General features: G+C 40.7%; 211 protein-coding genes and 4 pseudogenes (1 of these 215 running past the window's edge). 110 read left to right on the top strand and 105 right to left on the bottom strand.

Annotated elements, in window-relative coordinates; translation table 11 throughout:
- Positions 1-95: 95 nt before the first annotated feature.
- Together AN214_RS01335 and AN214_RS01330 are read right to left on the bottom strand one after the other, a co-directional pair.
- Positions 96-623: a hypothetical protein gene (locus AN214_RS01335; RefSeq protein WP_152960691.1), complete on the bottom strand. Its 528-nt coding sequence runs from the start codon at positions 621-623 to the stop codon at positions 96-98.
- Between the two features lie 604 nt (positions 624-1,227).
- Complete coding sequence (locus AN214_RS01330; RefSeq protein WP_054978072.1) at positions 1,228-1,707, bottom strand: ester cyclase; 480 nt, start codon at positions 1,705-1,707, stop codon at positions 1,228-1,230.
- Between the two features lie 111 nt (positions 1,708-1,818).
- Here AN214_RS01330 and AN214_RS01325 point away from each other — a divergent pair, with 111 nt between their 5' ends.
- Positions 1,819-2,223, top strand: a complete 405-nt coding sequence (locus AN214_RS01325; protein ID WP_082428449.1) for a helix-turn-helix domain-containing protein — start codon at positions 1,819-1,821, stop codon at positions 2,221-2,223.
- A 28-nt stretch (positions 2,224-2,251) separates the two neighbouring features.
- Here the strand turns inward: AN214_RS01325 and bla are convergent, their stop codons facing one another.
- Both bla and AN214_RS01315 read right to left on the bottom strand, forming a co-directional pair.
- Positions 2,252-2,998 carry a subclass B1 metallo-beta-lactamase gene (bla, locus tag AN214_RS01320; protein WP_054978071.1) on the bottom strand — a complete coding sequence of 249 codons (747 nt, stop codon included), beginning with the start codon at positions 2,996-2,998 and terminating at the stop codon, positions 2,252-2,254.
- A gap of 77 nt (positions 2,999-3,075) precedes the next feature.
- Complete coding sequence (locus tag AN214_RS01315) at positions 3,076-4,476, bottom strand: alkaline phosphatase PhoX (RefSeq protein ID WP_054978070.1); 1,401 nt, start codon at positions 4,474-4,476, stop codon at positions 3,076-3,078.
- A gap of 133 nt (positions 4,477-4,609) precedes the next feature.
- Here AN214_RS01315 and AN214_RS01310 point away from each other — a divergent pair, with 133 nt between their 5' ends.
- The 4 genes from AN214_RS01310 to AN214_RS01295 all read left to right on the top strand — a co-directional run bounded on the left by AN214_RS01310 (position 4,610) and on the right by AN214_RS01295 (position 8,210).
- On the top strand, positions 4,610-5,059 hold the full coding sequence (locus tag AN214_RS01310; protein ID WP_010558343.1) for a Fur family transcriptional regulator: 450 nt from the start codon (positions 4,610-4,612) through the stop codon (positions 5,057-5,059).
- A 32-nt stretch (positions 5,060-5,091) separates the two neighbouring features.
- On the top strand, positions 5,092-6,420 hold the full coding sequence (locus AN214_RS01305; RefSeq protein WP_054978069.1) for a dihydroorotase: 1,329 nt from the start codon (positions 5,092-5,094) through the stop codon (positions 6,418-6,420).
- A gap of 71 nt (positions 6,421-6,491) precedes the next feature.
- Entirely contained in the window at positions 6,492-7,157 is a 666-nt protein-coding gene (locus tag AN214_RS01300) for a DUF1826 domain-containing protein (RefSeq protein WP_054978068.1), read from the top strand.
- Between the two features lie 117 nt (positions 7,158-7,274).
- Positions 7,275-8,210: a GTP-binding protein gene (locus tag AN214_RS01295; protein WP_054978067.1), complete on the top strand. Its 936-nt coding sequence runs from the start codon at positions 7,275-7,277 to the stop codon at positions 8,208-8,210.
- Between the two features lie 76 nt (positions 8,211-8,286).
- Here the strand turns inward: AN214_RS01295 and AN214_RS01290 are convergent, their stop codons facing one another.
- From AN214_RS01290 to AN214_RS01275, 4 genes are all read right to left on the bottom strand, one after another.
- Positions 8,287-8,661: a hypothetical protein gene (locus AN214_RS01290; RefSeq protein WP_054978066.1), complete on the bottom strand. Its 375-nt coding sequence runs from the start codon at positions 8,659-8,661 to the stop codon at positions 8,287-8,289.
- A gap of 29 nt (positions 8,662-8,690) precedes the next feature.
- Positions 8,691-9,497, bottom strand: coding sequence for an ABC transporter substrate-binding protein (locus AN214_RS01285; RefSeq protein WP_054978065.1), 807 nt, complete (start codon positions 9,495-9,497; stop codon positions 8,691-8,693).
- Between the two features lie 6 nt (positions 9,498-9,503).
- Positions 9,504-10,634, bottom strand: a complete 1,131-nt coding sequence (locus tag AN214_RS01280; RefSeq protein WP_054978064.1) for a porin — start codon at positions 10,632-10,634, stop codon at positions 9,504-9,506.
- Between the two features lie 65 nt (positions 10,635-10,699).
- Positions 10,700-12,571, bottom strand: a complete 1,872-nt coding sequence (locus tag AN214_RS01275; RefSeq protein ID WP_054978063.1) for a methyl-accepting chemotaxis protein — start codon at positions 12,569-12,571, stop codon at positions 10,700-10,702.
- Between the two features lie 701 nt (positions 12,572-13,272).
- On the opposite strand from AN214_RS01275, the gene AN214_RS01270 reads away from it, so the two are divergent.
- Positions 13,273-13,482, top strand: a complete 210-nt coding sequence (locus AN214_RS01270; RefSeq protein WP_010558354.1) for a cold-shock protein — start codon at positions 13,273-13,275, stop codon at positions 13,480-13,482.
- 125 nt (positions 13,483-13,607) lie between these two features.
- Positions 13,608-14,006, top strand: a complete 399-nt coding sequence (locus AN214_RS01265; protein WP_040642098.1) for a hypothetical protein — start codon at positions 13,608-13,610, stop codon at positions 14,004-14,006.
- A 140-nt stretch (positions 14,007-14,146) separates the two neighbouring features.
- Here the strand turns inward: AN214_RS01265 and AN214_RS01260 are convergent, their stop codons facing one another.
- Positions 14,147-14,611: an HPP family protein gene (locus tag AN214_RS01260; RefSeq protein WP_054978062.1), complete on the bottom strand. Its 465-nt coding sequence runs from the start codon at positions 14,609-14,611 to the stop codon at positions 14,147-14,149.
- A gap of 105 nt (positions 14,612-14,716) precedes the next feature.
- Between AN214_RS01260 and AN214_RS01255 the strand changes: the two genes are divergently transcribed.
- Positions 14,717-15,268: a TetR/AcrR family transcriptional regulator gene (locus tag AN214_RS01255; protein WP_054978061.1), complete on the top strand. Its 552-nt coding sequence runs from the start codon at positions 14,717-14,719 to the stop codon at positions 15,266-15,268.
- Positions 15,269-15,330: 62 nt separating this feature from the next.
- Here the strand turns inward: AN214_RS01255 and AN214_RS01250 are convergent, their stop codons facing one another.
- The 9 genes and pseudogenes from AN214_RS01250 to AN214_RS01210 all read right to left on the bottom strand — a co-directional run bounded on the left by AN214_RS01250 (position 15,331) and on the right by AN214_RS01210 (position 23,392).
- A complete protein-coding gene (locus AN214_RS01250) occupies positions 15,331-16,350 on the bottom strand; it encodes an acyltransferase (RefSeq protein WP_054978060.1) in 1,020 nt (339 codons plus the stop codon).
- A gap of 160 nt (positions 16,351-16,510) precedes the next feature.
- On the bottom strand, positions 16,511-16,999 hold the full coding sequence (locus AN214_RS01245) for a hypothetical protein (RefSeq protein WP_054978059.1): 489 nt from the start codon (positions 16,997-16,999) through the stop codon (positions 16,511-16,513).
- A 165-nt stretch (positions 17,000-17,164) separates the two neighbouring features.
- Positions 17,165-17,542: pseudogene (locus AN214_RS01240) on the bottom strand (GNAT family N-acetyltransferase).
- Positions 17,543-17,977: 435 nt separating this feature from the next.
- Positions 17,978-18,448: a hypothetical protein gene (locus tag AN214_RS01235; RefSeq protein WP_054978058.1), complete on the bottom strand. Its 471-nt coding sequence runs from the start codon at positions 18,446-18,448 to the stop codon at positions 17,978-17,980.
- A gap of 323 nt (positions 18,449-18,771) precedes the next feature.
- Positions 18,772-19,431 (bottom strand): CoA transferase subunit B, encoded by a 660-nt coding sequence (locus tag AN214_RS01230; protein WP_054978057.1) that lies wholly within the window; start codon positions 19,429-19,431, stop codon positions 18,772-18,774.
- A complete protein-coding gene (locus AN214_RS01225; protein WP_054978056.1) occupies positions 19,431-20,135 on the bottom strand; it encodes a CoA transferase subunit A in 705 nt (234 codons plus the stop codon). Before AN214_RS01225 ends, AN214_RS01230 begins: the two co-directional genes overlap by 1 nt.
- A 9-nt stretch (positions 20,136-20,144) precedes the next feature.
- Positions 20,145-20,906 carry a 3-hydroxybutyrate dehydrogenase gene (locus AN214_RS01220; protein ID WP_054978055.1) on the bottom strand — a complete coding sequence of 254 codons (762 nt, stop codon included), beginning with the start codon at positions 20,904-20,906 and terminating at the stop codon, positions 20,145-20,147.
- Positions 20,903-22,081: a homoserine O-acetyltransferase gene (locus AN214_RS01215; RefSeq protein ID WP_054978054.1), complete on the bottom strand. Its 1,179-nt coding sequence runs from the start codon at positions 22,079-22,081 to the stop codon at positions 20,903-20,905. The genes AN214_RS01220 and AN214_RS01215 overlap by 4 nt, the downstream gene beginning before the upstream one ends.
- 9 nt (positions 22,082-22,090) lie before the next feature.
- On the bottom strand, positions 22,091-23,392 hold the full coding sequence (locus AN214_RS01210) for a GntP family permease (protein ID WP_054978053.1): 1,302 nt from the start codon (positions 23,390-23,392) through the stop codon (positions 22,091-22,093).
- Between the two features lie 258 nt (positions 23,393-23,650).
- On the opposite strand from AN214_RS01210, the gene AN214_RS01205 reads away from it, so the two are divergent.
- Both AN214_RS01205 and AN214_RS01200 read left to right on the top strand, forming a co-directional pair.
- Entirely contained in the window at positions 23,651-25,963 is a 2,313-nt protein-coding gene (locus AN214_RS01205) for a TonB-dependent receptor (RefSeq protein ID WP_054978052.1), read from the top strand.
- A 110-nt stretch (positions 25,964-26,073) separates the two neighbouring features.
- Positions 26,074-26,745 (top strand): response regulator transcription factor, encoded by a 672-nt coding sequence (locus AN214_RS01200; RefSeq protein ID WP_054978051.1) that lies wholly within the window; start codon positions 26,074-26,076, stop codon positions 26,743-26,745.
- A 208-nt stretch (positions 26,746-26,953) separates the two neighbouring features.
- On the opposite strand, the pseudogene AN214_RS01195 reads toward AN214_RS01200, so the two are convergent.
- Positions 26,954-27,412 (bottom strand): annotated as a pseudogene (locus AN214_RS01195) (transposase); the annotation flags it as partial.
- A 101-nt stretch (positions 27,413-27,513) separates the two neighbouring features.
- Here AN214_RS01195 and AN214_RS01190 point away from each other — a divergent pair.
- Positions 27,514-27,702: a hypothetical protein gene (locus tag AN214_RS01190; RefSeq protein ID WP_200911102.1), complete on the top strand. Its 189-nt coding sequence runs from the start codon at positions 27,514-27,516 to the stop codon at positions 27,700-27,702.
- Between the two features lie 237 nt (positions 27,703-27,939).
- Entirely contained in the window at positions 27,940-29,118 is a 1,179-nt protein-coding gene (locus AN214_RS01185) for a glycerophosphodiester phosphodiesterase family protein (RefSeq protein WP_235576694.1), read from the top strand.
- 150 nt (positions 29,119-29,268) lie between these two features.
- Here AN214_RS01185 and AN214_RS01180 read toward each other — a convergent pair whose 3' ends face one another.
- The 5 genes from AN214_RS01180 to AN214_RS01160 form a co-directional block, all read right to left on the bottom strand.
- Positions 29,269-29,958 carry a hypothetical protein gene (locus AN214_RS01180; protein ID WP_054978048.1) on the bottom strand — a complete coding sequence of 230 codons (690 nt, stop codon included), beginning with the start codon at positions 29,956-29,958 and terminating at the stop codon, positions 29,269-29,271.
- Positions 29,959-30,195: 237 nt separating this feature from the next.
- Positions 30,196-30,492 carry a hypothetical protein gene (locus tag AN214_RS01175; RefSeq protein WP_054978047.1) on the bottom strand — a complete coding sequence of 99 codons (297 nt, stop codon included), beginning with the start codon at positions 30,490-30,492 and terminating at the stop codon, positions 30,196-30,198.
- An 85-nt stretch (positions 30,493-30,577) separates the two neighbouring features.
- Positions 30,578-31,018, bottom strand: coding sequence for a GyrI-like domain-containing protein (locus AN214_RS01170; RefSeq protein WP_054978046.1), 441 nt, complete (start codon positions 31,016-31,018; stop codon positions 30,578-30,580).
- 106 nt (positions 31,019-31,124) lie between these two features.
- On the bottom strand, positions 31,125-32,453 hold the full coding sequence (locus tag AN214_RS01165; RefSeq protein WP_054978045.1) for a HAMP domain-containing sensor histidine kinase: 1,329 nt from the start codon (positions 32,451-32,453) through the stop codon (positions 31,125-31,127).
- Complete coding sequence (locus AN214_RS01160) at positions 32,453-33,349, bottom strand: DUF3369 domain-containing protein (RefSeq protein WP_054978044.1); 897 nt, start codon at positions 33,347-33,349, stop codon at positions 32,453-32,455. Before AN214_RS01160 ends, AN214_RS01165 begins: the two co-directional genes overlap by 1 nt.
- A 355-nt stretch (positions 33,350-33,704) precedes the next feature.
- Here AN214_RS01160 and AN214_RS01155 point away from each other — a divergent pair, with 355 nt between their 5' ends.
- The 3 genes from AN214_RS01155 to AN214_RS01150 all read left to right on the top strand — a co-directional run bounded on the left by AN214_RS01155 (position 33,705) and on the right by AN214_RS01150 (position 37,231).
- Positions 33,705-34,682, top strand: a complete 978-nt coding sequence (locus AN214_RS01155; RefSeq protein WP_054978043.1) for a helix-turn-helix domain-containing protein — start codon at positions 33,705-33,707, stop codon at positions 34,680-34,682.
- A gap of 136 nt (positions 34,683-34,818) precedes the next feature.
- The gene (locus AN214_RS22420) at positions 34,819-35,175 is read left to right on the top strand and encodes a hypothetical protein (protein WP_152960690.1); all 357 of its coding nucleotides are present in this window, start codon (positions 34,819-34,821) and stop codon (positions 35,173-35,175) included.
- A 79-nt stretch (positions 35,176-35,254) separates the two neighbouring features.
- Entirely contained in the window at positions 35,255-37,231 is a 1,977-nt protein-coding gene (locus AN214_RS01150; RefSeq protein WP_054978042.1) for a TonB-dependent siderophore receptor, read from the top strand.
- A 46-nt stretch (positions 37,232-37,277) separates the two neighbouring features.
- On the opposite strand, the gene AN214_RS01145 is transcribed toward AN214_RS01150, so the two are convergent.
- From AN214_RS01145 to AN214_RS01125, 5 genes are all read right to left on the bottom strand, one after another.
- Positions 37,278-37,691, bottom strand: a complete 414-nt coding sequence (locus AN214_RS01145) for a GNAT family N-acetyltransferase (protein WP_054978041.1) — start codon at positions 37,689-37,691, stop codon at positions 37,278-37,280.
- Between the two features lie 11 nt (positions 37,692-37,702).
- Entirely contained in the window at positions 37,703-38,344 is a 642-nt protein-coding gene (locus AN214_RS01140; protein ID WP_054978040.1) for a glutathione S-transferase family protein, read from the bottom strand.
- 43 nt (positions 38,345-38,387) lie between these two features.
- Positions 38,388-38,846, bottom strand: a complete 459-nt coding sequence (locus AN214_RS01135; RefSeq protein ID WP_082428447.1) for a glutathione S-transferase C-terminal domain-containing protein — start codon at positions 38,844-38,846, stop codon at positions 38,388-38,390.
- A 66-nt stretch (positions 38,847-38,912) separates the two neighbouring features.
- Entirely contained in the window at positions 38,913-39,332 is a 420-nt protein-coding gene (locus AN214_RS01130) for a hypothetical protein (RefSeq protein WP_054978093.1), read from the bottom strand.
- Positions 39,333-39,463: 131 nt separating this feature from the next.
- On the bottom strand, positions 39,464-39,766 hold the full coding sequence (locus AN214_RS01125) for a hypothetical protein (protein WP_235576697.1): 303 nt from the start codon (positions 39,764-39,766) through the stop codon (positions 39,464-39,466).
- Between the two features lie 254 nt (positions 39,767-40,020).
- Here AN214_RS01125 and AN214_RS01120 point away from each other — a divergent pair, with 254 nt between their 5' ends.
- From AN214_RS01120 to AN214_RS01100, 5 genes are all read left to right on the top strand, one after another.
- Positions 40,021-40,491: a hypothetical protein gene (locus tag AN214_RS01120; RefSeq protein WP_152960689.1), complete on the top strand. Its 471-nt coding sequence runs from the start codon at positions 40,021-40,023 to the stop codon at positions 40,489-40,491.
- Between the two features lie 132 nt (positions 40,492-40,623).
- The gene (locus AN214_RS01115; RefSeq protein WP_054978038.1) at positions 40,624-42,369 is read left to right on the top strand and encodes a methyl-accepting chemotaxis protein; all 1,746 of its coding nucleotides are present in this window, start codon (positions 40,624-40,626) and stop codon (positions 42,367-42,369) included.
- 334 nt (positions 42,370-42,703) lie between these two features.
- On the top strand, positions 42,704-43,543 hold the full coding sequence (locus tag AN214_RS01110) for a collagenase (protein ID WP_054978037.1): 840 nt from the start codon (positions 42,704-42,706) through the stop codon (positions 43,541-43,543).
- A gap of 43 nt (positions 43,544-43,586) precedes the next feature.
- A complete protein-coding gene (locus AN214_RS01105) occupies positions 43,587-44,297 on the top strand; it encodes a hypothetical protein (protein WP_054978036.1) in 711 nt (236 codons plus the stop codon).
- 313 nt (positions 44,298-44,610) lie between these two features.
- Positions 44,611-46,230: a diguanylate cyclase gene (locus AN214_RS01100; protein WP_054978035.1), complete on the top strand. Its 1,620-nt coding sequence runs from the start codon at positions 44,611-44,613 to the stop codon at positions 46,228-46,230.
- A gap of 21 nt (positions 46,231-46,251) precedes the next feature.
- Here AN214_RS01100 and AN214_RS22170 read toward each other — a convergent pair whose 3' ends face one another.
- The gene (locus tag AN214_RS22170) at positions 46,252-46,896 is read right to left on the bottom strand and encodes a TVP38/TMEM64 family protein (protein ID WP_082428446.1); all 645 of its coding nucleotides are present in this window, start codon (positions 46,894-46,896) and stop codon (positions 46,252-46,254) included.
- Between the two features lie 57 nt (positions 46,897-46,953).
- A complete protein-coding gene (locus tag AN214_RS01090) occupies positions 46,954-47,781 on the bottom strand; it encodes a TIGR02285 family protein (RefSeq protein ID WP_161805648.1) in 828 nt (275 codons plus the stop codon).
- Positions 47,782-48,009: 228 nt separating this feature from the next.
- On the opposite strand from AN214_RS01090, the gene AN214_RS01085 reads away from it, so the two are divergent.
- The 5 genes from AN214_RS01085 to AN214_RS01065 all read left to right on the top strand — a co-directional run bounded on the left by AN214_RS01085 (position 48,010) and on the right by AN214_RS01065 (position 50,874).
- Positions 48,010-48,447: a GNAT family N-acetyltransferase gene (locus AN214_RS01085; RefSeq protein ID WP_054978090.1), complete on the top strand. Its 438-nt coding sequence runs from the start codon at positions 48,010-48,012 to the stop codon at positions 48,445-48,447.
- Between the two features lie 166 nt (positions 48,448-48,613).
- Positions 48,614-49,135 carry a GrpB family protein gene (locus AN214_RS01080; protein WP_054978033.1) on the top strand — a complete coding sequence of 174 codons (522 nt, stop codon included), beginning with the start codon at positions 48,614-48,616 and terminating at the stop codon, positions 49,133-49,135.
- Positions 49,136-49,178: 43 nt separating this feature from the next.
- Positions 49,179-49,505: an MAPEG family protein gene (locus AN214_RS01075; RefSeq protein ID WP_054978032.1), complete on the top strand. Its 327-nt coding sequence runs from the start codon at positions 49,179-49,181 to the stop codon at positions 49,503-49,505.
- A gap of 203 nt (positions 49,506-49,708) precedes the next feature.
- The gene (locus tag AN214_RS01070) at positions 49,709-50,080 is read left to right on the top strand and encodes a hypothetical protein (RefSeq protein ID WP_054978031.1); all 372 of its coding nucleotides are present in this window, start codon (positions 49,709-49,711) and stop codon (positions 50,078-50,080) included.
- Entirely contained in the window at positions 50,077-50,874 is a 798-nt protein-coding gene (locus AN214_RS01065; RefSeq protein ID WP_054978030.1) for a PhzF family phenazine biosynthesis protein, read from the top strand. The genes AN214_RS01070 and AN214_RS01065 overlap by 4 nt, the downstream gene beginning before the upstream one ends.
- Positions 50,875-50,892: 18 nt before the next feature.
- Here AN214_RS01065 and AN214_RS01060 read toward each other — a convergent pair whose 3' ends face one another.
- Positions 50,893-51,300, bottom strand: a complete 408-nt coding sequence (locus AN214_RS01060; protein WP_054978029.1) for a helix-turn-helix domain-containing protein — start codon at positions 51,298-51,300, stop codon at positions 50,893-50,895.
- An 81-nt stretch (positions 51,301-51,381) separates the two neighbouring features.
- Between AN214_RS01060 and AN214_RS01055 the strand changes: the two genes are divergently transcribed.
- The 10 genes from AN214_RS01055 (at position 51,382) to AN214_RS01015 (ending at position 56,820) form a co-directional block, all read left to right on the top strand.
- Positions 51,382-51,987, top strand: coding sequence for a bifunctional 2-polyprenyl-6-hydroxyphenol methylase/3-demethylubiquinol 3-O-methyltransferase UbiG (locus AN214_RS01055; RefSeq protein ID WP_200911101.1), 606 nt, complete (start codon positions 51,382-51,384; stop codon positions 51,985-51,987).
- 73 nt (positions 51,988-52,060) lie between these two features.
- Positions 52,061-52,816 (top strand): alpha/beta hydrolase, encoded by a 756-nt coding sequence (locus AN214_RS01050; protein ID WP_054978028.1) that lies wholly within the window; start codon positions 52,061-52,063, stop codon positions 52,814-52,816.
- 1 nt (position 52,817) lies between these two features.
- Entirely contained in the window at positions 52,818-53,312 is a 495-nt protein-coding gene (locus AN214_RS01045; protein ID WP_054978027.1) for a GNAT family N-acetyltransferase, read from the top strand.
- A gap of 7 nt (positions 53,313-53,319) precedes the next feature.
- Positions 53,320-53,781 (top strand): DUF523 domain-containing protein, encoded by a 462-nt coding sequence (locus AN214_RS01040; protein WP_054978026.1) that lies wholly within the window; start codon positions 53,320-53,322, stop codon positions 53,779-53,781.
- A 12-nt stretch (positions 53,782-53,793) separates the two neighbouring features.
- Positions 53,794-54,324, top strand: a complete 531-nt coding sequence (locus AN214_RS01035; protein WP_054978025.1) for a GNAT family N-acetyltransferase — start codon at positions 53,794-53,796, stop codon at positions 54,322-54,324.
- 154 nt (positions 54,325-54,478) lie between these two features.
- Positions 54,479-54,964, top strand: coding sequence for a helix-turn-helix domain-containing protein (locus AN214_RS01030; protein WP_054978024.1), 486 nt, complete (start codon positions 54,479-54,481; stop codon positions 54,962-54,964).
- 8 nt (positions 54,965-54,972) lie between these two features.
- Positions 54,973-55,383 carry a GFA family protein gene (locus AN214_RS01025; protein ID WP_054978023.1) on the top strand — a complete coding sequence of 137 codons (411 nt, stop codon included), beginning with the start codon at positions 54,973-54,975 and terminating at the stop codon, positions 55,381-55,383.
- A 4-nt stretch (positions 55,384-55,387) separates the two neighbouring features.
- Positions 55,388-56,134, top strand: coding sequence for an SDR family oxidoreductase (locus AN214_RS01020; protein WP_152960688.1), 747 nt, complete (start codon positions 55,388-55,390; stop codon positions 56,132-56,134).
- Positions 56,135-56,187: 53 nt separating this feature from the next.
- Positions 56,188-56,379 (top strand): hypothetical protein, encoded by a 192-nt coding sequence (locus AN214_RS22415; protein WP_152960687.1) that lies wholly within the window; start codon positions 56,188-56,190, stop codon positions 56,377-56,379.
- Between the two features lie 174 nt (positions 56,380-56,553).
- A complete protein-coding gene (locus tag AN214_RS01015; RefSeq protein WP_268795465.1) occupies positions 56,554-56,820 on the top strand; it encodes a GNAT family N-acetyltransferase in 267 nt (88 codons plus the stop codon).
- A 36-nt stretch (positions 56,821-56,856) separates the two neighbouring features.
- On the opposite strand, the gene AN214_RS01010 is transcribed toward AN214_RS01015, so the two are convergent.
- The gene (locus tag AN214_RS01010; protein ID WP_054978022.1) at positions 56,857-57,468 is read right to left on the bottom strand and encodes a TetR/AcrR family transcriptional regulator C-terminal domain-containing protein; all 612 of its coding nucleotides are present in this window, start codon (positions 57,466-57,468) and stop codon (positions 56,857-56,859) included.
- Between the two features lie 221 nt (positions 57,469-57,689).
- On the opposite strand from AN214_RS01010, the gene AN214_RS01005 reads away from it, so the two are divergent.
- Together AN214_RS01005 and AN214_RS01000 are read left to right on the top strand one after the other, a co-directional pair.
- Positions 57,690-58,772, top strand: a complete 1,083-nt coding sequence (locus AN214_RS01005; protein ID WP_054978021.1) for an efflux RND transporter periplasmic adaptor subunit — start codon at positions 57,690-57,692, stop codon at positions 58,770-58,772.
- A 2-nt stretch (positions 58,773-58,774) separates the two neighbouring features.
- On the top strand, positions 58,775-61,825 hold the full coding sequence (locus AN214_RS01000) for an efflux RND transporter permease subunit (RefSeq protein WP_054978020.1): 3,051 nt from the start codon (positions 58,775-58,777) through the stop codon (positions 61,823-61,825).
- A gap of 101 nt (positions 61,826-61,926) precedes the next feature.
- Here AN214_RS01000 and AN214_RS00995 read toward each other — a convergent pair whose 3' ends face one another.
- Together AN214_RS00995 and AN214_RS00990 are read right to left on the bottom strand one after the other, a co-directional pair.
- Positions 61,927-62,445 carry a cytochrome b gene (locus AN214_RS00995; protein WP_054978019.1) on the bottom strand — a complete coding sequence of 173 codons (519 nt, stop codon included), beginning with the start codon at positions 62,443-62,445 and terminating at the stop codon, positions 61,927-61,929.
- Complete coding sequence (locus AN214_RS00990; RefSeq protein ID WP_054978018.1) at positions 62,442-63,410, bottom strand: catalase family peroxidase; 969 nt, start codon at positions 63,408-63,410, stop codon at positions 62,442-62,444. Before AN214_RS00990 ends, AN214_RS00995 begins: the two co-directional genes overlap by 4 nt.
- 353 nt (positions 63,411-63,763) lie before the next feature.
- Here AN214_RS00990 and AN214_RS22630 point away from each other — a divergent pair, with 353 nt between their 5' ends.
- Genes AN214_RS22630 through proB form a run of 3 tightly spaced genes read left to right on the top strand, consistent with a single transcriptional unit; the run spans position 63,764 to position 66,524 of the window.
- Positions 63,764-63,907: a hypothetical protein gene (locus AN214_RS22630; RefSeq protein ID WP_161805647.1), complete on the top strand. Its 144-nt coding sequence runs from the start codon at positions 63,764-63,766 to the stop codon at positions 63,905-63,907.
- Positions 63,908-63,932: 25 nt separating this feature from the next.
- On the top strand, positions 63,933-65,411 hold the full coding sequence (gene putP, locus AN214_RS00985) for a sodium/proline symporter PutP (protein WP_054978017.1): 1,479 nt from the start codon (positions 63,933-63,935) through the stop codon (positions 65,409-65,411).
- Between the two features lie 3 nt (positions 65,412-65,414).
- Positions 65,415-66,524 carry a glutamate 5-kinase gene (gene proB / locus AN214_RS00980; RefSeq protein ID WP_054978016.1) on the top strand — a complete coding sequence of 370 codons (1,110 nt, stop codon included), beginning with the start codon at positions 65,415-65,417 and terminating at the stop codon, positions 66,522-66,524.
- A 95-nt stretch (positions 66,525-66,619) separates the two neighbouring features.
- Here the strand turns inward: proB and AN214_RS00975 are convergent, their stop codons facing one another.
- From AN214_RS00975 to AN214_RS00955, 5 genes are read right to left on the bottom strand one after another with little or no spacing between them, the layout of a single operon-like run.
- Positions 66,620-67,855, bottom strand: coding sequence for an ABC transporter permease (locus AN214_RS00975; RefSeq protein WP_054978015.1), 1,236 nt, complete (start codon positions 67,853-67,855; stop codon positions 66,620-66,622).
- Positions 67,852-69,042, bottom strand: a complete 1,191-nt coding sequence (locus tag AN214_RS00970) for an efflux RND transporter periplasmic adaptor subunit (RefSeq protein ID WP_054978014.1) — start codon at positions 69,040-69,042, stop codon at positions 67,852-67,854. Before AN214_RS00970 ends, AN214_RS00975 begins: the two co-directional genes overlap by 4 nt.
- A complete protein-coding gene (locus AN214_RS00965; protein WP_054978013.1) occupies positions 69,039-70,205 on the bottom strand; it encodes an efflux RND transporter periplasmic adaptor subunit in 1,167 nt (388 codons plus the stop codon). The genes AN214_RS00970 and AN214_RS00965 overlap by 4 nt, the downstream gene beginning before the upstream one ends.
- Positions 70,198-71,172, bottom strand: a complete 975-nt coding sequence (locus AN214_RS00960; RefSeq protein ID WP_082428445.1) for an HlyD family secretion protein — start codon at positions 71,170-71,172, stop codon at positions 70,198-70,200. The genes AN214_RS00965 and AN214_RS00960 overlap by 8 nt, the downstream gene beginning before the upstream one ends.
- Complete coding sequence (locus tag AN214_RS00955) at positions 71,169-71,843, bottom strand: ABC transporter ATP-binding protein (RefSeq protein WP_054978086.1); 675 nt, start codon at positions 71,841-71,843, stop codon at positions 71,169-71,171. The genes AN214_RS00960 and AN214_RS00955 overlap by 4 nt, the downstream gene beginning before the upstream one ends.
- Positions 71,844-72,446: 603 nt before the next feature.
- Here AN214_RS00955 and AN214_RS00950 point away from each other — a divergent pair.
- A complete protein-coding gene (locus AN214_RS00950; RefSeq protein WP_152960686.1) occupies positions 72,447-72,728 on the top strand; it encodes a hypothetical protein in 282 nt (93 codons plus the stop codon).
- 192 nt (positions 72,729-72,920) lie between these two features.
- On the opposite strand, the gene AN214_RS00945 is transcribed toward AN214_RS00950, so the two are convergent.
- A complete protein-coding gene (locus AN214_RS00945; protein ID WP_054978011.1) occupies positions 72,921-73,889 on the bottom strand; it encodes a dihydrodipicolinate synthase family protein in 969 nt (322 codons plus the stop codon).
- A gap of 307 nt (positions 73,890-74,196) precedes the next feature.
- Between AN214_RS00945 and AN214_RS00940 the strand changes: the two genes are divergently transcribed.
- The 4 genes from AN214_RS00940 to def all read left to right on the top strand — a co-directional run bounded on the left by AN214_RS00940 (position 74,197) and on the right by def (position 76,417).
- Complete coding sequence (locus tag AN214_RS00940; protein ID WP_054978010.1) at positions 74,197-74,796, top strand: hypothetical protein; 600 nt, start codon at positions 74,197-74,199, stop codon at positions 74,794-74,796.
- Between the two features lie 67 nt (positions 74,797-74,863).
- A complete protein-coding gene (locus tag AN214_RS00935) occupies positions 74,864-75,310 on the top strand; it encodes an N-acetyltransferase (RefSeq protein WP_054978085.1) in 447 nt (148 codons plus the stop codon).
- Positions 75,311-75,333: 23 nt separating this feature from the next.
- On the top strand, positions 75,334-75,822 hold the full coding sequence (locus tag AN214_RS00930; protein ID WP_054978009.1) for a GNAT family N-acetyltransferase: 489 nt from the start codon (positions 75,334-75,336) through the stop codon (positions 75,820-75,822).
- Between the two features lie 103 nt (positions 75,823-75,925).
- Positions 75,926-76,417 (top strand): peptide deformylase, encoded by a 492-nt coding sequence (def, locus tag AN214_RS00925; RefSeq protein WP_054978008.1) that lies wholly within the window; start codon positions 75,926-75,928, stop codon positions 76,415-76,417.
- Positions 76,418-76,478: 61 nt separating this feature from the next.
- On the opposite strand, the gene iadA is transcribed toward def, so the two are convergent.
- Genes iadA through AN214_RS00910 form a run of 3 tightly spaced genes read right to left on the bottom strand, consistent with a single transcriptional unit; the run spans position 76,479 to position 82,010 of the window.
- Positions 76,479-77,645 (bottom strand): beta-aspartyl-peptidase, encoded by a 1,167-nt coding sequence (iadA, locus tag AN214_RS00920; RefSeq protein WP_054978007.1) that lies wholly within the window; start codon positions 77,643-77,645, stop codon positions 76,479-76,481.
- 6 nt (positions 77,646-77,651) lie between these two features.
- A complete protein-coding gene (gene yfcC, locus AN214_RS00915) occupies positions 77,652-79,052 on the bottom strand; it encodes a putative basic amino acid antiporter YfcC (RefSeq protein WP_054978006.1) in 1,401 nt (466 codons plus the stop codon).
- Between the two features lie 36 nt (positions 79,053-79,088).
- On the bottom strand, positions 79,089-82,010 hold the full coding sequence (locus AN214_RS00910) for a TonB-dependent receptor (protein WP_054978005.1): 2,922 nt from the start codon (positions 82,008-82,010) through the stop codon (positions 79,089-79,091).
- A 427-nt stretch (positions 82,011-82,437) separates the two neighbouring features.
- Here AN214_RS00910 and AN214_RS00900 point away from each other — a divergent pair, with 427 nt between their 5' ends.
- A complete protein-coding gene (locus tag AN214_RS00900) occupies positions 82,438-84,057 on the top strand; it encodes a cyanophycinase (RefSeq protein WP_054978003.1) in 1,620 nt (539 codons plus the stop codon).
- 144 nt (positions 84,058-84,201) lie between these two features.
- Positions 84,202-84,579: a hypothetical protein gene (locus AN214_RS00895; RefSeq protein ID WP_054978002.1), complete on the top strand. Its 378-nt coding sequence runs from the start codon at positions 84,202-84,204 to the stop codon at positions 84,577-84,579.
- A 27-nt stretch (positions 84,580-84,606) separates the two neighbouring features.
- Here AN214_RS00895 and AN214_RS00890 read toward each other — a convergent pair whose 3' ends face one another.
- Positions 84,607-85,788, bottom strand: a complete 1,182-nt coding sequence (locus tag AN214_RS00890) for a benzoate/H(+) symporter BenE family transporter (RefSeq protein ID WP_235576692.1) — start codon at positions 85,786-85,788, stop codon at positions 84,607-84,609.
- 100 nt (positions 85,789-85,888) lie between these two features.
- Here AN214_RS00890 and AN214_RS00885 point away from each other — a divergent pair, with 100 nt between their 5' ends.
- Entirely contained in the window at positions 85,889-86,428 is a 540-nt protein-coding gene (locus AN214_RS00885; protein WP_054978000.1) for a helix-turn-helix domain-containing protein, read from the top strand.
- Between the two features lie 62 nt (positions 86,429-86,490).
- Here AN214_RS00885 and AN214_RS00880 read toward each other — a convergent pair.
- Positions 86,491-86,733 (bottom strand): annotated as a pseudogene (locus AN214_RS00880) (MerR family DNA-binding protein); the annotation flags it as partial.
- A gap of 25 nt (positions 86,734-86,758) precedes the next feature.
- Positions 86,759-87,979, bottom strand: a complete 1,221-nt coding sequence (locus AN214_RS00875) for an endonuclease/exonuclease/phosphatase family protein (RefSeq protein WP_235576691.1) — start codon at positions 87,977-87,979, stop codon at positions 86,759-86,761.
- A 492-nt stretch (positions 87,980-88,471) separates the two neighbouring features.
- On the opposite strand from AN214_RS00875, the gene AN214_RS00865 reads away from it, so the two are divergent.
- Together AN214_RS00865 and AN214_RS00860 are read left to right on the top strand one after the other, a co-directional pair.
- The gene (locus AN214_RS00865; RefSeq protein WP_235576690.1) at positions 88,472-88,924 is read left to right on the top strand and encodes a hypothetical protein; all 453 of its coding nucleotides are present in this window, start codon (positions 88,472-88,474) and stop codon (positions 88,922-88,924) included.
- A gap of 11 nt (positions 88,925-88,935) precedes the next feature.
- Entirely contained in the window at positions 88,936-89,259 is a 324-nt protein-coding gene (locus AN214_RS00860) for a hypothetical protein (protein ID WP_054977998.1), read from the top strand.
- 65 nt (positions 89,260-89,324) lie between these two features.
- On the opposite strand, the gene AN214_RS00855 is transcribed toward AN214_RS00860, so the two are convergent.
- Complete coding sequence (locus tag AN214_RS00855; protein WP_054977997.1) at positions 89,325-90,431, bottom strand: FAD-dependent oxidoreductase; 1,107 nt, start codon at positions 90,429-90,431, stop codon at positions 89,325-89,327.
- Between the two features lie 101 nt (positions 90,432-90,532).
- Here AN214_RS00855 and AN214_RS00850 point away from each other — a divergent pair, with 101 nt between their 5' ends.
- Positions 90,533-91,432, top strand: coding sequence for a LysR family transcriptional regulator (locus AN214_RS00850; protein ID WP_054978082.1), 900 nt, complete (start codon positions 90,533-90,535; stop codon positions 91,430-91,432).
- A gap of 242 nt (positions 91,433-91,674) precedes the next feature.
- On the opposite strand, the gene AN214_RS00845 is transcribed toward AN214_RS00850, so the two are convergent.
- The 5 genes from AN214_RS00845 to AN214_RS00825 all read right to left on the bottom strand — a co-directional run bounded on the left by AN214_RS00845 (position 91,675) and on the right by AN214_RS00825 (position 95,814).
- Complete coding sequence (locus AN214_RS00845; RefSeq protein WP_010558467.1) at positions 91,675-92,139, bottom strand: Sbal_3080 family lipoprotein; 465 nt, start codon at positions 92,137-92,139, stop codon at positions 91,675-91,677.
- 359 nt (positions 92,140-92,498) lie between these two features.
- Positions 92,499-93,971 carry a diguanylate cyclase gene (locus AN214_RS00840; RefSeq protein WP_054977996.1) on the bottom strand — a complete coding sequence of 491 codons (1,473 nt, stop codon included), beginning with the start codon at positions 93,969-93,971 and terminating at the stop codon, positions 92,499-92,501.
- A gap of 172 nt (positions 93,972-94,143) precedes the next feature.
- Entirely contained in the window at positions 94,144-94,362 is a 219-nt protein-coding gene (locus tag AN214_RS00835; protein WP_010558465.1) for a DUF6500 family protein, read from the bottom strand.
- A 62-nt stretch (positions 94,363-94,424) separates the two neighbouring features.
- Positions 94,425-95,450 carry a nucleotidyltransferase family protein gene (locus AN214_RS22165; protein ID WP_161805646.1) on the bottom strand — a complete coding sequence of 342 codons (1,026 nt, stop codon included), beginning with the start codon at positions 95,448-95,450 and terminating at the stop codon, positions 94,425-94,427.
- Positions 95,398-95,814: a GFA family protein gene (locus tag AN214_RS00825; RefSeq protein WP_054977995.1), complete on the bottom strand. Its 417-nt coding sequence runs from the start codon at positions 95,812-95,814 to the stop codon at positions 95,398-95,400. The genes AN214_RS22165 and AN214_RS00825 overlap by 53 nt, the downstream gene beginning before the upstream one ends.
- 104 nt (positions 95,815-95,918) lie before the next feature.
- Here AN214_RS00825 and AN214_RS00820 point away from each other — a divergent pair, with 104 nt between their 5' ends.
- The 4 genes from AN214_RS00820 (at position 95,919) to AN214_RS00805 (ending at position 99,516) form a co-directional block, all read left to right on the top strand.
- Positions 95,919-97,148 carry an alpha/beta hydrolase-fold protein gene (locus AN214_RS00820; protein ID WP_054977994.1) on the top strand — a complete coding sequence of 410 codons (1,230 nt, stop codon included), beginning with the start codon at positions 95,919-95,921 and terminating at the stop codon, positions 97,146-97,148.
- 239 nt (positions 97,149-97,387) lie between these two features.
- Positions 97,388-97,795: a hypothetical protein gene (locus tag AN214_RS00815; protein WP_054977993.1), complete on the top strand. Its 408-nt coding sequence runs from the start codon at positions 97,388-97,390 to the stop codon at positions 97,793-97,795.
- A gap of 66 nt (positions 97,796-97,861) precedes the next feature.
- Positions 97,862-98,242 carry a BlaI/MecI/CopY family transcriptional regulator gene (locus AN214_RS00810; RefSeq protein WP_235576689.1) on the top strand — a complete coding sequence of 127 codons (381 nt, stop codon included), beginning with the start codon at positions 97,862-97,864 and terminating at the stop codon, positions 98,240-98,242.
- Entirely contained in the window at positions 98,239-99,516 is a 1,278-nt protein-coding gene (locus tag AN214_RS00805; protein WP_054977991.1) for a M56 family metallopeptidase, read from the top strand. Before AN214_RS00810 ends, AN214_RS00805 begins: the two co-directional genes overlap by 4 nt.
- Positions 99,517-99,676: 160 nt before the next feature.
- Here AN214_RS00805 and AN214_RS00800 read toward each other — a convergent pair whose 3' ends face one another.
- The 6 genes from AN214_RS00800 to AN214_RS00775 form a co-directional block, all read right to left on the bottom strand.
- On the bottom strand, positions 99,677-100,975 hold the full coding sequence (locus AN214_RS00800; protein WP_054977990.1) for an MFS transporter: 1,299 nt from the start codon (positions 100,973-100,975) through the stop codon (positions 99,677-99,679).
- 203 nt (positions 100,976-101,178) lie between these two features.
- Positions 101,179-101,580 carry a GFA family protein gene (locus AN214_RS00795; RefSeq protein WP_054977989.1) on the bottom strand — a complete coding sequence of 134 codons (402 nt, stop codon included), beginning with the start codon at positions 101,578-101,580 and terminating at the stop codon, positions 101,179-101,181.
- Positions 101,581-101,623: 43 nt separating this feature from the next.
- On the bottom strand, positions 101,624-102,040 hold the full coding sequence (locus tag AN214_RS00790; RefSeq protein WP_054977988.1) for a VOC family protein: 417 nt from the start codon (positions 102,038-102,040) through the stop codon (positions 101,624-101,626).
- 117 nt (positions 102,041-102,157) lie between these two features.
- On the bottom strand, positions 102,158-102,967 hold the full coding sequence (locus AN214_RS00785; protein ID WP_054977987.1) for an arylamine N-acetyltransferase: 810 nt from the start codon (positions 102,965-102,967) through the stop codon (positions 102,158-102,160).
- 10 nt (positions 102,968-102,977) lie between these two features.
- Positions 102,978-103,481 carry a flavodoxin family protein gene (locus AN214_RS00780; RefSeq protein ID WP_010558454.1) on the bottom strand — a complete coding sequence of 168 codons (504 nt, stop codon included), beginning with the start codon at positions 103,479-103,481 and terminating at the stop codon, positions 102,978-102,980.
- 112 nt (positions 103,482-103,593) lie between these two features.
- On the bottom strand, positions 103,594-104,580 hold the full coding sequence (locus AN214_RS00775) for an AraC family transcriptional regulator (protein ID WP_054977986.1): 987 nt from the start codon (positions 104,578-104,580) through the stop codon (positions 103,594-103,596).
- Between the two features lie 100 nt (positions 104,581-104,680).
- On the opposite strand from AN214_RS00775, the gene AN214_RS00770 reads away from it, so the two are divergent.
- Together AN214_RS00770 and AN214_RS00765 are read left to right on the top strand one after the other, a co-directional pair.
- Complete coding sequence (locus tag AN214_RS00770) at positions 104,681-105,109, top strand: SRPBCC family protein (RefSeq protein WP_054977985.1); 429 nt, start codon at positions 104,681-104,683, stop codon at positions 105,107-105,109.
- A complete protein-coding gene (locus tag AN214_RS00765; RefSeq protein WP_054977984.1) occupies positions 105,096-105,905 on the top strand; it encodes a sterol desaturase family protein in 810 nt (269 codons plus the stop codon). The genes AN214_RS00770 and AN214_RS00765 overlap by 14 nt, the downstream gene beginning before the upstream one ends.
- Here the strand turns inward: AN214_RS00765 and AN214_RS00760 are convergent.
- From AN214_RS00760 to AN214_RS00745, 4 genes are all read right to left on the bottom strand, one after another.
- On the bottom strand, positions 105,902-106,624 hold the full coding sequence (locus tag AN214_RS00760; protein WP_152960685.1) for a transporter substrate-binding domain-containing protein: 723 nt from the start codon (positions 106,622-106,624) through the stop codon (positions 105,902-105,904). The two genes, AN214_RS00765 and AN214_RS00760, sit on opposite strands and share 4 nt — an antisense overlap.
- 202 nt (positions 106,625-106,826) lie before the next feature.
- Positions 106,827-108,176 (bottom strand): class II 3-deoxy-7-phosphoheptulonate synthase, encoded by a 1,350-nt coding sequence (locus AN214_RS00755; RefSeq protein WP_200911100.1) that lies wholly within the window; start codon positions 108,174-108,176, stop codon positions 106,827-106,829.
- A 76-nt stretch (positions 108,177-108,252) separates the two neighbouring features.
- Positions 108,253-109,032: an ATP-binding cassette domain-containing protein gene (locus AN214_RS00750; RefSeq protein ID WP_054977981.1), complete on the bottom strand. Its 780-nt coding sequence runs from the start codon at positions 109,030-109,032 to the stop codon at positions 108,253-108,255.
- Complete coding sequence (locus AN214_RS00745; RefSeq protein ID WP_054977980.1) at positions 109,032-110,015, bottom strand: iron ABC transporter permease; 984 nt, start codon at positions 110,013-110,015, stop codon at positions 109,032-109,034. Before AN214_RS00745 ends, AN214_RS00750 begins: the two co-directional genes overlap by 1 nt.
- Before the next feature lie 116 nt (positions 110,016-110,131).
- Between AN214_RS00745 and AN214_RS00740 the strand changes: the two genes are divergently transcribed.
- Positions 110,132-110,995, top strand: coding sequence for a DNA replication terminus site-binding protein (locus AN214_RS00740; RefSeq protein WP_054977979.1), 864 nt, complete (start codon positions 110,132-110,134; stop codon positions 110,993-110,995).
- 6 nt (positions 110,996-111,001) lie between these two features.
- On the opposite strand, the gene AN214_RS00735 is transcribed toward AN214_RS00740, so the two are convergent.
- A complete protein-coding gene (locus AN214_RS00735; protein WP_010558445.1) occupies positions 111,002-112,219 on the bottom strand; it encodes a hypothetical protein in 1,218 nt (405 codons plus the stop codon).
- 857 nt (positions 112,220-113,076) lie between these two features.
- Here AN214_RS00735 and AN214_RS00730 point away from each other — a divergent pair.
- The 4 genes from AN214_RS00730 (at position 113,077) to AN214_RS00715 (ending at position 119,687) form a co-directional block, all read left to right on the top strand.
- A complete protein-coding gene (locus AN214_RS00730) occupies positions 113,077-114,312 on the top strand; it encodes an AAA family ATPase (RefSeq protein ID WP_054977978.1) in 1,236 nt (411 codons plus the stop codon).
- A gap of 13 nt (positions 114,313-114,325) precedes the next feature.
- The gene (locus tag AN214_RS00725) at positions 114,326-115,294 is read left to right on the top strand and encodes a ParB N-terminal domain-containing protein (protein WP_010558443.1); all 969 of its coding nucleotides are present in this window, start codon (positions 114,326-114,328) and stop codon (positions 115,292-115,294) included.
- A gap of 194 nt (positions 115,295-115,488) precedes the next feature.
- Positions 115,489-118,641 (top strand): DEAD/DEAH box helicase, encoded by a 3,153-nt coding sequence (locus AN214_RS00720; RefSeq protein ID WP_152960684.1) that lies wholly within the window; start codon positions 115,489-115,491, stop codon positions 118,639-118,641.
- 230 nt (positions 118,642-118,871) lie between these two features.
- Positions 118,872-119,687, top strand: a complete 816-nt coding sequence (locus AN214_RS00715; protein WP_054977976.1) for a YafY family protein — start codon at positions 118,872-118,874, stop codon at positions 119,685-119,687.
- Positions 119,688-119,720: 33 nt separating this feature from the next.
- Here AN214_RS00715 and AN214_RS00710 read toward each other — a convergent pair whose 3' ends face one another.
- Entirely contained in the window at positions 119,721-119,963 is a 243-nt protein-coding gene (locus AN214_RS00710; RefSeq protein ID WP_054977975.1) for a hypothetical protein, read from the bottom strand.
- Between the two features lie 262 nt (positions 119,964-120,225).
- On the opposite strand from AN214_RS00710, the gene rmuC reads away from it, so the two are divergent.
- The 3 genes from rmuC to AN214_RS00695 all read left to right on the top strand — a co-directional run bounded on the left by rmuC (position 120,226) and on the right by AN214_RS00695 (position 122,673).
- A complete protein-coding gene (gene rmuC / locus AN214_RS00705; RefSeq protein ID WP_054977974.1) occupies positions 120,226-121,584 on the top strand; it encodes a DNA recombination protein RmuC in 1,359 nt (452 codons plus the stop codon).
- Between the two features lie 224 nt (positions 121,585-121,808).
- Positions 121,809-122,204: a DUF3465 domain-containing protein gene (locus tag AN214_RS00700; RefSeq protein ID WP_054977973.1), complete on the top strand. Its 396-nt coding sequence runs from the start codon at positions 121,809-121,811 to the stop codon at positions 122,202-122,204.
- 178 nt (positions 122,205-122,382) lie between these two features.
- On the top strand, positions 122,383-122,673 hold the full coding sequence (locus AN214_RS00695) for a hypothetical protein (RefSeq protein WP_054977972.1): 291 nt from the start codon (positions 122,383-122,385) through the stop codon (positions 122,671-122,673).
- 206 nt (positions 122,674-122,879) lie between these two features.
- On the opposite strand, the gene AN214_RS00690 is transcribed toward AN214_RS00695, so the two are convergent.
- Positions 122,880-123,641, bottom strand: a complete 762-nt coding sequence (locus tag AN214_RS00690; protein WP_054977971.1) for a hypothetical protein — start codon at positions 123,639-123,641, stop codon at positions 122,880-122,882.
- 312 nt (positions 123,642-123,953) lie between these two features.
- On the opposite strand from AN214_RS00690, the gene maoP reads away from it, so the two are divergent.
- Together maoP and AN214_RS22625 are read left to right on the top strand one after the other, a co-directional pair.
- On the top strand, positions 123,954-124,292 hold the full coding sequence (gene maoP / locus AN214_RS00685) for a DUF413 domain-containing protein (protein ID WP_054977970.1): 339 nt from the start codon (positions 123,954-123,956) through the stop codon (positions 124,290-124,292).
- A complete protein-coding gene (locus AN214_RS22625) occupies positions 124,279-124,425 on the top strand; it encodes a hypothetical protein (protein WP_161805645.1) in 147 nt (48 codons plus the stop codon). The genes maoP and AN214_RS22625 overlap by 14 nt, the downstream gene beginning before the upstream one ends.
- Positions 124,426-124,485: 60 nt before the next feature.
- On the opposite strand, the gene AN214_RS00680 is transcribed toward AN214_RS22625, so the two are convergent.
- Both AN214_RS00680 and AN214_RS00675 read right to left on the bottom strand, forming a co-directional pair.
- Positions 124,486-125,055: a GNAT family N-acetyltransferase gene (locus AN214_RS00680; protein ID WP_054977969.1), complete on the bottom strand. Its 570-nt coding sequence runs from the start codon at positions 125,053-125,055 to the stop codon at positions 124,486-124,488.
- 27 nt (positions 125,056-125,082) lie between these two features.
- The gene (locus tag AN214_RS00675) at positions 125,083-125,484 is read right to left on the bottom strand and encodes an MAPEG family protein (RefSeq protein ID WP_054977968.1); all 402 of its coding nucleotides are present in this window, start codon (positions 125,482-125,484) and stop codon (positions 125,083-125,085) included.
- A 314-nt stretch (positions 125,485-125,798) separates the two neighbouring features.
- Between AN214_RS00675 and AN214_RS00670 the strand changes: the two genes are divergently transcribed.
- Positions 125,799-126,947, top strand: coding sequence for a hypothetical protein (locus AN214_RS00670; RefSeq protein ID WP_082428443.1), 1,149 nt, complete (start codon positions 125,799-125,801; stop codon positions 126,945-126,947).
- 51 nt (positions 126,948-126,998) lie between these two features.
- Here AN214_RS00670 and AN214_RS00665 read toward each other — a convergent pair whose 3' ends face one another.
- Entirely contained in the window at positions 126,999-128,135 is a 1,137-nt protein-coding gene (locus AN214_RS00665) for a porin (protein WP_054977967.1), read from the bottom strand.
- Positions 128,136-128,146: 11 nt separating this feature from the next.
- Positions 128,147-128,587, bottom strand: a complete 441-nt coding sequence (locus tag AN214_RS00660) for a hypothetical protein (protein WP_054977966.1) — start codon at positions 128,585-128,587, stop codon at positions 128,147-128,149.
- 412 nt (positions 128,588-128,999) lie between these two features.
- On the opposite strand from AN214_RS00660, the gene AN214_RS00655 reads away from it, so the two are divergent.
- From AN214_RS00655 to AN214_RS00620, 8 genes are read left to right on the top strand one after another with little or no spacing between them, the layout of a single operon-like run.
- Positions 129,000-129,794 carry a DUF3450 family protein gene (locus AN214_RS00655; RefSeq protein WP_054977965.1) on the top strand — a complete coding sequence of 265 codons (795 nt, stop codon included), beginning with the start codon at positions 129,000-129,002 and terminating at the stop codon, positions 129,792-129,794.
- Positions 129,791-131,056 (top strand): MotA/TolQ/ExbB proton channel family protein, encoded by a 1,266-nt coding sequence (locus tag AN214_RS00650; RefSeq protein WP_054977964.1) that lies wholly within the window; start codon positions 129,791-129,793, stop codon positions 131,054-131,056. Before AN214_RS00655 ends, AN214_RS00650 begins: the two co-directional genes overlap by 4 nt.
- Positions 131,057-131,059: 3 nt before the next feature.
- A complete protein-coding gene (locus tag AN214_RS00645) occupies positions 131,060-131,464 on the top strand; it encodes a MotA/TolQ/ExbB proton channel family protein (RefSeq protein ID WP_054977963.1) in 405 nt (134 codons plus the stop codon).
- Complete coding sequence (locus tag AN214_RS00640) at positions 131,452-131,859, top strand: biopolymer transporter ExbD (protein WP_054977962.1); 408 nt, start codon at positions 131,452-131,454, stop codon at positions 131,857-131,859. The genes AN214_RS00645 and AN214_RS00640 overlap by 13 nt, the downstream gene beginning before the upstream one ends.
- Complete coding sequence (locus AN214_RS00635) at positions 131,856-132,545, top strand: hypothetical protein (RefSeq protein WP_152960683.1); 690 nt, start codon at positions 131,856-131,858, stop codon at positions 132,543-132,545. Before AN214_RS00640 ends, AN214_RS00635 begins: the two co-directional genes overlap by 4 nt.
- Positions 132,546-132,548: 3 nt before the next feature.
- On the top strand, positions 132,549-133,931 hold the full coding sequence (locus AN214_RS00630; RefSeq protein ID WP_054977960.1) for a lipopolysaccharide assembly protein LapB: 1,383 nt from the start codon (positions 132,549-132,551) through the stop codon (positions 133,929-133,931).
- Between the two features lie 9 nt (positions 133,932-133,940).
- Positions 133,941-134,393 (top strand): DUF2799 domain-containing protein, encoded by a 453-nt coding sequence (locus AN214_RS00625; protein WP_054977959.1) that lies wholly within the window; start codon positions 133,941-133,943, stop codon positions 134,391-134,393.
- A 14-nt stretch (positions 134,394-134,407) separates the two neighbouring features.
- Entirely contained in the window at positions 134,408-134,854 is a 447-nt protein-coding gene (locus AN214_RS00620) for a DUF2799 domain-containing protein (RefSeq protein WP_054977958.1), read from the top strand.
- Between the two features lie 35 nt (positions 134,855-134,889).
- Here the strand turns inward: AN214_RS00620 and AN214_RS00615 are convergent, their stop codons facing one another.
- Entirely contained in the window at positions 134,890-135,783 is an 894-nt protein-coding gene (locus tag AN214_RS00615; RefSeq protein ID WP_054977957.1) for a LysR family transcriptional regulator, read from the bottom strand.
- 140 nt (positions 135,784-135,923) lie between these two features.
- Between AN214_RS00615 and hutH the strand changes: the two genes are divergently transcribed.
- The 3 genes from hutH (at position 135,924) to AN214_RS00600 (ending at position 140,224) form a co-directional block, all read left to right on the top strand.
- On the top strand, positions 135,924-137,423 hold the full coding sequence (gene hutH, locus AN214_RS00610; RefSeq protein WP_054977956.1) for a histidine ammonia-lyase: 1,500 nt from the start codon (positions 135,924-135,926) through the stop codon (positions 137,421-137,423).
- Positions 137,424-137,434: 11 nt separating this feature from the next.
- A complete protein-coding gene (locus tag AN214_RS00605) occupies positions 137,435-139,444 on the top strand; it encodes a urocanate hydratase (protein ID WP_054977955.1) in 2,010 nt (669 codons plus the stop codon).
- Between the two features lie 132 nt (positions 139,445-139,576).
- Complete coding sequence (locus AN214_RS00600) at positions 139,577-140,224, top strand: peroxiredoxin-like family protein (protein ID WP_054977954.1); 648 nt, start codon at positions 139,577-139,579, stop codon at positions 140,222-140,224.
- Between the two features lie 10 nt (positions 140,225-140,234).
- On the opposite strand, the gene AN214_RS00595 is transcribed toward AN214_RS00600, so the two are convergent.
- Positions 140,235-141,521, bottom strand: a complete 1,287-nt coding sequence (locus AN214_RS00595) for a GGDEF domain-containing protein (protein ID WP_054977953.1) — start codon at positions 141,519-141,521, stop codon at positions 140,235-140,237.
- Between the two features lie 228 nt (positions 141,522-141,749).
- Here AN214_RS00595 and AN214_RS00590 point away from each other — a divergent pair, with 228 nt between their 5' ends.
- Positions 141,750-142,658 carry a histone deacetylase gene (locus AN214_RS00590; RefSeq protein WP_054977952.1) on the top strand — a complete coding sequence of 303 codons (909 nt, stop codon included), beginning with the start codon at positions 141,750-141,752 and terminating at the stop codon, positions 142,656-142,658.
- Between the two features lie 48 nt (positions 142,659-142,706).
- A complete protein-coding gene (locus tag AN214_RS00585; RefSeq protein ID WP_054977951.1) occupies positions 142,707-142,925 on the top strand; it encodes a TIGR02450 family Trp-rich protein in 219 nt (72 codons plus the stop codon).
- Between the two features lie 22 nt (positions 142,926-142,947).
- Here AN214_RS00585 and AN214_RS00580 read toward each other — a convergent pair whose 3' ends face one another.
- The 4 genes from AN214_RS00580 to AN214_RS00565 all read right to left on the bottom strand — a co-directional run bounded on the left by AN214_RS00580 (position 142,948) and on the right by AN214_RS00565 (position 150,085).
- Positions 142,948-144,105 carry an NAD(P)/FAD-dependent oxidoreductase gene (locus tag AN214_RS00580; protein ID WP_054977950.1) on the bottom strand — a complete coding sequence of 386 codons (1,158 nt, stop codon included), beginning with the start codon at positions 144,103-144,105 and terminating at the stop codon, positions 142,948-142,950.
- 5 nt (positions 144,106-144,110) lie between these two features.
- Positions 144,111-146,237, bottom strand: a complete 2,127-nt coding sequence (locus AN214_RS00575) for a LodA/GoxA family CTQ-dependent oxidase (protein WP_054977949.1) — start codon at positions 146,235-146,237, stop codon at positions 144,111-144,113.
- Entirely contained in the window at positions 146,237-147,637 is a 1,401-nt protein-coding gene (locus tag AN214_RS00570) for a hypothetical protein (protein ID WP_054977948.1), read from the bottom strand. The genes AN214_RS00575 and AN214_RS00570 overlap by 1 nt, the downstream gene beginning before the upstream one ends.
- Before the next feature lie 219 nt (positions 147,638-147,856).
- Positions 147,857-150,085: an exonuclease domain-containing protein gene (locus tag AN214_RS00565; RefSeq protein WP_054977947.1), complete on the bottom strand. Its 2,229-nt coding sequence runs from the start codon at positions 150,083-150,085 to the stop codon at positions 147,857-147,859.
- Positions 150,086-150,175: 90 nt separating this feature from the next.
- Between AN214_RS00565 and AN214_RS00560 the strand changes: the two genes are divergently transcribed.
- Positions 150,176-151,657, top strand: coding sequence for a VCBS repeat-containing protein (locus AN214_RS00560; protein WP_054977946.1), 1,482 nt, complete (start codon positions 150,176-150,178; stop codon positions 151,655-151,657).
- Between the two features lie 64 nt (positions 151,658-151,721).
- Positions 151,722-152,444 (top strand): ABC transporter substrate-binding protein, encoded by a 723-nt coding sequence (locus AN214_RS00555; protein ID WP_054977945.1) that lies wholly within the window; start codon positions 151,722-151,724, stop codon positions 152,442-152,444.
- A gap of 528 nt (positions 152,445-152,972) precedes the next feature.
- On the opposite strand, the gene AN214_RS00550 is transcribed toward AN214_RS00555, so the two are convergent.
- Both AN214_RS00550 and udk read right to left on the bottom strand, forming a co-directional pair.
- On the bottom strand, positions 152,973-154,202 hold the full coding sequence (locus AN214_RS00550; protein ID WP_054977944.1) for a NupC/NupG family nucleoside CNT transporter: 1,230 nt from the start codon (positions 154,200-154,202) through the stop codon (positions 152,973-152,975).
- A 21-nt stretch (positions 154,203-154,223) separates the two neighbouring features.
- A complete protein-coding gene (udk, locus tag AN214_RS00545) occupies positions 154,224-154,850 on the bottom strand; it encodes a uridine kinase (RefSeq protein ID WP_040642196.1) in 627 nt (208 codons plus the stop codon).
- A gap of 309 nt (positions 154,851-155,159) precedes the next feature.
- On the opposite strand from udk, the gene AN214_RS00540 reads away from it, so the two are divergent.
- From AN214_RS00540 to AN214_RS00520, 5 genes are all read left to right on the top strand, one after another.
- On the top strand, positions 155,160-156,371 hold the full coding sequence (locus AN214_RS00540) for a phosphopentomutase (RefSeq protein WP_054978080.1): 1,212 nt from the start codon (positions 155,160-155,162) through the stop codon (positions 156,369-156,371).
- A 17-nt stretch (positions 156,372-156,388) separates the two neighbouring features.
- Entirely contained in the window at positions 156,389-157,090 is a 702-nt protein-coding gene (gene deoD, locus AN214_RS00535; RefSeq protein WP_010558407.1) for a purine-nucleoside phosphorylase, read from the top strand.
- A 215-nt stretch (positions 157,091-157,305) separates the two neighbouring features.
- Entirely contained in the window at positions 157,306-157,644 is a 339-nt protein-coding gene (locus AN214_RS00530; protein ID WP_054977943.1) for a DUF3718 domain-containing protein, read from the top strand.
- A gap of 149 nt (positions 157,645-157,793) precedes the next feature.
- On the top strand, positions 157,794-159,473 hold the full coding sequence (locus AN214_RS00525; RefSeq protein WP_054977942.1) for a substrate-binding domain-containing protein: 1,680 nt from the start codon (positions 157,794-157,796) through the stop codon (positions 159,471-159,473).
- Between the two features lie 117 nt (positions 159,474-159,590).
- A complete protein-coding gene (locus AN214_RS00520) occupies positions 159,591-160,235 on the top strand; it encodes a hypothetical protein (protein WP_152960682.1) in 645 nt (214 codons plus the stop codon).
- A gap of 919 nt (positions 160,236-161,154) precedes the next feature.
- Here AN214_RS00520 and AN214_RS00515 read toward each other — a convergent pair.
- The gene (locus AN214_RS00515) at positions 161,155-162,762 is read right to left on the bottom strand and encodes an isocitrate lyase (protein WP_082428450.1); all 1,608 of its coding nucleotides are present in this window, start codon (positions 162,760-162,762) and stop codon (positions 161,155-161,157) included.
- 253 nt (positions 162,763-163,015) lie between these two features.
- On the opposite strand from AN214_RS00515, the gene AN214_RS00510 reads away from it, so the two are divergent.
- A complete protein-coding gene (locus AN214_RS00510) occupies positions 163,016-165,184 on the top strand; it encodes a malate synthase G (RefSeq protein ID WP_054977940.1) in 2,169 nt (722 codons plus the stop codon).
- A gap of 67 nt (positions 165,185-165,251) precedes the next feature.
- Here the strand turns inward: AN214_RS00510 and AN214_RS00505 are convergent, their stop codons facing one another.
- A complete protein-coding gene (locus tag AN214_RS00505; RefSeq protein WP_054977939.1) occupies positions 165,252-165,974 on the bottom strand; it encodes a YebC/PmpR family DNA-binding transcriptional regulator in 723 nt (240 codons plus the stop codon).
- Between the two features lie 373 nt (positions 165,975-166,347).
- Here AN214_RS00505 and AN214_RS00500 point away from each other — a divergent pair, with 373 nt between their 5' ends.
- Positions 166,348-168,393, top strand: coding sequence for an EAL domain-containing protein (locus tag AN214_RS00500; RefSeq protein WP_152960681.1), 2,046 nt, complete (start codon positions 166,348-166,350; stop codon positions 168,391-168,393).
- Here the strand turns inward: AN214_RS00500 and AN214_RS00495 are convergent.
- A complete protein-coding gene (locus AN214_RS00495) occupies positions 168,390-169,214 on the bottom strand; it encodes a hypothetical protein (protein ID WP_152960680.1) in 825 nt (274 codons plus the stop codon). The two genes, AN214_RS00500 and AN214_RS00495, sit on opposite strands and share 4 nt — an antisense overlap.
- Before the next feature lie 464 nt (positions 169,215-169,678).
- Here AN214_RS00495 and AN214_RS00490 point away from each other — a divergent pair, with 464 nt between their 5' ends.
- Complete coding sequence (locus tag AN214_RS00490) at positions 169,679-169,912, top strand: hypothetical protein (protein WP_010558399.1); 234 nt, start codon at positions 169,679-169,681, stop codon at positions 169,910-169,912.
- 23 nt (positions 169,913-169,935) lie between these two features.
- Here AN214_RS00490 and AN214_RS00485 read toward each other — a convergent pair whose 3' ends face one another.
- On the bottom strand, positions 169,936-170,535 hold the full coding sequence (locus AN214_RS00485; protein WP_054977936.1) for a lytic transglycosylase domain-containing protein: 600 nt from the start codon (positions 170,533-170,535) through the stop codon (positions 169,936-169,938).
- 364 nt (positions 170,536-170,899) lie between these two features.
- A complete protein-coding gene (locus AN214_RS00480; RefSeq protein ID WP_054977935.1) occupies positions 170,900-172,798 on the bottom strand; it encodes a beta-ketoacyl synthase in 1,899 nt (632 codons plus the stop codon).
- 128 nt (positions 172,799-172,926) lie between these two features.
- Between AN214_RS00480 and AN214_RS00475 the strand changes: the two genes are divergently transcribed.
- Positions 172,927-173,913, top strand: a complete 987-nt coding sequence (locus AN214_RS00475) for a GlxA family transcriptional regulator (protein WP_054977934.1) — start codon at positions 172,927-172,929, stop codon at positions 173,911-173,913.
- A gap of 66 nt (positions 173,914-173,979) precedes the next feature.
- Here the strand turns inward: AN214_RS00475 and AN214_RS00470 are convergent, their stop codons facing one another.
- A complete protein-coding gene (locus AN214_RS00470) occupies positions 173,980-176,109 on the bottom strand; it encodes a GGDEF and EAL domain-containing protein (protein WP_054977933.1) in 2,130 nt (709 codons plus the stop codon).
- Positions 176,110-176,381: 272 nt separating this feature from the next.
- Positions 176,382-176,948, bottom strand: coding sequence for a DUF6942 family protein (locus tag AN214_RS00465; protein ID WP_054977932.1), 567 nt, complete (start codon positions 176,946-176,948; stop codon positions 176,382-176,384).
- 83 nt (positions 176,949-177,031) lie between these two features.
- Here AN214_RS00465 and AN214_RS00460 point away from each other — a divergent pair, with 83 nt between their 5' ends.
- Positions 177,032-177,385 (top strand): gamma-glutamylcyclotransferase family protein, encoded by a 354-nt coding sequence (locus AN214_RS00460; protein ID WP_054977931.1) that lies wholly within the window; start codon positions 177,032-177,034, stop codon positions 177,383-177,385.
- 259 nt (positions 177,386-177,644) lie between these two features.
- Here AN214_RS00460 and AN214_RS00455 read toward each other — a convergent pair whose 3' ends face one another.
- Positions 177,645-178,760, bottom strand: a complete 1,116-nt coding sequence (locus AN214_RS00455) for an anhydro-N-acetylmuramic acid kinase (RefSeq protein ID WP_161805643.1) — start codon at positions 178,758-178,760, stop codon at positions 177,645-177,647.
- A 172-nt stretch (positions 178,761-178,932) separates the two neighbouring features.
- Here AN214_RS00455 and AN214_RS00450 point away from each other — a divergent pair, with 172 nt between their 5' ends.
- The 4 genes from AN214_RS00450 (at position 178,933) to AN214_RS00435 (ending at position 187,260) form a co-directional block, all read left to right on the top strand.
- A complete protein-coding gene (locus AN214_RS00450) occupies positions 178,933-181,275 on the top strand; it encodes a S8 family serine peptidase (RefSeq protein WP_054977929.1) in 2,343 nt (780 codons plus the stop codon).
- Positions 181,276-181,287: 12 nt separating this feature from the next.
- Entirely contained in the window at positions 181,288-181,824 is a 537-nt protein-coding gene (locus AN214_RS00445; protein WP_054977928.1) for a hypothetical protein, read from the top strand.
- Between the two features lie 279 nt (positions 181,825-182,103).
- Positions 182,104-185,487, top strand: coding sequence for a S8 family serine peptidase (locus AN214_RS00440; protein WP_054977927.1), 3,384 nt, complete (start codon positions 182,104-182,106; stop codon positions 185,485-185,487).
- A 192-nt stretch (positions 185,488-185,679) separates the two neighbouring features.
- On the top strand, positions 185,680-187,260 hold the full coding sequence (locus AN214_RS00435; protein WP_054977926.1) for a methyl-accepting chemotaxis protein: 1,581 nt from the start codon (positions 185,680-185,682) through the stop codon (positions 187,258-187,260).
- A gap of 132 nt (positions 187,261-187,392) precedes the next feature.
- Here the strand turns inward: AN214_RS00435 and AN214_RS00430 are convergent, their stop codons facing one another.
- From AN214_RS00430 to AN214_RS00420, 3 genes are all read right to left on the bottom strand, one after another.
- Positions 187,393-189,567, bottom strand: coding sequence for a M3 family metallopeptidase (locus AN214_RS00430; RefSeq protein ID WP_054977925.1), 2,175 nt, complete (start codon positions 189,565-189,567; stop codon positions 187,393-187,395).
- 335 nt (positions 189,568-189,902) lie between these two features.
- A complete protein-coding gene (locus tag AN214_RS00425) occupies positions 189,903-190,910 on the bottom strand; it encodes a S66 peptidase family protein (protein WP_054977924.1) in 1,008 nt (335 codons plus the stop codon).
- Entirely contained in the window at positions 190,910-191,443 is a 534-nt protein-coding gene (locus AN214_RS00420) for a dihydrofolate reductase family protein (RefSeq protein WP_054977923.1), read from the bottom strand. Before AN214_RS00420 ends, AN214_RS00425 begins: the two co-directional genes overlap by 1 nt.
- Positions 191,444-191,659: 216 nt before the next feature.
- On the opposite strand from AN214_RS00420, the gene AN214_RS00415 reads away from it, so the two are divergent.
- From AN214_RS00415 to AN214_RS00405, 3 genes are all read left to right on the top strand, one after another.
- Complete coding sequence (locus AN214_RS00415; RefSeq protein ID WP_054977922.1) at positions 191,660-192,385, top strand: ABC transporter substrate-binding protein; 726 nt, start codon at positions 191,660-191,662, stop codon at positions 192,383-192,385.
- Between the two features lie 243 nt (positions 192,386-192,628).
- The gene (locus AN214_RS00410) at positions 192,629-193,540 is read left to right on the top strand and encodes a DMT family transporter (protein WP_054977921.1); all 912 of its coding nucleotides are present in this window, start codon (positions 192,629-192,631) and stop codon (positions 193,538-193,540) included.
- Between the two features lie 85 nt (positions 193,541-193,625).
- Entirely contained in the window at positions 193,626-195,671 is a 2,046-nt protein-coding gene (locus tag AN214_RS00405) for a TonB-dependent receptor (RefSeq protein WP_054977920.1), read from the top strand.
- Positions 195,672-195,738: 67 nt separating this feature from the next.
- On the opposite strand, the gene AN214_RS00400 is transcribed toward AN214_RS00405, so the two are convergent.
- On the bottom strand, positions 195,739-197,364 hold the full coding sequence (locus tag AN214_RS00400; protein WP_054977919.1) for a methyl-accepting chemotaxis protein: 1,626 nt from the start codon (positions 197,362-197,364) through the stop codon (positions 195,739-195,741).
- Between the two features lie 451 nt (positions 197,365-197,815).
- Here AN214_RS00400 and AN214_RS00395 point away from each other — a divergent pair, with 451 nt between their 5' ends.
- Positions 197,816-201,247 (top strand): PAS-domain containing protein, encoded by a 3,432-nt coding sequence (locus AN214_RS00395; protein WP_054977918.1) that lies wholly within the window; start codon positions 197,816-197,818, stop codon positions 201,245-201,247.
- Between the two features lie 122 nt (positions 201,248-201,369).
- On the opposite strand, the gene AN214_RS00390 is transcribed toward AN214_RS00395, so the two are convergent.
- Positions 201,370-201,927 carry a hypothetical protein gene (locus AN214_RS00390; RefSeq protein ID WP_054977917.1) on the bottom strand — a complete coding sequence of 186 codons (558 nt, stop codon included), beginning with the start codon at positions 201,925-201,927 and terminating at the stop codon, positions 201,370-201,372.
- A gap of 54 nt (positions 201,928-201,981) precedes the next feature.
- The gene (locus AN214_RS00385) at positions 201,982-202,254 is read right to left on the bottom strand and encodes a hypothetical protein (RefSeq protein ID WP_054977916.1); all 273 of its coding nucleotides are present in this window, start codon (positions 202,252-202,254) and stop codon (positions 201,982-201,984) included.
- 504 nt (positions 202,255-202,758) lie between these two features.
- Between AN214_RS00385 and AN214_RS00380 the strand changes: the two genes are divergently transcribed.
- Positions 202,759-204,000, top strand: a complete 1,242-nt coding sequence (locus AN214_RS00380; protein ID WP_054977915.1) for an EAL and HDOD domain-containing protein — start codon at positions 202,759-202,761, stop codon at positions 203,998-204,000.
- A 668-nt stretch (positions 204,001-204,668) separates the two neighbouring features.
- On the opposite strand, the gene AN214_RS22410 is transcribed toward AN214_RS00380, so the two are convergent.
- Complete coding sequence (locus AN214_RS22410) at positions 204,669-204,812, bottom strand: hypothetical protein (RefSeq protein WP_235576687.1); 144 nt, start codon at positions 204,810-204,812, stop codon at positions 204,669-204,671.
- A 227-nt stretch (positions 204,813-205,039) separates the two neighbouring features.
- Between AN214_RS22410 and AN214_RS00375 the strand changes: the two are divergent.
- Positions 205,040-205,360 (top strand): annotated as a pseudogene (locus AN214_RS00375) (transposase); the annotation flags it as partial.
- Here the strand turns inward: AN214_RS00375 and AN214_RS23240 are convergent.
- The 12 genes from AN214_RS23240 to AN214_RS00310 all read right to left on the bottom strand — a co-directional run bounded on the left by AN214_RS23240 (position 205,355) and on the right by AN214_RS00310 (position 214,482).
- Entirely contained in the window at positions 205,355-205,606 is a 252-nt protein-coding gene (locus AN214_RS23240) for a YciI family protein (RefSeq protein WP_152960679.1), read from the bottom strand. The pseudogene AN214_RS00375 and the gene AN214_RS23240 overlap by 6 nt on opposite strands.
- Before the next feature lie 60 nt (positions 205,607-205,666).
- The gene (locus tag AN214_RS00365; RefSeq protein ID WP_054977913.1) at positions 205,667-206,248 is read right to left on the bottom strand and encodes a class I SAM-dependent methyltransferase; all 582 of its coding nucleotides are present in this window, start codon (positions 206,246-206,248) and stop codon (positions 205,667-205,669) included.
- A 23-nt stretch (positions 206,249-206,271) separates the two neighbouring features.
- Positions 206,272-207,075: an alpha/beta fold hydrolase gene (locus AN214_RS00360; protein WP_054977912.1), complete on the bottom strand. Its 804-nt coding sequence runs from the start codon at positions 207,073-207,075 to the stop codon at positions 206,272-206,274.
- Positions 207,076-207,173: 98 nt separating this feature from the next.
- On the bottom strand, positions 207,174-207,518 hold the full coding sequence (locus tag AN214_RS00355; protein ID WP_054977911.1) for a hypothetical protein: 345 nt from the start codon (positions 207,516-207,518) through the stop codon (positions 207,174-207,176).
- A 108-nt stretch (positions 207,519-207,626) separates the two neighbouring features.
- The gene (locus AN214_RS00350; RefSeq protein WP_054977910.1) at positions 207,627-208,031 is read right to left on the bottom strand and encodes a DUF1801 domain-containing protein; all 405 of its coding nucleotides are present in this window, start codon (positions 208,029-208,031) and stop codon (positions 207,627-207,629) included.
- A 228-nt stretch (positions 208,032-208,259) separates the two neighbouring features.
- Positions 208,260-208,463, bottom strand: coding sequence for a hypothetical protein (locus tag AN214_RS00345; protein ID WP_054977909.1), 204 nt, complete (start codon positions 208,461-208,463; stop codon positions 208,260-208,262).
- Between the two features lie 320 nt (positions 208,464-208,783).
- The gene (locus AN214_RS00340; RefSeq protein WP_054977908.1) at positions 208,784-209,149 is read right to left on the bottom strand and encodes a hypothetical protein; all 366 of its coding nucleotides are present in this window, start codon (positions 209,147-209,149) and stop codon (positions 208,784-208,786) included.
- Between the two features lie 513 nt (positions 209,150-209,662).
- The gene (locus AN214_RS00335; RefSeq protein ID WP_235576686.1) at positions 209,663-211,633 is read right to left on the bottom strand and encodes a TonB-dependent siderophore receptor; all 1,971 of its coding nucleotides are present in this window, start codon (positions 211,631-211,633) and stop codon (positions 209,663-209,665) included.
- Between the two features lie 249 nt (positions 211,634-211,882).
- Complete coding sequence (locus tag AN214_RS00330; RefSeq protein WP_054977906.1) at positions 211,883-212,314, bottom strand: BLUF domain-containing protein; 432 nt, start codon at positions 212,312-212,314, stop codon at positions 211,883-211,885.
- Between the two features lie 633 nt (positions 212,315-212,947).
- Positions 212,948-213,265 (bottom strand): hypothetical protein, encoded by a 318-nt coding sequence (locus tag AN214_RS00320; RefSeq protein WP_054977905.1) that lies wholly within the window; start codon positions 213,263-213,265, stop codon positions 212,948-212,950.
- Between the two features lie 86 nt (positions 213,266-213,351).
- The gene (locus tag AN214_RS00315) at positions 213,352-214,101 is read right to left on the bottom strand and encodes a hypothetical protein (RefSeq protein ID WP_054977904.1); all 750 of its coding nucleotides are present in this window, start codon (positions 214,099-214,101) and stop codon (positions 213,352-213,354) included.
- Positions 214,102-214,140: 39 nt separating this feature from the next.
- Positions 214,141-214,482 (bottom strand): hypothetical protein, encoded by a 342-nt coding sequence (locus AN214_RS00310; RefSeq protein ID WP_054977903.1) that lies wholly within the window; start codon positions 214,480-214,482, stop codon positions 214,141-214,143.
- Between the two features lie 913 nt (positions 214,483-215,395).
- On the opposite strand from AN214_RS00310, the gene AN214_RS00305 reads away from it, so the two are divergent.
- The 7 genes from AN214_RS00305 to AN214_RS00275 all read left to right on the top strand — a co-directional run.
- On the top strand, positions 215,396-216,448 hold the full coding sequence (locus tag AN214_RS00305) for a flavin reductase family protein (protein ID WP_235576685.1): 1,053 nt from the start codon (positions 215,396-215,398) through the stop codon (positions 216,446-216,448).
- Positions 216,449-216,513: 65 nt separating this feature from the next.
- Positions 216,514-217,506, top strand: coding sequence for an acyl-CoA desaturase (locus AN214_RS00300; protein WP_054978077.1), 993 nt, complete (start codon positions 216,514-216,516; stop codon positions 217,504-217,506).
- Positions 217,507-218,234: 728 nt separating this feature from the next.
- The gene (locus AN214_RS00295; protein ID WP_054977902.1) at positions 218,235-218,531 is read left to right on the top strand and encodes a hypothetical protein; all 297 of its coding nucleotides are present in this window, start codon (positions 218,235-218,237) and stop codon (positions 218,529-218,531) included.
- Positions 218,518-218,901, top strand: coding sequence for a hypothetical protein (locus AN214_RS00290; protein ID WP_054977901.1), 384 nt, complete (start codon positions 218,518-218,520; stop codon positions 218,899-218,901). The genes AN214_RS00295 and AN214_RS00290 overlap by 14 nt, the downstream gene beginning before the upstream one ends.
- On the top strand, positions 218,894-219,109 hold the full coding sequence (locus tag AN214_RS00285) for a hypothetical protein (protein ID WP_054977900.1): 216 nt from the start codon (positions 218,894-218,896) through the stop codon (positions 219,107-219,109). Before AN214_RS00290 ends, AN214_RS00285 begins: the two co-directional genes overlap by 8 nt.
- Positions 219,099-219,305, top strand: coding sequence for a hypothetical protein (locus AN214_RS00280; RefSeq protein ID WP_054977899.1), 207 nt, complete (start codon positions 219,099-219,101; stop codon positions 219,303-219,305). The genes AN214_RS00285 and AN214_RS00280 overlap by 11 nt, the downstream gene beginning before the upstream one ends.
- A 66-nt stretch (positions 219,306-219,371) precedes the next feature.
- On the top strand, positions 219,372-220,279 hold the 5' portion of the coding sequence (locus tag AN214_RS00275; protein WP_054977898.1) for an FAD-dependent monooxygenase. 214 nt of this gene lie beyond the right edge of the window; 908 of the gene's 1,122 nt are visible here — the first part of the coding sequence; it begins with the start codon at positions 219,372-219,374; the stop codon falls past the right edge of the window.

Below are 220,279 nucleotides of genomic sequence, written 5' to 3'. Positions count from 1 at the left end.
GTGATCTTAAATTCTATGCTAAGAGACGGAGTGATTTGGGAAGCGCCAAAAGTCTAAATTTAACTATTGACGCCATAGTCTCTTGTTAGATTTTTCTAAGCAAGTTTAAAATATAAAAATGTAATGAATACAATTACACACAAAGTTAAGTAGCTAAAAGCATTAAAAACAAATGAGTGCTTAAGTAATAATTTTGGTGTTATTTCATCTGACCAATATTCAAACTTTTTTAACACTAAGTATTCAATAAAAACAGTACCTAGATAAGCAAGAAATAAATCGATACTTAATGATAACCACCAAATTAGAGTCATAGTCTCTTTAGTTGTATTACTTTGAATCATGTAACTAAGAGGTTCGAGTCGCACAATAATCATAAAGATTGGTAAAGCAATAACACCAAATAAAGTTGAGTAACAATTAAATTTAATTACTAGCCCACTCAGATGAGAGTGGTGCTCAGGTCTTACAAGTTTTTTTAGGTAGGTTCGCTCAATGAAAAATACAAAAACTATTCCAACCAAAAGAGCGTAAGTGTTTAGCATCCATATTATCGGGAGACCGCCATTCGCGAAACAAACCGAAGGACTAAGCAATCCGAGAATAAACAAAAACTTTTTCAAAAGAACTCCATTCTAGAAGAAAAATCTAACAATTTAATATCGACCCATTGGGTCGTTTTTCTACCGAGCCACGGGTCATTTTTATCATTGTACCATTTCTAACACACTAACTAACTTGTTGCTATAGTTATACTTTTATTCATTATAGAAATTATGAAAAGGATGAAAACGACCAAATGGGTCGTTTTCCTGACTATGGAAGCAGAATTTAAAAGTACTTGTGAACGGCCGTTCCTCGCTGTGAGTCGCCTTATCGCAACTGAGAATATTATGGGCCTGAGTTTAGAATTCATCCATGAAGCTTTGTTCCATCGGTCATCTCGATGATCGCTCCTACATTATTCTAATGTCCTATGACCATGTAGGCCACACACCTCACTTGCTCAAGCTGCGAAGCTTAGATGATTCAAGGCTTCCTGCCTTTCACCCTTCGGGCCAGCTTCGCTGTTCAGATTTATTCTCAATAAATTTGTGGTTTGTTTTTGTCGTGTAACAAAAATAAACAAGAGCGCATTATTGATGGTTAGAAAAGAATTTTTATATCTAAACAGCTTTAAATGAACGTTATCTTTACTGTTAACACCTTTAAGTTAATACCTAGAGACTAAAACACGCCATTACTATTACGCACTTTACCGCCAACCATCAAACTATAAAGACGCATCGAAAAACTTAAACCTTGCACGGCATCCCAATGCTCAACCAATTTGCCATTTTCTAAACGCCATGTATCAATAATATTAAAACCTTGGGTATCATCGCCACGATGTTTGCGTTTGAGCGTTGCATGCGAATGAATAATAACGTAATCCCCATCGACAAACGCACGTTTAACATCATAACTAAATTCCGGCGCCGTTTTTACAAGATCGCTTACCGCTTTAACTACACCCTCAATATTATCAGCGATGGTGCGATTATGTTGCTTGTAACTATTTTGGCCATACTGCTTAGTAACTTCGTCGAAATTATGGTCATTCATTATCAGTTGAACAAAGGCGATAACGGCCTCAACTTTTTCTCTGTCTTGTGCTGACCAGTGAGGCTTAATTAACGCTGCAACACTAATATGTGGTTTGTTCATAAATACTCTCGAATATAGTTGTAAATTTAACTTTCATTTTGCAAGTTAAATTATTTGCTTGCAGTTTGCAAGTAAATTAAACTCTCTAAAACTTATTCAATGAGCATACTTATGACTAAACGATCGCTTTGCCCTATCTCGAATGTGTTGGATCACCTTGGTGATAAATGGAGCTTACTGCTCCTAAGGGATTTGATTTTCTTCAATAAAAATTCTTATTCGGAGCTACAAAACTCTGAAGAGAAAATGGCAACAAATATTTTATCGAGCAGGCTAGAAAAACTAGAAAATGTTGGTTTTATAAGTAAGCAAACAGCGCAAAACGATAAACGAAAAAAGCTGTATACACTTACTCAAGCGGGTAAAGATACCTTGCCAATATTGCTTGAAATGATTGTGTGGAGCAGTAAACACGGTGAGAATTTAAACCTACCAGAGCAGCTTTTAACGCGTATAAAAAACGACCGCGAAGAACTAATTAATGACTTGCTGGCAAATATAAAAAGCGCACCTTAGTGCGCTTAAATTATTGCCCCTGAGCTAATTATTTATTTTGCTCTGCCAAGTAGTTTTTGGCTAGTTTGGCGGTATGAAGTAGTAACGATTGATCGCCAGCGCGGCCGTGGCCCGGAAATACATGCTTGATATTCGGATACGTAGTGAGCGTATTTTCAATTGATGTTGGCCACGTTGAAACACGCGCATCTTCAAGGTTGCCCAAGTTTTTACTGTTAAGCCCCTTTACAAAACAGCCTGCAAAGAGAATTTGTGGCTTTTCAAGCCATACCACAACATTATCAGCGGTATGCCCGCCACCAGGATAAAATACCTCTATTTTATCTTTGAGCAGCGAAAACTTATCCTCTTCAATAATATGTGTCGCCGATAACCCTTTATGCTTTTCCAATAATTGATTTGTTTTTTTATAGGCATAAGTCGGAATATTTCGCTGGTTTAGTGCAGTTAATCCGCCACTTGCATCTTGATGAAAATGCGTCACAACAGCGGCTTTCAGCGTAAACCCTTGCTCTTTTATCCAATTAATCAGTTTTTCGGTGTCACTGTTCGACCAAGGCGTATCAATCATGTAAGCCTCTTTATCGTCAACAACAACTAACCCGCGTGCAGCAACATTACCCCACTGACCAACATGCTGATAGGAAATATGCTCATAAACCCCATTTTGTATTGGCTTTATCGTTAATTTCGGATCCGCGGCGTTAAGATTAAAGCTAATAATAAAAAGCACATATAGGGTAAATTTACCCAGCGCATTAATTGAACTAAACATGTAAAAACCAGTAACGAGAAATAAAGCTATTACCTTGCAAAAACAAACACCAAAGGTCAACTTATGTTGTTAACAGTTTATGCTTCGGCCGCTTCATTTATAAAATTTTGCCAAGGCCCTCTAATTGCCAATGTGCGCGTAGGTGAATACAAATTAACAAATAACACCTCACCATTTGGCGAAAAACACGCCCCTGCCGGCTCTGTATTAATATTTATTTTGGCAAATGGATAAACCGCCCCACTTGGCGTTACACCGCGTAAATAGTTATCAGGAAATAAACTATATTGGTCTTCACACACCAATAAGTGGCTATTTGGCATCACCGTTAAGTTATCGCCAAAGTTATATAGTGATTTATCGCTACTTTCTAAAAACAGCTGTAATAACGCTGGGTGTTCTGCCTCGTTATCCGTACCTTCAAAAGCAGACGGTTGATATCGCATTATTTGACCAAGCTGCTTTGCACCACCATTGGTGCAACAAAAATAAAGTTCGTTATCACCAAAATGAATGCCCTCACCACGAGCAAAAACCGCTGCGCCCGCTTCATAGCCGCGTTTACGCAGATCATCTTCTGGGCTTTCAGGGTTATCAAGGTTTATCCATTCCACCTCAAACCACTTTGCAAGTGGCAAAGTGGTTAACTGCCAATTGCGTGTATCGAACTGTTTGCTGTGTTTAAAAACAAGTGCTTGTAATTGACCACCTAAGTGCAATTTTTCTTTAACTTTAGGAATAAAGCGATAAAACAAACTATCGCCTCTATCTTCTGTAAGGTAGACAATGCCTGTACGCGGATCAACTGCAGCCGCTTCGTGATTAAAGCGACCCATAGCGCGAAGTGGTTTCGCCTCTATCAAGCCCGTAGCAGTTGCCGGCACCTCAAATACATAACCATGAGATTTGTTTATTTCACCATCGGGTGTCGCCACCGACTCTTCACATGTTAGCCAACTTCCCCAAGGCGTTGTGCCGCCCGCACAATTTCGAATCGTGCCAACTAAACTGTAAAACTCACGCTCTACTTTTTGCGTACGCAAATTATAAATGATGTGAGTGGTCCCTCCGGGGAGTGCAACTTTGCTATGTTGCGAGTCATAAGCAAGGTCGCTTACGTGATGTTTAATCTCATTTGATGCATCATCTAAATACTTTGGGCTTAATTCATGATTGCGCACAAGCGCAACCCGGTTTTCATCAAGTGCAAAACAGCCCATACCATCGGCGCGATCGGGCACCGTTAAACCATCACTCATTTCATTATTCAAAGAAGATATAACGCGGTAACTAAATCCTTTTGGCAGATCAATTAACCCTTTTGGATCTTCAACTAAATCACCATAACCGCGCACACTGGGGGTGCTAGCACGGTTTGAATTACTCGACGGCGAAATTGCACAGCCGAGTAAACTACTGCTCAACCCCATAAACGCTAATGTCACGGTATTTTTAGTAAATTGCCTGCGTGAAACCATTATAAAAGCCTCCTTTCGTTATAAATTCTAGCCTACCCCATAAAAGCGACATTTTCATTAAATCGCTGTGTATGTTGCCTTTGATTTATTTTGTTATATTATAACATTTCAATAATTCATAACAGGGGCGAAAATGTTATCAATTGAAAAGGAAGCCGAACTGAAAAAGCGGTTCAAACTCGCAGGTGTAAAAGCAACACAAAAACGCATGGAAATTTTCCATACTTTAGTGCTGGCTAATCGGGCGCTTTCACCTTACGAATTAGCACATTTTTGTGAGAATGATTTCTCACTGTCAATTCCTGTAGTGTCAATTTACCGCACGCTCGATTTACTCGTTTCGGTTAACCTTGTTCATAAGCTCGACCTTGTAAACAAATACATTGCCTGTGCCCATTTAGAGTGCCAATCACATCATCCTCACAGCCAATTTTTAATTTGTAATGTGTGCCAAAAAGTCACCGAAATCCATATTCCCCACACCATCACAAATGAATTAAGTGAGCATATTGCAAAACACGGATTTCAACTCAAATCACCTCAATACGAATTTCAAGGCATTTGCCAAGCATGTTCGTCTTGACCCTTTAACACTGACACTTTTGCGGAATATAAATGAATTTAACTCTTTTAAAAAATGCCAAAATTGTTAATGAAAACAGCATATTTGAAGCCGACTTACGAATAAATAAAGGCCGCATAGAGCGCATCGAAAAACACCTTAATGCACAGCCAAACGAACAAGTCATCGATTTACAAGGTGATTGGTTACTTCCGGGGATGATTGATGATCAAGTTCATTTTCGCGAACCAGGCCTTGAGTGGAAAGCAAACATCGCTAGCGAATCGCGCGCTGCGGTAGCTGGCGGTATTACAAGTTATATGGAAATGCCCAATGTAAACCCTGCAACCACAAATCATGCGGCGTTAAGGCATAAACGCGATATTGCCGCAGCCAATTCACTGGCAAATTACGCATTTTACTTAGGTGCGACTCCTAACAACCTTGATCAAATTAAGGCGTGTGACCCAAAAACCGTATGTGGTGTAAAAGTGTTTATGGGTGCATCAACGGGTGATTTATTAGTAGAGCACCCAGCCGCGCTTGAGGCGATTTTCAAAGAATGCCCAACGCTTATCGCCACACATTGTGAAAAGGGCGATATTATTGCCAACAATTTAAAAGGATTGGCAAATAGACCGCTAACGATTCACGACCATCCAATTATTCGCGATGTTGAAGCCTGTTATGCTTCGTCTTCTTACGCGGTAAATTTGGCTAAAAAATATAGTAGCGACTTGCATGTACTGCATATCACAACAGCCAAAGAGCTAACACTATTTGAAGCGGGATCCATCGATAACAAACACATTACCGCAGAAGCCTGTGTCCATCATTTATGGTTTAACCAAGATGATTACACCCGCCTTGGCAATTTAATTAAGTGTAATCCAGCAATTAAATCAGAACATGATCGCCTCGCCTTATTAAACGCGTTAAACGACGGCCGAATAGACATTATTGCCACCGATCATGCACCGCATACATGGCAAGAAAAACAAGCACCCTATAGTGAAGCACCCGCAGGATTACCACTAGTGCAACATGCTCTGCTGAGTTTATTTGACCAAGTAAAACGCGGCGCATTAACTATTGAGCAAGTTGTTGAAAAAACAGCTCATAACCCAGCTAAACGCTTCAAAATAAATGAACGCGGTTTTATCCGTGAAGGCTACTTTGCCGACCTAACCGTGGTGAGTTGTTGCGCGAGCGAAGCGGTAACACACGACAACACCCATTATCACTGTGCATGGTCGCCATTTGCTGGGCATCAGTTTTCGCATAGCATTCGCTACACCTTTGTAAATGGTCAATGCGTTTACAACCATGGCGACATTATTGACGACACCACCAGCGCAATGCCGCTAATTTTTAACCGCTAAATGTAACGTGTATTTGTCATACCTATGACACGCAATTTTTAGCAAATAAACCGACTTAACAGGGGCAACTTATGAGTAATCAGGCCATTTTAGAAAACAACACCGCGCTTTACCGCCGCGCTGCCATTTCTGAACAACCAAATATCCTTGCGGATATTTATCAAGACGACGTAAACATAGCGATTTGGCAAAACGAATTGAGCGAACTCGCAACACAACAAACAAATGATTTGCGCCAAAGTAGCGAACACTTAAATATGGTGCTGGCGGCAACACCAGACAACGTTATGGCGCAATTATTGGAAAATCAGGCCCTTGCCGATAAACCCGCACTTTGTCAGCATATTCAAATATTGCTCGATATGTTTTGTACCTTGTTTGAATTACAGCGTGCTGGGCTGCGCCTAACCTTGCTAGATAAAGCAATGTGTCCCAAATTCCACGTTGACAAAATCCCGTGTCGATTGGTTTCAACCTTGGGCGGGCCTGCGACTGAATGGCTCGCTTTTGAAGATGTTGATTACACTAAGCTAGGTTTAGCCAGTGTTGGCCTAAGCGATGATGAGTCTGGCGTGTATTTGCATGAAAATGCCATACAACAAATGCAATCTGGTGATGTGGCATTGCTAAAAGGTTCAGGCTGGCAAAATAATCAAGATGCGGCACTAGTTCATCGTTCACCTCAAGTTATAAATAATGAAAAACGTCTAGTAATCACGCTCGATTTTATCGATTAACGCTACTTCAACCAAAGCGACCGATTTAACACGCCAAGCTCAGGTAAAAATTGGCGTTTAGCGTTAACCATTATGGCAAGGTATTAATACCATTTCGCACTTCATTTAGAGAATTTTATGGAAGCAATTATAGTTATTGTTGGTTTCTTAGGAGCCGGCAAAACAACCTTACTTAAAAAGCTAGTCGATAATGCACTAGCGCAATCTTGGCAGCCGTTTATTGTGCTTAACGACTATGAAACTGCTGAGTTAGATATCGCACAGCTCAATGATAAATTAGACAAACAATGGTTAAAAGCCTTAAGTGGCAGCTGCATTTGTTGTAGCGGTATTTCTGAACTAAGAGATTCTGTAAATCGCATACCTGAACGTAAAAATGGCGTTACCTTTATTGAAGCAAACGGTACTACCGACGCATGCTCATTAATGGGCTTTTTAGGTGTTGGTATAAACGAGCGCTTTTTAGCGCCCATTCAAATTTCAGTGGTTGATGTAAACAATTGGCAAAAGCGCGATGAGTATAACGAGCTCGAAGCAAATCAAATCCAAGTCTCGTCGATTTTAGTGCTCACCCATGAAGATAAAGTAGATGCAAATCGTATAAATCACGTAAAAGCCGAGCTCAAAAATATCAATTCAAGCGCTCACATTATTAGCTTTGCTGATGTGGATATTGCGCAGCTGCCTGAAATTGCGCCATTGAACAACACAGCAATAAAACTTGACCACCATAAAGCACATTGGGCATCGAGTTCGGCCGATTTACCGCATTTACCCGATTACCTATGTGTAAAAGACATTTGCGATGCTTTGCCTAGCACCATTTTACGCATAAAGGGTTGTACCACTGTCGCCGATGAGCCCCATTATGTGTATTTTGAGCGCTGCCCAGACGGAGAAGTATATGTAAGACCTTATCGCGGAAAACCTGACACCGGAACAAAATTACTTACTATTGGCCCTGGAAGCGATAAAACATTGTTAGAGCAAGTAATTAAAAACGCTTTAATCGCAGCAAAAAAACGGGAAAAATCGGCCGTGTGTAACGTTTAACGCAAAGCCAATTTACGGTAATTGAAAATAGCGCGTAACGCGCTATTTTTATCGCTAATCAAAAAACAACACAACGCTAACTATTTGCCGCAACCGCACTCAAGATACTAACTACCGCAAATAACATCCACGACAAGTGTTTGGCTTTCGAGCCCACTAATGCCACAATAAAATGAATAGCAAACGTCACTGCAATAATATAAAGCAGCGCAACTTTACTAGGGTTTGGCTCTGCAAGTGTCAACAAAATCGCGGCAAAACCAACCCAAGTAACCGAGGTTAAATGCCAAGCAAAACGCAATGTGCGTTTGGTAAAATCATCGTTACCAAAAAGCTTAGGTAAATTATCTCGCTTAAATAGCCTTATCAGAATGTAACGCTCTCCAAGGTAAGAGTGTGCAAACGATACAAGTAACAGTAAGCAAGCTGAAATGTAGAGTAGAAACATCATATCCTTATGTACCACTTTATAGATTAAGTTTACTGATCAACTGAGTCAGTCGTTCGCTGCTGATTAGATATCTGTTTAATGGCGTTATTTAGCTCAGCCAAAAACGACTCAAAATCAGTAAAATGCTGCACATATTCTTTTGAAAAGCCAATATGTGCAGATTGAGAAGAAATGGTTTCCATAACAATAAAATCGGCATTATTCGGCATATCATTTTGCGCTAACGCATCTTTTAACACCAACAAGGTTGATGTTTTATCATTTATATAACAATCAATTCGCCGTTTCAGTAATTTTTCAACATTATGCTCTGTGCTCTTATTGCTTTCTAGCAAAATTGTGCCCAGTTTAACTGCTTTAGAATATTTATCATTGAGCAGTATATAACCCGCATTAATGCCTAAACTAAGCGGCTTTGAGTTTTTATTTTGAGAAAAATAATCAACTAATCGCACATTTTTATGGCACAACACTACGACTTCTTCTAATCCAATTTTTTCCGAATAATGAGAAATAAAGGGGCGTGTTTCAGGGTGTTTATAAGGGGGCAAAATGGCAAGCTCTTTACCTTGTTCCATAAGCATTAATGCGCGTTTCCATGGCAGTGGCAAAAAACGAATATGATAATTAGGTGCAAGTTCTCGGCTCACTTGGCGTATAAAGTCGATATAGATGCCTTTGACTTTGCCATTTTCAATGTAGCTGTAAGGCGGGTAATCATCGTCAACTAAAATGCGTACTTCTTGGCTATCTCCCGCAAATAAATGGGCACTGCAAAAAAGCAGAAAACTCAATGCAACTAATGGGCGCAAACGTAAATAGTACTTAATTATCATGTGGTTTTAATACGCCCACTGCTGAAAGTAATCATAACGAAAGCCTACCGAAATTGACTGAGTGTCTTTCAAGGCATCAAAGTCTTTCGTTAAATACTCTAAATGAAAGCGTAGGTTATCGCTTGGCAGCCACTCAAATGTTAAGTTGGCTCCTTGATGGCTTTTAGTTTCAAGTTTTGAATTTCCGTCATCGAAATCAAAGAAGCCTAATTTAGCGCGATACAAAGGGTGAAAACGATAGGCAAGTGAAACATCAAGCGTAGTGCCACTTCTGGAATTAACCCGCTGATAATCAACATCTTGGTACGCAATAGCTGCGTAAAGGTTGTCGCTAATATCAAGCGCTGCCATGCCCGCTACCACTTCCGTTTTGCCGATTTTTATTTGTTGCTGATCATAATCATCTTGCGTTGAATAAGTTAGCGCTAAGTGCAAGCCATTTCGGCTGTAACCTAAACCGGTATTAACAAAGTCGGCAAAATCATCGCCACTATCACCATCAAACTGTCCACCTATCATAAACTTAAAATCATTAATTTGGTTTTCATAGGTAACTAGGTTATTGACAAAAAACGGGCTTTCAACATCGTAAGCAAAGGGACTACTGCGATGGTTAAAAATATCGACATATTCAGCAATCAAGGTGTATTGCACCGGTCTTTGTTTTCCAAGACCAAACTGACCTACTGGCGAATCTAGCGCCACGTATACTTGTCTGGCCTTACCAAAATCACCATTATTGCCAAGATCAATACTCCATTCGCCATGAGCGATTGCCTGCCAGCCGGGTTTAAATTGGTAGGTAGATTTAAATCCTGCATGAGACAACGCATCCTGAATGTCCCAAAAATCATCGTTATGGTCTTCAATATAACCGTAAGTTGGCCGCAACGTCGCATACAGCTTAATACTGCCGTCTTCGTTCTTCTTCGGCTGTAAACCCTCTGGGTTTTCTGGCACATCGTTTTTATTCGTTGCGCCTTGTTGACTGGCTTTTGCCTCTAAACCTGCCAGTCGTTTTTGCAACGCAACTAACTGCTGTTTAATAAGCTCAATTTCGTTTGCTTGGTTATCATTAGCATGTGCAACATGGCTAAAAAGTAATGGCGCACAAAGCAGAATGTTAAAACGTTTCATCGGTGTATCCTCACTGTGGCTAACTGACTAAACTTCTGTCCATTAATAAAACAGGCGATTGTCCGTTACACCTTAAAGCGATCCAGTATCTGCTTCTGTTCTTGAATACTATTGGCTTGCAACTCAATTGATTCGCTCGTTTGGTGCGCATAATTAGAAACATTGACCGAAATATCCCGAATCCTTACGGTATTTTCATTAATTTCTTCCGACACCGAACTTTGCTCTTCGGCTGCCGATGCAATTTGCGTATTCATGTCGTTAATTAAATTAATTGCAGCGCAAATTCTATCGAGTGCTTGCTGTGTGCTTTTTGCTTGTTCAACGGTTTCTTGTGCAGCGCCTTGGCTTACTTTCATCGCTTCTACAACCGTTTTTACGCCCGATTGCAATTGGTCAATCATGGCACGTATTTCAGTTGTAGAATCTTGAGTACGAGAGGCGAGTGTGCGAACTTCATCTGCCACCACGGCAAAACCACGGCCCTGTTCACCCGCCCTTGCCGCTTCAATTGCAGCATTAAGCGCAAGCAAATTAGTTTGTTCAGCAATCTCGTTGATCACCTGCAAAATGGTTTCAATGTTATGGGTGGCATTTTCTAAAATTTCGACATTACCAACCGCATGCTCAATGCGCGTCGATAATGTGTCAATCAATGACGTTGTTTGTTCTACGATTTGCACGCCTGTTTGGGTGGCGTTATCAGCTTCTTTCGTTGCTTCGGCCGCGCTTTGTGCATTATTGGCAACCTCGGAAGCGGTTACCGTCATTTGATTCATCGCTGTGGCGAGTAAATCAATTTCTTGCAACTGCGTCGATACCGCAGCATTCGAATCGTGTACGCCTTGTTGTGATACTCTCATGCTGCTCAAAACATCATCGCCGGTCGACTTTAATAGCTTAATTTGCTCTCTCAGGTTTTCTTTAAAGAGGTTAAATCCGGTGGCCAATTCAGCAAATTCTTGGTCAGTATCGGTCGATAGCCGTCTTGTTAAGTCCCCTTCGCCAGTTGCGATATTCTCTATCGCACTGTTTAGTGCATTAAGTGGCGTTAACAACTTTTTGATAATAAGCTGCAGTACCAACACACTCACAATTAACGCAATAATACTGAAAATAATAACTTGGTTACGCATATCGGTAACCGCTTTGTAAGCTATTTTTTCATTAAGCAGCACGCCAATGTACCAATCTTGATCAGGAATTTTAGCAAATCGAAGGTTAAACTCTTCGCCATCAACGATTGGGTGTTCAATGTTATTAACCTGAATACGCGAGTTGGGTAAAAACTCACTCATATTTTTGCCATTTTTACTGGTATCTGGATGAGCTATCACCACGCCACTTTCCGATACAATAAAAATGTAACCAGCATCGAACAATTGCACGCGATTTACCAAATCCGATAAACCAGACAAACTCAAATCAAAAAAGATCGCGCCAATAAATTCGTTCGCTTTAATCAGCGGAGTGGCAACGGAAATCAATATTTCACCTGTGGCTGAATCTGCATAAGGTTCGGTAATAATGAGTTGACGCTCATTTTTTGCTTTTACATACCAAGGTCTTACTCTTGGGTCCCAACCTGCACCCGGCTCCCAGTCAGGATCACTTTTGAAGTTAGAGCCATCCGATTCGTAGCCACCGCCGATCAGTAAAAACTCTTGTTTTATTTCTGGAATACGAATGACATCGGTAATGTGTTGATGAGAAGGGTCTAGTTGTGCAAGCGAGGTGGCATAACTAGCAATTGCTTTTTTACCACCAAGCTCTGACGAAACGGTGTTTTTAACACCGTGAACAATGTCTTCAATACTTTCTTCGATGGTTGTGTGAAGTTTTGATTTAATGGTGAAAAACTGAATGGTGCCAAGAAAGGCAATGGTGATAATAAGTAACAGCGAAGATGCAATTGCAACCTTATGAACAAATTTCATAACATTCTCAACCTAATGTTTGCTACATAACTAAAAAGTGTCTAAGCAAGTAGGTTGCTTAGCCTCTTTTTATGAGATGTCTTTAACATTAGTTGATAAATTTACATTTTTCCTTCTCATCACCCCATATATATCTTCTATTTTTTGTCGTTATGAAAGCGATTTAAACAAGATCTGTAACCGCGAAAATAACTATCCAATTCGGGGGATGCATCTTTAATCGAAGTAGCTTCAAAGCGAATTATACGTTGCTGTTTAAAGTAATAAACTGCAACGTGTTAACGCTGCATTTAAGCGCTTCACAAATGCCACTGCGGTATCTTTTGCACACTCAACACTACTGTAACCAATGTAACCTCTTGTCATTATCACAACATTTAAATTAATTACTTATACTTCAAGTATTAAACCATCAGAAAAGCCAATCTTTCTGTGTATATTGAGGCGCATAAAGCGCTCACTTATCAAACAAAAGTTGAGTAAAATTTTCCCAACATTGTCATTAAATTATCATTGACTTTGACTTGCATGCCAGTTAACTTGAGTTAGTAGCTAATAAGTTGAGTTACAGTATTATTTCTTCATTTCGTCGAATATGATGTACGTCGTCCTGTTGTGATTAACACTTTGCTTTATTTTGACGCTATTCACGCTCATTGTGAGCAATTGTTACACCCCTATTTATATACTGGATTTATATCATGTCAGAAAAAGTAAACGGCACTGTAAAGTGGTTTAATGAATCAAAAGGTTTTGGCTTTATCGAACAAGCATCAGGCCCAGACGTATTTGTACACTTTAGTGCTATTACTGGTGACGGCTTCCGTACCTTAACTGAAGGTCAGAAAGTTGAGTTCACTGTAACGACAGGTCAAAAAGGACCTCAAGCTGAAAACCTAGTGGTTTTATAAGCAAAAATTCCGGAGGCAAGTAATCTATTTGCCTCAGCTCCCCTCCAACAAATTCGTATTAAATTCCAACTGATATCTGTCACTAATTCGGTTACAATTACATTTTTCACCCCTAATCACCGAAAATGAAAGTTAATTCATCAAGTAGCTATGGAAAGTTCACCGTATCCCTATTAAGTGAGCGCATTATTTACGCCAAACTTATTGGCAGCTTTAGTGAGCGTGGTATTAGTGATTACATCAATCAGGTGAAAACAATAATCAGTGACTTTGCCGGCAAACCATTTGCAATGCTAATCAATAATCTGGAAATTGAGGGTGGCACGCCAGAGGCATACCAAACCCTCGATAACTACAATCACTGGTTAAATCAGCAAGCTATCGTTGCAAAAGCATTTATCATTGATGACAACGTCACAAAACATATTCTGCTAACGCGTACGCCATCATTAAAACAGCAAAACATCGCCTTTTTTAAAACAGTAAATGAAGCACAGGACTGGCTAGAAGCCGAATTGCATTAATTTTTCACTGCAATATTTGCCTGAGTTAATCACTTCATAAGCAGAGTAAAAAAGATAGCATCTAGTCGTATTTCACATTTACCGATGCAACTCATCACAATGCGCCCAGAATAAAAGTCACTTTCACATCAGACAGGCACTTAAGCACGCTTTAACATGCTTACCCCATTGCGTTTTACAACCAACATTAATTTTCCAACTAACACTAACAGCACCGCGCCAATCAGCACCGGAGTCACTAAAAAGCTCCAACCTTCCCCCGCCAACATTATTAATATTGGATTTGCTCCCGCTGGCGGGTGTGTTGTTTTAGTCAATAACATTGCGGTTACCGCAAGACCTGATGCCAGCGCTAAAGTAAAAGGTGACACGCCAATATACAAGGTAAATATAATACCAATCGAAGCCGTAATGAGATGGCCGCCAATCACATTTTTCGCTTGTGCTAATGGGCTTTCTGGCACACCGAAAACTAATACGGCGGTTGCACCAAACGGCGCCATAAGTAAGGCAAAGCCCATAACAGACGCATCAAAAAACGAGAGCAAAGCGATGCCTAAAAACGCCCCCAAACCTGCTAGTATCGGCAAAAATAATGTATTCATTTCAACTCCAAATAAAAGTAGACCGTTTTGTCTACATTTTTAGAGTAGACAAAACGGTCTACTTTTGTCAATATACTTTTCAGACAAAGTCATACAAAGATAAATATGAGTAAAAAACGTCAATTGCTTATTGATACCGCCCTAACGCTTTTTTATAAGCAAGGCATTCACGCTATTGGGATCAATGAAATACTAACTACATCTGGCGTGGCAAAACGCACTTTGTACAGTCATTTTGCAAGTAAAGACGCTTTGTTAGAGGCCGCACTTGAAACACGTCATAACACCTTTATGGCATGGCTAAATGATAAGTTAGATGGCGCAAATTCGGATCAGCACACTATTGAACTGCTTTTTAACGCGTTGGCGAGTTGGTTTACACACAATGAACCCAAATTGGGGGATTTTAGGGGCTGTTTTTTTATAAATACATCAGCTGAATTTAGCGATACCCAATGTAATATTTATGCGCTATGTCAACAACATAAAGCCGAAGTAAAAACCGTAATTGAAAATAAGTTGCAAGGCACTAACCAATTATTAGTTGATGTAATTTGTATTATGAAAGAAGGTGCCATTGTCAGCGCACAAGTCTCAGGGTACAACCCAAAACACATAAAAAGCTGTATTACTGCCTTACAAGGTATGCTCGACTAAAACTCCTAATTACTAACGTAAATTAACCTAGTCGCAAGCGAGCTATTAACGTGCTCGCTTTATTAACTAGCAGCTCGAAAATTTACATTTCGCCTTATTAAATTTGCAATCGGCCTTTCAAAGTATTGATACGATAAAAAAGCAACAAGCACACTCAAAACCAATGAGAGTAGCAATTTAATCTCGATAGACAGTTGAAGTTGATTCACTTTAGTAATAATCGGCATATGCAACAAGTACAATGAATACGATATTTTGCCAATAAAATCGCCAAATCGGTTTGCCAAAAGCACATTGTTATTCGGAACCAAAAATACCACACAAAAGAACACCGTACTCATAACAAGCAGCACTTCGTAGCTAAGCCACATTCTCACTTTATCGACAGTAGTAACAGGTGAAAACGCAGGATACATTAAAGGTATAAGCAAAAGAGACAATACAAACCTGTGTTTTTTAAGGTATTCGGGCACATTAAAGGTGTGATAATGCATGCCAAAAAGAACACCAACAAAAAAGAATGGCAGCGTTCTTAATATACTAAAATAATTGTATGGAACCCCATAAATATCGCCCGTTATTCTTGGAAAATTCGTCAAAAACAAGGCGATCATTACAGCCAAAATAGATAAATAAATATACCCTCTTCGCTTGAGTGCAAATAACCAAAATACGATAAATAATAAATAGAAATGTATTTCTGGGGGAATTGACCAGAGCACGCTGTCGCCGTAAACAAACAGTAAATGCCCCATTAATGTATTTGCGTCAGGAATATGATAAAGGCTGTCATTTCCCATTAACGTTAAAAAATACGACGCGAAAACAACAACAAAGAATAGTGGTAACACCCTTGCTGCCCTCGCTAAAAAATAGCGAATAAGGTTATGTTTGTTAAAATCTTGCCCTAAGTACAAATACGCCATTAAAAAACCGCTCAATAAGAAAAAGAGCATTACCCCGTAAGCTCCCGAGCCACCTCCTAACGCACCATCAAGCCAATGGGTTATATCGCTAAAATGCGTAAAAAACACAATCAACGCAGCTAAACCACGCAGCATATTCAGTTTTCGGATTTCCAAGAAGGGCTCCTACGGAGTGTTAATAAGCAACACTTTGTGTCGCTAAAAAGATTAAATCGATTTGTTAAAATGAGTCTCTGGCGTCAAATAGCCGTTTTATACGCATTATTTCCCGTATGTAAGATACACTTAACGGCAACATACCACGCTAATTATTCGATTATGAAGAAGTGACTAACGTTCGCTCAAAATACGTTCTCTTTTTGAAAACTATAAAGCCAATCACCAGGTAAAGCACACACATAATTAGCAACGATGTATACATGCCTTGCTGCGAAAATATCATGTTGAGTGCCTCTTCTCTCACTGGCAAGCCACGTGCTTCTATACTTGCCGCATATACACTGCGAACCGCATCTAGATCTCGAAGCGCAAGACAAAACGTAAATATATTTTGAGTTGCAGCAATCACAAGCGCATTTATTGCGATGTAAAACCCTTTTGGATTAGGTCTAAAAAGGCAATAAACAGTTGCTGTATTTAGAACAAATACTATAAATGCAAAAACGAAGAATAACGGCGATAGGTTATTAAGCGAAAACACATAAAAAACGGTCGAGAGCCCAAAACGAACGATGGCATCAAGATCTTTCCCCGCCGCCCAAATAAACCACACTATGAGTAATATTATTGATTTGCTCTTTCTCATTAACCTTATATCCCTTTTTCCTACAGCGTACTTTAAAAGGCCGAAAGAAACCTGTTATCTAATAAACTGAACCTAAACTAACACTTTGAAATAGTTTGCTTTTATAATGCGGTAAATATTAATACAAGACAAAACTCAAGCATAACTTATTGGCTTATTATGTTGTTACAGCTCTTTAACCATAAAGTATTTACAACCCTCTTTAGGGTAACCTTCTTGCACCCATTGGGTAACATAGCCGTGCTTTTTATAAAAAGGCATTGCTTGAAAATTTAATGTATCTAGCAAGCATTTTTTGCAGCCTCGCTTTCTCGCTGCTGTTTCAATTTTATTAAGCAATTGCGTACCCACGTCTTGGCCTCGTAATCGCTCAGAAACCCACAAAATATCGAGTAAGAGCCAATCACCAAATGTGCGAGCCGAAGCCCCTGCTATAATTTCTCCCAACTCATTTTTTATTTGCGCAGCCAAAGGTAATCTTTCTTGCACTTCCCAATTTGCTCAATTGAACTCTCTGATTCTGTCAGTAAGGTAATCTGTCAGCTCTTTTTCAGGGTTGTTAGAGCGTGTTAACCTTAACGGTCTTAATTCTGTTCAAATCCAAACCGTTTTGATCGCGGCGTCGCTTTGTAGGCCTAGTGAGCTAAGTCAAAAAGTGACAACAAAGAGCATAACGGCTTGGGTTGAACCCTGCGGGCAGCGCTTGTTTGGCATTTATACTGTGTTGTCGCTCATTTATGTAGAAGAGCTACACTACAATCGCTCTGCCTAGTCTAAATGACAAACAAACTGCTGCAGAAATAGACAGTAAAGGTCACCACGCTCTTATATTTCAATATCCAATTTCAATTCCAATGCATGTTACAACCACAATTACGACACCAAGTTTTAAGTAACTGATATTTATATATGAAACGTGGCAGAACCAAGGAAAGTACCATCAGTCCCGCACGTAATTTGCTAGTGATACGTTTTTTACTATTTACCCGCTTTTCCGGCTTCTAAAATGGGCAATCCAGCCTCAGTTGGAATATAAATACGTTCACCTTTGCCATCTTGTAAACCTTTGATCCAGACATAACGAAGATACTCTTCATTGCCTTTCAGAGATTCTCCAATGATCTTATTCGCTTCAGCTGCGGCTTTTGCTCGTTCTATATCTGCTTGCCCTTCAGCTCTGGCTTGAACAATCTTAGCTTTACCATCTGCCTCGGCTAGCGTAACTCTTGCTTTAGCTTGCATTAAAGCAGCAGCCTCTCGCGCTTTAGCCTCTTCAATTAATATCTGCTTACTCCATTCAGCTTCTTTTAAAGCTGCAATACCATTCATTTCTAATTTATATACTTTATATTTAGGCCATGCCCATAAAGCCAAAACAATTAATAAAACAAAAAACAATACAAGGCCAATTAGACCACCAAATGCAATTGCATTTCTATTCGGATGCATAAACTTTCCTTAATGCTTGTAAAGCTATGACAAAAGGCAGAAAGTAGCAGGCTAAATGAAGTGAACAATTAGCGCAAGTCTACAGCTTTTGGTTTACTGATTAATTAGTTATTTGCTTAATATTCTTCGCTTTATTCACCTAAAGTTGCAACACCAGTAATTACCCCAACTTTTTAATTTGATCCCTACAACAACCTAAAACGCTACTGCCATCAACAAGCTCGAACACCACAATCACACTATTTCGGTTCCAATAACCCTAAAAATAAAAAGGGGAAGTGCTCAGCTTCCCCTTTGGTTTAACGCTACAACTGGAAATTAATTTAACTAAACACCATTTCGGGCACACAATCAGGCACCACTAACTTGCCTTGGGTTTTACTTACGATTTCATCCACGCTAATACCCGGTGCGCGCTCTAATAAATGAAACGCACCGTCTTTTACCTCTAACACTGCTAAATCGGTTACAATTTTATTAATGCAGTTCACCCCTGTGAGCGGTAGGCTGCAATGGCTTAATAATTTGGACTCGCCATGTTTATTAGCATGAGTCATTACACAAATAATGTTTTTAGCGCCTGCCACTAAATCCATTGCGCCGCCCATGCCCTTGACCAATTTTTTGGGGATCATCCAGCTGGCAATATTGCCATGTTGGTCCACTTCGAATGCACCTAACACAGTTAAATCAACGTGGCCGCCGCGGATCATCGCAAAACTTTCTGCCGAGCTAAAAATCGCGGCGCCAGTGGCTGCGGTAACGGTTTCTTTACCCGCGTTTATCATATCTGCGTCTACTTGGTCTTTTGTTGGGTAAGGGCCCATGCCGAGTAAGCCATTTTCTGATTGCAGCATTACTTCGATGCCCTCAGGCACAAAATTCGCCACAAGCGTTGGAATGCCAATGCCAAGATTTACATAAAAACCGTCTTCCAGTTCACGTGCTACACGCTGTGCAATTTGTTCTCTGGTTAATGCCATTAGTTTTGCTCCTGTGTCACAACGCGCTCAATACGTTTTTCAAATGCACCTTTTATCACGCGGTTTACATAAATACCTGGAGTATGAATTTCACTGGGCGCAAGCTCACCGGGTTCCACAATTTCTTCTGCTTCTACTACAGTAATTTTGCCTGCGGTTGCCGCCATGGGGTTAAAATTCATTGCGGTATGGCGATAAACGCAGTTGCCAAAGCGGTCAGCTTTCCACGCTTTAATAATGGCAAAGTCACCGACAATACTTGGCTCTAACAAATAATCACGGCCATTAAACTGTTTAATCTCTTTGCCTTCAGCCACTAAGGTACCCACACCTGTTGCTGTATAAAATGCGGGAATGCCCGCACCACCTGCACGCATTTTTTCAGCCAAAGTACCTTGTGGGGTAAGTTCTACCTCCAATTCACCTGCCAAAAGTTGCTGCTCAAATAAAGCGTTTTCACCCACATACGACGACACCATTTTTTTAATTTGCTTGTCTTCAAGCAAAATGCCCAAACCAAAGCCATCGACACCACAGTTGTTTGAAACAACCGTAAGCCCTTTGGTTTGCTGGCGTTTAATTTCACCTATTAAACCTTCAGGAATACCGCACAAACCAAAACCACCGGCAATTACTGTCATGCCATCTTCAAGCCCAGACATTGCCTCACTGTAGCTTGTAACTACTTTATTAAATCCTGCCATTTTAAACTCCTATTGTGCGGTCCAGCCGCCATCAAGCGCCAAGGTTTGCCCGGTAATATTGCACGCCTCTTTCGCCATTAAAAAACGCACTGTATGAGCGATTTCTGCAATATCGATAAATGATTTTTTTGGCATGGGCGCTAGCATAATTTGCTCAATCACCTGCTGCTCGCTAATGCCGTGGTTTTTTGCCTGATCGGCAATTTGCTTTTCAACTAGCGGGGTTTTTACATACGCAGGGCAAATAGTGTTGATAGTAATGTCGTGATCAGCGGTTTCTAACGCCATCACTTTCGAAAAACCCACTAATCCATGCTTGGCCGCCACATACGCCGATTTAAAACGCGATGCCACTAAACTGTGAATTGAGCCAATATTAATCACGCGGCCAAAATTACGCTCACGCATACTTGGCAGAACCGCTTTAGTCATCAGTGCTGTGCCGGTAAGCATCACATCCACCAGCAAGCGCCACTGGTTTTGTGGAAACTCTTCTAGCGCCGCAACATGTTGAATACCCGCATTATTGATTAGTACATCCACCGGTGCTGGCAGCTCGCTAAGTAGCTGAATAATCGCAGCTTCATCAGTCACATTAAGTGCCACACCAATCGCGTGATAGCCTTTGCTACTGAGTTTTTTTGCCGCCTCAAGTGCAGCCTCTTGGTTAAGATCGGTTACAGTGATCAGCGTTTCGCTATCCGCGAGCGCTTCAGCAATTCCCAAACCAATACCACTGGCTCCGCCGGTAATCAAAATATGTTTATTCATTTCTTGGCCTCCAAAAACGTTTGTATACGCTCTTTTTGTGCTGAGATTGCAAACAGTCCTTCTAAATGGCCCCAATCGCCGGTGAGTTCTACCAGTTCGGTTTGTTTGCCTTGCTCTTTTAATGCACTATTAAGCGCACGGCCCATTTCTGGGCGCAGCAGTAAATCTTTGCTGGCAGGAATAATTAAACTCGGCGCACTGATTTTGCTAAGGCTTGCTAAGTAGTCATCTTGATGGCCCGCAACAAACAGCTGTGATGCGCGCACTAAATACAGCACATGGTTGGCATCTTGCGTTTTAGCGCGAAGTTTGGCGCGACTTAACAGGGTTTGTACTACCTCAGGTTGAGTGCGAATATCATTAAGCGCCCCTTTATCCATCACTTTAAAATTAGGGAAACTCAGCGCAAACATATTCGGGTGCATCGCATCTTGGGTGATATTGAGCATAGTGGCAGTTAACCCGTCGATAGGCGCAGCTTTGCCATAGTAATCACCGTTATTCCAATTTTTATCTAGACGAATTGGCAATGCCCAGTGCTCAAGCGCCGATACACTCCACGCATCCATTTGGCCACCGCCAATCACATGCACTAATTTGCCAACCCAATTTGGGTAAGTCACCGCCCATTCAAGCGCTTGAAATGACCCCATTGATGCGCCCATCACCGCATACAGTTTTTTTATACCTAAACTCTCAAGTACTAACTTTTGTACATTCACAAAATCGCGAATAGTCACCACTGGGAAATCAAGGCCATACGGTTTGTTTGTAGCAGGATTGATTGACGCAGGCCCTGTTGTAATGGTGCGGCCATCATGCACATTGGCATTGGCGAGTGAGTCCACACTGATAACAAAATATTTATTGGTATCAATGGTTTTGCCAGGGCCAATAATCGCATCCCAATACCCTGGAAGTGGGTCGCTTTCAGCGTATTTGCCTGCGGCATGTGAATTACCCGAGAAAAAATGGGTAATTAAAATGGCATTGTCTTTTTTATCATTAAGTGTGCCGTAACTTTCAAAACCCACCGTTACTTCAGCAATGTTTTTACCGCCAAAGGTTTTAAAGTTTTGTGTAGTAAACGTTTGTTTTTCAACAAGTAGCGTTTCGGCATTTACGTGTAAACACAGTAGCAAAAACACCAAAGTAATCATTTTTGTTATTTTCATAATCAGCCCTTAAAACCAAATAAACAAACACAATGCCAATGCAACGCCAAGTAACGGTATCACTGCACTTAATGCCGCCATAGACCAATATGCCGCTTGATGGGTTTCTTTACAAATTGCGCGAATGGTGGTTACCACATACCCATTATGTGGCAAGGTATCGAGCGCACCCGACGAAATTGACACCACACGGTGTAATTGCTCAGGGTTAACCCCTGCATCTAAATAGTGCGGCGCTACTAATGGCAACGCAATCGCTTGCCCGCCTGAGGCCGAACCCGTTAACCCCGCAATCACACTGACCGCTACTGCTGCACCAATTAACTCGTTGCCCGGAATTTGCGTCATTAAGTCAACCGCCACGGTAAATGCTTCTGACGATTTCGCAATTGCACCAAACCCCACAACAGCCGCAGTGTTACCAATCGCAATTAGTGCACCATTGGTGCCTTCGGTGGTGGCTTTCGCAAGATTGTGAAAGTGTTTAAAGTTAATCACCACAATCGATAATACCCCACCCAATAACGCCACAATCAGTGCTGCTTGCTGCAAGCTGTCATGCAAGGTGAACGAAAGTGCTAACACCACAAGTAGTGGAATAAGCCCTGTTATTGGATGTGGATAATCACGCTCAGGAATTTCAGGGTCGTCATCGCGTGCGACATACTGCTCGCCATTGGCAACCGCTTTACCAATCATTTTTTTCAGCCACCAGTAGCCAAAACACGCCATAAAAATCGCCACAACCAAACTTACCTCCCACGCAGCATATGGCGAAGTGCCTAAATACTTAATCGGGATCCAGTTTTGAATTTCAGGCGAACCAGCTGATGTCATGGTAAAAGTAACCGAGCCAAACGCCAGCGTGGCCGGTATAAAACGGCGCGGTAAATTTGCATCTTTGAACAACGATAACGCCATCGGGTAAACCGAAAACGCCACAATAAACACGCTGACACCACCATAGGTTAATACCGCACACGCAATCACAATTGCCAGTACAGCGTGTTTCATTCCGAGTTTATCGACAATATAGCGTGCTACGCTGTCGGCAGCACCGGTGTCTTCCATAAATTTGCCAAACAAACTGCCCAGCAAAAACATAAAAAACCATGCACTGACAAAATTAGCAAAGCCATTCATATAGCCTTGAATAAAGTTATCAGCGCCAGCGCTTGGAAATATCGCCAAATTACTGGTGAGCGCGACAATGAGTGCACATGCTGGCGCGGCAATAAATAAATTCATGCCGCGCAGCGTTAATACAATCAAAAGCGCCAGACCACCAATCAGGCCAAGCATACTTAACATAAAATCTTCCTATTTGAATCACTAACAAGGGTGACTTGGCTGCTAGTGCATCAAATTACTGCTGCATATCAATGTGGCTAAGGGTGGCGATTTAAACAATAGCACTATAGTTATACGCGAATGATTTATTATTTAAAAACAACAAATTAACAGTGGATAGTACTATAGTGCTAAAGCTATTTTTAAGATTACCCACTAGATTGGTAACTGACTTGGCTGTGCGATGTAACGTATAACAATAAAGATAGGAACAACATTATGACCAAGGCAAATATCAACAGCAGCAAACACGCTTGCCTACGCTCACTGTCTGCAGTAAGTGGTGCTGTATTATTGGCATTAGCAACCCCTACATTTGCAAATCAACAGGAAAGCGGCGAGAAAAAAGCAGAGCTTGAGCGCATTCAAGTAACCGCACGTAAAACCGTCGAAAACCTTCAACAAGTGCCAGTGGCAGTTACCTCAATAGGTGCAACCGAGCTTGCCGAAAAAGGCATTGCCGAGCTTATTGAAGTACAACAATTTTCACCAAATACCACGCTACAACGCAGTCGTGGCACAAACTCAACCATTACGGCGTTTATTCGCGGCGTAGGCCAACAAGACCCGCTCTGGGGTTATGAACCAGGTGTGGGTATTTATATTGATGATGTGTATTTAGCACGACCGCAAGGTGCCGTACTTGATTTACTTGATGTTGAACGTGTTGAAGTACTTCGCGGCCCGCAAGGCACATTGTATGGCAAAAACACCATAGGTGGCGCTATTAAGTACGTAACCAAAGAAATGTCGGGCGACCCAACATTTAACGTATCGGCAAGCGTAGGTAGTTATAACCAGCGCGATATTAAACTCACAGGGCAATACCCACTTATTCAAGATACCCTTTATGTTGGCGTTGGTTATGCCAACTTAAACCGCGACGGGTTTGGTGAATATTTACAATCAGACTTACCAAATCAAGATAGCGAAAACTACAACAAAGAAGTGGAAGCAGCCCGCGTTACGCTCGAATGGCACGCTAATGACGATTTATTCTTTCGCTTAAGTTGGGATAAAACCGACGATACATCAAATGCCAAAGGCGGCTACCGTTTACTGCCGAGTTTATTAACAGATGCGCCAGTGCCAAATAGCGTATACGACTCGTACACCAGCTTACCAACCTGGAACAAAGTAGAACTTGAAGGTTATAGCCTACTTGCCAACTGGGATTTAACAGATGCCACCAGCGTAAAATATGTGGCATCGAAGCGTGAAAGCTATTCGCCAACGAATATCGACTTTGATAATACACCGCTTCGTATTTTTGATGTGCCAGCCGTATATGACGACAATCAAACCAGCCATGAATTACAACTAAACCACGCAGGTGAAAACTACAAATTGGTGTCGGGCCTTTATTACTATGATGGCGAATCATGCGGCCAGTTTGAAGCCATTTTAGAAGTGCTAGGTAATGCCATTTCGCTGCCGGGGTTAACCCGTGAAGTATCAGGCTGTAACAACTCATCAAGTAAAGCTGCGTATATTCAAGGCAGCTATTACTTTAATCACCAATGGTCGGCAACCCTTGGTGCCCGTTACACTCAAGACGAAAAAGAAGCCAATGTTAGCAACGGTTTAGTCTATGAAACGGTTTATCCGTATTCGGGCTGGATCCCTGGTTATGTTCGCCCTGAAGGCGAATTAGTGCCAGAAGTACTTAACGACAGCAAAGATTGGTCGCGCTTTACGCCACGCCTTGGTGTGGAATATCAACATTCAGATGACATGATGTTTTTTGCAAGTTACGCACAAGGATTTAAGTCAGGTACTTATAACCCACGTGCCACAACCGCAGAGCCCGCTGCCAACCCAGAGATTGTAGATTCATTTGAACTGGGTATGAAAAGCGAGTGGAACAATAATCTGCGCGCTAATATCACCTTATTCTCATTGCTGCATAAAGACCGCCAGTATATTTCGATTTTACCGGGCGAAACCTCAGCCGATCTCAACCAGCGACTTGGCAATATTGGCCGCTCAGAGTCGCAAGGTATTGAAGCCGAATTTACCTATGTTGCCACTGACAACCTTAATTTTAATGCCTCGCTTGGTTATATCGATGCTGAATTTACTGAGGTGATAGACACCAACCCAGAAACGGGTGAAGAGTTTGATAAATCTGAATTCTTTGATATCGCTAACACCCCAGATTTAACCTTTAACCTAGGATTTGATTACTCAATTGAATCAACATTTGGTGACTTTGTAGTAAACGGTAACTACTACCACCGCGGCGATTATGTGCTGTTTGAAGAAGCCAGCCTGCTTTCGCAAGATGCCTACGGCTTAGTGAATTTGGGTGTGACTTGGTACTCGAATGATGGCCACTGGAGCGCATCACTAACGGGTAAAAACCTCACAAACGAAGAATACCTTGTTGGTGGGTACCAATTTGTCACCCCTGATCCTACAGACCCAACGGATACAAGCAAATATACGCCGGGGTTAGGTGGTGACAATACCTTAATTGGTTATTACGGCGACCCGCGCACCGTTACGCTCACCGTTAATTACCGCTTTTAATTAACACTCCCCCTTGGGTCGCCAACACTTAGTTTGGTGGCCCAGCTTTGGGGAAATGCTTGTAACCGTATTTCGAATACCTTATAACAGGAAGAATTGGAGTTAATTGGATGACAACGCAAGTGAAAGCCATTATCGCAGACGATCACCCGCTATTTCGCAGTGCTTTAAGCCAAGCGGCGGCAAATTATCTCGAAAAAGACAATATTCAAGAGTGTTATGATTTAGCGAGCTTGTTTTCATTGCTGGAAACTCACCCAGAAACCGAACTGATTTTCCTCGATTTAAATATTCCAGGCGCCAAAGGCCTGCAAGGGCTCACGCAAATCCGCAACCAATACCCTGATATTTTAGTGATTATGGTATCGGCAACAGAAGACGCCAAAATAATTAACCACGCCATGGAAGCTGGTGCCTGCGCCTACATTCCAAAATCGACCTCGCTGAGCAATATTGGCAAAGCCATTGAAGTTGTGATTGATGGCGACACGTGGCTGCCTGAAAATCTAGACCTAGAAGCCCACCCAATCGACAACGAGCAAACCGAATTTGCGCAAAATCTAGAAAAGCTAACGCCACAGCAATACAAAGTACTCGGCATGATTGCCGACGGCCTGTTAAACAAACAAATTGCTTATGAAATGTCTGTGCAAGAAACCACAGTAAAACAACATGTATCCGCCATTTTACGCAAACTTGGCCTAAATAACCGCACCCAAGCCGGCATTTTGTTTAATCAACTCAGCCAAATCGATACCAAATCGGCTGAAGGCTTTGCGTGACCGGCTATTGTGATTTCGGTTTTTAAAACTCGCTTAAAGGTAAAACGCCTCTTGTCGCGGGGTAAATTACCGATTAAATTGCTATGAATTATCACAATTTGATGTAGTTGGCATGCCAAACCTATTATCTATTCGCTCTTACAGTGCAAACCCGGTTTCTCACTCCCATGAGTTCAATCAAATTGTTTTACCCTTGCGGGGTTGTTGGCTTGCTGTTAACGGCTTTAAACTTACTGCCATCAATTGCCACTTTACCTTCACTGAACATACCCATTTCTCGGCATATGGTAACGAAGTGACTACACGCTTGTTTAATACCTTCAGCATTGTCACGTCTGAAATCAGCTATGGTTTTGAAGTCAAGCTTTAAGCGTTCCAATAGCCACATGAGTTCTATATTTCTAATGGTTTCCGTTTCTAATCGTCTAGAAGACTGGATGCGATTGAGGTAACCGTATATGTATAGCTTTAAAATGGTGGCAGGATGATAACCAGGACGGCCTGTGCGTTTAGCAATAACTCGATTAAACTTCATTTGCTCTAAATTGAGTTCATCTACAAATACATCAATAACACGAACTGGGTTATCTTCAGCAATGAAGTCATCCAGAACTTCAGGAAATAGCGTGGCTTGAGTACGGCTTTGCCCCTTTATATGGTTAGACATAATCAGCTAATCTCCAACATTAACTTGCTGATTATTATATCAATTAACGTGACTGTTAATTAGACTGTTTGACCATAAACAGCAGGTGTTTAGACCAAAAGGTGATCAGAGTTTTCACACAGCCTGAGCCAAGAACAGGCGGCGTTATCATTTCAGCCATTACCGATCGCAAAACACTTGAGCGCGAACTAACACGTGACCCTTTTTATCGTGAAAACATTGCCAGCTACGAGATAACAGAAGTTATACCGACTAAAGCAGCTAACGAGCTCAAGTTTTTAATTGGTTAGCCAATGTCATTTAGGCAAGGGCGTAAAGTAATAAAGTCAAACTGCTAGTGCTAAAAAGGTTTAGTTGGGTATTAATTATAACGCCACAGCAACGTTAATATAACCATTGCCAAAAATAGTTTGTTGTTTCACATTTTGTCATTTTATTGTGCTGTAATGGGCAAATCATAACTATAAGGGTTGTATATGCGCGCGATAATTTTCTTGATGATCTTGCTTCTTAGTGGCTGCCAAAGCATGTCACAAACACATAATGAAAAAGTTGAAGTGGGTGTACGGCCATATTATCTCGTCTCGCAAATGGACAACTCACCACTTAAAACCCAGCTTGAAAGTTGTAATAAAAATACCTTCGAAAAATCCGATTTTTCAATAGGCCATCGCGGAGCGCCACTGCAATTTCCAGAACATACCAAAGAGTCTTACCTTGCTGCAGCAAAAATGGGCGCGGGTATTTTAGAATGTGATGTCGCCTTTACTAAAGACAAAGCCCTAGTATGTCGCCATTCGCAATGTGATTTGCACCAAACAACAAACGTGCTGGCAAAGCCAGAATTAGCTAAGAAATGCCGCATCCCTTTTACTCCAGGTGACAAGTCCCTTGGCAAAAAAGCACAAGTAGAGTGCTGCACGTCCGATTTTACGCTCGCAGAGTTTTTACAGTTATCAGGGAAAATGGACGGCGCCAATGTGTACGCCAAAACGCCGCAAGACTACCTAACTGGCACACCTAATTGGCGCACTGATTTATATGCTGCTAACGGCACTTTAATGACTCACCAACAAAGCATAGAACTGTTTAAAAGCCTAGATGTAAAAATGACACCTGAGCTTAAAAAGCCCCAAGTAACAATGCCGTTTGATGGATTGTCACAACACCAATACGCAAAAAAACTTATCAGCGAATATAAACAAGCAGGTATTTCTCCAAGCGATGTCTTTGTGCAATCGTTTGAGCTTGGCGATTTACAATATTGGATAAAGCACCATCCCGATTTCGCCACACAAGCTGTGTATTTAAACGATGGCTACGAGCAAGATAATTTTGATCATAATAACCCCGCAACCTGGCAACACAGCATGAGCGAATTAAAAGCCATGGGCATCAATATTATTGCGCCACCACTTTGGGTTTTAGTGAGTTTAAATAAAAATAATCAACTAACTGAATCAGCCTATGCGCTAGAGGCGAAAAAAGCCGGACTAAAAATAATCACGTGGACGTTAGAGCGTTCAGGTCTTCTCACACAAGGTGGTGGTTTTTATTATCAATCAGTTAAACCAGCAATTACAAATGAAGGGTTTACCTTAGAGTTGCTCGACTTTCTCGCTAAAAAAGTGGGTGTAATGGGAGTATTTAGTGATTGGCCTGCTACTACTACGTTTTACAGCAACTGCGCGTTATCGCGCAGTTAAGTATAGCTTTAAGCCTTACTACCATACTCCATATATTTTGCCTGTCATAAGCAAATACAAGGCTTGTATAAACTGCCAACACTTTGGAAAAATGATATTTAATCATCGCTCTAAATATCAGTTCAGCTTGAAGATCACACTGTATTCAGTTTAACAAGTCTTTACGCGACGCGCCTTTGCAACAGAGCTTAACTTAACCCAGCGAAACAAATACATAATAATCAGTTTGGTAATCCCGCTGGTGATTGCCAATACCAATAACGGCCAACCATGGTTTAAACCCATACTTAGTGCAAATGCAATTGTCGACACATCCATCATCAAAATAAACTGACTCATTTTTAAATCCACCGCACCGGTAGAACCTGAACGTATAATCACATAAATTTGATGTGCGTATCCCTGCGCTATTAATAGCGATACCAACAAAATAATGACTGTCGAAATAAATTTCCCCTGATCAGAAAACGTATCACCAAGCAGCAAGCCCAAAATTGAACCTAATAAACACACACATGCCAAACTCATACTAATGAACGCTAAATGTGTTTTTCGGTCTCGCCATATCTCAATTAAAATACCCAACACAAGTAGCGATGCCACAAGCCTAGGCCACACAATATAATGATTAAATGGCGCTATGGAATAACCATAAATAAAAAACGACAAGTACGCTAAAAAGCTCACAGAAAATTGATTCAGCGACAAAAGTGCTGTTGGCGAACCGCTGCTTTGAGCAGCCTGTTTACGCTCAAAAATGGTTTTAAGCTGTGAAAGAACACCATACAAACTCACAAAAATAAACAGTGTATTAATAGTGCCAAACAAATTATAAAACATGACAAACAGTCTTTATTAAGATTTAATTGTCGACAATATAAAGTGAAAAGTTAAATTTAAATCATTTTTTATATTTATATACACAATGTTGTCGACAATATTTAAAGAGAGAATACAAACGTTCGTTTGCATTTTCAACTTGAAAAATATTAGTGAGGAAGGAAAAGCGTATTACAAAAAGCCGCACAACAAACACGCAAATGTTCACGCACAACCGCTTAAGGTGGCATAAATAATTTATTTATAAATCGCGACGTTTTCTTGTCTTAATAGGTAGTTAGCTACGAAATAATAAAGCACAAATGCGCCAGCGATCATCACTGGCAGACCAAGGTTATTGTTATTAATAAACGGTGTATGAACCACAATTGGCAAAATAATAACGCTATAAAGCAAATAAGTAAGCCAAAAAGCCTTTACCCGTTTTAGCGTTAGCCGTGTTTTGCAGCCATTACATTTAAAGTAAACAGGAAATGCAGCAAACGACAATGAAAATGGATTTAACTTTTGTTGACAGTTTGGGCATTTGTTCATGGCGCTAACAATTGATATTAAACAGTTTTTATATTGTGGTGGCTGAAAGTAAAATCAGCTCGCCCACTTAAACACAGCTATCGTGTTATTTTACCGCAATGCATACATCTATTTGATTGCCATTTGGGTAGTATTCAAAGTCAGTAGTAAATAAGCGTTGATGTTCACATGCATCACCTGCAAAATACTGCCAAACTTGCGTCCACGCATCTATTGCGATTTGTGGCATATCACCTTTATGGCTAAACACCAAATACTTACCTTCATTAATGGTAATTTCTTCTAAATCTTCAGGGTAAGACGCGCCGTCAAAGCCCGCTAGCACATTAAACATGCCGGTGTGATCTGATTCATAATCGTAGTAAACGCCGTAAACTCGCTCACCGCCTTGATAGTTTACCGGTACCTGTGCATCAAACGTTTGCCACAACCCTGGAATTTTACCATTTGGCCCCATTTCAGCATCGTTATTAGTTCTTGTTGAGATACCATGAATAATCGTTTCGCTAACCTGTCGTAATTCCATTACCAACCTACTAATATTTTAATATTATTTGTCGCGCAGCATGACATAAATGCGCACGCCATAAAAGCGAAATACATTATTCCCAAAGCTTTCGATTAAAAGTTAGTTACTTGCCCGCAAAATAGACACTTACTTTAGTGCCTTTATCTTGTACGCTGTCAATTTCAAGGCGTCCGTTCAGTGAGCCTGTAACTAAGCTATGCACAATACTCATGCCTAACCCCATGCCGCCTGATTTACGGTCTGTTGTAAAAAATGGATCAAGAATATGTGCTTGTGTGTCTTCGTCCATACCAATGCCGTTATCGGCTATTTCCAGAGCATAATCAGTAGCATCGCCACTTAGCCTAATGGTAATGACCTTTTCAGTTTGGCTGTGCGTTTTTGGAAAGGCGTGTTTTATCGCGTTCGATACTAAATTAGTGGCCACTTGCGCTAAGCGAGATGGATAGGTGTTAACTATTAATGCGTATCCTGGAAGCTCGAGATTCAGTTGAATACCCGCATTTTTTAGCATTGGTTTTAGGCTTGTGGAAATAGACGAAATCCACTCAACTAAATTGACATCGCTTTTCGGATCTGTATGAAAATCGGTCGCGATTTGCTTAAAGTTAACCACCAATTCACTGGCGCGGTTTAAATTAAACTCAACACTTTCGCTCGCCTCTTTAGCATCAATCAAAAAAGCATCTAAATCATGCTTGCTGAGCGTATTGCTCGCTAACTTTTTAGCCAGTTGATTTATCCCAGCAAGTACCGTTGAATTACCTAACATAGCAACACCTAACGGCGTATTTACTTCGTGTGCAACACCTGCCACTAAACGTCCTAGCGATGCCAGCTTTTCTTGTTCGATAAGTTGTTTTTGCGAATTTTTTAGCTGCTTTAATGCGCTTTCTAATTCGTGGGTGCGCGACGCTACTTTTTGCTCAAGCGATTGGTTTAATTCAAACAATGCGTGTTCTTTTTCAGCGCGCTCTAATTCAGCAGAAATACGTCCAGCAAATAATTCAAATAACGACGCAACCTGTTCGGCGTTTTCGATTGGCTTACTGTAAAGCGCTACAACTAAGCCGAATACCGCGCCTTTTGAATCGTGCAACGGTGCGCCAATGTAACCATCGATGCCCATATCGATAAGCAGTTGATCTTTTGGATATAAGTTACAAATTTTACTGGGGAAAATACATGTAGAATCTTCACTTACATCAGCACACGGGGTGAATTCCAGCGAGTATTCAAAATTTTCGGCAAATTCGTCACCTGCCACTAACGACATTGTTTGGGATACATTGCGTATCGCATCTAATTTGGCAATAAAGGTAAACTGCGCGCCAATTGATTTATGCAGCTGCATCGTAATGGTATCTAAAAAATCTTTACCATAAGACGATTTAAGCGAGGTTATGATTTTATCAATATTGAAATGTATCATCACTTTGCTCCATTTACTTTGCTGATCAGTGCACACACATGTTCAGTAAATATTTCCACCAGCTCTATGGCATTGTTATCGAGCTCAGTGTCCACTTCTAGTACAACCACAGCCTCAATTTCATTTTCGCTTTTATAATAAATTCCGGCGAAATTGCCCTCATAAGTAAGCTGTTTGGCAGCAGTAACCGTGTTAATAAATTCAGGTACATCAATGACTGAAGAACTATCACTTTGCGCGTTAATTACCGTGGTATTGGTGCTTTTTATATTGATAACCGACGCTTTGCGTTTATTAATCACTAGCTCGGCTTCATAGGCGTCTAGCACATCACTCAAATAGGTGAGCAAATTTGTTGAAAACGATTCTATATCGGCGAGCTTATCGACTTTTAGCACCGAATTTAGCAAGGCTTTTAACGCATTTTTGTAGCTACACAAACGTGAAATATCGCGAAACGAACGTAATGAGGTATAGAACAAGTGATGCAAGCTGTCTACGGTAATTTCAGTTTTGGCTTTGTAACCGTCAATATCATAGTTTTTAATCACTTCGCTCTCTGGCGCAAGTCCGGCTTGCCCTGTTCTTAACACAATACGCGTATCGCGATTATTTAACTCACCACGAATAAAGTTAACGAGCTTTAAACCCGCATCATCAGTTTCCATAACAACATCGAGCAAAATAACGGCCACATCGAGATGTTCGCGCAAAAGCGCTCTTGCTTCGCTGCCACTATAGGCACTGTAAAATTCAAGTCGACGCCCCATAAACTCGAACGTCTTCATTGCTAATTTTGTTGCTTTGTGTACTTCTAAATCGTCATCAACAATCACTACTTTCCATGGTTTACGGTTATTTGTAATTGTTTCTGATTCTTCGGCAAGCCAATCCATCTTGTATCCAGCAATCGTTGTTTTGCTAACCAATCTATCAACTAAAGTTATTTCACAAAAGGACTTAAATCAAAACTAAGTAAGAAAAATAAAAGCGCATAAATACAACTTCGCGCTTTTTGAAAATTGCCTATTGGGCTGCAACAAAAACGCGGCAAAAAAGTTATAAAAACGCATAAATAATTTACTGGCCGATTAATCAATAAACGGTATGCTAGAAAGTAAAAAAATTGCCGTTTTTTAGCAAAATTAAGTAAATGCAACTGCCAGTTGACAAGATTCCAAGTCAGTTTGCTAGTGTGCAACCCTTGAAATTCCTAAGCTAGAGGCAATTTAACAATCAGAGTAACGAACAATGATCTTATCCGAGAAAATAATTACATTAAGAAAGCAGCTGGGCTGGTCACAAGAAGAATTAGCCGAAAAAATGGGCGTATCGCGCCAATCGGTTTCAAAATGGGAGAGCACCAACAGCATTCCTGATTTAAATAAAATTATCAAATTGGCTGAACTGTTTAATGTCTCAACCGACTTTTTATTAAAAGATGAAATCGAAACGGCTGAACACTTAGACGAGCGCGATAATGACTTAACACAAATTAGCCTAGAGCAAGCTATCGACTACGTAAACACCAAAAAAGCCCAAGCCATTCTCACCGCAAAAGGCGTTGCATTTTTTGTATGCTCTGCTGTGCCTTTGTTTTTTCTGTTGGCATTAGCCAATAACAATAGCATTGCGTTAAATAAAAATACCGCAGTGGTGTTTGGCATAATTTCCATTTTTATTCTAATTGCAGCAGGTGTGCGTTTGGTGATCCAAACCAATCAATATGAGCGTGCCATTGCCCCCATTGAAAAAGGTAAATTTGAACTCATGTATGGTGTGCATAGTGCCTTTAGTGAAAAAATCGATACATTCACACCTAAGTACAACGGCAAAGTATCGCTTGCGGTTACCTTATTTATTACCAGTAGCATTCCATTATTATTAGTTATTATGCTGATTGGTCGCACCGATTTAACCTTGCTGATGCTCGCCGCGTTATTGTTTATCGTTACCTTAGGTTTATGGGTGATTATTCCTGCATCAAGTGAATATGAAGCCTATAAACACGTATTAAACGAAGGAGATAAAAACCGCGAACTCACCCAAAGTGAACGCAACGCCCTAAAACTTGCGCCGTTTTACTGGCCTTTAGTGGTCGCTATTTTCCTAGCGTGGAGCTTATGGACAATGAACTGGGGCGTTACTTGGATTATTTGGCCTGTAGCAGGCGTGCTATTTGCCGCGCTGGTGGGGTTAATGGGTTTAATGAGCAAAGACTCGGATTAGTGTTCACAGCATGCAACCTGTTTAAATCACCAAGCTGGTTGCATGCTTTAAAGTATATACAGCAGTCATTTAAAGATAAACTTCACATTCCTTATAAAGCCTTTTAGAATATCGCTGAATTTAATGTGAGAGTGATATGTTTAAGCCATTCGTACAATTGGTTGTATTAATAACATTGTTATTTGCCTTTACTGGGCAAGCAGTGGCGAACCACTATGCGCTATCGGTAGAATCACTTAATGACACTCACACTATTAGCTCGCAAATTGATGCCACGTCCAACGTCAGCGAAGAGAGCGACGACTGCTGCGATGTTGAATGCTGCGAAAGCGACTGTATTTGTCCCGCCAATACCTGCGCATCATTTTTATATTTGTCACCGCTGGCACAGCATCCTGTGCAGCTCATTAATAACACTTTCCACCAACACTATATGAGCTCACCGCTCAGCCGAATAGAGTCCCCATTTAGACCTCCCATTTTTAGTGCCTAGGGTTAGTCCCTTTAAAATCCGTTACAAAAGGTTTTAATGCACACTTTTTAGGCGTGCACGGCATATATTTGAGGTAAAAATGTACACAAAAAAATCACGTTTAGCGCTCGCGCTAATGCTATCGCCATCACTTTTAGTTGCTGGTGAAGACCATCATGATGAGCATCATCACGAGCATGGCGAAAAGACAATTGAAAAAATCCAAGTGACCGCATCCCGTTTAGGTCGCATCGTCACGGAATCAGCAACCCGTATTGAGCTAATAAACGGCGAAGAAATCCAAGAAAAGGCGCTGATGCGCCCTGGGAATATTTCGATGTTGGTGGCTGAAACCGGTGGCGTACGCGTGCAAAATACTTCGCCTGCGCTTGGCAGTGCGAATATTCGTTTACAAGGGCTGTACGGCCGTTACACCCAGTTATTAAGCGATGGTTTACCACTTTATGGTGGCCAAACTGCCTCTATTGGTTTATTACAGATCCCGCCCACCGATCTAGCCAATGTGGAAATTATAAAAGGCTCAGCTTCATCGCTTTATGGCGGTTCAGCGTTAGGCGGCGTTATCAATTTAATTTCGCGTACACCAAACGATGAATTTGAAAGCGAGGTATTACTAAACGCTACCTCAAAAGACGGGCAAGATATTACAGCCTATTTTGCCACACCAGTTACCGATAAAACCCGTGTATCAGTTACCGCTGGCGTGCACAATCAACACCAGCAAGACTTAGATAACGACGGCTGGTTAGATATGGCAGAGTATCAGCGTGCCACTGTCAGGCCACGTATGTATTGGGAAAGCGAGCACGGTGCTAACCTGTATGTAACTGTTGGCGCGATGCAAGAAACCCGTGAAGGCGGTACAAAACACGGTGCAGTGATGCCAGATGGTAATCCGTACGCACAAAACCAAGATACGCAAAGACTCGACACCGGTTTTATCTTCGATAGCCCTCTGAGTGATGAGATGAATCTCAATATTCGCGGCTCTGCAATGCAGCAAGATCATCAACATGTGTATGGCTCAGTATTGGAAGATGACAGTCACAAAAGCTATTTACTTGAATCAAGTGTCTCTGGCTACGCTGACTCACTTGCATGGCTTGTGGGGGCAGCATATCAGTCAGATCGATTTGAATCTGATGACTTCGCTATGTTTAACTACAACTATCATGTACCTGGGTTATTCTCTCAAATCGATTATGATGCAACGGATGATGTGTCGATGTCACTGAGTGCGCGCAACGATTGGCACAGCGAATATGGCACCCAATTTAGCCCGCGCGCATCCATACTCTATCGCCCTGAAAACTGGACTATTCGCGGCTCATACGGAAAAGGTTTTTTTGCCCCTACGCCGTTTATTGAAGACATTGACGATACTGGTTTATCGCGTTTAGCACCGCTTGAAAACCTGCAAGAAGAAACCGCATCAACCGCATCCATTGATATTAGTTACACCCTTAATAACATTGAGTCGAGTGTTACTTTATTTTCCTCTGAAATCGATAATGTCACTGAATTACAGTCCATCAACCCTGAAGAATTTGGTGGTAAAACGATGCGCATTACTAATGCCGAAGGACAAACTGATATTCATGGTACGGAGTTATTACTGCGCTATCGCTGGCACGATATAAAACTGACCGGCAGCTATTTGTATCTTGATGCCAGTAGACAAAATAGCAATGGCATGGGTAGCACACCGCTTGATTTAACCCCCAAACATTCTGCAGGTGCAGTTATTATGTGGGAAGAGCATGGCAGTCATTTAGTGGGTTTTGAAGCTTACTATACAGGCACACAACACTTAGAAAATAACCCATACCGCGACAAGAGTGAGGCGTATTGGCACCTAGGCCTTTTAGGTCAAATTACCTTTGGCAGAGTAAGTTACTTTTTAAATGCAGAAAACTTACTCAACGTACGTCAAACAAAAACGGACTCGCTCGTGCTACCACAGCAAGACCCAAGCGGGCGTTGGACAACTGATATTTGGTCTCGCAATGATGGTTTTACGGTTAATGCGGGCATTCGAATTAAATTTGGTCACTAATCGTTAACTTCGCGTTGCAAAGCAAGCCTGAGGCTTGCTTTGCAACTTACTCTTTAATCGGAATAAATTTTTTTGTCATACCTTGGCTTTTCGGCGCAACCAATCGATAACCTAATTTTTCGTAAAAAGCTGGCTCATCAGCGATCATAGACACGTACGAACCTTCAAGCGCGACCGATGCTAGATAGTTATCAATGTATTGCATCACCTCACGGCCTAAACCACGACCTTGATAGGCTGGGTCTACCGCAATATCCACCACTTCAAAATTGCACGCGCCATCTCCAACTACACGCCCCATAGCTATTAACTGCTTACCATCGCGTATTGAAATGCCGTACAAACTATTCGGTAATGCAATGCTTGCTGCTTTTAGCGATTTTGCAGAAAGCCCTGCTTTAATGCGCATCTCGCAAAATTCCTCGGGGCTTGGTACGGTTTCTTGATAAATTAACGCCATAATCACGCTCGCTACGATTGATAATCGAGAAGGCTTAGCCCTTCTTTTTCACACACAGTTTTAATCGCACTGTGCTGTGCTAGGTTTTTTAAAAAACGCGCTAAGTTGTTAAATGCAAGCGGCGGCTTTTTAAATTCGTCAGCCCATACACACAACATAAATAAGAAAAAGTCACAGGCCGTCACACTTTGCCCAACCAAATAATTTTTATGTTTTAGTTCATTATCAAGCAGCGCGAGCATATCGGTAATGCGTGCTTCTTGCGCCTCAACAATCTGTGTTGCATGCTGTGCATCTAAGGTGTGTTTTTCAGGGTAAAAGTACACCATAAGTTCAGCCTGAACCGTATTGGTTAAGTACATCATCCACTGGAAAAATACCGGGCGATTAATATCACCTAAAGGCGGGATCAAATTCGCATCTGGGTGATTTTCGGCTAAGTGAATGCAAATGGCAGGACTTTCAAAAATTGCAGTGCCGTTATCAATTAAGGTAGGAATGCGCCCTGCAGGGTTTAATGCCAAATACTCTGTTGATTTTTGTTGATTACTTTTTCTGTCGACCTTAATCAACTGATACTCTACGCCCAGCGCTTCAAGTATAAAATGCGGCGCCATACTGGCATTAAGCGGATAATAATATAACTGATACACAGAACCTTCCTTTTAATGTGATTGCCATTAATAAATCATAGGGTTAGAAGTCTTCTCGGGCTTTTAGTTCGGTAAAATCACTCATCACCCAAGTTTTATAACCGGGTCGAGATTTAAGCACTTGATACCAATCACTCACATATTTTGGCAAGGGTATCATTAAGCCTTGTGAGGTTAATCGATAAATCACTGCGCCAACAACAATATCTGCAAGTGAAAGCGTGCTCCCTGCCAAGTAAGGGGTTTGCTGCAATTGCTTATTAATGGTTTCTAAACAATTAATGCAACTGTCTAAATGACGGTTGACTGTCACCATATCGCGTTTGTTAGGCGGCATTCGGTAATATCCCCAAAAAGTGCCCATAAAAGCAGGCTGAAATGAACACTTTGGCATAAGCCCGTTAGACTGCCACTGTTGAAACACACTTTCAGGTATTTTGCTTAGCTCAAGTAGTTGTTGTTTGGTATAAAAGTGTGCGTTTAAATAATTAATTAGTTCCAAAATAGTTACTCAATATGCAATGCGCTAAACCTAACTCAAACGGCTTAGTTGAAATCTGTAAAATCACTATAAAGTTGCCCATGTTTGTTTAATGCCAATCAAATGCACTAGACCAAATACTAAGCAAATCAGTGAACTCCAAAGCCAAAATTCGGGGCTTCGTCCGATAGGGGATGAAATAAAGAAAAAGCCCGCAATGCCGCGCGCCAAATATATAAACGTAATTAAAATCAACGCCAAGCGCAGTAAAGGTAACTTTATAAATAGTCCTGCCGCAGAAAACGCATAGGCAGACCAGATTGCGAGCACCACAAAGATAACACTCGTAATAAGCGCAGGTTGATGACTGCCTTGCTCGGCAAGCCTTGCCATTTGTTCACCTGCGCCCAACATACGATACCAAGGCGCACCAAAGTAAATGCACGCCAAATGTAACAAGGCGGCGCAAGCACTTAACCCGCCTGCAATTAACATAAATACGTTCATATTTGCCTCATTTTGCTTGGCTAGCAACAACTCACGTTGCACGTTATTTCGCCATTAACACAATTTTGGTAGCCTTGTTAATTCTTTCTATGTTGCTAACCTAACTGCCCGCTAAGTTAACTCAGTTAGTATCAATATCCCCAAATAATGCATACCAGACTTAGCAACACGCCACTAATAATAAGGCTTTGCTGTATTTTTGAATTCACTAATGTGGGTAACCTGTAAGACGTTGAAAACAGTTTGCCAATCGGCGTAAAAAAGGTTTTTGGTGCTAAACCCAGGCCGACAAGAATAAGAAAAACCGCAACTATGTTTACCAGATCTCGAATATGCAGGTCGTAATGGAAAAAATCATAAATTCCGGTGGCTAATACTAAGCCGCCAATTAAAAAACAAATTACCGTAGCAGTTTGTTCTTTTTCATCATTCACGTTCAATGTGTATAACTCCTTGTTGTGCAGCTAATTTATAACACGCTTGTTAATGAGTTGTCATCAAATCCATGTGTCATTAATGTTACTAAGTGTTTAAGGAGAGGCGGTGATGGTAAGGAAATAATAATGCCAACTAGCAACCCTTTGTTTTTTGTTAAAAACCATATATCTAATAGGTGTAATATGGTTCTCTTATTGCAACATTCTGATATGCTAACGCACAGCATAATCCTCGCGTATTTAAACACTCAATGAGATACACAATCTTAGCAAGTATTGGTTTGTTGTTTTTTACCCAAACCGTCGCTGCGTCAAACGAACTGAAACCCTTTACCAGTGATGGTTGCAGCGCCTTTCCCGACGGTACTTTTGAGCAAAATAGTCTTTGGCTTAATTGCTGTGTGGCACACGATTTAGCGTATTGGCAAGGTGGCACTTACCAGCAGCGCAAAGATGCCGATATGGCACTTAAAATATGCGTCGCCGAAGTGGGAGAAAAACAAATAGCAAATTTGATGTTGGCAGGCGTGCGCGTTGGCGGCTCACCGTTTTTACCTACCACATTTCGTTGGGGCTATGGCTGGCCTTACCCAAGGATGTATGGCGAGCTAACCCTAAATGAACAAAAACAAGTTGCTGAGAAACTTAAACAATTACCCAAGAACAAAGCCATGCTTACAACATCAAATAAAGCAGTATTGCTGCGCGATTTATTGAAATAAGCTGTTTTTAGTTCGCTTTGCTTCATCAGCCAAAAATTGGCAGATGCCAGCGCTAGTTGTAAATTTACAGCTAGCTGAATGTTTAGTCCTGCACTAGTCTTTATTGTGGTTACTTCAACAAAGGTAATGACGATGAAGCTAAACTCCATTCGCATTTTAATGACGACCATTTTTAGTGGCATTATTGTATTTGTCTTAGTAGTGACTCTGCTAGTAATTAACATGTATAACGCGTTAATCGACGTAGAAGAGATGGCGGATAACCGCTACAAAGCGTATCAACTTGCCGACGAATTACGACAAAGCTCAGACGACCTCACCCGCTTAGGGCGCACTTATGCCGTTACGGGTAACGACAAATACGAAAAAATGTATATGGATGTGCTAGCAATTCGCAATGGCGAAAAGCCAAGGCCTGAAGGCTATCATAAGATCTATTGGGATTTAGTGCTCAATTACGGCAGTAAACCCAAACCAGACGGCAAGCACTCAGTATTACTCGACGAAATGAAAGCCACTGGCTTTACGCAAAAAGAGCTCGACTATTTAACACAAGCTCAGAAGAATTCCGACGGCTTAGTCGCATTAGAAGTCGAAGCGATGAACGCCGTGAAAGGTAAATTCAAAGACGCGTCTGGCAACTATACAATCAACGGCTCACCCGATTTAGCAAAAGCCATTCAACTCACACACAGTGAAGACTACCATCGCTTTAAAGCGGATATTATGAAACCCGTTGAATCGTTTTTCACCGCCCTAGAAACGCGCACCCAAAACAATGTAGAAACTGCCAATAAACGCGTTGAATCCTATTTATATTGGGTAATTGTTATTTTAATTATTACCATGTGCTTTAGTTTATTTGGTGTTTATTTAGTGCGCCGTAGAATTGTAAAACCCATTGAATTATTGGGTAAAACGTTTGATGAAATAGGTCGCGCTAACGATTTGAGTAAATCATTAGACGAAATAGGCGCAACCGAAGTACGTGCGGTTGCAAGCGTAGTTAACCGCATGCTCAAAAGCTTTCAAAAAACAGTCACAAATATTGGTAGTGCGGGCAATCAAATGTCTCAATCTTCACAAGAGGTGGGCGAGTTCATTCGCAATAATAAAGCGATTAGCGAAGAGCAAAATTCGCGCTTAGAAACCATCGCTACAGCCGCAGAAGAAATGACCGCAACCTTAAACGAGGTGACATCTAACACCGTAAGCACAGCAGATTATGCCAACCAAGTAGAGCTAGAAGCGCAGCGTGGAATGGAGGTGATGTCACAAACCAGTCAACAATTTGGTGATTTGTCGTCACGTTTTGAGCAAACCGCTAACATTATTTCAGAATTAACAGAGCAAAGTGATCAGGTTGCGAACGTAGTGAGCGTAATTCAGGCGATTGCCGAGCAAACCAACTTACTTGCGCTTAATGCTGCAATTGAAGCAGCCAGAGCCGGAGAGCAAGGTAGAGGCTTTGCCGTTGTTGCAGACGAAGTACGTACCTTGGCGCAGCGAACACAGCAATCTACCGAAGAAATTCGCGATATTATTAACCAGCTTCAAGTTAAAGCCGGTAATGCCAACAGTGCAATTCAACAAAGCCAACAGCAAGTAAGTACCACTGAACAACAGGTAATGGTGTCCTCAGAAGTGCTCGACAGTATTTTTGAAGCTGTGAGAAAAATTAAGGATCTGACCCAAGGGGTTGCAACCGCATCACAGGAGCAACTTACGGTAACCGAAGACATAAATGCCAATATCAATGGTCTAAGTGATATATCAAAAGAAGCCGTTGATCGAATGAACGAGTTTATGGCAGTGGTTGAAATGCTCGAACAAACCAGCGAACGTCTTAATGAGAACTCTCGCGAATTCACGGTATAACACATGTTTATAATTGGCACTTAAGGCAAAACTTCATTAAGTGCCAACTCTTTTCGCCCCAAGTGGCACATATTTTAATGACGCAGTTATTCTCCGATGGAGAGAATCTAAAACCACCACCGTTTTATTGCGAAAAACAAACTAAATACCCACTTTCGAAACAAACCTTAAAGTCACTTAAATTCAATACCTTAACCAAACATCACAGCTGCAATACTCAAGAAGTTTGAGGGTATATAACTCAAATAAACCTGCTTAGAACCGATAAGTTGTATACATTATATAATATATGATTTACATTATTTTTACATAACACAACAACAGGAAGCTAATAATGAAAGCAAGAAAGCCTATTACCCTCGCAGTTTCAGCACTTATTGTTGTAAACTTTGCATACGCCAAAGGCAAGCCCACTGCCGAGTCGATACTGCCGCATAAATTTACATGTAGTGCCAGCCTAAAGTTTCAAGCACAAGACATGACGCAACAGCAGTTTATTGATAGCTGTGCGCTAGTTGGCGCAGAGGAAGAATATTTTCATCAACGTTTAGAGACCGGCTATCAACCCGTTGACGGTGATTTAAACGAAGACTTGCTAATGGTGATCTTTGATAACTACCGTCAATACGACCGTTATGGTTTTCGTTTATTTGGCATCAATACCAATAACGGCGGTATGTACATTGAAGGTAATGCCGAAGACGCTAATAATCAAGCAACCTTTTATGCCCACGAAGCCGATTGGTTAAGACCTGAGTTTTCAATCTGGAATCTGGAACATGAATATGTGCATTACCTTGATGGTCGATTTAATCTAAAAGGTAACTTTGCTGACTACCCTGAAAACACAGTTTGGTGGAGCGAAGGATTAGCTGAATACATTTCACTAAAAGACGCAAATGATGACGCAATTGCGTTAGTTCAAGGCAATTTTCAAGACCGTACACTTAGCCAAGTTTTCAATACCAACTATTCAAATAGCAGTGACGAAATTTACCGCTGGGGCTATTTAGGGGCGCGCTTTATGTTTGAAAACCATATGGACCAAGTGCGTAATATTCGCCTTGCAGCGCGTGACGGCAATTGGGCTGAGTATCAAATCATTCTAGCGCAAACAGCTGCCAACAATGAACAGCAGTGGCAAAACTGGCTTATGGCGCTCGCTGGTAACTAAGTTTACATCATCACAAGGATGTGATTTTCAATCTGGAGTGTGTATGAAAATCAAAATTTTACTTGTCGTATTATGTGTTGTTTATAGCTCGTTTACTGGTGCTAAAACACAAAGCCAAAAATTATTATTAGAGACTCTGAGCGCTAAATTAAGTGCCAATCAAACCACTGCACATACCGATTTAATGCAGCCGATAGGAAGTGTAAAGCCCCATTACAACCCTTACACGGGCGCAACATTATTTATTCATTTTTCACCTATTGAAGTAAACGAAAACGTGAATAAACACCGTTTAAGCCAAGCTAATCAGCAAAAACAACAAAACTTTAAAGAGTCGCAACAACAGGCAAGAGCGCTGTCACACCATATTTATCAGTTAGAGCGAAAATTGTCGGCGTTAAAAAAGTCACACAACAATCAAGCACAAATTGAAGCCATACAACAACAGCTAAGTGAACTTACTATCAAAAAAGCGAAAGCAAACAATCAATACCAGCAGAACAAACACGCCATATTCGATGACGTGATTGCAACAAACACTTTAACCCAACTGCAAAAGCAAATTTCTGGCAATGTGTGTCACTTGTCAAACAGCGACAAACAGTCATTAAAGTCCATTACATTTGTACTAGCTGGAATACAAAACACAGCACAAGAAATCACATGGCACTTTGCTGACCTGCAGCGTTGTAGTGATAACTCGCTTAATCAACAATCATTGTTTACCGAGTCGCGTTTAAGCTCGCAGTTTTAAAGCTGTAACCCCAAGCGTGCATAAAAATAATGGGAGCAGTTAAGTCTATAACTGATAAAGCTGCTTGATACTGCAAGCAACTAATTTTAGGCACAGTTTCTTGAAACAATAGTCCGCGTTAATCGTAAGTTTATGGTAAGTAAGTTTTACGCAAAAACCTACGAGAACAGCCGTTAAGACCACATTCGTTATTAACGCTTGAAAATAACTATTTTCATTCGCTCAGCGCAAAGTTAAATCCTTTCCTATACTCATAAATAAGTGCGTTAAGCCACAACGCACTACTCTCACATTTTTTGCTACAGGCTTGTGTATGTTTAATTTTATCGCGCGAAGTTTGCGTATTAAGTTACTACTTATATTCGTAATCATGCTACTTGCGTTCTCAAGCGTGCACTTAGTGATCCGTGAATATTGGACTATTCCGCAACTAGTCGCACTTGAAGTAGAAAAAGATAAAAAGGATATTTACAAACTCAATTCTGCGCTGCTTAGAGTTTACGACGAACTTGAAATGCTGGTTTACGATAACGCTGTGTGGGATGAGCTTTATAACGTGATTCTGACACGTGATTTAGACTATTTGGAAACTAACTTTTTTATTCCTAAATCGTTTGTTTCACTAAAAATAAATGGCATGAGTTTTTTCGACCAAAACCAAACGCTTATTGACGAATTAGCGATAGATCAAAACAACAATCCACTATCAAGCTCCCCTTTTAAATCAATACCGCCAAGCCTTAAAAAAAACTTGCTGATCAGCAAACAAGAAATGATAAACAACGGGCAACAAACATTATTTAAGCAAGGGCTAATTCCCCTTAATGACAGACTTATTTTGTTCGTAAGCGGGAGTGTTTTACCATCATCTGGCGTGGGTGACTTAGCCGGCACAATGTTAGTATGGAGTTATTTTGATGGCAAAATTGCACACCAACTTAGTGAAATAACCCAAACTACAGTCACTGCTGCACAAGCTGACACTTTCTCTGCCACAACGCCTGTTATCGATTTTAATCAGCTGGATGCACAAACCCATATTCGCACCAAACTTTCGAATATTCATGTGAAATTTAATGACATATTCAATAAGCCAGCGTTGATCCTGAGTTATCCCACACCCAAACGAATGTTTGACGACAGCCCATTTGAAATGTCGATGGTTATGGCGCTATTAATGTCGTTGGTCGTACTTCTTATTATCTATTTTATTCTTACCATTATGATTATTGAACCGCTCAATAAGCTTAAAGCCACCGTCAGGGAAGTGATGGAGCGCGGTAATTTTCAGCTCAAAACCAATTTAGAACGCACCGACGAAATAGGCCGTTTAGCGCTGCTAATTGATGTGCTATTTAATAAAGTACATGTGCAACAACATGCACTAAAACATAACAACCGCCAATTAAAACGATTAAGTGATACCGATCCGCTTACTGGCATTGCTAACCGCCGCGCCATGATGCAAGTGTTAGAAAAATTAACCCCATCCGCTATGCCAATTAGTGTGATCATGTTAGATGTTGATTACTTTAAAAAATTCAACGATAGCTACGGCCACCAGCAAGGTGACTTGGCGTTAAAACACGTCGCTAAAACCTTAAAGCACCATACTCGCCGGCAAAGTGATGTAATTGCACGCTATGGTGGCGAAGAGTTTGTGGTTGTGCTGCTCAACACGTGCCAAAGTGATGCGCGCAACATGGCATACGCCATACGTGAAGCAATAGAGGGACTTGCCATTGAGCACAAAACGTCTTTGATTTCGCAATTTTTAACCGCATCAATTGGCGTTAGCTGTTGCGATGAGTTTGATAGCTTTTCTATTGAAACGCTATTGCACCAAGCTGATAGCGCACTGTATAAAGCCAAAGAGCAAGGCCGAAACTGCGTAGTGGATTACAACAGCGAAATGCACAAACATGCGGTTTAGCCTCAACTCGGTTAACACACTTTACGTTAATAGCTGGCGCTTCGCTTTCGTTACTTTGCTAAACACAAACCAACCACTCCAAAATAACGCGGTTAAACCAATTGCGGTAATAATTGCAGGTTTGGGATTTTCAACCGAACTAATCGAACCTGCATAGCAGGCAATAACAGCATAAGGTACCGTACTCACCAACCACAAAATGCAAAACTTCATAAAAGGCATTTTGGTCATACCCGCCATACACGCTGAAACTTCGGGCAAAATTGGCGTCGCTCTTGAAAGTAAAATCACTACTGCGCCATGTTGCTGAAACATATTTACTGCATCGACTTGCTTTTGCTGATCGTTTACTAAAAAGTTCAAAAGAAAGTGACCATAGCGCCTACTTAAGCCATAGCCACAACCTCCCGCAAGGCTCAAGCCTAATACAGCGCTTATTGTCCCAACTAATGGGCCTAGAAAAAACCCTGCTATTAACATCACAGTTAACGTTGGAATAGCAATAAATAAGTCTACAAACAGCAGCAATACAATAACAACACACACATAAATTGCATCAACCGATTTGGCCATTTCAAACCACGCTTCTACTTTTGACACGGTTACCAAGCCGGTTGATTTTAAAACAACGAAAGTTGAGGCAAAAAATGTCGCTAATGTCAGCATGTATTGCTAACAAAAAACACCACAAACCTAATACCGCTAACAACGCCTAACCAAACGCTAATATTCCTTTAAATACGGTTTTAATGTTGGCGCCATATGCTGAGGTAACCAACGCAACATTATAGTTGTAAACTGCTTACTGTGGTTAAGCTTTGCAAGTGCTTCATCAATCGCTTTTATTACAATATCGCCTTGCGGGTTTTTGCTACAACCAATATATCCGGTTGCTACCGCTTTTGCTTCTTGCACGCTTAATTGCGTGAGCTCATTATTGGCGTCCATCAATTTGCTTAAATAGGCGTGTTCGCTGGGGTAGCCCAAAATAATATCCACCCGCCCTTTTAATAACATATAGGTTAAACTTTCAAGCGAGTCGCGGCCCGCGCGAGTAGATAGCTGTTCGCTAGGCGATGATTTTAGTATTGCATCTATTTCTTTACTGTATGACCGATTAAGTGTGGTGCCCACGGTTAAACCGCGATTTAAAATTAAATAACGCAACGACACATCAGTGCTGTTGCCAAGCTCTAATTTATCAACCAATGATTTACGCATGGCAATAGCAGGCGATAACCCAAGCGTAGAATATTGCTCGGTAAAGCGAATAAACTGCTCGCGTTCTTGATTACGATACAAAGACGCCATACAAAACACCTGATCACTCCTGCCAAGCGCTTTCACCGCTCGACTTGCCGGCATAACATGACGTTTAAATTTATAACCCACTAAGTTTTTAGAAACCAAATCAATTACTTGCTCGTCTCTTCCCTGACCCATGTATTCGCCTTTTAAAATATAGTAAGGAGGGTAATCAACCACAATCCAATTGATCACTTCAGCTAGGCAATACGTGGGGAGCAGCAATACAAGTAACAAAATGCGCACTTTTTTCGCCTCAAATTTAACCACGCTATAAGTCTAGGCTAACACGCTAAAATTTCTTCATAAGAACAAATTTAACTAATAAATAGAGTGTTTATACCAGAGCGTGCTGACCTTTACGGACTAGCGCTTAAATATGAGCAAAACTTAAATACATCGCTTTATGCTGTTTCACGGGGTAAACTAATTTTTCGCGGCTGCACATCAATTTCAGTCACAAAGAGAAATACCATGATTGTAGAAAATGTGCTTCCTAACGACTACGCAGAATTGCTAGCTGTTTGGGAAAATTCAGTCCGAGCAACGCATGACTTTATTACAGAGCAGGACATTGCGTATTTTAAACCCATTATTTTAACGCAGGCGTTTCCAGCGGTAACGCTAAAATGTGTTAAAAATGATTTGGGTGGAATATTAGAATTTATTGGCGTTCATCAACACAAAATTGAAATGTTGTTTGTGCTTAATGCGGCACGTGGTCAAGGCATTGGTACATTATTGTTGAATTATGCCATTGATCAGTTAGCGGTAAACAAAGTAGATGTTAACGAGCAAAACCCTCAAGCTGTTGGTTTTTATCAACACAAGGGATTTCGCGTTAATGCCCGCTCGCCAATTGATGATTTGGGTAAGCCCTTTCCAATATTGCATATGACATTGCAGCCTTAAACAATAACCATGTAACACGGCTCGGTTGGTCGTCACCACATTGTTAAAACATAAGCCCAAAGCTAATAACTTTGGGCTTTTGCGTTTATGTAAAAGTCTATTTATCGTTGTTGATATGCCTAATTAAAAGACAGCGTTTTAATCAAAAAACAATAAAGGAAGTAGCATGCGAAAAATCGAGATTATGGATTACACACCACAATGGCATGAACACTTCGAGTGTGAAGTCGCATTAATTTCACCCATACTTGGTGGTAACTTAATCGCAATTGAGCATATTGGCAGTACGTCGGTGCCTAATTTGGCGGCAAAGCCAGTGATTGATATTTTGCTAGAAGTAAAATCTCTCGATGCGCTCGACACATGCAACGCAGCACTTCAATACATTGGCTACAAAGCCAAAGGGGAAAATGGCATTAGTGGTCGGCGCTACTTTCAAAAAGGTGGCGATAAACGCAGTCATCATATTCATGCCTTTGCAAAAGGAGATGAGCACCTCTTTGAGCATCGCGTTTTTCGCGACTACCTTATTGCGATGCCAAATACCGCTACTGAATACGCTCAAATCAAACAAAATGCAGCAATAAGTTGCAACAATAACAATGCGTTATATTGTGAATTAAAATCAGATTTTATTGCCCAACACCTTGCTCTTGCAGTACAGTGGCATCACAAAAATAATCTTTAAACGGAACTGGCGTATTTAACCCTATTTTATACACAACAATATCATGGTCGACCTAACTCAATATCACCTTGCCCTGTTAGCCCTTGGCTTAACCGCAATGTTAATGATAGTGCAGCTGTTAATTGCCGATGTACTGGCAATTGTAAAAAAGCACCCTCCCGGATTTCCAGTTGAACACAATCACGCAAATTTATTATTTCGTGCCAATCGCACTCATCTAAACATTAATGAAAGCATTGCCATTTTTATTTTAAGCATAGCGTTTGCGATAGCCATGAATGCCAATAGCAATGTGGTTAACGGAGCCGCGTTCAGCTACTTTCGCCCTGTATACACTTTGTTATTACTTAAATTTAAAATTATTGCGTAGCGCATTATTTGCCATCAGTTTAGTGGCACTTATTGTGATAAATATCGCAGGTTTTGTTGCGTGGTTTTAGTAACTCAGCAATATCACGCTTGAAAAATAACCATTTGAAATAATAACAATTAACCATAAAGTAATAAATTTAAAAACAACGGCAAATACCAAGCTGTTTATTTACGCTAAAAACGCGCCTTTTAGGAAATATTATGTTTAGCCAGCAAGTACTCTATGTAACCATTAAAAAAGACCACATCACCATTGATAACTTTTCAGCGGCAAAGCAGCACAGCATTAGCGGTGAATTTTCAAATCAGCGCTTAGCTATCGCACATTTTCAAAATTGCGAAGCCAAACTTAAAGAAGCTATCAGCCAAGTACAAACTAAATCGCTGCTGCAAACACTCACCTTAGTGATGCATCAACAAGCACTGAACGACGGTGGTTTGTGTGAAATTGAAGAGCGTATTTTGCTTGAACTTGGCTTAGGTGCTGGTGCAAGCAAAGTATTTATTTGGCAAGGGCAACCACTCACAAGCGAGCTAATCGCACAAAAAGTTTACGAGAAGGGGCAATCATGAAACTTGAAATGCAGGTGATTGATGCATTCACCAACGAGCGATTTAAAGGCAACTCTGCAGCGGTGATCATTACCGATGATTGGCTAAGCGACAGCCAAATGCAAAATATTGCCAATGAGAACAACTTATCAGAAACCGCTTATTTAGTGAAAAATGAGGCTAATGTTTATCATATTCGCTGGTTTTCGCCACTTACCGAGATTGATTTTTGCGGCCACGCTACGCTTGCATCGGCCTTTGTTCTATTTTCTAACTATCCAGAAATGTCAGAATTTACCTTTTTCGCAAGCGCCGTCGGCGAAATGACCATAGTGAAAAACGCCCTTGGCCGCATTGAAATGGATTTTCCAAATCGCAAACCAGCGCCTGTTGCCACCAGCGACATTCCTGCAACTTTGCTTGAAGGCTTATCACACACGCCAGTTGAAGTGCTTAAAAACGACCAAGCCTATTTCGCTATTTATGACAATGAAGACATCATTACTGCCATCACAGCAGATGCTGAAAAACTTAAAACCCTTGCACCTTTAGATGTGACCGTGAGTGCACCAAGCACGCAATTTGATTGTGCATCACGCTATTTTTGGCCTGCCAATGGCGGAGATGAAGATCCGGTAACCGGCTCTATTCACACAGGACTTGCGCCCTACTGGGCTGAAAAATTGAATAAACAGCAAATTGTGGCGCTGCAAGCATCAAAACGCAGCGGCATTTTATATTGTGAGATAGCAGGCAGCCGTGTCAAAATCTCTGGCGATGCAGTGCAATACCTGACAGGCACCATTACAATTTAAGCAAAATCAGCAATGATATTACTTCAGCTTGTTCGGTTTCGCTTTTAGGCGTTTACCCGCAAGATTTAAAAAACGCTGAAACGTTGGGCAAGCTAAATGATGTGGCGCGCTGCACTGTGCAGCGTGGCGCAAGCCATCTCGTATCGCCGTCATCGATTTAATTTGTTTATCGAGTTCATCGGCTTTTTCAAGCAATAACGAGCGATTCACCTCAACGCCTTTCGGCAGCAGCATTTCAGCAATTTCATCGAGCGATAAACCAACGTAACGCCCCAAATTAATTAGCGCCAACTTCTCTAATACTTGTTTATCGTAATAACGACGTAACCCATTGCGACCTGCAGAGCGGATCAGCCCTTTTTCTTCGTAATAACGTAATGTTGATGGTTTTAAACCCGATTGTTTAGCAACTTGCGCAATATCCATAATTTTTCTCGCGTGCACTTGACTTAAAGTCGACTTGAAGTAATACCCTTATTCTATTGTTTAAATTAACAGGCGTAAATCATGACCTTTGACAGCATGTGGGACACACGATTTTCAAACAGCGAATATGCTTACGGTACGCAAGCAAATGACTTTTTAAAGCAACACGTTTCATCACTTAAAGCAAACAAAGTGCTCACGCTTGCAGAAGGTGAAGGACGCAACGCAGTATTTCTTGCTCAGCAAGGATTTGAGGTCTGTGCCGTCGACGCATCAATCAAAGGGTTAGAAAAAGCAGCGCGATTAGCTGACAAGCACAAGGTAAACATTGAGTTTATTCACGCTGATTTAACCAGCTTTGATTTAGGCGAAAACAAATGGGATAGCATCATCTCAATTTTTGCCCCGTTTTCACAAGCGCATAGGTGTTTACTTCACGCCAATGTGGTTAAAAGTTTAAAACCAAACGGGGTATTTTTACTTGAAGCCTATACACCCGAGCAAATTCATTTAGGCACAGGCGGCGGCAACGATATCAGTACTATGATCACAACAACGCAGCTTAAAAATGAATTAACCGGATTAGATTTCGCATTGCTACAAAGCCTTAAACGCACTGTTATTGAAGGTGCATTTCACACCGGTGAGGCAGCTGTGATCCAAGCAATTGCAAGAAAAGCACTATAAATCATATAGCTAAAATGTTAAAAAGACGCTCAATCAAACGTTTAAAAACTATAATTTATAAAAAGGAAGATTCATGCGTTTTTCTCTTGCGTTAAGCCTGTTGTTAGGCCTTGCAAGTTATGCGGTTAATGCCAAAAATAGTGACCTGAGCGTGTTTGATAAATCACGCGACCGTCATATTCCAGTGACAGTCTCAAAGCCTATAAATTCAGCAAGTTGCACGCAAAAAAATCAATGCCCGGTCGCCATAATTAGCGCGGGATATGGGATTAAACACACCGAATACCAATTTATTGAAACTTTGCTTAATAAAAATGGATTTTTAACTATCGCTGTAGGGCACGAACTGCCCAATGACCCACCGCTCTCAGTCAGCGGTGACTTATACCAAACGCGCAGTGAAAATTGGCAACGTGGCGCACAAACACTGCGCTTTGTTAAATCACACTATGCCAACAAATACACACACTATAACTTTAATTCACTCACGTTAATCGGCCATTCAAACGGTGGCGATATTTCGTCGTGGCTTGCCAATGAAAACGTCGATTATATCGAGCACGTAATCACTATAGACCATCGCCGTGTACCGCTTCCTCGAAATAAAAATATTAAGGTACTTTCAATTCGTGGCAGCGACTTCCCAGCCGATAAAGGCGTGCTTTATAGCGAAAGCGAAACTCAGCAACTACCTGTATGTGTTGTTAAAATTGCAAAATCTCGTCATAACGATATGTACGACGGTGGTCCTAAGTGGTTAAAACAAGCAATAAACACACACATCACGCAGTTTTTAAACAACCAACCTTGTCATTCTAAAAGCGAGTAATATGAAAGACCTGTGCTTGTTCAATAGTCAACGACTCACGGTGTCGGCGTTAAAGCAAACGCTAAACCATGCAGAACTTAACCAGCTGATTGCGATTTTAAGTCCCGAGGTAACACGTCACCTACCACCTAGTTTTCACGGGATTACAACACCTGTTGATGCAAAGGTTTGGTTAAATGAACAAGCACAAACAAGCCAAGTTTATGGCATTTATCACAATGCCGAGTTAACACTGATTGGCTTATTTATAATTTATGAAGACAAGGGCCACGCACATATTGGTTATTTATTTAACGCGCAATATTGGGGCAAAGGTTACGCCAGTGAACTACTAAAAGCACTTATTCACTATGGCAAAGCAAAAACACAGTGGCGCGTAATACACGGTGGCGTAAGCATTGATAATCCAGCATCGGCGCACGTGCTAAGCAAAATGGGGTTTACCAAAACGCCTTCTAACACCAGCGATATGCTGCAGTTTGAATTAGCGCTTTAATAAACTGATGCAAAAATTACTAATAAGCAGTTGTTTGTTTGGCAATCCTGTACGCTACAACGGCAAAGCCCTCGCCCTTGAGTTACAAACACTTAAACAGCATTTTGAACTTTTGCCTTTTTGCCCCGAAGTAAGCGCAGGTTTGCCAATTCCAAGGCCGCCTGCTGAAATTATCTATCGCCAAAAACACAATACCACACGCGTTATACAAGATGACTGGCTCGATGTGACCGACGCATTTTTAAAAGGTGCAAAACTCACCTTAGCATTTTGCCAAACACACAATATTAAATTGGCGTTATTAACCGAACTTAGCCCTAGCTGTGGCAGCACTGAAATATATGACGGCACCTTTACGGGCAGTAAAATAAGTGGGCAAGGCGTCACTGTACAGCTGCTAAACCAGCACGGCGTAAAAGTATTTAATCAGTTCAATATTAATGCTTTAATTGAACGGGCTAAACAATAAGGAACACCAAACATGGACATCAACTACCGCGTTGCCAATCAAAGCGATACCTCAGCAATTGCGTCTCTTCACACACAAAGTTGGCAAAACACCTACCATACTATGTTAAAAGCCGAATACTTAAACCAAGTTGCCCCAAGCGAGCGTTTAACGCTTTGGCAATCTCGTTTGGCTACTGAAAATAGCAAGCAGCATGTGATTATTGCGTCTCATCAAAACAAACTCGTTGGCTTTATTTGTGTTTACGCCGATCACGAAGCTGAGCTTGGCAGCTTGCTCGATAACCTACATGTCGATGGTCATTATCATGGTAATGGCATCGCCAAGCAGCTAATGTCTATGGCAACACAATGGCTACAAGCAAACGCTAAACACCCAAGCATCTACTTAGAAGTGCTATCAGGAAATCATCACGCCATTAAAGTGTATGAAAAGTTGGGTGCTAAACGAGTCAAAGCAGGCGTATGGCATGCGCCATGTGGTTCAGTGGTCGATGAATTTGTTTACCAATGGTCGGATAAAACACAATTAAGTGAGTACTAACACTCACTATAACCACCACCTTATCTGACTGTCGCTAAATTGTCAGATAGATGACGGGCGAATGTCATTAAGATGTCTGGTATTTGTCAGCGCAGTCGGTACACTAAATTTTTATGCTGTTCCTTATCAACCTACACCGATAAGGAAATACATCATGAGTTTATTTGTGAAACTAGATAATAAGAAAATACAACAACTGCGCTTACAACACTGTTGGAGTCAAGAAGAGCTGGCAGTCACGGCGGGGTTAAGTATTCGCACCATTCAGCGTGTTGAAAAAAATGGCAACGCCTCGCTCGAAACCAGTAAAGCGTTGGCCGCGGTGTTTGAGCTAACCCCCGCGCAACTGCAGCAACAATCAAATATTGAACATATTACCTTTGCCTTTTTAATTAAGTACGGCTGGATTGCCGCATTTGCCATTTCAAGTGTGATGTTTGGTTTGTGGATTGTCGATATTCTGATCCCTACGCTAAAAGGCGCCAATTTTGATGCCCAATATGAATTGCACGGAAATTTTCGTTATTTGGATTTTGGTGGCATCAGCTTTGTGATAGGGTTTGTGTGGTTAAGCATTAACATTTTTGTTGATTTTCAAGCGCGTAAAAAGCAGCTATCAAATTCAACTCCCTCAGTTTAAGGACAAATATGTATTCTGCCACTTGCCTATGCGGCGAAGTTCACATGACACTTAACGGCCCAATCAGCGATATTATTCATTGCCACTGCTCACTATGCAGAAAATCAAGCGGCACCGCCTTTGCGACCAATGGCTTTATTGACTCGCAGTCGCTAACAATCGAAAAAGGGCAAGAATTCATTAACTCTTTTGAAGTTAAACCGGGTAGAAAACGTCATTTTTGCAAGCAATGCGCGTCTCCACTTTATAGCTCAAATGCGGATGACCCAACACGTTTACGCCTGCGCTTAGGTGTGCTTGACTGCGATATTGTTGAACGCCCAATGTCTCATAACTTTGTTGATTCAAAAGCCAATTGGGATAGTTTAAACATGGATTTGCCACACTACAGCGAGTTCGAGCCAAGTCGCTCAAAATAGCATTATGAATAAAGACACAATAAACAAAGTTGTTTTAGTTACCGGTGCTTCTCGCGGTATTGGCGCCGCTACGGCAAAACTGCTCGCTAAGCGTGGTTATCGTGTCGCTATTAACTATGTTAAAAATGACGATGCCGCAACAGATGTTGCAAATGAGATAAAACAAAACGGCGGAATGTGCGATACATTTTGTTCAGATGTCACAAACGAAAACGCAGTTACTCACCTTTTTGATGACATTGAAGCGAATTTGGGCAAAGTGAATTATCTCGTTAATAACGCAGGCATTTTATTTAAACAAAGCACACTTTCAGATATTTCCCTTGAGCGCTTTTTAAATACCGTTAACGGTAATCTTACCAGCACCTTTTTATGCGCAAAAGAATTTATAAAACGTTGCCCTAGTGATGGCGCAATTGTGAATGTATCTTCGGGTGCATCGCAATCAGGCGCGCCCTTTGAATACGTTGACTACGCCGCGGCAAAAGGCGCGGTAGATTCACTGACCCGTGGCCTTGCCCTAGAAGTTGCCGAGCGCGGTATTCGTGTTAACGCTATACGCCCAGGACTTATTTATACTGATATTCATAGCGACGGCGGCGAACCAACGCGCGTTGACCGACTTAAAGAGAAAATTCCACTTAAACGTGGCGGACAACCTATTGAAGTGGCAAATAGCATCGCTTATTTATTATCAGACGACGCCTCGTTTATCACCGGAAAAATACTTGATGTTACAGGTGGCATCTAATAATGCCTTCACCCTTTCAAGTACAACAAATTACCGCCGCTTAAACGATTAGCGTGCGTCATCACGTATTGTGGCCAAACAAGCCAATGGATTTTTGCCAATCACCGGAAGACCAAAATGCCGTCCACTTTGGCATTGAAATCAAGCGAGAGTTAGGGTCTGTTGACCTTTCAAGTTCATTTTTGCAGCAGTTTGATTGGGGTTTATACAAGGCAGAGGCTGTGTGGCATAGTTACTCTATGTGAGTCAGCCGATAACACAGTAGAAAGCCCAATCAAGCGCTGCCGAACGGTTCTTTTGAGCGCACTTTTCTCATTGTTGCTCGATATTCGCTTAGATTGCTAGGCCACACATCGAGCGCCGCGATAAAGCACGCTCAACAAGAACAAAAATAGAACAGCAAAGATCAACAGACCCTAATATGTGTAGCATCGTTATTTATCAATAAAAACGAAGCGCGTTTGCGCAAATTTGCCACCTTGCCTAGTTACCAAAACCAAGGGCTCGGTAGCGAACTTTTACAGCATATTATAAGCGATGTTAAAAAGCGCAATATTGAAAAATTTTGGCTTGATGCCCGCGAAACAGCCGTACCGTTTTATCGTCGGTTTGGCTTAACTGTTGAAGGTGAGCCTTTTTTAAAACACCACCTAACTTACGTCAAAATGGTACTGCGCCTTAGCTAACGCGGTTGCATTTACGCCAAAACCGCGTTAACCCAATTAAATTTCGTAGTAGCTTAAAAACAAGTCCAAAGTATCATTTGTTAGCTCGCGCATTTGCGCTTCAGTCAATCGCTCATCAAAATGTAACACCTGCGGCCAAAAAGCTTGCCCTTTTAACAAACCTAGTAATTGCTCAGATACTAGATACGGGTCTTTTTTACGAAATTTTCCATCTTCCATAGCATGTCTAAGCCAACGAATAAGCGTTGTTTCTTGTTCAAAGAACTCACGCAACTCACCATTAGACATCTCTGGGTTAAATAAGCAGTGACCCATCGCCACGCGAATTAAATCAAGTGTGCCTTGATCGCACATAAACTGAAGTTCGTTGGCAATCAACTCGCTCAGCTGACTGCGCAAATCTCGATTTTTATCGTATTCAAACTCATACGTCAGAATATTCTGACTCCAAATATCACGAATAATGTGAGTTACCAAAATCTCTTTACTTTCAAAGTGATTGTAAACAGTACGCTTTGATACTTGCGCAGTTTCGGCAATTTTATCCATGCTGGTGTCGCTTACACCATATTGCTGGAATGCCGTTTTTGCGCCATCAATAATCGCTTGGCGTTTTTGCATACTGCGGCTGATTTTGGCTTCGCTCATGATTTGGTCTCTTAGAAAAGTTGGAAATTATTTTTACACTAATTGGTTTACTTTTCAATTGCGACCAGTAAACTACACCGTACAGTTTACTTGATCAATGATTGTACTGAAGCGTCTTTAGCCGTTAACGGTTTTCTATTTTAGGTTTTAAATGCTTTAAAAATCATAAAGATAAAATCAAGTTCGTTTTATTAAACTTTGACGACTAAGCAACAATGACTATGAAAACTCACTTTTTTACCTCTGCGACCCGTGTAAAATTAGTCGCACTTTCACTGTTAACTTTGTTTTTGCAAGCGTGTTCCGACGCCCCTGCCGAACAACTTACTGTAGAAAAAGTACAAGCCGTGAAGCTAGTACCAGCTGTAAGCAACGCCAAATTAGTTAACCGTACTTTCCCTGCAGAAGTGTCGGCAGTAAAAACCGTCGATTTAAGTTTTGAAGTATCTGGTCGTTTAATCCAAACACAGTTAATGACAGGTACGCTGGCAAACCAAGGTCAACTGCTTGCACAAATAGACCCAACCCCGTTTAAACAACGCGTGCAAGAAGCCGAAGCTCGCTTAAGTCAGGCAACACGAGATTTAGAACGTATTGAAGCAACGGCAAAAAACGGTTTGGTATCTCAAAGTCAGTTAGATAACGCAAAAACCAACTTTGAACTGGCCGATATCGCGCTTAAACGCGCTGAAAAAGATCTCAGTTACACCACCTTACTCGCGCCATTTAACGCGCAGATCTCAGAACGTTTCGCTGAAAAAGGAAACTACGTACAAGCCGGCGATATTGTGGCTCGCCTACAAGATGTTTCGCGCTATTACTTTAATGTGAATGTACCGGAGCGTTTAGTAAGTAAATACAAAGAGGGTTCGTTAGTTGGCGCTAATGCACATATTATTTCGGCGCCCGATAAAATTTACCAATTAGAATACATTGAGCATGCCACTCAGCCCGACCCAATTACACAAACATACAAGGTGGTATTTGCCGCACAAGCCAATGATACCAATTTAACCCCAGGTGCCCGTGCGGTTGTACAAGTAAGCCTTGAAAATCAGAGCGACGAGCAACATTTACTGGTGCCATTTAACGCTTTACAAGGTAATGATAGCGAGGGTTTTCATGTTTGGAAATTCAATCGCGACACAGCACAAGTAAGCAAGACAAACGTCGATGTGTTATCGGTTAAAACCCGTTTTGCAGCCATTAAAAGTGGTATTACCGAAGGTGATTTAATAGTAGCCGCAGGCGCCGCACAAATGCGCGAAGGCATGATTGTAAAACCCTATAAAGCGGAGCTATAACTGTGGATATCGCTCGTTATTCAATTAAAAACCCAGTCAATATATGGCTGCTGGTGATTGTATTATTAATTGGTGGCATCCTTGGTTTAAGTAACATTGGTCGCTTAGAAGACCCGGCATTTACCATTAAGCAAGTGCAAGTTGTAACCCAGTTTCCGGGCGCTAGTGCGCAAAAAGTTGAGCGCGAAGTCACCGAACAACTTGAAATTGCGCTGCAACAAATGCCGCAACTTAAACAGCTAACGTCTATTTCAAAGCCCGGTTTGTCGGAAATTACCGTTGAAGTAAAACCAAACTTCGACTCAAACGAGTTACCGCAAATATGGGATGAGCTGAGAAAACGACTGCGCGATGTCACCAGCATTTTGCCATCAGGTAGCCACGCACCAACGGTTTACGATGACTTTGGTGATGTTTACGGCATGTATTACGCGCTCAGTGCGCCTGAATTTAGCCCGCAAGAGTTACGTGAATTTGCCCGCATTATTCGCCGCGATTTACTCATCACCGAAGGCGTTGCCAAAGTGCAAGTCAGTGGTGTACAACAAGAGCAATTGGTGGCTTACATTAACCCATATCAGTTGTCGGGCTTAGGTATTTCATTTCCAGAGATCACCGCACTACTTGAAGAAAATTTAAAACCATTTAATGGCGGTCGTATTCAATTAGAAGGCCGCAGCCTGCGCTTAATTGTTGAAAACCCGCTAGATCAAATTGAAGAAATTTATAACCTAACAATTGTTGTACCGGGTACTAACCAATCATTTAAAATTCGTGATATTGCTGAGCTTAAATTTGAACCGCTCGATATCCAGCCTACGCTTATTCGCTACCAAGGTAACGAAGCAATTACCCTTGCCGTATCGGCGTTAAACGATGTCAACATTGTTGAAGTGGGCAAGCGCGTGAATGCTAAAGTGGCCGACTTATTAAACGAGCTGCCTGCAGGCATCACACTGACCCCAATTTACGACCAAGCCAATATTGTTGATGAATCTGTAAAAGGGTTTATTAATAATCTAATCATGTCGGTGATTGTTGTAACCTTAACGCTAATGGTATTTATGGGCTGGCGCTCAGGCGTCGTGGTTGGCTCGGTATTGTTAATTACAGTAATGGGCACCGTATTAATTATGTGGCTGATGGGTTTGCAGTTACAGCGTATTTCGCTGGGCGCTATGGTAATTGCTATGGGGATGCTGGTTGATAATGCCATTGTAGTTGCCGAAGGTATGATGCTGCGCATGAAACAAGGCAAAAAAGCGCTTGAAGCCGCAAGCTTTATTGTAAAACGTACGCAATGGCCATTATTAGGTGCAACAGTAATCGGAATCGCTGCCTTCTCGGGCATTGGTTTATCAGACGACGCAACGGGTGAGTTTCTTTACTCGCTATTTGCGGTGGTGTTAATTTCACTCATGCTCAGCTGGGTATTAGCAATCACCGTAGTGCCGCTATTTGGTAAATACTTTTATAAAGTGGAGCAGCAATCTGATACACAATCTGGCCACAGTGCATTTTACCGTGGTTATATCGCCCTACTGCACAGCGCACTTAAATTAAGATGGATTACGGTTGCGGTACTGTTTGCTATTACTTTTGTTGCCTACGCCAGTTTTGGTTTAGTGAAACAAGGTTTCTTCCCGCCTTCAAATGCACCTATTTTCTTTGTGCATTATTGGGGGCCACAAGGGCAAGATATTCGCGAAACCACCAAAAAAGTAGCCGATACCGAAAAAATGCTGCTGCACTTTGATGAAATAAAGTCAGTAACCAGCTTTGTTGGCCGTGGTGCAGATCGCTTTACCTTAACTTATGCGCCACAACAACCAAACGAAAGTTACGGCTTTTTCTTGGCACGCACCCACCAGCGCGATGAAATTGACGGTGTGATTCAGCAGTTAACTAAGCTGATGCCAGATATCGATCTCAACGCCGATTTTTATACCGAACGCATGCAGTTTGGCCCAGGTGGCGGTGCTAAATTAGCAGCGCGATTCTCAGGCCCAGATTCTGAAGTACTACGCCAGTTAGCCCGTGAAGCTGAAAACATTATGCTAAACGATGGCAAAATTCGCGATATTCGCCATGATTGGCGTGAAAAAGGCTTAGTGTTAAATACCCATTATGATTCGGTTAACGCGGGCATTGCAGCGGTTTCACGTAATGATTTTGCACAAACTATTCAATATGCATCAACGGGGCTGGAACTTGGCCGCTTGCAAGATGGTGATTACAGCTATGCCATTACCGCCAAAGTTGCAAGCTCAGGCCAATCGGAAACCGAAGCAATAGAAAACAGCTTAGTGTGGAGTTCATCACAGCGTAAATACATTCCATTTAGGCAAGTATCAACGGGCTTAAAACTGGAAAACGAAGAGACTCAAATTCACCGTCGCGACCGCGTAAGAACCATTACTGTACTTGCCGACCCAGGCTTTGATGAAACCGCAGGTAAAGCATTTGCACGTATCAAACCGCAAATTGAAGCAATGCAACTACCTGCTGGCTATAGCCTAGAATGGGGTGGTGAATACGAGTCATCACGCGATGCACAAAAAGCACTTGGTACAGGCTTGCCTGCGGGCTTTTTAGTGATGCTGTTGATTTCAATTGTGTTATTTGGCCGCGTGCGTCAGCCACTGATTATTTGGTTAGTTGTGCCAATGGCTGCAGTAGGCGTTGTAACTGGTTTACTTGTTACCGATATGCCGTTTGGCTTTATGTCACTGCTGGGTTTCTTAAGTTTATTTGGCATGTTAATTAAAAATGCCATTGTTTTACTTGAAGAAATTGATCTGCAAATTAAAGAAGGCAGCGTACCAAACGAAGCTATTTTATCGGCCAGCGCGTCACGTTTACGCCCTGTTGCGCTGGCTGCGATTACCACCATTTTAGGTATGGCGCCGCTTTTAAGCGATGCGTTCTTCGCCGATATGTCGGTAACCATTATGGGAGGTTTAGCATTTGCAACCTTGCTCACACTGATTGCCGTGCCTGTGTTCTATAGCATTTTTTACCGCCTAAGCTATCGCAAAGTGAAAGTAAATTAACACCTTGCTAGCTGATTAAAAGCAAAATTAAAAAGCGAGTTAGGGTTTCCCAACTCGCTTTTTATTGTCGATAACGTCGCCATGTAAAAAAACAATAAACATTAAAGCATGCGTTTTAAAGTATCGTCCTTTTTAATAAAGTGATGATACAGCGCACCCGCGACATGCATCAAAATTAGCAAGGCAAAAACAGTAATAAATAAGCTGTGTAATTCACGAAACAGGCCATAAAGCACAATGTTTGGTTCGCTTTTCACGCCAATGCTCACTATGCCAAAAAACGAGATTGGCTTACTGGCAAAATACTGCGACAAAATGCCCGTTAGTGGCACTGCACACATCAGGCAATAAAGTAGAAAATGCACACCGCTTGCTGCCATTTTCTGCAACTTAGATTCATCACCGCTCTTAGTTACCGGCGTTGAGCTAAATTTGGTGCACACACGCAGCACAAATAATACTAAAGCAACTAAGCCAAACGCCTTATGTAGCGCCAGTAAACTGGGTTGCCATGGTTCAAGTGAACTAACCATAGTTAAACCTGCAGCAAACAACGATACGAACATCATCGCCATTACCCAGTGTAATAGTCTTAAACTTAAGCTGTGTTTAGCAATCATTGCAGCGCCTCCAGCAGTTTTTCTTTCGCTCTGCGACGATAAGACTCTGCATATGCAGCAGAGCGCGCATTCAAGATGGGATCTTGAGTCGCGACAACGCCTGTTGGTAAAGTTAGCGGATCAAAGTTTATGTCGTGGCAGCGCGCATCTTCGCTGGCATCGATAGTTTTAATCTTGAGCACTCCCGCAGATATCTGTTCGCGTGAGCTTGGCCAAATTACCGCAGGATTAGTTTCATCATCGTCAGTACTGGCTAAAGTAAATACCCAATTAAAGGATACAGGCCCACCTGCTAAACGGTTTGCCAACTCATCAAACAGCGCGTTATTACTATTTGCAAGAGTATTTGGTGTGTTATCGCTAGGCATAACATGCCACCTAACAGCGTGTTTATTGCTTTGATTATCAATCAAATAGAACGCATTTATGCTGTTGTATTGCTCAAGAGCAAAACTCGAAGACGGTGTGTAGCTGGCTTTCCAATTTAAAAAGTCTTTACTTTCAGGATGCTCATTAAAAAATGCTTTAATCGCAGTAGGTCCTTGCTTAATTGCCACAATTTGCTGATAAAAATCATGTGCATTAGTGACCGCCATCGCAGGCGGTGTATTCATGGCAATACGCCACTGCTCAGTGCTGCTTAAATTAAAACTCAACGCTAGGCTGCGCACTGGCGCTTTTAAATCTGGCGCTGTTGGATTACTACCCGCAATTGAAAAGCGACCAACAAAAGCAGTCGTACCAGCTTCAAACAAGCTTGCTTTTGTGTAGGGTGCAAGTGCGCCATTAGCGACAAACTCGCCTGTTACACACGCACCTTTCGCATGCGCACGGCGAAAACCAGCAAACGGCTTATTGCCTTCTTGCAAGTCGACAAATTGCTGCGCAGTGACTTTTTCCTGTGCAACTAAATTGGCAGACAACACCAAGCCAGACCAAGATAAAAATTGAATAAGTGTTTTCAAATGTGCCCCTTAACTTTAATAAACCACGATAAAGTTCACATCCATACCAATCGCTGAAAATGCAAACATAACTAAAAGAGTGTAGCCGATTGGCATAAATGCACCGTCTATACGGTATAAACCAGAAAACAGGCCAATTTATTTCACCGATTGAGCCTTATTTGCTTCGACTTCAAATTAATATTTGTTTATCTAACTAAATCTAAATAAATCATAAAAACGTTAAAAATAAATTAGATCAATATAAACAAATACTTAAACACACTTCCTGTGTTGATCAAGTTTTATTCACTTGAAATTAGAGCTCAAATAATTAGAATTGTAATCAATTTTAACCATATGAGGTAAATATCATGAGTACTAAAACGGATCTTTTTGGGTACCTTTCTTTTAAATTTATCGCCGCTGTAAGTTACTTATTAGCCGCGGGTTCTCTTGCTAAAAAGCGAATCTCAGGTGACTCACAAGGGCGCTACGCAAATTCTCAAAGCAAATAACATAATTAATTAGTACTGAAATAAAATGTTCGATTACGCGACTTTTTCTATTTTATTATATTTCGCCCTGCTAATTTTCATTGGCGTTTATGCCATGAAAAAATCCACATCAGATAACGGTGAATATTTGCTCGGTGGGCGCAATGTCAGCGCCAAAGTGACCGCATTATCAGCTGGTGCCTCAGATATGAGTGGCTGGATGCTAATGGGTCTACCAGGTGCCGCTTATGTTAGTGGATTAGGCAGTATTTGGCTTGCAGTTGGCCTAGTGTTAGGTGCGTACGTGAACTATCACATAGTTGCGCCTAAGCTTCGCGTATTCACAGAACTTGCAGATGATGCGCTGACAATTCCTGAGTTCTTTTCAAAGCGCTTCGCTCTTGAAAAAGGCAGCGTAAGACTCATTGCGTCGATTGTTATTATTGTATTTTTTACGGTTTATACCGCGTCTGGCTTAGTCGCCGGTGGTAAATTGTTTGAATCAGCATTTAATATTGATTACACCATTGGCATTGTTGCTACCGTAAGCATTGTCGTGATTTACACTGTGCTTGGCGGTTTCCTTGCGGTCAGTTTAAGTGACTTTATTCAGGGCGTAATCATGCTCATTGCGCTGATTGCCGTACCTATGGTGACCTTCAGTAACTTTGATGCTAAAGCTGCCAGTAACTTCACCCAATCAATGTCGTTTGATTTTGGCAATGTTGAATTGCTTGCCGCAATCAGCTTAATGACATGGGGCCTTGGTTACTTTGGTCAGCCACACATTATCGTGCGCTTTATGGCAATTGATAGCCATGAAAACTTAGCCAAAGCACGCAAAATCGGTTTATCGTGGATGACGATTTCGATTATTGGTGCGCTAGTAACAGGCCTTGTTGGTGCAAGCTTTATCGCCAATAGCGAGCAATCAGTATCTGATCCCGAAACCATTTTTATCTTTCTATCGCAGTTTTTGTTCCACCCATTTGTAGCAGGTTGGCTGCTTGCAGCAATTTTAGCTGCCATTATGAGCACCATTTCGTCACAGCTATTAGTGTCGTCGAGCTCACTGGTAGAAGATATTTACAAAAGCTATGCGAAGCGTCAGCCAAGCAGTAACGAACTGCTCATGATTAGCCGCGTGTGCGTGCTCGTGGTTGCCGTTGTGGCATCACTTATTGCGCTAGACAGCAATAGCAGCGTACTTAATTTAGTATCAAACGCATGGGCCGGTTTTGGCGCAGCATTTGGCCCACTGGTAATCTTTAGTTTGTGGTGGAAAAAGCTAACGCACAGCGGCGCAGTAGCCGGTGTAGTTGTTGGTTCACTCACCGTACTACTTTGGGCATACGTACCGCTACTCGAAAATGGCGAAACCTTAAGTGTTTACTTTTACGAGTTACTACCAGGTTTTGTAGCAAGTTCACTGGCAATCGTACTCGTTAGCCTGAACACGCAGCAGCCAGACCAGCAAGCTATCAAATGGTTCGACGCAACAAACGCCAAGCTCCAAGAGGCTTAATTTATGCAACAAAATCTTAAAAATATCGGCTGGAAACGGATTGTGATTAAAGTGGGAAGCGCATTAATTGCGCCTCACCGCGATGGATGCAGTAGCCAGTATTTATTAAGTATCGCAAATTTTATTGTACGTTGCCGTGCATCGGGTATTCAGGTGGTATTAGTATCATCGGGCTCGGTCGCCGCAGGCGCGCACTTATTTAATAACGTCGACAACTCGTCAATGACAGTGAAAAAAGCCATGGCGGCAGCAGGTCAGTCAGAAATGATGGCAACTTGGGATAGATTATTTGATTTTAATACAGCCCAAGTACTGCTTACCCATGCCGATTTACGCAATCGCGACCGCTTTGAAAGTGTGCGCGATACGCTGACTGCGTTATTACATAACGATATTCTGCCAATCGTAAATGAAAACGATACAGTAACCACCGACAAGCTAAAAGTGGGTGATAACGACAATTTATCAGCAATGGTGGCCAGTGCCGCTTACGCCGATGCATTGATTATTTGCTCTGATATCGACGGGCTTTATACCGCTAATCCTCATGAGGACAAAAGCGCAACGCTGATTCCTGATGTAATGCGTATTGATCCTGAAATTTACGCAATGGCAGGCGGTGCAACCAGCGATGTAGGTACTGGCGGTATGAAAACCAAAGTACAAGCAGCTGAAAAAGCAGTTTCACACGGTATTAATACATACATTGTTAACGGCTTTAGTGAAGCGACGTTTAATACGTTATTACAAGGCGGTAACCCAGGCACCTTGTTCCACGCCATCGAAACACCGATGCAAGACCAAAGTCACTGGATGAAACACACCACCAAAGCACAAGGTGAATTGGTTGTTGAAGACACATTTGCGATGCAAAAACAAAGCGACGATCTCATTACGCCGCAAGATTTGGTGAATGTGATTGGTGATTTTTCAGCTGGTGAAGTGGTACTACTTCGTAAAGAAAACGGCGACAAACTTGCCAAAGTAAAAAGTAATTACAGCAGTTGCTTACTTAATTTTGTGGCCGAGCAAGACAACGATGACTTGTCTGAGAAGCTGCATGACTCAGCAGCGCCTATTCTCTCTGAGCAATATGTATCTTTAAGTAATTAGCAACTAACTTGCACCGTAATTGTTTGACCCTATCAAACATAATTACAACCCAACAAAGGGGTTAGCATAGCGCTAACCCTTTTTATATTGCAATATCAGTCACTTTGCAGTGCGTCAATCGGATCAAGCTTAGATGCCTTAATCGCGGGGTAAACACCAAAAACAAGACCTACCAACGCACAAATGCTAAACGATAACACTATTGCGCTTAGCGACCACGACACCGCCCATTGAGAGTAAAAAGCAATCAGCTCTGACAGTGCAATACCAAAGAATACACCCAGTAAGCCACCTAAAATGGAAATGGTGAAACTCTCGGTAATAAACTGCACTTGAATATTCTTTTGCGTTGCGCCAATGGCGCGCAATAAACCGATTTCTTTAGTGCGCTCAAGCACAGTGGCTAGCATTATGTTCATAATGCCAATACCGCCCACCAGCAGCGAAATTCCGGCTACACACGACATTACAATATTAAAAATTTGCTGGGTTTGCTTTTGCTGCGCCAATAACGCGGCAGGCACAATTAGCTTATAGTCATCAACATCGTTATGACGCCCTTTCACTAAAGCATCAATCGCTTGCGCCGCCATCACAGGGCTAAAACCCGGTTCGGTAGCAAGTTTAATGCGAGTAATTTCGGGGTCGAGTAATTCGCTTTTAAAACGGTGAATCGCGGTTTTAAGCGGAATAAAAATCTGATTTTGTTCATCGCCTAATTTAACGCCCTGAAACTCTTTTTTCTTTAAAAATGGCGCTTCAAGAATACCTACCACTTCAAACCACAAATGGTTAATTTTGACTGATTTTCCCACCGCATTGCCAAGCGGGAACAAAGTACGCGCGGTATTTGCACCAAGTAGCGCCACTTGCGAAAAGTGCTGACCATCTTGCTGATTAAGCAAGCGCCCGGCACTTAAATCAAAATGTGCAAGCTCAAAGTAGTTTTCACTTACACCTACTGCTTGGCCATCAAATTTGGCGTATTCACTAAACACATGGTAGGTTTCAACCACTTTTTCAGCGGCAAAATCTGTAATAAACGGCAAGGCTTCAACTGCAACTTTGCCATCATTAAGCGATAACCCGTCCGAGTGCTTACGCTGCTCTCTAAGTTCATCCTCTTCAAAGTCTTTAGCTTCTACAATTACGTTATTAAGGCCCATTGAATCAATCATTTTCAGTGCTTCACGCTGTGCACCTTCACCAATGTTCAACATGGCAATTACCGCACCTACACCAAAGATCATACCGAGCAAAGTTAAAAAAGTGCGCATTTTATGCTGCTGCAATTGCACTGCGGCATCTTTAAATAATCCGACTAAATTCATAGCTTGCCCTCCTGCTCAACTAGCGCAATTACATCACCTTTGGAAAGGCCCTTTACAATTTCAACATGGCTTAAATTACTTGCACCTAAGGTAACTGGCGCTTTGCTGTAACCCGATGCCGTTTTAAGTTGCACATACGCGCCTTCTTCGTCAGCAAATACGCTAAATTTTGGTACGATTAGCTTTTCGGCTGACTGATCCGCCACTATATTTGCCACCACTTTTAAACCCGGTCGTAAGTAGTCGCCTTGCTCATCAATACTGGCGGTGATCTCGTAATACTTTTGCGGATCTTGTCGCTTAATTGATTTAGGAAACGGTGCAAGCTTACTTATTTTGCCAGTAAAGATTTTATTGGGTGTTGAAATAAGCGAAAACTCAATTGCTTGATCTTGCTTTAAATTAATCGCTTCGCGCTCTTTTACAAACAACTTGATTTGCATAACCGAGGTATCAGGCAAGCCCGCAATTTTTTGGCCCGGCCATAAAGTTTGCCCTGCTCTTGGCTTTTCACCATGCCAGTTTACACTGTGTGTAAGCAAGCCATCGTGCGGGGCAACCACCTCTAACGACGACAAATTGCCATCGAGCATATTAATTTTGCTTTGATGCTGCTGACTTTGCATGCTTAAGAGGTCTAGCTCGCCTTGCGCGCTGCTATTAAACTGATCAGACTGCCAATTAAAATAGGCCGTTTTGGCATTTAAATAGTCGACCTTTTGCGCTTGCTCTAAAATCTCAAGTTTCGAGATAATACGGTCATCGTCGATAGAGAAATTTTCAGCAAATTGCTTTTCTTCTTCAACAATTTCCATATCAAGCCCTAAGTGTTTTCTGCGCGTGTCGATTTCGGTATTTTTACCCGATAAATCTTGCGATACTTTTTGGTTTGAAAAATCACTCTCGCGCTTTTGCTTAATCATTACACGACCATCAAACCGTGCAATCACTTCACCTTTTTTAACTTGAGAGTATTCAGGCATTAACCACGCCAGCGTTTGCGGCCCACGCGATGATGCAGGGGTGCTAATCACGGTTTCATTGGCGGCAATTAGCTCGCCTTTTGCCTCTACATAATTTTTAAACGGGGCTTTTTGCACCGTGAACGTAAGCTCGGCGGCTACGTCATCGGGTTTTGAGCACGCGGTTAATAAAATCACGCTTACAACAATAGCTAAATACTTCATAAACGCACTACCTCTCCTTGTTCAATACCGCTTTTTATTACCGCAAAACCATTACTAATATTACCTACCGTAACAGGGGTTTTATCACCATTTTTTTCAATTACATACGCGCTTGATTGGTCGCTATGCAATGCGCTTACAGGCACAATCAATACATCGTCAATTTTATCGGTCGCAATCTCTACGCGGGCGGTTAACCCTGGGCGCATTGCAGCTGCATTGATATTATCGAGTTTAATTAAGGTGTCGACGATTCGGCGTTTATCTTGCGGCGATTTTTCACGAAACGCACTGCCAATACTGGTTATTTTGCCCGATGTAATAATCGGCTCAGAGCCATCAATGGTCACTTTAACATTCTGATTAAGTGCAATGCGGCCAAAGTCAGCTTCGTCAATTTGTGCTTTTACCTGCATATCTTCAATTACCGCTAATTCAATTACCGGCTGACCAAATTGCACACTTTCACCTACCGTAGGCTTTTCGCCACTGGCATCGGTGTAATACATTACAATGCCATCCATGGGTGCTTTTACTTTCAGCTTTTCAATGTCGTGTTCTAGGGCATCAACTTCGGCTTTTAAGCGATCGGCTTTACCTTTAGCTAAGCGAATATTGAGCGCTTTAGTTTCATCTTGAAAGGTCAGCTTTTTCTTTGCAAGCTCAAGATCATTTTGCGCAATGGTAAAATCAATCTGTGCCTTGCGTTTATCGTTATCCGACATTGAATCATCGTTAATATCGGCCTTGCGTTTGGCAATATCGTAATTCATTTGCGCTTCGGCAAGGGCGAGTTTTAACTCTTCTTGATTTTTAATCTCTTGCGCTTTTTGGTTTTCGAGCTCTTTTACCGCGCGGTCATATTCGCTGGTTTTTTCAATTAAGCGGTCGCGCACGGGTTTATCATCAAAAGATGCAACCATCTCGCCTTTTTTCACTTGTTTATTCTCAGGCGCTAAAAACTTCACCTTGTATTGCCACATACGTGAAATAGACGGCGGTGCAATAAGCGATTGCTGTGCTGATTCTAATTCGCCATTGGCTTGCACAGCCAACTGTAAGCTGGTTTTTTCAATGGTGTGATAATCAAATTCATCATCGCCACAACCGGCTAACGAAAACGCGATTAGGCTTGCAACTAAGCCAACTTTAAACTTATTCATTGCTGCCTCCTTGCACCACAACACGTCCCGTCATACCCGGTAATATTTTTAGCTGCTGTGTATCGTCAAACTCAAACTTAGCGCGATAATAGGCATCTTTACCCCACTCTTTACGCTCTTCCGGTTGTGTTGAAATATCGCTTAATTTTGCAGTGAGTGGCGTATCTTGATACGCATCAAGCGTAAGCGACATTGTTTGCTCTTGCTTTAAGTGCTTATAATCAATTTCGTGTACCCACGCTTCTAAATAAAGACCGGTCATCGCTGGGATTTCAGCAATTTTCCAACCAGGCTGCGCGGTAACCCCTGAAAACAATTTAGTGCCATACCAAGGGTGATTACCATACAAAATGGGGCCTTGATTGGTGGCTTTATGGGTAAGTTTTTGTAAACGCTCGCGGTTTTCTTTTAAGTTAATTTGCAAACGGTCTATTTCAATTTCTTGCTTACGAATATTTACCTGCGCTGTGGTTTTTGCCTCAGCAAGACTCGCTTTGGCTTTATGTTTTTGGATCACCGCTTGCTCTAGCTTTAGCTGGTTTTCTTCATAATCAAATGCGCTTAAATGGCTTTTCGGCACCGCAGCATCAATTTTGGCCTTTTCAAGCAATAAGTCAGCACGAGTAAGCGCAAACTCAGCTTCTAATATTGCTTGTTTACCCTTATTTTGTTGGCGTTTTAATTCATCTTGAGCGGTATTAAGGCTTACTTCATCTTGCTCAATGGTGCTAGCAATTGAGCCGCCCTCAAATACCACAACCACATCACCGGGTTTGGCTATTTCGCCCTCGGGTAGCATCCATTCAACTTGAATGCGCCATGTATCACTTTGCGGAGCAAAAAAAGTTTGGCTGTCGCTCGCTTTTATCTCCCCTGTAATAAAAATATTTTGCGATGCAGTCAAAGGTGTTGTTGCAAACGCGGTTGCGAATATCAAAGGCAGTGCGGCGAGTTTAAGTGTTTTCATTGAACGCTGTCCTCTATTTTCACACCATCTTTCATGCGAATAATGCGCTTAGCGTACTCGGCAATATCTTCTTCGTGGGTCACCATCACAATGGTGTGGCCTTGGGCGTGTAAATCACATAACAACGACATAATTTCGTGGGATGTTTTGCTGTCTAGGTTACCGGTGGGTTCATCGGCAAAAATCACTTTAGGCTCATTCACTAAGGCTCTGGCGATTGCCACACGTTGCCTTTGCCCACCAGACATTTCATTTGGTTTATGCCCCGCCCTGTGGTCAAGCCCCACCTTGGCTAGCATCGCCAACCCTTTTTGTTTTGCTTGTTCTGGCGATATATCACTGTACCTAAGCGGCAAAGTCACATTTTCAAGTGCGGTTAAACGGGTTAACAAATGAAAGGTTTGAAAAATAAAGCCAATACGCTGATTACGGATTTTTGATAAGTCTTCATCGCACATATCTTGAATAGATTGTTGGGACAAAAAATACTCGCCTTTAGTTGGCGTATCTAAACAACCCAAAATATTCATAAGCGTTGATTTACCTGAACCCGACGAGCCCATAATGGCGACGAACTCCCCTTCATCGATGGTGATAGAGACATTGTTTAACGCGGTAACGCGCGTTTCTCCACTGCCGTACTCGCGATACAGATTCTTCACTTCAAGCACTTCACACATTCCTTGATTATAATTTTTAGCCGTTAACGGTATACAATCTAAATAGCTCAGTCAACTGATATAACCAACTGATTTTAATGGATAAAAATACATTTAAATGAGAATTGATCGCGTTAACTATTTGTAACAAAACGTGTATTTGGAAAGGTGGGAGTTTTGCTTGATTTGGCTTTAAAAATAAAAGTAAAGCGCCGGCCTTAAGCGGCACTTTGTACAGTAAAACAATAACTGAACAAAATGCTTAAACCACGAAAATAAGGGCATTATAAATAGCAATAAAAAAAACAAGTTCAATTTAGTGAAGATTTATATGAGTATGAGTTTGAAGTTCATAAAGATACAACTTTAATCAACGATAGTTATATTCATTATTCATCTGAAATTAACTACGAGTCACGAACGGTGATTGATAGTAAGGTATCAATTTCCGGTGCAAAGTGGTTTTGGCAATAAAAGGTTCATATGCGAAATATAATTTTTTTGATATCAGTTATCCTTAATTTTGTATTAATTTTTATAACTTTTGGTTCTGATAACAATAACAAGAGTAACGGAATATTTATTTTGGCTAATTCTTACGAGAGAGAGTGTCTTATGGATTGGAAATCTAAAGACCCGAGTGTTTCTTATATCAGAGAGCATAAAGTTAGTGGTCCTGACCCCTTTAATAGGAATGTCATTTTGGAGTTTGGTGGATATCCATCAAATATCTCTTTCCAATATGAGTTTTCTTCTTGTTTTAACGATAGTTTTACTTGGGTTAATTCATTAGAAGAGTTAGATGCTGCGGTTAAAATATTCGCATCCAAGTCAAAAAATATAGGAATCTATAAGTCTACGGATTCGAATAAAGTACTTATTTACGGAAATCGCTAATCTGTTCAGGAATTTAAAACTAGGGTCAGAGTCTGCACGATCCCCACAAAATAGTTATACGTTTCAATAATTATTGGGGTCAGGCTATGCATTGTGCACACCTAAATCCATTTAAATACTAATAAATAATTCAAAAACCCACAAAAAAAGCTCCGTAATCGGAGCTTTTGTCTTTTCAAAACACGGAAAAAATTATTCAGCTAAACCTAGTGCTTCAAGTCGCTCTTTTGCAAGAAGGTAGCGTGCACGAACATCGTCAATTTGCGCTGCCGTAAGCTTTGTGCCTAATGTGCGCAGGCCGCCTTGTTCGTCATTGTGGTGAATACCAAATGCAAATTTTAGGTATTCTAAAAGCAGTGGCTGTGCATCTAGGTATGAAATTGAGTTCATTGCTTGCGAGATTTTGTTCGCTTCAGCCCAGTTGCCGTCATTTACATACTCTTGCATTGTGACACTTGCTTTCGGGAAGATACACCCTACACCGGTAATGCCACCGCATGCGCCAGCAAGGCCTGCGTGAACAGTTACTGTGTCTACACCTGCTAAGATTTTTGCATCTTTATTTTCTAGCATTAACGTTTCAATAACTGATACGTCAGTTGTTGAGATTTTAAGTGCCGTTACTTCTGGTAGCGCTGCAAGCTTTCTTAAAATATCGGTTGAAAGCGCATGGTAACCGGCTGCATCAGGGTTGTTGTAAGGCATAATCGTAACGCCCGCTTCACGTGCTGCATCTGCTGCAAGCGCGTAATAAGCGTACATTTCGTCATCAGAAGGGGCTTCTTTAGTTTTTGGTGGCATTACCATTACAGTATCTACACCCACTTTAGCCAACTCTTTAACAATAGTTGCAAGGGCTTCTTTGGTTTCTGCCGCGGCACCACTAATTAAAGGTACGTTAAATTCTTTAGCAACCTCAGAAAGCGCACTTAGCAGAGAAAGACGCTGCTCAGCGCTTAGGTAGCTGTTTTCACCTAGCGTGCCTGAACCAACAAGGCCACCCATGCGCGTGCCAGCTTTACCTTCAACACGTAAAATATCTGCTGCATACTTTTGTGTTGCAACTAGATCAATTTCAAGCGCGCCTGTTTCAGCCTCTTTTAACCATGTGAATACGGCAGGCATAACCGTATAACGCCAATCTGTACTATTTGTTTGCATCGTATAACCTATTGTATAAAATCTTTATTTCCTGACTATATCGTATAAAATATACAAAATAAACAATTGAATGAAATTGTCTTTAATAAATGCTTAAAATTAGTGAGCTGTATTGCGTTTAGCGCGCATACAATTTAGGTTAACTTAAAGCCTATTTACCGTAAAACACCTATAAAACCCGCCGATTCCATTGCCTAAACCTCCGTTTTTAAATGCGTTTAGTTATCTTTGGCTATTGAAATGTAAAATAGCAAACTAAGTTTTAAACTGTATACTCATCTAAAAAAGAATAAGTAGAAACAGTAAAATGGACATTGATTCTCTTTCAGCTATAAAAGTAAACAGAAAATTCGGTGATGAGCCTTTTGAACATAATAGTTTGCAACTCCCAATTAACTTACTTTCATTTTGGCAATGGTCAGCATCCGATATTATTGGGAATGCTATGAGGGGCATTCTTGCTGAATACATTGTTGCGTCTTCAGTGGGAGAAAACTCAGGCGTGAGAACGGAGTGGGACGCTTTTGATATTAAAACTACCGAAGGGATTAAAGTAGAAGTAAAGTCAGCTGCATACATTCAAAGTTGGGAACAAAAAAAGTACTCAGCAGTTCAATTTAACATTCGCACGACACGTGCTTGGAACCAAGAATCAAATGAACGATCAAACGAGATAATTCGTCAATCTGATGTATATGTATTTTGTCTTCTAAAGCACAAAGAGCAAAACACGATAAACCCATTAAATCTTGAGCAATGGGAGTTTTACGTATTACCAACTGAAACTCTAAATCAAGTTCTAGACTTACAAAAGACTATCACCCTAAACAGGTTGAAAGCACTAAAGCCTGAAAAAGTTGGGTATAACGAACTATATCTTGCAATCAAAAATGCAGCGAGTGTCTAGCTACCCATTTAACTCAATTCAATATATAGATTGCAATAACTACAACTATCAAAATTCAGAACAAAATATGATAGCTCAACTTACCCATTCAAATAGCGATATTGCTTCGTACATTTACGCTGTGTTTCAAGCTTCTTATAAAATTGAAGCCGCACTGATTGGCACCGATAATTTTCCACCGCTATCGCGCACGCCACAGGATATAGCAAGCTCAAACACCTTGTTTTATGGTTTTTATGAAGATGATAGTCTTGCGGGTGTTATTGAAATCACATACCAAGACCAAATACTGGAAATAGACAGTTTAACCGTCGCACCCGATCATTTTCGTAAAGGCATTGCCGGCAAATTGATTGAGTATGTGTTAAATACATTTGACTTTAGCAAAGCTATTGTAGAAACCGCGGTAGTTAATGCACCTGCTATACATTTATACCAAAAACATGGCTTTAACGAGTTTAAGCGTTTTACACCCAGCCATGGCATTGAAAAACTGGCATTAGTAAAAGAATAATAATAAAAGACATTTACAAAACTATGATCCGACATGCATGCAAGGATGATTGCTTACAATTAGCCGCCCTTTCAATAAAAGTGTGGTTCGACACCTATGCCGTTGAAGGCATAAAGCGTGAATACGCCCAGTATGCCCTTGCTACATTTACTGAAAGCTATTTTAGTTCGTTACTTGATTCGCCAGATTACAACTTATTAGTGGTTGAAAAAGAAAAAGCGCTACAAGGCTATGCCCTGCTTAATATGAACTCTCACTATCAATCGACAAATAATGGTTTTGAGCTTGAAAAACTGTATATAGATACTGTGTTTAAAGGCCAAGGTTTAGGTAAGCAGCTTTTAAAGGCGGTAGAACACGAATTTGGTAAGGCGTACTGGCTGTACACTTGGGTTGAAAACGAGTCTAACGGGTTTTATTTGCATTTAGGGTTTCGCAAAATTGGCCAACTTAATTTTGAATTTGCTGGCACACAAATCGAAAATAACGTTTATCAATCGACCCCTATCTAACATACAATTGCGCCCTCATAACACTTTGCTTGTTTGTCATAATTAATCAGCAAGCACTCCAAAGCCCCATCAAGGGCGATTAGCCAAAAATAATTGAGGTAAAATGGCCGTTTTAGAAATACTAAAAGCTCCAAACGAGAAGTTAAAAATTAACGCCGAAAAGGTAACCGATGTTGCAAGCGTGCAAACATTAATTGATGACATGCTTGATACCATGTATCACACCGACGATGGTATTGGGCTCGCCGCAACACAAGTAGGTAGAAGCGAAGCCATTATCGTTATTGATATTTCTGAGCAACGAGATGCGCCACTCATTCTAATTAACCCAGAAGTTGTAAGTGGCAACCACAAAGAAATGGGGCAAGAAGGCTGTTTATCTGTTCCCGGTTACTACGCAGACGTTGAGCGTTACACCGAAGTAACGGTTAAAGGTTTAGACCGCACAGGCAAAGAAGTAACTATTGAAAGTGATGATTTTCTTGCCATTGTATTGCAGCATGAAATCGATCATTTAAAAGGTAAATTGTTTATTGACTACCTTTCGCCTTTAAAGCAAAAAATGGCACTTAAAAAGGTCAAAAAAAACAATTAAGTCAGTTGCTTGATAAGATTTGTCAAAAAGGTTAGCTACAGCTAACCTTTTTTCATTTTGTTTAACTAAAAAATCCGTTCACGACAATTTGGCTGTCTTCAACCATTTTTTTGCCATTACACCATACACTGTGTACGGTTAAATCCGATTGACGCAGTAAGAGCACGTCAGCGTCAGCGTCTTGTTTAAGTTCACCTTTGTTCAAACCTAAAATACGTGCAGGGTTAATAGTGATAGCTCGTAACGCTTTTTCAATGGGCACATTAAATTGCTTTACCGCCTGCTGAAACGAATTCAGTAACGACAATTCACTTCCTACTTCAAACCCCACTAGCTCATTTTGCTCGTTATAAATGGGCAAACTGGCGTGACCGTCAGAACTCATTGTGAGCTGCGCGACATTCACCCCTTTATCCAAACAATATGCCAGCGCTTCTGCGGCAGCAAGCTCGCCATTGGCTAAATCGTATTCAGTCGTACTGGTTGTAAAGTCGATGGTGCCCCCTGCACGGCAAAACTCAATGCCCGCCGTTAATAGCTCTGCGTTACGGTTCATATGTGTTGGGTAAAACTGACTAATTGGTATGTCTGTGCCGTTGGCCACTTCATGCAACAGTTTAAGCTGCGCTTTCCCTGTGCCAATATGAATAGATACGGTGCCGCGTTTACCACTTAAAAGGCCTGCGGTTCTGGCTTCGGCGGCAACTTCAGCGAGTTGCTGCGCAGTAATTTGGCGACCGCGATGATCGCTAATGGCCACTTCGCCTAGGCCAATCACTTCATCCACATACATAATGTCGTGACTAATGCTTTCGCCTAGCGTTTTTGCGGGCAAATGATATGAACCAGTATGACAGTAAGCGTTTAAGCCTTCTTGCTTTAACCCTTTTGCTTTGGCGATTAAATCGCTGTGAGTGCGGCTAACATCATCGGTACCAAGCGCACCAACCACAGTGGTAATGCCTGCAATGGTAGCATCGGTTAAGTTCATTTCTGGTGTGCGGCTGGCAAAACCCGCTTCGCCACCGCCGCCACTAATGTGCACCAGTGAATCAACAAAGCCAGGCGCTACAATTAAGTCGCTGCCATCAATCAGCTCACATGCAACATTGGTATCGAGGTTAATGTCCGCTTCGATTGCAATAATTTTTGTGCCTGCAATAAGCACATCTTGTTTGCCAAGTCTTTTAGGGGAATAACACTCGGCCTGCTTAATTAGAGTTAACATAATGTTTTATTGATAATTTATAAGATGCGCAACAATCACCACTGCGCTTGCTAAAGAGAATAAAAACAACATAAAGCGCCAAATGAATTGCGCCCATTCGTTCCATGAAAGTTTTACAACGCCTAAACAGCCAATCAAACTCGCTGACGTTGGGATAATTATATTCGTTAGGCCATCACCTAGCTGAAATGCCAGCACCGCTGTTTGACGCGATACGCCAATTAAATCGGCAAGTGGCGCCATAATCGGCATCGTAATCGCGGCTTGACCTGAACCCGATGACACAAAAAAGTTAAACACAGATTGGAATAAATACATAAACCAAGCAGCTATCACATCAGGCACATGCGAGATAAACGACGCAGCATAATAAAGTAGCGTATTGAGTAATGAATACTCAGCCAAATCGCCACCACCTAGCAATAACACTAAGCCTTTTGCAAGGCCAACTAATAGCGCTGCGGGCAGCAGTTCGGCACTACCATGTTTAAACGCTGCCACCGACTCTTCAATACTCTGCCTGTTGTCCAGCTTGGCAATAATCGCCACAACTAAACCTAAAACAAAAAACTGCGTAGCAAGTTCCGGAATGTAATAGCCTTTTGCTGTTACACCATAAATCACCCAAACAATCACCGCTAAAAATGTCACTAACAGCAGTTTATCGGTATTGGTGAGCGCTGTTTGCGCGGTATTTTCAGGCAGTTGTTCAATATTACGAATGCTCGCTGCGTAACGCACGGTAAATACCATGCCAACTAAAATAAACACTGCCGCAATGGCGGTACGTAACTCTGCACCTGAAAACACCGGTAAGCCTGCAATACTTTGCGCAATGGCAATACTAAACGGGTTCATAGGTGATGCCGCAAAACCAATTTGCGTTGCCACATACGTCACCAGCACTGTGACTTGCGCGTTATAACCAAGCTTTTTCATGATTGGAAAGAGCACAATACAAAATGCAATAGCCTCTTCACCCATTCCAAAAATAGCGCCGCCTAACGCAAAGGTGATAAACAAACTAGGTATAAACAGCCAATCAATACGGGTAGTCGAGCTAATAAGCGCCATAATGCCGTTATCAATGGCTTTGGTATGCATCAGCACGCCAAATGCGCCACCAGTAATTAAAATAAACGCAATTACGCCAATTGCTGCGCCATTTCTATCGCCGCTGACTAGGCCTTCAAACAGAATATTAAGTAAGCCTGCATCGCCGTTTGTTGCAAACAGCGCCGCTGGCTGAGGGCTTACCGCTTGGCTAAATTGCGCAAGCGATACGGTTGCACCTTGGCTGATACCGTCAAATTTTCCCGGCAATACAAAGAAAGACACGAGATAGCAAAGCCCTGCGATCATTAACAAAATAACGAACGCATCAGGCATTTTAAATTGTTGTTTCATGTGTGTTTTAAAAGTGGGGTTGCCCCCACTTGCCCATTAGAAACGGTAAGTTACACCAAGGTTATACGTAGTACCGTGAGCATCGTGATTAATTGAGTCAAAACCACGTGATGAGCCGTAAACACTCGGTGGCTTTTTATCGAATAAGTTATCGATACTAGCGCGGATCATTACTGAATCTGATACTTCATAACCCGCACTTAAGTCCACCACAGTCCAGCTTTTCACATCGCGCTGTTCGTTGTCATCTAATTCATCAAGTTCAATTAACTCGTTGATTTCACGGTCACGTAAACCGTCTATATCATCTTGATAACTATCAGTATAGTTTGCACCAAGCGAGATGTAATAACGCTCTGCATCAAATGAAATTGAAAAACGACCAACATTTTCAGGGTAGCGGAATGTGCCAACAAGTTGCTCAATGTCGTCTGAGCCTGGCTTGTTACGGTCGTAATCAAGGTAGTGCGTGGCGTCGAGTTTTAACGTTAAATCACCTGCATCAAAACGGAAGCGATGATCAATTTTAATGTCTAAACCACGAATATCTTGGCTGCCCGTATTTTCTAATTGAATTACATGGTCACGATAGAGCTCTAGGCTGGGTGAACGTGGAACAAATACTTCAATATATTCTTCCAAAATTTCATTTAAGTTTGCACCCGCTTGATCAATCTTAAGGCCGCTATTATCCAAGACACTGCATACGTTTTTTCCGTATGAAATACCCATTTCCCCATTAGGAACTACACCACAGTGGCGCAATGACTCATCGGTGATAGCACGGGCAAGTACAGCCGTCATATTGGTATCAATGACATCATCGTAATTAAATTGCCAGTAATCTAAAGTGATGGTGGTATCGCGGCTTGGGCTCCATGCAAAACCAAGTGAGAGTGACTCCGACTCCTCGGCATTCAATGCGCTATTACCCAGCTCTAAGCTATTTACCGTCACTTGTGTGCCGTCACCTTCGCAGTATAAATCAGCTACCGCTTGGTTAGCGCCACAGTCAAAGGTTGATGTGGTTGTTCTGAGTTTTACACCTGCTTGGGTAAGCGACGGTGCTCTAAACGAGGTTGCCCACGCTGCGCGTAACATTACTGAATCAACTGGGCGATAGCTTATGCTCACTTTAGGATTAAAGGTTGAGCCAAAGTCATCAAAATGGTCATAACGCCCTGCAAGTTGCATTTCAATTTTGTCGCTTACTGGTACATAAAGTTCGGCAAAGGCACCAAATTGTGTGCGCTCAGCTTCGGCAATGCTCGAACCATAACCAAATACATCTACTAAGTATGCGTTGCCAGCATTCGCTACCGCGTTGGCTGATGGCATATCTGAAAGCTCTTCTTTACGGGCCTCTAAACCAAATGACGATTGAATATCCATGTCGCCAATTGATACGAGCTCGCCAGAAATTGTGAAATCCCAACCGTAAACACGGCTTTTACCGTTACGTGTTGGTGTTTCTTGCGTAAGCGCTAAAGTTGCATCGTTAGTGCCATCACCCACTAAAAATGGGTTATAAAAATCAAGTAACGAACCTGCACCGCAGCTAATATCGCCATTATTTTGCTGTGCAATTGTGCCATCTGAACACAGCTCACCTGCTAGTGCTGCATGGAATTTATAGCGGTTGTAAACGCCCTTTACAGCCACTTGATCTGAGCGTGATTCAGAATACATGATGCCTGTTTCCCAATCCCAATCTGCTAACTGCCCTTCAAGGCTAGTAACAAAACGCATATTTTCAGATTCAACTTCAACGGTGCGTGGGTCGTTAAAGCGAGCATCAAATTGGAAACCCCATTGTTCTTGCCCTAGCAGAGTATCAAACGGGTCAATGTAGAGTGAATCAAGTAATGGGTTATTGCCGTTAGCATCATCATAAATAAACAAGGCATCTTCTTTTACCCAAGGGCCTTCGCTGTCATCTAGCTGGTTAATGGCTGCAGGCGTTGAATACGCAGTAGATTTAGTTTTGCTGTAGAACATCTCGGTATTCCACACCAAATCACCCACGTTTTGGTTAAACATAAAACCGCCCGACATACTTTCAAACGGTGCGCGTAATACATCGTCTTGATTACCGTAGTAAGCACAAATTTGCTCGCCGTATTCGGTTGTAACTGTCTCAGTTAAGCAACCAGGTGCAGGCTGCTCGTTGCCATCACGGCTGCTGTAGTAATAAATATTTGGCGTGTTTTCAAGCTTTGGTAAGTATGAATAGCTGTTAACTAAATTAGGTGATGCAAGGTAATCGCGGTCACTTGCATTAAACTGGTTACGGTCATAATAATCGGCAAATACGGTTAAGTTGCCGTCACCAATTTTGGTGCCCCAAATAAGGTTAATTTGCTTTTTACTTTCATCTGAATCTTCAAAGCTATCACCATAGCTCACTTCAACTTCGCCACCATCGAAGTCTTTTTTCAAGATGTAGTTAATAACACCCGCCACTGCATCTGCACCATAAATTGCCGACGCACCGGTTGCTAAGATTTCAACGCGCTCGATTGCTGCCAACGGGATGGAATTTACATCGACAAAGTTTTGCGTGCCTGCGGCAAATGAACTTGGCGCAACGCGACGACCATTAATCAGCGTAAGTGTTGCCGATGGTCCCATACCACGTAAGCTAGCTGCTGCTTGCCCTGCAGGTGTTGAGGTTGAGGTACTGCCACTTTCACTGGTTGAGAATGTGCCCGCTCCGCCTTTTAGCTGAGGAATATCTTGCAGTAGTTCGTAAATCGATGACGCGCCTGAACGCTCGATGTCTTCAGCACTTAAAATTGTAATTGGCTGGGTGCCTTCAAGGTCAACGCCTTTAATGCGCGAGCCGGTTATTTCAATGCGCTCTACTGATGCTTCTTCTGAATTTTTGGCTGGTTGCTCTGCCGCCTGTGCTGATACTGACAGCGCTGCAAAAATTGCTAAGGTTAACTTGTTATACATACTTCACCTGTTTCTGATTAGGTGATTAAACAACACAGGCGACCTCAAAATAGAGGGATCTAATGCGCAATTTGGGCGTAACTATGCCGTGTTTTAGCCAATTTAATTGTGACAATACACAGTCAAAAGGCGTGTTTAATCAAAGAAATTTTATTTTTGTAATTTTTTTTGGGGTGGGTTGCATACCAATAGACAACACCACGGTTGAAAACCGTGTGTCTACTCGTCGAACCACTCAGAAAGGTAGTGTGGTGAGTAGAAGTAGCAAACAAGCTGATTCGCTTTTTTTAACATTTCTTCATCTCGTGTGTTTTGACATTACAAACTGGTGTGTGCTAGTTTGCATCCCGCAAAGTTCATAATTTTTATATCACAGCTTTTTTTGTGATGACAAGCCATTTTTTTAAAACTTGATTGGAAATTAATCATGAACCTTGTGTCTTTTGTAAAAAATCTCACCCTCGCATTTTCGCTTTTTTATAGCCTAACATCCTCAGCGCAAACACTTTATTTAGCGGGCGGTGCACTTAAAACATGTTCGAGTTTAGCGCCAAAAAACTGCATTGAAAAAACTTCATTTTCATCACACGCAAAAACCCATTCGCTCTATTTAGTTAACGAAACAGCCATCACTGCGATTAACTCACATTGGCCAAATACCAACACACAGCACAAAATTGCCACGCGTAAATTGCTCAACAAAATAAAAAGCAAACACGCCATTTCCAAAGCCGACCTTATTGAAAAATTTAAAAGCGAAAATGCCGCGTTATACCGCGCTTTAAGCAATCAAGAATATTACTTTGTATTTGATATGCTTGAACTACCACTTATTGTGGATAATAAGCGTATTAGCGAGCAAGTACTCACAAAAAAAAACAAGACCAAAGGCACAACTGAGATTTTAAACGCCATTAGTTTAGACATTAAAAACACACCAAATAAAACCCTGTATTTAGTCACAGCATCGTCTCGCGATCCATACGAATCGGCGGATTTTTATAACGGCTTATTTAGCCAATACAACATAAATACAAAATGGTTAGCGCTAACCCCTGCGCTTGCTAAAGCCATTTCAAAGCAAGATTGCGAAAACCTAGATAACTACCGCAACAAAATCAATTTAGCCTATAACCGCGGCACGGTTTACCCCGACTTAACAGCGCAAGAAAAAGCCTTGTGTGATGCTGGCATCGACAATTTAATCACTATCCTTAAAAACGCCGATGGCCTGTTTTTTAATGGCGGGGATCAATCCCTTACTAAGCAGGTGTTTGTAAATGCAGAAACAAAAGAACCTTACCCTTGGCTTGAGGTTATTCGTAGTCGCAAAATTTTAGTCGGCACAAGTGCTGGCACGGCAATGCAATCGGGTGGCCAGAATAATGATGGTTATGTGCCAATGATCACTAACGGCAGTAGCCTAAACGCGCTGAAAAATGGCGCGTTTGATGCGCCGCCTCCCGCACAAAATTGTCAAAACCAAGGCGGCTGTCAGCACCTCGAGTTTGATGCGCTAACTTACGATAAACACGGTGGTTTAGGTAGTTTTGATTTCGGTATTTTGGATACCCATTTTAGCGAGCGCGGCCGTACCCCTCGCTTAGCCGTTTTAATGCAAGCAACCAAGCAAAAATTTGGCTTTGGTGTAGATGAAACAACTGCGCTCAAAGTGGAAAAAAGCACAGGTAAGATGTCGGTCATTGGTAAAGAAGGCGTAGTAATATTAGAGCACACAGCCAATAACACCTTTCATTATCACTTTATGCCAAACGGTGAGGAATTTACGCTCTCAAGTCTAAAACAGAAAAAAAGCGATGATGGAAAAGCGATTTCAGGTGAAGAAAACGTTTTTAAAAATGCCATTTCAAACGGGCAAATTCGACGCGCACTGCAAGACTTTTGTAACAGCGAAAAACAGGCAATGACACTCGTTGAAACCGCCCAAAAAGACACACCAGTGACATTTGAAAAAGATGCAAACACCACATGTGTAAAAACGCATGCAGGTACTTACCGCATAGAAAATATGCTGATGCGTTTGTAGCTATTGTGTTTATCAAGCAGGTAACGGATTGCTTTAACACGCATTGTATTACCTGTTCGTAAGATATAAAAAGAGCAAATGACATATTTTAAAATAATGAGCTAAACCGTATACTGACCCCAATTTAAAAACACAGATATAATCATGATTGCGCACGGAAATATTAACTGCTCTTGGCAAAAAAACATTCTTCTCTTAGATGTATTTGGCCCTTTTAACGTTATTGGTATCAATAACGCATTTGAAGAGCTCAAAAAGCAAGTTAGCGCTAACTTCCATGAAAAATGGTATCGCATAGATGTAATTGATGACGAAACCTTAGGCTGCCCTGAAGTAATGAAAACCATCGGGCAAACCTACCTTTGGAGCCTTGAAAACAACTGCCAAATGATTGCTATTGTGTGTGCCAACCGTGTGCAATTGAGTTTGCTTAATGCGTTTATTGAAAAATCGGGCTTAAATGTGCGTGCCTTCACCAATCAAGAAGATGCCTTAGCCACTATTAACGCTTTATCCAAATAGTCCTATTTTAGTGCTACCAATATAACGTTAATTCAGCTTCAACTTATCTGCTTTTTTGTTCATTAAGCTGGCATAGCTCCAACCAAGTAGTAAACCCCAAAGAATCGCATTTAACCCCAAAAAACTAATACCTGAAAGCGTGACCAAAAATGTAAGTAACGACGCTTCACGGTAGCGCGCATTTGAAAATGCACTTTGCAAACACATTAACAAGGTGCCCAATAATGCAAAACCAGCAAGCATTTGGGTTATTTCACTTGGAAACGCAACAAAGATAGACACGACACTTGCCGCCAATATTCCCGCCAAAATATAAAATAGACCAGCCCAAATTACCGCACGATAACGATTACCCTTGTTGCTATCAACCTCTTCAGTCATACACATTGCGGCAGAAATAGCAGCAAGATTTAAACTAAAACCACCAAATGGTGCCGCCAATATATTAATAAGCCCAGTGCCAACCAAAATAGGTTTAACCGGTGCGTCATATCCATAACTTTGCATCATCGCAATGCCTGATAAATTTTGCGATAGCATAGTGACAATATAAAGCGGCACAGCAACGTTAAAAATAGCCAAAACATCAAACTCAGGAGTAAGCCAAACTGGATTAGCAACGGCTAAATGTGCTGTGCTTACTAAATCATTATTAAGATAAAATGCCCCAGCTAAACCAACAAACAGCAGCATTAACATGGTGAACTTAGCTGCAAACCGTTTACTTAACGCATAGGTGATTAACATCAACAAAAACATCACCGGCATACTCATAATAGGTTCAAACGCTTTTACGCAAAACGGCAATAAAATAGCGGCAAGCATGGCGGTTGCCAGTGGTGAAGGAATACGTTTTATGGCATTTGATAGTGGTGTAACAAGCCCCGTAATGAAAATGAGCGCACCAGTAACAACAAACGCACCAACTAACGTAGGCAAGTCATGTTGCGGGGCAATACTTACTAGCATCGCGGCTCCCGGGGTAGACCACGCCGTTAAAATAGGTGTTTTGTAATACCAAGAATAACCGATTGAGCTAAGTCCCATCATTAAGCCAAGGGCGAGCAACCAACTTTCAATTTGCGCCGCAGAGGCACCTGCCGCCGTTGCCGCTTGTAAAATAATAACAATAGAGCTGGTGTAACCGATTAGTACAGCGCTAAACCCCGCAGTGATATGACTTATAGATAGGTATTTGGTGTTCATCATTCGTTATTCTCTGTGTTATATTTTTAAAAACTGTGCGCAATAACGCACAAAAAACAAAACAATAACACCGTGCGTTATAGCGCACAATCGAGAAATTACAATGAAAGATGCGATTTTTAGAGCCGAAATTGCCCAACATTTAAAAAGTGAACGTCAAAAGAAAGGGTTAAGCTTAGACAAGGCAGCTAAGCTAACAGGTGTCTCCAAAGCCATGCTTGGTCAAATTGAACGAGAAGAATCAAGCCCAACCATTGCTACGTTATGGAAAATTGCCAGTGGGTTAGAAACGTCGTTTTCAGCATTTTTCGCCGATAAACCAGACTTGTGCGCGAGTGAGCGGGTGTTCCCAGACGACCCACGTATGAAAATAAATACCTTATTTCCATTTCAGGCAGATACTGGTTTAGAGGTGTTTGAAATCACCTTATCTGATCGTCACCAGCAACTATCAAGCGCCCATAGCATAGGTGTTATTGAGCATATTCATGTAATTAAGGGTGAGTTACAGGTATTTTTTGACCAACAATGGCATCTTTTAAAACAAGGCGACAGCATTCGTTTTTATAGCGATCAACCGCACGGCTATGAAGCATTAAGCGAAACCGCGGTTTTTCACAATATTATTAGTTACCCTAAATAAACTTAGTTTGTATATGTCGCTAAAAGTCATAAACAAGTACACTTTTAGCGACATTTAACGCGTTATTGCTCGCTTGATTGACACAAGCCATCAAGAATTGGGCAATCGGCACTTTCGTCACCGCTACAGTTATCTGCAAGTTGTTTTAGGGTTTCTTGCATTTGTTGCAGCTCGTTAATTTTCTGCTCAATATCGTCTAAATGATGTTGTGTTATCGCTTTCACCTCTCGGCTAGTGCGACTCGGGTTTTGCATTAAGTCTAGCAGCGATTGTATTTGAGCAAGTAAAAAGGCAAGCTTTCGCGCACGTTTAGTTAACCGATATCAACAATTACTGCTCGCATGTTTTAGCAAGCCCGATATCCACCCAAACTAAGCGATGATCTGACGAGGCATTTCTATCGGCAACTAAATGGGCACCTTGTTTATCTTTAGCGGGCCAAAACACGCCACTGTTTAACACCTTTAAATTTGCTGACGGCAATACATAGTCGGCACGCATTCCCCACCCTGCGGTGTGTGTTGCTGCGTGTGTGTTTTCAGGTTTATTTTGCAAGCCCCCCTCTGATTGGGGCGCTGCATATTGATTTATAACTGAATTCGATAACAACTGATTAATCGCATTTGGGTGCGCATCACCTTCCTCAGCACTTGCATTTAAATCACCTAAAATCACAAAAGACTGCGGGTTAACGCCTCCATACTGACCGTTATCATCATAAATATAGTGATTGCTTGATGGGCTAATGTAATCTCGCCAAAAGCGGATTTCATCGTGATTACGTTTTCCATTACGGTCTTCTTCGCCGTCAAATACCGGTGGTGTTGGGTGGCTTGCCAGCACATGAATCGTGTTATCACAAACATTTATCGGTACATCCCAATGAGACTTGGACGATAAACGCATTATGGCGCGCTCGTCGCTTGAGTACCATTGGCTGCCATTTGGGTTAACTGGCATCAAATTATTCGGCATATCTTGCCAAAGAAAATTCTGAAAAGTGCGGACTTGCTCTGAAACGATGGGGTATTTCGACAACAGTACCATGCCATACTGCCCAGCGTAACGGCCAAAACCAAAATGAGTAAGCTTAACAGCATCGCCTTTTAATCCGGTTTTTACTCCCGTGTTTACGGGTGCAAGATACACATATGGGTAAGTAATTGGCGCTAAGCCATTTTGCGATAATTCAAGGTACGCCGCCTTAAATAAATCGATGCCTTTTTCGCGCTTTGCAATGTAATCAAACTCGTTAAGTAAAATAATATCTGGACGAGTGCGCTGAATAATTTCAGCAATATTATTAATTTGCTGCTCATTACCACCTGCTAATGCTTGCGTAAGCACATGTGCATTTAGGGTTGATTTTGTAGCTGATTGTTCGCTTGATTGATAATTAGTGGCTTCCATACTGACATTAAATGTAGCAATGCGAAGCACTTTGTTCTCATTTGTATTTTTAAAATCTTGCTGCGGTGTTGGCACAGTATTGCAGCCCAACAGCATACCTAATACAGCAGCGTAACTAATGGCACGTAAATTAATATTCATACAGTTTAACAATGGCTTTATTTTGGCTTGGAAAATAGCTTAGTTCCTAGTTAAGAGCAAACAAAGACGATCAGTCACCAATAAACACTTCATCCGTTATAACAGACTTAAATTAAGCCTTGTGTAACTTTCTTTTACATCTAAAAATATATAACAATGGCAATAAGTTATACAATTTGATACTAGAGCGTGCTGACCTTTACTGTCTATTTCTGCAGCAGTTTGTTTGGCATGTAGACAAGACAGCGCGATTGTGATGTAGTTATTCTACATAAATGAGCGATAAAACGGTGTAAATGCCAAACAAGCGCTGCCTGTAGGGTTCAACCCAAACCATTATGCTCTTTGTTGTCGCTTTTTGACTTAGCCCACTAGGCCTACAAAGCGACGCCGCGATCAAAACGGTTTGGATTTGAACAGAATTTAGACCATAAAAGTCAACACGCTCTAATAATAAAAATAAGCTTTGCACAAATAAATTGTCATTTACATATGAAAAAATTAATCCTCTGTTTATCCCTTGTTTTACCCAATATTGCGATGAGTTGCCCTACGTTGACCGGAACATGGACTTCATCCAGCGAAAAGTTCGAATCATTCAATAAAAAGTGGGCCAATGTTGACGGTAATGCGTGGGCTTTTATGACCCAAACTCAAGGTAAAGAAGTCATAACATTCAATAACGAACTGGAAATGCGCATCAATACCCCTGACATTGAGATCAAAATGGGCGAGAAAACCATGACGATGCCAGCGAAAGAAGAACGCATAAACTACTCAATTTTAGGATGTACCGATAGCAGCATTGTTTTACAGTTTGAGCGATACGGTAAAACACAGATATCACAGCTTCATTTTGAAAACGAAACCACCTACTGGGAATATATGGGAAACTCACAAAATGATGGCAATAGCCACATACGCGAGTATTACACTAAACGTTAACGTTACAACCCATGAAAAAAATCGCCACTTACACCGACACACAAAGAAAAGAAGTGCTTTACTTTGCAATTAACCAAAGTAATGTGGCAAAACCTTTTGTGCTTGGCGGCTATACCAACGACCCTAACTTGCCTCCGATTGCACAAACCGGAGGCGCCAGGTCATTTGGTTTAAGTGAGTTAGATAGTGCTGTTGGCCCGGGAGGACTAAGCTGGCGCGATTTTTTAAGCAAAATAGGATGCAGTTGGGGCATACCTATTATTGAAAAAGCGGAACAGGAACAAAGCACACACTATGCTTTTGAAACCTTTATTAAACGAGCTTTAATACCTTAATATCTTTATTAATACGCTACAAAATATACCTAAACACTTAAAAACCTTACTTTTAAAAACCTCAATCAAAGCCCTTGCATCCAAAATTGACTTAACTGCGTAGCTGAAATATTTGAGGGTGATTGCGGCTCTGTCTGCTCAACAAATATTTTTTGAGCGACTTGCCGACCAACGGTTTGAGCAGCTGTAGTTTTAGTGAATCGTTGTTGATAAAAGCGTGTAAGGGCATCATTCAACTCAACTTCTGGGTGCAAAAGTTGAATAAGATGCCATGCATCTTCTAGCGCCTGACATGCGCCTTGCCCTGAAGTGGGTAGAGGTGCATGAGCGGCATCGCCTATAATCACAACGTTATCACAATGCCAATAGGGTAATGGCTCAAGATCATGAACAAAAATACGGTTTAACGTTGCTTTATCAGTTGCATGAATCACGCTTCGAACCAGCTTTGGCCAGTTTTTAAAACGGGCATGAACCTCTTTTTGCCAATCAGCCAAAGTCCGCTCTCTCGCTATTTCTGTATTCCATGCCGCAGCCCAATAACACCAACCTTGTTTAACGGGCACAATGCCGAACCGCTCTGCGTTATCACGAAAATCACAAATAGTATTAGATATAGAATCTTCGCTTAGCTTGCTAACACCAATAATATTAATAAAACCATGGTAACTAGGCGTTACAGTTTTTGGATATAAAAACTGGCGCACCGCTGAGTTCATACGTCCATCAGCACCTACTACCAAATCAAATTTTTGTTTAAGGCTAACGATATCTTGCGCTTTAATGGAACAACTCAAGCGAATAGTACCGCCTAAATCAGTAAATGCTTTTACCAAAATCTTCATAAGATCGCGGCGTAATATGGTTACACTTGGAAAGCCACACAACAGGTTCACTTCTTCAATATCAAATTCACCTTGTTGTACACCATAATGATTAAAATGCCGCATATAAGCGGGTTTTCCCCCTGCACGCGTTACTTCACTTTCTAGTCCTAGCTGCTGCAATACAAACATGGCATTTGGCCACAGGGTTACCCCCGCCCCCATTGAGCACACTGAACTAGCACGCTCATATACCGTTACCTTGTAACCTCGTTTTGTAGCAAGTATCGCCAATGCCAATCCCGCCACGCCAGCACCAACAATTGCAATTCGATTAATGTTATTCATTTTTCTATCTCTATAGTTAAATCGGAAACGATAATTACAAAATCAATAAATAGGATAAACATGCTAATATTGATTTGTTAATCCCATTATTTGAGTTAATAGTGATAGAAAAAATCGAGCTGCAATGGTTACTTAGCTTTCAGGCTGTTTATGAACAACTCAGTTTTAAGTTAGCGGCAGAACAACTGGAAATACCGACCTCGAATGTCAGTCGGCATGTCGCCTTATTGGAGCAAAACCTTGGGCTAAGATTGCTGGAACGTACAACACGGAAAATGATTTCAACTGCCGCTGGAAAACAGCTTTATCAGTCAATTTCACCGCTTACCTGTGCGATAAATGATGCGCTGGAAGAGGTTTCTCAATTTGGCGATTCATTATCCGGGCACCTAAAGGTCGTGATGCCAGATCTTCCCTTTCTAGCTGAGATTATTGCGGATTTCTGTTTCGAGCATACGCAAATTAATCTCAGCTGTGATACCCATTTAAACCCGCAAGAAGGCTTGTTAGATGGCTACGATTTGGTGTTACGCTTTGGTCGTGGCGCATTAGAGGATTCCGGCTGGGTAGCTAAAGAAATTATCCGCTGGCCTAGCTGTGTGGTGGCGTCTCCTCGTTTGCTTGAGCATACCGCATTACCAAAGTCATTAAGTGATATGACGAAAGTGCCGTGCATCACGTCACTATCTGTACTGCAAGGCATGCCTTGGCGATTTAAAGGCAAGCAAACCATTCAGGTGCAATCAGATTACAAGGTCAATAGTGGCCATATGGCAAAAGCGGCGGCATTAAAAGGACTTGGCTTTGCGATATTGCCGGTGCATGCGTGCCAAACAGAAATTGATAACGGTAGTCTTATCAAAATAGCGCTAAACTGCGAGCCTGAAGATCTTGTTTTATATGCATTATACTCGGGTAGAAAGTACCCACTTGCAAAAGTAAAAGCATTTTTGGATCACCTAATCTCAGGGCTAAAAGAGCTCAATTTAACCACGAGCTAGTAGTCATAAACAGTGTATTGGTTTAGATAAAATATCAAATGCAATAAAGACTAGCGAAAATAAAAAAGCGCTGAATTATCAGCGCTTTTTAAGAGCATCTTGTTAAATATTTCCCACTTTAACTATGGGAAGCGTACATTTATTTAAGCTAAAGCTGTTAAATCGCTAGCGCAACAAACAACAGCTATAGCCTAGTTTTTATTTACAACACAGACGATGCGTTATTGTATTTGTTTTTATAATTACGCTTTACAAATTAGCTTTTCAGCTTGTTTTGTATCGATTTTCTTAAACAGTAAATCCATTGATAGCGAAATACGTTCAGCAGCGTTACCGAACTTACCAAAACCACCACAACCAACAGTATCTACTCTTACGTTACCGATACGATTGTTTTTGTTGTATAAACTAATATCTGCATAACGCATGTAAGTTGTAATATCCCACGCCCAATTTGCTTGATAAACAATTGCTTGGTCATACTCAAGTACATAATTTGGCGTTTCTACAACTTCAAATTGGTAACCTTGTTTTGTTAACCAACCAGTAATTGAGTCACGCACGCCATCACGTGTACGTGTGTCGTCAATTACCGTAACGGTTTTATTGGTTTCAAGTGAAGCTTGCTGTGAGTTTTGAACTACTGTCATACAACCAGAAAGTAGTAACGTAGAAGTAATAGCGACTGCTGATGCTAACTTTTTCATGAATTCAAAATCCTTTGAAATATAGAGAGGGGTGTTTATGAGCTTTTGAATTTTTGCGGGATTAAGTGAGTATTTACTACAAAGCGATGCTAAGTCAGTTTTGTATAAACCTTAGTTTAACCACTACAAAAACTACCAAGAAAGCCGTAAAGACCCTAAAGATTGTTTTTAAAAAAACTTTATCAAGATAAAGTAACAGTATGATTTATATCATATTTAACACTACTTATCCCAATAAATTATTAATTTAATCTCAACAAACGTTAAATCATTTATCAATAGTTACAACAAACTAAAAATATAAGTGATAAGAGGCGGGAAGACTAAATTGCTAGGTAGGCTTTTAGTAAGCGCACTTATCAGCAATATTGCACTTGATTACGACCTTGGTTTTTTGCGAGATAGAGTGCTTTATCTGCGCGTTTAAGCATGGATTCTAGCGTTTTATCATTTTGATCAAACGTACTCACGCCAATACTTAGAGTGTATTGCACGGTAACATTATCCAATGTTACTTGCTGCTCTGAAATAGCCTGACGTATACGCTCTGCAAGCGAAGTTGCATCATCTTGCGTTGACATAGGCAAAAACACGACAAACTCCTCGCCGCCAATTCGCCCGGTAATATCAGATTCACGGGTAAAGTGCCGCAGTATATCAGCCGTGTTTTTTATCACCTCATCGCCCATCGCATGGCCGTAGTTATCGTTTATTAATTTAAATTTATCTAAATCAAGTAACAACAGCGCACATGATCCCGGATGGCGCAAATATTGGCTAAATAAATGATGGGCAGTTCTAAAAAAGCCTCTGCGATTGTATAGCTCAGTAAGCGGATCGGTCACCGCTAGCTTAAGCGCCTTTTGTTTTTGATATTCTAACTGGCATGTACGCTCTTCAACTCGTTGTTCTAGTAATCGAGTTAATTCTTCTTGCTCATCTTGCCTTTGGTTAAACACAGCTTGCACCAAAAGCACCACGGCAAAAATAAACAAAAAGAAAAACTGCAAAGTGATTTCAGCATCGCCAGCATGATGTTCATAAAAATAGCCCCACCCTTGGTTACTACCAATCCAAGCAAGACAAAACACCAGCATATTCATGCAGCTGGTTAAAGTCGATGACAATCGCATAGCGCAATACAAAAGCGGAAACAGTATTAGAGACGGCTGTAAAATAGGTAAATCGAGATGGGTATAACCAGGGCCAAAAATTAAATAACAGCATAACACTGTAATGGCGGTTATTAGCAAAGACTGCGTAACATTTTGGGTCGTCATTTTATGCGGCCAACGTCGCCATAAAAAGTAAAGTGCCGGGCTTATCGCAATTGCAGCAAGCGCGTTACTAATACTCCAATTTAATACGCCAAAGAAGAAACCGTCGAACCACTCAAGCCCAAGCACATAATAAATGCCCACACCAAAAATAGCCGAAACCATGCCCATTGCGGCACAGGCAAAAATAAACGTGCCAGCGACATTTTCGACTCTTTTTAATGGATTATGTAACACAATTTGCTTGTACATAATATTAAATGCACACAGTGCCGCTAGGGTATTTCCTGTTGATGTAGCTAGGTTTATAGCAAAGTGATTAAATGTGAATGGGTTTAAATTATATAGATGAAAATAATAGATAATTGCTAGAAACGATCCCAATGCAACACCTAACCATGCCTTACGGCCAAATAAAGTGACCGCAGCAAGCGCAACTCCCGCAGGTGGCCACGTAGAGAGAGTATGCAGTGCTTGCATGGTAAAAATAGCAAACAGTAAGTATATGCAGCAGGTAATTAAATTAAATTGCCAAGGCTTTAATACTATTTTCATATTCTTGTTATCTAGCTCAAGTGGGCTGAACTAAATGCATCTCCCCTTGGACAACATAGAGCGTGTTGACCTTTACGATCTAAGTTCTATTCAAATGTTTAAAATCCATAATGAGTGTTACGCTTGCGGGTTTCCAAAATACGTGTTTTAGCCTTACAGAATAGCTTTGTGCTTATTGCTCAGCTAGTACCATATTCTTAATTTTTGTCGCTTTTTCAAAATGATCAAGTTTATGTGTTTCAATCCACCACGTAGCGGCTTCCATTAAACGTTCAGGATCGTCATTTTTATTGGCAAAAAACGCGTAAAATGACACGCCTACGTTATCGCCTTTCGCGGCAATTTTTTTATCGCATACTGAGATTATTTTTTGCCTAAGTTCCGCTCTCATTAATACTTCTTCCTATTTATGGTTTAAAAACCAAGTTAAGCTGCATAAGCTGTAAACCCCGTTTACAGCTCTAATGTTAATTTAGGCCATTTTTCTTGCCACTTTTTGTTATTAAGTCGTGTTAAAAAAATAGCTTTTTCACGTTTTGAATTATACCGCAGGGTTAAATTAAATAACGACTCAAAGCCAAACCCCGAGATAAAGGTAAGCTGATTAGCATGGTTTAATTTCACCGCAACGGCGGTTTCTTTTTCAGGCCAGTGACGCATCGCATCCACCAAACAACAATAAGGGTTATCGTGATTTTTTACATGCATTAACGCCTGATTTTTTACTTGCCAATTTACATTTGGCATTAACTTAACTAAGCTTGCTTGATGATGTTTTGCAAAATTGTGATCTGTCTCGTTTTGGTCAAAATAAATAACATCAACGTCGTTTAAACTGCTTAATTTAGTTTTCCCGTGAAGTTTGTCCCACACCAAGTTACGTAAAAACCCAGCCGCAATATACGCACTTGGTATATTAAGTTGGCGCAGTGCATTAAGTGCTGACATCCGAAGTGGGTCGTCTAACACATCGCGTTCAAGCAAGTGCTGGTAACTATTATCACGAGGCCTTCGCATTAAATATTCAGCACAGTCTTCACCGACAACTTGAAAACCCAACTTCAAATACAACCCATATGCAGGGTTTTGTTTAATTACACTTAACGCCACATCGAGCTGCTGCAGTTTGGCGTTTTCAATCATTAACGCCATAACTTGGCTACCAAGCTGCTTATTTTGAAAATCAGGGTGGATCTGTAATTGATAAATGTAACAACACCCAGTTTCATGCTGATTGGCAAATTTAATTATACCAACAATGTTGCCATCGAAAGCAATTACGTGCGTTGCAGCAAATTGATAATTAACACGCGCTAAATGATCTTGATCCGAACACGGCATACCTGCCTCAAGCAAATAGTTATGCATGGTTAATTTTCGCAGCGATACTAAATAATCAACATCGCTTTGTGTTGCTTTTTGTAGGCTAATCATGCGTATTTGCAGTGCCGTAAGCGTGTGGATGCTGTAACCCATCATCGCCAATCTCATCCCACGACGCTTTTGAATTAACCCAAATATGATGGCGTACTTTAAACTGCTCAGCACCTTGTGTGATTAGCCCTACCGGAATAAATTTTCGTTCGCTGTCGTTATCACCTGGTAATTTAGAGCCACACACTGTGCAAAACCACGTTTGCCAGTCGCTGTTTGGTTTTTTCCATGTCGAGATATGTTCTGATCCGCTTTGCCATTTAAAGTCGGCATTGACAACCACCAGCACACCAATACCATTAGTGCCTGTCGCTTTGCGACAAATCGAACAGTGGCACATATAAATATCTTTTACATCACGGGTTATTTCAAACTGCACCGCATTGCAATTACACGCCCCTTTAATCATCGCGACGACCTCAATCTGTGTTTTATCTTAATTATTTTCACTTTAATGTAATTTAAGTAATCATCCTAGGGGATGGATAGAAACAACATGAAACAGGAACCCAGATGAAGCGCTTTTTTCAGCTATTTCTTATATGTGTCGTATATTTCGCGACGACCATTGAGGCACAAGCTCAACGTATAACTACCGCGTCTAGCACGCTAAATGAAGACAGAACAATTCAAGTATTACTGCCTGAAAGCTATGCGGCAAACCCCAACGCTACTTATCCCGTAATTTACTTGCTTGATGGCGACTACAATTTTAACGCGGTATCTGGCATGTTAGATATGCTCGCCAATAAAGGCGAACTAATTCCAAATGTGATTTTGGTGGCAATTGCTGATAAAGGCACTCAGTCATACCGTAGCTATATGACACCTAGCTTTAACGAGCAAAAAACGCCCGACAATGCGACAAAATTTGCCACCTATTTAGCCAAAGAAGTAAAACCTTATATTAGTAAACATTACCGCACGGCAAATAATCATATTTTGGTTGGTCAGTCGATTGGCGGGCTATTTGTACTCAATACGTTAATTGAAAAGCCCAATAGTTTTAATCATTATATTTCGATTAGCCCGTCTGTTTGGGTTGGCGATAATGCCATCGTTAAAAAAGCCAACGACCAATTAAAGCAACAAAGCTATACGCCAATTTCGCTTCACTTAGCCCTTGGCGATGAAACCCGTATGGGACAATATGATTTTATTAATTATTTGGACTTAAACCCTAGCGCAAATCTAACGTGGCAATTTACCCATTACCCAGATGAAAATCATAACTCAGTAGGTTTAATTGCATTGCGAAATAGTTTAAAAACGATTTTCAAAGGTTGGCACATCAATGAGCGTAAACTTGCAATAAAAACGCCGCAGTCGATTATTGAGCATTATGCTGCGTTACAAGAGAAATGGCAGCTAAAACAAGCAATTCCCAATAGTGTTGCGCAAAGTTTAATGCGCTATCACTACCGCAATCAATTAGTTGATAACGTGCCCGAGTTTATCGCATCAGCAATAAATGCTTTGCCACAATCAAGCCAAGTTTTAGTAGCAAAGCAAGCAAGTTACGCTGGCCATTTTGATTCGCCAAAGGCTGCGTTAAGTATTCTAAAAGAAAGTGAAAGCCAGCATGGTGAATCAATAAGTCATTTAAAAGCAATTGCCGGCGTTTACGAACAACTCGGTGATAGCAAAAACGCTCAACAATATTACAAAAAGGCCCTCACGCTTGCGAAAAATCAAAACGCACAGCAATGGCAACTTAATATTTTGGCTGCAAAAATTAACTAGCCAAGCCTTTTGCTTAAAGGTTCGTTAACGATTTAAACTTGATAGATAGAGTCGCTTCGTCACATTCCGCATATTGAGATTGGAAGAGTGACAACCTTATTAAGCACCAAACATCACCGCAATAAAAAGCGCCAAATTGGCGCTTTTTATTTGCGCTTTTATTGATGCCCAGTCAATAACTAGATTTCACGTTAATTTGAATTACACTCAAAGAATGAAACTTAGCCAACTCCAATAAAATGGCAATTGAACACGGAACTTTCTCACTTACATTATTACCCAACAATATCATCGTGGCCGATGCAAAAGGGCCATGGAATATTGAAGCCGTTGATCATTACCATAATGACGTAGCTGCAATAGTAAATGAATTTGCCGGAACCCCATGGCATCATATTGCAATTCTTCGTTGTGAAACGGTATTTATTCCACAAGTTATCGCACGACTTGAACAACATTTTTTGTGGCGCAAACAAAATAATGTACAGTCAGACACCACCATACTTACCGATAGCTTTAGCAAAAACATCTCTAAGCAACAAATAACACAAATCTTCGAAAAACTTGAAATGACGCATTTTTTTGCAAGCGATTTAGATACTGCACTACAGCAAATAGCAAAGCTAAAAGCTGTAACGAAAAATTGAGCACTAAACAATCAACTAACTAATTAAATTAGCCAATCCATACATTCAATTAAAAAAACGCTTGTTATGATGGCACTTTCTAATTTTGAACTAGAAGTGATGCAACTTTTTTGGCACCACAAAGAGGCCAGTGCACCTGAAATTCATAAGCAAATCGCACATACACGCGACGTAAAGTACAGCACCGTTAAAACGATTATCGACCGACTAGAAAAAAAAGGCAGCTTAAAGCGCAGCAAAACCCAAGGACGTACTATTTTTTACGCACCTACTACAGAAAAACAAAGCGTTAGCGTGCCGCTGATTAAAGACTTTATAAACAAAGTGTTCCTCGGTAAAAGCCGACCGTTAGCGGCTCATATTTTAGAGCAAGAAGCGCTTTCAATGGACGATCTTGAATACTTAGAGTCGGTGCTTAAAGAACGTAAAAAGGACTTACAAAAATGATGTTTTACTTGCTGATCAACATAAGCATTTCGGTACTTGTGCTGAGCTTATTAGCATTTGGTAACGGGTCAAATAAAGCAAACTATCGCTTATCGGTATTTGCGCTTGTTACTTGGTGTATTCCCTACCCTATGCTCGCTAAATTGCTACCTGCAGATGCATTAGTGAATCCAATTATTCTGTCGCACACATTCAGCACAATAACCGCGCAGCAAACACGTCTTAATACTCATTTTATTGATTATCAGCAACTCAGTTTAATGCTATTGCTTAGCAGTGTGTTGTTGGGTGGCGTGATATTTAGCACACGCTTGATACGACAGTTAAAAACACACGCACGCATTGTTAATAGCGCATCATTTAGCTATTGCGACACCTTATCTAAACAACACGCAGTGCCCGTTTACCGCGCTGAAAGCGTGCCAAGTGGCATGCTTATGGGAGTGTTTAACAGCAAAGTAGTGTTGTCTAACACCATCACGCAAGCCAACCAAATCGCGCTTATTGTTAACCATGAAAAAACACACAAAGTACATAACGATAACTTACGTTTGCTGATTTTAACCTTAGTGGAGAGTTTGTTGTGGTGGAATCCACTGGTTAAAAAGCTGAGCAAACAAACACGCTTTTATATTGAAGCCCTGTGTGATGAACAATGCGCACAACATTATGGCTATAAAGCATATCAGGCTGATTTTGCCGAGTTAATTTTACACCAACACCAAAGCCAGCAGCTCACTTTAAACTGCACCGCAACCTCAACTAAAAACAATAACATTCAACGACTAAAACGTCTCAAGGAACAAAGAGAAATGACTTTAAAAAACAAACTTACCTATACGATGTCAGTTACAGCGGCACTATTGTTAATAACATGGCACACACTTGCGCTAGCTGCACCAAACAGCGCTAATACCAAAAGCGAGCAAGGTGCTTTTGTAAATTTTGAACTTAACGTGACCGAACGCACAAATGATCAAGCGATAAACACGCACACATCACAAATGACAATGTGGGTACATTTTAACGAAAAAGCAGCGTTTAACATTAGCGACAAATTTCATTTTAACTTTATGGTATCTGAGAATAATGACGTTGCTGAAGTAGAAATGGACATTTTAGAAGTAAGCGACGCGGGCGAAGAAATTGTAGCGCAACCAAAGCTCATTGTTGCGTTTGACCAAGAAGCAAAAATTGAAATTGATAATTACCAAGTAAGTAACCACGCGTATTCTATTGCGTTTACACCAAGCCGAGGGCAAAAACCGGAATAAAACAGCTAGGTCTATTTATTAACTTAGAGCAAAGATAAATAGACCTTTTGCAACTTTGTGAAAAGTAAAACTAGCCGCGTAATAACGCCAATACCAACTTAAATCCAGCAAGTAACGTAGCTTAAATCCAGCAAGTAACGTAGCTTAAAGTCTCATATAATCAGTCTTTCTTAGATACATTTTTCAAACTAAAGCTCAGCGCAAATGCAATACCACTAAAAAGCGCAAATGCTAGCATCACCGCAAAAATTGAAAACTGCGCTAATGCCCCGCTTAATAGGCCAATTAGTAGCAGCACCACACCAATTAAACTATTACTGACCGAAACATAGTCAGTTCGTTTATTACCACCCGCCATATCGACTAAATATGTTTTTCGTGCTTGGCGCACACCTTCATGCACCACAAGTAGTACAAAAAACAATGCAAGGTAAGGGTAAATACTGTCAACTTCAAAGCAAATAAACAGTGCACTAAGCAAACAAATAATCGTATTTAAACTTGCCGTAAATGCCATCAGCCCTTTACTATTTTTGTCTGCCAATTTACCCCAGATTCGACCACTAATAAGGCTTGCTATACCACCAAGTACAATTAAACTGGCTAACGAAACATAAGAAGAACTGGCTTGCTGCTCTGCCATTAAAACCAAGTAAGGAGCCGCTAAACCAGAGCTTATCATCAGGCTTCGTACCCATACAAAACGAGCAAAACCAATATCTTGCTTAAGTAGTTTTAAGTTGTTTTTTGCAACCTCGAGCGCACTTTTGTCGTCGCTCTTATCACCATCATATTCTTTAATAAGCGCACAACTAAATGCACTTAATAAAAAGCATACAGCGGCCAGCGCAAGTAAAATAATCGCTCCACCTTGTTCGCTTGAGCGTAGATATAACGCACCACCAAACACAATTGTAATTGCACCCGCAATGCTGGCGGCGGTACCACTTAATTTGCCACGTTTACTTTTATCAATGGTTTTACCCATCACATCTTTATTTGCGATAGAGGAAATAGCGCGTGCCAAACTAAATAGAATGGTTAAAACAACAATAGCGATACCAGCCACAGTGCCACTCAAACTTATTGCCGCAAACAGCAAAGCAAGTACCGCAATAGCCTGTAATACCGCGCCATAAACAAGATATTGCTTGCGCGTTGCTTGGCGGCGAATATGCGCACCCAATACAATTTGTGGCAACATCGCGCCCGATTCACGTATTGGCACAAGCAGTGAGGTTAGAAAGATTGGCGCACCTGTGGTTGCCATTAACCAAGGCAACACCACTTTAGCGCTGGCGAGTGAATCGGCGATTTTGCTTAATACCAGCGACACAACAAACAACAGGTAATTACCGTTTTGCGCCTGACAGGCGTTATCGTCAAGTTCGTTACACTTGGACGAATTACTGCCGATGCGATTATGGAAACGCTCTACCCATTTTGAAAAATGTGTCATAAATCCTTAGAAATTCCGTTTTAATTAAGCTTATTACTACGAAAATATATACTATTTAGATCAGATACTTAACCTTTAGACTAGTTATTAAGCAAAGCAACTGATGCAATTAATTAAAACGGCAATCGCAAAACCTTTGCAAACACATTAACTAATTTTGTCTCTAAAAGTCGCTTATAACGGCAAGTTCAAATTACGTAATATTATTTCGGCAAGCCGTTAAAACAAGGAGTGTGCGCAATATCATTAAACCAAGGCGCGCGGCTTTTAACAAAAATTTGCGCACTTGGAGAAATTGGCACATCAGTATCTAAACTGCCAGCAGGGACCACAACACAATTTAAATCGTGATCGTGTGTTGGTAATGGCGAACCGCAATCGGTGCAAAAACTTTTAACATGCCGAGTGTTTAAATGCTGATAACGTTTTACCTGTGCCTGCCCTTGCAGCCAGTCTATCTGCGCATTAAATGCAAATAAATTGGCACCATGAGCGGTCCCGGTTCCCTTTTTACAGCGCGCACAATGACACAAATAAAATGCATTAAAACTACCGGTTATCGCATACTTAACTGCGCCACATAAACATGAACCTTGATGCTGCATACGCGTTTCTCCTTGCCGCTCTCTTTTAGACTAACAATCAGAACTATCTATTTGCCATTGGATGCTCAGCGTTTAATTGTAGTAAATCCCAACGATTTCCGTACAAGTCCTCAAATACGGCAACTGTGCCATAAGGTTGCTGTTGTGGCTCACGAATAAACGACACGCCTACCGATTTCATGTGCTCATAATCGCGCCAAAAATCATCGGTATTCAAAAATAGAAAAACGCGCCCACCCGCTTGATTACCAATAAACGCGTGCTGCTCAGGTTTTGATGCCTTTGCTAATAACAGTGCCGTACCGGTAGAGTTTGGTGGTGCCACTACAACCCAGCGTTTATCTTGTTCTGCCTGATAAGTGTCTTCTATCAATTCAAACTTAAGCTTATTTACATAAAAATCAATTGCTTCATCATAGTCTTTTACGACCAGTGCAATATTTACAATATTCTGTTTCATCACTTTTCACTTTTGCGGTTTTAGCTCAGATTATTTAGTTTAACGACAAAGCGCCAACCAGTTAACCTAAAACAACAAAAGCGGCTAAAAGGCCGCTTTTGTTTGCTAAATGTCTTATCACGTTTCTCGATTAATAAACTCAAACAAGGTTTGCGTTTGTGCAAATGTTAGCTCCACTAAACACTGCTCTGTCAGTAGCGAATGTAATTGTTTCGCCGAGGTAATGGTAAATACCTCTTGCTGGTTATGTGCATCGTCAAAAAAGGTAACTTGGTTATTCCTAATTAAAATGCGCTCGTTATCCATTATTCGTGATACCACTAGATTATTCACAAATGCCGCATTTTCGTGTTGCGAGCTATAAAAATGGCCAATATTGCAATCCATCTCGGTGAATTCACTTAAATCAAAACGGTAAAGTGTGATCGGTTGGTCATTATTAGGCGCTAACGCCAAGCGATACGCTTGATCGCCAGTTTGTTCAAGGCTATACCGACCATTTGGCGCATCAATCGTTGTAGTTTTTAATGGCACAATAAAGCGCGGGTTAAGCACGCCAAAGCCCACATCTACAATGTATTGTTTCCCTTGATATTCTAATAAAGTAACACGGTGCAAGCGGCCATTTTGCTCATTACCATCAAGTAAAACCCGTGTTATAAGTGGCCTAACCGTAAAACCAAGCGCTTTTAAGGCAAGGTAAAATACCTTGTTGTGTTCAAAACAATATCCGCCTCGTCGATTTGTAACTACACGGTCAAACAATGCTTCAGGTTCAAGTGATAAGTTTTCTTTTAAAATGACATTGGCGCTATTAAAAGGGAATGTCGCTATATGCGCTTTATGAAGCGCCGAAATAAGCGCTAGTCCTTGCAGTTGTGGTGCCACATTGAGCTGATTTAAATAATCTTGTACGTATTGTTCCATCAGGGTACTCCTACTTATTTAGTGCCACGTTAAATTGCGCTAACACGGTGTTATCTAGCGAAAAACCGTCACGACAACTAGCATGTAGTTTCGCTGTGTACTGAATATCAAAATAATTAAACACTTTTGCGAAAAAGCCATCAAAAATAGGGCATAGCTCATCACTTGCCGATGTGGCCAAAACAAAGGCCTTTTTATTAGCAAACGCACGGGCTTTTGGTTTGAGTGTTGGTACGTCTGTTAGCTCAGTGATCCGATCGATCAATTGTTTAATTGGGGCGGTAGGTGCATGCCAATACACAGGCGATGCAAAAATTAATTTATCGGCCGCTAAAATTCGCTCAACCAACGCATAAAAATCGTCTTCAGGGTATTCATTTTGATAGTTGTATGGCGAAATCTGTAACGAGTCGATATCGATCACATCCAATTGGTGGTGTTTCGCAACTTGCTCAATTAGTTTTGCTGTATTGCCTTGTTTATTTGCACTTGAAAATAACACTAACTTTTTCATCAGTTTAAAGTCCTTTTGCCAAAATTGTGCAGGTACTTTAAAAGCTCAAGTCGGGTTGAGGTAAAGCGTTTTTTTAAACTTTTTTATTTATCAAAAGCGAAAAAGTCATAAATTATTTTTTTAACAGTAACTTTTGATAGCGCAGCGGTGTTGTCGAAAACCACTTTTTAAACGCATGCGTAAACGAAGATTGTTCTTGAAAGCCAAGCTCGTAGGCTGTTTCAGCAATAGTGTGCTGAGTTAGTAAAAAATCGACTCGCGATTTTCGCTCATCTGTTAATAATTCAATAAAATAGGTATTTTGCTGTTTTAGTTTGCGCTGCAAGGTTCTTGGACTCATAAACAAAGCGGCTGCGATCCGATTTTGATCGCAGTTTTTTAAGCTGCTTTTTGCTTTTAGCAGCAATATTACCTGCTCTTTTATATTTTCATTGGGTTGGCGTGCTTGTAGCTCTTTTTCAGATACCTGTATTAAGGCCTGAAACATTGCCTTGTTTTCACTTGTAAAGGGGATTGACAGTAACGCCTTTGAAAAAACGATACTATTTTTAATTGCGTTTGTTGTCACATTACAATTAAACCAATTACTCAGCGTAAGCCGTTCATTTTGGCTTAAATTAAAGGTGAACGTAATTTCATCAGGTTGGTAGTGTTCACCAAGAATCTTGCGTACAGTGGCAACCCAAGCAGTGGTGTTTCTTAGCACCATTTGCTTACAATCGTCACTTTTAACATGCCAGTCTAGCTGAACTTGTTGATCAAAATGACTCACCTTAGTTTCGCCAATATCCGCAACTAACGAATCAAAACGAATAAGTGCCTCAATCGCTTGTTCTAAATTTTCACAGCTTTCAACCAAATAGCCAAGTACACCATAATCTTTGGCTTGAATGCGTTTACCTAGTTCAAAACCAAATAAGCTTTGCTCACTTAAAAGCGCGCCGTAATTAAGCAAATCAACATAGTGCTTCATTGTTACTTGGTGCGCGCTATCGCTATTACTCAGCGCAATGTTTGCGTGATGCGCTGGTGGTTCTATGCCTAAATCATGTAAATAGTGTAAAACGCTTTGCAAATACGCAATTGAAACCGATGCCATAATATTGTCGTAAAATAACAAAAACTATGGCGTATTAGCGCAAGATAAACAACTAAAGTCAAATTATGCTGCTAACAGGTGTTCATTAGCGTCATTTTTTATGATTTCTGTTCAATATCAAAAAACAATACTGGCCACGCCAGATCAAATTTTTACTAAGTTGATCGATCACGAAAACCTTAATCAGTTTTTCAATGCGTCGTTCAAGGTTGTAAAGCCACAAAATAACAATGAGCCAATAGGTGGAAAAGGCTGCGTAAGGCAAATAACCCTGTTGGGTATTACGTTTTTAGAAGAAATTATCCATGCCAGTGAACGTGAGATCCGTTATCGCGTATTAAACAACTTCCCTGTGAAAGATCATTTGGGCGTTATTACCTTGCAACCTCATGGCAAGCACACAACCGTAACTTACACCATACAATGTAATTCACCTTGGTATTTACCTGGTGTTTTATTGCGCCGCATTTTGGCCAATGACATTCGCAATTGCCTTGATAAATTAGGAGCATTTTATGATCCCAGTTGAACTTATTTTACTGGGGTTGAGCCCCGTTTTTATTATTTGTGTCGTGTTGGAATTTAAAAAAGCGCGACAACACTACAATATAAAAGACAGCATTAATAACACCTTGCTGGCGCTGTTACACCAAGCATCAGATGCAGTGATATTACTGTTGTTAATGCCAATATTTTTATGGCTACATCAGTATGCTTTATTCGACATTAAACTCACCTTCACATCCTTGTTAATTGGTTTTATTTTACAGGACTTTTTGTATTACTGGTTTCATCGTGCATCCCACAACATTCATTGGTTTTGGCTGGCTCATGTTGTGCATCACAGTTCAACGCACATGAATTTTACTACGGCATTTAGACAAAGCATTTTATATCCGATTGTTGGCATGTGGCTATTCTGGTTGCCGATGATTTTAATCGGCTTTTCACCGAGTTTAGTGTTCGCGATTGTAGCAATTAATCTGGCATATCAGTTTTTTGTTCATACTCAAGTGATAGGTAATTTAGGCTGGTTTGAAAAGGTATTTAACACACCAACCCATCATCGTATTCACCACGCCACTAACAGGCCGTACATCGATAAAAATTACGCTGGTGTATTAATTATTTGGGATAAACTATTTGGCACATTTGCACCAGAAGATAAGGCAATTACCATTAAATATGGCATTGTTGGTGAATTACCAAAAGACAACCCTCTGAGCGCGAACTTTAAGCAATTAGGTGTTTTAAGCAGGCAGTTAAAGCAAGCTAAAACCCTGCGAGCAAAACTCAGCGTGTTATTTGGGTATCCTAGTCACTAGTTAAGGTTAGTCGAATAAAGGCGGGTGTATTTTGATACAATACGCGCTATCACACCACGCTCTGTAAGCGCATCAATAGCAGCATTGAGATTTGGTAACAAATGCTGCTTTTGTTTATTAAGGCGTAATCTCAGTAACCCTTCAGTATGTAGCTTTTGGAAATCAAGATTAACATCGTAACGTTTACCCCAATAACTCGCCGTTAAATCGCCAATAAGAATGCGCGAAACACGCGCTTTTTTAAGTGCTAACACCAATTCTCTTTCTGATTTAAAATCAATGCGATTAAACAAGCTATCATCGTAGTAATAGTAACCCAGCACGGTGCCGATATTGTCGTGATTTAAGTGCGCAGTTTTATCCGCATCTTTTAACCCAACAAAATATTCTTTTACGGTAAACAAGGGCTTTGATAATACAAATTCAGGGCCGACCTTTTGATTTGGAAACCATTCAGCACACACAGTATCAAAGTCGAGTTTGCCTTCTAATAATGCTTGGTTGGTGCGCTTGGGCGGTAAATTAAGCTGCACGCCTTCGATATTTGCTTCAGCTAAAATAAGCGGAATAAGCTCACCAAGAATGCCTGGCGTTGCTTTATCGGGCATGTAGTAAGGCACCCAGTTGTTAGAACCAGACATGTTGTAACGCAAGCTGTTTTGACCCGCAAACGCTGAAAACGCAAGCAAACCCAATGTAAGCAGTAAAATCCGTATCAAAATGCCTCCAATCTCCTTACCATCGATAACTCAAAACAACAAAAGCGATAAATATTAACAACCTATCGTTAAGCTTAGCGTAAATAAGCCTAACTGCGTAAATAAAATTAAACGATAATGAATATAAAATCGATCCATTTAGCCATAAAAAAAGGCCCGTATTTAGGCCTTTAATGTATTTCTATGGTGATGAAAACACCGCTTATTTGCGTGCGTCTTTCAATAAATCAGCCACTAAGAAACCAAGCTCAAGTACCTGATCGGCGTTTAGACGCGGATCACACTGAGTACGATAGCGCTGTGCTAAGTCTTCCTCACATAAACCATATGCACCACCGGTACATTCCGTTACGTGCTGGCCTGTCATTTCTAGGTGAATACCACCTGGGTATGAACCTTCAGCTTTATGAACTGCAAAGAACTGGCTGATTTCACGCATAATATTATCAAAGCTACGCGTTTTATAACCATTGCTAGCTTTTTCAGTATTACCGTGCATTGGATCTGAACTCCAAATCACCTTGCGACCTTCTTGCTGTACTTTACGTACTAACGCAGGTAGTTTTTCAGGTAATACGTCCGCACCCATGCGTGTAATAAGCGTTAGGCGACCAGGGATGTTATCTGGGTTTACTGCATCAATTAAACGAATAAGATCATCAGGATCCATGCCAGGGCCCACTTTCACACCAATTGGGTTTTTAATGCCACGGAAGAACTCAATATGAGCGTGATCTAACTGACGTGTGCGCTCACCAATCCATACAAAGTGCGCAGAACAGTCGTACCAATCACCCGATAAGTGATCGCGACGTGTTAATGCTTCTTCATAACCAAGCAGTAGCGCTTCGTGCGATGTAAACAATTCAGTTTCGCGAATATTTGCAGAGTTACCTGATGTAATACCGCACACTTCCATAAACTGCAGTGCATCTTGAATGCGATCTGCAAGCTCTTGGTATTTGTTTTTAAGTGGGTTTGCCGCAACAAAGCTCATGTTCCAACGATTTACCTGGTGTAAATCTGCTAAACCACCTTGAGCAAATGCACGTAATAAATTTAATGTTGCCGCGCTGTGATGATACGCCTGCATTAAACGCTGCGGATCTGGGATACGTGCATCTTCTGTAAATTCGAAACTATTAACGATATCACCGCGATAAGACGGTAGGCTAACGCCATCAATCGTTTCAAGATCAGCTGAACGCGGTTTAGCGTATTGACCAGCCATGCGTGCAATTTTTACTACAGGGCATTTACCGCCGTAAGTTAAAACAACCGCCATTTGCATAAGGGTTTTAAACGTATCGCGAATGCTCGCTGCATTAAACTCTGAAAAGCTTTCTGCGCAGTCACCACCTTGTAGTAAGAAGGCTTTACCTTCACACACATTTTCAAGGTACTTAAATAAACTACGAGTTTCTTCCGCAAACACCAGTGGTGGTGCTGAATTTAACTGTGCTTCTACGTTTGATAATTGTTCAGCATCTCTGTAATTTGGCTGTTGTTGAATAGGGAGATCTCTCCAGCTATTCGGGCTCCAAGGTTTCACTACATTTTTCCTCATTCCAATATAACCTCAGTTCCGAATTTACAGGGCTAAAATTAAATTTCAAGTGATAATTTGTTTAGTTCCATGATATTTGGTAATAAGCATTATTTTCATAACTTATTTGCGATGAATTAAGGCCAAAACAGTCAATAAGATTCGAAATTTTAATATCACGACCTGCTTTAAACTCGCCTATTAGCGAACCTTTTTTCATTAATAAACAAGGATTTTGCGATTTTAAGGCGAAATTCACCTCATGATGAGAAGATAAAACACAAATTCGACTGCTAATATGTTCTAAATAATCAATTAACCATAAAGTATGTTTAATATCCAACCCGGTGAAAGGCTCATCCAACAATAATAAGTTGGCCTGAGGCTTTAATTTTTCATCGCAGCCAAGCAAGGTAGCTGTGAGATAACAGCGCTGTCGTTCACCGCCGGATAAAAACTGCAATGGTTTTTCAAGTAAACCGGCCACTTCTAAGCCTCGTACTACCGCATTGTTTTCAAGTAGTACTTTTAAACTATCAACCTCGCTATCAAAACAAATTGCCAGCATTTCATATCCGGTAATTGAAAAATGTGCTTGGTTTTGCTGAGTTAAGTACGCCCGTTTTTGCGCTAATTGTTGCAGCGACAACGATGAATAAACGCTTCCAGAAATAGTAATCGCACCATAAACCTCGCTATAGAGGCCCGCAATGCAATCAAGTAAGGTTGATTTTCCCGCCCCATTTGCACCTAATAAGTGATAAAAACCAGGGCTTAACGACAACTCCGATACCTGAACCGTAAAGCCATTAAACGGGTTTAACAATAAATCACTTATTTTTAAACTGATAGGCGCAGTCATTACATATGGTTCCTGTGTGCAAAGTGTTTAAATAGCACCCAAATAAACAAAGGACCACCAAGTGTTGCACTAACAAGCGCTAAAGGTAAGTTAGTACTCATTAATGAACGAGATAAAAACTCGATAAACACCATAGCCGTAGCGCCAACGAAACACAGTTTAGTGATTAAATGCTTGTTATCATTTCCGAAAATCATACGACACGCATGAGGAACCAACAAGCCTAAAAACGCCACAATTCCGCCTAGCGATACCGCAATCGCTGTTAATAAAGCAGCAACCGACAAGCATTCTAAGCGCAAGCGTTTTACGTCGATACCATGCAATTGCGCGTTTCTATCGCCGAGATAGACAAAATTAAGTGCGCGACTGCGACGCTTTAATAAAGAAACAATTACGCCGGTTGCTGCAAGTGTTACCAGTGCACTGGTCATAGTGACATGTTCAAAACTACCGAGCATCCACACACTAAAAATGCGTAACTGATCGTTATCTGAATAAAAAATAAACCAGCTAGAAATCGCTGATGTAATTGTGGTGATACAAATACCTGCCAATATGATTGCGAGACTGGCATAATTACCGAGCTTTTTTGCGATCAAAAAGATCACACTTATTGCCAATGCAGCACCGCACAAGGCAAATAAAAACATGTAGAACACACTAAAATCAAAGGCACTTGATATCAGCCCCGCCGCACCTAAAATGACAGCAAGCGATGCGATACCTGAAATGCCAAGTAAACTGGGCTCTGCAAGCGGATTAGCTAACAATAACTGAAACAAATGTCCGGCAATCGCCAAACAGATCCCCACCGTTATGGCAGTAATGATTTTTGCTAAACGTAAATCAAATAAAATCACTTTATCAATTTCGCTTAGCTGCCAAGGCAGAATGGTTTTACCACCATTGAGTCCAATAAAAAGGCTCAATAAAATAGCAATAAACCCAACACCGTACGTAAAAATAGCGTGTTTGCGCATGAAACAATTTAACTGATTGGTAATACTGCGTTTATATCAGAAAATGGCGCATAAAGCTTGTGCTTGTCGGCAACAGTAAATAACATCAAACACTCAGTATCGCGAGAGATCAAAGAATGAATAAACGTTTTTTACTACGCAGCCACTTTGATAAGTGCACCCAACTAATTGAACAATTACAACACGCGTTAGTTAATTCAGATCTCGCATTTTGTCATTATTATCAACTACCAAAAGTAAAAGAAGCGGAAAACCACAGCCCTCCTAGCGAAATTCCCGTCACGCCATTTGAGGGATTAGATGCGCTCAATAAAAGTTGCTCGGCATTTAAGGATGTATTTAAACAGCCCGAATTAAGTGGAAAACTACTTACTCGCCACCCTGGGGTGATTGGTATTAAAGGGGATGCTCCCGAAATCCGAGCACTTATTAGCGCAATTAATCAAGAAAAACAGAATTTTAAGCAAACTGTATTATCAGAAAAAAGCAAAGACGCCCGCTTTGAACTCGTTCACAGTACAATTCCCAACTTGATCACCTTAGCGTTTTATCGACAGATCTTTTGTGAAAGCCGCAGCGCGTATTCCGTGCGATTTACTTGGATGCATAAACATTCGATTCAACACTTAAGCGCAAAACAGGCACTTACCTTTTTACAACAAAACCAAAGCCATAAACCGATGATCACGCAAGATAAAGCAACATGGCAAGCAATGGTTGAACAAGAAAAACAACGAATAGTGGGTTTAAGTGAAAATCAAAAGCTGCGTATTCGTCGACCTATTCGGGTTTCGCCCCAAGTCAACGTGCGTTTTAGCGCCAACGATCGCTATCATGTAAGTGCTGCGCTACCGTTTATTTTATTTAACGCTGAAAAGGTTACAAAAATTGGCAAGCTTACCGATTATGCTAAAAAGCCTGATACACGCGCAAAAAAAAGTCGCTACCTAATTGAGCGACTTTTCTTAGAAACACCGTAAAAGCGTTTAATCTTCAACGATTTGTACAATATCTTCTTCGTTGTCAATGACAATAGCGTCATCGGCGATGCGTTTACCGCTTTGAATTTCCAAGCGTTTCTTCTGCTTGTTCAGGCTCAGCATTTCTTCACAGAAATCATCTGTTGGGAACATTTCATAGACGTAATCAACAATTTTGCCAGACTTATCATCTTTAACATTATCAATGGTGTAGTCTGAAATCACCCCTTTACTGATCAAATCTTTCATCGTTGTCGTCATATCACGACGCAAAGCTTTAAGTTTGTTCTCGGTAATTTCTTCATCACCTGTAATTGATCCGTACTTTTCCATAATCGACAATAAACGGAAGTGATGTGTTTTTCCTGGAGCGGCATAACGCCACAAATGATAAAGGCGTAGCATCATCCAACGTGATAAACCACGTTTAAGCTCTTGTGCCCGGTTAAAGTAATAGCCTTTGTATTCAAGATTATCGATCATGTTGTGAACGAACGCATTAAGACAAGCAACACACTTAATATTACCACCCTGACCTTTTTTACCACTAAAATGTAACGACGATAAAAAGTTCATATTCGACTCATAAAACGAGTCATCAACATCAGTATTTTTGGTATCTTTCGCTGAATATTTAAAGCTCAGCTTAGAGCCTTGCAGCGCCTCTAACGCCTCTTTAATTTGAGGGTAAGGCATTGACTGACCAACACTTTTAAGTTCTTGTGCCAGCTCATTCATAGAGAATACAACCGCGTATTGAATACCCGATTTAAAGTTAATTTTTACAATTTTGCCTTTTGAAGCGAGGCGGATAAGTGCACGCTCTACTTTTTCTTCGCGATCAGATGGCCAGACTAAAAACTCTTTTTCTTCACCCTGCTGCTTGGTACTAACAACCGCAGGCGTAATTTTTAATTCGCCTTCGTATTGAATACCATCAATGCGTTCAGAGATACGTCGAGTAACAATCGTTCTGCCCGGCGCTTCTTCTACCGGCAGTTTTTTATGACCCGATCGCACAAAACGGCCCCAAAGATCATAATGATTAAAAGTGTTTGAGTACGCGCGAAGATCGTGGCGAGCATTTTCAATAGGAACACGAACATCTTTATTATCGGTAAACAATGCCAAATTTTCATTATCAATAGCGCTTTCAACGCCATGGATCTGCCCACGTAAGGTATCCGGCAAATTCTCAACCGAGATATTTACTTTATTAGACATTCAAGTTCCCATCTAAATTTTTATTATCTGTTAATATCATCACAGATCATTACTAAAGTTAATTAAATTAGTTAGTAAAATTGTGATCTGGCCTCGTTTTTTTTGCTCAGATCAAATTTTTACCAACTAAAAATATATAAAACGAAATAAACATGACTGTTTCGTGTAAAAAACACACAGACAAATCAAATTTTGACGTACTGGGATCACTTTTTTACTAACAAATCGTTTTCAGAACGATATTTTACCAACTCAAAGCACGATTTATTAGTATAAATAGCGTTTTTTTTAGAGAAACAGGCCCTCAGTTGGTAAAAATCGGTTCTGAGCCAGTAAAAATGGGCTCTCAAAATTTAAAATGTGGATAACTCAAGATCGAATTAGTAGGGATCTGATCTCAACCAAGTTAGGATCCGATCTTAATTAACACGATCTAAGTAATTCCTTAAAAATTTGTACAATTACAAAGCGTTACCTTAGTAAAAACCTGATCTAAACGACCTTTTTTGTGAATTACGCTGTGCATAAACTGTACATTAACGGTGAATATAAAAACTAGTCAGTAAAAGGCTGATCTCGCTGTAGATATAGAACGGATCTTTACCAAGTATAAAGTCGATCCGAAAAAAAATAATAAAATGATGTTTTACATACAGTTAGATCAACTATTCACAGCTCTAGTCTTTAATACCTTAGTATTTAACCACCTTTAAACTTATTTCTTATTCTTTAAGTAAAATTATAACGCAATAAAACTGTATTTTTTTCTTTCAATTAAAACGATGTCGTCATAGAATAGTGAAAACAGCAAATTTAATGGACATTTGCATATTACACGTAAGTGTTAAGGTTTAGCTATGACAATCACTCAAAATGCGTTAAGTACCTATAAGCTATTAAAAGCCACTGCAAAAGTAGCTGAGGAATCTCTTGAAGGGCGTATTCAACATTATCGCGCTCATATTAAGACAGATGAAAAAGAATTAAGAACGTATACGCAAAAAGCAGCTGCGGACTTATTAGGATGCAACAACCGCACGCTTAAACGTCGTCATGACCAAGGCGATTTTGACCACCTTGATATTAAGAAAGGGGCAAATGGTCATTATGCTTATACACTAAGTAATATTTATCAAATGGCCGATATCTTAGGTATTCCCGCAGATAATCGCGCTGAAGGTGATAAATTACAAGTTATTGTTGTTAACTCCTTAAAAGGTGGCTGTGGTAAAACCACAAGTCTCGTTAATATTGCTGCTGCATTAGCAACAACAAATATTAAACGCTATCGCATAGGTATTATTGATCTTGACCCACAAGGATCCTCTACAAGCTTCTTTCCACCAGCAGAACCTGAGCCAATTACCGTTGGCGATCTGATGCGTGATTGTATTGATCTTGAAGACGGTGAGACATGGGCCGATGTAGTATCAAGTGCATTTGCGCCAACGCATATTCCAAATATTCGCTTTTTACCGTCAGGTATGGACGACTTCTACTTTGAGCACGAAACTGCAACAGAGCTAAAAGAAGGCAAAGGGTATGAAGAATCACAGCATTATCATAAGTTGCTCGATAAAGTGATTAAGCCCGTTGAAGATCAATTCGATATTATTTTGATCGACACAGCACCATCACTTAACTTTATGTTTTACAATGCATTAATGGCATCAACATCGATGTTAATACCGGTTCACCCAGAAGCGGTAGATTTTGACGCTAACAACAAGTACTTAAAGCGTTTAGGTGAAATTTATCATACGGTTGCGGCATTGGGTCACAATGGTTGGGACTTTATGCAGTTCTTGGTAACTAACTATGTTAAAGGCAATCACTCACAGCGCGATATTGTTAAAGATGTGCGCAGTGCGTTTGGCCGTCAGGTGATGAGTTATCCGATTAATCATAGCTCTGCAATTACCGCAAGTTCCTCGTCTTTCAATACAATTTTCGATCAAAAAACATCTGACAGTCTCGCCAGTCGCGAGTCTTTAATAAAATCACAAGAAAACATCAAAGATGTGGTTGATGAACTAGAAATGTTGATCCGTTCAAACTGGTCGTCAACACAATGTCAGTTAGAAACAGCTTAATTTAGGTTTTACAATGGCAAAGAAACGTAAGAATGATACTCGCATCGATCCATTTGCAACAACAGTGGAGTCGAGCAGTTTAGACGCTTTATTAGAAAACGCACAAGCCGGTGATCAGATCACTATGCCTGCACCATCGGATCCTAACCGTGAAATTAAACTGTACTGCAAACTGATCAAAAATGCAGATATTGCAAAAAGTACAGACGTTTATGGTAAAAACCGCCGTGTACAAGCGTTACTGAACGAAAAGTCAGTCGCTGACATTATTACAAGCATCAAAAGTGATGGCCGCAACCAACACCCTGCCCTTTGTTGGCAACAAGGTGAACAAGAAGTGGTACTGGCAGGATCGCGTCGTCGTAAAGCTTGTATGATCTCTGGCAGTGATTATCTGGTACTCAGCTCGCCAGATTTTACAGATGAAGATGCAAAAATTTTAGCGGTGTCATCTGATCAGTACATAGCGCCAAGTTTATGGGAACTAGGCCAAGCTTACGCACAAACAAAACACGATCTAATTGCTGAAGGGCGTAAAGGCTCTTACCGCGAACTGGCTGAAATTGAAGGTGTTTCGCACACAGCAATAGCTGATGCATTGAAAGCCTATGAAAAACTGCCACAAGAAGTATTATCGCTTTACCCTACTGCAAACCATGTAGGCCGCGAAGTCGCTAAAAAGTTAATTGATGCCCGCGAAAAAGATCCGCAACAATTTGCAGAAAAAGTGGCTGACGTTAAACAGCGTTTAGCTGAGCTAGCGCTTGATACTGATGATAAAACAGCTCTAGCAATTACTCGTGAATTAACGTACGCAGAGCCAGTTAAATCAAGCGCTCGTCAAAATATCGATATGGGCAATAGCTACATTAGCGCGCAAAAACACGAAAAGAGCGGTGATGTTGTGATTAAAATTGATAATCGCGTGCTGACCGACAAACGTTTAGAGCAATTAACTAAGCTACTTGCTAACTTTAACTAGGTTAGTTGCTAGCGTTAACCAAGTACGACTCGCAATAACGAGTAGTCACTTACACTAAAAGCGTGTTTACAGCCCTGTAAGCGCGCTTTTTAATGTCAATTTTTAACCATTCGCTAATCGATATCATAAATTCGTCATAAATCGCCAGAATTCGCTTTGCCCGCAAGCTAAATAACCATATACTGGCAGAATTATTGATTTTTTATAGCCCCGATATGTCACAGCGCTTGTCAAAAAACGATTTACTCGCCTTATTTGATGAAATAAAAAACGAGGAGCTGGCCAGTTTTCCACTTACTGAGTCATTCTTAAAACGTTTTTTTAAGCCTGCTGTGTTCAATAAAGCGAAAGACTACCTTAGTCATGACCTTGTCTTATGGCGTGAAGCCAACGAAGGCTTTAAATCAATCAATGGCGAAGTGGCTAACCAAGAAGGCGAAACCTTCTACCCACAAGCAACCATCAAACAAATTAATGGCCAACCTAAAGTAACCACATCGTGTTCGTGTCGTTTAGGGCAAAAATGCGAACATATTGCCGCAGTGTTCTTATCATTAAAAACTGAGCACTCGGGTGAATTTGGCAAAAATTACTTACTGCATGACTGGTTTACGCGGTTAGAATCGCTTAAATCTAAATCTGAAAAGCACGCGCCTAATGTATTGTTATTTAGTTTAGAGAAAAGTGGCGACGACATCGTGTTATTGCCCAAAATTGCTCCGCGTAGCGAAAATCAGTACGGATTAGGTCGTGCACTTACGGCAAAACAATTGAGCTCACAGGTCACACCAAAAGATCTCGATGAAAAAGATTTTCGACTATTTAGTTGGATCCGATCGCAAAATACGTTAGGTAAACTGACGCTACATGGTGAATGGGGCGCGTTGGCACTGGCAAAGCTCGTTGAAACCAAACGCTGTTATTGGGGCGATGAGCGCACTCCGCTTAGCTTAATTCATAAAGAGCCATTGGCTATAGATTGGCAAGAAAATGATTTGGGTGCTGAGCTTAAATTAAGCATTAATACTCACCAAAATTGGGTATTAGTGCCGACTACTCCACCCTATTTTGTTGATTTAGAAACAAAACAAGTTGGTGAAATAGATACCAGTCTTGCCAGTGATGAAATGAGCTTATTACTGACCATGCCTGCGGTTGAAAAAAATAGTTATGCCCAAGCGCAGGATAAACTTAATGGTTTGTACGGTTTTGGTTTTGTGCCGTATTTGGTTGATAGCGACAGCCAATCAACCACCCCACAGCCTTGCTTACGTTTTGAATTAGTGGACGAACTGCCAACACTGGCGCTTAGTTTTAATTACAAAACAGCCGTGCACAATGGTGCATTTGAAAACACGTGTATTAATCAGCTTAACAACTATGGTTTAGAGCTTGTTTCTAGCGAAGCTAATACCCGATATTTTCGTTTTCCACCGGCCAATGAAAACCAGGCGCAATGGCACTGGTTTATCAATGAAGTATGCGATGAACTGAAGAACCATTTGTGGAAAGTAAGTGAGCCGACTAAAAAGTTACATATGCCGTCAGAGGCAAAGTTAGTTGCCAATTTATCGCGTGTTGCAAATAACAAACTGCAACTTGATGTTAATTTCTCGGTTGATCAGCTGGTACTTGATTTTAATTTGTTACGAGAAAAAGCGGCGTTAATCAATAACAAAGCGAACAAGGGCTATTACATAAATTATCACCAAGATCGCTGGCTTGTGGTAAGCCGCAGCGATGCGCTAAACCTAAAACAGGTGATTGACCAGTATTATGGTGAAAAACGCTGGCCCAAGCGTTTTACCTTGCCATTGTCGGCGCTTACGTTGCTGCGTGTGTGCGATAGTGCAATGTTTATCATCGAAGATAAGCAACTATCAGAGTTGTTTTATCTAGAGCACAGTGAGAGTAGTCTTACAGCGAGCTTACCAAACGGGCTAAACGCTACGCTACGCGACTATCAGTTAAAAGGTCTAGCTTGGCTACAGTTTTTAGAGAAACACGGTCTAGGCGGCATTTTGGCTGATGATATGGGCTTAGGTAAGACTATTCAGGTACTTAGCTTCTTACTCAGCCAAAAAGAAGCAAAACGCAGTACTTTGCCTAGTTTAATTATTTGCCCAACCAGTTTGGTAAACAACTGGCTGCTTGAAGCTGAAAAGTTTACACCTGATTTAAAGTTGGTTGCCGTTCAAGGCGCGAATCGTAAAAAGCTGTTAGCTAAAGCAGCAACGGCCGATGTGGTCATAACCAGCTTCCCATTGCTACTGCGCGATCATGAACATTATTTGCAGATGCACTTTGGCAATATTATTTTGGATGAAGCGCAAACCATTAAAAACTACCAATCAAAAGTATCTCGCTTTGCGAAGTCACTAAAAGGTGATTTTCACTTGTGCTTAAGCGGCACGCCGGTAGAAAACAATTTATCTGAGCTTAAATCGTTGTTTGACTTTGCTATGCCGGGTTTACTTGGCAGCACCGCGTACTTTAAAAACCATTTCCAACAACCCATTGAGAAAGAAAATAACGCATATCGAGCCGAGCAATTAAACGACATTATTGCCGGATATGTACTGCGCCGAACGAAAGCGGAAGTTGCTAAAGAACTTCCAGCTAAGTCGGAAATGGTAAAAGTGATTGAGCTTTGCGATAGCCAAAAATCACTGTATCAAAAAGTCAGTGAACAAATTGAATCAAAAGTTAAATCGATATTTGAAGCCGGTGAGCAACAAGCTAGTAAGTTACTGTTTTTAGAGTCGTTATTAAAACTTAGACAAATATGCTGCGATCCGCGATTAATCAGTAAGTCTACCGATCCAGACGAGGCAATTAACAGCGCTAAATTAAACTATTTAGCTAATACACTGCCTGAAATGTTAAAAGAAGGGCGAAAAGTCATTATTTTCAGCCAATTCACCAGCATGCTGTCGCTTATTGAGCAAAAGCTTAGTGAAATTGGCATTGATTACAGCCTACTAACAGGCCAAACTCGCCACCGTCAAAAAGCCATTGATAAGTTTCAGCAAGGCGATGTGAGCGTGTTTTTAATTAGCTTAAAAGCCGGTGGTACAGGGCTTAATTTAACCGCTGCCGATACCGTAATTCACTACGACCCTTGGTGGAACCCAGCGGTTGAGCGCCAAGCAACCGATCGCGCTTATCGTATTGGCCAAGATAAACCTGTTTTTGTTTATAAACTGATTTGCCAAAACAGTATTGAAGAAAAAGTACAGCGCATGCAGCAAGAAAAAGCCGCATTAGCCGAGCGCTTTTTCGATAGCAATAGCCACGGTTTTTCTGATTTTAGTGAACAAGATCTACTGCAATTAATTGGATCGTAATTTTTTTAAATAAATTTGAACTTAACTAAAAACGGTAAGTCTATTACTACAGATGACATGTTGACTTTGCTGTTGTTGTCTCAATCCATCCCTGGATTAAATGATTTCCCGTTGATTACTAAGTTAGTAATTTTTGGCCAGCCCCATTAAACAATGTGGCTGGCTTTTTTCATTTTATTTGGTCAAAATAGTTTCAAATAATAAAAATTGCGTCATCAAAGGCATACACAATGCGCTGGGAAGATATAAAACGCTATCAAGTAATTGAAGCGCTTTTATTATGGGAAGGTAAGCTAAATGCTCGCCAACTCATGGATTACTTTGAAACGAGCCGCCCCACGGCACAGAAATACATTTCAGAATACAAGCAGCTTAATCCAACTGGATTTGAGTTTGTGAGCCAGCAACGTGCACATATTGCCAATGTCGATTTTACGCCGCAATTTATTGATTCAGAATTCTCAAGCTATCACGCGCTGTTTAATACTCAAGGCGAGCAGGCTGTTACATCACTTGTTGAAACATTACCGCAGGTACACCGCAATATTAGCCCGCAATTAGTCAGGCCTATCCTGCAAGCAATTCGCTATCAACTACGTTTAGATATTGGCTACATTTCACTTTCGAGCCCTGAATTTGAAGACCGAATTATTCAGCCCCACAGCTTAGTGTTTGACGGTACACGTTATCATGTACGTGCATTTTGCGAGAAAAACCAAGATTATCGCGATTTTGTGTTGTCGCGTTTTTCGGGGGAGTTTGTATTTGAAGGAGAAGCTACATTTGACGAAGCGCATGATACGCTGTGGCAAACTGAAGTTACGCTCGTGGTGTGCCCGGATCACCGTTTAACTGAGTTGCAAAAAAAGGTGATTGCACACGATTACCAAATGACAGAGCAAAAGTTAGAACTTAAAACTCGCGCCGCCTTGTTAAAATATTTGCTACAACATTTACGACTGGATATTTACCAAGCTGCCGCTGAGCAACAGCAAATCGTGATAGACTCTGAATGCCGAAAACAGCTTGCACCATACATTAATTAACCTGAACTCGGGTTAATTAGTTCTAAACGCATATTAAAAAGCCATAAGTGTTAAATATGGGATCATTAATATACCAACAAAAGTAACTGCACCCAGAGCGTTACTCTGAAATAAGGCTAAAAGCTGCTGATTTCGGGCTGTTCTCGCTTCGGAACATTGTTTTACTAACTCTGAAATTTGGTACTCTTTTACAGCGCTTTTTATTAATTGCTGCTCTACTTTTAAGAGTTTTTTATAGCCGTTTTGTGCGCTTAAAAAATTATCTAATGTATTCATAATAAAGCCTTTTTATAATTCAATTCGTTTGCTTAAGGTTATTAAAGCCAACTTTTATTTAAAAATAAATAGACCGATTTTTGACCTGTAAAAGATGTTTACAGATCACTTTTTTACTAGCCAATAAACCACTTTTTTACTTACTCAATGGCAATCTGGGTGTAAAAAAGTTTTACAGGTAGTAATGTAAATAATTGATTTGTATGCGGCATAAATGGCAAAAAAGGTATACTAATCACGTCTTTTCAAATAGGAATCGCTTATGCAAGCCTTGTTAAACCAACCTGAAATAGTGATCACAGCGTTTTTATGTCTTTTTGTGGTGTTTTTAGTGACTATTTTGGTGACTGTAGGTCGTTCTAAAAACAAAATCGCCTTGCTACAAGCCCAGTATTTGCAAGAAAAAGCAGGGTTGGAAGAAAAATTGGCGGACCTTACAAAAACCTCAGATCAAAATTTTACCAACTGGCAGCAAGAGCAAGAACGCACCAATCAGTTGCGTATTAAATACAGTGCATTGCAAACAAGACTTACTGAGCGTGAACACAGCTATCAGCAGCAATTAGCGAGCTTGCAAGATGCTAAAACCGAACTTAAAAAAGAGTTTTCATTGCTTGCTAATCAAATATTTGAAGAAAAAGGACAAGCGTTTAAATCGTTAAACCAAGAGAGTGTGTCTAACTTACTGAAGCCAATGCAAGAAGAGCTCAGGGGCTTTAAACAAAAAGTTGAAACCATTCATAGCGAAGAATTAAAACAGCGCTCAGAACTAAAAACAGAACTTGTGCATTTACAAAAATTGAATCAAGCCATTACTTCACAGGCTGAGCAACTTACAACTGCATTACAAGGACAAAAGAAAACCCAAGGAAATTGGGGCGAATTAATGCTAGAGAATGTACTAGAAAGTGCCGGACTTAGGGTTGGTGAAGATTACCAACGCGAATTTCATGTTAAAGCTTTAGAAGGAAATTACCGACCTGATGTGGTGGTGTTTTTACCACAAAAGCGTCATTTGGTCATTGATGCTAAAACTTCGTTGAATGCCTACACGCAATATGTGAATGCAGACAATGAACTGGTTGCAGAGCAAGCATTAAAACAACATGTAATGGCCGTAAATGCACGCATCGAGGAACTTGCAAGTAAAGGATATGACAAACTACCAGGCTTAAATTCACCTGAAGTGGTGATTTTATTTATGCCAATTGAATCGGCCTATGTTGAAGCATTGAAATACCAACCTGACCTTTATCAACGTGCTATCGAAAAGAATATTTTAGTGGCTACGCCAACGACCCTGTTAACAAGCATGAATATTGTGCGCCAATTATGGCGTTTTGAAGAGCAAAGTAAACATAGTGCTGAACTGGCGCAGCGTGCAGAACGTTTTTATACTAAGCTAAATGGCTTTTTAACCAGTATGCAAGGCGTTGGTAAAACTCTTGATAAAGCAAAAGAAGGTTACGACCGTGCATTTGCTCAGCTTTACTCTGGCAAAGGTAACTTAATTAAACAAGCTGCTGAATTTAAAGAACTCGGCGTAGCTGTACAAAAAGAACTGCCAAAAGAGCTGATTGAGAAGGCCGAACTTGAACTTAACTTTGAGCAAAGTGAGTAAGTTTTGAAAGTAGTAAGGGGAAGTGTAAATCCCCTTTACAGTGTTAAATGGTTTGTCAAAACCACCAAAAATGTGTCATTTTCAGTAAATAACCTTGTTGTTGAAAATTAAACTTTAAATGTAATTTCTGGATTTTTGAAACGCAAAGGCCAACAAACAGGCTTCGTCAAAAAGCACATTAATTTTATACTCACTCTTTCTAGTAGTAACTCAAAGGATTGAAAATGAAACACTTCACAGCCCTTTTATTAGTTGGTTTTTTCTTAACCGCTATCAACCTACACGCAAATGATCGTCAGCTCAGTAACGCTTATAAAAATCAGCAAAGTGATATACAAGTTAAAGGTTCAGGAACTGTGTTGCGTGTTTTGCCTGATGATAATAATGGCTCAAGACACCAAAAATTTATTTTGCGTTTGGCAAGTAAGCAAACCCTACTCGTTGCGCATAATATTGATTTAGCGCCGCGTATTACGAACTTAAAAGTGGGTGATAAGGTAGAGTTTTACGGTGAATATGAGTGGACTAAAAAAGGTGGCGTGATGCACTGGACACACAGAGATCCGCGAAATAAACATGCTCATGGATGGCTTAAACATAAAGGCAAAGTTTACGAGTAAAAGACTTGAAAATAGGATTAATCACGAGCTAATGTATTGTAAACGCGAGATATTATGAGTATATCTTGCATATTAGCTAGTTATATACTTGCTTTTTTTAAAAGTGATTTTCATCGGTTTTGACTACAAACACCTTATCATTTGATAGATATTTATTTCACTAAAGGAGTTGTGAATTATGGATAGCTTTACAAAATTTGAACTTGTAATGATAGGCTTAACAGCTTTACCAGTACTTATTTATTTTTGTTCACCTCTGCAATCGCTGTTTGAAAAGGCCGCTCGTGGTGGAGGTGTGTCTATTGTGGTGTTACCTTTTTCTTTATCATGGATCTTAAGTGGTTATGCCGCTCAAAGTGATATTTTTAGATATGTTATGTTGAGTTTTGGCTTCTGTTTTTTCACCGTATTCTATGGCGCAGGCGTGGCTTTACTTTTAAAAGAGAGACGAAAACAACACACACAATAAAAATGCAAACTATGTAACTGTGTTGGTTTAATATCAAACCTTACTCGTTTTGGGATTGTTCTAGTGCGCGAAACGCTTGCTTTAGTATATTTATAATAACTTGGCTGTTAGGTTTGAACGATAAAATGGAGCAAACCTAACAGCACAACAGGCATGAAATAGTATAAAGGGGGTTTACACTTCACCTGCTAGTTAGTGGAACCCGTTTAATCGATTTTAACTTCACCTTTTACATTATCGATATTTAAATCGCCAGAACCATCGTCTTCAACAATCAATCCACCCGCACCGTTTACGGTAATATCGCCAGAGCCGTCATCTACTTTAACTGTACCCGTAACATTTCTAACAAGTAAATCACCTGAACCGTCTTCAATGGTGACTGCACCTTTGGTGTTTTCAACCTGGGTATCACCCGAGCCATCGTCAATTTCAACGTCACCTTGAATATTGCTGATGTAAAGTGAGCCAGAGCTGTCGTCGACGTATACTGATTTACCGCCATCAATGGTTAAGTCACCAGAGCTATCGTCTACCTTAATGGTGTTACTTAAGCCGTTGATTGTAACATCGCCAGAGCTATCATCGAGTTTGAGAGCCAGCTTGCTTGGCATGGTGATGACAAGGTCGATGCTATGCCCTTGGTTGATGTGAATACGCAAACCATCTTGAATATCGTGTATTGCAACGAGTTTTGCAGTATCACCAGATTGGGTTAGTGCAAGTTCGTAATTTAGATCTTCGCTGGTATAAATGTCGGCATTCACTGTAATTTTATCGCTGCTGTCTGAGCCTATAATTTTAAGTGAGCCAGCACCGGTTTCGGCGATAAGTGTAGATAATTGACTTGCATTTAGCACTAATTCTCGCTCGATGTGAGTATTCGCAGAATTAGTGTTTCCACTGATATGCACAATACAACCTGAAAGAAGTGTTGCCATGGCAATTGCTGAAAGTGTTTTATACATTATGTTCCCTTCTAATGAATTATTTTTATTATTCATTGTCGCGTTGAGTGACTAATAGCAATTTAAAGCAATCACTAGGCCAAAATTCAACTCATTGAATAATATAGTTTTATTCTTATTTAATAAAATAAAGAAAACAATCAAACGAATTGTTAGTCATTTTTGCTATTCGAACATTGTCATTTTGACCAACTTTGCGCGTTCACGTCATATTTACTGTATTGAATGTTTTTTAAAAGTGTCATTTATCTTTCATATTTGTTGGCTAATTTTATCGCCGAATAACAGCTCCAAATATAAGAGAATATTGTTATGACAAATACGATCCGCGCTGGACGTCGAAAGTTTTATGACGATGAGCATTTTGCCGGTGGCATTGAGCGTTCTGGTTTTTTTACTATTTCAGAGGCTAATTTTTTAGTTGAATACGGTGACACATTAAATGGGTTAAGCGCAGGTAATTTAAATCCTGAATCTGCTGCTGAATCGGAATTTGTGGCCTGTATACAGTCTAATATTGTGTCTAACAGCTATGAAGTAAAGCTCTGGCGAAAATACATAAAAGCGGTTCACAGCGTGACGCACAGAGCCAGTGCGAATAGTTCACGTACTGAACAACATTATTCATTTGAGGGATATGATGAAGCGTAGTTTGCAACAAGATAGCTATTTAGAAAAAACAAAAGTTGGCCGAAAATCAAAGCGCGATAAGCCGAAAGCCAAATTTGATAACAAAAATAAGCGTAAAAAGTTTGATGATTATGATTGGGATGAGCGCGATTAATAAAAGCGCTTAATCTTTGATGATAATTGCGGCCAGAGTTAGCTCTCTGGCCGCTCTTATTTAACGTGGCGTAAACTCAGGTTTTAGTAAACCAAAGCACGTTAAATCGTGATATTGGTTTTTCCAAAAACCACTTGCGCGGCGGACCCCTTCTTGTTTAAAGCCAAGCTTTTTAAGTACTGATTCTGATGCGCCATTACCCAGCATGGTATCAGCCTGAATACGATATAATTCATCAAATGGTGAGCTGTCTGAATAAGCCAGTGTAATAATCGCGTTTAGCGCTTCAGTGGCATACCCTTTCCCCCAATGATCACTAGCAAATTCATAACCAATCACTGCATTGTGCATTTTTGAATTAAACGAATTAAAACCACACGTGCCAATTAGCTCGCCAGTTTCTTTGAGGCGAATAGCCCAACGAATGCCCTCTTGCTCTTTAAATCGTTGATTAAAGAAATTTATTAAATCAAGAGATTGCTGCTTGGATGTAAACGCTTCAATATTATAAAACTTAACCACAGCTTGATCTGAAAAAATTGAAAATAACCTATCGTTATCATCAATTGTCAGTTTGTTTAGTGTTAATCGTGCAGTGTCTAAATTTGGAAATTGTAGTTTAGTTTGCATTAGTACTCCTTGTTACTCTCGAACGGGTTACGCTATTTGAATGAGCAAAATAATCCACATTGACAGCACTGAAATCACGGCACCCCAAAACGTTAACATGCGATGTAGTACATTGTTGTAGGTAAGGTGTACAAAGGCCTGTAAAGTTCTAAAAGTAACAAAACTCCAAGCCAAAGTGAGTGCTAAGCCATTCGTAATTTCTAGGCTCACAAACAAGGTAGAGACAACATAAAATAATACCGGTACTTCGAACATGTTGTTAAAACAACGCGTTGATGTGGTTAATTTTTCGGGTACGTCTTGGCCTTCCATCGTGCGATAGTATTTAATTTTCACACTGCCATTTTTAACGCTTTTAATACGAGTAGTAACGGCCACAATACCAACGGCAAACGTTAATATAACCATTCCAAACATTGCATAGATCATACAGAGCCTTTTATTTGTTTAATTATTTAATTCTGATCTGAAAGATCGTTTATCTTACTTATCCTAGCTCCTTTTGTAACACAGAGGTGGCTACGAAATACATCGCTTTTTACTGTGAAACACTATTGATATTCAATGCGATATGTATTTTGAATAAAATCAGGAAATTATTGGAGGGCTTTGTATATCCATGTGATTTAAATTTTCGAGGTTTAGCGTCAGTTACAGTAATTCCGTTATACACGTTTATAGCTTAATCATTTCGTCACACTTCTTTCATACACTGCGCTAAAAAGTCAGATTTCTTATTGTTTATGCGTATTTTATTTGTATCTCGAAATAGCAGTCATGCTAAATATTACCGAAAATTGGTAAGCAAGCTGAACCTAGACGCGCAGCTTCATGTAACTGGTTGGCCGCGTTTAGGGGCGTTGAAACACACAAAAAATTTGGCGAATTTTGATAGTAATGAAATGTTAGCGCATCATTTATTAAGGAAAAAAGCGCGTCATCCCGCATTATTCTCATCAAAGCTAGTTTGTCAGGTATTTCGTGGGTACTTAAAAGTAATTGAAACGTTACGCTTTTTGAAGTTTATTGATTTATTCCAAGCAGAGCAGCCCGATAAAATGGTTGTTTGGAACGGTAAAAAGCTACCAAATCAAACTGTGGTATGCGCCGCTGAATCTTTAAATATTCCGGTGATGTTTTTTGAAAATGGCTTAGTACCTAACACCACATGCTTAGATCCCAAGGGAGTGAACTACTTATCAAGTTTGCCAAAGGTGCCAGAGTTTTATTTAGAACGAGAGCTTTCAGGGGTTGCGCTCGCAGCGATAGAACAAGCGAAAAACCATAAAAATCGCACTAGCGATAGCGCGGAAGTAGCCCTTCCTGAACATTATGTTTTTGTGCCATTTCAAGTACCAAACGATACCCAAGTAGTGGTTCATTCACCTTGGATAAAGAGTATGGAGCAGTTGTTTTGGCAAGTGATGCACGCGATTGATGAGTTGCCACAAAGCAACCTTAAAGTGGTATTTAAAGAGCATCCTAACTGGCCCAAAAAATTCACGCATTTACATAAAGCCCATGATAAAGCGATGTTTGCCAATGGGGTAAAAGCGTCTGAATTGATAAAACGGGCTGAGGCGACAATTACCATTAATTCAACCGTTGGATTAGAAACCTTGCAGCTAGGCGGTAAGCTTATTACGTTAGGTAATGCCTGTTACGCTCTACCTGGCATGGTATTACCTGCTAATTCGCAGCAACAACTTGTTGAACAATTGAAAGAAATAAACAGTTGGCAACCCAACACACGGTTAATTGAAAGTTTTCTTGATTATGTAAACGGGGTTTACGCTATTCCACAAGCATGGCGTCGTGCCGATAAAAAACACATCAAAGCGATAGAAGCTAGAATTCTAGGAGCCGATGAGTTTTCGTTACAAAATCAATAGTTTTAAATGGATACAAAAAAGGGCAACAGTATTATTGCCCTTTCATTAAAGTTAAAATACGAAGTCTATACCCATAGTGATTGTTCTGGAATCACCATGGTATGCCCAACCCGTGGCTTCATCACCTTGATCCACAAACGTATCATATTGGACTTTAAATGCTACATTTGAATGGAAGTCATATCGCAAGCCATAACTCAGCATATAGTGTTCTTCTAAGTCTTCAGTCGGAACATTGGCACGTTCATGATCTGCTTTTGAGTATGAGATATAAGGTTGAAATTCATCAATGTTATAAACCACAGAGATTAAGTAAGTTGGGAACTCTGTTCCTACAGCATCATCGTATTCCACATAGTTCATATCAAAAAGAATGGTGAAATCACTTATATTTACTTGTCCGCCAAAGCCTATAAACTGCTGTGAGAATGGTGTGTATGGACTGATGCTGCCATCTTGTTGAATGGTTTCCCTATCTCTGTCATTTTGAAAGTAAACAAAACGCAAATCAAAAAAATCACCCGACATATTCCAATTAAAACCAGCGATGTCTGTCCAGTACTCATTTACTGTCCGTGCATTACCACCATAGAGCTTATCGTAATACAGCATTTCGACATTATCGTCTGAATATTCGTTACCATAAAAAGCGGTTATGGTGTTGGAGTAGTCACCGAGCTCGAAGCTATACATGGCATGTGCACCATCAAATTGAGTGACTTGCCACCAATATAGGTTTGAAGGAGGACGCATCCAAGGATAGGCATACCCCACCTCAGCATATTCTGAGAAGTAGTACATAGGAATGTTGCGTCGTCCAGCCATAAAAGTCCAGTCTTCGTTAGCTTGGTAAGTAACGTAATACCAATCAAACTCTGGATTAAAGTCATCCACGCCTTTTGCTACTAGCTGTGCCGTTACCGACAGCTTATTGTTAAATTTGTAGATACCTTGTACCGCAATAATCGATTCAGCTTTAAATGTGAGGTCGTTTGTATATTGACCTACATCGTAAAAATCTGCGGTAAGAATCTCATCTCGGGTTTGTCCAGGGTTCAGTGGATCATCCACAGTACCCAGGGTTTTACCTGCGATAATCGAACCATATCCACTTATATTTAGTTCTGCACTTGCTGATTGTGAAAAGATAACCAGTAATGCCGACGCGACCAGTGAAAGCTTTTTCATATTATCTCTCCTCAAAATGTAGCTACGACTTTTACATCGCTTGTTACAGCGCTTGCATCTAAATAGCCGATTGCATCAGGGTTAGAGGCGATGCTTGATATAACGGCGGCGTTTGAGTCCATTTCCTGAGGGGGCGTTCCCTTACCTGTAAATAAAATCTTTGACCAATAAGCCTTAACTTGGCTACTCGATTTACCCAGTACTTTTGAATTAAATTCTTCAGTCGCGGGATCACTGTAGTTGGCACTAATTAAAATCGCAGAGCGACCATTAGTATAACTTTTTGTTTTTCCTAAAAAGATCTTTTTGATTGTACCTTGATCAAAGGTTGAATCATTGGTTGGATGAACAACAACCGCAACATCTGCGATTGCATGAGACATATTCATTAATGCCATTGTGGATACTACACAAACAACTTTCCACGTTTTCTTTGGAGAAGGTAATAACATAGTTAATCCTTATTATTGCTGCGCTAAGCGTTATACATAATGCATAACGATACTCAAAAAGTAGTCCTGCTTGTGCCTATTATCAAGAAATAGAGGCTAATTTTGAGTGAAATATGCCCGCTGAAACGTGCTTCTTTAGTATTTATGGCTTAAGTAGCTTTGCACCAGATTAATACAAAAAATCAATGAGAGGTGTGTTTGAGCTGTAAATGGGGTTTACGGATTTCACCTTTCTCTAGCTGGAGTTTTTGGCTTTCCATGTTATAGGTATTTAGTTTTTCTATTTAAATTCAGCCGTTAGATGAATTTATTTAATGTTCAATGCCGCTTGTCACAAATTTGTTGCTTCTTTGTTGTTCATTTGTAATTCTTTTTGAAAAAGGGCAGGAAATAATTACAACAAGGATAAGCAATGAAACATTTTTTTGCGTTAGCTTTGACAGCGCTGTCACCAATGTTTGTTTATGCGCAATCATCGGATGCAGAATTAATGCAACAATGGCTGGATCTTGAAAGTCAAAAGGGCAAACTTCAACTCAGCTGGCAGGCCAATGAACAAGCTCTAAAAAATCAATTATCACTTTTAAAGCAAGAGAAACAAGCGCTTAATGCATTACTCAAAACGGCAAATGCAGCACGCAGTGAGGTCGATACAAAACGCCTAGCCTTAACTGAGCAACAACTTGCTTTTGAAAAAAGTCAACAAACAGTCGATGCTGCATTAAAAAATGCGCACCTTTTCGTCAAACGAATTACTCCCCTACTTCCGCCACCGTTACAAAACGATTGGCAAACTAAAACAACCCAAATTGAACAAACCGAGCTACCAAATAGCGAAAAATTAGAACGCTTACTGAGCATGTATAAAGCGGCTGATGAATTTAATCATCGTATAGCAATACACAATACCAATATGCGTTTACCGTCAAGTGAGGGCAATTCCGAGCGTTTAGTTAATCAAATTTACTTAGGCCTGTCACAAGCTTGGTATATCAGTGATGATGGTGAGTTTTACGGTATAGGTCGCGTTGAACAATCCGGCTGGCAATGGCATCACGGGGCAGCTGCAAAACAGCTTATAGGTCCAAACATCGAAGGCTTATCAGCTGATTTGCTAGCAATCAAAGCTATGCTTGAGAAACCGACTAATGCATCATTTATAAAGGCGCCATTGGCAATTGCAAGTATTGATAAGGAGCGTCTATGATGGTTCGTTTAGTAAGCTTACTTCTGTTGCTATTAAGTACAACGGCCTTTAGTGAGACAAATGTTAACCAACAACTGCTTGAGCGAATTGCTAAATCAAAGCAACAGTTGATTTCCATTGAGAAGCAAATTAATCAACAATCGCTTTCTTATCAAAAACAAATAAACCAAGCACTTAACGATGTTAAAGCGCTTCGTGAAAAAGCATCTGCTATACAACGTGTAGCTGATGAGCAAATTTTGAGTGTTGAACAACTTTCACAGCGTGTTGAAAAATGGCGTGCACAAGATAATTATCAAAAGCTACTTTTACAAAGTTATTTCGAACAAAATGGCACTCCACTTGGCCAGTTTACAAACGCTCATGGTGAAGTGGTAATCAGTGAAAACGTTTTTAATACCTTACAAAACCAACTCGTCGATGCGCTTGTACCACGTTGGCAACCATCAAAAGTAGTGGATGAATCTGGTGAGATAGCACATTTTAATGTGCTTGAAATGGGCCCAATTTCGCTTGCTTACAACCAAGAACGAGCGCTGGGAGGTCTTGTTGAACAGCATATCAATCAAGCAATCCCAAGTTTAGTCAAGGGGGTTTACAGGGAGAGTGAGGTTGCTCAATTAGCGCAGCTTAATCAAACAGGACTTGGTACTGTAATGTTTGACCCAACCCTTGGCAATGCGTCAAAGCTGCAAAATAAACAACAAGGCATTATTGAACACATTAAAAAAGGCGGTGTTTGGGCCTTACCTATTTTGTTTTTTGGTGCGTTATCATTTGTCGTGGCAATGATTAAAGCGATACAGCTGTTAAAGCTGCCAATCGTTAAATCAGATCTTACAGCACGTTTATCAAGCACTTACGAACTTCGCGGTGCGGAACACCAACTGGTTGAAATTGCCAAAAATTACCCTGTTTCAAGCCAACGTGACGACCAGCTAGTGGCGTTTTTAATGAAATATCGCTACCAAGTCGAGAATTACCTAGGTGTTGTAGCCACTTCGGCAGCGATTGCGCCTTTACTTGGTCTACTGGGAACGGTATCGGGCATGATCAACACCTTTATGATGATGAATACCTTTGGCACAGGAGATGCGGCAACGGTTTCAGGTGGAATCTCAGAGGCGTTAGTAACCACAGAGTTAGGTTTAATTGTTGCCATTCCGTCGCTGATTTTAAGTGCATTACTTAGTCGAAAAGCAAAAAGCCATAATACAAAACTTGAAGCAAATGCGATTCAGCTCAGTAAATATGAGTTTTAAAGTATGGATTTTTCGATTTATTTAAAACTTTTTAGTAACGCTGTGGTTTGGGCTCTGTTGGCAGTTGCCATCTTCAGTTATGGCAAGTTGTTATCGCTGTTGTTCTTTATTAAGCCCTCTCAAGCATGGTTAATGCGCTGTAATTATTGGGTTGCAGCACTAAAAACCTTACTTGCTGCTCTACCTTTGCTGGGGCTACTTGGCACCATTAGTGGACTATTGAGTACCTTCAATTTTATGTCATTGAATAATGGGCTCGATATGCAAGAGATGGTAAGTGGTGGTATCGCAAGTGCAATGTACACAACACAACTAGGGCTGGTATTTGTTGTGCCAGGGTTACTGCTTCATACCTTATTGAAAAGCAAAGTAGCAACTTGGCAGGTGGAGGCTGTATGCGTTCGTTAATAGAGCAAAAAATAGAAGACAGTAAAAGCCAAGAAATTGACTTAGCACCATTATTAGATGTGGTGTTTATTCTGCTTATCTTTTTCATTGTTACCACAGTATTTGTCAAAGAAACCGGTGTGGAAGTTGATAAACCCAGCGCCGTTTCCAGCCAACAATTACAAAAGTCGGTGCTTATGCTTGCCATTACTGACGCAGGGCAAGTGATGTATGCCGGTACAAATATCGGGGTGGCAGGCGTCAGAGCCACTTTAATGCAAGCGAGTAGGACTAAACCGCGGCCATTAGTTATTCAAGCGGATAAACGCGTGCCAACAGAATTATTGGTAAAAGTAATTGACCAAGCAAAGTTGGCTGGGGTTGAAAATATCAGCTTAGCGACACAGGTGAAATGATGACGATGGTAAGTCAGCCTCAACTAACACCACAATCACTATTTTGCACAATTGCTCCATGGAGTATTAGCTTATTTTTGGTCGTTGGGCTTGTCAGTGTATTGCATTGGTTAAAACAAACACCGGAGCTTCCCGAGGCGACGCTCGCAGTGCGAAAATTGGATGTTGCATTGCCTGCGCCGCCGCCTCCACCGCCTCCGCCTATGAAAAGCACTTCGCAAAGTAGTGAAGCATCACAAACTAGTTTAAACATTGCGGGCTTAGGTGATGGACCACAGATAAATTACGCGGATAAACCGAAAATGACATTGCCTAAAGTGCAGTCGTTGGCACTGCCTGAGTTCACCATGGACGCCAAAATGATACAACAGCGTCTAGCGCTTGATATGCCGCTGATGGCAGTAGAGAAACTTGATCAGGTGCCACAGGTTGTGAAGCAAAAGTACTTTCCTCCACCGTTGTCAATTCGGCGCAAAGGCATCAAGCGAGTTTCAACAGAAGTTGAGCTGATAATCGATCAAACTGGTAAGCCTTATATTAAGCGAATCACCGATCCCGTGTACCCAGAAATGGTCGAAGTGATCCGAAATTGGGTAGAGCATGCACGTTTTAGTATTCCAAAAAAAGATGGCCAACCCGTGCAAGCAATTTATTTATATGGCATTCATTTTAATTACGGCAGATAAACAATGAATAAACTAACCCCCTTATTTTTTGCTTCGTGCGCTTTTATTGCTGTGAACAGCTTGCCTAGTAACGCAAGTAATTTAACCAGCAAATTTAAAATTGAAGTAGAACAACCAACATTTGTACTGCCACAATTTTCAGGACCTTATAGCGAAAAAGAAGCCAATATTGCGCCTGAAGAACTTGAAACAGCCGAGCGTCTGCGCGGGTTATTAGAAAGCGGTGACAAGCAAGCAGTGTTAAAAGAGCTGGAAGCGTTTTACGATATCGAACTGAGTGTTGCCATGCTGGTGTTAAAAGCACAGCTTTATTTCGCCTTAGAAGATTATGAAAAGGCAGAAAAAACATACCTTGCTTCACTTACAAGAAGTCCGCAGTTAGTTAGAGCGCACAGTGACCTAGGGCAGCTTTACTTAATCAAAGATGATCAACACAAGGCACGAGAATATTTTGCCAAAGCCATAGCGCTGGGGGCTAATGATGCGGTGGTGTATGGTCAGTTGGCATATTTAAACTTAACGCTGCACGGCCCTTACTCAGCAATTAATGCTTATCAACAAGCTTTGGCAATCGAACCTGCACAAACGCAGTGGCAGCAAGGATTATTTGTTGCGCTCACGCAGGCAAAAATGTACCAAGCAGCGGCTGCCCTGTTAAGTGAGCTAATTGCAAAATCACCGAATGACAGCAAGTTATGGCTTAATCAGGCGATTTTATCGCTTGAACAAAACGACTCTCGTGCCGCACTGGCATCGCTAGAAATGGCCATTTTACTAGGTGATAAGCGTGAAACTAACTTAAAAACAGCAGCACAGTTGCATTTACAACAAGACAGTTTTGAGCGCGCGGTGGAGCTGATTAACACCCATTTATCACAATATGATTTGGATTTAACCAGTTTAAATACATACCTGACTTGGTTATCACAACGTAGCCTTTGGCAACAAAGTAAAACCATTTTGGCATCTCTTGAAAACAAGCTTTCAACCTTTGATGGGCAAACCAAAAGCGTTATTTATTTGCATAAAGCCATACTGAATAGTGAAACAGCAAACCTCAATGCAGCTGACAGGGCATTTAAATTGGCATTGGATGCCAACCCAAATCATGGACAGGCATTAGTTGCCTATGCCGATTATTTAATTGATAGAAAGTCATTCACCCAAGCAGAAACTTTATATTTACGTGCAGAAGCACTAAGAGACTGGCAAAAGCAAGCAATGTTAAGTCGCGCTCAACTGTATGTCGATATTCAAAAATACGATGCGGCTCTGACCGTTTTAAAAAGTGTGACAAGTCGTTTCCCTGAAACACGTGGTATTTCAGAGCAAATAGCCTTGCTTGAAAATATTATTGTGACAAAAAAACAACAAGCAGAAATTTAAGGAAGAACAATGAAAACTAAAATGTGTTTATTTATCGCTGCTATTTCTTTGGCAGGCTGTCAGTCAACATCAACAGACAATGAGTTTGTATGCAGTACTCAAACTGATTGGCAGCAGTTAGGATTGACGACTGCGCAAAAAGGAAAAAGTGTGCGTGCTTTTGATAAGTATAAAGCACAGTGTGGCGAAGCGTTACCGCCAAATGCGCAAGATCTCTACCTTGATGGCTTTACTGCGGGTATTAAAGAGTATTGTACTTATGAAAATGGGTTTGAATTAGCGCAAAAAGACATTGAAAACCCAAATGTGTGTCCATTTGAAATCCGCGCAGAGTTTGATAAAGGCTACAAGATTGGCTACCTCGATCGCCGTGAAAAGAAAGAAAACGCGGACTATGCTGAACGCGAATTGGAAAGAAGAGCACTACAAAACCGAAATGGACAGTCTTCTACAGGACAATAGGATAAGAGCTTATTATGAATAAACACCTTGTTTTAATATTGGGTATTGCAACTTTATTGGGTTGCAATACCACCACAAGCCAAGTTGAATGCGATAACTCAATAGATTGGTTGTCGCTTGGTAGTGAAGTGGCCCTTGCTGGTAAATCGGTGCGTGAGTTTGATAAATACAAAGCAAGCTGCGGTGATGGTTTACCGAGTGATGCGCAAGCATTGTACTTGGATGGTTATACGGCAGGTATTAAACAATATTGTAGTTATGAAAATGGCTTTAAACTCGGTGAAAAAGGCATTCCTGATCCGCAAATATGTCCATTCGAAATTCGTGCAGAGTTTGATAAGGGTTTTCGAATCGGCGCGTTAGAACGTCGAGAAAAGCAGCAAAATAGAGAATTAGCAGAGCGTGAAAAAGACCGAGCGCTTATTTCATCAGACTCAGCTATGTCGTCTGTTGGTAGCTGAAAACCTATATTAATGACTGAACCAAAGATTAAACGCTAGCGATGGCAGCGTTTAATCTCTTCAACAAGTGCTTTGGCAAGCGGTGAGACTGAACTCATTTTTTTGGTGATTAACATCACAGGGATTTGATAGTGATACTTCTCTGGGTGAATTGCTTTAAACAGTCCTTTATCAACCCAGTAATTAGCGTAGTGCTCTGGTAAATAGCCAATAAAGGCGCCTGATAATATCAAATGCGCAATGCCTTCATCGTGATACGCGGTTGCACTATTTTGATAATTAAGACCATCGTTGCGTACTTCTTTATCGCGCATATAGTTTGAAGTAATCACTTCGGCTTGTTTCAACAATTTGTTTCGCTCATTCGGTTTACAGTCAAAAAGAGCATGCCCTTTGGCGCAATATAGATAGTTGGTTTCATTATGTAGTGGGAAGTAATCTAAACCACGCAAATGATGGCGACTTACGCCAAGCCCCACTAGCGAGCGACCATTTACTACTGAGGTTTCTACTTCCCTCGCCTCGCATACATTGATATCAAATTGAATGTTATCGCTTTTTTGTTTTAATTCGCGAATCACCTCACTAATACCACAGCGCGGATCGCTTACCATGGTATCAATTACCGAAATCGTTACACGGCCTGATAGTTCATTTTTAGAGCCTGCCACTGTGGTGGCGAACGCTTCGCACTGCTGCAGTAATTCAAGGCTTGCCTGGTATGTAATACGGCCAGGCTCAGTCAGTTCAAACCCGCTGCGCCCGCGTTTACATAGTTTGATGCCAAGGCGTACTTCTAAATCTGATAAATGCGAGCTAATGGTCGAACGGCCAATATTCAGTCGCGACTCTGCGGCAGAGAGGCCACCACACTCCACAATTGCAACAAATATGCGCAATAGGCGCAGATCGACGTCATGAATTTGCATCTTTTTCAGCCTTGTTTTTAGTTCGATCATATCGGAATAAGCGTCGATAATTATGCATTTATAAAACTTGGGTCGCAAGCTAACATTACTGCAATTGATTAATCATCACAGTTAGATGAATAAAACGTTAGGAGACAACAATGACGTTTAAATACGGCGTAGATCGCCTGAATATTGATATTGTAAATGGCATTTCCGATGGCAGTGTTACAGCAGAGCTTTGCCAAGAAGCGATTGATAAAATTAATACAAGCCGTCAACGCGTTGACAAAATGGCTGCATCAGACAAAGCCGTTTACGGTATAAACACTGGCTTTGGCCCGTTGTGTGATACGCAAATCACCCCAGCAGAAACAAATCTATTACAAAAAAACCTGCTGATCACGCATGCTGTAGGTGTAGGCAACCCAATTGCTAAATCGATTTCTAAACTAATGCTTATCACTAAAGTGCACGCGTTAAGTCAAGGTTTCTCGGGTATTCGCCTTGAAACCGTTGAGCGTATGCTGAAGTTCATCGAACTTGATTTAATTCCTGTCGTACCTGAGCAAGGCTCGGTGGGTGCATCGGGCGATTTAGCGCCATTATCGCACTTATTCTTACCACTTTTAGGTGAAGGCGAATTTTGGGTAGGTGATGATATAGTACCTGCGGCAAAAGCCCTTGCTGAGAATGGGCTAGAGCCAATGGATCTTCATGCCAAAGAAGGTTTAGCGCTAATTAATGGCACTCAGTTTATTTTATCGCATGGTATTACTGGTCTAACTAAGATGCGTTACCTGCTTGACCTTGCCGATGTTGCAGGTGCAATGAGTATTGAAGGTATGCAAGGTAGCCAATCGCCATTTAGAGAAGAGCTACATGCTATTCGTGCCTTTGCAGGCAATGTTGAAGTGGCAACACGTATGCGTCGTTTATTTAAAGACTCGCAAAATATGGCGGATCACACTGATTGCGACCGCGTACAAGATCCATATTCATTGCGCTGTATTCCGCAGGTGCATGGTGCATCACGCAATGCATACAACCACTTAAAAGAGCTGGTTGAAATCGAAATGAACTCGGTCACTGATAATCCAATTGTGATCAGTGAAGAAGAGGCGATTTCGGGCGGTAGCTTCCACGGTCAACCGCTGGCAATGGCACTTGATTATGCGTCAATTGCAGCTGCTGAGCTGGGTAACATTTCAGATCGTCGCTGTTATTTACTGCTAGAAGGTTTACATGGTTTACCGCGTCTACTCACTACATCAGGTGGCCTAAATTCTGGTATGATGATCCCGCAGTACACCACGGCGGCACTTGTGACAGAAAACAAATCACTGTGTTTCCCTCCGTCAGCGGATAGTGTGCCAACTTCTATGGGTCAGGAAGATCACGTTTCTATGGGCAGTATCTCAGGCCGTAAACTTAACCAAATTCTTGGTAACCTTGAGAAAATCTTCGCAATTGAGCTAATGTATGCAGCGCAAGCCGTTGATTTTAGACGCCCTAATACATGTTCAGATATTATTGAACAAAATCATGCGCTCATTCGTACTAAGGTTGCGAAATTAGAAGAAGACAGACTATTAAAGCCTGATATTGATGCCATGGTTGAGTTTGTAAAATCTCAGGCATTTACTGTTACGCTTAATTAAGGAGCACTGACATGAACTTACAAGAATTTCAACAAAGCATAAAACAGGGTATCCCAAGCGAACTGCCTGCACCTAAAGCATATCCTGCAGGCGCTAACCGTGCACCAAAGCGTAAAGATATTTTATCGGTTGAAGAAAAGCAGCTAGCGGTGCGTAATGCACTACGTTATTTTCCGAAAGAATGGCATGCTGAACTTGCCGAAGAGTTTGCACAAGAGCTAAAAGATTTTGGCCGTATTTATATGTATCGCTTTAAGCCTAACTATGAGCTAAAAGCACGTTCAATTTCTGATTACCCTGCAAAATGCGAGCAAGCCGCTGCGATCATGTTAATGATCGACAATAACCTTGATCCAGCAGTAGCACAGCACCCTGAAGAGCTGATTACTTATGGTGGTAACGGTGCGGTATTCCAGAACTGGGCGCAGTACTTACTCGCCATGAAGTACCTAAGCGAAATGGAAGAAGACCAAACGCTTCACATGTACTCAGGTCATCCAATGGGTTTATTCCCTTCTTCAAAAGATGCACCACGAGTAGTTGTAACTAACGGTATGATGATCCCAAATTATTCAAAGCCGGATGACTGGGAAAAATTCAATGCGCTAGGTGTAACCCAATATGGCCAAATGACAGCAGGCTCATTTATGTACATTGGCCCACAAGGTATTGTGCATGGTACAACCATTACGGTGATGAACGCGTTTCGTAAAGTACTTAACAAAGGCGAATCACCAAAAGGCAAGATCTTCTTAACTGCTGGTCTTGGCGGCATGAGTGGCGCACAACCAAAAGCGGGTAACATAGCTAACTGTATTACTGTATGTGCTGAGGTGAACCCGAAAGCGGCGATTAAGCGTCACCAACAAGGTTGGGTTGATGAGCTGGTTGATAACATGCCAGATCTAGTTGCCCGTGTGCGTAAAGCACAAGAAAACGAAGAAGTAGTGTCGATTGCGTTTATTGGTAACGTTGTTGATGTATGGGAAAGCTTCTTAGCTGAAGATATTTTCATTCACTTAGGTTCAGACCAAACGTCACTTCATAACCCTTGGTCAGGCGGTTACTATCCGGTTGATATCAGTTATGAAGAATCAAACCGCTTAATTCGTGAAGAACCTGAGGTATTTAAAGAAAAAGTGCAAGCAACGCTTAAACGCCATGCAGATGCTGTGAACAAGCACACAGCAAAAGGCACCTACTTCTTTGATTACGGTAATGCGTTTTTACTTGAAGCATCTCGTGCTGGAGGCGATGTAATGGCTGAAAACGGCATCGATTTCAAATACCCGTCATACGTGCAAGATATTCTTGGCCCAATGTGTTTTGACTATGGTTTTGGCCCGTTCCGCTGGGTGTGTACTTCAGGTAATCCTGAAGATCTTGATAAAACAGATGCAATTGCGGCACAAGTGCTTGAAGAGATCATGGCGAACTCGCCAGAAGAAATTCAGCAACAAATGCAAGACAACATCACATGGATCAAAGACGCGAAAGAAAACAAATTAGTGGTTGGTTCACAAGCACGTATTCTTTATGCTGACTCGGAAGGTCGTATTAAGATTGCAAATGCCTTTAACGATGCCATTGCACGCGGTGAAATTGGTCCAGTAGTACTTGGTCGTGACCACCACGATGTATCAGGCACAGATTCACCATTCCGTGAAACATCAAACATTTACGACGGTAGCCGTTTTACTGCTGATATGGCTATTCACAACGTGATTGGTGATGGTTTCCGCGGTGCAACTTGGGTGTCTATCCACAATGGTGGAGGCGTTGGCTGGGGCGAAGTGATCAACGGTGGTTTCGGTATGCTACTTGACGGTAGTGAAGATGCCGAGCGTCGCCTTAAGTCTATGCTACTGTTCGATGTAAACAATGGTATTGCACGTCGCAGCTGGGCGCGTAATGAGGAAGCTAATTTTGCTATCAAACGCGAAATGGAACGCACTCCTAAGCTTAAAGTAACGCTTTCACAAAATGTAGAAGACGATATTTTAAATAAACTCGCGTTTTAACGAATGTTTGTATAAATAAAATAGAAATCAAAAGCGAGGCATTTGCCTCGCTTTTTTGTATGTACTACCAATTGCTTTTTACGGGGTTGTTATCTATACAAAACAATAATCGTAGTTTTATAAACAATCCATATGTCTTCATTATCAAAAAAGCTCGCGTCCTATAAAAGTGATTTTAAAACAAGAACGCCAGTCGAAATATTAGAAACCATAAATCGCAGCATATCCTTGTTTCAAGAACACTCAGCTTTAAAATCAGTGCTGAAAGTAGGCCAAACATTTCCATCATTTGAGCTGGCTGACATCAATGGTCAATTGTTTAATAGCAAAGAACTAATTCAAGATAAACCCTTAATTCTGACCTTTGTACGCGGTGGATGGTGCCCTTATTGTGTATTAGAAACACAAATGTGGCAGCAGTATTTTGAAAAAAGCAAAAGTACTTTAAATATAGTTGCGATAACACCTGAAAAACCCGAGTTCGCAAAATCAATGCAATCTGAAAATAACTTAAGCTTTCCACTTTTATTTGATTCTGGGCTTTGTTTTGCTGAGCTGTTAGGGTTAGTTTGGAAAACGGATGATGCGATGAAACAGCAGTTGTTAAAGTGGGATATCAACTTAACTGAACGACATTGCACGCAAACTTTCAATCTTCCGGTACCAGCTACCTTTGTTATTGATAACAAAGAGGTTATTCAGTATCGTTTTATTGAAGAAGATTATTCTTCACGTGCTGAGCCCGATGATGTGCTTGCCATTTATAATCGACTTATTTAAAGCTAAATATTTAATATGAAAAGCGGTTTTTACCAGCGCGCTTAGCTTGATACATTTTTTCATCTGCAGAACGAATAAGTGCCTCTAATGTGTCACTGCTATCAGGGGAATAAGCAATACCTAAGCTAGCACTGATATTTACTTTGTTACTTTGCCCGTCTACATCTTTAATTTGATAGTCTTTCGCGATTTCGTTGATGGCTTTTTCAGCGAGCCTAACGGCATCTTGTTTGTTTGCAAGATTCGGTAGGCAAATTAAAAATTCATCGCCACCTAAGCGCCCTACAGTGTCTGATTCTCTAAATGTGTTTTTAAGACGATCAGCTACTTGCTTGAGTAATTCATCACCACTACTGTGCCCATAGGTATCATTTACCTGTTTAAACCCATCTAGATCGATAAACATTACAGCCAACAGTGATTCATTGCGCTTTGCTTGTTTTAGCGCGCTTGCGAGACGCTCTTTAGTGAGCCATACCGAGGGTAATTTAGAGAGTGGATCGTAATGCGCGATTTTTTTTAGCTCGTTTCTAGTGTGTTTTAGCTCTTTTATGGTGTCGTGCAGTTCGGTAATGTCATATTCAGTAACAAGAAACACATAATCGCCACTTAGTGGATGACGGCTAATGCGAATATCAACGTTATGTCGTCTTTCGCCTAGTTTTGTCAACATGATGTGCTCTTGGCAACCACCTCTATGTTGCTGAGAGTCAATTAAGCGTTCTTTACCCTCATTTAGATTGGTAAAACGCTGCTCAAAGTCACTTATGTAGTCTTGTTTTATTGTTGAATACCATTCAGTAAAAGCGGGGTTTTCGAACAGTCGCTTACCTTGCATATCGTAACAACTCACTGCAACAGTGGTGTAACGCATCGCTTCTGCAAAAAGCAGGTTTTCTGGTTGGCTGGTGGCATCCATTTGTTCGCTAATAAAGGCAATAATGCCGCGGTGCTTTTCTGGGCCGAGTAACACAGCTACATGACGCATTAACATCACTTTTGGCTCACCATTAGGGTAAGTTGTCCAAGGGTCGTTAGTTAAGCCCTCTTGCGCGGCTTTTACAAAGGTTTGTTCGGTGCGCTTTCGTGCGCCTTCGGTATCTGCGGATAAGTCTTTATCTATGAGTTGTTGCACATTGCTTAGTCCCCAAAAGTTAAGGGCGTGATTATTGCCCCACCAAAATCCATGGCGGTCTAAGTCAAATACCCAAACAATATCGGGTGAAAAATTAAATCCAACCAGTTCCTGTGACGATGTAATTACAGGTAAGTGATCGACAGCGACATCTTGATACACAAAAAGACTCTAGCATTTAGTTGTTTAGAATATATTACTTAATTTGGTAGTAGTTACCAGTAGATTATAGTGGCAATTAATGCGTTTTTTTAATCAATAGTTGCCTGTAATTCCCCCACTTTGCTGCGCAATTATTCTGATGAACAGGTATGAATAATGGTGTTTTGGCAAAGACGCAATGCCTTGTTTCAGTTACACTATCAATCATAACAATTTACGAAAGACACAATGATTAATCCCAACTTACCCCTTGTTTACCATCCTAATTATTCATTTAGTTTTGATGAAAAACACCGCTTTGTAATGAGTAAATTTGCACGTCTTTATCAACATTTAGATAGCAAAGGGTATATCAATCAGCGCAATTTATATCAGCCACCAGTGGTGGATTTTAAACCAATGGAATTAGTGCATTGTGAAAGCTATGTACATGACCTCTTTCATAATCGACTTGATAGCAAGGCGATGCGACGCATAGGTTTGCCATGGTCAAAACAATTAATGGCACGCACTTTTACCGCCCCGTTAGGCACGCATTTGGCGGCAGAACTTGCGCTGGAAAATGGCATTGCATGTCATTTAGCTGGGGGTACGCATCATGCTCATTATGATTTTGGTTCAGGCTATTGCATGGTAAATGATTTGGCCTACACAGCAACACGGCTTATTAATGAAAATAAAGCCCGAAATGTACTGATATTTGATTGCGATGTGCACCAAGGCGATGGCACTGCGGCGATGCTTGCCCATAACCCTTATGTGTTTACCTGTTCAATCCACTGCGAAAAGAACTTTCCTTTTCGAAAGCAACACAGCGACTTAGATATTGGCTTAGAGATAGGATTAACTGATCCTGATTATTTAAATATCGTATCAACTACTTTGAATGACTTAATTGAGCAGCTCAACCCCTCGCTGGTTCTTTACGATGCCGGTGTTGATATTTGGCAACAAGATACCTTAGGTAAGCTTGATATTAGTTGGCAGGGTATCGCAGAGCGTGATTATGCTGTGCTTGATATTTGCCAACGTAAAGGCGTGCCAGTAGCCACCGTAATTGGTGGTGGTTACGATAAAGATCATCAGCGATTAGCAGAGCGTCACGCATTAGTTGTTGAGCAAGCTGCTCGCCTCTAAAAATGACCACAATTAAGTCGGAAATTTTAATTTTGGTTTCGAGATTTTATGCAACATACCCTCTCCCCTAATAAGCTCTTACACAGTAAATGGACGGCAGTGTCACCGCAAAATAAAGAAAAGCATTTTATGGTAACCAGTGTTGAATTTGATGAAGAAAATAACGTGGTTGAATGCATTATTGAAGCGGTTTTAACCAAGAGTGAGCAAAGTATAAACTGGCGTAGCTTAAAAGATACCAAAGTGTGGAAAATGGGTTGGCAATAAATTTAGCTATTGCCAACTCAGGTTAGTTAGCAAGTAAGCGTCGTTGCCAAAATTTGGTGTTGGGGTATTTATTTGCGCCTTGTTGATAATGTTGCTGATGCAATGAAATAAATGCATTAAAGTCATTAAATACCAGCGATTGATAGTCTTCCAAAGAGTCTTTTTGTGGTGCTTTAAGCCACTTTTTTACCGCTTTTGCCGCGACACCTGCGTGCTTTAGCGATTTCGTAATTCCTGCCGACGAAATCGAATCGTAACTTGATGCTGCGTCCCCAACAGCAAGCCAATTATGCCCAATCACGTTCGATAAAATGGCAGATGGTGCCGCTTTAGCGTAAAGCTTTACAGGAGTTTTTGTTTTATCTTGCAAAAACGTTGTGCATTGCTGAAAAAACCAGTTATTGGCTTTTAAACAATTTAACCAATTCTCATAGCAAGTTAGCTTTTGTGTTTTTAATTCCGTTGCGTCAGTACATAAGCTGATAATAGCTCTGTTGTTTGGCAATATAGCACCATACCACCATCCATTTGGGTCGCTAGCAACAAGAGTATGAGTGGTACTAGCTGATGTGTGTTCAAGTTCAAAAAAGGCGCAGGCTGAAATCACGTTATCAAACACGTTATTGCTAATATTTAGGCTTTTTGCTGCAACTTGGTGCTGCCCGGTTGCATCAATTAAAAAATCGCACGCTATGCTGGTGGTGCGATTAGTAAAGTGTAATACGTAACCTTGTTTTGACGAATCTATTGTCGATACTTTCGTGTTTTCGAAAACTGTTATCCCCCGAGTTTTACATAGTGCAATAAGATCAGCGTCGAAATGTTTGCGATCAAGGTGAAAGCCCTTTCCGACTGGTGAAATAAAAAAGTCGTTATAACCGGTTACTTCATCTGCCCACCTAGATTTACTACCGGGGCAAACTAAGTGCTTATTGCTACTTAGAATGTGCTCAGCATCGAGTTCTCTTAGATAGAAACTCGCAGCGGGAGGGATTGTTTCGCCGATACTTGGTGCAGTAGCTTGTGGTGCGCAAATAAGTATTATTTCTACGCGTTTGTTACTTAAGGTGAGTTCTTTTTCAAGGGCAAGTGCGGTGGCTGAACCCGCGGGTCCGCCACCGATTATGCCTATTTGTATTATTGGCTGAGCCATAATATGTCCATTTGGCATGTCACTCATAAAGTTTACTTATCACATTGGGTTGGACCACAGCTATTTGGCGCTTTATAACCAGGCTCCGATGCTTGAGGCCATACTTCAACACCATCGCCTTTACTTTCGAATTGGCTGGCAACTTCAAGAAAGTAATCGGGTCCGTAATTTTGGTTAGTGGTGTCGTCATTGATTTGTAGGCCTTGAATAACAAATCCAACTTTATGCCAGTTTTCAACAAAGTCGAAGTAGCATTGAAAGCGACCTTGCTGCTGTGGGTAGAGTGTTTTTGTTCCATGGCCCTCATCGCCGCGCACACTATAAAGTGATACGCCTTTACCCTGCCCCGTATTTGCATCGTACTTAAACAAGAACTTAGGGTATACAGTCACAGGACGCTGCGCAGGCCAAGACCAGTACAAAGTGTTATCAGCGATTGCTTCGCCTTCCCCGTTGGGATTTGGCATCGTTGGATTTGGATCAGGTGTGTGTGTTGCACAGCTGTTGTAGTCAGTATGCCAGGGTTGAGACATAAATTTACTTAAATCGCCTGGCTCTACTTTACTGTCTCGCAGAGGAATATACCCGACCTGCAAAAAAGGCTCATTTTGAGTTGCTTTACTGTAATCCAGCGTTGCCATATTAATGCGAAATGGCCCTGTTTGACCGTGCCAATCGGTTTTATATAAATGGGTATCACGCACAATAAAGGTTAAGTCAATGCCCGGTGAATAACGCCCGCCTAAACAGTTTTCTAACACGACTTTATCGAGTTGCTCCCCCTCGCCTAAGCTCGGTGCAGTTGCATTAAACTTATTGTTGTACCATTGCATCAATAAAAAATATTGGGTCTCAGTAACTGATAAAAAGCTCTTCATTGCATCGCCAAGCGCCAGTGGCATTTTTTTACGCGTACCGTCTTCATTGTTTGGCTCGTCTTTCGTGCCCGGGGCTGACGGCTTTCTTAGTAAACTGGTAAATGACGGGATTTTTTCACTGGGGGTATCGCTTGGTTTTATTTCTGTCATGCGCTTATGACCCTGAATGCCTTTTTCAGGTAATGCAGTATTCCATTGTTGCAAGAAAGCACCATGAAATACCGGCTGCACATCACCATCGAACGAGGCTAAATGGTCATGATTAAAGCCATTATCAAATATATTTGGCTGTAGCGCCATGTGTTGTATCCACGTATCGTAAACATCATCCCAGGTTGATACTACATTGCGAGTTTGTGGTGCGTAACTTGGATCTGTACACACAAACCAACCGTGCACTGCCTCTTCAAACGAGCCATCATCAAATACAATGGTCGCGGTTACTGGACCATCAGATGTGTCGTCAAACCAATCATCATTATCAATCGCGCCGTTGAGTTTTGGTGGGTTGCCGCTGGTTTTAATGCCACTGGCTCTACCAAAACCACCAGTGACGATAAGTCTTGCTGTGTTTTTTTCAATACGCATTTCGCCAAGCGAAGATATCTCTCCAAGTGGGTTAAACATATCAAAAAAGTCATCGGGAAAGCTTTTTGGGTAGCAGGACGCAGCTGTTGATTTCTTAGCGTCTTTGATAAAACTAACAGGCGTTGTTTTATCAAATCTTAAACAGGTGCTTGCATCATCTGTAACTGAAAGGGCGCGAGGGCCCGGATCAACCACTAATTGTTGGCGGCGCATGACTGTATTAAGGTCATCGCCAAACTGTGGGTTTCGAACCGGAGGCGTGTTTTCATCTTGATAGGCAATAATACCTTCTTCTTGAGGCTTACCGTTATCCATGGATGTGATTGTAAAGTTGTTGTTCTTTTTATTAGCGGTATGAACCTGCCAAATAATATCTTTAATCACTTTACCGCCGATATTATCGCCAATATTGATTTCGCGACCACCGTCATTTGATGGATAAGTTGTTTGTTCGTCGTCATAAGCAAAAATGCGAAAGCGCGCCGCTTGACGTTTTACATTGCCATGATTATCACGAAAATCGTGTTCGTCTATTGGTGTGTTTTCAGTACCGGGTTTTATTGGTAAACCGCCAAATAAGCCGGTGCTATTATCAACAATTGTACCTGCTGCGGTTTCAGGGGCGATGTAATACTCTTCACTATTGCCAACACGTGCAAAGTTGATACTTGGGTGAACTCTGAAATAACTCATTATTTCTCTCCTTGAGATTGTAAGTAGGCAATTGCGGCACGTTGTTCTTTTTCTTGAGACCAGAAAAAGATATTTTGAAATGCGTGGCTAATGTTTAAGTTTGTTGCTGGTAGCGGTTTTAATCCGTCTTTACTTGCAAACGCTTGCTCTGTGTTGTGACAGCGAAAACAATTGTTCATTGCGGTTGCTGATTGCGTGTAAGTTTCAATGGTGCTGTTAGAGAGTTTTAAAGAACCCGTGAGATATTCATCAGTGGCAAAGTCGAGCCCAGGTTTTAGTGGCGATATATTCGATTTACCTGTAGCTGCTTGGTTGTTGATCCAAATTGCGCCAACTTCAAAGTAGTTTTGCCAAATACTTAAGTTGTTTGTTAAATGCTTTTTAACACTCGCATTCAGTGATTTTATATTATCGGTATTCGATTTTTTTTGGCCTGCTGCATTGCCGTAAGCATAGCGACGACACACTTGGGTGATCGGCGTAAATTCCTGCGTTGATTGCTCGAGTGCTAAGCCGCTAACCGCCGCGTTTTTATTACAATTCCCAAGTTGCGTGCCTTTGTTGTAAAACAGGTAATCTTGATCTGCGACAATTTGGTCAAGTGTCATGCCGTTGGGCACATCCGGTGCATTGTTATCAAACTCAAAGGTAGCCCAAATCATTTCGGGATGATTGGCAACGACGCCACCAATATGAAAGCCAACTAGGGCAAGCGTTTGCTTTTCGACTTTTGCAGGATTGATTTTGATACCGGATGGCGAGTTTTCAAACTGCGCGATGTCTTTTTCAATGGTAAATAACTTACTGGTATCGTCATCTTTACTAACGATTTTCCACGATGCTTTCAGCTCTAGTGTGCCTTTGCTGCCGATAATTGGAAACGCATTGCTCGGGTCCATTGTGAGCACATTTGCTGGGATTGTTAAGTCGGGTCCACCATTTTTACCTTGCATAAAGTCGGCAAAGGTTTGATTAATGTACTGTGAGTAATAGATGGCACGACGGTTTTGATCTACCAAAATGCCATCGGTACCCGCTTGTAAATATTCGTCAAACGATGCGCCTGCATGCGGTTGTTTGCGGGTCCGTGGCGAAAGGCCTCTTTGCTCTAATCCGATTAAAGACTGCGGCGAGTCAAATCCGAGAAAGCGAGGCTGGCCATTGTCGTCATCCATTAACCATAAAAACATTTGCCATGACCACTGGTGGAAATCACAATTGTTTGGTTTTGCTGGAAAAGCACTGTCATCAGGCCTAATCACTTTGCCATTTTTAAACCAACTCGGCTCTATTTCACATGTATTTGATGCTTGGGCGGAATTGCTATGCGTATAACAAATGGCGAACAATATAACTGCGGGTGCGATGCGACTGAGCATGTTTTTACTTGCGTGTTTCATTTTGCCTCCTAGGCGCGGTAACGATAAATCCTTAACGCTCACAAGTTGAGCTACATAGATTAACCAAGTTAAGTCGCAAAATACGTTTTTCGTTATCACATCTTATTACAGGTGATGGTTGAAATCGCGGGGAGGGTAGTGGATGGTTTATAAAATATTTTTTTGTGATGGCTTACTTGAAATTAATGAGGCATACGCTTTTGTAAACCCCATTTACAGTTAGGTTGTTTGCTCTGCTCTTACTTGATTTATGCGCAATAAAATTTCGGCTGCGGCTTTGGCGTCATCGAGCGCTCGGTGGTGGTTTTTAAGCTCAATATTAAGATCGCAGCAGAGTTTACCTAATGAGTAAGATTTAAAACCAGGTAGGTATTTCCGTGCTTGCTGCACAGTACAAATTTTAGCGCGGGTGTATTTTTTATTGAGTCGGGCAAACTCTTGTCGAATAAAGCCATAGTCAAAATTAACATTGTGCGCGACAAAGATAGCATTACGGCTAAATGTATCTAACTTTTCGGCAATTTGTTCAAATTTGGGGGCGTCTTTAACCATTTCATTGGTGATCCCTGTAAGCTCGGTAATCATTTTTGGGATATGACGCTCTGGATTTACCAGTGTTTGCCAGCTGTCGGTAATTTTTCCTTGTTCAACTCTTACTATACCAATTTCAGTGATGCGATGAGTATCTTTTTTTCCGCCAGTGGTTTCAATATCCACGACAACGTAATTTTGCTCACTATTAAAACGCCATTCAGTACGCTGAATTGATACGTTAAAACCTGCGTTTATTAATTGTTTGATACTGACCAGTTGATTACGCCTTAGGCTGTCGCCTGGCGCTTTTATTTCCTCAAAAAACACTTCACCCTGTTCAATATACATTAAATCAGGGTAGCCATCGCAAAGCGCTTTAAAGGTTTTACTCATTGCCAATAAATGACGCTTTATTGACTCAAATGGCGCATGTTGAATAAAGGTGGTTAACACATCTTTTAGTTCGTCATGCCAGTAGAAAAGGCCATTTGGTTCACCTGAATATTGATCAATAGTGGCACTAATATAATCACAAAATTGCTGATTGCTGGTAAGCTCTGACAGTTTGCGTTCAATTTCTGTGTGCAACAATTCGTAAAAGTTATCTTGCTTAAGTACTTTTGGATAATACGAAAATTCATTGGCACGCTGTGATGCTGGGTGCTGAAATAGCTCATGCCAAAAAGTTAATGCAAATAACGCGCGCCAAAGCTTGTTTTCGGTAAAGTAGCACAGGCGATGCTGTTTGATGTAACGGTCCTTTACACCTGTTTCGACCTGCCCTATGTACGCTTCGTCAATACCAATTGGCTCGCCTGATTTTCTCAGCATATCAGTCAATACACTGGTGCGCTTTTGGTTAAATTTTTGCGCATAAAAATCTTCGGCAAATAGCAGCAAGGTTTCACTGTCGGGGTTGTCCAAAATAGCCAGCAGTAAAGCCTCACACTGTGCTTTTCTATCGCTTTTGTAGAGTAAACGAATGTATTTTTCTTGTGCTGCAGGGTGCTCTGATTGGCTAAGCAAGGTTTCACCGAGTGTTGGTGCTTGTTCCATTAAAACAATCGCCAGCTTATATAAACTGTGGTGGTACTTTTGCGTAGCTAAAAAGCCGATTGGTTTGTCGGATGCGATAAGTTGCTCTGCAAGCGTTTGTAATAATGGGACGTCGCTCTTATTGGCTTCTTTTATCGCTTTAAATTGGTTTGCGTAATAAAACGCACTTTTGGCTTCATCTTTATCGCTGAAGTTAGCTTGTTGCTGTTGCACACTTTGGGTTTGCATTACGCCTAAGTCGCGCATAGAAAATTGATTGAGGCGACCTGATAAATGGCCAAAATATAAAAACAATAAATAGTGAAACGTGTCCTGCTTGGCGAAATAAATATGGCTTGTTAGCACGGGGCTTTTTTTAACTTGGTCGTAACTTAAAGCGTTAGACAGCGCGTTGCTCACAAAATTAAGCCATTTGTTTTTATTTGCGCTTTTTGCTGGTTTATCAATCGTTAATGAGATGCTTAAGTCGATTAAGTCTTGCTTATTAAGCTGACCTATAAAATCGTGAAAACAGTGTTTATTTATGCGAGATACAAAACCAACTTTTCTTAAAAGATTAATTGCCGCGCCAGAGTCAGCCACTTCACTGTAGACTAGGGTATCTTTTCGCACAAAAGGGGATTTGCGGTTTACAATCCGTACCAAAATACATTGGGCATCTTCTGGTAGTTTTGCAAACTCGGCAAAAAACGCTGTCTCGTCATCACCTAACAAGTGCGAAGACGTAGATTTTATAAATTCGGCAAACTCAATAAAGTGCGTTAAATAATATTTTTCTGGCAGTTCTTTCATTACATCGCTGCGACAAACATTGGCATAGCTAATATTTTGCGTTGCTACGTTCGACTTATCAATCATTTTGCACGTATTAACATTTTCTAACTAATTTGCTTTTACTGATAGCACCAGTATTTGATAGTTTATGATGACATACAGCGAGGAAGTAACATGAAAATAATAACAGCATTAGTCGTTACTCTGGGATTTGCCAGTACATCGAGCTTGGCAAATAGCAAAAAAGATTTATTTAATGAAGTAGCAATAGAAACCGATCTAACCTTGTCGCACCCTGTCTATCCAATAGATTTATTGCCTAATCCTGGCAAAGAATTAATGCTTATCGGCACAGATAGCGGACAGCAATATATTGATATTTTTGCCGCATCAGAGGCTCAGTTATATAACCGCATAAAACGTGTAAAAGTGCCTGATACGATGCTTGGTGTTGATTTTACTAAGTGGCAAGATACCCCGCAGCAGGTTTATTTATTTTCATCTAATGGTATTTATCAGTTAGCGCTTGAAGAGCCTGAGTTCGTTATACCTGTTGTTGACATTCAAACCTACTTGAAAAAAAGTGGTGCTCAACACTTAAGCAAAATGGAGTTTGTTTACAACATTAATGATGACCAAAAAGCGGACTTTTTCACTACCGATCTTAACCACAGTTATGTGCATATTTCTGATGAGACTGGCTATCAAATGGCCAAGGTTGATTTGCCTGCACGACTAGAAATAGAAGGGCACAGTGCTGAAATTGAACCGCCTCGTTTTGCCTTTTTTGATACAAATGAAGACAACATTTCAGAGCTTATCGGCTTTGAAAATGGCTTATTGAATTTACTGCCAAGTGTCGGTAGTAATCCTGGTCAGGCGATAAAATTGCGCGATGATATTATGGTAGATGACTGGTGGCATACCAAAGATGCCGATGGTGACTCACTTGATCAAAGTAACTTAGTGTATCGTAAGCTAGAACGCGTTGTTGACGTTAACCACGATGGTATTTTTGATTTAGTGGTGCGTTATACAAAAAGTAGCGGGGCACTTGATAGGCAAAATGATTATGAAATCTACTTAGGTGCGATCGAACAAGGAAAGTTTGCCTTTCAAAATCAAACGAATTCGCTTATTCAAGATGAAGGCACGTTAACCGATTTGCAGTTGCTTGATATCGATAACGATAAACAGTTAGAGGCCTTGGTGTCGGGCTTTGATATTGGCGTATCACAAATTATCGGTGCGTTGTTATCGGGGTCGGTATCTCAAGATGTGCATCTTTTTTATCAAAATGAAAAAGGCGAATTTAACCCAAAAAATAAAATTACACGAGAGGTTGAACTAAGCTTTAGCTTGTCGAAAGGGCGTAGTGGCTCACCTGTAGTGCTGTTTGCTGATGTAAATGGTGATGGTAAAAAAGATTGGGTGCTGTCGGATGAGCAAAAAGCGTTTAATGTGTATTTAGCTAATAATAAACATAGTTTTTCGCGTCGCGCGAGCAAGTATAAAACCACTTTGCCAATGCAAGGTCGCCGTGTTGTAACAAGCGACTTGAACTTAGATGGCAAAGACGATTTGGTAATGAGTTACGGTCGATTAGATGATAAAAATATGCGTAAAACCATAAAGATATTGTTTGCGACGAGCTAAGTTTTCGTATTCAGTCAGCAAATTCTAGACTACACTTGCTAATTATTTTTCCAAGGGCACTACCGTGTTAAAAAAATTACTTACAGCGAGCCTAATAACACTTTCCTTTTCAGCTCAAGCAGGGGCTATTCGCTTTGGCTATAACCAGCAATATTCAGCGCCACACGTGATCAATAATGGAAAGGGTACAAGCGTATCGGGCATTGTGATTGATGTAAGTAATGCGATTTCGCAAGAAGCTGGATTTATGGCAAAGCAGCTTCCTTTACCACGCAAGCGTATTGAACAGTACCTTATTGATGGCAAAATCGATGCACAATGTCATGCTAACCCTATTTGGTACAACGCGCCTTCTATTATCTGGAGTGAGGTGCTTTATTCTGATGCTGACATTATTGTGAGTGATCAGGCTATCGCCTCGCTGCAAGCGCTAAGTTCACACAAGCAGTTCAAATTAGGCACTGTGCTTGGCTATAAGTACCCTAATCTTACCGAGTATTTTGAGGCGGGTAATCTTAAACGTTTTAATAGTACCTCATCTAAAGACAGCTTCACGCGCTTTACTAAAGGCGAATTAGATGGTTTTGTTGCATCCTATAGCGAAGCGAATTACTTAACCCGACTAAGGCGTTTTAATGTGTTAGAGGTGAATTCGTATGACTTACATTGCTCGTTTTCACCTAAGCTCAATGCAGAAAAACGTCAGCGTTTAATTGATGCGGCGCATAAACTGCGTGATAACGGTGAATTTAAGCGGGTATTTGCTAAATATATTAAGCCTGAATAGTTTTAGCTGACCATACTAGCGGACTAAATATCATGCTAACTGCGTTAGGATTTATCAATGTAGCACAACTACATAAGAACAATCCCGCCTTGTTATCATGTCATTTATCCAGCGCTACCCCTGATATCATACTTAACAGGATTGGTATAACGTATAAATGGCTTTTGGTTGAGATTACATAATTGAGACAAATAAAAAGGGCCCATAAAGGGCCCTTTGGTTTTCTCTAGTATCGTTCAAATTTTTTGCCAGTCTTAACCCCTTAAGACAATTAGGCAACCCTTTGCAGGGCTCCAGTACCGGAGTGTTAATCAAGTACTTGGATTCGGGTAGCAAACAGGTTTTGCCTATTTGCTAAATAAAGCGGCTATACAAGTAACTTTATACCCTTAGGTATTAACTTAGCCTACATCCCACATGCTGTAGTTGTTGATTTAGCACATTTATCAACACACTCATTTCTATCGTGCCTGCAATAAAAACGAGTAACTACGTTGCTAAGTTAAGTTACTTCTAGCCGAGTAACCGTTATGCAATTGACAGGAAAAAGCCTGCAATTGCTGCACTCATTAGGTTTGCCATTGAACCGGCTAAAACCGCACGTAAACCTAATTGCGCAATATCTTTACGACGACTCGGTGCCATACCACCAATACCGCCGAGTAAAATTGCAATTGAACTCAAGTTTGCAAAGCCACACAGTGCGAAAGTAACAACTGCTTTCGTGTGCTCGCTCAGCTCTGCTTGATAGTTCATAAAGTCTAAGTAAGCAACAAACTCATTTACTACAAGTTTTTGCCCAATGAAGCTACCAGCAAGCTGTGCTTCACTCCAAGGTATACCTAACAACCATGCAATTGGTGCAAAGGCGTAACCTAAAATTTGTTGAATTGTTAGGTCAGGATTATCAAACCAACCACCAATCCAGCCAACAAAGCCATTACTTAGGGCAATTAGTGCTACAAATGCTAATAGCATTGCGCCTACATTCATTGCCAACTGCATGCCGTTTAATGCGCCACCTGCAGCTGCATCAATCACGTTTACTGGCTTTTCTTCACCGTGATCTAAATCGTTTAGATCTTGTTTTGGTGTTTCTGTCTCTGGCACCATCATTTTTGCCATTAAGAAACCACCCGGTGCCGCCATAAAACTGGCCGCAATTAAGTATTTTAATTCAACACCTAAGCTTACGTAGCCCGCCAAAATAGAGCCAGCTACCGTCGCTAAACCACCTACCATAACGGCAAATAATTCAGAGCGTGTCATCGTAGCAATAAAAGGTTTTACTACCAGTGGCGCTTCTGTTTGGCCAACGAAAATATTGGCGGTTGCAGAGAGTGACTCTGGTTTAGAGGTGCCTAATAACTTTTGTAAGCCACCACCTAACGTTTTAATTACTAAATCCATCACTCGTAAATGGTATAAAACCGCTACAAGTGCAGAGAAAAAGACAATTACGGGTAGTACTTTGATTGCAAATACAAAACCGATGCCGTCAATTTCATCACCTGCTAGGCCACCAAATAGAAAACGAATACCATCATTCGCATAACTAATAACGTTGGCAACGCCTACTGAAATACCGTTTAATACTTCACGCCCTGCAGGTACGTACAAAACAAAAGCGCCGATCAGCACTTGCAGTGCAAACGCACCGCCTACGGTACGTAAATTTATTTTTTTACGGTTAGTTGAGCATAAAAATGCGAGCGCTAATAAGCTCGCGATGCCAACTAAACTCATTAATGAGGTCATATATATTTCCCAAGTTACCTTCTATTGAAGTAATTGTTTTATTTTGCTTTTTAGTATATCAATGGCAACTCGATTTCGCCCCCCGCGGGTCACAACAACATCTGCATTGTGCTTCGACGGGTCGATAAATTGGTAAAACATTGGTCTTACCGTGGCCTGGTATTGCTCAATTACTGATTGCAAGCTTCTACCACGCTCTTCTAAATCACGTTGCATACGACGCATCAAGCAAATATCTAACGGAGTATCAATAAACACCTTAATATTAAACTCATCACACAATTTAGGATCTGATAAAAGTAAAATACCTTCCACAATCAGAATCTTAGCTGGCTGAATTCGACGAGTTTGGTCGCTGCGCGTATGCTTTGCGTAATCGTATACAGGAATATCGACCGGTTTACCTTCCTTGAGCTGATTTAAGTGCTCAAGCAAAAGTTCATGCTCAAAAGCGTCTGGGTGATCGTAGTTTGTTTGCGTTCTATGTTCGAACGGCAAATGAGACTGATCACGGTAATACGCGTCTTCTTCAATAATAGCGATAGCACCAGGTGCTAATTCGTTCAAAAGCTCATTGTAAATAGTTTGACTAAACAACGACTTACCAGAAGCTGATGCACCTGCAATCGCGATAATTGTGCGTGTCACAAAAACGTTACCTTAAAAATCATTACAACAGTGACTTACCTTAGCAAAAAAGCGCACAATTATCTTTAGTTCGTGACGCCTACCGGTTCTTTCCTGAATACAGCGGTAAATTTAGCCCCTTTAACTGGTTAAAAACAGGACAAAAGTCCTGTGTAACCCTAGGCGCACAGCCTAGAGTATTTATAACGCTGAGCGTGATTAGCTAGGCGAAATGTGAACCAATGGCTAAAATAAATGCAGGCATGCCAATTAATATTGGTGGCACACAACGGCATTTGGTATACCAAGCTATTTTTAATTGAGGTAACTATGGCAAGAGCGCTAATTTTAATGGCAGACAGTTTAGGCATAGGTGCTGCACCTGATGCTGAACGCTTTGGTGATAAAGGTGCAAACACTTTGGCACACTTACTTGCTGCTTACCATGGTGAAACCGGCCAAAAACTCGCATTGCCTAATTTATCAAAGCTTGGATTAATTGATGCGTGCGAACAAGCAAGCAATACCAATTGCCAAGTCGCAGAGCGCAATGCCCCGATTGCAGCGTATGGCTATGCAAAAGAAATCTCATCAGGCAAAGATACACCATCAGGTCATTGGGAAATGGCCGGAGTACCCGTGTTATTTGATTGGGGTTACTTTCACGATAAGCAAAATAGCTTCCCAGGCGCGTTTATCGCCGAGTTTATAAAACGCGCTAATCTACCGGGTATTTTAGGCAACTGCCACTCGTCAGGTACGGTTATTTTAGAAGCGTTAGGTGAAGAGCACATGCAAACAGGTAAGCCTATTTGCTATACCTCTACTGATAGCGTATTTCAGATTGCCTGCCACGAAGACACCTTCGGTTTAGAGCGTTTATATGAAATTTGCGAAATAGCGCGTGAGTTATTAGATGAATACAATATTGGCCGTGTGATTGCACGTCCATTTTTAGGTTACGCAGCAGATAACTTTGCGCGTACCGGCAACCGCCGTGATTATTCGGTATTGCCACCGGCACCAACATTACTCGACAAACTAGCTGAAGATAATGGTGCAGTAATCAGCATAGGTAAAATCTCTGATATTTACGCACACCAAGGCATTACCGAAAAACACAAAGCGCCAGGGCTTGAAAACTTAATGGCTAAAACCGCCGAGGTATTTAAACAGGCGAAAGACCATAGCTTAACCTTTGTAAACTTAGTGGACTTTGATGAAAAGTTTGGCCATCGCCGTGATGCAATTGGCTATGCCAAAGCGCTAAAGCAATTGGATGATTATTTACCTGAATTTTTAGCCTTACTTGGCAAAGATGATGTGCTAATGATTACTGCAGATCATGGTTGCGACCCAACATGGCAGGGCACCGACCACACTCGAGAATATGTGCCGGTTTTAGCGTATACACCTGGCATGACGCCAGTTAATTTAGGTGAGCGCGAAACGTTTGCAGACATAGGCCAAACATTAGCCCAATGGTTTTCACTTGCGCCATTGGAATACGGTAACAGTTTTAAATCTCAGCTTGGCAGTTAACTTAGATAGGAAAGATTATGAGTACTCCACACATTAACGCACAATTAAATGATTTTGCCGAAACGGTATTAATGCCAGGCGACCCGCTTCGCGCGAAGCATATTGCAGAAACATTTTTAGAAGACGCTCGTGAAGTAACATCTGTAAGAAATATTCTTGGCTATACCGGTACTTATAATGGTAAGCCAGTGAGTATTATGGCATCTGGCATGGGTATTCCATCGATGAGCATTTATGCGCGTGAATTGATTGTGAGCTACGGTGTTAAAAACTTAATTCGAATTGGTACCTGTGGTGGTATTGGTAGCGATATCAAAATTCGCGACGTAATCTTTGCTCAAGGCGCATCTACAGATTCAAATGTTAACCGTGCACGTGTACAAGGCTATGATTTTGCAGCCATTGCTAACTTCGACCTGCTGGTAAACGGTGTGGAAGCGGCGAAGCGTTTAGGTATCGCTGCTAAAGTCGGTAATGTATTTACGACAGATACTTTCTATCAAGCATCGAACGATCTTTATCAAAAGCTAGATAAACTCGGTGTACTGGCAGTTGATATGGAAACTGCGGGTCTTTATGGTGTTGCTGCAGAGTACGGCGCAAATGCAATGGCGCTTTTCACGGTAAGTGACCATGTGATCACAGGTGAAGCTACCCCAAGTGAAGAAAGACAAAATAGTTTTAATGAAATGGTTAAAATTGCTCTCGAGTCAATTTAACGGTTTTATTAAAAAACTCCTAAACAGTTGTGAAGTCAAAAACCAGTAGATAATTCTGCTGGTTTTTTTTCATCTGCAACTTGCTGAAAGCACATCAAATACATATTTCATTACAGTTAGATCCTCGGGTTAACACTGTGATTACCTCTGTAACAGGCGAAATTACTAGGTTCTGCTAATTTTAAAAGGCGTTCTGAGAGAGTGAGGAATGGAGTATGAAAGCATTAGCAACTACTGCAATAGCGGCATCGCTATTGGTGTTACCTAGCGCGGCAATCGCGTTTGATAAATCGACTATTGAGAGCTTATTAGTACAGGCATGCAAAGATGTAAAAAGTAACAAGGTACTCAAGCTAAAAACCAATTTAAAAAGAAATCACTTAACCCTTCCGTTAATTAGTGAAAAGCTTATGTGTAATGGTGAAAGCGTGTATGATTTTGCTATGACCCACAATGCCGATAAAACCGCTAAGCTGTTAAGAACCGGTTCGGTGTCAATTCATGATGTTGCCTATAATAGCTCAGATAAAATTTGGGTATGGCTAGATGATTGAAATATAAGCATTTAAACTATTCAGCCTGCAGTCATGCAGGCTGTTTTGTCAACCCCCTTTACAAGCATCTTTCACAATAAATCTAAAGTACTGTCATATAACTGCCATATAAAGTTCATAACATACCCGAAAAAAAATGAGGTATGGCAATGGAACAGGAAAAACAACAGTTAATCGAGCAAATAATCTCAACTGCCAAACGAGAGTTTGATATCGATTTAGCAAAAGAAAAGTTAATCTCAGAAGAAGAATATCGCGCGTTAGTGTTCACTGAGCTTTTGAGTCTAGAAAACGCAGAACTAAGTCGTCTTATTGAGCAGTTTAATGCGTCACCTAGTCATCAAGCGCAAGCTTCACAGGCTGAGCCGATTTCACAGCCAAAACAGCGAAACACGGGCGCAATAATTGCTGCATCAGTTGCTGTGTTAGCGCTTTGTGCAGTAGGCGCTTGGTTTAGCTTATCTGGCGACACGACAGCACAATCGAGGCAGGTAGCGGCAGTACCGAACAAAGTGATTTCACAAAAATCAGCACAAATGAGCAAGCCTACCCCGGTTGAAAAAGAGCCAGAGGCGGTGTACCAATCCCTATTTGCAATTCACGGCTCGAATACCATTGGCGAAAAACTCGCACCAGCATTATTAAAAGCCTATTTCGAAGAGCAAGGTGCTAAAGATATTGATTGGCAACAGGGACGCATTGCAACTGAGCGCACCATGCAGTTTGAAATGGATGGTGAAAAGCTGGAAATAGGCTTGGCTGCGCATGGCTCGTCAACCGCGTTTAAAGCGTTAAACGCGAATATGGCGCAAATCGGTATGTCTTCGCGCAAAATCAAAACCAGTGAAGTAGAAGCGTTAAAAGGTCAGTCAGGTGATTTATCTAAGCTTGGCAACGAACATATTATTGCGTTAGATGGTTTGGCGATTATTGTTAACCAGAATAATCCGTTAAAGACCATAACAACAGAAACATTATCTCGTATTTTCTCTGGCGAAATTGATAATTGGGCCGAGATTGGTGGTGACCAAGCCCCGATAAAAGTATTTGCTCGTGATGATAACTCTGGCACACTTGATACGTTCAAATCGTTAGTATTAAAGAAATATGGTCGCAAATTAACAAAGAAAGCAGAGCGATTCGAATCGAGTTCAGAATTGTCTGAGCATGTGTCACGCGATGATTATGCCATTGGGTTTATTGGCTTAAATTACATTCGCTACAGTAAAGCACTGGCAATTGCAGATAGCAGTGACACTAAAGCAATTTACCCAACGCGTTTTACCATTGCGACGGAAGATTATCCGTTGGCACGTCGACTATACCTATACACGCCAACCAATAGTGCTACGCAAATAAAAGACTTTGCTAATTTTGCAATTTCAGATCGCGGCCAAGAAATCGTGCAGGAACTGGGATTAATTTCACAGTCTATTCGTGTTGAAGATGTTGTGGCAAGCGAATTGGCTCCAGAAAAATATAATCAGTATGCAAAGCTTGCGAAACGTTTATCGCTGAACTTCCGCTTTAATTATGCAACGCGCGACCTTGATAACAAGGGTAAGCGAGATCTACAGCGCCTAGTGTCGTTTGTTGAAGAAAACCCAAATCGCAAGCTCGTACTTATGGGTTTCTCAGATAGCATTGGAGCACGCGATAAAAACACCATGTTGTCGCTAAGCCGTGCTAAAAGTGTTGAACAAGAGCTTAATGCTCGTGGTATTAACGTCTATGCGGTAGAAGGTTTTGGTGAAGATATGCCACTTGCAAATAACGATAACGAAGTTGGTCGTGAACGTAATCGCCGCGTTGAAGTGTGGGTGCTTTAATACAAATTAAAGTAGCCTCATAAATCACACTTAATACTGAGTTTAGTTAACCTAGTCATATATTTGTCATGTTTGTTGACTAAACTCAGTGCCTTATCTGATTAGGGAGGGCTTATTGTGTACAATTTATTAATGGATAAAGCGAGTTTATCGCAAGTTTTTCTGGCGTTTGCACCGATGGAAGCGCTTAAAGTTAAACACAATATTGATTATGCACTTGAGACGTTATCACTGCCATCAGCTGAGCTATTAGCCGAGATGCAAGTATTGGGAATTGACCTACCTGATAAGCCTTCAGCATCAAAAAAAGTGGATTTAACCACAATTAATAGCACAGTGCTAAGTTCACATTTGACCGAATTGTTTCTTGATAAACACAAGCTACTAAAAACATTTTCAGACTTCTCATTATCTGAGCAAGTTGAGCTGAGAGCGTTTTTGCAAAGCTTGATGCCGATGCTACATTTACCGCCACAAGCGTTAGTTGAAAAAATGCAGCGCGAGGGTGTGCTTGATGTATTAATGGGCGAAAGAGATAAAGCAAAAGCGGTAAAAGATAAAATCGCAGCACTTTCCCAAAATAAACGCGACAATAAAGTTGATGAAGTTAAAGAGCGTTTAGCTAAGCTCTCTAATAAGCCGCAGCAGTGTGCCGATGAGTTAAAAATAGCGCGTGTTAAAGCAAATCTAAATAAAGCCTCAGTAACTGATAATGCAACTATCATCGCAGATGCAAAACAAAAGATTGTACAGCTAGGTTAAATAACCTAGTTGTACTTGATTGATAAACTATTCCCCTTCATTTTTCTATACATACTGTACCAGACCGTTACAAACCAAAATTTTACTAACTTACTTGCGTTCCCCCTTATTTTTAAACGTACTCGGGCATATTTACCGTATTTATTTCTTAGATTTGAATACAGAGATCATATTTTTACTAAGCTAAGCCAGAAAAATATTAAGCAAGTCCGTTTTTGTTAGTAAAATTTTGATCTCAGAGCCGACTTTTAATTAAAAATAGCGTTTAGTTAGTAAAATTATGATCTCTAAAAACACAAAAATGTCGTTTTATTGATTTTAGTTAGTAAAAAACTGATCTATTAAGGTATTTGATCATTAATTTACTCATCAGCTAGTAAAATAATGATCCCAAATGCGCCGCAACCTAGTAAAAATATGATCTCTAAAATCAACAGTTAGTAAAATTTTGATCTCTATTATTTGGTTTTGGCTGTGAAAACGAGGTGGTAGCGGTACTTTAAGGGTGTGTTAGGGTTAAAAGTAATCAGTTGTTAACTTTGATTTTACAAATGAGCGTGGTTTTAAATCGCTAGTAAAATCTCGATCTGTTTTTTTAGCGGCAATCTTGATACTTAGTAAAAATATGATCTCTATCTCAAAGTTATTATTTATTAAAACAAAAAAAGGCCGTCAGGCCTTTGGATCACAGTTAGGGATACATAATATCAATTCGCTTAAATAACTAATCAGTCTAACCGGCTAACTATCATGTTACATGCGCTGGGGCTTATCGAAGTAGCATCACACTATAAGAAAGCTGCGCCTTTGTAGCATTTTATTTATCCAGTGCTAAACCTGCTCAAATACTTAACCGAATTGGTATAATAATGGTAAAAAAGCTAGGCAAGTACCTAGCTGATTTACTGGCTAAACAGTATTAAGAGAACTGGTTCATGGTGTTGTCTTCACCTGCAGCTTTTAGGGCCGCATCTCCAGAGAAGTACTCTTTGTGGTCGTCACCCATGTCAGAACCTGCCATGTTTTGGTGCTTAACACACGCAATGCCTTGGCGAATTTCTTGACGTTGTACGTTCTTAACATAACCCAGCATACCTTGCTCACCAAAGTACTCTTTTGCAAGGTTATCGGTAGATAACGCTGCAGTGTGGTAAGTAGGCAGTGTAATTAAGTGGTGGAAAATGCCAGCTTCACGGGCTGCATCAGCTTGGAAAGTACGGATCTTTTCATCAGCTAGTGCTGCAAGTTCAGTGTTATCGTATTCCACGCTCATTAGCTGATCACGGTTGTATTGAGATACGTCTTTACCTTCTTCAACCATGATATCGAAAACTTGCTGACGGAAGTTCAGAGTCCAGTTAAATGATGGAGAGTTGTTGTAAACAAGTTTTGCGTTTGGCACAACTTTACGAATTTCATTTACCATCGCGCCAATTTGGCCTACATGCGGCTTTTCCGTTTCAATCCAAAGTAAGTCAGCACCATTTTGTAATGAAGTAATACAGTCAAGCACACAACGCTCTTCCCCCGTACCAGGGCGGAATTGGAACAAGTTACTTGGTAAACGCTTAGGACGAACAAGCTTACCGTTGCGGTTTAAAATAACATCACCGTTTTTGATATCCGTAGATTCAATTTCTTCTACGTCTAAGAACGCGTTGTATTGGTCGCCTAAATCACCAGGCTCATTGCTTACTGCGATTTGTTTAGTTAGACCAGCACCAAGTGAATCGGTACGCGCTACGATAACGCCGTTATCTACACCAAGTTCAAGGAATGCATAACGAACAGCATTGATTTTTGCTAAGAAATCTTCGTGTGGCACAGTCACTTTACCATCTTGGTGACCACATTGTTTTTCATCCGATACTTGGTTTTCAATCTGGATACAACAAGCACCTGCTTCAATCATTTTCTTAGCAAGTAGGTAAGTTGCTTCCTCGTTACCAAAACCGGCATCGATATCAGCAATAATTGGTACAACGTGTGTTTTATGGTCGTTAATTTTAGCTAGGATTGTCTCTTCTTCTGCACTGTTTCCTGCTTTACGCGCTGCATCAAGTTCACGGAAATAACCGCCTAGTTCGCGGGCGTCAGCCTGACGTAGGAAGGTGTAAAGTTCTTCGATTAATGCAGCAACCGATGTTTTTTCATGCATTGATTGGTCTGGAAGAGGACCAAATTCAGAGCGTAGTGCTGCCACCATCCAACCTGAAAGGTAAAGGTAACGACGGTCAGTATTATTTTGGAAATGCTTTTTAATTGAAATCATTTTTTGCTGACCGATAAAACCATGCCAACAGCCAAGTGATTGCGTATATTGAGATGGGTCTTGGTCGTATGCTTCCATATCTTTACGCATAATATCAGCAGTGTAACGCGCAATTTCTAAGCCGTTTTGGAAGCGGTTTTGCAAACGCATACGCGCTGCTGACTCAGGGTTAATATTTTGCCATTTCTTCTCGCCTACTTCTTTTAACGTTGCAATGCGGTCGATTTCTTGTTGGTAAGTTAATTGTTTAGCCATCGTGTTAAGTCCTTCATCTTGTTGATTAGATGGCGCTGGTGTTATTACCTTTTTGAGCAACAACATTGAACGGGTAGCGCCTTTACATTTAAGTTAGGCTGAAACAGGATGATTTATAAAATTTATAGTTTTTATCATGAGTATTTTTTTAATGAATGCCAAAAGCAAGCTTTCTTGTGTAACTTAGATAGAATCAAATAACCAAATTATTTAAACGCATACAATTGTGTGCCACTTCAAGGTGAGAAAATTTATGACAACACGTATTCACCATGCAGGGTTAGCTGTTGATCCCAGCTTATACGCATTTATTAACCATCAAGTTATTCCAGGTACGGGCATTGACGTGGAGCACTTTTGGCAAGGCTTCTCAAAAATCGTGTCTGAAATGACACCGATTAACCGCGCACTGTTAGTGAAACGTGATGATCTGCAAGTGCAAATCGATCAATATCATCAAGCGCATTCAAACTTTGAATTTGACCATTACAAACAATTTCTACAGCAAATTGGCTATTTAAAACCAGCACCAAGCGATGTCACAGTGGTAACTGAAAGCGTTGAGCCTGAAATTGCCACAATGGCAGGCCCGCAGCTAGTTGTGCCGGTAAGCAACGCGCGCTTTGCGCTAAATGCAGCGAATGCCCGCTGGGGGTCATTGTATGATGCGTTATATGGCACCGATGCTATCTCGTACGACAATGGCCGTGAAGCCGGACGCGAGTACAACCCCGTACGTGGTAATGCGGTAATTGATTTTGGCCGTGAGTTTTTAGACCAAGCATTGCCACTAACATATGGTTCGCACAAAGATGCCAGTGATTACGCGATTGTTGATGGCAAGCTGATTGTCACGTTAAACAATGTAAGCCAAAGCGCATTGCAATCACCAGAGCAGTTGGTGGGCTATAACGGTACTAAGCAGCAACCTACAGAATTGATTCTTAAAAATAATGGGCTGCACATTATGATTCAGTTTGATGAAAACCATCAAATTGGCAAACAAGATAGCGCGCATATAAAAGATATTGTGCTTGAGTCGGCATTAACCACTATTATGGATTGCGAAGACTCTGTTGCGGCGGTTGATGCAGAAGATAAAGTAGGTGTATACAGCAATTGGCTTGGTTTAAACAAAGGCGATTTATCGGTTGAGTTTGAAAAAGGTGGTAAAACACTTACGCGTGCGCTTAACCCAGATTTAACCTACACAGATTTAAGTGGCGATGAGCAACAGCTAAAAGGTCGTAGCTTAATGCTAGTACGCAATGTTGGTCACTTAATGACAAATCCTGCGATTCTCGATAAAAATGGCGATGAAGTATTTGAAGGCATTATGGATGCGGTTATTACATCATTGATAGCATTGCATGATTTAAAAGGCAAAAGCACCCGCAAAAATAGCCGAGCTAATAGCATCAATATTGTAAAACCGAAAATGCATGGTCCTGAAGAAGTGGCTTATGCGAATACGTTATTTTGTAAGGTAGAAAACTTACTTAACTTGCCAGAGAATACCTTAAAAATGGGTATTATGGATGAAGAGCGTCGTACTTCGGTTAACCTCGCTGCGTGTATCGCTGAGGCGAAAGAGCGCGTTATCTTTATCAACACTGGTTTCTTAGACAGAACAGGCGATGAAATTCATACTAGTATGCTCGCGGGACCAATGTTGCCAAAAGATGCAATTAAAGCGCAAAAGTGGATTGGTGCGTATGAAAACAACAATGTGGATGTAGGCTTAGCATGTGGCTTAAGCGGTAAAGCACAAATTGGTAAAGGTATGTGGCCAATGCCAGATGAAATGGCGCAAATGCTCGTACAAAAAACTGCGCATGTGCAAAGTGGCGCAAATACGGCGTGGGTGCCATCGCCAACGGCCGCAACCTTACATGCGATGCATTATCATCAACAGGATGTATTTAGCTTACAACAAGAAATTAAACAGCGCGTTGCCGCTAATGTGGATGATATTTTGTGCCCGCCACTGCATCCAGAGCCAAAATCAATGACCTCTGATGCGATTCAAAATGAGCTGAACAACAATGCACAAGGCATTTTAGGCTATATGGTACGTTGGGTTGAGCAGGGAGTAGGTTGCTCTAAAGTGCCTGACATTAATAATGTGGGCTTGATGGAAGACAGAGCCACATTGCGTATTTCATCACAGCATATGACTAACTGGTTATGCCATGGTGTTTGCAGCGAGAAACAAGTAATTGACACCCTAGAAGCAATGGCCAAAGTGGTTGATAAACAAAATGAAGGCGACGCTAATTACCGTAATATGTCAGATAATTACGCGCAGAGCGTGGCGTTTCAAGCGGCACTAGAGCTAGTATTATCAGGTACAAAACAACCGAACGGTTATACAGAGCCTGTGTTACACCGCCGTCGTTTAGAGTTTAAGGCGGCGAATTAAATGTGCTGATTTATCAAGTTTAGTACAAAAAAGGCCTGAAAAATCAGGCCTTTTTATATAATTTTGATTAGTCTTGCACGATTGCGTTGTGGTAGATGTTTTGAACATCATCGCTATCGTTAAGCATATCCATAAACTTTTGGAAAAGCGGAATATCATCGCCTTCAATATCCACACTTGTTTGTGGTACGAAAGTGATTTCTTCAACATCTAGTTTCACATCTGGAAATGCTTCTGCCAGAGCAGTTTTAACGTTATAGAACTCAGTGTGTGGTGCAAATACTGAAACGATGCCATCTTCAACTTCAACATCAGTTACGTCAACGTCTGCCATCATTAGTGCTTCTAGCACTTCTTCGTCGTTGTCGCCTGCAAATGCAAATACAGCTTGGTGATCAAAGCTGTGTGCAGCTGTACCTGGGCTACCAATTTTTGAGTTAGTTTTAGTAAATGCTAAACGTACATCTTTAATGGTACGGTTTGGGTTATCCGTTAAACAATCGATAATAACCATGCAGTTACCTGGACCAAAGCCTTCGTAGCGTGCTGGTTGGTAATCTTCGCCAGCGCCGCCTTTTGCTTTTTCAATCGCTTTGTCGATTACGTGTGCAGGTACTTGGTCTTTCTTTGCTTTTTCGATAAGGCGTTTTAACGACAAGTTAGTATCTAGCTCTGCGCCGCCGTTTTTAGCCGCTACATAGATCTCTTTACCGTATTTAGAGTTTACTTTTGTTTTTGCGGCTGCTGTTTTAGCCATCGCGTTCTTGCGAACTTCAAACGCTCTTCCCATCTTAATTCACTCTCTATTCTCGCAGGAAATTTAGTTGCATGATTCTAACAAGTAAGGATTAAAACAGCTAGTAGCAACGCAAGATTAACAATTATTGCAAGTCAGTAAGCTTGTTGGTTATAAAACACATATATATTTTTTATTTTTGGTATTTCCTTTATTTATATTGCTGTTTCAGCTTTAAATTTTTTGCTCATAGTCTATTATTTCTACATGTTTTTTTTAAATCTTCATATTATTTATTGAGACAATAACTAGGCTTTGCGCTAACAGGGCGATCTTTTACTTAAAAGAGTAAATTAAAAGAAAGCTTTTTAATGCTAGTGGCACAAAGTAACAACAGCTATATTAAGTTTATGGAGTTAATGGCACTGTGAAGGATTATGGACAGGGCGATATAAGTTTAAACTTACTGGTGGACCGGATGCTTGACGGCTTTTGGCTGGTCAACAAGCATGGTGTTATCCTAGATGTTAACGAACAATATTTATCACTTACAGGGTACAGTAAAGAAGAAGTTGTTGGCCATCTCATTGAAGACTTCGAACTCTTTGAATCAAATCAAGATACCAATGATAGAATCGCTAAAATCACTGAGTTTGGCAGTGTTAGATTTGAGAGTAAGCACGTAACTAAAAGCGGCGCAGTCGTTGATGTTGAAGTAATGGCAAGTGCGGTGCCGAATAATAAGGGGTTGTTTTTTGGTCTTATCCGAGATATTCGTGTTCGAAAAGAATATGAAGCAAAACTGCTGTTAACAAATAATATCATTAACCAAGCGAGCGATGGCATTTTAGTTACCGATAGCTCCGGGAACATTGAATATGTAAACCAATCTTTTACCAATATTACCGGTTATCAGAGTGATGAAGTAATCGGTAAAACACCCGCAGTGTTAAGTTCAGGTATGCAATCAGCTTCCTTTTATGATCAAATGTGGGCATCTCTTGAAAAAAAAGGCGCATGGGCTGGTGAGGTATGGAACAAGAAAAAAACAGGTGAAATCTATCCTGAATGGCTCACCATTAATTCATTAAAGAGTGGTAAAAAAACATCTCATTACATTGCAAATTTTAATGATTTATCTGAATCGAAAAGGCTCACTAATCAACAAGAATTTCTTGAATTTCATGATCAACTTACTGGCATAGCAAACCTAAAATTATTTAACCAACGTTTAAGTATTGCACAAATGTTATACGAAAAACAAAATGTGCCTTATGTCATAATTATGCTTGATGTAAGTCGTTTTAAAACGGTGAATGATGCGCTAGGGCATGCAGCAGGCGACCATATACTTAAAGAAATAGCTAAGCGATTAACAAAACGAATCCGTCTTTCAGACACGTTGGCGCGTTTCAGCGGCAATCAATTTGTGATTTTGATGAGCGAACAAAATGTGCCACAAAATATCGACAAAATTTGCCAAAATATCGCAGCTTATTTTGACGAACCTTTTTATTTCGGTACACAAAACATTAAGTTATCCGTCAATATTGGTGCGGCAATATTTCCTGAACATAGCAAAGAACATAATGATATCCTCGCGTATGCGGAAATGGCGATGTACCATGCCAAAAAGCAGCAATATGATTATATTCAATTGTTTAATAATCAAATAAAACAAGCACTTTCTACTCGAAATAAATTAGAGGAAGGATTAAAAACCGCGATAAAGCGCGACCAACTTACCGTTTACTTTCAGCCTCAAGTGAATAGTGCCACCAATGAGGTATTCGCGATTGAGTGTTTGTTACGTTGGCAACACCCTGAATTAGGGAGTATTTCACCTGACACATTTATACCCATTGCAGAAGAGAGTGGGCTTATATGTGAGATTGGTGATTGGGTAATGGAGCAAGCATTAACACATTTCAGACAGTGGCTGTTGGGCAATATTTTTGATGGTACAGTTGCAGTTAATGTATCGTTAGCGCAGTTTTTAAACCCTAATTATCTTATAGGTTTAAGAAACTTACTTAGCAAAACACTCGTTGCAGCAAATAAAGTAGAAATTGAGGTCACTGAGTCATTATTTAGCAATCAAGATGCAGATCATTTAGCGATATTGAAAGAACTCAATTTAATAGGATTTCCAATCGCCATTGATGATTTTGGCACGGGTTATTCATCACTCCATCGCATAAAAATGATGCCCGTTAATACCATTAAAATTGATAAATGCTTTATTGATAATATTGAAACTGATGTAAGTGACCAAACTATAGTACAAGCGGTAGTTAACATCGCAAAAAGCATTGGGTTAAATGTACTTGCAGAGGGTGTAGAGACACAAGGGCAGGTTAATAAATTAGCTGAGTTTGGCTGTTATTATTGCCAAGGCTACTTTTATGCAAAGCCACAACCTATAGATACTTTTCCAAACTGGCTGGCTGAATTTAAAAATAAGTCCGTTTAGAAACGATACCCAATACGCCAGCTTACGCTCGACACATTATCATGTGGTAGAAATGCCACGCTGCTATCAAGCTCAACCATCCACTCGGGCGTGATATCGTAAGTAACAAATACACTTAGCTCGGCGTAATCATCATCAGTATTGTGAGGATACGACTTTCTGCCTGCAAAACTGACAAACTTATTGGTTTGTTTAGTACCATCGCCTTGAAACAGTTCATTCCAGCGTATAACGCCACCTGCAAGTAAATAGGTATCGGGTTTAATTTCAATGATCTTTGACGCCGAAAGTAAGCCGCTTAACACTACAGTTTCATCTTCTAGTGCATCCAGTAACGTTAGCGCCATTTCATTTTGTTCAACCATAACATCGCGATAACGCCATTCGTTGTATTGCACAAGTAACGACGGTTCGATAACCCAGTCGTCAAAAAACATACCATAGCCTACGGACAGTCCGTAACTGGGGGCATATGTTTTATGTTGTGATGAGGGAAGATCTAAAAATGATTCTCGATAGTCACTTTGCCAATAAGTGTAATTTCCTGATATCGCAAAGTTTTCAATGAAATAGGTTAGCGTTGCGGCGTAAGATTGTGAATCAATCTTTAATGAATTCGCTTTTCGTGAAAAGTGGGTATCTTCCCAGTTTATATAATCTAAACTGACTCGCACGCTCTCACTAAAGTCGTGTGCTAATGAAAAGCTCGTGCCACTGGGTGTTACACTGGTCAGTGTGCCAGATTGATCTAGCGGTAAATCTGAATGGCTTTGGCCTACTTTAATTTCAACAGCATTCGCACCAGTTGTTATGCCAAGCATTAAAACTGGTAAAAAACAGTGATATGTAAAGCGGTTTAAATTGCACATAGCCAACTCATTACGATACAGCGGTGACGATAATAGCAGCAATTAGCCGCAGCAAATAAGTGAAATTGCTAATAAAGTGTGAAATTTTGTAATCCAATTTAACAGTTGAGTGCTTTTTAAACGCTCATGTGGCTTTTATTTAATCTTACAGCTGCGCAACCCTTAGGAAATTTCCTTAGCGTAGCGTGTGATTTAAAGTTGACGATCGAGATTGATCGCACTTTGAAAAATGAATTGTTATTGCAATTACATAACGAATGAAAAGATGATTCGCTTGCTTGGTAAATTTTTATTCACTATTGCTAATTGCGTATTGCACTTTTTTTCTACTTAGTATTTAATGGCCGCCACTTTTTTGCCTTGGGCAAAAATACCGAAGTTAGTATTGGTTAGAGAAATAAAAATAACGGTGCGTTATGGATTTTTATATCCTAAAAAAAGGGGATGAGCTAAAAGCCATTCCTGCTGACAAAGCAATTTGCAAAAGCTATGAAAAATCGGGTTATAGCTATATTGATAAAGTAGCGGCATGTACTGAACAAGCAGCTATTAACAAGCTAAAGGGAAAAACCTTTGAAACGCTTAAAGGGCCATTGCTCCGTTTAAGTGTTGTTATTTTTGCATTGATTCTACTGTGGTGGGTGAGTTAACCACCACAGCTTCCTTATTTACCTTAGCTAGGTGAAATCTTTCTTTTCTTTTTATTTATTGCCACACGATAACGGTTGTGCAGTATGCCAACGCGTTCGACATACGCTTTCGTTTCAGCAAATGGTGGTATGCCTCGGTACTTTTTAACGGCATTAGGGCCTGCATTATATGCAGCCGTTGCTAATCTGATATTGCCATTAAACTTTTCTAATAAATAAGATAAATACTTAACACCACCTAAGATGTTTTGGCTCGGCTTAGTTGGGCGTTTTATGCCCATGTATTTAGCGGTTGCCGGCATCAGTTGCATTAATCCTATTGCACCTTTTTTTGAACGCGCATTGGCTTTAAATGCCGATTCAGCGTGGATCATTGCGCGAACAAGTGCTGGGTCAACATTATGTTGCTTACTTGCTGTCGCTATTTCTAAATGATACTTGTCTGGATAGATAGGAATTTTATGCCAATTTAAAGACGAGCGCAGTTGGCAGGCATAACAGCCCGTTCGATAAATACTGTAGCTGTGTTTAATTGGTTTTCGGTCGGTAAAAGCAATAGAACCATCACTTTTAACGTACTGATAAATAGGTTTAGCAGCCGCTGAAAACGCGAAAAACAGCATTATTAGAAGTAGTCTAAAAATCATTTTCGGTAAGGTATAACGTATTATTGTAATTATGGTCTGAAAGAGCAGATTTTCAACTCTTTCAATGGTGGTTACTTTACCTGTTTTTAGATGTGCTTTGTAGCCTAGTTAGAAGAATTAGATAAATTCTGTTATTGATAAATGAAATGCTAACAAAGCTGAATTTATAATTGAGCGCTATGCTATATCGATAAATTAAAATGTAGTTAGCATGTTATGTAGCGTGTAACCATGATGAGCTAGTTAAGTAAGTATTTATAAAGACGGCAAAAAAGTAAAAAGGCGCTTAACGCGCCTTTAGTAGATGACAGTGTATCCTATTTAAAGGAAGTGAATTTGCTTACACCATATCATCGAAAGGGTTGCTTGCAGTTAGTTTTACAGAGTGCGTAAAACCAGGCAAAGAAAGGGTTTCTTGCGTTAATTCGATATCGTTTTCATCAATTAAGCCATCACCAAAACGATAAATTAATTGGTAATCACCTAAATTTGCAGCCGCGCTGTAATCAGCTTGGTTTTGTTTAGTTTGTGTGAGTTTATCGCGATACGATGCCATTGCACTTTCGCCATGACGTTTAGTGAGCATCTCTAGCGTAATATTTGCTGAGAACATTGGCGCCGTAGCGTTGTTACCGCCAAAGCCTTTTGAGTTAATAAAGGCAATATCTTGTGCTTCACACTCATAGTGCTCAGTGCGAATATCAAGGCGCTCGGCGTAAACGTCGTCAGCGACTTTATCGATTGTGGTGATACCCGGCATAATGTTATGGCTAAAAATACCAAGTGCCATGGCCATTTGATCGCCACTTGCTGGGCCAATTGTATGACCAACAAAGGCTTTAGGCGCCGCAAGTTTCCAATTATCAATATTAAACGCTTTTGCAACGCGGTCATAAATGATTGACTCTGTTACACGGTTTTGTGGTGTACTTGAACCATGGGCAAGAATATAGCTACGCTTTTGTGCTGCTTCTTCACCGAGAATACTTGTTGCAAGTGCTACTGATTTTGCCATCGTAATATAATTACCTGGGCCTGGCGCAGTAATTGATTTTTTGATGCCATCAGCGTTTACAAATACATCAGGTACTGAGCCCATAACATCAGCGCCAAGTTCTAATGCTAATGCGTCATCCATTAATACGGCAAATTGTGCGCCTTCACCTATGGTAAAACCGCAGTTTTCACCAAATGGACGGCTAGTGCGGCGTAAATTTGGGGTATCGCTATTATCAAGCTTTTTCAAGCCTTCAATATTTGCCAGTGCGCTCATATTGCCAAAGCCTTCAACAATTTCAGGCGTAACTGCACAATCAACACTGCCAACAATTGCAACACGGGTGCGGCCCGCTTTGATATCGTGCACTGCTGCACGTAAGTTATATAAGAAGGTAGCGCATGCGCCTGATGTAGTGAAGGTTGTACCTACATTGCCGGTTACATAAGCGTTAATAAAGTCCGTCGACATGGTATTTAAACCAAGTGCTAAGTTTTTGGTGCTAACACGATCGCCTCTTAAGCGGTTTTTCATCATGCCGCCGAATGCTTCATCTTGCATTTGGCCTGCAACCGATGCGGAATAAGTACCGATTTGGTCAGGGTCGACAACGGCAAGTACATCTTGCCACGCTAAACCGGTTGATTTGATTGCATCCGTTGCGGCAAAAATAGTGGCTTGTAAGCCACGAGGCTGATAGCGGCTGTTATAAAGCGTACTTGGATCAAATCCCGTTGGAAATTGGCCAGCTGCTTTAATTGGATTATCGCGGTAGGTATCGTGCTTAAGTGATAATTCACCGTTAATCGTTACTTTAACTTTACCGCCTTCCAAGTTTTCTATTTGCCAATCGCGCGGCTGGGGTGACGGTAAGTGACGCGCACTTGTTTCAAATACAATGCTGTCGCCTTCACTTGGCATTACCGTCATTTTTTGATGCCCATGAGTGGCATCAACATCAAAATGATTGTTTTCAATTTTACGAATTAAGGTACCAGCAATAATTTGCTCACCAAATTTAGCTTCGATTTCGCTTGCGCAAATAGCTTGGTTTTCATGGTCAACAAGTTCACCGTTTTCTTGGCGTACTAGATTCATTAACGTTGCAAGGCCAAGAAATGTTTCTTGTCGCGCTTCTTGTGTTAATTTATCTATTACAATGCGACGGAACCCTTGGTGAGCAGATGTGCGTCCTGCGGCATTAATACCACCCATTCCAACAACAATAGGTAATGCAGTCATAAAAACCCTAGATATATACAGTTTGCGTTATTTAGACACAGTTTATTTTGATTTTAAGTTTTAGTTTGTGTTTAATTGGACATAGTTTTGGTGTATTTGGCCATTTCAAACTGGTTTGAGCAGTTATTATGACAACAAAAGTACGACTCTTATTGTATCCACAAATATTGGCGACCAGCGTTACGCTGCCAGTAGAAATGCTTAAAGCGGGCGAAGCATCATTTCATGACCGCAAAAATCGTAAGCTTGATATTAAGTTTGTAGCCGATAAACAAGAGCTGATCCAATGCCGCGCGGGGTGTGCTTTTTTACCCGAATTAACTGTTGGCTGTGATGACAATGCCGATTTTATTATTGTGCCGGGGATCTGGCGAAATCCTCGCCCTGTTATTAAGCAAAACCAAGCGGCGATTGGCTATTTGAAAGCTCAGTGGCAACAGGGTGCAACAATTGTCGGTGTTGGTACTGGCAACTGTTTACTTGCGGAAGCAGGCTTGCTTGACCATCACGCAGCAACAACGCATTGGCATTACGCTAAACAATTTCGCAAAGACTATCCTAAGGTCGATCTAAAACCGGAATTTTTTATTACGCAATCGGAGCGTATTTTTTGTGCGGCCAGTTTAAACTCGCTGGCTGATATTATGGTTTACTTGATTGCGCAATTATTTGGGCGAGATGCCGCGCAAAATGTGGAACGTAACTTTTCTCATGAAATTAGAAAACCATACGAAGAGCAGCGTTATTTAGAGGGGGCAGTTGATAGACATGCCGATGAACTCATTGCGCAAATTCAATTTTGGCTTAAAAACAACGCGTCGAGCGAATTATCAATGCAGCATGTTGCTGAGCAATTTGGTATTAGCCAGCGCACCTTATCACGGCGTTTTAAAGCGGCAACGGGCACCACAGCCAACCATTATTTACAAAAAATGCGCCTTGAAATGGCCCAAGAGTTATTGGCTTCGACCAACCTAACCGTGCAAGATGTAGCGGTAGCTGTAGGTTATGTTGATCAAGGTTATCTCACCAAAGTATTTAAGCGCGAGTTAAAACAAACACCGTCAGATTATCGTTTACTGGTGAGGAAAAAACTGTTTAAAACAGATTCGTGATTTTGTATTTTTAAAAAATAGCGTTATTAATTCATGCGATAGTATAGTTAACGTCTGCTATTTGGGCTAAATAGCAGACGTTTTTTTAAATGAAGTTTGCTTTAGCTTTTGCTGCACTGAAAATGGATCTTGGTTGGCAAGTTCTCGTTCAAACAATTGATGGTTAATTGGCTTAGAGACAAAATAACCTTGAGCATAGTCGCACCCAGCTGCCTCTAATATGAATAATTGTTCTTGTGTTTCAACACCTTCCGCGATTACTTTTAAACCTAATTTATGCGCCATTACAATAATAGCTTCACACAGCGCTTGGTTCTGTGCCGAACTTTCAAGATTCATGACAAAGGCGCGATCGATTTTTAAGTAGTCGAGTTCAAACTTGGTAAGGTAAGATAGCGCGGCGTACCCGGTGCCAAAGTCATCAAGAGATATTGCTACGCCTGCTGAGCGAAACTTTTTAAGTGTTTCTTTTATTTCTTCATTGTCATCAAGTAATAAACCTTCGGTAATTTCGATACAAATACCGTGCTTAAGACTTAGTTGTAGTAAAGTATTGAGCCAAATGACATCGTGCTTACTGACGCTTGACTGAAATTGCGCAGGGGAGCGGTTAACACTAATTTGAAAGTGTTGATCATAGCTTGATTGCCATTTTTTTACTTGCTCGGCCGCCTGTTGAAACACCCAGTTGCCAATATCAATAATCATTCCTGATGTTTCAGCGAGTGGAATAAAGTCAGCGGGGCTCACCATACCAAGTTCGGGATGATGCCAGCGCAGTAGCGCTTCTGCTTTATGAATTTTTAAATCAGAGATTGATAAAATTGGCTGATAAAGAACTTCAAATTGCTGGTTAATCACAGCAAGACGTAATTCCTGTGTGAGTAGGTGCGCTTTTTCAGTTTTTTCTTGTAAGGTTTTGTTGAAATGACGGTATTGTTTGCGCCCCTCTTCTTTCGATAAGTACATTGCTTGATCGGCAAAACGCAGCAACTCTTCCATTTTTTCGCTGTGGTCAGGAAACAAAGTAATACCAATACTGGCCGAGATAAATATTGATTCATTATTAATGTAGAACGGCATCTCAATCGCTTGAATCAACTTTGAGGCAATGTTTTCGACATCTGCTAGGTTGTGAATATTACACAGCAGCGCAGTAAACTCATCACCACCAATTCGCGCTACCGTGTCGGTTTCGCGTAAAATTATTCTTAGGCGCTCAGATACCTCAACTAACAATAGGTCGCCCGCATTGTGACCCATGGTATCGTTAACTTCTTTAAAGTGGTCTAAATCAATAAATAACAGTGCAAATTTATCGCCTGAGCGCTTACTTTTGGCGATTTCTTGATTAAGCCTATCGGTAAACATATTACGATTGGGTAACTGGGTGAGTGCGTCAAAGTTAGCTTGGTGCCAAATAACTTGCTGAGATTGCTTTTTCTCAGTGATGTCAGACATTGAACCAACCATGCGATACGGATTGCCTTTTTCATCGCGCATTGCTTCACCAACAATATGGAACCATAACTCTTGTTGTTTGGCGCTATACATACGCACTTCAATATCAAATGCTTCAAATGGGTCGGCTAGGTGCACCTCAAGGCTTGCTTTAAACTGTTTAATATCATCAGGGTGGATTTGTTCAGTAAAGGAAGCAAAATCACAACCAAACGCTAGATTGTCAAAGCCAAGTAGCTCGGTAAATTTAGTAGAGTAAAATACCTCGTTATTTGAAATATCCCAGTCCCATACCCCAGCGCTGGCACCTTTTGCAGCTAGTTCGTAACGTTGTTGGCTTAAATAAAGCTTACGTTCTGTTTCATTGATAGTTGTTACGTCTTCAACTACACCGATATAGGCAGTGATTACTTTGTTCTCAATGAGCGGTTCAGCGTGAATCGATAACAGCTTATTTTTTGTTTTTGCAGCTGATCGGAATGTGAATTGAAAATTAGCACCTTTGGCAGTGCAGGCATACCAGTGTTTAATGGCTTTTTGTCGATCATCTGGGTGCATTGCGTTAATGTAGCTGCTGCCGACGATATCAGTATTGGTTAAGTTTAACACTCGATAAAGCGCATTATTTGCAAACATGCATTCGCCAGTTGGCTTGGCGACAAACAAACCAATCGGGACGTGCTGCAGCACCGCTTGTGTGTTAAATGCAAAACCTTTGCTTAACTTCCTTACCAAAATAGCTATTCCATTATCTCAATACGCTTAGCTTGTAGTAAGTGTAGTCAAAAAATGGTCGTATGCTTGAAATCCTTGTCTTTTTCTAACAATAAATTGGTGAATTTTTGGTTTAGAGAAAAAATGCGTGAGCGGGAAGTTTATTCGGTGCAATTAGCTCCGTTTCTTAACTAATAGTTCGCGTTAGCAGCGACTTGTTGCATGCAAAACTAACCTCTGCACCCGTATAAACAAAGACTAGCAGTACATGCGTTGTTTATAAATGATATTCATTACATTTGCGGTAGTTGAAATCGTTCTAGCTGAATACTGTTATGTTGAACTAGCTGCTCACACATTTGTGCTAAAAAGTCGATTTTACGATTAGAAAGTTGGCGATAGTCTAAAAATGGTGAAACCAGTAATTTGTTTTCGATATTGTACGCAAATTCGTCGTTAAGCCAGGTTAAATTGCCACCAAGTAGATCTTGTGAAGCAAGTTGTTTTGCGTAACCTCGTCCAGCAATTATATGTAGCGTATTTGCGCGTTTGTAGTTTGGCGGGCTGAATAACAATGCAGTAGCAGAGCCTTGCTGTAGTAATTGGGTGTCTCGATATTGCTGCCAAGTTGGCGCTGCGGTTTTACCCGAAAACACACAGGAGGTAAGGCTGTAAATGAATTTAGCGTAAACATTAAACTGTTTTCGCCAGCCATTACCGCATGCCATGGAAATTTCATTAATCGCGCCAGAGGGTAATTCAACTAATGAGTTTGGGATCGCGTATGAGGAAAATTGTGGCGCGTTTTCAACATAAAAAGCAAGCTGATATTGATTGCAGCCAAAACCGATTTCTGACATGTTTAGTACTGTGTTTTTTAAACGAATTTATACCACAAAGCGGATAAGGCTTAAATGGTTGAATCAAACGAAAAGGATTTAAAATGGAGCGTTTGTTTAGCTATGGCACTTTGCAGCAAGAAAACGTGCAGAGGGCTAATTTTGGACGGGTATTAGAAGGCGAGCGTGCTGTACTCCAAGGATATGTTTTATCTGAAGTAAAGATCGAGGATAAGGGTGTTATCGCCAAAAGTGGTAAGCAATATCATCCAATTTTAGTACGCACAGGTAACAAAATTGATGAAGTCACAGGCCATTGCTATTGGCTTTCAAGTGAAGAGTTAATGCAAGCGGATAGTTATGAAGTAGCGGAATATAGGCGCATAAAAGCTAAAACAAAGGATGGTCAAGCATGTTGGATATACGCTGCTAGTAAAGAGCAAAAAAATGCAAAGTAACTAGCAGCGTTAAAGCCTAGTATTTTGCATCATTCGCGCCATGTGGCTGCTCAACGCTCCATTGACCTAGGTTTAAATGGGTAATTTGATATAAAAATAGATAAGTATCTTTAATTGACTTCATAGTGGCTTCTCCTTTACATGTTTCATTAGTAATGGAAAATCTGTGCCAGCATCAGTTTGTTATTTAAATCAAATGATTAGCAATATCGCTATATTTATTCGAGTTATAATGGTGCAAGTCTGCACCATTATAAAACTAAGGTGCAAAGGTGATCTGCCCTAATACTGCAGCTTTGTTAGCACCCGTTACAGAGGGCGCATTAGCTGGCAGATGATTTAACGTGCGATAAGCCATCCAAGCAAACGCCATTGCTTCCATAAAATCGGCACTGACGCCAACATTATCGCTAGTAGTAACATGCCAATCTGGTAAATGATGTTGCAGGCGCGCAACCAAGTAAGCGTTTTTAGCACCACCGCCACACAATACCAACGTACCTACTTTTGACTGAATAGGGCTTGCAATGGTTAGCGCTGTAAGCTCAGTTAGTGTTGCTAACATATCGTGGTTATTGAACGTATTTTCAGCACACTTCTGCCTAAGCCAAGTCAGATTGAAATACTCCCGTCCAGTACTTTTTGGCGTGGGCAGTGCAAAGTAGTCATCATCTAATAGTTGTTTAAGTAACTCTTGATTGATTTTACCTTGCTTTGCGAAGTCGCCATTGCGATCGTATGGTTGGTCAAATGCTTGCTGTGTAAAACCGTCAATAAGTGTATTGCCTGGGCCTGAGTCAAAACCAAGTAAAGTGTCTTGGTGACAAATTGTTAGGTTAGCAATGCCGCCAATATTGGCAAAAACCTGAGAGTCTTTATGCTTATTAGAATTTATTTGAGCTAACAAACTTTGATGAAAAAGAGGCACTAGCGGGGCGCCTTGACCACCAAGGGAAACATCCATTTCGCGGAAGTTATGTACACAAGTAATGCCTGTTTTAGCGGCGAGCACAGATGCATTTAATAACTGGGTTGAATGCGGTGTTTCACTGTTAGGGTCGTGGAAGACAGTTTGCCCATGTGCGCCGATGGCTTTTATTTCGTTAGCATCAACTTGCTGCGTTTGTAGTAATTGATTAACTGCCGCTGCGTATTCACAAGCTAGTTGATAAGACGCATTACCTATATCAGCAATATTGCATGTCTTATTAGTAATAATTGAAGATAACAACTGATGCAGTGACTCTGTAAAGGGGGTTTCCAAGCTTGCTACTAACCTAGTTTGCCCGTTTACTATGTTTACTAATGCAATGTCGATACCATCCAAGCTAGTGCCAGACATGATGCCGATGTAGCAGATAGAATTTTGTTTCATAATTTCAATTTTGAAATACATATTTGTCAATTGTAAAGATAAATTCCATTAGATAAAGTCATAGACGAAAATATGTAAATAATTATTTAAAATGCAAATGTTTGTAAATGATGTGTTGTAAGGTTTGTTTTACCTTGTTAACTTGTGGCTAATTTATTAACAAGGGTTGATTATGAAAAATAATAAACTGAAGTTATCAGCACTTAGCGCAGCTATTCTAATTTCGTTAGCTGGTTGTGGTAGTGACGATAACAAAAAAACAACTGTAACACCTGATGTAGCTCCTACTGCGAATGATGTAATGGTTCTTAATGCAATGCAGTGGATGGTTTCGGAGGGGCAGTTAAACGCCCGTGATGGAAACTACGATGAACTTTCTGTTTCGTTTAGCGAAAACGGTGAATCTGTAAGTGCTGAAGGTGGTGTTTATACCTTTTCTCATGGTGTACTTGAGCTTGATGGCCTTAACTTTAAGTATGTTAACATTTCTGGCGAAGATGCAGAAATTGGTTACACAGTAACAGCCAATGGCAAATCAGCGTCTGCTAAACTAGTAGTCTCAGGTGTTAAAGGCGACCCACTTGCTAAGCATCAATGGCATTTACGTAATACCGGTCAAAAAGCATTCGCTCTAAGTGATGAAATGAAGCAAGGTCTAATCGATTTATACGTAAATGATCTAGGCATTATGACTGAAGAAGAAGCAATAGCATATTGGGACGCTGAATTTGCTGATGCAGAGGCTCGTTATTTAGTTGCTGGTGAAGATATCAAAGCAGTAGAAGCCTATAAACAAGGTGTTACAGGTGCTGGTGTAACTGCTGTTGTGGTAGATTCAGGTCTCGAAATTCGCCATGAGGATTTAGCACCAAATGTACTGCCTAATCGTTCATTAAATTTAGTTCAGGGTGCATTAGATAAAACTGACCCTACGAGCGAAGCGATAAATGGTGACCATGGTACAAGTGTAGCGGGTTTAATTGCGGCTAAAGGCTGGAATGGCTTAGGCGGCCGTGGTGTGGCTCCAAACACTGGTCTAATCGGTATGAACTATTTAGGTTCTGGTGATAAAGTTGCTCAAACAGACTTCTTAGTGCACGGTTTCCCAGGTTCTGGTATCACAGCTAATGAAGAAATTTCAGCGTTCAACCGCAGCTATGGCATCACTTTCCCAGTGTATATTGGTTATTCAGAATTAGATGAGCAAATCGAGTCGTATCCAAATTTATACCTTCGTGGTGGTAAAGGTGCGACTAATATTAAGTCTAGCGGTAATAGTTTTGAAGATGGTGGTCCAGAAGGCTCTTTCTGTGCAGATAATGGCGCAAATGATTTAGGCCTTACCTGTTATAATGGTAACAGCGAGCCTAGCCAAGCGCATCCTTACTATTTCTCAGTGGGAGCAGTTAATTCTAATGGTAAACACACAAGTTACTCTTCAGCAGGCGCAAACGTTTTAGTCGCTGCTCCATCTGGTGAGTTTGGCCGTTGGGCACCAGCAATGGTTACAACAGATCCTATGACATGCTTGAGTGGTGTATCTGGTTATGAAGGCCGTAATATTGCTGATTGGAGTGCTGCTTACGGTGAAGCATTTGCTGCAAGCCAATATGTATTCGATTACCCAGGTCACCCAGAAAACGCAAGCTGTAATTACCGCTCTACAATGAATGGTACATCATCTGCAGCGCCTAATGCGGCAGGTGTGGTTTCACTTATTTTATCTGCAAACAAAGACTTAACTTGGCGTGATGTACGTCATATTTTAGCTAATACGTCGACTAAAAATGATGCTAGCGATGAGGCAATCACACTATCTGTAGGTAAAGATGAAGAGGCAGGTGAATTTGTTGCACACGATGGTTGGATTGAAAATGCTGCGGGTTATAAGTTTAATAACCTTTACGGTTTTGGTCGTGTAGACGCTGGCGCTGCTGTTGCTATGGCAAAAGCATATGATACTAACCTAGGTGAAGAAGTTATCAGTGATTGGGTTGGAGCTGGCTCTGTTGTTGGTCAAGAAGACTTAATGGTAGAAATTCCAGACAACAATGCCGAAGGTGTATCGTACACAGTAACTATTGAAGAAGATGTTACAGTTGAAGCAATTCAATTTAATTTTGATATTGTTAGCAAAGAAATGGGCTTCGGTTTTGATACAGCTAATGGCCCAGTACAAACTACAGCTGGTACCGATTTAGCAATCGAAGTTACATCTCCAAGCGGTACACGTAGTGTATTACTATCGTCGAAACAAGCGCTTGTTTACCCTGCATTTGATTTTTACGGAGGCTGGCAGCCTGGTTACATCTTGAAAAATGGTACTTTCCTAGCAAATGCGTTCTATGGTGAATCAGCGAAGGGTGAGTGGACGATTCGTTTAGTTGATACATCTGGCGATAGCTTCGCAACTGCTGATGGTGGTTCGTTTGGTTTTATCGGCTATGTTAATAACACAACCCCATCTACGATGACTGGTGCTGCGGTTCGTGTATTTGGTCATGCGGCAAACTAAGGAGTTTATGCAATGAAACTTAAATTATTATCAATGACAGTAGTTGCGATGACGTTATCAACTCAAGCTACTGCGGTATCAAAGTTTGACGCTGGCGTTGCCGATAAAGTTGATACACAAAAACAAGTACAACAATTATCTAAAGCTGATTTTGGCATGTATAAAATTGAGAAAGGTTTAGCACTAGTGCCTTCATCAATTGCGGCTGCTGATAGCGTGATTGCTTCAAAGGGTGAGAATGCAGTAGTTGCTCTTGAAGTTCCAAATGACTTAGTAAAGCCTGGCAGTCTTGTGCGTAACATTTTTACAGGTAATTTAGCTCCTTTATCAGGTAACATCTCTATTCTACTTAAGAAAGGTGTTTCGGCTAATGATGTTGCAGCTGCAACTGGTTTAAACCTTGAGTCAAGTTTTTCTGGTACTGATTTAGCTGTTGTTTCTGTTGCAGAAAACCAAGATGTTTTAAAAGCGCAAGAGCTATTAAAAGCATCAGGTCTGATTAAAGAAGCACGTATTGAAGTATTAGAAGCACGCCATACAGCGCGTTAATCTGATTACTTAACTTGTTAAAGCCCGCTTCTAGCGGGCTTTTTTGTTTGAGGTTCAAAATAATTATTTAAGAGATTACTGTGCTTTCTATTTGTGTATTGTTAAGTCTTAAAAACCCGTTATTTATTGATTCATGTGCAATATTAAATCGTGAAGCTAATTTTATCTTAAATTATTGTAAATGAGATGTTGTTGTTTGGTGTTTCTGTTGTTAATGTTATTCAACTTACAAAAATAAGTTTGTCCAGATAAAAAGTTCACCTAAGAGGGAAGTCAAAAATGACAAGATTTGGTAACAAAAGAACGCTAATTGCGTTATCAGTTGCGGCAGCAATTACATCAACAGCAGCAAGTGCTGCAACATTTAAGCAGTATAACTACAGTGGTGCAAAACCAGTTCAAGCGCAAGCAAGTATCAAAAATGACGAAAAAGAAGTAAAGCAAGCAAGTGCTTGGTTAGTAAAACTTAACACGCCATCAATAGCGCAAAGCCAAGGTGTTAGCTCAAATATTGCGAGCCAAACAGCGTCGATTATGACTTCTCAGGCTTTAGTCGAATCAGCAATCCAAACGATGGATTTAAATATTAGCATTGTTGCAAAAACTTCTAAGCTTGTTAATGGTTTACTTGTTAAAGGTGACAAGCGCGAAATTGAACAGCTGGTAGCACATAATGAAGTAGCGGGTATTTTCCCAATTTATGACTCTGAGTTACATATAGCGGATAGCGCTGAATATATTAAAGCAGCCGAGTTAGTAGCATCAGGTGTTGCTAACGGTAGCGGAGTGAAAGTTGCCGTTTTAGACACGGGTATTGACTACACTCACGCTGCATTTGGCGGTGAAGGTACTGAAGCCGCATATGTTGCAGCAGCTGAAGACCCAACAGATTCTGTAGCTTGGCCGCAAGGCCAGGTTATGGGCGGCTATGATTTTTATAATATGGACCCAGATCCAATTGATGCCGGTACAAGCCATGGTACGCATGTGTCACATTCAGTATCGGGAATAGCACCAAATGTAGAACTTTATGTGTACTCTGTGTGTGCTGGTGGGTGTCCTGGTGTTGCTCAGTTCATGGCATTAGAAGCGGCGATGGATCCGAATGGTGATGGTGATATTTCAGACCGTGTTGATGTAATTAATATGTCGCTGGGTGGTGATTTTGGTGATATCGCAACTGATGGTGTTGGCCTTGCTATTAACCAAGCGGTGAAGCTCGGTACTAATGTTGTTATTTCTGCTGGTAATGACGGCGCTTATCCATTTATTGTTGGTGGACCAAGTACTTCTGAAAATGCGTTATCAGTTGGTGCAATGACTCACCCAACAGATGAAACATTAATTCCAAGTGGCACGATTAACGGTGAAGAGGCTATTATTCAGCTTGCGTCATTCGGTCCATCTGAACCTTACATGCTGTCAAATACTGATCTTGAAGTTGTCTACCCAGATGCAAACCAAACTGCATGCGAAGCATTTGCTGATGGTACCGATTTTACAGGCAAAGCGGTTGTGATTGACCGTGGTGGTTGCGCGTTTGTTACAAAAGTATTGATGGCGCAAGAAAAAGGTGCCGAGTTTGTATTTATTGCAAATAATAACGATGACGGAACGCCGGCGCCTATGGGCGGTAGCAGTACAGAGGTTACTATTCCATCTGTTGGTATTACATATCAAGCCGGTATGGCATTAAAAGAGTCTGGTATATTCTCGATTAATGTTGAAGCTATCGTTACATCGGGTGCAATCGCATCATTTACATCACGTGGTCCATCAATGGACGGTTTATTAAAACCTGAAATTACGGCGCCTGGTGTGAATATTATGACTGCACACCCGGGCACAGGCACAGGCCTTTCTGGTGCGACTGGTACATCATTCTCAGGACCAATGACAGCTGGTGCAATGAGCTTATTAAAACAAGCGCATCCAAATCGCAATGCGATAGAACTTAAAGCTACTATTATGAATACGGCAAACCTTGATGTTACTATGGAGCCGCGTTCATTAAACCCAGAAACTGAATTGGCGCCGATTAGTTACATTGGTGCGGGGCTTGTTGATGTTGAAAAGGCGGCAAACCTACCTGTGGCAGCATGGGCAAAAGATACAAAACAAGCAGCATTATCACTTGGTTTGATTAACCCTTCTCAGGCAACTGACTACGTTAAAACGGTACAAGTTAAAAACTTTACAAGTGAAAGTAAAACCTACGACCTCAGCCTAGAGCAGCGCTTCAGTAACGATATTGAACGCGGCGCGCTGGTGGTAATGCATCCAGATTCAATTACAGTGCCGGGCGGTCAAACGGTATCGTTTGATGTTACGTTTAAAGTTGACCCTGCAAAACTGCCGGAGTGGACATTAAACCAAAATAATATTGGTACACAAGACGCTACGACAGATTTAACTAATCTTGAATTAGACGGCGCGCTTATTTTCTCTGAGGGCGGTGAAAAAGCACTTCATTTAGTTTATCACACGTTACCAAAAGCTGCGGCAGAATTGTCATTTGAGCCTGTTCAAATGGAAGGTGGCACGGCGCATAAAGTGACTAACGTAGGTGCAGTCGACTTTGAACCATTCTTTGCGCCAACAACAGTTTCAGATGCTGCCGAAGGCAAGCGTTTAGATCTGGTAAGTGGTTCGGTTGAAATGATTGAAGTGCCGACTGAATTCTGTGAATCAGGCTACTCTGTTTTCTCAACAATTGTAATGAATGAAGGTGTGAGCCATAGCTATATTGGTGGCTTTATGGTTGACTTCGATTTAGACCAAGACGGTACATATGACGTTACTGCGCAAAATGGTAAGCTTGAGTGGTTCTATGATGTAGAGCCTACACAAATATCATTTACCCACCCATATGGTGTAGGAAGTGGTTGGTTAGGCAACATGTATCACACAACTGGTAACAACTTTATGACTATTCAGTCGTGTTTAGGTGCATTTGGCCTAACGACTGAGGACATGGGACTAACAGCTAACGTACGATTCCGTCTTGAAGAAGGAACTTGGACACCAATTGCTTATGAATCACTTGATGATGCAATGGGAACGTTCACATTTGAGAAATCAACAGGTGTTGCAGCATTAATGACTGCGGAAGAAAATATTGTTGAGTCGTTAGCTCCGGGTGAATCCGCTTACCTTGCGCACGCAGGTAAAAACTTTACGATTTTATCTGAATCAGGTTCGAAAGCGATTAACGCAACACCAAGCGCTGACCGCGCAGTTGCACCAATGCTTGCTGACGCTGAGTTCTCAATCGCTGAAAATTCGGAAAATGGTACAGTGGTTGGAATGCTAGAAGTGTCTTATGGTGCTGAGCTTGCAAACCTAGCGTCAGAGTTTATTGTCGTTAGCCAAACGTCAAATGCGGTTATGTTAGAACAGTCAGGTGAAATTGTTGTTGCTGATAAATCAGTGCTTGATTATGAAGCTGGTCTAACTGAAATCGAAATGGAAGTGGTTGTTACTGATACTGCTGGCAATATTTCTGAGCCTGCGATGGTGAAAATTATGGTGACAGATGTGAATGAAAATCCACTTCCTGAACCAGTAACGCCACCTAAAACGAAAAAATCGTCAGGTTCATTTGGTTGGCTTGCACTGCTTGCTGCGCCACTGGCATTTATTCGTCGTAGAAAAGTGAAGTAACTATTTCATTTTTATTGAAAAGCCCGCAATAATGCGGGCTTTTTTAGTGCTTTTGTCTGACGTACCAATTAATTAGATAAGTGTATACTATCGAGCCCCTAAGAGCTTAATTAGTGATTCAGTACAGTGCTTGTTTTCTGTACTACACTTTGTATAACTAAATAATTAATAAAAAATAATTGGCGTCGTCTTATGCAGAAAAACCAAACCCTCACAGGCAGTGAGGTAAAACTAAAGTCGTCACAACGGATTGTTTCAACCACGGACCTAAAAGGTCGCATTACTTACGCAAACCAAGACTTTATCGATATCAGTGGCTATCAAGGCGACGAGCTGATTGGTCACGGGCATAATATTGTCCGTCATCCGGCAATGCCGTCACTGGCTTTTAAGGATTTATGGGGCACTATCAAGCAAGGTAAGCCTTGGATGGGCATTGTTGATAACCGCTGTAAAAATGGTGATAACTATTGGGTTGATGCCTATATTACCGCTGTGATGGAAGGGCAAAAAATTGTCGGTTATCAATCGGTGCGTCTAAAGCCTGAAGAAGATTACCTTAAACGCGCGAAAGCGCTGTATAGTTCGGTTAATAATGGCGCGAGTTTGGGTCAAAAAATTACATCTGCATTGTCATTTAACTTAATGGGTAAGTTAACGCTTGCGGGCGTATTTGCAACCGTTATTCCTGCCTTGATTGCTTCTTTCTCTGTTTCGTCAGTTGCACAACTATGGCCATTAATGCTGGCATTTGTGCTGTTTGGTTTATTTGCATGGGGTGTTGCCAAACCTTATCAGGATGCTGCACGAAAAGCGCGTGAGATTTTTGATAATGATATTGCCAAACAAGTGTACACCGGTCGCAGTGACGAATTAGGCCAATTGCAGCTCACGATTAAAATGTTGCAAACCCAGCAAGAAACCATTGTATGGCGTATTAACGACGCAACGTCTGGGCTTGATACTGTTGCGCACAGTACCATGGACACGGCCGAGAAAACGAATCAATTAATGCAGCAGCAAAACCGTGAAGTCGAACAGGTCGCAGCTGCAATCAATCAAATGTCTGCAACGGTAAAAGAAGTGGCGCAAAACGCCTCTCTTACCGCTGATGCAACGCAAGTTGCCGATAACGAAGTAGTTGAAGGGCAGCAAGTGGTTGATAGAACGACCGCAGACATTAACGAACTTGTACGCGAAGTTGAATCTGCTGTTACGGTTATTAATAAACTTGCGTCAGATAGCCAGCAAATTGGCACTGTGGTTGATGTGATTCGTGGTATTGCGGAACAAACCAACTTACTTGCACTTAATGCCGCAATTGAAGCTGCAAGGGCAGGTGAACAAGGTCGTGGCTTTGCCGTTGTTGCCGATGAAGTACGTACACTCGCCGCACGCACTCAGTCATCGACAGAAGAAATTCAGCAAATGGTTGCAACGTTACAACAATCTGCAGGTGAAGCGGTTTCAGCAATGCAGCAAGGGCAAACCAGAGCAGAGCAAAGTGCCGATCAGGCGCAACTTGCAAAAGCGTCACTTAGTCGTATTTTAGATGCGGTAAATACTATTACGGATATGAGTGCGCAAATCGCAACCGCAGCAGAAGAGCAGTCTGCGGTATCCGATGAAATTACAAAGAATGTGATTAACATTGATAATGCGAGTAAAGAAACACTTGACGCGTCAGAGCATGCATTTGAGTCAACAGAGAAACTGTTAAACGAAGCAGAACGATTAACCACGATGGCGAAGCAATTTAGTCAGCACCGTTAATCTATAGTTGGATCATTCATTAACTAACTTGAGTTCAGGTTAATTAGGGTTTAAGTTAATAAGGTTCGATGTAAAAAAATGCCGCGATATTCGCGGCATTTTTGTATCCATAGATACTAACTCAAGGTCGGGTTACTTAACCGGGAAACCACGGTCACGCATTAGTGCTTCAACTTCTGCGTCACGTCCTCTAAATAAACGATATGCTTCAGCTGGGTCCATTGCGTTACGAATAGAGAATAAGTGCTTAACAAGCTTGTCAGCTAATTCTTTATCGTAAAAGCCACCAGGTGCTTCAGCAAATGCTTCAGATGCGTCTGACGTTAGTACTTCCGCCCATAAGTAGCCGTAATAACCCGCTGAGTAACCTTCACCAGAGAAAATATGGCCAAAGTGTGTGCTGCGGTGGCGCATCACAAGCTCACTTGGCATACCAATGGCTTCTAATTGCTCTTTTTCAAATTTAGCTGGGTCAATTTTAGCTGGATCGGTTGTATGGTATAGCATATCCATAATTGCCGACGCTAAGTACTCAGTAGTTTTAAAGCCTTGGTTAAAGGTTGCTGATTTCTTAATTTTAGCAACTAACTCTTTTGGCATTGGCTCACCAGTTTTGTAGTGAACAAGGTAGTTATTGATCACTTCATCGGTTGTTAACCAGCGCTCAAGTAGTTGCGATTGGAATTCAGTATAGTCGCGTACACCTGAATGCGATTTAGGGTAAGCAACCGTTGCTGATAAGAAGTGAAGTGCATGACCAAACTCATGGAAATAAGTCTCAGCATCGGACCATGAAATAAGCGTCGGTTCGCCTTCAGAGCCTTTAACAAAGTTAGAATTGTTTGACGACAGAACCGTTTTCTTACCATCGAATGTTGTGTGGCTGCGATAGGTGGTTGCCCACGCGCCTGAGCGCTTACCTTTACGACCAAATGGGTCTAAATACCATAAACCAATATGTTCGCCAGTGGTTTTATCAGTTACATCCCACACGCGCACGTCTTCATGGAACACAGGGACTGAACCGGCCGCCACTTCTTTAAAGTTGAAGTTAAATAAACGACCTGCTACATAGAACATCGCTTCGCGCAGTTTATCTAGTTGCAAGTATTGTTTTACTTCGTTTGAATCAAGATCGTACTTTGCTTTACGTACTTTTTCTGCGTAGTAGCGATAATCCCATGGCGCAATTTTAATGTTTGCACCTTCGCTATCAGCGATTACTTGCATGTCAGCAACTTCTTCACCCACGCGTGCAATTGCCGCAGGCCATACTTTATCCATTAGGGCTTTTGCATTCGCTGGTGTTTTTGCCATACGGTCTTCTAAACGCCACTGTGCGTAGTTGTCGTAGCCCAATAACTGCATGCGCTCGTGACGTAGAGTTAAAATGTCTTTAATGGTTTGATTGTTATCAAACTCATCACCATTACCGCCGCGGTTGTAGTAGTTTTTCCATACTTGTTCACGTAGTGCACGTTCATCTGAGTAGGTTAAAAACGGATCCATTGATGAACGCGAATTAGTAATTGCGAACATTTCTGGTTTACCACGATCTTTCGCCGCCGCTTTTGCCGCTGAAATTAACGAATCAGGTAAGCCTGAAAGTTGCTCTTTAGTTAAAAACACCACGTAGTTTTCTTCATCTGCTAACACATTGTTGGCAAATTTAGTGTGAAGACCAGCAAGCTCTTGGTTAATTTCTGCAAAGCGTGCTTTAGACGGTTTATCAAGTGTTGCACCATTACGTGCAAAGCTATTGTAAGTAAGCCAAGTTACTCGTTGCTCTTCTGGTGTCAGTGACTTTAACGCATCGCTTTCGTATACCGCTTTAATGCGCGCAAAAAGCTTTTCATTTTGCGTAATTTTTGAGTTGAAGGCAGATAGCTTAGGCGCCATTTCTTTTTGAATGGCACGAAATTCTGCGCTAGAAACGTTTGAGCGCCAAATACCGTAGTAAGTGTAAACGCGTTTTAAAAGGCTGCCTGATTTCTCAAGTTCAACAATGGTATTGTCAAACGTCGCTGGCTCAGGGTTGTTGGCAATGGCATCAACTTCTGCCAGTTTTTGTGCCATTGCGGCATCAAATGCAGGCTTAAGCTCGCTCAGTGTTACTTTATCAAATGCTGGTACACCGTTATATGGACCGCTAAATGCGGCCAAAATTGCGTTGTCGTTTTTAGTGTCTGTCGCAACTGTTTTTTCGGCTGTTGGTGCGTTTGAAACTGTTGGTGCTGATTTTTCACCACAGCCTGACAAAGCAAATACTGTTGCCATCGCAACCAGCGAAAGGTTTAGTTTTTTCATTGTGTGTTCCTAGTGTTATTGGCGAGTCTTAATTGCAATCGTGTTCAGAAAAAAAAGCACGCTAAGCGTGAATGCTCACTCTTTAAATAGTTAATCATTTTACGGGCTAAATAGCGTGCTTAATGCGTGTATTCCGCCTGATATCTGATCACATACTTAATAGAATTGATATAAAACAGGCAAGTAGGTAAAAAGCAAACTTTAGTAAGGGGGGTTCATACTAAAAATGTTCAATGCACCAAATTGCAATGTCTAATTCGCTAGCAGAGCGACTCGCTTAATTCGATTGTGTGCTTATGCTAAAAAGCTTTTTGCATAAGCACAATGTTTTTGCGTTAAATGAGCGTTTGCTTGAGGTTAAGCTCAGGTGATACTTCGCACAGCGCACCGTTGATCAAAGTAAGGTTCGGCGGCTGGTGGCCTATGTCCATATCGTAAATGATAGGAATATTAAGTTCGGCTTGCGTGAGTGCCATAGCAAAATCAATTTGCTTGTTCGCAGCAGAAGCTGCATGTCTGCCAACAAAAAGTGCGTTAATGCGCTCAAAATGGCCTTTGTATTTTAGCATTAACAATGCGCGTAGCCAGGCGGTAGGGCTGAGTTCAGCATTTTCGATGTATAAAATAACACCTTCTTTTTCATAGTGTTGGCAAAAATCCTGCAGATCACAATACGGACTATCTAAGGTAAAAATAAGCGTATCTAAACAGCCGCCAATTAAACGCCCAGAAACACCCTCACTTGGCCAATTAAGTGTTTTCCAACACGTTTTTTGCGTTAAATTATAAGCTGCATCTGGGCTGTTAATCACATCAGCGTAGTCTGCTTCAAAATGACTTGATGCGGTTTGTGTAAAGCTATCGCCCTTTTTCAGCGTTATTGCGTTATAAAAAGCAGATGTCGTGCTATCAGATTGATTAGGAACCAATTGCATTAGATTAGCTGTGTGCATACTTGCCCAATTTAACCGCGTTGACAGTGTAACTTGCAGTGTACTTACATCCGAAAAGCCAATTAGCCACTTAGGTTTCGCACTTTGTAATTGCGCAAAATCAAGCAGGGGCAATAGTTCCATTGCAAGTTCTCCGCCCCAAGGCGGCATAATCGCATCGATACTATCGTCTAGCAGGTATTGCATGAGTTGCTGAGCGCGAATTTCTTTGCTGGCGCTTACATGCTGGTGGTTATGTTTTAGGTTTGGGTCAAGAACTAGTTCAAAACCCAATTGTTTAAAATGCGCTAGTGCTAAAGATAAGCGGGGGTGAAAGGCTTCATCGACGCCTGATGAAAATGCACAAACAGCGATTTTACTGCCTGCAACTAGTGCATTCGGGTACTGCATTATCTGTCTCTAATGTAATGGTTTTGCACCACTTTATCGATATACTTTTTGCTTGCCAAGAGTTTAAAGCCCAATGGCTCAGGTAAATCGCCAAACAATGGGTAGCCACCACCTAACAGTACAGGAATTCGTGTCAGGATCATTTCATCGACTAAGTCTTCCTTTAAAAAGCTTTGAATGGTTTTACCGCCGTCAATATAAAGGTTGTGATAGCCAAGTTCTGTTAAGTTTTTCACAATTTTTTGTAGTTCACCATTTACCAGAAAAACCTTGCCCTCGTAGCCATTAGGAACATGTGTTAGGGAATTAGAAAGAACAAAAACGGGTTTGTTGTATGGCCATTCCACGCCAAACGACAATACCATTTCAAAGGTATTTCGGCCCATTAACAGTGCATCGATGCCTGCGATAAACGCATCAAAACCAAAGTCGTCGCCGTTAGGGTTAGGTAACTGATGTAGCCAATCAATTTTATTATCTTTATCAGCAATATAACCATCGAGACTAGTTGCAATAAATACTTTGTTTGTCATCAGAAATTCTTCTTTTTATTGTTCCGAACTCAATTTAACGCAAAAATTTTAATCGGGCTAATAACTCTTTGTTGTAGTGAACTAAACGCATATGACTTGTTTTGGCATAAAAATAGTTTTGTGATGGGGTTTTCCTCATAAGCAGTTATGCCACTTTTAGCTGCGTAATTACATTGAGCTTCTATACTTAAGGCGTTATCAGTGAGGAAGTTAGCTATGTTGCGGTTATTGGTTTTTATTGGGTTTCTGTATGTTAATACAAGTTACGCAGAGAGCTATACGGTACTGAGTTATCACGGTGCTAATCCGCCCTACAGTTATTTTGAAGATGATATTATGAAAGGTATTTTTCCTGATATCTTTGCGCGTATTTCGGAATTATCTGGGCATCAGTTTACGTTCGTTACTTTTTCTGTTGCTCGTGGTTTACGATTGTTTGATCAAGGCCAAGTTGATATTGAACCGGGCGTTAATCCAATATGGCGTAGCCACACCAAAGTACCGGGTATCTACAGTGAATTTTACGCCAGCTCGCGAGAAATTGTCGTCGCGTCGCAATATCGTCAAGAAAGAACACCGTTAGATTTATATCATAAAGTACTCGGCGTAGTACGTGGCTATCGCTATGGTGAGTTTGAACAACACTTTGCACCTGGGAAAATAGTGAAAGTAGATTCCCGTTCTGAGGTTGAGTTATTGGCGCAAATTGAACATGGCAATATTGATTACGCCATTTTAGGCGAAGCAAGTGCGCTGTTTTACATAAATAAAAACAAAAAAACCTCGTTTAAACCGGTATTATTAGTGAGTGATTTGCCGGTTGCCATGCGTTTTCAGCCACATTTAAGTGTGTTGCGCTCAGAGCTAAACAAAATTTTGATTGATATGAAACAACGCGGTGAAATAGACACTATTTACGCTAAATATGGCACAAAGCCGTAACGTCTAACGGTCAACTTTACAGCTGCAAAAACAAGCTTAAAAGTGCAACACGCAACAAAGATTTAGTATATGCTACAGGCCCCTGTTATTTAACGTTAGCATTATGTATGTTGCTTTGTTTTTCCTTTCTTAATGGAGTGCTATCTGCTCCGTTTATTTGCCTATTTCAAAACCGGACTGCTTTTAATAAGCAGCGTAGTATTGCTTTTCTCACCCTAAATGTATCGCTATTTGGGTATAAGTATGACCAATAAACAGTTTTTTCTTTTGCTTTTGCTCGCTGCAATTTGGGGCGCATCGTTCTTGCTTATTCGCATCGCCGTTGACAGCTTTGCACCGGTTTTTTTAATTGAGGCGCGGGTATTATTTGCTGCACTTAGCTTATCAATTATTGCGCTATTGATGCGGCGTAAAGTGATGGTAAAAGGCCTTGTTGGGCATTACTTTTTTGTCGGGCTTTTTAATTCGGCAATTCCATGGATGTTATTTGCCTACGCGGCCCAAACGCTAACAGTTGCGATGTTAGCTATTTTAAATGCCACAGCGCCAATTTGGGGCAGTTTAATCGGGCGATTTTGGCATGGAGAGCGAATTTCTCGGCAAGGTTGGTGTGGACTTGGCTTGGGTATTTTAGGCGTTGTTTTAATGGTTGGATTAGCGCCGAATACTTTCAATGCCGAAAGTTTAGTCGCGTTACTAGCCGCTACGTTTGCCGCGTTTTGTTACGGTATAGCGACAAATTACACTAAGCATGTAAAACACAAAGTGCCGGGTTTTGATACATCTCATGGTAGCTTGTGGGCCACGGTCATTTTGTTAGTGCCGCTATTGCCGTTTTTCCCAATGAATCAAATACCATCAACAGATGAAATATTGGCGGTGGTATTACTTGGCATAGTGTGTACTGGCATCGCGCTTATTTTTTATTTTGATTTAGTTGCCGAAATTGGCGCAGCGTCAGCATTATCGGTGACATTTTTAATTCCGGGGTTTGCTGCAATTTGGGGTTATGTTGTCCTTGGCGAAGTACTCACTTTAAATGTGTTAGTAGGCATTATTACGGTGTTACTAGGTACCATGTTAGTAACTGGATTTTCACCTATGCGTTTTTTGAAAAAACGTAAAGGGGATTTACAACCATCAAGTAAACTGTGACATATTGTCGCAGTTTGCGGTTTTTACTTTGTGATGTGGTGCTTTTTTTAGGAAAATTTCCTTAGTTTGTATATGGAAGTTTTTTATGAAAAGCACACTTAACACAATAACGCTTTGTATTCTCTCGTTATCGTCATCTTTAGTATTTGCTAAGCCAGATATGGAGGTGATCACTGTTTCGTCTCACATTAATCAATTTGCGCTATCGACTGAGCAGGCCAAGGCCAGTGTATCACTGCCTGATGTATCAGATTGGTTACTTTCAGTACCTGGGGCAAATGCCAATAAAAATGGTCAAATATCGGGGATAGCTCAATATCGTGGATATTACGGTGATCAAGTCGCTGTTGCCATCGACGGTGTAAAGCAAATTGGCGCGGGCCCTAATGCTATGGATGCACCGCTTAGTTATGTTTCGCCACTTTTAATTAATTCGGTAGATGTGTATCGCGGTATTGCACCTGTGAGTAGCGCGTTAGATTCGTTTGGTGGTGTGGTTAAGGTGCATCAAAAACGTGCCGCTGATATTGACGCGGGTGAGCGTAATTTAGCGCTTACCGGTACTTATTTATCTAATTATTCTGGTTACAATGTGTCAGCCGTGGCAGGCGCAGGGTTTGATGAATTTGCTTTAAATAGCTATGTTGCATTGCAGAATGCGGATGACTATAAAGATGGTGATGGACGAGAAGTTCACTCATCGCAAGTCGAACGCTTGCAGTATGGCGTTGATGTGGCATATCGCCAACAAGCGTCTTCAGCTGGCTTAATTTGGCAGCGCACCGACACTAAACCTACCGGCACAATCGCATTGCCAATGGACATTGATTACGTAGAAAGTGATCGCATTAAACTTGATTACCAAACACAGATTAATGACCTTGCATTAGATGCATATATTGCCTACCACACCGCAGAGCATGGTATGGATAATTACTCACAGCGAAGTAATGCAAATAGGCAAAAACATCGCTACAACACAACAGATGTTGAGAATTTAAGTTATTTTGTTGCGGGTAAATTGGCTCAGTGGCAATTTGGTTTAGAAGGCTATGTTAGTGAACATGGCTCACGCATTACCAACCCAAATAATGCGATGTTTTTTGTTGAAAACTTTAATCAAGTTGAAGATAACCGCCATTCAATCTTTACCGAGTGGCAATCAGAAGCCAATGATTTTAGCCAGCGTGTTGGTGTACGTGTTAAGTACAATCAAGCAGATGCAGGTACTGTGTCTAGCATAATGGCGATGATGAATCCGCATATTAAAATGTTACAACAGCAGTTTAATAATGCCGACCGCAGTGTTAATGACACCACAGTCGATATTAGCTACTCGGGCAGGGCACAGCACTCAGAGCGTTACTCTACGGAAATTAGTTTTGGCTTAAAACAGCGCGCGCCATCTTATCAACAGCGTTATTTATGGTTACCAATGCAAGCTACCGGAGGTCTTGCTGATGGTAAAACCTACATTGGTAATATTGATTTGAATGCAGAAACCGCTTATCAGTTAAATCTTGCATGGCATTATCAAGCCAATGGTTTTAGCATCTCACCTCAGATTTTCTATCATCAAATAGATGATTATATTCAAGGTACGCCATCAAATAATATGGCTGCGAATATGGTTGGAACTATGATGGGCGGTGAAGTGCCACTTCAGTTTAATAATATTGATGCACACTTGTTTGGTGCAGATGTAAATCTAGTCTGGCGTTTGAATAATCAATGGCAATTAACAGGCGTTGTTAGTTACGTCACCGGTGAGCGAGAAGACATTGATGATGATCTCTATCGTATTGCGCCGTTAAACTCGCGTATTACTGCTCATTATCAAATTGGTGATTGGCACTCGCAGCTAACATTGAATGGGTATGCCAAACAAACAAAAGTGAGCGAATTAAACAACGAGAAAGAGTCAGCAGGTTACGGCACCCTTGATTGGCAATTGGATTACGATGTAACAGCGCAACTAAGGGTTAACTTTGGTGTTAACAACTTGCTAGATAAAGCTTATCGCCCCCATTTAAATGGTGTTAACCGTGCCATGGGTAGCGAAATAATGGTGGGTGAAGGTGTACCTGAGGTTGGCCGCAACGTATTTGTTGGGTTTAACATGAGCTTATAGCGCGTTAATGTAAATATTTAAAAGGAGCGATATCGCTCCTTTTTCATTGGGTGTTGAAAGCGATTCGTTAAACTTTAAAGATACTAATATCGTTATTAAGCTTACCGGATAACTCCGACAGCGTACGGCCAGTTTGCGCCATATCAGATGCACTAATTGTGACGCTGCGAATGCTATCGCTAAACTCGTTAATATTTTGCGAAATTTCAGCTGCAACCGTAGTTTGTTCTTCAGTTGAGGTAGAAACCACGATATTCATATCGGCAATTTCGGTAATTGCTTCGGCAATAGATTGAATTGAACTGGCTGATGCTGCGGCAATTTCAACACTGTGACTCGCTTTACCTGATGCATCTTCCATACTTGAAACTGCGCGTTGAGATGCATCTTGTAAGGCGATGATCATAGAGCTAATTTGCTCTGTGGCTTTTTGCGTATTGTGAGCAAGCTGGCGTACTTCGTCGGCAACCACAGCAAAACCGCGGCCTGATTCACCAGCGCGCGCTGCTTCAATTGCCGCATTAAGTGCAAGCAAATTAGTTTGCTCTGCTACATTTTGAATAATTTGCACCACTGAGTTGATTTCATTGCTTTTTTCACTCAATAAATCAATGTCTTCTTTGGTGTGACGAATCACTTCGTTTAATTGATTAATTGAATCAATGTTCTCTTGAACTTTTGCTAATCCGTGTTTAGCGGTATCGTCAGATTCGTTGGCTTTATGTGATGTGGTTACCGCATTGGATGCAACCTCGCCAATAGCTGCGCTCATTTCGGTAATGGCTGTAGCAATCATGGTGGTTTGGTGTTCTTGTTGCTCTGTGGTTGCAGCTACTTGGCTACTGCTACGCGACATTTGATCTGATTCATCGCTAAGGGTTTTAACCGCGTTTAAAAGCTCTTCGATCAGTGACTTAAAATGGTTGAGCATAGTATTAATGCTTACCGCCGTACGAGAAAATTCATCATTACCGTTTTCTGAAACACGTAGGGTTAGGTCGGTATTATTGGCAATATTCGCCATGGTAGAACCAATTGCTCTTAACGGGGTAATAATGGACTTATAAATGAATAGCGCCATTACTATAGTGGCAATAAGCAGTAAAACACAGGCAATAATAAAGCTCAGTTGCTTAGATTCGTAGTTTTCTGTTGCATCATCGGTAAATTGCTGTGATGTGTTTAGCTGTAAGTCGATCAGGTCATTTAAACTGGTACTAAAAGGGTCAAACACATCGTACATCTCTTTTACAAACATTTCAGGAGAGCTGGCGAGAGGTTGCTCCATTGCAATCTGATTTTGGTACCAATTTACTTTTTGTTTTACTTTGTTAAATAGGGATTCACTCACACCAATCAGTCGTTTTTCTTCGCTGGTAAGCTCGGTATTTAAGTAAGCCTGCCAGTTTTGATTAGCAATGTTTTCAGCGCTTTCAATAGCTGCGAGTAATTGGCTTTTAGAAAGTAATTTTGCGTTGTATTTATGCAGATTATCAACAATGCTCACGGCGTAATTGTCAGACACCACTTTTATTTGTTTTAGGGGTACGACACGGTCGTTGTTGATACTTTGAATTCCCATCACCAGTGACTTAGTCATCATCAGCGATATGATGGCAAGGCCAATAAAAGCAATAATGGGAACGGTTATTAGAATGGTAAGTCTAGTTTTAACACTGACGGTATTGAGCATAGTAATTACCTTATAGGCTTATTACATTAATCTGAGCGAGTCAGATTAACGGCTTTAACATATACCCTTCGACCTTACTGTTTTGCTGTTATGGTCCTCCCTATCCAATGTAAAAAACAAAACAAGCCATAAACCAGTTTTAAGTATGGTTTATTGTTGAGAAAAGTACATTGTTGAATTCACTAAAAATTCATTTTAAATTTATTTTATTTCATCTTGATTAAGGAATATCGATAAATCAAAGGCTTATTGATTCTGATCAAATTATGCTCGCACTTATTTCTGGGTTCGGTATTTTAGTTTTTACAATGAAGGGTGTGTTGTTTGAAATGTAAACGATTTGATTTTTGCAGAACAATTAATGAATGCGCTGATAGTACTAAAGTTATACGAGCTAATTGCTGCAATATGACTTAGTCTAGTGTTATGCATATAAATAAAAACGAAAATAATGCTTACAATTTGGTCGGTTAGTGCAATTGCATTTGTTTATTTGGCGCTGTTATTTGCGATTGCTTATGTTAGTGAAAAATATAAGTTCCAGTCATTTAAGTCCATGGTTTATGGGCTAACATTAGCGGTTTATTGCACCTCTTGGTCGTTTTATGGCACCACAGCGCAAGCGGCAAATAATGGCTGGTGGCTTGCGCCAACTTATGTGGGCAGTTTGCTTTTATTTATTTTTGGCTGGCAAGTGTACTTAAAAATTAGTGATATATGCCAAACGCACAAAATTACCTCGATTTCCGATTTTATTGCCACACGCTACGGGCAATCTAGCTCACTGGCGAGCTTAATTACCACTATTTCTGTTTTTGCCATTATTCCTTATATTTCGCTGCAGTTAAGTGCCATAAGCCAAAGTACCCAATTAATTGCTGGCAGCGCTGAAACGCAGTCAATTTGGCACGATGGAACGTTTTATATCACATTAGTTTTAGCGATTTTTGCGATGTTATTTGGTGCTAATAAACTGCGCCCTAATGCGCATAACTTAGGCCTGATGAATTCCATTGCGTTTGAATCATTAGTTAAGTTATTCGCGTTTTTAGCGATTGGTTTGTATGTGTGTTTTGAACTATTTGAGAGCCCAGAAGCGCTGTTGCAGAGCGCAAAATCTGCAGGGTTAGAACAACAAGTAGCAGATCATGGTAGTGCTAATTATGTTTACATAAGCCATATGATTTTAGGCGTATTGGCAATGCTCTGCTTACCACGTCAATTCCACGTGAGTTTTGTTGAACGCGACGATAAAACTGACATTAAAAAAGCACGCTGGATATTTCCGATATATTTGCTTTTGCTAAATATTTGTACCCTGCCAATTGGGTATGCTGGGCTTTTGCTACTCGAGCCACAAAGTGTTGCGTCAGATACCTTTGTGCTGGCGCTGCCGCTTGCATTTGAAAATCAAACTCTGGCAATGGTTGCGTATTTAGGTGGCTTTTCAGCTGCAATCAGTATGGTGATTTTAGCGGCCATTGTGCTCTCATTAATGATAACAAATGACATAATTAACCCACTACTGTTAACTAAAAATAAAGAGGAAAGTGCCGCAGCAGGGCTTTCACCCACAGGAATTTTACGTGCGCGAAAAGCGGTTATTCTGATGGTGCTTATTGCCAGTTATTTTTGCCATAAGTTACTCAGTGGTACTAATAGTTTGGCAAATGTGGGGCTAATGTCGTTTACTTTGGTTGCACAGTTTGCGCCTGCGTTATTGCTAGGGCTAGTATGGCGGGGGGCATCGCGTAAGGCAGCAAAGTACGCCATTTTAACGGGCTTTGCTGTATGGGGCTATGGCTTGTTTTTACCGTCAGTCGCTACTAGTTTAAATTGGCAAAGCGCTTGGTTAGTGTCTGGCCCGTTAGGATTAAACTTTCTTGCGCCTGCTGATTTTTTAGGGCTTGGTCTTGATAGCATTTCGCAAACTTTATTGTTATCACTCACCTTTAATACCTTAGTATTTGTTTATATTTCATTAAAACGCGGCGCGGAAGTGGCGGAGCAGCTGCAAGCTGAAAAATTTGTATTCTCGGTAGAGCAACAACATGCCAACAATGCTAAACATCAGCTAAGCGTTGATGAATTGAGTCGTTTATTACTGCGCTTTGTTGATGGCGCGACCGGTAAGCAAATTATTCAGCAGTATTTTCCGTTAATCTCAACCGATTGGCAAAAACCCGCTAGCATGGAGTTAGAATCTTTGGTTGCTAGAGAAATGGCTGCGGTGATTGGCGGCTCGTCAGCAAATTTGGTACTTACGGCTGCGAAAAATAAACACGGGCAATTAAGCGAAGTGGCAACCATCGTAGATGAAGCTAGTCAAGTACTTAAATTTAATCGCGATTTACTGCAATCGACAATTGAAAACGTTAACCAAGGCATTAGTGTGGTAGATGGCGATTTAAATTTAGTAGCGTGGAATAGCGTATATCAAACCATGTTTAATTACCCTGAAAACGCGCTGTATATCGGCCGTCCCATTGCCGATATTATACGTTTTAATGCCGAACGCGGTTTATTTAAAGCAAGTAATATTGAAAGCGAAATAGCTAAACGTTTAGCGTTTTTAAAAACCGGCAGTGCTTATAAGTATCAGCGTGCTCACCAAAATGGTCGAGTATTTGAAATGCAAGGCAATCCACTGCCAAGTGGCGGCTTTGTAACTACTTTTAGCGATGTAACTGAGTTTATGAAGACTCAAGACGCGCTTAAAGAAGCCAATACTAACCTTGAGCAAAAGGTTAACGAGCGCACCCATGCATTAACGCAGGCCAACTTAGAATTAGCGCAAGCAACCGAGAGTAAAACCCGGTTTTTTGCCGCGGCAAGTCATGACTTATTACAGCCCTTTAATGCCGCCAGCTTATTTTGCTCAGTAATGGAAGAAAAGTCGCAAGGCTCAGAATATGCGGAGCTTGCAAGCAATATTAAAAATTCCCTTACTTCGGCGGAAGATTTACTGAGCAGCATTTTAGAGCTAACCAAACTTGAATCGGGTAGTTTAAAAATTGAAAAAAGTGAATTCTCGATTGCTAAACTGCTCACGCCACTTAGCGCTGAATTTTCTGCCCTTGCGTACGAAAAAGGCCTTGTTTTTAAATCACAATTTGATGATGTGACTGTTAGTTCCGACCGCACTTTACTGCGCCGCGTAGTGCAAAATCTATTAAGTAATGCGGTGCGGTATACTCAAATGGGTGAGGTATTACTTTGCGCTGAAAAAGTGGGAAAACAACTCGTGTTATCGGTTACAGACACCGGCCCTGGTATTGCGGTTGAGGATCAAACTCTTATATTCCAAGAATTTAAACAGCTTGATGGACATGATAAAGCGCAGGGGCTTGGCCTTGGTTTAGCGATTACAAAACGTATTTCTGATGCGCTCAATCTAGGCCTTACTTTACGGTCAAATATAGGTCGCGGCGCGCAGTTTTCTATTTATTTGCCGCTTGTTGTAGAAAATAAAAATCGACAAGAGTTTACTCCACCACCTGTAAATAATGAGCAAGCAGCGAGTTTTGTTGGCTTAACTGTGTGGCTTATTGATAACGATGAAACGGTGTTACAAGCCTTAGCCAAGCGTTTACAAACGTGGGGCTGTAATGTACAAACTGCAACCAATAAAACTCAGTTAACCGCACTTAAAGAGAAAAAAGTACTGCCAATGCTAATAATTGCCGATTATCACCTTGATGACGGTGTTACTGGGGTGGAATTACTGCACGAATGCGGCTTGAACCATCTGCCTTGTATTATAAATACCGCCGAGCATGACGAGTCGGTGCGCGAGCTGATAAGCGATGCGGGATACCCGCTACTGTATAAACCAGTTAAAGCACCCGCGTTAAAGCGTTTAATTAAAAAGTTATGTGCTTAACTCTATAGGGTTTTGTCTTAAAGTAAACACGCGGCATCTTGTCGCTTAGTTTTGACATGTAAAAATTACTAAAATCGGGCTAGTTACATGGCAAGAGTGATATCTCGAACGTATTGGATACATTAGTGTGACGCTCGTTTAACCTGTTCTAACATTGCACTAATACTCTCTTTTGAAATGCGTTTAGTGTCATCAATAATATGAATTTTACGCTCAGTTAAATCTAACAAGGGCAGGCTATTTTTGTGTGGTGGGAAATTCACTAGTAAGCTTATGTAGTTGTTGTTTTTATTGAGCTTATTAAGGCCGTATTCGATGCGTTCGGCAAGCGCAGTATTATCTTTGGCAACAAAATAATATATGTTTAGCGGATAAACGATTAGGTGGTTTTTATCCATTGCTAAATTAGGAGATTGATAGTTGTTTAATTCAGAATTCACCTCAAAAATGCCCCTCAAAATATAGTCATAAAGCCCTTTTGCCGTGTCGGTATAGAGGTGTTCATACCAATTTGTTTCGTGAACATTAAACCGATGTTGTTTTAAAATAATAGTATCTGGCCAATCGAAGCCTTGTACAAGTATTAGTTTTTTAAGGTCATTAATTGAAGCTGTTTTACTAAACTGCTTTTTAACGGTTTTGTTATAAACGGCTACTCGATAACCTAACATGCCAGCCATTAAAGGAAATTTTATTGCACGTGCTTGTTGCTCTCTTTTATGTGTAGATGCGGTCTAAGTAATGTCTAGTAACCCTGAGTTTAAGCTTTTTAATTGCCGTTCTTGCTGCATTGGCACATCTGACGCCTCTAGTTTACATGGTCCATACTTATCTTCTGAGGCCTTACAAACGAGATCTAATATATAAATAAAGAAGCTTTTTTGCGGATCTTTATGCTCTAGCACTTTGGCGTGTTTAATTATGGTAATTTCAGGCTCAGCCTGTGCGCTTACTGGCATAAAAAAGTATGTTACTACCAATAAAATCAGTATCTTATTTAAATTCATTTGACTACCCGAAACCTTGCTCAACAATATCTACTTAACTTTTAATGGGTGAGTTGTCAGCCATCAAGTCAGCATACACCCTATTGAGCGAATTTTTAAAGGGCTACTCGTTATGTGGCTTTTCCAAATATGCACAATCATTACGATAATAACCCATTACACTTAGTATAACGGGTTATGAGATTTAAGCTGGTTTGATGCGGTTTGTCGCAACAGCTAATGATGAAATTTAGTTTAAACCCATTTTTTTCGGGGTTATACGTGAACCATGAGGTTCAGAAAAAGCGGGGTTCACGAAAACGCGTCAATATAGATCTGTATAGATCTGTGCCTTGCTCGAAAAGATAATGTGTGAGCATTCAATTTTAAATAGCAATGTTTTGTTTGCCCAAATAGCCTGGCTGACGTAATCTAAATATAAGTGTTGATATTTTATTCAAAATCGTAGTAGATATAATTTAAATAATTTTTGTTAGACTTTGCTCTAATTCATTGGCTGTAATTATGACAAAACCTGTAACCCAGTTTATTGCGCGACAAGCCATTCTCGATGCATCAAAGCAAATATTTGCTTATGAATTACTGTATAGAGATTCAGACAATAATGCTTTTCCTGTTGGTGTAACGGATGAACAAGCAACGGGGCGGGTGTTTTTTAACTCACTTATTCTGGTGGGAAAAGATAAGTTGGTTGCCAATCACTGTGCTTTTATAAATTTATCTGACACAACCTTACTGCAAGAAATTCCGCGACTAATAACACCCGACAATCTTGTGCTTGAAATTGTTGAGCGCTCGCAGAATATTGAAGAATTACTGGAAATTGTGAAGTCGCTCAGAAAACAGCACTATAAATTTGCCCTTGATGACTATGATAAAGACCCGAGATGGGAGCCTCTGCTGCCGTATATGTCATACGTAAAATTAGAGTTAGAGCACCCGATTATAAAAACCACCACCTTGGTTAAAAAGCTCAAGCGTTTATACCCAAAACTTAAAATTGTTGTTGAAAGAATAGAAACCTACGACGAATTTGAATACTTAAAAGGCGCGGGCGTTGATTTGTTTCAAGGCTTCTTTTTTGCTAAACCCGAAATGCTAACCCATGGCAACGTTGAACCATCGAAGCTAGTGGTATTTGATTTATTAAAGTCGACAACTCAGCCAAACCTCAATTTCAAAGAAATCGAAAGTAAAATTGCCAAAGACTTAAGCCTCACTGCGCGTGTGTTAAAACTCGTTAATGCCCGCTCAGGCCTTGATAAACAAGAAATGAAGTCGATTTCGCAGGCAGTAGTGTATTTAGGAGAGGATACGCTAAGGCAATTTATCCGTGTGCTAGCGCTCAGTGATTTGGGTGTTGATAAGCCCTCAGAACTGACCAAATTTGGCTTAATGCGAGCAAGATTTATGTCGCTATTTCTAGCGCCAGGCGGCACAGATATGGCCGAAGAGGGTTATCTGATTGGCTTAATGTCTATTTTAGGCGCTGTATTAGATATGGATCTTAATACTGTTATTAGCGAATTTTCATTAGACAGCAATTCAAGCGGAGCGCTTTTAAACTATGAAGGGTTGTTAGGTGGTGCATTAAAAATCGCAATGGCGATTGAAGAAAATAATTGGCAAACAGCGGAATCCATTTTAGCTGAGGTAAGACCTGCAACCCCCATTTCGAGTATTTTTGAATTGGCAGAGCAAAGCCGTACCTACGCGGATGATGTGTTTGCAGTTGTATCTGGATGAGGGCTAAATTTAGCTCTGTAAACTTTAAAGAGTAGGTTTTAAACTGAATAAAGGTTACTTTTTCAACCATCTAATTATTGATATGAATTGGGCTGTATTTGTCTTTGCTTCTAACATCTGCCAAAGATTAGAAGCAACCGTAATATCGTTTCGCAGTAGTCTTAACTGAGGTCAGGGGTGGCCGTTGGAGCTAAAAATTTATGGGTGAATTGTTAACTCAGGTCATAACATAAAATCAATGACACTAATTAAGTTGATTGATAAGCATAACTTGAAATTTTTTTGTCGCTGCTTTCGACAGTAGCCAAAAGGGGGGCTAACGCCGGTCCCCCTTTGGATTCCCCCGACGCCCCAAAATCAAACTATTCTTCAAACATAATTTAAATGTGAACTTAAACGCCATGAAGCAACGTCCTTGTTGAACATGGCTTGCTCGACCGCTTCGCCCCTGTCTCGCATTATTCATTTAAATTGTGGTTTCAGGTTTGATTAATGGGTGAAGGAGTGAGTCTAGGTACCTGACTCAATGGCAGGTTAGTGCCCAGACTGTGTGAAAACTCATGTCGAGTAGAACTTGTTGCCAGTGCTTTTACTTAGAAACCATCGAAGATGGTTTCGATCGATTTTTTCTCAGCATAGCAGCTTTGTTCAGGCGAGCGAAGTTACTATCACAACGCTACTTTAATAGCATTGCTTAACTCTCGAAATCCCATAATTTTTATCATTCTTCTGAAGTTGTAAGCAAGAATATGAAGACTTATTTCCGTACTTACATTTTTAAATCTGCGCGTTAACAAGTGTGTCGCACCCATCCAGAGTTTTATCGTGCCAAATGGATGCTCAACAGTTTTTTTCTGTGAAGCATAGCTTCGGGATTAGCATCTAATTCGTCTAACATTTTGTCCGTTAACCCCTCGTGTATCCATCGTTTAACCTTACGAGGTTCTTTTTTAGAACGAGTGCATTGAGATCTAATCTGGCAACTGGTGCAGGCGGCACCATTTACATAAACATCTAAATCTAGACCACTATCGAATACTGCAGGGAATGTAAAATTAGAGATAAATGTACTACATCTAAAAAAGAACCAAGAAAAATGAGACGCCGGGTTCATGAAACGGAAGTTGAAGCAATGTTGGCTCGGCTTGACGATGCACCAGACACGCCCGTTATTCGCAAGCAAACAGTTGAACATCCATTTGGCACGATAAAAATGTGGATGGGAGCAACACACTTCTTAACTCGTCAATTCAAAAATGTGAGTACCGAAATGAATCTTCATGTTCTGGCTTATAATATGAAGCGAATGATATCGATTATGGGTGTTCAAGGCTTAAATAAAGCAATCAGGGAGTTATAGAATCAATAACTTCGCTCGCGCACAGAAAATAATGCTCCTAAGAAAAAATATCGCGTTCGAAATCTTCTTCGAAGATTTCTTACAACGCAGAAAAGCAAAACTGTTTTCACACAGCCTGGGCTCTTTTCGGCCCGATAAAATGAAATGTCCTTTTTCATATTGGACATTTAGGTATTCAATGTGCTCAGGTATAAATTTATCAACCTCGTTAAGTGGCACTTGGTAGGTGAGTGAAACAATAAACATATGTCGTCCTTGATTTATAAATGCAAAGTATGACTACCAGCGCGTAAAGGTCAACACGCTCTAGTTGTTTCTAGCGATGCCCATTAATACCTGCATAGTGCTATTGTTGCTGGTTAATGAAAATGCGTTCGTCACGCTTTCAATAAGCAAGTTTGCGTTTTTATAGCCTTGGGTGATCATCTCTGGTGTAAAACCAAAGTTATCCTGCTCGTTGTGCTGCCAATCCCATTGTACAAACGTTCCGTTTTGTTTTAACAAGCATTTAAACAAGGTTAATAACTGCTGGTAATTTGGCACAAACGCGCACACTGATGATGCAACAATTAAGTCAAAACCTTCTGTTAACAATGGGCTATTTTTAATTTCGTGTTCAGATAGTTCACAACAAAGCGTTTTTACATTGGTAAGCGATTTGGCGTTTAACACATCAATCATTTTCGCTGATGTATCAATGGCAATGACCTCAGCGGCTTGTTTCGCAATTTTCTCTGTAAGCAAGCCTGTACCACAACCAAAATCGAGCACGCGTAGGCCATTTAGTTCTGCATATTGTGTAAGTGATTTGAAAGCGTTTTCGGCATAAAGGATCACATCTTGGTTGCTGTCCCAGCCATCGGCATATTCATCCCAACTATTGCTCATATTTGTTCCTGCTTTAAAAGCGATTAAGGTTTAATGCGCGTAAGTAAAGCACGTATTTCGCTTACAACCATTTCGGGCTCATCGTTTTGTGGGTAATGGTAGCTTTTATCGGTTAATACAGCTTTTCCTTGCGGAAAATCATTGGCCCAATCGGTATGTAACTCTCCCCACATTTTGCGCCCTTCGTCAGTAAAAAATAATAACGGAGGGTTTTCAAATTTCTTAACTGATGCAATCACAGTAACAGGAATATTTGGGATCTGTGGGTAGTCAGGCAATGGGCGTTTTGACCAAAAATCTAAATATTGGTTAGAAAGTCCATTTTTTTGGTCGTCGAGTTTTACTTGCGCAATTTCTTTTTCTGCCTGCGACAAATTAATTTCCCGCATAATATCTACATCGTGCTCAGATGCTGGCTCAATGAGCATCAATGCGGCTATTTTTTGCGGATAAGTTGCAGCGAAGCGCCTTGCAATATAAGCACCGTAAGAGTGGGCAATGTATACAATTGGGGTTTCAATATTGAGTGTTTTTAGCAGTAAATGCGCTTCTTCTGCGTATTGTTCAGAACTGTAATTTTTGGTGATTTTTTGCGAACCGCCATTGCCAATACGAGAGTAGCGAATAACACGAGCATGTCTAGTAAGTGTTTGAAAAATTGGGTCCCAATCAGACATACCAGCTGAACCGCCAGCTTCTAAAAAGAGCGTATGTTTGCCGCTTCCGGCAATTTCGTATTCAACATCATAGCCATTTATTTTTGTAACAGAGGCTGCAGATACATTCAATGCAATCAGTACGTTTATCAGTAACAACCAAAACTTCACAGAGTACTCCTTTTATGTTGTGTGAGTTACGTATCTTTATGTTGGGCTATTGTGCGTTTTTAACAGGGCGCTGACAATAATGCACAGTAATATGATGATTAATAATCACAGACGTATTTACTGTAATTCCAACTTCCACCCGAATCTAAGCAGGTATCTGAATGAAAAAACTCGTTTATAAATGGGGTGATTGAGATGGAGAGGGCTGCAACTGCTAACCATACTTTGACTTTTGACTGCGTGTTTTTAATAAAAACAATGGCAAATAAAATACATGAAAAAGCCCACATTAAGTTGTGTTGAGAGCGTTCGTTCCAGCTAAATTCGCGCGCATCTGCAAGGCCTGTGTTCCAATAGTTAAAAAGTGCTGTATTAACAAAGATTAATGCAACAACAATTAAGCTTGTTGCAATACACCATTTTAAAATTTTAAGCTTATTCATGAGGCAATATGACGATTAACGTATTCGCGTAATTATGACTTAAATTTGGGTACATGTATTGTAAATAACTGTATAAATCATTACATAAGTTACTAAGAAGGGGTGTCGTTACATGCCTAAAAGCGGTAAATGTTTACGTTTTTTATATGTTAAGGCGAGCGTTAAACACTTTGTTATTATCGCTATTGGTAAGGGCTGATTGATATTTAAAACGATGGCTCTGTTGCCTTGAAACTCGAGTGTATCTTGATACAGCTCTCGAAAGGTGTCGATTAACTTGGTTTGACAATTGAAAAAAAGAAAGTAATTTTCAGGGTGTTTTGGTTTCCAATCGATTCTGATTGGGCTGCCTGTTTTTACACTGTAGCTCGGTGCGCCCCACTTTAGGCACTCATCTACATCACCAAGCTTTAAATCTACAGCCACTGACAGAATAAGAGTTCGTAACTCGATGAGCTTTTTTTGTGCGGTATTTGGGTATTTATCAAAGCATTGTTTGATTTCACTGTTCATTATTACATCCTTGTTGGTTGAACTTAGTGGTGATTTTTAAAAGCGCACGTAGTGCCTAATTTGATTTGTTGGCTATTTGTTAAGTAGCCAACAATTTTGTGCATTATTTTATAGCCGCTTACTCATAAACAAAATGAATGCTATATGTTCAAATTAAGTATTATGCGCGCGGTATGCTTATGTTTGGCGATTATCGGCTAAAGGCAAAGCACTCGGATAAATACTTAATTAGTCTTGTAGTTTTACTGTCACTTTACCAACGTTATCTATTTGCACGTTCAAATCCTTAGTACCAAATGCTTGGGCTGCACTTAACAACGACCGCGAAAGGCCATCTAAGATTTGTGTTGATTCTAAATCTAATTGTTCACAAATTTGTACTATGCCATCGAGTAACTGTTGTGCTTGTTCGTCGGTTATGTTGTTATTCATCTTATTTAACAGCCTAAATTTTTTAATATTATCATAACCATAAAAGAGCTGTTCGATTTGTGCAAATAAAGTCTACGTAACAATGTGAACTTAAACTATCCGCACGGCACAAATCCTAAGTGTGTACAAACTCACTCAATCCCAGAATTCCAATTTAAGACTTTTGATGATTTTCAAACGGGTATAAGCCGCGCGTTGATTTGTCAAAATCAGCTAACTCTGGAATTTTTTCATTTAAATCACGTAAAACGAGAATTTTTGTAAGACTGCGGCGTGCTTTTAAAAAAATAAAACAATACCAGAGCGGTGTGGTAACGAGGTTAATAACGTTGCCAGATGCTTGGAGATTTTGGCAAGTTCAGGGAGTAACCGATATCTACAAACTCACCAACTAAAGCGCCATTTAAAACCTTACCTTTAAATTTACCCATTACTTTTGATTCAAAGGTAATGGCACCCGAAGCGCAGTTATAGCATTTAAGCAATTCAGGCGGCTTAGGCCAACCTTCAAAACGTTGAAACAGTACTGAAATATTGTCTCGGCCAGGTTTACCATTCTTAACGAAAAGCACTTCATAACCGGATGGCTCTTCGAGTGTTGAGTTGATATTGCTGTAATACCCATAGATTTCAGCTGCAATTGCGTTAGTTGATATGGCGTATAAAAACAATATTAAGAATTTCATAACATAGCTCCATGCTTGGTTTGTGAAAAAGTAACTCTAAAATACTGATTGTATGGGTGCATTTAAATACCCAAGCGGTAATTGTAAATGTGTTTTTAAATAAGAAGCAGTTGAATAACTGCTTGTTCTAAAACACCAATACCAACCTATATAGCATAATTTACCGTTATTGGAATTGTTTTACTGGCAACGCCAAGCAGATGCAAGCATAAAGCCATGTAAGTGCACAGTTGAAGAGTATAAAAATGAGATTTTTCGGATGTGTGAGCGCCGAGTAACGTAACCCATACAATTTCGAAACGTGATGTACCGATTAGCGTAAAATAACTCAAGAATATAAACGCCCACCTAATAAATATTTGGCGGGGCGCCGTTCCCGATGAAAATGGGGGCGGTTGGGTCGTCTCTACTCCCAAACGGGCGCGATAAATAGCAAAAACTTAAACACACATGCAACGCCCTTTTAATGGCTGAACAAGTCACGTGTGTATATGAGTAAATCATGTGCTTTAGTTAAAACGAATACTGAAAATCCAACATTACGCGTGTGCTTTCGTAGTTTATAGGTGATTGGCCCCCTTTAAAGGGTTGTACCGCATACACATTGCTATTAAAGAGGTTTTTGATGCCAAAATTCCATAACGTATGAGTGGTTCTATATTGATAGAAGGCGTCGACATCATAAATAGCGTCTAACTTTTCAGGCTCGCCACAGATAAAGTTTGGATCATTAGTGCAAGCATACTGACCCGAAATAACTCTACCCAGTATATGAAAACGTGAGTTGGCATTAAAACGATAGTGGAAATTAGCTTTAAACATATGGTTTGGAATACCCAAAACCGCATCTTTATTTGATGGGATTTTAAAGGAGTCAATATTACTTTTTTCAACGGTAAAAAATGAATAATTGGCGTTGACGTGGAGCTTGTCTAATTGCCATTTAAGTTGCAGCTCCATACCCATGGTTCTAAAGTCACCGAGCGTGGTGTTACTGGCTGATTGCGGGTTAAAGCCAATAAAACTATCTACTTGTAATAAATACAAATTACCTACGAGTGATACTGTTTCGGTTAACTGATAACCAGTTTCCATTTCCCAACTTTTACTGGTTTCAGGATCTAATATAGGTGTGCCCGCATTGTGCGCGCTGGCAACAGTATCGAACTGCGGTATTTTAAACGCCTCGTTATAAATTAATTTTGTATGGAGCTTATCCCACGTTTTGGTCAGTGACAGCCTAGGCACCAGCTCAGGCCCAGCTAAATCGTGATTTTCGTAACGAATACCTGCAAGCACGTTGACAAAATCCCAGTCTGATTCGTATTGAGCGTATAGCGAATAATCATTATTTGATGCGTTATTGCTGCCAAAATAACGCACTGTTGGGTCGAAAATATAAGATTGGCTAACTTCGGCTTTTTCATAATAATAATGTGAGCCAATCAATAGGCTGCTGTTGTCAGCTAACGCATATAAACCTTGTATATCGACGCGCGAACGGTTTATTTTGCGTGAAAGATCATGACCATATTGCCCTTGGCTATTCCATGGCTTTTGATTGGTATAAGTTAATTTGCTGCTTAACGCGAGCTTATTATTGAGCTGCCATTCTTTACCTAAACTAATCGCCTGATGTAAAAAAGACAATTCATTGGTTTGTGTGTAACGCTGGTTTGGCGCAAAAAACAACCCCGAGTCACCAAACAGCAGGCGGTCTTCCTGTTTTAACTTTTCATATTGTGCATTTAAATCCCAGCCGTTATAGCGCAGATTCATGCTGAGGTTAGTCGGTTGCGAGTTGCTATTGTTTTGCAAATTAAATTGATAACCGTCTAGCGCTTGCCAAGTGTCATTACTGTAATCACCATAACCCAAACTACCTGAAAGACCATATTCTAACTGGGAAGCATTGAGTGTTACTTCGCCCGAATGGGTAAAACCAACAATGCCGTTATGAAAACCGGCTTTGCCAATGTCTGTCATCAGGTTTAGTTTATTGTCACCGGTAGCTTGGTTTAATGTGGTGACGCGAATTACTGCCAAAGCTGCTTGGCCACCATATTTAACTGATCCAGGGCCACGAATGATCTCTACCTGAGCGATATTACTTACTGGATAGCGATTACCTAAAACAAGTGAGCCAAATGCCATTTCATTTTGTTCAATGCCGTCAATAATCAATAATATTTTAGCTTCCATGCCCCAAATACCACGAAAGCTTACCGAGAATGTGCCCAAGGTATCGGTGCCAAGCCAAAAACCAGGTACTTGTTTTAACAAATCTTTTAAATAACGTGCGCCAGAACTCTCAATGGTACTGCGAGTGATCAATGTTATGACACTTGGTTGTTCGTAAATGCCTTTTTTATCGTTGGACGCGATATCAATTTCGATCTCTATTAACTCTTGAATCGATAAGGAGAAAAGATCAGCCTCAGAGCTCGATGTTCGTGCGGATGTTTTAAACGATAACCCACTCAAAAAAATCAACAAAGCACAGAGTATATAGGTGATAAGGTATTTGAAAATCATACAAAGTTAATGGTGAGCAGGGCATATGTATAGTTTAGAAGCATTGCTCTTTTTATCAACTATTTAGAGTAGTGCTTTATGCTAATTTGGCATTTAAACGGGCAAGGTTATACTTTTAAATTTGTCGATTAAACAACATGAATTAAGATAGCAATAGCAGGAAAGCATACTGAAACTTCACATATTGACTTTAAAAGGTTATGCGTGATTGAGCTGTTTTACCGTTCCCAGTAGATTTATTAGTGCATTTTTCTTAGCGCCTTGGGTCATGTCGTAATCGCTAATAAAGCGGGTCATATTTAAAAAGATTTGACCACCAAACGACTCACTATCATCAGGAGAAGCAAAATACGCCATTGACCATTCTGGGAATAATCTGCTATCAAGTTCTATTTGGTCAATAACCATCTTAACTCTATGGCGTTTGTCTGATTTTATTTTCAAAAATAATTCATCCAATGTATTGGCTGGGCCTTCAATGTATTGGACAAACTGGCTATTTTTAAAATAAAGAAAGCCGGTAATTGAATGTTTTTGATTGGTATTTGCAGCATTGATTAACAGACAATTTAGATCTAATTCATCAAAAAACGTTGTTGCTTCACTGAGATACACTAATCCTGTAATCACGCTAAACTCCTTCCTATTATCTTAGCAGAGCTTAGCGTATTTCTAATGTTTTACCATGTAGCGCTAAGAATTTATTACTCAAAAGTATGTTGATTAATAATGGATTTATTGTTTTTAACTCTACTTACTCACCTAATTCTGGAATTTTTTCTTTAAAATCACTTAAAGCTGGAATATTTGTTAGACGTTTTATCTTGATTCTTTAGCAATCCTGCGTCGTGTTTTAATTAAATAAAATAGTTGGCTTAAATTGGTATAGCTTGCGTATAAGCCAACTATTGTTTGTCTCATTTATCCAGCTTGTTGCGGCAGAAGTTAATCTCCGCCCGAATCACCGTCGCTTCCCGAGCTAGAGCTAGAATCAGTCGACGAATCAAATTCGGAATAAACACTTACTCCAAAGTCAGCATGTCGATAAATTAGAAGCGCGGTAAAGACAAGAATAACGCCAAAAATGGGGTCATCATGCAGGTACATCCAAGCACCTAGTATTGCTATTAAGATAGAGATTATCTTTTTAATCATGTTTTACTTCCTTGTTTGGTTTAATTAAATGCAATTCCGATTTGCTAAATAGTGTCGCCATAGCTTAGTCCGGCAGTATTTTTGGCCGAAATGCGCTTTAGCAACTGGTTATATGCCGCCTAAAATATACCCAAAAACAAAAGCAACACATGCTACCAAAATCAATTGATTAAACTTTGTTTTTTCATTGCGCTCTGAAACAGATTGCAACATAGCTTCAACAGAGCCCTTGTATTTACCAAATGCGTTTAGTGTATAGGTGGATTTATTGTTTAGTTGACAGAAAAAGTCATTATTAGAATCGAGAAACTCTCTCAGTTGTGATTGGCTAATATTAGTTTGATTTGCCAAAGTTATGATACCGCATCCAGATTTACCATGGGATGCGACAGTTTCAAGAATTTGTTTAGTTTGGTTAAAGTCCATTTATTTTCTCCGTACTTTTAATATTTCGATTTCCATCGAGTCCTAGCATTAATGCCTTGATAATTTGTCCACTTTTAAACTATTTGTTAGCTGCCTTTGCATGACACCCTTACTAAAGAACCATCACTTTTTAAAATTTGGCTACCTTCTCGAGAATTTATTAATAAGTCGCCGTTGGCAAGTTTTAAACTGCTTTTAGGTGCTCCAATTAAACCGAACAATTTAGTCAAATGTGGTTTTTTATTCAAGAACGTTACAAGGTAGAGCATTCCATTGTCACTGGACATATGGCTTAAACCTTCGGTTACAACATAACCAAACTTAAATTCGTAGATATCCTCTACATTCATATCCTGAATCAATTGGACTGAGCCAGAGTTATCGACAAAAACAAGTTCGCCACCAAATTCACCTTGTGAATCCCCTGCCAAATAGCCATAAGGTGTTTTATATGTTACTGCTGCTGGTACATGATGAGTTGTTAAATGATTCTTTCGTCCAAAATATTTATCTCGGTAATACTCCATCGAATAAACTATTGTAGCCCCAATTTCATTAGCTAATGACTCATTACTGGTGAGCTTTATTCTTCTCTCATTTTCACCGAACTGCTCCACGAAATTAAATATTTCGGCATCTGTCGCTTCAACAGATTCAACTCTAGCTCTGACAGTATCCTTAAAATACTTTTTATTTGGTTCAAGCTCTAGTGCAAGAGTTTCATTATATTCTGGACAGTGAATTTTCTCTTTAGGTACTGAGGCTAGAGAATAGAAAGAGCAAAAAAATAGAATAAAAAAATACTTCATACTTTCCTTGGCAGCTAACGCCCGCATTATTTGTCCACTTTTTTAAATCGCTTGTTATATGCAAAGTTAATACTTTACTTGAGCATGATTAAAAAACGTTAATTTACATGGTAGTGAGGAACAAACATGCTTCGCACTTAAAATATCGTAGCCATACTGATTGTCATGCTGAGTAAAAAATATTTTAAAATAACCATCATCATTTTGAATTCGATAAATTCGGTTGGCTAAATTTTTAGGGAGCGTTCGTAAAAGATAGCCTTCTAACATCACATCAACACCACTATTGAAATCCGATTTTATATCAACAAGTGTTTCATCATTGATTTGACCAATTATTTCGAGTTTATTTTCAGCATTTGAACTAAAACAAATTAAAAAAAGTATGACTGATGTTAGATATTTCATATTTGCATATAACAGTTTATTAAGAGGCAAGTTGCCTCTTTTTCTACCGCAACATCGCCTGTTTACATTCTAAAGCAATTTATAACACTAATAATTAGTTTTTACTAGTCAGATAGTTATTTGAAAACTTCTATTTTAGAAGTTGCAGAAAACAGGCAAATTGCCTGTTAATATTATTAAGGAGGAAATAATCATTAAGAAATCGAATAGGCATGATTTTTACTTCTAACAACGAAAAATTTGATATGGAAATGGAATAGTTTATTCAAAGGCTGCAATTCGCTCTTTTGCGGCATTCCATAAACACGTTTTGTGGGAAACGTGTTAGTTGAACGTCTGTTTTTGAGAACTTGGTTAATAGCGATAGATGACAATGACAATCTTTTGAACGCTCAAAACCGTCATTCTCAACAAATCTAAGCCTCAAATATACTGAAAAAATAATCGATAAAAAATTGAACTAATTTAGAAAAAAAGCCGCCATTTTCTCGGTTTAATTAGCCTAACCAACTGTTTCACTGTAATTAATCTAAGTTCAGATTCTGGAGTTAGGTGAGTTTATACAGATCACTGGCGCAGCAGATTTTTAGATATCATAAAACGAACTCAATCATTTACTTAAATACCCTCGTTAAAGATTTTTTCAAATCAAACCCATCAAACTTTTTTAAAAAATAATCATAAATAAAAGCGATGCTGTAATAGCCAATTTATCAAGGGTTAAAAATATTAAGTTGTTGTTTTGATTGAATTTAAAATAATTGGAGGCATATATTAGTAACTTGGTTGAATGATTGCTTCCTCCCTTATTTAAAGTAAAAACTCTATTTTTGCCGATTAGGGGGCTTGAAAAAAAACACCTGTTCAGCGTACACTTGTGCGCTGATTGAGCGTACGTGTGTAAGCCTAAAATATGAATGTTTTGTTAAACCCACTTTCTAATTGGTTCAGTAAACAGTTTTTCCATCACACATCGATGGCGGGATATATTGAGCCTGTAATTCAATTATTTAAGCCAAGCTGGCGCGATGGTTATTATCGAGCCAAAGTGGTTGCAGTTCAGGCTATTGCTAATCGAACACTTGCGATTGAGTTAAAAACAGAGTCCCGTTGGCCAACTCATAAAGCGGGGCAGCACATTGAACTAACGTTAGAGATTAATGGCCGATTAGTAACGCGTGTGTTTACTATTGCTTCAAGTCCAAATCAGGCGATGCACGAAGGGGTAATTCGTTTAGTAGTTAAGCAGCAAGATGCAGGCGCATTTACCCCTTATTTATCGCGCTTACAGGTTAATTCGTGGGTTAATATTTCAAAACCAAAGGGAACGTTTTTATTACCGCAGAGCGGTGCGGTTACTCTGTTTGCTGCTGGATCAGGCATTACGCCATTTATTGCGATGCTGCATCAAAATTTACACGAACAAGTAGATCCTATTCATTTGGTTTACTACGCAAAACCAAGTGAGCATTTACTGGTTGCAGAGCTTGAGAGCTTAAGCAATCGCTTAGCAAATTTTACCTTTACCTTACTTAGCCGAAGTCGTGACGGCGATGTTATTGAAAAGTTATCGGAGTTTCATAATTCAAAGTGGCTGGTGTGTGGTCCAAATGATTTTTATAAAACTATTCAAAATTATGCAGAAGCCCATCAGTTATCAATTTTAAGTGAGCATTTTTCCCTAGTTAATTTGCATGTACATGGTGATGAAAAAGCGCATTTTCAGGTGGACCATGGCGGCATTAAATTTACAGCCGACAACCAACAGCCGCTTTTAGCACAGTTTCAAGCAAACAAGATTAATGTGCCTTATGGCTGTGGCATGGGTATTTGTCATCAATGCCAATGCGTAAAGAAAAAAGGCGTAGTGCGTGATATTCGCACCGGTAAATTATCAGATTACGGTGAAGAGTTAATTCAATTATGTGTATCGCAAGTTGTGTCAGATGTGGAGTTTAAAGCGTGAACACAGTAGCAGAACCAAATTATGATTTATTAGCCGAGCAACTAAACGAAATTCAATCAACAACTATGGCGAAAGTGGGTGAGCAAGACGCAAATTACATTCGCCGTGTAATCGTTATGCAGCGCATTTTAGAATGGTCGGGGCGTATTTTATTGGTGCTTGGCTTCGTTACGCCGTGGCTTTGGCTTGTTGGTGTGCTAGCCCTTGCAACGGCTAAAATACTCGACAATATGGAAATCGGCCACAATGTTATGCACGGCCAGTACGACTGGATGAACGACAAGCATATTAACTCTAAAGCGTACGAGTGGGATATCGCCTGCGACGGTAAAAGCTGGAACCGCGTACATAACTTTGAGCATCACACCTATACCAATATTATCGGTAAAGATCGCGACTTTGGTTATGGTTTATTACGCTTATCAAACGATTTTCGCTGGCGAGTAAAAAACCTTTGGCAATTTATCACTTACCTAAATTTAAGTGTGTTATTTCAGTGGGGCGTGTCGTATCACGAGCTTGCCGCTGAGCGTGTGTTTTTTGGTAAGAAAAAAGAGAACCGCGATTATAAAGTGCCACACAGCGAACTAAAAACACGGTTTTTTAGTAAAGGCGCACGCCAACTAATTAAAGACTACCTAATTTTTCCACTGTTAGCAGGGCCATTCTTTTTATGGGTATTAGTGGGTAATCTAATTGCCAATTTGCTACGTAATTTATGGACATCAACAATCATTTTTTGTGGCCACTTTACTGGCGATGTAAAAACATTCAGTGAAAAAGAGTGCGAAAACGAGACAAAAGGGCAGTGGTATTACCGCCAAGCATTGGGTTCATCAAATATTAAAGGTAGTAAGTGGTTTCACGTATTAACAGGGCATTTAAGCTTTCAAATTGAACATCACTTATTTCCGGATATGCCTGCAAAACGTTACCGTGAAATTGCACCTAAAGTGCAACAGGTATTTCTTGAGCACGGTATTCAATACAACACAGGTAGTTTTTTCAAACAATATGGCTCGGTAGTTAAACGCATTTTACGCTACTCATTGCCATAACTGGTTAAATCAGTTCCTTAACATAATGTGCCCGGTTATTGTCTGCCAACAATTGCTTGGGCACATTATTTTATCTCACTTATCACAGCTTTCATCGTGTTTTATAAAAAACAACAACTGTGTTTGATAAACTAACAATGTTGTTTGAATAAAGATATGCCACTGGTTACACAAATGCTTTATTGGTAACTGTTTACATTTTTTTACAAAGTATTTTGTGTCAATTGTGTCACATTTTTGTAAATAAAATGTTTTTTAGAGCCGAAATTACGCTTTTTGAGTGCTTTTTAGTTATTTCATATTGATTCTATATTTCATTTTGTAATTACTTATATCTTAATGTGATATGTTAGGTTCTAACTTCCCTCTTTAATGTTAATGGCTTTTTTAATATTTAATTTTCCTTTTATTAACCTTGTCCCGAAGTTTGTTATCAGTCTTTTTTCTTAGTAAATTAAATTGTTTTCTGTATACATTATATATCCGCACCTTTTCTAAGGATTTCCCCGTCAATTCTTGCACGTTTACAGCAAACACGATTTTTGAGCAATTTGCTCATTTTTGAATCTGTAATCATCTGTAATCACAATTTATGTAAGCGCTATCATTTTTCATTTTCTGTAAAAAAAATGTTGTCAATGTTTCGCTTTTCTGTGTTTTTGCCTATTTGCAATTTAAATGAGTGATCATCACAATGCGCCGCCTTGGGGAATGAATGAGGTACAGGTTTGTTAATAAAAAAAGCAGCGAGACGTTTTGAAGCAGCGTTAAAAAGCTATGAAAATAACAGCGTTAGTATTGATGTGGGTGTCATCAATCATGACGAACTAACCATAAAATGCTTCTTATACTCCGGACTTCACTATTGTGTCATGGTGCAGTTTGATGAGGACTTTTGTTTGAATGCGCTAAATATAGAGCATTCTAATCAAGGGGTGCATATACCGTCTGAAACGCAAAAACAGCAATTTTCAGCGTGTTTATCTCGCGTAATTAAAGAGGGGATGCACTATGCCAAATACTGAAATTTATGGTGCCGGAATGTCAGTTTCTGAGTTTGCCCTGCATACACAAGCGTTAATGGAGCGCTTATTTGATGAAGATTGCTCACAAGTGGTGTTATCTCGCCAAACGCATTTTGAAGCACAACTAAACGTATTTTATCACAGGCATAAAGTACTCAAACTTATGATTAATAGTAAAGAAGTGAGTTTGAGCCATTGTGAAAAGCTGTGTGATAGCAAGGTCAAAAAACTGGTGCAATTCTTACGCGCCACAGAAAAAAATTTTTGGTTCTCGCGCTCGGTTTTTTACACCAATGAAAAACTGGTTGAGACATTCAGTGTTTTAAATTCACCTGCGATTGGCGTTATTAAGGGACAGCATTATGCATAAGGTAAGTCTGTCGTTTAATCAGCACCAATGCCAAGAGCTGACGCCAATGCAAACAAAAATAATGTATCAGCTGGTAATTAATACGATTACACAACAATACGGTGAAGATCGCGTAAACCAAATTATCGATGCCTTTAATGGCGACTATTTTTCAATTTTAAAATGCGGCATTTCACTGCTCGCAAGTGACAAATACAATGCAAAATAACTTGGTAAATAAACTAACAGACGTTGCGAAGAGTGCTGACCAATATATTGCCGAGCAAGGGCAGCATGGTCGTGTTCAGTCTGAAAAAAGTAAAGTGATGGACCACATTCTGAAATTAATGGAAATTGACGCTCAAATACGTCTCGCTAATCAGCTTGAGCAATTTGCATCGACCTTTAAATCAGACGTTGATTAAAGTTTCCCTGTTCAAAACAGGATCCCCCAGCCAAAGCCTCAACTGAGGCTTTTTTTAGGTATAGACATGAAAGTATTAATTGTAGGTGCAGGGATTGCCGGTTTATTGATGTATCGCGAATTGCAACGTCAAGGAATTGAAGCCGATATTATTGAAAAGCAGTCAAGTTTAAATACCCTAGGTGCGGGTATTTGCTTACCTGGCAATGCAATGAAGCAGTTTGAAGCACTGTGCTTAAAACAAGCTATTTTAGCCAAAGCCCACCAAGTTAAAGAAGTGCGGTTTGAAACTCATCAACGCGAGTTGTTAGCAAGTGCTAGCCTTAAACAGGGCATATTAGCGCAACAGCCATTCGTTGCTTTATCGCGACAGTCTTTGATGGATATATTAAGCGAAGGTATTGAGAAACAGATTCAATTTAGTCGTTCAATCGTAAATGTAACTCATAAGCAGTCTTCTCAATTGGTGCGTTTTAATGATGGTTCTGTACTCGAATATGATCTGGTGATTGGTGCTGATGGGATGAATTCAAATGTACGTGAGTCGTTATTTGATACGCCAGAGCTCAATGATTTAGATGTTACACATTGGCGCTTTATTGTGGAAATGCCGACAGCATTGCTGGAACCAAGTTACTTAGTGGGGGAGAGCGATGCGTTTATGTTTTACCCCATTGGTAAAAACCAGGTGTATTGTTATGGGCAAGCGGCAAATCAACAAATTAAAGCTTTGTACCATGATCACAAAAAAAGCATGTTAGCGGTATTTAAACACTATCATCCATCGGTAATTAGCGCGATTAATAATGCTACGGTTATCAGTCAAGGGCGTTTAAAGTCGGTTGTTTCTAATCAGGTATATTGTAAACGCACGGTATTAATTGGTGACGCATTACACGGTTGCCCGCCTAGTTTAAAACAGGGGGTAGCACAGACTTTAAACGATGTACGTGTTTTATCTAAGTGCTTAAAAAA

This window comes from Pseudoalteromonas sp. P1-9 (assembly GCF_001399975.1).
Classification (GTDB): Bacteria; Pseudomonadota; Gammaproteobacteria; order Enterobacterales; family Alteromonadaceae; genus Pseudoalteromonas.
Note: the sequence above shows the minus strand (reverse complement) of the source record. Positions and strands in the feature narration are given on the sequence as shown.

Coding starts and splice junctions, on each gene's coding strand:
- AN214_RS01330 (WP_054978072.1), bottom strand. CDS start 1,707: ATGAACAAACCACATATTAGTGTTGCAGCGTTAATTAAGCCTCACTGG.
- AN214_RS01325 (WP_082428449.1), top strand. CDS start 1,819: ATGACTAAACGATCGCTTTGCCCTATCTCGAATGTGTTGGATCACCTT.
- bla (WP_054978071.1), bottom strand. CDS start 2,998: ATGTTTAGTTCAATTAATGCGCTGGGTAAATTTACCCTATATGTGCTT.
- AN214_RS01315 (WP_054978070.1), bottom strand. CDS start 4,476: ATGGTTTCACGCAGGCAATTTACTAAAAATACCGTGACATTAGCGTTT.
- AN214_RS01310 (WP_010558343.1), top strand. CDS start 4,610: ATGTTATCAATTGAAAAGGAAGCCGAACTGAAAAAGCGGTTCAAACTC.
- AN214_RS01305 (WP_054978069.1), top strand. CDS start 5,092: ATGAATTTAACTCTTTTAAAAAATGCCAAAATTGTTAATGAAAACAGC.
- AN214_RS01300 (WP_054978068.1), top strand. CDS start 6,492: ATGAGTAATCAGGCCATTTTAGAAAACAACACCGCGCTTTACCGCCGC.
- AN214_RS01295 (WP_054978067.1), top strand. CDS start 7,275: ATGGAAGCAATTATAGTTATTGTTGGTTTCTTAGGAGCCGGCAAAACA.
- AN214_RS01290 (WP_054978066.1), bottom strand. CDS start 8,661: ATGATGTTTCTACTCTACATTTCAGCTTGCTTACTGTTACTTGTATCG.
- AN214_RS01285 (WP_054978065.1), bottom strand. CDS start 9,497: ATGATAATTAAGTACTATTTACGTTTGCGCCCATTAGTTGCATTGAGT.
- AN214_RS01280 (WP_054978064.1), bottom strand. CDS start 10,634: ATGAAACGTTTTAACATTCTGCTTTGTGCGCCATTACTTTTTAGCCAT.
- AN214_RS01275 (WP_054978063.1), bottom strand. CDS start 12,571: ATGAAATTTGTTCATAAGGTTGCAATTGCATCTTCGCTGTTACTTATT.
- AN214_RS01270 (WP_010558354.1), top strand. CDS start 13,273: ATGTCAGAAAAAGTAAACGGCACTGTAAAGTGGTTTAATGAATCAAAA.
- AN214_RS01265 (WP_040642098.1), top strand. CDS start 13,608: ATGAAAGTTAATTCATCAAGTAGCTATGGAAAGTTCACCGTATCCCTA.
- AN214_RS01260 (WP_054978062.1), bottom strand. CDS start 14,611: ATGAATACATTATTTTTGCCGATACTAGCAGGTTTGGGGGCGTTTTTA.
- AN214_RS01255 (WP_054978061.1), top strand. CDS start 14,717: ATGAGTAAAAAACGTCAATTGCTTATTGATACCGCCCTAACGCTTTTT.
- AN214_RS01245 (WP_054978059.1), bottom strand. CDS start 16,999: ATGAGAAAGAGCAAATCAATAATATTACTCATAGTGTGGTTTATTTGG.
- AN214_RS01235 (WP_054978058.1), bottom strand. CDS start 18,448: ATGCATCCGAATAGAAATGCAATTGCATTTGGTGGTCTAATTGGCCTT.
- AN214_RS01230 (WP_054978057.1), bottom strand. CDS start 19,431: ATGGCATTAACCAGAGAACAAATTGCACAGCGTGTAGCACGTGAACTG.
- AN214_RS01225 (WP_054978056.1), bottom strand. CDS start 20,135: ATGGCAGGATTTAATAAAGTAGTTACAAGCTACAGTGAGGCAATGTCT.
- AN214_RS01220 (WP_054978055.1), bottom strand. CDS start 20,906: ATGAATAAACATATTTTGATTACCGGCGGAGCCAGTGGTATTGGTTTG.
- AN214_RS01215 (WP_054978054.1), bottom strand. CDS start 22,081: ATGAAAATAACAAAAATGATTACTTTGGTGTTTTTGCTACTGTGTTTA.
- AN214_RS01210 (WP_054978053.1), bottom strand. CDS start 23,392: ATGTTAAGTATGCTTGGCCTGATTGGTGGTCTGGCGCTTTTGATTGTA.
- AN214_RS01205 (WP_054978052.1), top strand. CDS start 23,651: ATGACCAAGGCAAATATCAACAGCAGCAAACACGCTTGCCTACGCTCA.
- AN214_RS01200 (WP_054978051.1), top strand. CDS start 26,074: ATGACAACGCAAGTGAAAGCCATTATCGCAGACGATCACCCGCTATTT.
- AN214_RS01185 (WP_235576694.1), top strand. CDS start 27,940: ATGTCACAAACACATAATGAAAAAGTTGAAGTGGGTGTACGGCCATAT.
- AN214_RS01180 (WP_054978048.1), bottom strand. CDS start 29,958: ATGTTTTATAATTTGTTTGGCACTATTAATACACTGTTTATTTTTGTG.
- AN214_RS01175 (WP_054978047.1), bottom strand. CDS start 30,492: ATGAACAAATGCCCAAACTGTCAACAAAAGTTAAATCCATTTTCATTG.
- AN214_RS01170 (WP_054978046.1), bottom strand. CDS start 31,018: ATGGAATTACGACAGGTTAGCGAAACGATTATTCATGGTATCTCAACA.
- AN214_RS01165 (WP_054978045.1), bottom strand. CDS start 32,453: ATGATACATTTCAATATTGATAAAATCATAACCTCGCTTAAATCGTCT.
- AN214_RS01160 (WP_054978044.1), bottom strand. CDS start 33,349: ATGGATTGGCTTGCCGAAGAATCAGAAACAATTACAAATAACCGTAAA.
- AN214_RS01155 (WP_054978043.1), top strand. CDS start 33,705: ATGATCTTATCCGAGAAAATAATTACATTAAGAAAGCAGCTGGGCTGG.
- AN214_RS22420 (WP_152960690.1), top strand. CDS start 34,819: ATGTTTAAGCCATTCGTACAATTGGTTGTATTAATAACATTGTTATTT.
- AN214_RS01150 (WP_054978042.1), top strand. CDS start 35,255: ATGTACACAAAAAAATCACGTTTAGCGCTCGCGCTAATGCTATCGCCA.
- AN214_RS01145 (WP_054978041.1), bottom strand. CDS start 37,691: ATGGCGTTAATTTATCAAGAAACCGTACCAAGCCCCGAGGAATTTTGC.
- AN214_RS01130 (WP_054978093.1), bottom strand. CDS start 39,332: ATGAACGTATTTATGTTAATTGCAGGCGGGTTAAGTGCTTGCGCCGCC.
- AN214_RS01120 (WP_152960689.1), top strand. CDS start 40,021: ATGAGATACACAATCTTAGCAAGTATTGGTTTGTTGTTTTTTACCCAA.
- AN214_RS01115 (WP_054978038.1), top strand. CDS start 40,624: ATGAAGCTAAACTCCATTCGCATTTTAATGACGACCATTTTTAGTGGC.
- AN214_RS01110 (WP_054978037.1), top strand. CDS start 42,704: ATGAAAGCAAGAAAGCCTATTACCCTCGCAGTTTCAGCACTTATTGTT.
- AN214_RS01105 (WP_054978036.1), top strand. CDS start 43,587: ATGAAAATCAAAATTTTACTTGTCGTATTATGTGTTGTTTATAGCTCG.
- AN214_RS01100 (WP_054978035.1), top strand. CDS start 44,611: ATGTTTAATTTTATCGCGCGAAGTTTGCGTATTAAGTTACTACTTATA.
- AN214_RS22170 (WP_082428446.1), bottom strand. CDS start 46,896: ATGCTGACATTAGCGACATTTTTTGCCTCAACTTTCGTTGTTTTAAAA.
- AN214_RS01085 (WP_054978090.1), top strand. CDS start 48,010: ATGATTGTAGAAAATGTGCTTCCTAACGACTACGCAGAATTGCTAGCT.
- AN214_RS01080 (WP_054978033.1), top strand. CDS start 48,614: ATGCGAAAAATCGAGATTATGGATTACACACCACAATGGCATGAACAC.
- AN214_RS01075 (WP_054978032.1), top strand. CDS start 49,179: ATGGTCGACCTAACTCAATATCACCTTGCCCTGTTAGCCCTTGGCTTA.
- AN214_RS01070 (WP_054978031.1), top strand. CDS start 49,709: ATGTTTAGCCAGCAAGTACTCTATGTAACCATTAAAAAAGACCACATC.
- AN214_RS01065 (WP_054978030.1), top strand. CDS start 50,077: ATGAAACTTGAAATGCAGGTGATTGATGCATTCACCAACGAGCGATTT.
- AN214_RS01060 (WP_054978029.1), bottom strand. CDS start 51,300: ATGGATATTGCGCAAGTTGCTAAACAATCGGGTTTAAAACCATCAACA.
- AN214_RS01055 (WP_200911101.1), top strand. CDS start 51,382: ATGACCTTTGACAGCATGTGGGACACACGATTTTCAAACAGCGAATAT.
- AN214_RS01050 (WP_054978028.1), top strand. CDS start 52,061: ATGCGTTTTTCTCTTGCGTTAAGCCTGTTGTTAGGCCTTGCAAGTTAT.
- AN214_RS01045 (WP_054978027.1), top strand. CDS start 52,818: ATGAAAGACCTGTGCTTGTTCAATAGTCAACGACTCACGGTGTCGGCG.
- AN214_RS01040 (WP_054978026.1), top strand. CDS start 53,320: ATGCAAAAATTACTAATAAGCAGTTGTTTGTTTGGCAATCCTGTACGC.
- AN214_RS01035 (WP_054978025.1), top strand. CDS start 53,794: ATGGACATCAACTACCGCGTTGCCAATCAAAGCGATACCTCAGCAATT.
- AN214_RS01030 (WP_054978024.1), top strand. CDS start 54,479: ATGAGTTTATTTGTGAAACTAGATAATAAGAAAATACAACAACTGCGC.
- AN214_RS01025 (WP_054978023.1), top strand. CDS start 54,973: ATGTATTCTGCCACTTGCCTATGCGGCGAAGTTCACATGACACTTAAC.
- AN214_RS01020 (WP_152960688.1), top strand. CDS start 55,388: ATGAATAAAGACACAATAAACAAAGTTGTTTTAGTTACCGGTGCTTCT.
- AN214_RS01010 (WP_054978022.1), bottom strand. CDS start 57,468: ATGAGCGAAGCCAAAATCAGCCGCAGTATGCAAAAACGCCAAGCGATT.
- AN214_RS01005 (WP_054978021.1), top strand. CDS start 57,690: ATGAAAACTCACTTTTTTACCTCTGCGACCCGTGTAAAATTAGTCGCA.
- AN214_RS00995 (WP_054978019.1), bottom strand. CDS start 62,445: ATGATTGCTAAACACAGCTTAAGTTTAAGACTATTACACTGGGTAATG.
- AN214_RS22630 (WP_161805647.1), top strand. CDS start 63,764: ATGAGTACTAAAACGGATCTTTTTGGGTACCTTTCTTTTAAATTTATC.
- putP (WP_054978017.1), top strand. CDS start 63,933: ATGTTCGATTACGCGACTTTTTCTATTTTATTATATTTCGCCCTGCTA.
- proB (WP_054978016.1), top strand. CDS start 65,415: ATGCAACAAAATCTTAAAAATATCGGCTGGAAACGGATTGTGATTAAA.
- AN214_RS00975 (WP_054978015.1), bottom strand. CDS start 67,855: ATGAATTTAGTCGGATTATTTAAAGATGCCGCAGTGCAATTGCAGCAG.
- AN214_RS00970 (WP_054978014.1), bottom strand. CDS start 69,042: ATGAAGTATTTAGCTATTGTTGTAAGCGTGATTTTATTAACCGCGTGC.
- AN214_RS00965 (WP_054978013.1), bottom strand. CDS start 70,205: ATGAATAAGTTTAAAGTTGGCTTAGTTGCAAGCCTAATCGCGTTTTCG.
- AN214_RS00960 (WP_082428445.1), bottom strand. CDS start 71,172: ATGAAAACACTTAAACTCGCCGCACTGCCTTTGATATTCGCAACCGCG.
- AN214_RS00950 (WP_152960686.1), top strand. CDS start 72,447: ATGGATTGGAAATCTAAAGACCCGAGTGTTTCTTATATCAGAGAGCAT.
- AN214_RS00945 (WP_054978011.1), bottom strand. CDS start 73,889: ATGCAAACAAATAGTACAGATTGGCGTTATACGGTTATGCCTGCCGTA.
- AN214_RS00940 (WP_054978010.1), top strand. CDS start 74,197: ATGGACATTGATTCTCTTTCAGCTATAAAAGTAAACAGAAAATTCGGT.
- AN214_RS00935 (WP_054978085.1), top strand. CDS start 74,864: ATGATAGCTCAACTTACCCATTCAAATAGCGATATTGCTTCGTACATT.
- AN214_RS00930 (WP_054978009.1), top strand. CDS start 75,334: ATGATCCGACATGCATGCAAGGATGATTGCTTACAATTAGCCGCCCTT.
- def (WP_054978008.1), top strand. CDS start 75,926: ATGGCCGTTTTAGAAATACTAAAAGCTCCAAACGAGAAGTTAAAAATT.
- iadA (WP_054978007.1), bottom strand. CDS start 77,645: ATGTTAACTCTAATTAAGCAGGCCGAGTGTTATTCCCCTAAAAGACTT.
- yfcC (WP_054978006.1), bottom strand. CDS start 79,052: ATGAAACAACAATTTAAAATGCCTGATGCGTTCGTTATTTTGTTAATG.
- AN214_RS00910 (WP_054978005.1), bottom strand. CDS start 82,010: ATGTATAACAAGTTAACCTTAGCAATTTTTGCAGCGCTGTCAGTATCA.
- AN214_RS00900 (WP_054978003.1), top strand. CDS start 82,438: ATGAACCTTGTGTCTTTTGTAAAAAATCTCACCCTCGCATTTTCGCTT.
- AN214_RS00895 (WP_054978002.1), top strand. CDS start 84,202: ATGATTGCGCACGGAAATATTAACTGCTCTTGGCAAAAAAACATTCTT.
- AN214_RS00890 (WP_235576692.1), bottom strand. CDS start 85,788: ATGATGAACACCAAATACCTATCTATAAGTCATATCACTGCGGGGTTT.
- AN214_RS00885 (WP_054978000.1), top strand. CDS start 85,889: ATGAAAGATGCGATTTTTAGAGCCGAAATTGCCCAACATTTAAAAAGT.
- AN214_RS00875 (WP_235576691.1), bottom strand. CDS start 87,979: ATGAATATTAATTTACGTGCCATTAGTTACGCTGCTGTATTAGGTATG.
- AN214_RS00865 (WP_235576690.1), top strand. CDS start 88,472: ATGAAAAAATTAATCCTCTGTTTATCCCTTGTTTTACCCAATATTGCG.
- AN214_RS00860 (WP_054977998.1), top strand. CDS start 88,936: ATGAAAAAAATCGCCACTTACACCGACACACAAAGAAAAGAAGTGCTT.
- AN214_RS00855 (WP_054977997.1), bottom strand. CDS start 90,431: ATGAATAACATTAATCGAATTGCAATTGTTGGTGCTGGCGTGGCGGGA.
- AN214_RS00845 (WP_010558467.1), bottom strand. CDS start 92,139: ATGAAAAAGTTAGCATCAGCAGTCGCTATTACTTCTACGTTACTACTT.
- AN214_RS00840 (WP_054977996.1), bottom strand. CDS start 93,971: ATGAAAATAGTATTAAAGCCTTGGCAATTTAATTTAATTACCTGCTGC.
- AN214_RS00835 (WP_010558465.1), bottom strand. CDS start 94,362: ATGAGAGCGGAACTTAGGCAAAAAATAATCTCAGTATGCGATAAAAAA.
- AN214_RS22165 (WP_161805646.1), bottom strand. CDS start 95,450: ATGATGGGTTACAGCATCCACACGCTTACGGCACTGCAAATACGCATG.
- AN214_RS00825 (WP_054977995.1), bottom strand. CDS start 95,814: ATGATTAAAGGGGCGTGTAATTGCAATGCGGTGCAGTTTGAAATAACC.
- AN214_RS00820 (WP_054977994.1), top strand. CDS start 95,919: ATGAAGCGCTTTTTTCAGCTATTTCTTATATGTGTCGTATATTTCGCG.
- AN214_RS00815 (WP_054977993.1), top strand. CDS start 97,388: ATGGCAATTGAACACGGAACTTTCTCACTTACATTATTACCCAACAAT.
- AN214_RS00810 (WP_235576689.1), top strand. CDS start 97,862: ATGATGGCACTTTCTAATTTTGAACTAGAAGTGATGCAACTTTTTTGG.
- AN214_RS00805 (WP_054977991.1), top strand. CDS start 98,239: ATGATGTTTTACTTGCTGATCAACATAAGCATTTCGGTACTTGTGCTG.
- AN214_RS00800 (WP_054977990.1), bottom strand. CDS start 100,975: ATGACACATTTTTCAAAATGGGTAGAGCGTTTCCATAATCGCATCGGC.
- AN214_RS00795 (WP_054977989.1), bottom strand. CDS start 101,580: ATGCAGCATCAAGGTTCATGTTTATGTGGCGCAGTTAAGTATGCGATA.
- AN214_RS00790 (WP_054977988.1), bottom strand. CDS start 102,040: ATGAAACAGAATATTGTAAATATTGCACTGGTCGTAAAAGACTATGAT.
- AN214_RS00785 (WP_054977987.1), bottom strand. CDS start 102,967: ATGGAACAATACGTACAAGATTATTTAAATCAGCTCAATGTGGCACCA.
- AN214_RS00780 (WP_010558454.1), bottom strand. CDS start 103,481: ATGAAAAAGTTAGTGTTATTTTCAAGTGCAAATAAACAAGGCAATACA.
- AN214_RS00775 (WP_054977986.1), bottom strand. CDS start 104,580: ATGGCATCGGTTTCAATTGCGTATTTGCAAAGCGTTTTACACTATTTA.
- AN214_RS00770 (WP_054977985.1), top strand. CDS start 104,681: ATGATTTCTGTTCAATATCAAAAAACAATACTGGCCACGCCAGATCAA.
- AN214_RS00765 (WP_054977984.1), top strand. CDS start 105,096: ATGATCCCAGTTGAACTTATTTTACTGGGGTTGAGCCCCGTTTTTATT.
- AN214_RS00750 (WP_054977981.1), bottom strand. CDS start 109,032: ATGACTGCGCCTATCAGTTTAAAAATAAGTGATTTATTGTTAAACCCG.
- AN214_RS00745 (WP_054977980.1), bottom strand. CDS start 110,015: ATGCGCAAACACGCTATTTTTACGTACGGTGTTGGGTTTATTGCTATT.
- AN214_RS00740 (WP_054977979.1), top strand. CDS start 110,132: ATGAATAAACGTTTTTTACTACGCAGCCACTTTGATAAGTGCACCCAA.
- AN214_RS00735 (WP_010558445.1), bottom strand. CDS start 112,219: ATGTCTAATAAAGTAAATATCTCGGTTGAGAATTTGCCGGATACCTTA.
- AN214_RS00730 (WP_054977978.1), top strand. CDS start 113,077: ATGACAATCACTCAAAATGCGTTAAGTACCTATAAGCTATTAAAAGCC.
- AN214_RS00725 (WP_010558443.1), top strand. CDS start 114,326: ATGGCAAAGAAACGTAAGAATGATACTCGCATCGATCCATTTGCAACA.
- AN214_RS00715 (WP_054977976.1), top strand. CDS start 118,872: ATGCGCTGGGAAGATATAAAACGCTATCAAGTAATTGAAGCGCTTTTA.
- AN214_RS00710 (WP_054977975.1), bottom strand. CDS start 119,963: ATGAATACATTAGATAATTTTTTAAGCGCACAAAACGGCTATAAAAAA.
- rmuC (WP_054977974.1), top strand. CDS start 120,226: ATGCAAGCCTTGTTAAACCAACCTGAAATAGTGATCACAGCGTTTTTA.
- AN214_RS00700 (WP_054977973.1), top strand. CDS start 121,809: ATGAAACACTTCACAGCCCTTTTATTAGTTGGTTTTTTCTTAACCGCT.
- AN214_RS00695 (WP_054977972.1), top strand. CDS start 122,383: ATGGATAGCTTTACAAAATTTGAACTTGTAATGATAGGCTTAACAGCT.
- AN214_RS00690 (WP_054977971.1), bottom strand. CDS start 123,641: ATGTATAAAACACTTTCAGCAATTGCCATGGCAACACTTCTTTCAGGT.
- maoP (WP_054977970.1), top strand. CDS start 123,954: ATGACAAATACGATCCGCGCTGGACGTCGAAAGTTTTATGACGATGAG.
- AN214_RS22625 (WP_161805645.1), top strand. CDS start 124,279: ATGATGAAGCGTAGTTTGCAACAAGATAGCTATTTAGAAAAAACAAAA.
- AN214_RS00680 (WP_054977969.1), bottom strand. CDS start 125,055: ATGCAAACTAAACTACAATTTCCAAATTTAGACACTGCACGATTAACA.
- AN214_RS00675 (WP_054977968.1), bottom strand. CDS start 125,484: ATGATCTATGCAATGTTTGGAATGGTTATATTAACGTTTGCCGTTGGT.
- AN214_RS00670 (WP_082428443.1), top strand. CDS start 125,799: ATGCGTATTTTATTTGTATCTCGAAATAGCAGTCATGCTAAATATTAC.
- AN214_RS00665 (WP_054977967.1), bottom strand. CDS start 128,135: ATGAAAAAGCTTTCACTGGTCGCGTCGGCATTACTGGTTATCTTTTCA.
- AN214_RS00660 (WP_054977966.1), bottom strand. CDS start 128,587: ATGTTATTACCTTCTCCAAAGAAAACGTGGAAAGTTGTTTGTGTAGTA.
- AN214_RS00655 (WP_054977965.1), top strand. CDS start 129,000: ATGAAACATTTTTTTGCGTTAGCTTTGACAGCGCTGTCACCAATGTTT.
- AN214_RS00650 (WP_054977964.1), top strand. CDS start 129,791: ATGATGGTTCGTTTAGTAAGCTTACTTCTGTTGCTATTAAGTACAACG.
- AN214_RS00645 (WP_054977963.1), top strand. CDS start 131,060: ATGGATTTTTCGATTTATTTAAAACTTTTTAGTAACGCTGTGGTTTGG.
- AN214_RS00640 (WP_054977962.1), top strand. CDS start 131,452: ATGCGTTCGTTAATAGAGCAAAAAATAGAAGACAGTAAAAGCCAAGAA.
- AN214_RS00635 (WP_152960683.1), top strand. CDS start 131,856: ATGATGACGATGGTAAGTCAGCCTCAACTAACACCACAATCACTATTT.
- AN214_RS00630 (WP_054977960.1), top strand. CDS start 132,549: ATGAATAAACTAACCCCCTTATTTTTTGCTTCGTGCGCTTTTATTGCT.
- AN214_RS00625 (WP_054977959.1), top strand. CDS start 133,941: ATGAAAACTAAAATGTGTTTATTTATCGCTGCTATTTCTTTGGCAGGC.
- AN214_RS00620 (WP_054977958.1), top strand. CDS start 134,408: ATGAATAAACACCTTGTTTTAATATTGGGTATTGCAACTTTATTGGGT.
- AN214_RS00615 (WP_054977957.1), bottom strand. CDS start 135,783: ATGCAAATTCATGACGTCGATCTGCGCCTATTGCGCATATTTGTTGCA.
- hutH (WP_054977956.1), top strand. CDS start 135,924: ATGACGTTTAAATACGGCGTAGATCGCCTGAATATTGATATTGTAAAT.
- AN214_RS00605 (WP_054977955.1), top strand. CDS start 137,435: ATGAACTTACAAGAATTTCAACAAAGCATAAAACAGGGTATCCCAAGC.
- AN214_RS00600 (WP_054977954.1), top strand. CDS start 139,577: ATGTCTTCATTATCAAAAAAGCTCGCGTCCTATAAAAGTGATTTTAAA.
- AN214_RS00590 (WP_054977952.1), top strand. CDS start 141,750: ATGATTAATCCCAACTTACCCCTTGTTTACCATCCTAATTATTCATTT.
- AN214_RS00585 (WP_054977951.1), top strand. CDS start 142,707: ATGCAACATACCCTCTCCCCTAATAAGCTCTTACACAGTAAATGGACG.
- AN214_RS00580 (WP_054977950.1), bottom strand. CDS start 144,105: ATGAGTGACATGCCAAATGGACATATTATGGCTCAGCCAATAATACAA.
- AN214_RS00575 (WP_054977949.1), bottom strand. CDS start 146,237: ATGAGTTATTTCAGAGTTCACCCAAGTATCAACTTTGCACGTGTTGGC.
- AN214_RS00570 (WP_054977948.1), bottom strand. CDS start 147,637: ATGAAACACGCAAGTAAAAACATGCTCAGTCGCATCGCACCCGCAGTT.
- AN214_RS00565 (WP_054977947.1), bottom strand. CDS start 150,085: ATGATTGATAAGTCGAACGTAGCAACGCAAAATATTAGCTATGCCAAT.
- AN214_RS00560 (WP_054977946.1), top strand. CDS start 150,176: ATGAAAATAATAACAGCATTAGTCGTTACTCTGGGATTTGCCAGTACA.
- AN214_RS00550 (WP_054977944.1), bottom strand. CDS start 154,202: ATGACCTCATTAATGAGTTTAGTTGGCATCGCGAGCTTATTAGCGCTC.
- AN214_RS00540 (WP_054978080.1), top strand. CDS start 155,160: ATGGCAAGAGCGCTAATTTTAATGGCAGACAGTTTAGGCATAGGTGCT.
- deoD (WP_010558407.1), top strand. CDS start 156,389: ATGAGTACTCCACACATTAACGCACAATTAAATGATTTTGCCGAAACG.
- AN214_RS00530 (WP_054977943.1), top strand. CDS start 157,306: ATGAAAGCATTAGCAACTACTGCAATAGCGGCATCGCTATTGGTGTTA.
- AN214_RS00525 (WP_054977942.1), top strand. CDS start 157,794: ATGGAACAGGAAAAACAACAGTTAATCGAGCAAATAATCTCAACTGCC.
- AN214_RS00515 (WP_082428450.1), bottom strand. CDS start 162,762: ATGGCTAAACAATTAACTTACCAACAAGAAATCGACCGCATTGCAACG.
- AN214_RS00510 (WP_054977940.1), top strand. CDS start 163,016: ATGACAACACGTATTCACCATGCAGGGTTAGCTGTTGATCCCAGCTTA.
- AN214_RS00505 (WP_054977939.1), bottom strand. CDS start 165,974: ATGGGAAGAGCGTTTGAAGTTCGCAAGAACGCGATGGCTAAAACAGCA.
- AN214_RS00495 (WP_152960680.1), bottom strand. CDS start 169,214: ATGCTTGGCATAACAACTGGTGCGAATGCTGTTGAAATTAAAGTAGGC.
- AN214_RS00490 (WP_010558399.1), top strand. CDS start 169,679: ATGGATTTTTATATCCTAAAAAAAGGGGATGAGCTAAAAGCCATTCCT.
- AN214_RS00485 (WP_054977936.1), bottom strand. CDS start 170,535: ATGCTGTTTTTCGCGTTTTCAGCGGCTGCTAAACCTATTTATCAGTAC.
- AN214_RS00480 (WP_054977935.1), bottom strand. CDS start 172,798: ATGACTGCATTACCTATTGTTGTTGGAATGGGTGGTATTAATGCCGCA.
- AN214_RS00475 (WP_054977934.1), top strand. CDS start 172,927: ATGACAACAAAAGTACGACTCTTATTGTATCCACAAATATTGGCGACC.
- AN214_RS00465 (WP_054977932.1), bottom strand. CDS start 176,948: ATGTCAGAAATCGGTTTTGGCTGCAATCAATATCAGCTTGCTTTTTAT.
- AN214_RS00460 (WP_054977931.1), top strand. CDS start 177,032: ATGGAGCGTTTGTTTAGCTATGGCACTTTGCAGCAAGAAAACGTGCAG.
- AN214_RS00455 (WP_161805643.1), bottom strand. CDS start 178,760: ATGAAACAAAATTCTATCTGCTACATCGGCATCATGTCTGGCACTAGC.
- AN214_RS00450 (WP_054977929.1), top strand. CDS start 178,933: ATGAAAAATAATAAACTGAAGTTATCAGCACTTAGCGCAGCTATTCTA.
- AN214_RS00445 (WP_054977928.1), top strand. CDS start 181,288: ATGAAACTTAAATTATTATCAATGACAGTAGTTGCGATGACGTTATCA.
- AN214_RS00440 (WP_054977927.1), top strand. CDS start 182,104: ATGACAAGATTTGGTAACAAAAGAACGCTAATTGCGTTATCAGTTGCG.
- AN214_RS00435 (WP_054977926.1), top strand. CDS start 185,680: ATGCAGAAAAACCAAACCCTCACAGGCAGTGAGGTAAAACTAAAGTCG.
- AN214_RS00430 (WP_054977925.1), bottom strand. CDS start 189,567: ATGAAAAAACTAAACCTTTCGCTGGTTGCGATGGCAACAGTATTTGCT.
- AN214_RS00425 (WP_054977924.1), bottom strand. CDS start 190,910: ATGCAGTACCCGAATGCACTAGTTGCAGGCAGTAAAATCGCTGTTTGT.
- AN214_RS00420 (WP_054977923.1), bottom strand. CDS start 191,443: ATGACAAACAAAGTATTTATTGCAACTAGTCTCGATGGTTATATTGCT.
- AN214_RS00415 (WP_054977922.1), top strand. CDS start 191,660: ATGTTGCGGTTATTGGTTTTTATTGGGTTTCTGTATGTTAATACAAGT.
- AN214_RS00410 (WP_054977921.1), top strand. CDS start 192,629: ATGACCAATAAACAGTTTTTTCTTTTGCTTTTGCTCGCTGCAATTTGG.
- AN214_RS00405 (WP_054977920.1), top strand. CDS start 193,626: ATGAAAAGCACACTTAACACAATAACGCTTTGTATTCTCTCGTTATCG.
- AN214_RS00400 (WP_054977919.1), bottom strand. CDS start 197,364: ATGCTCAATACCGTCAGTGTTAAAACTAGACTTACCATTCTAATAACC.
- AN214_RS00395 (WP_054977918.1), top strand. CDS start 197,816: ATGCTTACAATTTGGTCGGTTAGTGCAATTGCATTTGTTTATTTGGCG.
- AN214_RS00390 (WP_054977917.1), bottom strand. CDS start 201,927: ATGGCTGGCATGTTAGGTTATCGAGTAGCCGTTTATAACAAAACCGTT.
- AN214_RS00385 (WP_054977916.1), bottom strand. CDS start 202,254: ATGAATTTAAATAAGATACTGATTTTATTGGTAGTAACATACTTTTTT.
- AN214_RS00380 (WP_054977915.1), top strand. CDS start 202,759: ATGACAAAACCTGTAACCCAGTTTATTGCGCGACAAGCCATTCTCGAT.
- AN214_RS22410 (WP_235576687.1), bottom strand. CDS start 204,812: ATGGGTGCGACACACTTGTTAACGCGCAGATTTAAAAATGTAAGTACG.
- AN214_RS23240 (WP_152960679.1), bottom strand. CDS start 205,606: ATGTTTATTGTTTCACTCACCTACCAAGTGCCACTTAACGAGGTTGAT.
- AN214_RS00365 (WP_054977913.1), bottom strand. CDS start 206,248: ATGAGCAATAGTTGGGATGAATATGCCGATGGCTGGGACAGCAACCAA.
- AN214_RS00355 (WP_054977911.1), bottom strand. CDS start 207,518: ATGAATAAGCTTAAAATTTTAAAATGGTGTATTGCAACAAGCTTAATT.
- AN214_RS00350 (WP_054977910.1), bottom strand. CDS start 208,031: ATGAACAGTGAAATCAAACAATGCTTTGATAAATACCCAAATACCGCA.
- AN214_RS00345 (WP_054977909.1), bottom strand. CDS start 208,463: ATGAATAACAACATAACCGACGAACAAGCACAACAGTTACTCGATGGC.
- AN214_RS00340 (WP_054977908.1), bottom strand. CDS start 209,149: ATGAAATTCTTAATATTGTTTTTATACGCCATATCAACTAACGCAATT.
- AN214_RS00320 (WP_054977905.1), bottom strand. CDS start 213,265: ATGGACTTTAACCAAACTAAACAAATTCTTGAAACTGTCGCATCCCAT.
- AN214_RS00315 (WP_054977904.1), bottom strand. CDS start 214,101: ATGCGGGCGTTAGCTGCCAAGGAAAGTATGAAGTATTTTTTTATTCTA.
- AN214_RS00310 (WP_054977903.1), bottom strand. CDS start 214,482: ATGAAATATCTAACATCAGTCATACTTTTTTTAATTTGTTTTAGTTCA.
- AN214_RS00305 (WP_235576685.1), top strand. CDS start 215,396: ATGAATGTTTTGTTAAACCCACTTTCTAATTGGTTCAGTAAACAGTTT.
- AN214_RS00300 (WP_054978077.1), top strand. CDS start 216,514: ATGGCGAAAGTGGGTGAGCAAGACGCAAATTACATTCGCCGTGTAATC.
- AN214_RS00290 (WP_054977901.1), top strand. CDS start 218,518: ATGCCAAATACTGAAATTTATGGTGCCGGAATGTCAGTTTCTGAGTTT.
- AN214_RS00285 (WP_054977900.1), top strand. CDS start 218,894: ATGCATAAGGTAAGTCTGTCGTTTAATCAGCACCAATGCCAAGAGCTG.
- AN214_RS00280 (WP_054977899.1), top strand. CDS start 219,099: ATGCAAAATAACTTGGTAAATAAACTAACAGACGTTGCGAAGAGTGCT.